The sequence below is a fragment of the Hydrogenophaga sp. L99 genome, assembly GCF_058731905.1.
Window position 1 is genome coordinate 389,263 of sequence record NZ_CM178972.1, and the last position, 222,744, is coordinate 612,006.

At 63.5% G+C, this 222,744-nt stretch carries 210 protein-coding genes, 5 tRNA genes, 6 pseudogenes and 1 riboswitch (2 of these 222 cut by a window edge); of the genes and pseudogenes, 102 read left to right on the forward strand and 119 right to left on the reverse strand.

Features of this window, described 5'->3' with window-relative positions; translation table 11 throughout:
- From AC4QBL_RS01805 to AC4QBL_RS01820, 4 genes are all read right to left on the reverse strand, one after another.
- Positions 1-544, reverse strand: partial view of an aminotransferase class V-fold PLP-dependent enzyme gene (locus AC4QBL_RS01805; protein ID WP_472906703.1) — the 5' portion only. The gene continues 602 nt to the left of window position 1, outside the view; 544 of the gene's 1,146 nt are visible here — the first part of the coding sequence; it begins with the start codon at positions 542-544; its stop codon lies beyond the left edge, outside the window.
- 81 nt (positions 545-625) lie between these two features.
- Complete coding sequence (gene lspA / locus AC4QBL_RS01810; protein WP_472899905.1) at positions 626-1,132, reverse strand: signal peptidase II; 507 nt, start codon at positions 1,130-1,132, stop codon at positions 626-628.
- On the reverse strand, positions 1,132-4,056 hold the full coding sequence (gene ileS / locus AC4QBL_RS01815) for an isoleucine--tRNA ligase (RefSeq protein ID WP_472906702.1): 2,925 nt from the start codon (positions 4,054-4,056) through the stop codon (positions 1,132-1,134). Before ileS ends, lspA (AC4QBL_RS01810) begins: the two co-directional genes overlap by 1 nt.
- Positions 4,057-4,174: 118 nt before the next feature.
- Positions 4,175-5,260 (reverse strand): bifunctional riboflavin kinase/FAD synthetase, encoded by a 1,086-nt coding sequence (locus AC4QBL_RS01820; protein WP_472906701.1) that lies wholly within the window; start codon positions 5,258-5,260, stop codon positions 4,175-4,177.
- 154 nt (positions 5,261-5,414) lie between these two features.
- On the opposite strand from AC4QBL_RS01820, the gene AC4QBL_RS01825 reads away from it, so the two are divergent.
- Positions 5,415-5,972 (forward strand): HNH endonuclease, encoded by a 558-nt coding sequence (locus tag AC4QBL_RS01825; RefSeq protein WP_472899908.1) that lies wholly within the window; start codon positions 5,415-5,417, stop codon positions 5,970-5,972.
- Positions 5,973-6,052: 80 nt separating this feature from the next.
- Here AC4QBL_RS01825 and AC4QBL_RS01830 read toward each other — a convergent pair whose 3' ends face one another.
- From AC4QBL_RS01830 to AC4QBL_RS01855, 6 genes are all read right to left on the reverse strand, one after another.
- Complete coding sequence (locus AC4QBL_RS01830; protein ID WP_472906700.1) at positions 6,053-6,637, reverse strand: COG1361 family protein; 585 nt, start codon at positions 6,635-6,637, stop codon at positions 6,053-6,055.
- Between the two features lie 130 nt (positions 6,638-6,767).
- Positions 6,768-7,805, reverse strand: a complete 1,038-nt coding sequence (locus tag AC4QBL_RS01835) for an IS630 family transposase (RefSeq protein ID WP_472906699.1) — start codon at positions 7,803-7,805, stop codon at positions 6,768-6,770.
- Between the two features lie 37 nt (positions 7,806-7,842).
- Positions 7,843-9,618: a hypothetical protein gene (locus AC4QBL_RS01840; protein WP_472908202.1), complete on the reverse strand. Its 1,776-nt coding sequence runs from the start codon at positions 9,616-9,618 to the stop codon at positions 7,843-7,845.
- Positions 9,619-9,771: 153 nt separating this feature from the next.
- Positions 9,772-10,887, reverse strand: coding sequence for an acyl-CoA dehydrogenase family protein (locus tag AC4QBL_RS01845; RefSeq protein WP_472908201.1), 1,116 nt, complete (start codon positions 10,885-10,887; stop codon positions 9,772-9,774).
- 13 nt (positions 10,888-10,900) lie between these two features.
- Positions 10,901-12,082, reverse strand: a complete 1,182-nt coding sequence (locus tag AC4QBL_RS01850; protein WP_472899911.1) for an acyl-CoA dehydrogenase family protein — start codon at positions 12,080-12,082, stop codon at positions 10,901-10,903.
- A 76-nt stretch (positions 12,083-12,158) separates the two neighbouring features.
- Positions 12,159-12,878, reverse strand: coding sequence for a YceH family protein (locus AC4QBL_RS01855; RefSeq protein WP_472899912.1), 720 nt, complete (start codon positions 12,876-12,878; stop codon positions 12,159-12,161).
- A gap of 14 nt (positions 12,879-12,892) precedes the next feature.
- On the opposite strand from AC4QBL_RS01855, the gene purN reads away from it, so the two are divergent.
- Positions 12,893-13,489 (forward strand): phosphoribosylglycinamide formyltransferase, encoded by a 597-nt coding sequence (gene purN / locus AC4QBL_RS01860; RefSeq protein WP_472908200.1) that lies wholly within the window; start codon positions 12,893-12,895, stop codon positions 13,487-13,489.
- A 135-nt stretch (positions 13,490-13,624) separates the two neighbouring features.
- On the opposite strand, the gene AC4QBL_RS01865 is transcribed toward purN, so the two are convergent.
- Positions 13,625-15,244: a peptide chain release factor 3 gene (locus AC4QBL_RS01865; RefSeq protein WP_472899914.1), complete on the reverse strand. Its 1,620-nt coding sequence runs from the start codon at positions 15,242-15,244 to the stop codon at positions 13,625-13,627.
- A gap of 68 nt (positions 15,245-15,312) precedes the next feature.
- Between AC4QBL_RS01865 and AC4QBL_RS01870 the strand changes: the two genes are divergently transcribed.
- Both AC4QBL_RS01870 and AC4QBL_RS01875 read left to right on the forward strand, forming a co-directional pair.
- Positions 15,313-16,581 carry an RsmB/NOP family class I SAM-dependent RNA methyltransferase gene (locus AC4QBL_RS01870; RefSeq protein ID WP_472908199.1) on the forward strand — a complete coding sequence of 423 codons (1,269 nt, stop codon included), beginning with the start codon at positions 15,313-15,315 and terminating at the stop codon, positions 16,579-16,581.
- 168 nt (positions 16,582-16,749) lie between these two features.
- Positions 16,750-17,967: a DesA family fatty acid desaturase gene (locus tag AC4QBL_RS01875; protein ID WP_472899916.1), complete on the forward strand. Its 1,218-nt coding sequence runs from the start codon at positions 16,750-16,752 to the stop codon at positions 17,965-17,967.
- Positions 17,968-18,152: 185 nt separating this feature from the next.
- On the opposite strand, the gene rpmG is transcribed toward AC4QBL_RS01875, so the two are convergent.
- From rpmG to trxB, 3 genes are all read right to left on the reverse strand, one after another.
- On the reverse strand, positions 18,153-18,323 hold the full coding sequence (gene rpmG / locus AC4QBL_RS01880) for a 50S ribosomal protein L33 (protein ID WP_056269543.1): 171 nt from the start codon (positions 18,321-18,323) through the stop codon (positions 18,153-18,155).
- A 12-nt stretch (positions 18,324-18,335) separates the two neighbouring features.
- Positions 18,336-18,569, reverse strand: a complete 234-nt coding sequence (gene rpmB / locus AC4QBL_RS01885; RefSeq protein WP_056269541.1) for a 50S ribosomal protein L28 — start codon at positions 18,567-18,569, stop codon at positions 18,336-18,338.
- A gap of 243 nt (positions 18,570-18,812) precedes the next feature.
- Positions 18,813-19,760, reverse strand: a complete 948-nt coding sequence (trxB, locus tag AC4QBL_RS01890) for a thioredoxin-disulfide reductase (RefSeq protein ID WP_472908198.1) — start codon at positions 19,758-19,760, stop codon at positions 18,813-18,815.
- A gap of 163 nt (positions 19,761-19,923) precedes the next feature.
- Between trxB and AC4QBL_RS01895 the strand changes: the two genes are divergently transcribed.
- The 8 genes from AC4QBL_RS01895 (at position 19,924) to AC4QBL_RS01930 (ending at position 29,124) form a co-directional block, all read left to right on the forward strand.
- On the forward strand, positions 19,924-20,598 hold the full coding sequence (locus AC4QBL_RS01895) for a Crp/Fnr family transcriptional regulator (RefSeq protein ID WP_472899918.1): 675 nt from the start codon (positions 19,924-19,926) through the stop codon (positions 20,596-20,598).
- A 269-nt stretch (positions 20,599-20,867) separates the two neighbouring features.
- On the forward strand, positions 20,868-23,228 hold the full coding sequence (locus AC4QBL_RS01900) for a DNA translocase FtsK (RefSeq protein ID WP_472908197.1): 2,361 nt from the start codon (positions 20,868-20,870) through the stop codon (positions 23,226-23,228).
- Between the two features lie 46 nt (positions 23,229-23,274).
- A complete protein-coding gene (gene lolA / locus AC4QBL_RS01905) occupies positions 23,275-23,910 on the forward strand; it encodes an outer membrane lipoprotein periplasmic chaperone LolA (RefSeq protein WP_472900051.1) in 636 nt (211 codons plus the stop codon).
- A gap of 28 nt (positions 23,911-23,938) precedes the next feature.
- Positions 23,939-25,234, forward strand: a complete 1,296-nt coding sequence (locus tag AC4QBL_RS01910) for a replication-associated recombination protein A (RefSeq protein ID WP_472908196.1) — start codon at positions 23,939-23,941, stop codon at positions 25,232-25,234.
- A 229-nt stretch (positions 25,235-25,463) separates the two neighbouring features.
- A complete protein-coding gene (locus AC4QBL_RS01915) occupies positions 25,464-26,393 on the forward strand; it encodes a branched-chain amino acid ABC transporter permease (protein WP_472899921.1) in 930 nt (309 codons plus the stop codon).
- Positions 26,394-26,406: 13 nt separating this feature from the next.
- Positions 26,407-27,492 (forward strand): branched-chain amino acid ABC transporter permease, encoded by a 1,086-nt coding sequence (locus AC4QBL_RS01920; RefSeq protein ID WP_472899922.1) that lies wholly within the window; start codon positions 26,407-26,409, stop codon positions 27,490-27,492.
- 14 nt (positions 27,493-27,506) lie between these two features.
- Positions 27,507-28,277 carry an ABC transporter ATP-binding protein gene (locus AC4QBL_RS01925; RefSeq protein ID WP_472899923.1) on the forward strand — a complete coding sequence of 257 codons (771 nt, stop codon included), beginning with the start codon at positions 27,507-27,509 and terminating at the stop codon, positions 28,275-28,277.
- A 130-nt stretch (positions 28,278-28,407) separates the two neighbouring features.
- Positions 28,408-29,124: an ABC transporter ATP-binding protein gene (locus tag AC4QBL_RS01930; protein ID WP_472899924.1), complete on the forward strand. Its 717-nt coding sequence runs from the start codon at positions 28,408-28,410 to the stop codon at positions 29,122-29,124.
- 51 nt (positions 29,125-29,175) lie between these two features.
- Here AC4QBL_RS01930 and AC4QBL_RS01935 read toward each other — a convergent pair whose 3' ends face one another.
- The 8 genes from AC4QBL_RS01935 to AC4QBL_RS01970 form a co-directional block, all read right to left on the reverse strand.
- Complete coding sequence (locus tag AC4QBL_RS01935) at positions 29,176-30,702, reverse strand: oligosaccharide flippase family protein (protein ID WP_472908195.1); 1,527 nt, start codon at positions 30,700-30,702, stop codon at positions 29,176-29,178.
- Positions 30,703-30,730: 28 nt separating this feature from the next.
- Positions 30,731-31,480 carry a glycosyltransferase family 2 protein gene (locus tag AC4QBL_RS01940; protein ID WP_472908194.1) on the reverse strand — a complete coding sequence of 250 codons (750 nt, stop codon included), beginning with the start codon at positions 31,478-31,480 and terminating at the stop codon, positions 30,731-30,733.
- Positions 31,477-32,280 carry a methyltransferase domain-containing protein gene (locus tag AC4QBL_RS01945; RefSeq protein WP_472908193.1) on the reverse strand — a complete coding sequence of 268 codons (804 nt, stop codon included), beginning with the start codon at positions 32,278-32,280 and terminating at the stop codon, positions 31,477-31,479. The genes AC4QBL_RS01940 and AC4QBL_RS01945 overlap by 4 nt, the downstream gene beginning before the upstream one ends.
- 30 nt (positions 32,281-32,310) lie before the next feature.
- Positions 32,311-32,967: a class I SAM-dependent methyltransferase gene (locus tag AC4QBL_RS01950; RefSeq protein ID WP_472908192.1), complete on the reverse strand. Its 657-nt coding sequence runs from the start codon at positions 32,965-32,967 to the stop codon at positions 32,311-32,313.
- On the reverse strand, positions 32,960-33,919 hold the full coding sequence (locus AC4QBL_RS01955) for a glycosyltransferase family 2 protein (RefSeq protein ID WP_472908191.1): 960 nt from the start codon (positions 33,917-33,919) through the stop codon (positions 32,960-32,962). The genes AC4QBL_RS01950 and AC4QBL_RS01955 overlap by 8 nt, the downstream gene beginning before the upstream one ends.
- Positions 33,916-35,871 carry a polysaccharide biosynthesis protein gene (locus AC4QBL_RS01960; RefSeq protein WP_472908190.1) on the reverse strand — a complete coding sequence of 652 codons (1,956 nt, stop codon included), beginning with the start codon at positions 35,869-35,871 and terminating at the stop codon, positions 33,916-33,918. Before AC4QBL_RS01960 ends, AC4QBL_RS01955 begins: the two co-directional genes overlap by 4 nt.
- A gap of 102 nt (positions 35,872-35,973) precedes the next feature.
- Complete coding sequence (locus tag AC4QBL_RS01965; protein WP_472899931.1) at positions 35,974-36,534, reverse strand: sugar transferase; 561 nt, start codon at positions 36,532-36,534, stop codon at positions 35,974-35,976.
- Entirely contained in the window at positions 36,531-37,529 is a 999-nt protein-coding gene (locus AC4QBL_RS01970) for a UDP-glucose 4-epimerase family protein (protein WP_472908189.1), read from the reverse strand. Before AC4QBL_RS01970 ends, AC4QBL_RS01965 begins: the two co-directional genes overlap by 4 nt.
- 375 nt (positions 37,530-37,904) lie before the next feature.
- On the opposite strand from AC4QBL_RS01970, the gene lysS reads away from it, so the two are divergent.
- Complete coding sequence (lysS, locus tag AC4QBL_RS01975) at positions 37,905-39,482, forward strand: lysine--tRNA ligase (protein ID WP_472908188.1); 1,578 nt, start codon at positions 37,905-37,907, stop codon at positions 39,480-39,482.
- Here the strand turns inward: lysS and AC4QBL_RS01980 are convergent, their stop codons facing one another.
- Together AC4QBL_RS01980 and rpoH are read right to left on the reverse strand one after the other, a co-directional pair.
- Positions 39,483-41,096 (reverse strand): sensor domain-containing diguanylate cyclase, encoded by a 1,614-nt coding sequence (locus AC4QBL_RS01980; protein WP_472908187.1) that lies wholly within the window; start codon positions 41,094-41,096, stop codon positions 39,483-39,485.
- Between the two features lie 324 nt (positions 41,097-41,420).
- Positions 41,421-42,377: an RNA polymerase sigma factor RpoH gene (gene rpoH / locus AC4QBL_RS01985; RefSeq protein WP_472899935.1), complete on the reverse strand. Its 957-nt coding sequence runs from the start codon at positions 42,375-42,377 to the stop codon at positions 41,421-41,423.
- A gap of 193 nt (positions 42,378-42,570) precedes the next feature.
- Here rpoH and imuA point away from each other — a divergent pair, with 193 nt between their 5' ends.
- From imuA to AC4QBL_RS02000, 3 genes are all read left to right on the forward strand, one after another.
- A complete protein-coding gene (gene imuA / locus AC4QBL_RS01990; RefSeq protein ID WP_472899936.1) occupies positions 42,571-43,422 on the forward strand; it encodes a translesion DNA synthesis-associated protein ImuA in 852 nt (283 codons plus the stop codon).
- Positions 43,367-44,671, forward strand: coding sequence for a Y-family DNA polymerase (locus tag AC4QBL_RS01995; protein ID WP_472899937.1), 1,305 nt, complete (start codon positions 43,367-43,369; stop codon positions 44,669-44,671). The genes imuA and AC4QBL_RS01995 overlap by 56 nt, the downstream gene beginning before the upstream one ends.
- A gap of 265 nt (positions 44,672-44,936) precedes the next feature.
- Positions 44,937-48,125, forward strand: coding sequence for an error-prone DNA polymerase (locus AC4QBL_RS02000; RefSeq protein ID WP_472908186.1), 3,189 nt, complete (start codon positions 44,937-44,939; stop codon positions 48,123-48,125).
- 601 nt (positions 48,126-48,726) lie between these two features.
- Here the strand turns inward: AC4QBL_RS02000 and AC4QBL_RS02005 are convergent.
- Both AC4QBL_RS02005 and AC4QBL_RS02010 read right to left on the reverse strand, forming a co-directional pair.
- Positions 48,727-50,052 (reverse strand): IS1182 family transposase, encoded by a 1,326-nt coding sequence (locus AC4QBL_RS02005; protein ID WP_472907800.1) that lies wholly within the window; start codon positions 50,050-50,052, stop codon positions 48,727-48,729.
- Positions 50,053-50,106: 54 nt separating this feature from the next.
- Positions 50,107-50,501: pseudogene (locus AC4QBL_RS02010) on the reverse strand (type II TA system antitoxin MqsA family protein).
- Positions 50,502-50,662: 161 nt separating this feature from the next.
- Here AC4QBL_RS02010 and AC4QBL_RS02015 point away from each other — a divergent pair.
- A complete protein-coding gene (locus AC4QBL_RS02015; RefSeq protein WP_472899940.1) occupies positions 50,663-51,091 on the forward strand; it encodes an ankyrin repeat domain-containing protein in 429 nt (142 codons plus the stop codon).
- Between the two features lie 28 nt (positions 51,092-51,119).
- On the opposite strand, the gene AC4QBL_RS02020 is transcribed toward AC4QBL_RS02015, so the two are convergent.
- Positions 51,120-51,587, reverse strand: coding sequence for an EVE domain-containing protein (locus AC4QBL_RS02020; protein WP_472899941.1), 468 nt, complete (start codon positions 51,585-51,587; stop codon positions 51,120-51,122).
- Between the two features lie 282 nt (positions 51,588-51,869).
- Between AC4QBL_RS02020 and AC4QBL_RS02025 the strand changes: the two genes are divergently transcribed.
- The 4 genes from AC4QBL_RS02025 (at position 51,870) to AC4QBL_RS02040 (ending at position 57,485) form a co-directional block, all read left to right on the forward strand.
- Complete coding sequence (locus AC4QBL_RS02025) at positions 51,870-54,950, forward strand: adenylate/guanylate cyclase domain-containing protein (protein ID WP_472907855.1); 3,081 nt, start codon at positions 51,870-51,872, stop codon at positions 54,948-54,950.
- Positions 54,947-55,648, forward strand: a complete 702-nt coding sequence (locus AC4QBL_RS02030; RefSeq protein WP_472907854.1) for a DUF6989 domain-containing protein — start codon at positions 54,947-54,949, stop codon at positions 55,646-55,648. The genes AC4QBL_RS02025 and AC4QBL_RS02030 overlap by 4 nt, the downstream gene beginning before the upstream one ends.
- Before the next feature lie 13 nt (positions 55,649-55,661).
- Positions 55,662-56,798, forward strand: coding sequence for an oxygenase MpaB family protein (locus AC4QBL_RS02035; protein ID WP_472907853.1), 1,137 nt, complete (start codon positions 55,662-55,664; stop codon positions 56,796-56,798).
- A gap of 144 nt (positions 56,799-56,942) precedes the next feature.
- A complete protein-coding gene (locus tag AC4QBL_RS02040) occupies positions 56,943-57,485 on the forward strand; it encodes a DUF2889 domain-containing protein (protein ID WP_472899945.1) in 543 nt (180 codons plus the stop codon).
- Here the strand turns inward: AC4QBL_RS02040 and AC4QBL_RS02045 are convergent.
- From AC4QBL_RS02045 to AC4QBL_RS02075, 7 genes and pseudogenes are all read right to left on the reverse strand, one after another.
- Complete coding sequence (locus tag AC4QBL_RS02045) at positions 57,464-58,648, reverse strand: serine hydrolase domain-containing protein (RefSeq protein WP_472907851.1); 1,185 nt, start codon at positions 58,646-58,648, stop codon at positions 57,464-57,466. The two genes, AC4QBL_RS02040 and AC4QBL_RS02045, sit on opposite strands and share 22 nt — an antisense overlap.
- A 3-nt stretch (positions 58,649-58,651) precedes the next feature.
- A complete protein-coding gene (locus AC4QBL_RS02050) occupies positions 58,652-59,674 on the reverse strand; it encodes a methionine synthase (protein WP_472907850.1) in 1,023 nt (340 codons plus the stop codon).
- A gap of 125 nt (positions 59,675-59,799) precedes the next feature.
- A complete protein-coding gene (locus tag AC4QBL_RS02055; RefSeq protein ID WP_472907849.1) occupies positions 59,800-60,561 on the reverse strand; it encodes a 3-oxoacyl-ACP reductase in 762 nt (253 codons plus the stop codon).
- Complete coding sequence (gene thiD, locus AC4QBL_RS02060; protein ID WP_472907857.1) at positions 60,551-61,381, reverse strand: bifunctional hydroxymethylpyrimidine kinase/phosphomethylpyrimidine kinase; 831 nt, start codon at positions 61,379-61,381, stop codon at positions 60,551-60,553. Before thiD ends, AC4QBL_RS02055 begins: the two co-directional genes overlap by 11 nt.
- A 153-nt stretch (positions 61,382-61,534) precedes the next feature.
- Positions 61,535-62,089 (reverse strand): annotated as a pseudogene (gene thiE / locus AC4QBL_RS02065) (thiamine phosphate synthase); the annotation flags it as partial.
- A complete protein-coding gene (thiM, locus tag AC4QBL_RS02070; RefSeq protein WP_472907848.1) occupies positions 62,086-62,958 on the reverse strand; it encodes a hydroxyethylthiazole kinase in 873 nt (290 codons plus the stop codon). The pseudogene thiE and the gene thiM, both read right to left, overlap by 4 nt.
- Before the next feature lie 56 nt (positions 62,959-63,014).
- Positions 63,015-63,112, reverse strand: a riboswitch (TPP riboswitch).
- A gap of 94 nt (positions 63,113-63,206) precedes the next feature.
- A complete protein-coding gene (locus tag AC4QBL_RS02075) occupies positions 63,207-63,443 on the reverse strand; it encodes a PA2433 domain-containing protein (RefSeq protein WP_472899950.1) in 237 nt (78 codons plus the stop codon).
- A gap of 163 nt (positions 63,444-63,606) precedes the next feature.
- Here AC4QBL_RS02075 and AC4QBL_RS02080 point away from each other — a divergent pair, with 163 nt between their 5' ends.
- Positions 63,607-64,488: an NUDIX hydrolase gene (locus AC4QBL_RS02080; protein ID WP_472907847.1), complete on the forward strand. Its 882-nt coding sequence runs from the start codon at positions 63,607-63,609 to the stop codon at positions 64,486-64,488.
- Between the two features lie 20 nt (positions 64,489-64,508).
- On the opposite strand, the gene AC4QBL_RS02085 is transcribed toward AC4QBL_RS02080, so the two are convergent.
- The gene (locus AC4QBL_RS02085) at positions 64,509-66,530 is read right to left on the reverse strand and encodes a hybrid sensor histidine kinase/response regulator (protein WP_472907846.1); all 2,022 of its coding nucleotides are present in this window, start codon (positions 66,528-66,530) and stop codon (positions 64,509-64,511) included.
- 319 nt (positions 66,531-66,849) lie between these two features.
- Here AC4QBL_RS02085 and AC4QBL_RS02090 point away from each other — a divergent pair, with 319 nt between their 5' ends.
- The 6 genes from AC4QBL_RS02090 to AC4QBL_RS02115 all read left to right on the forward strand — a co-directional run bounded on the left by AC4QBL_RS02090 (position 66,850) and on the right by AC4QBL_RS02115 (position 72,340).
- On the forward strand, positions 66,850-67,419 hold the full coding sequence (locus AC4QBL_RS02090; RefSeq protein ID WP_472907845.1) for a BON domain-containing protein: 570 nt from the start codon (positions 66,850-66,852) through the stop codon (positions 67,417-67,419).
- 53 nt (positions 67,420-67,472) lie between these two features.
- Positions 67,473-68,015 (forward strand): ferritin-like domain-containing protein, encoded by a 543-nt coding sequence (locus AC4QBL_RS02095; protein WP_472899954.1) that lies wholly within the window; start codon positions 67,473-67,475, stop codon positions 68,013-68,015.
- Positions 68,016-68,134: 119 nt separating this feature from the next.
- The gene (locus AC4QBL_RS02100) at positions 68,135-69,304 is read left to right on the forward strand and encodes a PQQ-dependent sugar dehydrogenase (protein WP_472907844.1); all 1,170 of its coding nucleotides are present in this window, start codon (positions 68,135-68,137) and stop codon (positions 69,302-69,304) included.
- 275 nt (positions 69,305-69,579) lie between these two features.
- The gene (locus AC4QBL_RS02105) at positions 69,580-70,818 is read left to right on the forward strand and encodes an ATP-grasp domain-containing protein (protein ID WP_472907843.1); all 1,239 of its coding nucleotides are present in this window, start codon (positions 69,580-69,582) and stop codon (positions 70,816-70,818) included.
- Entirely contained in the window at positions 70,815-71,432 is a 618-nt protein-coding gene (locus tag AC4QBL_RS02110) for a YHS domain-containing (seleno)protein (protein ID WP_472907842.1), read from the forward strand. Before AC4QBL_RS02105 ends, AC4QBL_RS02110 begins: the two co-directional genes overlap by 4 nt.
- Before the next feature lie 23 nt (positions 71,433-71,455).
- Positions 71,456-72,340 carry a patatin-like phospholipase family protein gene (locus tag AC4QBL_RS02115; protein WP_472907841.1) on the forward strand — a complete coding sequence of 295 codons (885 nt, stop codon included), beginning with the start codon at positions 71,456-71,458 and terminating at the stop codon, positions 72,338-72,340.
- 8 nt (positions 72,341-72,348) lie between these two features.
- On the opposite strand, the pseudogene egtB reads toward AC4QBL_RS02115, so the two are convergent.
- From egtB to AC4QBL_RS02145, 6 genes and pseudogenes are all read right to left on the reverse strand, one after another.
- A pseudogene (gene egtB, locus AC4QBL_RS02120) lies at positions 72,349-73,658 on the reverse strand (ergothioneine biosynthesis protein EgtB).
- A 10-nt stretch (positions 73,659-73,668) separates the two neighbouring features.
- Positions 73,669-74,025 (reverse strand): DMT family transporter, encoded by a 357-nt coding sequence (locus AC4QBL_RS02125; protein ID WP_472899960.1) that lies wholly within the window; start codon positions 74,023-74,025, stop codon positions 73,669-73,671.
- A gap of 18 nt (positions 74,026-74,043) precedes the next feature.
- Entirely contained in the window at positions 74,044-74,871 is an 828-nt protein-coding gene (gene phnE / locus AC4QBL_RS02130; protein ID WP_472899961.1) for a phosphonate ABC transporter, permease protein PhnE, read from the reverse strand.
- A complete protein-coding gene (locus AC4QBL_RS02135; RefSeq protein ID WP_472899962.1) occupies positions 74,868-75,704 on the reverse strand; it encodes a PhnE/PtxC family ABC transporter permease in 837 nt (278 codons plus the stop codon). Before AC4QBL_RS02135 ends, phnE (AC4QBL_RS02130) begins: the two co-directional genes overlap by 4 nt.
- Before the next feature lie 107 nt (positions 75,705-75,811).
- Positions 75,812-76,648: a phosphonate ABC transporter ATP-binding protein gene (locus tag AC4QBL_RS02140; protein WP_472899963.1), complete on the reverse strand. Its 837-nt coding sequence runs from the start codon at positions 76,646-76,648 to the stop codon at positions 75,812-75,814.
- Between the two features lie 20 nt (positions 76,649-76,668).
- The gene (locus AC4QBL_RS02145) at positions 76,669-77,544 is read right to left on the reverse strand and encodes a putative selenate ABC transporter substrate-binding protein (RefSeq protein ID WP_472899964.1); all 876 of its coding nucleotides are present in this window, start codon (positions 77,542-77,544) and stop codon (positions 76,669-76,671) included.
- Positions 77,545-77,726: 182 nt separating this feature from the next.
- Between AC4QBL_RS02145 and egtD the strand changes: the two genes are divergently transcribed.
- On the forward strand, positions 77,727-78,728 hold the full coding sequence (gene egtD, locus AC4QBL_RS02150; protein WP_472907840.1) for an L-histidine N(alpha)-methyltransferase: 1,002 nt from the start codon (positions 77,727-77,729) through the stop codon (positions 78,726-78,728).
- 157 nt (positions 78,729-78,885) lie between these two features.
- On the opposite strand, the gene senA is transcribed toward egtD, so the two are convergent.
- Positions 78,886-80,130, reverse strand: a complete 1,245-nt coding sequence (gene senA, locus AC4QBL_RS02155) for a selenoneine synthase SenA (protein WP_472907839.1) — start codon at positions 80,128-80,130, stop codon at positions 78,886-78,888.
- Positions 80,131-80,141: 11 nt separating this feature from the next.
- On the opposite strand from senA, the gene senB reads away from it, so the two are divergent.
- From senB to AC4QBL_RS02170, 3 genes are all read left to right on the forward strand, one after another.
- A complete protein-coding gene (senB, locus tag AC4QBL_RS02160; protein ID WP_472907838.1) occupies positions 80,142-81,119 on the forward strand; it encodes a selenoneine biosynthesis selenosugar synthase SenB in 978 nt (325 codons plus the stop codon).
- Between the two features lie 39 nt (positions 81,120-81,158).
- On the forward strand, positions 81,159-81,854 hold the full coding sequence (locus AC4QBL_RS02165) for a haloacid dehalogenase type II (protein WP_472907837.1): 696 nt from the start codon (positions 81,159-81,161) through the stop codon (positions 81,852-81,854).
- A 107-nt stretch (positions 81,855-81,961) separates the two neighbouring features.
- The gene (locus AC4QBL_RS02170) at positions 81,962-82,420 is read left to right on the forward strand and encodes a rhodanese-like domain-containing protein (RefSeq protein ID WP_472907836.1); all 459 of its coding nucleotides are present in this window, start codon (positions 81,962-81,964) and stop codon (positions 82,418-82,420) included.
- Positions 82,421-82,442: 22 nt separating this feature from the next.
- Here AC4QBL_RS02170 and AC4QBL_RS02175 read toward each other — a convergent pair whose 3' ends face one another.
- The 4 genes from AC4QBL_RS02175 to AC4QBL_RS02190 all read right to left on the reverse strand — a co-directional run bounded on the left by AC4QBL_RS02175 (position 82,443) and on the right by AC4QBL_RS02190 (position 87,151).
- Positions 82,443-83,255 (reverse strand): DUF4399 domain-containing protein, encoded by an 813-nt coding sequence (locus tag AC4QBL_RS02175; protein ID WP_472899970.1) that lies wholly within the window; start codon positions 83,253-83,255, stop codon positions 82,443-82,445.
- Between the two features lie 147 nt (positions 83,256-83,402).
- Positions 83,403-84,149: a DUF3047 domain-containing protein gene (locus tag AC4QBL_RS02180; RefSeq protein WP_472907835.1), complete on the reverse strand. Its 747-nt coding sequence runs from the start codon at positions 84,147-84,149 to the stop codon at positions 83,403-83,405.
- Entirely contained in the window at positions 84,146-84,958 is an 813-nt protein-coding gene (locus tag AC4QBL_RS02185) for a DUF547 domain-containing protein (protein WP_472907834.1), read from the reverse strand. The genes AC4QBL_RS02180 and AC4QBL_RS02185 overlap by 4 nt, the downstream gene beginning before the upstream one ends.
- Positions 84,959-84,988: 30 nt before the next feature.
- On the reverse strand, positions 84,989-87,151 hold the full coding sequence (locus AC4QBL_RS02190; RefSeq protein WP_472907833.1) for a dihydrolipoyl dehydrogenase family protein: 2,163 nt from the start codon (positions 87,149-87,151) through the stop codon (positions 84,989-84,991).
- Between the two features lie 89 nt (positions 87,152-87,240).
- Here AC4QBL_RS02190 and AC4QBL_RS02195 point away from each other — a divergent pair, with 89 nt between their 5' ends.
- The 4 genes from AC4QBL_RS02195 to AC4QBL_RS02210 all read left to right on the forward strand — a co-directional run bounded on the left by AC4QBL_RS02195 (position 87,241) and on the right by AC4QBL_RS02210 (position 93,963).
- Positions 87,241-88,344: an aminoglycoside phosphotransferase family protein gene (locus AC4QBL_RS02195; protein WP_472907832.1), complete on the forward strand. Its 1,104-nt coding sequence runs from the start codon at positions 87,241-87,243 to the stop codon at positions 88,342-88,344.
- Positions 88,341-89,648 carry a TIGR04283 family arsenosugar biosynthesis glycosyltransferase gene (locus tag AC4QBL_RS02200; RefSeq protein WP_472907831.1) on the forward strand — a complete coding sequence of 436 codons (1,308 nt, stop codon included), beginning with the start codon at positions 88,341-88,343 and terminating at the stop codon, positions 89,646-89,648. Before AC4QBL_RS02195 ends, AC4QBL_RS02200 begins: the two co-directional genes overlap by 4 nt.
- Positions 89,649-89,744: 96 nt before the next feature.
- On the forward strand, positions 89,745-92,498 hold the full coding sequence (locus tag AC4QBL_RS02205; RefSeq protein ID WP_472907830.1) for an HAD-IC family P-type ATPase: 2,754 nt from the start codon (positions 89,745-89,747) through the stop codon (positions 92,496-92,498).
- Between the two features lie 97 nt (positions 92,499-92,595).
- Positions 92,596-93,963: an MATE family efflux transporter gene (locus AC4QBL_RS02210; RefSeq protein ID WP_472907829.1), complete on the forward strand. Its 1,368-nt coding sequence runs from the start codon at positions 92,596-92,598 to the stop codon at positions 93,961-93,963.
- 47 nt (positions 93,964-94,010) lie between these two features.
- On the opposite strand, the gene AC4QBL_RS02215 is transcribed toward AC4QBL_RS02210, so the two are convergent.
- The 8 genes from AC4QBL_RS02215 to AC4QBL_RS02250 all read right to left on the reverse strand — a co-directional run bounded on the left by AC4QBL_RS02215 (position 94,011) and on the right by AC4QBL_RS02250 (position 100,849).
- Positions 94,011-94,616, reverse strand: a complete 606-nt coding sequence (locus AC4QBL_RS02215) for a CDP-alcohol phosphatidyltransferase family protein (RefSeq protein WP_472907828.1) — start codon at positions 94,614-94,616, stop codon at positions 94,011-94,013.
- On the reverse strand, positions 94,606-95,256 hold the full coding sequence (locus tag AC4QBL_RS02220) for an ATP-binding cassette domain-containing protein (RefSeq protein ID WP_472907827.1): 651 nt from the start codon (positions 95,254-95,256) through the stop codon (positions 94,606-94,608). Before AC4QBL_RS02220 ends, AC4QBL_RS02215 begins: the two co-directional genes overlap by 11 nt.
- On the reverse strand, positions 95,253-96,890 hold the full coding sequence (locus AC4QBL_RS02225; protein ID WP_472907826.1) for an ABC transporter permease: 1,638 nt from the start codon (positions 96,888-96,890) through the stop codon (positions 95,253-95,255). Before AC4QBL_RS02225 ends, AC4QBL_RS02220 begins: the two co-directional genes overlap by 4 nt.
- Before the next feature lie 11 nt (positions 96,891-96,901).
- A complete protein-coding gene (locus tag AC4QBL_RS02230) occupies positions 96,902-98,119 on the reverse strand; it encodes an ABC transporter substrate-binding protein (RefSeq protein WP_472907825.1) in 1,218 nt (405 codons plus the stop codon).
- A 31-nt stretch (positions 98,120-98,150) separates the two neighbouring features.
- Positions 98,151-99,032 (reverse strand): HvfC/BufC family peptide modification chaperone, encoded by an 882-nt coding sequence (locus tag AC4QBL_RS02235; RefSeq protein WP_472907824.1) that lies wholly within the window; start codon positions 99,030-99,032, stop codon positions 98,151-98,153.
- A complete protein-coding gene (bufB, locus tag AC4QBL_RS02240; RefSeq protein WP_472907823.1) occupies positions 99,029-99,925 on the reverse strand; it encodes an MNIO family bufferin maturase in 897 nt (298 codons plus the stop codon). The genes AC4QBL_RS02235 and bufB overlap by 4 nt, the downstream gene beginning before the upstream one ends.
- A gap of 38 nt (positions 99,926-99,963) precedes the next feature.
- Positions 99,964-100,242 carry a BufA1 family periplasmic bufferin-type metallophore gene (locus AC4QBL_RS02245; protein ID WP_472899984.1) on the reverse strand — a complete coding sequence of 93 codons (279 nt, stop codon included), beginning with the start codon at positions 100,240-100,242 and terminating at the stop codon, positions 99,964-99,966.
- A gap of 121 nt (positions 100,243-100,363) precedes the next feature.
- Entirely contained in the window at positions 100,364-100,849 is a 486-nt protein-coding gene (locus AC4QBL_RS02250) for a TlpA family protein disulfide reductase (RefSeq protein WP_472907822.1), read from the reverse strand.
- A gap of 131 nt (positions 100,850-100,980) precedes the next feature.
- Between AC4QBL_RS02250 and AC4QBL_RS02255 the strand changes: the two genes are divergently transcribed.
- Together AC4QBL_RS02255 and AC4QBL_RS02260 are read left to right on the forward strand one after the other, a co-directional pair.
- The gene (locus AC4QBL_RS02255) at positions 100,981-101,556 is read left to right on the forward strand and encodes a sigma-70 family RNA polymerase sigma factor (protein ID WP_472907821.1); all 576 of its coding nucleotides are present in this window, start codon (positions 100,981-100,983) and stop codon (positions 101,554-101,556) included.
- A 26-nt stretch (positions 101,557-101,582) separates the two neighbouring features.
- Complete coding sequence (locus AC4QBL_RS02260) at positions 101,583-101,771, forward strand: zf-HC2 domain-containing protein (protein WP_472907820.1); 189 nt, start codon at positions 101,583-101,585, stop codon at positions 101,769-101,771.
- A 20-nt stretch (positions 101,772-101,791) separates the two neighbouring features.
- Here the strand turns inward: AC4QBL_RS02260 and ftsY are convergent, their stop codons facing one another.
- Complete coding sequence (gene ftsY / locus AC4QBL_RS02265) at positions 101,792-102,901, reverse strand: signal recognition particle-docking protein FtsY (protein WP_472907819.1); 1,110 nt, start codon at positions 102,899-102,901, stop codon at positions 101,792-101,794.
- 41 nt (positions 102,902-102,942) lie between these two features.
- On the opposite strand from ftsY, the gene AC4QBL_RS02270 reads away from it, so the two are divergent.
- The 5 genes from AC4QBL_RS02270 to AC4QBL_RS02290 are packed head-to-tail and all read left to right on the forward strand — an operon-like array spanning position 102,943 to position 107,287.
- A complete protein-coding gene (locus tag AC4QBL_RS02270) occupies positions 102,943-104,409 on the forward strand; it encodes a M16 family metallopeptidase (RefSeq protein WP_472907818.1) in 1,467 nt (488 codons plus the stop codon).
- Positions 104,410-104,450: 41 nt separating this feature from the next.
- Positions 104,451-105,788 (forward strand): M16 family metallopeptidase, encoded by a 1,338-nt coding sequence (locus tag AC4QBL_RS02275; RefSeq protein WP_472907817.1) that lies wholly within the window; start codon positions 104,451-104,453, stop codon positions 105,786-105,788.
- A gap of 16 nt (positions 105,789-105,804) precedes the next feature.
- Positions 105,805-106,419, forward strand: a complete 615-nt coding sequence (gene rsmD, locus AC4QBL_RS02280) for a 16S rRNA (guanine(966)-N(2))-methyltransferase RsmD (protein WP_472907816.1) — start codon at positions 105,805-105,807, stop codon at positions 106,417-106,419.
- A gap of 36 nt (positions 106,420-106,455) precedes the next feature.
- Complete coding sequence (gene coaD / locus AC4QBL_RS02285; protein WP_472899992.1) at positions 106,456-106,974, forward strand: pantetheine-phosphate adenylyltransferase; 519 nt, start codon at positions 106,456-106,458, stop codon at positions 106,972-106,974.
- Position 106,975: 1 nt separating this feature from the next.
- A complete protein-coding gene (locus tag AC4QBL_RS02290) occupies positions 106,976-107,287 on the forward strand; it encodes a YfhL family 4Fe-4S dicluster ferredoxin (RefSeq protein ID WP_472907815.1) in 312 nt (103 codons plus the stop codon).
- Here the strand turns inward: AC4QBL_RS02290 and pth are convergent.
- The 7 genes from pth to AC4QBL_RS02325 all read right to left on the reverse strand — a co-directional run bounded on the left by pth (position 107,224) and on the right by AC4QBL_RS02325 (position 113,226).
- Positions 107,224-107,907, reverse strand: coding sequence for an aminoacyl-tRNA hydrolase (gene pth, locus AC4QBL_RS02295; protein WP_472907814.1), 684 nt, complete (start codon positions 107,905-107,907; stop codon positions 107,224-107,226). The genes AC4QBL_RS02290 and pth overlap by 64 nt on opposite strands.
- 82 nt (positions 107,908-107,989) lie before the next feature.
- On the reverse strand, positions 107,990-108,610 hold the full coding sequence (locus tag AC4QBL_RS02300) for a 50S ribosomal protein L25/general stress protein Ctc (protein WP_472907813.1): 621 nt from the start codon (positions 108,608-108,610) through the stop codon (positions 107,990-107,992).
- Between the two features lie 99 nt (positions 108,611-108,709).
- Entirely contained in the window at positions 108,710-109,684 is a 975-nt protein-coding gene (locus AC4QBL_RS02305) for a ribose-phosphate pyrophosphokinase (RefSeq protein WP_472907812.1), read from the reverse strand.
- 99 nt (positions 109,685-109,783) lie between these two features.
- Positions 109,784-109,860: transfer RNA gene (locus AC4QBL_RS02310), tRNA-Gln, on the reverse strand.
- Positions 109,861-109,955: 95 nt separating this feature from the next.
- A complete protein-coding gene (ispE, locus tag AC4QBL_RS02315) occupies positions 109,956-110,834 on the reverse strand; it encodes a 4-(cytidine 5'-diphospho)-2-C-methyl-D-erythritol kinase (RefSeq protein ID WP_472907856.1) in 879 nt (292 codons plus the stop codon).
- Between the two features lie 23 nt (positions 110,835-110,857).
- Positions 110,858-111,394: a lipoprotein insertase outer membrane protein LolB gene (locus AC4QBL_RS02320; RefSeq protein ID WP_472907811.1), complete on the reverse strand. Its 537-nt coding sequence runs from the start codon at positions 111,392-111,394 to the stop codon at positions 110,858-110,860.
- Positions 111,391-113,226: a tetratricopeptide repeat protein gene (locus AC4QBL_RS02325; RefSeq protein WP_472907810.1), complete on the reverse strand. Its 1,836-nt coding sequence runs from the start codon at positions 113,224-113,226 to the stop codon at positions 111,391-111,393. The genes AC4QBL_RS02320 and AC4QBL_RS02325 overlap by 4 nt, the downstream gene beginning before the upstream one ends.
- 92 nt (positions 113,227-113,318) lie before the next feature.
- Between AC4QBL_RS02325 and mutM the strand changes: the two genes are divergently transcribed.
- The 3 genes from mutM to mutY all read left to right on the forward strand — a co-directional run bounded on the left by mutM (position 113,319) and on the right by mutY (position 117,271).
- Positions 113,319-114,134, forward strand: coding sequence for a bifunctional DNA-formamidopyrimidine glycosylase/DNA-(apurinic or apyrimidinic site) lyase (gene mutM, locus AC4QBL_RS02330; protein WP_472907809.1), 816 nt, complete (start codon positions 113,319-113,321; stop codon positions 114,132-114,134).
- Between the two features lie 93 nt (positions 114,135-114,227).
- Positions 114,228-116,171 carry a dynamin family protein gene (locus AC4QBL_RS02335; RefSeq protein WP_472907808.1) on the forward strand — a complete coding sequence of 648 codons (1,944 nt, stop codon included), beginning with the start codon at positions 114,228-114,230 and terminating at the stop codon, positions 116,169-116,171.
- Positions 116,168-117,271, forward strand: a complete 1,104-nt coding sequence (gene mutY / locus AC4QBL_RS02340; protein ID WP_472907807.1) for an A/G-specific adenine glycosylase — start codon at positions 116,168-116,170, stop codon at positions 117,269-117,271. The genes AC4QBL_RS02335 and mutY overlap by 4 nt, the downstream gene beginning before the upstream one ends.
- 20 nt (positions 117,272-117,291) lie before the next feature.
- On the opposite strand, the gene rapZ is transcribed toward mutY, so the two are convergent.
- Genes rapZ through AC4QBL_RS02355 form a run of 3 tightly spaced genes read right to left on the reverse strand, consistent with a single transcriptional unit; the run spans position 117,292 to position 120,848 of the window.
- Complete coding sequence (gene rapZ / locus AC4QBL_RS02345) at positions 117,292-118,218, reverse strand: RNase adapter RapZ (protein WP_472907806.1); 927 nt, start codon at positions 118,216-118,218, stop codon at positions 117,292-117,294.
- Positions 118,219-118,230: 12 nt separating this feature from the next.
- Entirely contained in the window at positions 118,231-119,874 is a 1,644-nt protein-coding gene (gene recN / locus AC4QBL_RS02350; RefSeq protein WP_472907805.1) for a DNA repair protein RecN, read from the reverse strand.
- A gap of 56 nt (positions 119,875-119,930) precedes the next feature.
- Positions 119,931-120,848, reverse strand: a complete 918-nt coding sequence (locus AC4QBL_RS02355; RefSeq protein WP_472900003.1) for an NAD kinase — start codon at positions 120,846-120,848, stop codon at positions 119,931-119,933.
- Positions 120,849-120,942: 94 nt separating this feature from the next.
- Here AC4QBL_RS02355 and hrcA point away from each other — a divergent pair, with 94 nt between their 5' ends.
- Both hrcA and AC4QBL_RS02365 read left to right on the forward strand, forming a co-directional pair.
- Positions 120,943-121,962, forward strand: a complete 1,020-nt coding sequence (gene hrcA / locus AC4QBL_RS02360) for a heat-inducible transcriptional repressor HrcA (protein WP_472907804.1) — start codon at positions 120,943-120,945, stop codon at positions 121,960-121,962.
- Between the two features lie 35 nt (positions 121,963-121,997).
- A tRNA-Ile gene (locus AC4QBL_RS02365) sits at positions 121,998-122,074 on the forward strand.
- A 330-nt stretch (positions 122,075-122,404) separates the two neighbouring features.
- On the opposite strand, the gene AC4QBL_RS02370 is transcribed toward AC4QBL_RS02365, so the two are convergent.
- The gene (locus AC4QBL_RS02370) at positions 122,405-122,941 is read right to left on the reverse strand and encodes a MarR family winged helix-turn-helix transcriptional regulator (RefSeq protein WP_472907803.1); all 537 of its coding nucleotides are present in this window, start codon (positions 122,939-122,941) and stop codon (positions 122,405-122,407) included.
- 184 nt (positions 122,942-123,125) lie between these two features.
- On the opposite strand from AC4QBL_RS02370, the gene AC4QBL_RS02375 reads away from it, so the two are divergent.
- The 3 genes from AC4QBL_RS02375 (at position 123,126) to AC4QBL_RS02385 (ending at position 126,426) form a co-directional block, all read left to right on the forward strand.
- A complete protein-coding gene (locus AC4QBL_RS02375) occupies positions 123,126-124,013 on the forward strand; it encodes an alpha/beta fold hydrolase (protein WP_472907802.1) in 888 nt (295 codons plus the stop codon).
- A 25-nt stretch (positions 124,014-124,038) separates the two neighbouring features.
- Positions 124,039-125,028, forward strand: coding sequence for a Bug family tripartite tricarboxylate transporter substrate binding protein (locus AC4QBL_RS02380; protein WP_472907801.1), 990 nt, complete (start codon positions 124,039-124,041; stop codon positions 125,026-125,028).
- 72 nt (positions 125,029-125,100) lie between these two features.
- Positions 125,101-126,426, forward strand: a complete 1,326-nt coding sequence (locus tag AC4QBL_RS02385; protein ID WP_472907800.1) for an IS1182 family transposase — start codon at positions 125,101-125,103, stop codon at positions 126,424-126,426.
- 155 nt (positions 126,427-126,581) lie between these two features.
- Here AC4QBL_RS02385 and AC4QBL_RS02390 read toward each other — a convergent pair whose 3' ends face one another.
- Positions 126,582-128,354, reverse strand: coding sequence for an aminotransferase class I/II-fold pyridoxal phosphate-dependent enzyme (locus AC4QBL_RS02390; RefSeq protein ID WP_472908486.1), 1,773 nt, complete (start codon positions 128,352-128,354; stop codon positions 126,582-126,584).
- 45 nt (positions 128,355-128,399) lie between these two features.
- Here AC4QBL_RS02390 and AC4QBL_RS02395 point away from each other — a divergent pair, with 45 nt between their 5' ends.
- The 9 genes and pseudogenes from AC4QBL_RS02395 to AC4QBL_RS02435 all read left to right on the forward strand — a co-directional run bounded on the left by AC4QBL_RS02395 (position 128,400) and on the right by AC4QBL_RS02435 (position 137,317).
- Positions 128,400-129,605 carry a pyridoxal phosphate-dependent aminotransferase gene (locus AC4QBL_RS02395; RefSeq protein WP_472908485.1) on the forward strand — a complete coding sequence of 402 codons (1,206 nt, stop codon included), beginning with the start codon at positions 128,400-128,402 and terminating at the stop codon, positions 129,603-129,605.
- Positions 129,606-129,622: 17 nt separating this feature from the next.
- Positions 129,623-130,366 carry a transporter substrate-binding domain-containing protein gene (locus tag AC4QBL_RS02400; protein WP_472908484.1) on the forward strand — a complete coding sequence of 248 codons (744 nt, stop codon included), beginning with the start codon at positions 129,623-129,625 and terminating at the stop codon, positions 130,364-130,366.
- Positions 130,366-131,256 (forward strand): PhzF family phenazine biosynthesis protein, encoded by an 891-nt coding sequence (locus AC4QBL_RS02405; RefSeq protein WP_472908483.1) that lies wholly within the window; start codon positions 130,366-130,368, stop codon positions 131,254-131,256. Before AC4QBL_RS02400 ends, AC4QBL_RS02405 begins: the two co-directional genes overlap by 1 nt.
- A gap of 332 nt (positions 131,257-131,588) precedes the next feature.
- Positions 131,589-131,774: pseudogene (locus AC4QBL_RS02410) on the forward strand (MaoC/PaaZ C-terminal domain-containing protein); the annotation flags it as partial.
- 838 nt (positions 131,775-132,612) lie between these two features.
- Positions 132,613-134,124 carry an IS21 family transposase gene (istA, locus tag AC4QBL_RS02415; protein ID WP_472906279.1) on the forward strand — a complete coding sequence of 504 codons (1,512 nt, stop codon included), beginning with the start codon at positions 132,613-132,615 and terminating at the stop codon, positions 134,122-134,124.
- The gene (gene istB / locus AC4QBL_RS02420; protein ID WP_472906280.1) at positions 134,111-134,875 is read left to right on the forward strand and encodes an IS21-like element helper ATPase IstB; all 765 of its coding nucleotides are present in this window, start codon (positions 134,111-134,113) and stop codon (positions 134,873-134,875) included. Before istA (AC4QBL_RS02415) ends, istB (AC4QBL_RS02420) begins: the two co-directional genes overlap by 14 nt.
- Positions 134,872-135,090 carry a hypothetical protein gene (locus tag AC4QBL_RS02425; protein ID WP_472901141.1) on the forward strand — a complete coding sequence of 73 codons (219 nt, stop codon included), beginning with the start codon at positions 134,872-134,874 and terminating at the stop codon, positions 135,088-135,090. The genes istB (AC4QBL_RS02420) and AC4QBL_RS02425 overlap by 4 nt, the downstream gene beginning before the upstream one ends.
- An 886-nt stretch (positions 135,091-135,976) precedes the next feature.
- Positions 135,977-136,381, forward strand: coding sequence for a single-stranded DNA-binding protein (locus AC4QBL_RS02430; RefSeq protein WP_472908045.1), 405 nt, complete (start codon positions 135,977-135,979; stop codon positions 136,379-136,381).
- Between the two features lie 75 nt (positions 136,382-136,456).
- Positions 136,457-137,317, forward strand: a complete 861-nt coding sequence (locus AC4QBL_RS02435) for a DUF932 domain-containing protein (protein WP_492131623.1) — start codon at positions 136,457-136,459, stop codon at positions 137,315-137,317.
- A 103-nt stretch (positions 137,318-137,420) separates the two neighbouring features.
- On the opposite strand, the gene AC4QBL_RS02440 is transcribed toward AC4QBL_RS02435, so the two are convergent.
- Genes AC4QBL_RS02440 through AC4QBL_RS02450 form a run of 3 tightly spaced genes read right to left on the reverse strand, consistent with a single transcriptional unit; the run spans position 137,421 to position 139,047 of the window.
- Complete coding sequence (locus AC4QBL_RS02440) at positions 137,421-137,891, reverse strand: hypothetical protein (RefSeq protein ID WP_472908043.1); 471 nt, start codon at positions 137,889-137,891, stop codon at positions 137,421-137,423.
- Positions 137,888-138,631 carry a StbB family protein gene (gene stbB / locus AC4QBL_RS02445; RefSeq protein ID WP_472908042.1) on the reverse strand — a complete coding sequence of 248 codons (744 nt, stop codon included), beginning with the start codon at positions 138,629-138,631 and terminating at the stop codon, positions 137,888-137,890. Before stbB ends, AC4QBL_RS02440 begins: the two co-directional genes overlap by 4 nt.
- The gene (locus AC4QBL_RS02450) at positions 138,628-139,047 is read right to left on the reverse strand and encodes a hypothetical protein (protein WP_472908041.1); all 420 of its coding nucleotides are present in this window, start codon (positions 139,045-139,047) and stop codon (positions 138,628-138,630) included. Before AC4QBL_RS02450 ends, stbB begins: the two co-directional genes overlap by 4 nt.
- Positions 139,048-139,341: 294 nt before the next feature.
- On the opposite strand from AC4QBL_RS02450, the gene AC4QBL_RS02455 reads away from it, so the two are divergent.
- On the forward strand, positions 139,342-139,914 hold the full coding sequence (locus tag AC4QBL_RS02455; protein WP_472908040.1) for a hypothetical protein: 573 nt from the start codon (positions 139,342-139,344) through the stop codon (positions 139,912-139,914).
- 407 nt (positions 139,915-140,321) lie between these two features.
- Here the strand turns inward: AC4QBL_RS02455 and AC4QBL_RS02460 are convergent, their stop codons facing one another.
- The 7 genes from AC4QBL_RS02460 to merT form a co-directional block, all read right to left on the reverse strand.
- On the reverse strand, positions 140,322-143,459 hold the full coding sequence (locus AC4QBL_RS02460) for an efflux RND transporter permease subunit (RefSeq protein WP_472908039.1): 3,138 nt from the start codon (positions 143,457-143,459) through the stop codon (positions 140,322-140,324).
- The gene (locus tag AC4QBL_RS02465) at positions 143,456-145,117 is read right to left on the reverse strand and encodes an efflux RND transporter periplasmic adaptor subunit (protein WP_472908038.1); all 1,662 of its coding nucleotides are present in this window, start codon (positions 145,115-145,117) and stop codon (positions 143,456-143,458) included. The genes AC4QBL_RS02460 and AC4QBL_RS02465 overlap by 4 nt, the downstream gene beginning before the upstream one ends.
- A 4-nt stretch (positions 145,118-145,121) precedes the next feature.
- On the reverse strand, positions 145,122-146,519 hold the full coding sequence (locus AC4QBL_RS02470) for a TolC family protein (RefSeq protein WP_472900200.1): 1,398 nt from the start codon (positions 146,517-146,519) through the stop codon (positions 145,122-145,124).
- A 107-nt stretch (positions 146,520-146,626) separates the two neighbouring features.
- A complete protein-coding gene (locus tag AC4QBL_RS02475; protein ID WP_472900199.1) occupies positions 146,627-146,983 on the reverse strand; it encodes a hypothetical protein in 357 nt (118 codons plus the stop codon).
- 56 nt (positions 146,984-147,039) lie between these two features.
- On the reverse strand, positions 147,040-147,261 hold the full coding sequence (locus AC4QBL_RS02480; RefSeq protein WP_472900198.1) for a GDCCVxC domain-containing (seleno)protein: 222 nt from the start codon (positions 147,259-147,261) through the stop codon (positions 147,040-147,042).
- Complete coding sequence (gene merP / locus AC4QBL_RS02485) at positions 147,258-147,542, reverse strand: mercury resistance system periplasmic binding protein MerP (RefSeq protein ID WP_472900197.1); 285 nt, start codon at positions 147,540-147,542, stop codon at positions 147,258-147,260. Before merP ends, AC4QBL_RS02480 begins: the two co-directional genes overlap by 4 nt.
- A 10-nt stretch (positions 147,543-147,552) precedes the next feature.
- A complete protein-coding gene (gene merT, locus AC4QBL_RS02490; protein ID WP_472900196.1) occupies positions 147,553-147,924 on the reverse strand; it encodes a mercuric ion transporter MerT in 372 nt (123 codons plus the stop codon).
- Positions 147,925-147,966: 42 nt separating this feature from the next.
- Here merT and merR point away from each other — a divergent pair, with 42 nt between their 5' ends.
- Entirely contained in the window at positions 147,967-148,374 is a 408-nt protein-coding gene (gene merR, locus AC4QBL_RS02495) for a mercury resistance transcriptional regulator MerR (protein WP_472900195.1), read from the forward strand.
- 120 nt (positions 148,375-148,494) lie between these two features.
- Here the strand turns inward: merR and AC4QBL_RS02500 are convergent, their stop codons facing one another.
- The gene (locus tag AC4QBL_RS02500; RefSeq protein ID WP_472908037.1) at positions 148,495-149,898 is read right to left on the reverse strand and encodes a heavy metal sensor histidine kinase; all 1,404 of its coding nucleotides are present in this window, start codon (positions 149,896-149,898) and stop codon (positions 148,495-148,497) included.
- On the reverse strand, positions 149,898-150,584 hold the full coding sequence (locus tag AC4QBL_RS02505; protein ID WP_472900193.1) for a heavy metal response regulator transcription factor: 687 nt from the start codon (positions 150,582-150,584) through the stop codon (positions 149,898-149,900). The genes AC4QBL_RS02500 and AC4QBL_RS02505 overlap by 1 nt, the downstream gene beginning before the upstream one ends.
- Before the next feature lie 146 nt (positions 150,585-150,730).
- Here AC4QBL_RS02505 and AC4QBL_RS02510 point away from each other — a divergent pair, with 146 nt between their 5' ends.
- The 11 genes from AC4QBL_RS02510 (at position 150,731) to AC4QBL_RS02560 (ending at position 159,303) form a co-directional block, all read left to right on the forward strand.
- Entirely contained in the window at positions 150,731-151,840 is a 1,110-nt protein-coding gene (locus AC4QBL_RS02510; RefSeq protein ID WP_472908036.1) for a TolC family protein, read from the forward strand.
- Positions 151,841-151,853: 13 nt separating this feature from the next.
- A complete protein-coding gene (locus AC4QBL_RS02515; RefSeq protein ID WP_472908035.1) occupies positions 151,854-153,254 on the forward strand; it encodes a multicopper oxidase family protein in 1,401 nt (466 codons plus the stop codon).
- Between the two features lie 68 nt (positions 153,255-153,322).
- Positions 153,323-153,814, forward strand: a complete 492-nt coding sequence (locus AC4QBL_RS02520) for a cupredoxin domain-containing protein (protein WP_472908034.1) — start codon at positions 153,323-153,325, stop codon at positions 153,812-153,814.
- A 148-nt stretch (positions 153,815-153,962) separates the two neighbouring features.
- On the forward strand, positions 153,963-154,199 hold the full coding sequence (locus tag AC4QBL_RS02525; protein ID WP_472908033.1) for a copper-binding protein: 237 nt from the start codon (positions 153,963-153,965) through the stop codon (positions 154,197-154,199).
- Between the two features lie 137 nt (positions 154,200-154,336).
- Positions 154,337-154,699: a c-type cytochrome gene (locus AC4QBL_RS02530; protein WP_472900188.1), complete on the forward strand. Its 363-nt coding sequence runs from the start codon at positions 154,337-154,339 to the stop codon at positions 154,697-154,699.
- Positions 154,700-154,802: 103 nt separating this feature from the next.
- Positions 154,803-155,294 (forward strand): hypothetical protein, encoded by a 492-nt coding sequence (locus AC4QBL_RS02535; protein WP_472900187.1) that lies wholly within the window; start codon positions 154,803-154,805, stop codon positions 155,292-155,294.
- A gap of 11 nt (positions 155,295-155,305) precedes the next feature.
- Positions 155,306-155,761: a DUF302 domain-containing protein gene (locus AC4QBL_RS02540; protein WP_472900186.1), complete on the forward strand. Its 456-nt coding sequence runs from the start codon at positions 155,306-155,308 to the stop codon at positions 155,759-155,761.
- Between the two features lie 11 nt (positions 155,762-155,772).
- Entirely contained in the window at positions 155,773-156,012 is a 240-nt protein-coding gene (locus AC4QBL_RS02545) for an SHOCT domain-containing protein (protein WP_472900185.1), read from the forward strand.
- Between the two features lie 109 nt (positions 156,013-156,121).
- On the forward strand, positions 156,122-156,385 hold the full coding sequence (locus AC4QBL_RS02550; RefSeq protein ID WP_472900184.1) for a DUF2933 domain-containing protein: 264 nt from the start codon (positions 156,122-156,124) through the stop codon (positions 156,383-156,385).
- Positions 156,386-156,388: 3 nt separating this feature from the next.
- Complete coding sequence (locus AC4QBL_RS02555) at positions 156,389-158,776, forward strand: heavy metal translocating P-type ATPase (RefSeq protein WP_472908032.1); 2,388 nt, start codon at positions 156,389-156,391, stop codon at positions 158,774-158,776.
- A 2-nt stretch (positions 158,777-158,778) separates the two neighbouring features.
- Entirely contained in the window at positions 158,779-159,303 is a 525-nt protein-coding gene (locus tag AC4QBL_RS02560; protein WP_472900182.1) for a hypothetical protein, read from the forward strand.
- Between the two features lie 47 nt (positions 159,304-159,350).
- On the opposite strand, the gene AC4QBL_RS02565 is transcribed toward AC4QBL_RS02560, so the two are convergent.
- The 3 genes from AC4QBL_RS02565 to AC4QBL_RS02575 all read right to left on the reverse strand — a co-directional run bounded on the left by AC4QBL_RS02565 (position 159,351) and on the right by AC4QBL_RS02575 (position 160,651).
- Positions 159,351-159,635: a CopK family periplasmic copper-binding protein gene (locus AC4QBL_RS02565; RefSeq protein ID WP_472900181.1), complete on the reverse strand. Its 285-nt coding sequence runs from the start codon at positions 159,633-159,635 to the stop codon at positions 159,351-159,353.
- 168 nt (positions 159,636-159,803) lie between these two features.
- Entirely contained in the window at positions 159,804-160,121 is a 318-nt protein-coding gene (locus AC4QBL_RS02570) for a YnfA family protein (protein WP_472900180.1), read from the reverse strand.
- The gene (locus tag AC4QBL_RS02575; protein WP_492131624.1) at positions 160,118-160,651 is read right to left on the reverse strand and encodes a MerR family transcriptional regulator; all 534 of its coding nucleotides are present in this window, start codon (positions 160,649-160,651) and stop codon (positions 160,118-160,120) included. The genes AC4QBL_RS02570 and AC4QBL_RS02575 overlap by 4 nt, the downstream gene beginning before the upstream one ends.
- Here AC4QBL_RS02575 and AC4QBL_RS02580 point away from each other — a divergent pair.
- The 6 genes from AC4QBL_RS02580 to AC4QBL_RS02605 all read left to right on the forward strand — a co-directional run bounded on the left by AC4QBL_RS02580 (position 160,650) and on the right by AC4QBL_RS02605 (position 164,464).
- Positions 160,650-161,321: a cation efflux transmembrane domain-containing protein gene (locus AC4QBL_RS02580; RefSeq protein ID WP_472900178.1), complete on the forward strand. Its 672-nt coding sequence runs from the start codon at positions 160,650-160,652 to the stop codon at positions 161,319-161,321. The genes AC4QBL_RS02575 and AC4QBL_RS02580 overlap by 2 nt on opposite strands.
- Positions 161,311-161,718 (forward strand): DUF3703 domain-containing protein, encoded by a 408-nt coding sequence (locus AC4QBL_RS02585; protein WP_472908031.1) that lies wholly within the window; start codon positions 161,311-161,313, stop codon positions 161,716-161,718. The genes AC4QBL_RS02580 and AC4QBL_RS02585 overlap by 11 nt, the downstream gene beginning before the upstream one ends.
- 485 nt (positions 161,719-162,203) lie before the next feature.
- Positions 162,204-162,710: a signal peptidase II gene (lspA, locus tag AC4QBL_RS02590; protein WP_472900176.1), complete on the forward strand. Its 507-nt coding sequence runs from the start codon at positions 162,204-162,206 to the stop codon at positions 162,708-162,710.
- Positions 162,707-163,123, forward strand: a complete 417-nt coding sequence (locus tag AC4QBL_RS02595; RefSeq protein WP_472900175.1) for a disulfide bond formation protein B — start codon at positions 162,707-162,709, stop codon at positions 163,121-163,123. Before lspA (AC4QBL_RS02590) ends, AC4QBL_RS02595 begins: the two co-directional genes overlap by 4 nt.
- Complete coding sequence (locus tag AC4QBL_RS02600) at positions 163,120-163,824, forward strand: DsbA family protein (RefSeq protein WP_472900174.1); 705 nt, start codon at positions 163,120-163,122, stop codon at positions 163,822-163,824. The genes AC4QBL_RS02595 and AC4QBL_RS02600 overlap by 4 nt, the downstream gene beginning before the upstream one ends.
- A 1-nt stretch (position 163,825) precedes the next feature.
- Positions 163,826-164,464 carry an SCO family protein gene (locus AC4QBL_RS02605; protein WP_472900173.1) on the forward strand — a complete coding sequence of 213 codons (639 nt, stop codon included), beginning with the start codon at positions 163,826-163,828 and terminating at the stop codon, positions 164,462-164,464.
- Between the two features lie 416 nt (positions 164,465-164,880).
- Here AC4QBL_RS02605 and AC4QBL_RS02610 read toward each other — a convergent pair whose 3' ends face one another.
- Positions 164,881-165,828: an IS481 family transposase gene (locus AC4QBL_RS02610; protein WP_472900172.1), complete on the reverse strand. Its 948-nt coding sequence runs from the start codon at positions 165,826-165,828 to the stop codon at positions 164,881-164,883.
- Between the two features lie 128 nt (positions 165,829-165,956).
- Here AC4QBL_RS02610 and AC4QBL_RS02615 point away from each other — a divergent pair, with 128 nt between their 5' ends.
- From AC4QBL_RS02615 to AC4QBL_RS02630, 4 genes are all read left to right on the forward strand, one after another.
- Complete coding sequence (locus tag AC4QBL_RS02615; RefSeq protein WP_472900171.1) at positions 165,957-166,865, forward strand: peptidoglycan DD-metalloendopeptidase family protein; 909 nt, start codon at positions 165,957-165,959, stop codon at positions 166,863-166,865.
- A complete protein-coding gene (locus AC4QBL_RS02620) occupies positions 166,862-168,145 on the forward strand; it encodes a L,D-transpeptidase family protein (protein ID WP_472900170.1) in 1,284 nt (427 codons plus the stop codon). Before AC4QBL_RS02615 ends, AC4QBL_RS02620 begins: the two co-directional genes overlap by 4 nt.
- A gap of 376 nt (positions 168,146-168,521) precedes the next feature.
- On the forward strand, positions 168,522-169,157 hold the full coding sequence (locus AC4QBL_RS02625) for a methyltransferase family protein (RefSeq protein ID WP_472900169.1): 636 nt from the start codon (positions 168,522-168,524) through the stop codon (positions 169,155-169,157).
- A 191-nt stretch (positions 169,158-169,348) separates the two neighbouring features.
- Positions 169,349-169,972 carry a tyrosine-type recombinase/integrase gene (locus AC4QBL_RS02630; RefSeq protein WP_472900168.1) on the forward strand — a complete coding sequence of 208 codons (624 nt, stop codon included), beginning with the start codon at positions 169,349-169,351 and terminating at the stop codon, positions 169,970-169,972.
- 180 nt (positions 169,973-170,152) lie between these two features.
- Here the strand turns inward: AC4QBL_RS02630 and AC4QBL_RS02635 are convergent, their stop codons facing one another.
- The 3 genes from AC4QBL_RS02635 to AC4QBL_RS02645 form a co-directional block, all read right to left on the reverse strand.
- Positions 170,153-170,815, reverse strand: a complete 663-nt coding sequence (locus AC4QBL_RS02635) for a transmembrane anchor protein (protein ID WP_472900167.1) — start codon at positions 170,813-170,815, stop codon at positions 170,153-170,155.
- 20 nt (positions 170,816-170,835) lie between these two features.
- Positions 170,836-171,483, reverse strand: coding sequence for a HupE/UreJ family protein (locus AC4QBL_RS02640; RefSeq protein ID WP_472900166.1), 648 nt, complete (start codon positions 171,481-171,483; stop codon positions 170,836-170,838).
- 164 nt (positions 171,484-171,647) lie between these two features.
- Positions 171,648-172,052 (reverse strand): hypothetical protein, encoded by a 405-nt coding sequence (locus tag AC4QBL_RS02645; protein ID WP_472908030.1) that lies wholly within the window; start codon positions 172,050-172,052, stop codon positions 171,648-171,650.
- Between the two features lie 59 nt (positions 172,053-172,111).
- Between AC4QBL_RS02645 and AC4QBL_RS02650 the strand changes: the two genes are divergently transcribed.
- The 3 genes from AC4QBL_RS02650 to AC4QBL_RS02660 all read left to right on the forward strand — a co-directional run bounded on the left by AC4QBL_RS02650 (position 172,112) and on the right by AC4QBL_RS02660 (position 174,824).
- Positions 172,112-172,390, forward strand: a complete 279-nt coding sequence (locus tag AC4QBL_RS02650; RefSeq protein ID WP_472900164.1) for a metal-sensing transcriptional repressor — start codon at positions 172,112-172,114, stop codon at positions 172,388-172,390.
- 45 nt (positions 172,391-172,435) lie between these two features.
- The gene (locus AC4QBL_RS02655; RefSeq protein ID WP_472900163.1) at positions 172,436-173,755 is read left to right on the forward strand and encodes an MFS transporter; all 1,320 of its coding nucleotides are present in this window, start codon (positions 172,436-172,438) and stop codon (positions 173,753-173,755) included.
- A gap of 640 nt (positions 173,756-174,395) precedes the next feature.
- The gene (locus AC4QBL_RS02660) at positions 174,396-174,824 is read left to right on the forward strand and encodes a DsrE family protein (RefSeq protein WP_472900162.1); all 429 of its coding nucleotides are present in this window, start codon (positions 174,396-174,398) and stop codon (positions 174,822-174,824) included.
- A gap of 424 nt (positions 174,825-175,248) precedes the next feature.
- On the opposite strand, the gene AC4QBL_RS02665 is transcribed toward AC4QBL_RS02660, so the two are convergent.
- The 8 genes from AC4QBL_RS02665 to AC4QBL_RS02700 all read right to left on the reverse strand — a co-directional run bounded on the left by AC4QBL_RS02665 (position 175,249) and on the right by AC4QBL_RS02700 (position 182,898).
- Positions 175,249-175,713: a rhodanese-like domain-containing protein gene (locus tag AC4QBL_RS02665; protein WP_472900161.1), complete on the reverse strand. Its 465-nt coding sequence runs from the start codon at positions 175,711-175,713 to the stop codon at positions 175,249-175,251.
- A 98-nt stretch (positions 175,714-175,811) separates the two neighbouring features.
- Entirely contained in the window at positions 175,812-176,543 is a 732-nt protein-coding gene (locus AC4QBL_RS02670) for a DUF1499 domain-containing protein (protein ID WP_472908029.1), read from the reverse strand.
- 29 nt (positions 176,544-176,572) lie between these two features.
- On the reverse strand, positions 176,573-177,445 hold the full coding sequence (locus tag AC4QBL_RS02675; protein ID WP_472908028.1) for a sterol desaturase family protein: 873 nt from the start codon (positions 177,443-177,445) through the stop codon (positions 176,573-176,575).
- Positions 177,442-178,623 (reverse strand): MFS transporter, encoded by a 1,182-nt coding sequence (locus AC4QBL_RS02680; protein ID WP_472908027.1) that lies wholly within the window; start codon positions 178,621-178,623, stop codon positions 177,442-177,444. Before AC4QBL_RS02680 ends, AC4QBL_RS02675 begins: the two co-directional genes overlap by 4 nt.
- An 18-nt stretch (positions 178,624-178,641) precedes the next feature.
- Complete coding sequence (locus AC4QBL_RS02685) at positions 178,642-178,992, reverse strand: DsrE/DsrF/TusD sulfur relay family protein (RefSeq protein ID WP_472908026.1); 351 nt, start codon at positions 178,990-178,992, stop codon at positions 178,642-178,644.
- Positions 178,993-179,012: 20 nt separating this feature from the next.
- On the reverse strand, positions 179,013-179,681 hold the full coding sequence (locus AC4QBL_RS02690) for an ArsR/SmtB family transcription factor (RefSeq protein WP_472908025.1): 669 nt from the start codon (positions 179,679-179,681) through the stop codon (positions 179,013-179,015).
- Between the two features lie 526 nt (positions 179,682-180,207).
- On the reverse strand, positions 180,208-181,401 hold the full coding sequence (locus AC4QBL_RS02695; RefSeq protein ID WP_472908024.1) for an ATP-binding protein: 1,194 nt from the start codon (positions 181,399-181,401) through the stop codon (positions 180,208-180,210).
- Between the two features lie 132 nt (positions 181,402-181,533).
- Positions 181,534-182,898, reverse strand: coding sequence for a phage integrase central domain-containing protein (locus tag AC4QBL_RS02700; protein ID WP_472908023.1), 1,365 nt, complete (start codon positions 182,896-182,898; stop codon positions 181,534-181,536).
- A 104-nt stretch (positions 182,899-183,002) separates the two neighbouring features.
- On the opposite strand from AC4QBL_RS02700, the gene AC4QBL_RS02705 reads away from it, so the two are divergent.
- The 6 genes from AC4QBL_RS02705 to AC4QBL_RS02730 all read left to right on the forward strand — a co-directional run bounded on the left by AC4QBL_RS02705 (position 183,003) and on the right by AC4QBL_RS02730 (position 189,164).
- Positions 183,003-183,099 (forward strand) — tRNA-Met (locus AC4QBL_RS02705).
- 61 nt (positions 183,100-183,160) lie between these two features.
- Positions 183,161-183,237, forward strand: a tRNA-Arg gene (locus AC4QBL_RS02710).
- Positions 183,238-183,652: 415 nt separating this feature from the next.
- A complete protein-coding gene (locus tag AC4QBL_RS02715; RefSeq protein ID WP_472908022.1) occupies positions 183,653-184,789 on the forward strand; it encodes a site-specific integrase in 1,137 nt (378 codons plus the stop codon).
- A 140-nt stretch (positions 184,790-184,929) separates the two neighbouring features.
- Positions 184,930-185,430, forward strand: coding sequence for a MerR family transcriptional regulator (locus AC4QBL_RS02720; protein WP_472908021.1), 501 nt, complete (start codon positions 184,930-184,932; stop codon positions 185,428-185,430).
- A 40-nt stretch (positions 185,431-185,470) separates the two neighbouring features.
- Positions 185,471-188,500 carry an HsdM family class I SAM-dependent methyltransferase gene (locus AC4QBL_RS02725; RefSeq protein WP_472908020.1) on the forward strand — a complete coding sequence of 1,010 codons (3,030 nt, stop codon included), beginning with the start codon at positions 185,471-185,473 and terminating at the stop codon, positions 188,498-188,500.
- The gene (locus AC4QBL_RS02730) at positions 188,484-189,164 is read left to right on the forward strand and encodes a hypothetical protein (protein WP_472908019.1); all 681 of its coding nucleotides are present in this window, start codon (positions 188,484-188,486) and stop codon (positions 189,162-189,164) included. The genes AC4QBL_RS02725 and AC4QBL_RS02730 overlap by 17 nt, the downstream gene beginning before the upstream one ends.
- Before the next feature lie 11 nt (positions 189,165-189,175).
- On the opposite strand, the gene AC4QBL_RS02735 is transcribed toward AC4QBL_RS02730, so the two are convergent.
- The 7 genes from AC4QBL_RS02735 to AC4QBL_RS02765 form a co-directional block, all read right to left on the reverse strand.
- Entirely contained in the window at positions 189,176-189,388 is a 213-nt protein-coding gene (locus AC4QBL_RS02735) for a hypothetical protein (protein ID WP_472908018.1), read from the reverse strand.
- A gap of 130 nt (positions 189,389-189,518) precedes the next feature.
- Positions 189,519-189,755 (reverse strand): type I toxin-antitoxin system ptaRNA1 family toxin, encoded by a 237-nt coding sequence (locus AC4QBL_RS02740; protein ID WP_472908017.1) that lies wholly within the window; start codon positions 189,753-189,755, stop codon positions 189,519-189,521.
- Positions 189,756-189,823: 68 nt separating this feature from the next.
- Positions 189,824-191,449 (reverse strand): P-type conjugative transfer protein TrbL, encoded by a 1,626-nt coding sequence (gene trbL / locus AC4QBL_RS02745; RefSeq protein WP_472908016.1) that lies wholly within the window; start codon positions 191,447-191,449, stop codon positions 189,824-189,826.
- A complete protein-coding gene (trbK, locus tag AC4QBL_RS02750) occupies positions 191,446-191,715 on the reverse strand; it encodes an entry exclusion lipoprotein TrbK (protein ID WP_472908015.1) in 270 nt (89 codons plus the stop codon). The genes trbL and trbK overlap by 4 nt, the downstream gene beginning before the upstream one ends.
- A gap of 18 nt (positions 191,716-191,733) precedes the next feature.
- A complete protein-coding gene (gene trbJ, locus AC4QBL_RS02755) occupies positions 191,734-192,519 on the reverse strand; it encodes a P-type conjugative transfer protein TrbJ (protein WP_472908046.1) in 786 nt (261 codons plus the stop codon).
- Between the two features lie 449 nt (positions 192,520-192,968).
- Entirely contained in the window at positions 192,969-193,301 is a 333-nt protein-coding gene (locus tag AC4QBL_RS02760) for a TraK family protein (protein WP_472908014.1), read from the reverse strand.
- Positions 193,301-193,540: a hypothetical protein gene (locus AC4QBL_RS02765; RefSeq protein ID WP_472908013.1), complete on the reverse strand. Its 240-nt coding sequence runs from the start codon at positions 193,538-193,540 to the stop codon at positions 193,301-193,303. The genes AC4QBL_RS02760 and AC4QBL_RS02765 overlap by 1 nt, the downstream gene beginning before the upstream one ends.
- Positions 193,541-193,579: 39 nt before the next feature.
- Between AC4QBL_RS02765 and AC4QBL_RS02770 the strand changes: the two genes are divergently transcribed.
- Entirely contained in the window at positions 193,580-194,344 is a 765-nt protein-coding gene (locus AC4QBL_RS02770) for a hypothetical protein (RefSeq protein WP_472908012.1), read from the forward strand.
- A gap of 110 nt (positions 194,345-194,454) precedes the next feature.
- On the opposite strand, the gene AC4QBL_RS02775 is transcribed toward AC4QBL_RS02770, so the two are convergent.
- Complete coding sequence (locus tag AC4QBL_RS02775) at positions 194,455-194,682, reverse strand: antitoxin VbhA family protein (protein ID WP_472908011.1); 228 nt, start codon at positions 194,680-194,682, stop codon at positions 194,455-194,457.
- Positions 194,683-194,841: 159 nt separating this feature from the next.
- Here AC4QBL_RS02775 and AC4QBL_RS02780 point away from each other — a divergent pair, with 159 nt between their 5' ends.
- Positions 194,842-195,948, forward strand: coding sequence for an IS5 family transposase (locus AC4QBL_RS02780; RefSeq protein WP_472908010.1), 1,107 nt, complete (start codon positions 194,842-194,844; stop codon positions 195,946-195,948).
- A 243-nt stretch (positions 195,949-196,191) separates the two neighbouring features.
- Complete coding sequence (locus AC4QBL_RS02785; RefSeq protein WP_182121097.1) at positions 196,192-197,619, forward strand: DUF5666 domain-containing protein; 1,428 nt, start codon at positions 196,192-196,194, stop codon at positions 197,617-197,619.
- Positions 197,620-197,798: 179 nt separating this feature from the next.
- Here AC4QBL_RS02785 and AC4QBL_RS02790 read toward each other — a convergent pair.
- From AC4QBL_RS02790 to AC4QBL_RS02810, 5 genes and pseudogenes are all read right to left on the reverse strand, one after another.
- A pseudogene (locus AC4QBL_RS02790) lies at positions 197,799-197,921 on the reverse strand (NUMOD1 domain-containing DNA-binding protein); the annotation flags it as partial.
- Positions 197,922-198,258: 337 nt separating this feature from the next.
- The gene (locus AC4QBL_RS02795; RefSeq protein WP_472908494.1) at positions 198,259-198,774 is read right to left on the reverse strand and encodes a hypothetical protein; all 516 of its coding nucleotides are present in this window, start codon (positions 198,772-198,774) and stop codon (positions 198,259-198,261) included.
- The gene (gene tnpC, locus AC4QBL_RS02800) at positions 198,771-200,309 is read right to left on the reverse strand and encodes an IS66 family transposase (protein WP_472908493.1); all 1,539 of its coding nucleotides are present in this window, start codon (positions 200,307-200,309) and stop codon (positions 198,771-198,773) included. The genes AC4QBL_RS02795 and tnpC overlap by 4 nt, the downstream gene beginning before the upstream one ends.
- Before the next feature lie 100 nt (positions 200,310-200,409).
- Positions 200,410-200,757, reverse strand: a complete 348-nt coding sequence (gene tnpB / locus AC4QBL_RS02805; RefSeq protein WP_472908492.1) for an IS66 family insertion sequence element accessory protein TnpB — start codon at positions 200,755-200,757, stop codon at positions 200,410-200,412.
- The gene (locus tag AC4QBL_RS02810) at positions 200,754-201,158 is read right to left on the reverse strand and encodes a transposase (protein WP_472908495.1); all 405 of its coding nucleotides are present in this window, start codon (positions 201,156-201,158) and stop codon (positions 200,754-200,756) included. Before AC4QBL_RS02810 ends, tnpB begins: the two co-directional genes overlap by 4 nt.
- Positions 201,159-201,291: 133 nt before the next feature.
- Between AC4QBL_RS02810 and AC4QBL_RS02815 the strand changes: the two are divergent.
- Positions 201,292-201,546 (forward strand): annotated as a pseudogene (locus AC4QBL_RS02815) (ATP-binding cassette domain-containing protein); the annotation flags it as partial.
- Between the two features lie 265 nt (positions 201,547-201,811).
- On the opposite strand, the gene AC4QBL_RS02820 reads toward AC4QBL_RS02815, so the two are convergent.
- Genes AC4QBL_RS02820 through istA (AC4QBL_RS02835) form a run of 4 tightly spaced genes read right to left on the reverse strand, consistent with a single transcriptional unit; the run spans position 201,812 to position 205,682 of the window.
- Positions 201,812-203,134, reverse strand: coding sequence for an ISL3 family transposase (locus tag AC4QBL_RS02820; protein WP_472907315.1), 1,323 nt, complete (start codon positions 203,132-203,134; stop codon positions 201,812-201,814).
- A gap of 55 nt (positions 203,135-203,189) precedes the next feature.
- Positions 203,190-203,423, reverse strand: coding sequence for a hypothetical protein (locus AC4QBL_RS02825; protein WP_492131625.1), 234 nt, complete (start codon positions 203,421-203,423; stop codon positions 203,190-203,192).
- A complete protein-coding gene (gene istB / locus AC4QBL_RS02830) occupies positions 203,420-204,184 on the reverse strand; it encodes an IS21-like element helper ATPase IstB (RefSeq protein WP_472906280.1) in 765 nt (254 codons plus the stop codon). The genes AC4QBL_RS02825 and istB (AC4QBL_RS02830) overlap by 4 nt, the downstream gene beginning before the upstream one ends.
- A complete protein-coding gene (gene istA, locus AC4QBL_RS02835; RefSeq protein ID WP_472906279.1) occupies positions 204,171-205,682 on the reverse strand; it encodes an IS21 family transposase in 1,512 nt (503 codons plus the stop codon). Before istA (AC4QBL_RS02835) ends, istB (AC4QBL_RS02830) begins: the two co-directional genes overlap by 14 nt.
- Positions 205,683-206,551: 869 nt before the next feature.
- Between istA (AC4QBL_RS02835) and AC4QBL_RS02840 the strand changes: the two genes are divergently transcribed.
- Positions 206,552-206,884: an oligopeptide/dipeptide ABC transporter ATP-binding protein gene (locus AC4QBL_RS02840; protein ID WP_472908487.1), complete on the forward strand. Its 333-nt coding sequence runs from the start codon at positions 206,552-206,554 to the stop codon at positions 206,882-206,884.
- Positions 206,885-207,008: 124 nt separating this feature from the next.
- On the opposite strand, the gene AC4QBL_RS02845 is transcribed toward AC4QBL_RS02840, so the two are convergent.
- The 4 genes from AC4QBL_RS02845 to phnC are packed head-to-tail and all read right to left on the reverse strand — an operon-like array spanning position 207,009 to position 210,521.
- The gene (locus AC4QBL_RS02845) at positions 207,009-208,013 is read right to left on the reverse strand and encodes a phosphonate dehydrogenase (protein ID WP_472908488.1); all 1,005 of its coding nucleotides are present in this window, start codon (positions 208,011-208,013) and stop codon (positions 207,009-207,011) included.
- Positions 208,014-208,033: 20 nt separating this feature from the next.
- Entirely contained in the window at positions 208,034-208,819 is a 786-nt protein-coding gene (gene phnE, locus AC4QBL_RS02850) for a phosphonate ABC transporter, permease protein PhnE (protein WP_472908489.1), read from the reverse strand.
- A gap of 11 nt (positions 208,820-208,830) precedes the next feature.
- Entirely contained in the window at positions 208,831-209,706 is an 876-nt protein-coding gene (gene phnD / locus AC4QBL_RS02855) for a phosphate/phosphite/phosphonate ABC transporter substrate-binding protein (RefSeq protein ID WP_472908490.1), read from the reverse strand.
- Positions 209,700-210,521 (reverse strand): phosphonate ABC transporter ATP-binding protein, encoded by an 822-nt coding sequence (phnC, locus tag AC4QBL_RS02860; RefSeq protein ID WP_035242057.1) that lies wholly within the window; start codon positions 210,519-210,521, stop codon positions 209,700-209,702. The genes phnD and phnC overlap by 7 nt, the downstream gene beginning before the upstream one ends.
- 189 nt (positions 210,522-210,710) lie before the next feature.
- Here phnC and AC4QBL_RS02865 point away from each other — a divergent pair, with 189 nt between their 5' ends.
- Positions 210,711-211,619, forward strand: coding sequence for a LysR substrate-binding domain-containing protein (locus AC4QBL_RS02865; protein WP_472908491.1), 909 nt, complete (start codon positions 210,711-210,713; stop codon positions 211,617-211,619).
- Between the two features lie 130 nt (positions 211,620-211,749).
- The gene (locus tag AC4QBL_RS02870) at positions 211,750-212,856 is read left to right on the forward strand and encodes an IS5 family transposase (protein ID WP_472908010.1); all 1,107 of its coding nucleotides are present in this window, start codon (positions 211,750-211,752) and stop codon (positions 212,854-212,856) included.
- Positions 212,857-213,576: 720 nt separating this feature from the next.
- On the opposite strand, the gene AC4QBL_RS02875 is transcribed toward AC4QBL_RS02870, so the two are convergent.
- Positions 213,577-214,815 carry a replication protein RepA gene (locus AC4QBL_RS02875; RefSeq protein ID WP_304836742.1) on the reverse strand — a complete coding sequence of 413 codons (1,239 nt, stop codon included), beginning with the start codon at positions 214,813-214,815 and terminating at the stop codon, positions 213,577-213,579.
- Between the two features lie 1,094 nt (positions 214,816-215,909).
- On the opposite strand from AC4QBL_RS02875, the gene istA (AC4QBL_RS02880) reads away from it, so the two are divergent.
- The 3 genes from istA (AC4QBL_RS02880) to AC4QBL_RS02890 are packed head-to-tail and all read left to right on the forward strand — an operon-like array spanning position 215,910 to position 218,387.
- Positions 215,910-217,421 (forward strand): IS21 family transposase, encoded by a 1,512-nt coding sequence (istA, locus tag AC4QBL_RS02880; protein ID WP_472906279.1) that lies wholly within the window; start codon positions 215,910-215,912, stop codon positions 217,419-217,421.
- Positions 217,408-218,172, forward strand: a complete 765-nt coding sequence (gene istB / locus AC4QBL_RS02885; protein WP_472906280.1) for an IS21-like element helper ATPase IstB — start codon at positions 217,408-217,410, stop codon at positions 218,170-218,172. The genes istA (AC4QBL_RS02880) and istB (AC4QBL_RS02885) overlap by 14 nt, the downstream gene beginning before the upstream one ends.
- Complete coding sequence (locus tag AC4QBL_RS02890) at positions 218,169-218,387, forward strand: hypothetical protein (protein ID WP_472901141.1); 219 nt, start codon at positions 218,169-218,171, stop codon at positions 218,385-218,387. Before istB (AC4QBL_RS02885) ends, AC4QBL_RS02890 begins: the two co-directional genes overlap by 4 nt.
- Before the next feature lie 774 nt (positions 218,388-219,161).
- On the opposite strand, the gene AC4QBL_RS02895 is transcribed toward AC4QBL_RS02890, so the two are convergent.
- The 3 genes from AC4QBL_RS02895 to pepN form a co-directional block, all read right to left on the reverse strand.
- Positions 219,162-219,237: transfer RNA gene (locus AC4QBL_RS02895), tRNA-Thr, on the reverse strand.
- An 11-nt stretch (positions 219,238-219,248) separates the two neighbouring features.
- Positions 219,249-220,268, reverse strand: a complete 1,020-nt coding sequence (locus tag AC4QBL_RS02900) for a class 1 fructose-bisphosphatase (protein ID WP_472908172.1) — start codon at positions 220,266-220,268, stop codon at positions 219,249-219,251.
- Between the two features lie 56 nt (positions 220,269-220,324).
- Positions 220,325-222,744: the 3' portion of an aminopeptidase N gene (pepN, locus tag AC4QBL_RS02905; protein WP_472908171.1), read on the reverse strand. Its footprint extends 283 nt past the window's final position; only the last 2,420 of its 2,703 coding nucleotides appear in the window; the start codon falls outside the window, past its right edge — the gene reads right to left on this strand; the stop codon is at positions 220,325-220,327.

Consider the following 222,744-nt stretch of genomic DNA (forward strand, 5'->3'; position numbering starts at 1 on the left):
CGACCCACATGGCACCCGAGGCGATGCAGTCCAGCACAAACAGGCCGCCCACGGCGTGCACCGCGTCGGCCACAGCGCTCAGGTAGTCGTCGGGCAAGATCATGCCGGCCGAGGTTTCCACATGGGGTGCAAACACCAGCGCCGGTTTCTCGGCAGCGATGGCCGCCTTCACTTCTTCGATGGGCGCAGGCGCCCAGGCGGCTTGAGAGCCCTCGCCGGTGCGACGGGCTTTCAGCACCGTGTGGCTGGCGGGGATGGAGCCCATGTCAAAAATCTGTGTCCAACGGTAGCTGAACCAGCCATTGCGGATCACCATGACGTGTTTGCCGTGGGCAAACTGGCGCGCCACCGACTCCATGCCAAACGTGCCGCTGCCGGGCACCAGCACCGCCGAGTGGGCGCCGTACACGCGTTTGAGCATGGCCGATATGTCGGTCATCACGCCCTGAAAGCGCTTGGACATGTGGTTGAGTGCGCGGTCGGTGTAAACCACCGAAAACTCAAGCAGACCGTCGGGGTCGATGTGGGGCAGCAGTCCGGGCATGGGGGTCTCCTATGGGGCTTGTGGGTCCAGCCGGTCAGATTAGCACAGGGAGCACGACCCGCGCAGCGTGGGCGCGGTTGTTCACTTGCTTCGTCTGACCCGTAAAATTTCGTCCAGGATCAGGCTCACCGCGCCGATGGTGATGCCGGCGTCGGCCACGTTGAAGGCCGGGAAGTGCCCGCCGTGGAAGATGCCCGACAGGAACGACCAGTGAAAGTCCAGGAAGTCCACCACGTAGCCGTGCACCACGCGGTCGATCACGTTGCCGATGGCGCCGCCCAAAATGCAGGCCAGCGCAAAGGCAAACAGTTTTTGTCCGGGGTGCGAGCGCAGCATCCACACAATGAAGATGGCTGCAGCCACCCCGACGGCGGTGAAAAACCAGCGCTGCCAGCCCCCGGCCGAGGCCAGAAACGAGAAGGCTGCGCCGGTGTTGTGCACGCGAACCACGTTGAAAAAGCTGGTCACATACGTGCTGTCGCCCAACTGGTAGTAGCCCAGGATCAGTACCTTGGTGAACTGGTCCAGCAGCAAAATAGCGGCGGCCAGGCCCAGCCAGGGCCAGAACGTGCCTTTGGTGCGTGCCATCAGGCCACCTTGCGCGATTCACCCGCGCCCGTGCCTGCCGCCTCATTCAGGTTGCTCACGCAGCGCCCGCACACCGTCGGGTGCTCGGCGTGGTGGCCCACGTCGTCGCTGTAGTGCCAGCAGCGCTCGCATTTGGTGGCGGTGCTGGGGGTCACTGAGACCGCGAGTTCGGTGCCGTCCGCCACCGTGGCGGTGGATGTGATGGTGACGAACTTCAGGTCGTCGCCCAGCGAGCGCAGCAAAGCCGCGTCGTCGGCACCCGCGGTGATGGCCAGTGTGGCTTGCAGCGAAGCCCCCACCTGCCCGGCGGTGCGCACGGCCTCGATCTCTTTGTTCGCCACATCGCGGATGGCGCGGATGCGCGACCACTTGGCCAGCAGCGCCTCGTTGGGGGCGGGCAGCGGCAAAAAGGTCTCAAAGAAGATCGACCCTTTGTTGTCGGCTCCAGCCACCATGGGCCAGGCCTCTTCTGCGGTGAAGCTCAGGAACGGGGCCATCCAGCGCAGCATGGCCTGGGTGATCTGGTGCAGCGCGGTTTGGGCCGAGCGGCGCGCCAGGCTGTTGGGTGCGGTGGTGTACAGCCGGTCTTTCAGCACGTCGAGGTAGAAAGCGCCGAGGTCTTCCGAGCAATACACCTGCAGCTTGCTCACCACGGGGTGGAACTCGTACACATCGAAGTGCGCCAAGATTTCCGCCTGCAGCTCGCTGGCGCGGGCCAGCGCGTAGCGGTCAATCTCCAGCATCTCGTCCAGCGGCACAGCATCGGTGGCAGCGTCGAAGTCGGCCGTGTTGGCCATCAGGAAGCGCAGGGTGTTGCGGATGCGGCGGTAGGCGTCCACCACCCGGGCCAGGATCTTTTCGTCGATGTTGAGGTCGCCTGAGTAGTCGGTGCTGGCCACCCACAGGCGCACGATTTCAGCGCCAAGCTTGCTCGTCACGCTCTGCGGCTCCACCGTGTTGCCCAGGCTCTTGCTCATTTTGCGGCCTTGGCCGTCGGTGGCGAAGCCGTGGGTCAGCAGGCCTTTGTAGGGCGCGCGGTCAAACAGGGCGCAGCCCAGCAGCAGCGAGCTGTGGAACCAGCCGCGGTGCTGGTCGTGGCCTTCCAGGTACAGGTCAGCCTCGGGGCCTTCGGCATGGAACGCGCCGTTGGGGTAGGCCTTGGCGTGGCTGCCGCGCAGCACGTGCCAGAAGGTGGACCCGGAGTCGAACCAGACCTCCAGGATGTCGGTGCTCTTGGTGTAGCTCGGCGCGTCGTCGGCACCCAAAATGTCTTCGGCCGTGACGCGGCTCCAGGCTTCGATACCGCCTTGCTCCACGATGTCGGCCGCCTGGTCCAGGATGGCCATGGTGTTGGGGTGCAGCTCGCCAGAGTCTTTGTGCAAGAAGAAGGGCACCGGCACGCCCCAGCTGCGCTGGCGGCTGATGCACCAGTCGGGCCGGTTGGCGATCATGTCGCGCAAGCGGGTCTTGCCGTTTTCTGGGTAAAAGTGGGTGTGGTCGATAGCGCCCAGCGCCAGCTGACGCAGCGTCTTGGGCGCTTTGTCCTTCGTGAACACACCCTCGCCCTCGTCCATGCGCACGAACCACTGTGCGGCGGCGCGGTAGATCACCGGCGTCTTGTGGCGCCAGCAGTGCGGGTAGCTGTGGGTGATGCCCACCGTGGCCATCAGGCGGCCGTGCTCGCGCAGCGTGTCGATGATGACCGGGCAGGCCTTCCAGATGTGCTGGCCGCCAAACAGCGGCAGCTCGTCGGTGTAGACACCGTTGCCTTGCACCGGGTTGAGGATGTCGTCGTAGGCCAGGCCGTGGGCCACGCAGCTGTTGAAGTCGTCCACGCCGTAGGCGGGGGCCGAATGCACGATGCCCGTGCCGTCACCGTCGCTGACGTAGTCGGCCAGGTACAGCGGCGACAGGCGCTTGTAGCTGAATTGGCCATCGCCACTGTCCACGTCGTGCAGCGGATGGCGGAACACCTGGCCGCGCAGGGCTTCGCCTTTGGCGGTGGCCAGCACGCTGCCTTCCAGTCCAAAGCGCTCCAGGCACTTGTCCACCAGGCTGGCGCCCAGCAGCAGCACGCCTTTGGGCGTGTCCACCAGCGCGTATTCCAGCTCGGGGTGGGCGTTGAGCGCCTGGTTGGCCGGGATGGTCCAGGCGGTGGTGGTCCAGATGACGGCGAAGGCGCTTTTCCCCGCGGGCAGGGCTGCGAGGCCAAAGGCTTGGGCCAGGCCGGCCGCGTCGTTGGACTCAAAGGCCACGTCCAGCGTGTCGCTCTTCTTGTCGGCGTATTCGATCTCGAACTCGGCCAGCGAGCTGCCGCAGTCGAAACACCAGTACACCGGCTTGAGGCCACGGTACACAAAACCGCGCTCGATCACGCGCTTGAAGGCGCGGATCTGGCCGGCTTCGTTGGCCGGGTCCATGGTGCGGTAGGGGCGCTCCCAGTCGCCCAGCACGCCGAGGCGCTTGAAGTCCTCGCGCTGTTGGTTGATCTGCTCGGTGGCGAAAGCGCGGCTCTTGGCCTGCATGTCGTCGCGGCTCAGGTTGCGGCCATGCAGTTTTTCAATCGCGTTCTCGATCGGCAGGCCGTGGCAGTCCCAACCGGGGATGTACTGGGCGTCGAAACCAGCCAGCTGTTTCGACTTCACGATCATGTCTTTCAGCACCTTGTTTAGCGCGTGGCCGATGTGCAGCTTGCCGTTGGCGTAGGGCGGGCCGTCGTGCAGCACGAACAGCGGCGCGCCCTGGCGCGCATCGCGCAGGCGCTTGTACAGACCACCCTGGTTCCAGTCACCGACCCAGGCCGGTTCGCGCTTGGGCAGATCACCACGCATGGGGAACGGCGTGTCGGGCATGTTCAGCGTGGCGCGGTAGGCGCTGGCTTCCGGTTTGCTGGCAGCGGCTGCGTGGGGTGTGGTTTCAGACATGGGGGCGGCTCGGTGGGGACAACGACTGGCTCAGCCCGAACGGGGTGGGAAGGATGCTGGGAGGGAATTCCGTTCGCCCTGAGCCTGTCGAAGGGCAGCGACCGGGTACGCGCGGGCGCTAAATTCGGTCGCGCGTGGTCTGGCGGTGGGTTTGCCCATAGGCCTGCGCGGGCAGGGTGGCAAAAAACGCACGAGCGTCGTTGCAGTCCTTGGCGATGCCCTGGGTCAGGGCGTCCAGACTGTCGTACTTCAGTTCGTCATGCAGTTTGTGCAGCAGGTCCACGCGGATGATTTTACCGTAGGCCTCCCCGCCGGGCAGGCTGCGGGCCAGCGCCTCGGGCCAGTCGAAGCAGTGGGTTTCCAGCAGCACTCGCCCGCCGTTGACATCGGTCGGGTCAATGGAAGGGCGCACGCCCAGGTTGGCCACGCCAGTCAGCGGCGTGCCGTCGGGGTTCAGTCCGTGCACATGCACCGCAAAAATGCCGCTGGCGGCTGGCTTCCAGTGCGAAAAACGCAGGTTCAGGGTGCGAAAGCCGTCGCCTTTGCCTTCGGCGCTGGCGCCGAGTTCGCGGCCCAGCTTGCGCCCATGCACCACATGGCCGCTGATGGCATAGGGCCGCCCCAGCAAGGCCGCTACGCGTTCCATGTCGCCCGAGTCCAAGGCGTCGCGCACCGCTGAGCTGGACACGCGCAGGCCGTGCACTTCGTAGCTCTGCATGCGCGCCACGTCAAATCCGAGCCGTTCGCCGGCGGCGTCCAGCAGCGCGTAGTCGCCTGCGCGCTGGGCGCCAAAGCGAAAGTCGTCGCCCACCAGCACGTACTTCACGCCCAGGGCGCGCACCAGCGTGTCTTCAATAAAGGCTTGTGGCAGTTGCGATGCGAGGCGCGCGTTGAACGGGAGCACCACGCAGCGGTCCACGCCACAGCGGGCCAGCTCTTCGAGCTTGTCGCGCAGCGTGGCAATGCGGGCCGGGGCCAGCGCGGGCTTTTGGTGCAGGGCGGCAAAGTAGTCGCGCGGGTGCGGCTCGAAGGTCATGACGCAGCTGGGCACGCCGCGGTGGCGGGCCTCATTGATCAGGAGGGCCAGCATGGCCTGGTGGCCCCGGTGCACACCGTCAAAGTTGCCAATGGTGAGCGCGCAGCCCGTTGCGGGCTCGTGGCGCAGGGCGTGTTGAAGGTTCCACAGACCTCGGATGATTTTCATGGGAGATGTCTGTCCAAGCCGGGGTGTTGGACGCGGTTCAAGGTGTTTGTCACAGAAGCACGGTATATTGACACACAAGACGTGCCCTGCTCCCGGGTGGGGGCCTCGTCCTGAAGACAGATTGTCCGGTTGGTCGTCAACGTGGAGGTGGGTCTTGAAGGTCTTGAAGCTGTCTGCACAGGGGTTGCCACAGTCGTGGATCAGCCTCGAAGAGGCTGTGTTGCACTACGCGGCGGACGAGGTGCGCTGGGAAATGGGTGCCCAAGTGGCCGTGTTTCGCGGCGGGCACAACGCGCTCACGGGGCGCCAGTCCTGCATCACCATCAATTCCATCATCGGCACCCAGGGCGTGCCGCGCATCAACCCATTTGACCTGCGCCCCTCCATCACCAACAGCAAGCTGTTTGCGCGCGACCGCAACGTGTGCGCCTACTGCGGCAACCATTTTGTTGAAGACGATCTGACTCGAGAGCACGTGGTTCCGCTGGGGCAAAACGGGCGAGACCTGTGGATGAATGTGGTGACCGCCTGCCGCTCATGCAACCACCGCAAGGGCAACCGCACACCCGAGCAGGCACACATGCCGCTGCTGTACGCGCCCTACGTGCCCAGTCTGTGGGAAGACTTCATCTTGCGCAACCGCCGCATCCTGGCCGATCAAATGGAGTTTCTGATGGCGCATTTGCCCAAATCGTCTCGGTTGCACGCCTGAAACCTTTGCCTTGAGCCTATTAAAAAACCCGCCGAAGCGGGTTTTTTAATGGGTTGGTCGTTCGCTTGAACACCGATCTCTCAGGGCACGCCTGTGGCTGTCACGCTGCAGGTCACCAAAAAGTTCAGACTTGAATTGGCAGGAAAAGTCGCAATCGGTACGCCGGAGCCTTGTAGATTGGCGATGGTCAGTGCGGGCGGAACCGGGCACACGGCGGCCCCGCTGGCCACGCTACAGGTTACGTTGGTACAGCTGAGACCGGAGGTGGCGGGGTCGGTCACGATGGTGTCGTGCGCGTTACCCGGTCCTGCATTGCTCACTGTGACAACGTAACTTGTGGTGGAGCCTGCGACCAGCGTGCTCACACCGTTGTTCTTGGTGATGTTCAGGTCGGCGGTGGTTGTGATGATCACGTCTTCCTGCGTGCTTGAAGATGCCAAGTAGTTCGTGCCCCCCACCGAGCCACCCACCGCGTCAGTGCTCCCTGGCGAGATCGTGGCGCTCGCTAGTGATCGTGTCGGGTCGCTGTAGTTCGTGGCAGCAGGGTTCTGGTAGGTGCCCAAGGTTGCGCCATTCAGGTTGACGATGAATGTGACCGTTAAAGAGGCATTCGGAGGTATGAAAAAGCTGTTGGCTGTCGATCCACCTGGGGTGGCAATGGTCACGGTGGATGTACCCGTTGCCGGAGCAGGATTCGGGCCTGCTGCGCCACCGGAGAAAACAGCAGCGGCTGTAGTGCTCGCGAGCGTGAATGGGGTAGGCAGAGCATCCCTATTGATCCGGCCCTGTGAAGTCTTAAGCTGCATATCGAACGTGATGGTCCTGGAAGTAGCTCATGACGCGCTCGGGGTTTTGCTCCAGCATCGCCATGTGATCGTTGGCCGCATCGCGTAGCTTGGCCTTGGTTCGCACCGGCACGCGCTTGCCCATCTCCTGCTTCAAGTCCGCATTGAGCCGCTCCTCTGGGTTGAGCTGTGGGCTGTAGCTGGGCAGGTAGAACAACTCGATCTGGTCCTGCCGCTCAGCCACCCAAGCCTTCACCAGCTTGCTGTGGTGGACCCGCAGGTTGTCCAGAATCAGAAAGACTTTTTTACCCGCGTCCTTGATCAAAGCTTGTAGGAATTCGATGAGCTTCTCAGCATCGAAAGCCTCGTCAATGATCATCCACCGCGTCTTGCCCTGGTTGGTCACCGTGGCAATCATGGAGAGCTTTTGACGGGTGCCGCCCACGGCCATGGCCACCGGTGTTTTGCCCGCTGGCGCGAAGCTCCTGCCGCGCACATCGGTGTTGACCAAGGCCGTCTCGTCGCCCCAGTGAATCTCGGCCCCCTCGGCCCTGGCGCGCTGCTCAATGCCGGGGTACTCGCCCTCCAACCAAGCCTGCACGGCAGCAGGGCTTTGCTCGTAAGCGCGCTTGATGGGCTTTTGCGGTGTGAAGCCCCAGCGGGTGAGGTACTTGCCGATGCTGCGCACTTGCAGCTTGATGCCAAATTCCTGTTCGATGAGCTGACCCACTGCGGCCCGGCTCCACAAGCTGAAATCCATCTTGAGCTGCTCGGGGCGTTTGTCGATGATCAGGCGCTGGATGGTGTCTTCCTGCGCCTGACCGAGCACCCGGCCATCGCCTCTGGCTCGTCCACGAACAGCGGGACGTATCGCACCCCAGCCGCCAGCGTCAAACAGATCGATAGCCGTTCGCACTGTCGGGTAGCTCAGCCCCGTCATCGTGACGATCTGCATGATCTTGGTGCCTTGTCTGTACAGCCTCACGACCTGTTTGCGTCGTTCGTGAAGTTGCTCCAGTGTCTGACTTCTTGCGCTTTCTTTTTCCATGACACTCTGATCGCGAAAATCAGACAAAGTTCAGACTTTAACGGGCCTTATCTATAATCGCAACGCCTACTGCTGCGCCAACGTTCGAAGCATTTCGAACGTTGATGCTGTATTGCGCGGTGGTATCGGCAGGGATGGTCCTGGTTGGGGATGATGTGCTTTTGCTCACCGTCAATGCGGGGTAGCAGCTGGCGGGGTTTGGAAACTGCGTACCCGAAAAGTTGACGTTTGCTACGCCGCCTGCGCCTGCTGAGGCACCAAACGTATTGCTCACACCGGCCACGGGTGTGTTCACGCCCGCGGCACCGCCTGCGACGTTGATCGTTCCCACGGTGAGACCGGTTGAGCGGATAAAGGCACCGCCGCCGCCGCCGCCGCCGGTGCCTTGTGTTTCGGCGCCACGCAGCGGTAAACCTGTGTTGCCGCCGTCGCCACCACGCGTGCTCACAGTTAGACCTGCGATCGACGTCGATTCTGAAACCAAAACAACGGTTCCGCCTGCACCCCCGCCGCCGCCCGCGTCACGGCCACCGGGAAGTCCATCCTGGCCGTTGGCCCTGAGTGTGCCATTGCCCGTGATGAATCGAGCGCGCACGAATACCAAACCACCGCCTTGACCACCACCGGCCTGGGCGACCGTTGGGTTGTCATTCGCGTTGTTCGATTCACCGGCGCCACCGCCGCCGCCCAAATACAGGCGTGTCGCGATCGGTGCCAGTCCAGTACCTCCAAAACCACCCATAGGCCTGGACCCGTCACCCCCGCAGGAGAAAAAGCCAGCGGCAAACTGAACACAGGCCCCTTGGGTACTTGAACCATCGGCATCGAAGAAGCCGAAGGTGTTACCGCCTCTGCCGCCAGTGCCAGCGTTTCCGCCACCGCCACCGCCCGCGTTGTGTTGGGTGCCACCGCCGCCTGCATTGCCAGGTGCACCTCTGGAGAGATCAAGACCACTGAGATACCCAGAGCTGCCCAGACTTTCCCCAGCGTATCCGTTGGAAATCACGGCCGACCGGACGAACCGCGGCGTACCGGCAATGCCCTCACCTTTTGCCGCACCCAAGTTCGCCGGTGGTGTGCCAGCGGCTTGAGCACTGGCGTAGGTAATGATGTTTGATCCGGTTGTAGTCAATGCTTCCTGAGAACCACCGCCGCGGAAACCAGTAGCGTCCGCGTTGATCGTCGTACCGTTCATGTTCAACGTGCCGGACACGTCAAGAGCAAAAAGCCCCCCGGTGGTCCCATTCCAAGCTGTCACCCCAAGGGTTCCACCGGGCAGCGTTAGCGAAGCAAACTGGGGTACGCGCACGACTTGAAATCGTCGATGCCCTGTGCTCGCGTCAGCATTGGCTGTGGTGTAGGTGTTGGCTAGGGGGCTGTCCAGGGTGACAGAAGTTGCGGTGGCGGAAACGACTCGCTTGAACTCGTACACCCCAGCATTTCTCAAGTTCGTGGAGCCTGTCGCGGGATCGCCTGAGACGCCGTCGCCGTAGGCGCCCGTGTTGGTGTTGTTCACCAACGCGTCTTGCATCTGAATGACCAAGGCGAGGTCACCCGCAGAGAAGCCCGCGATAGCGGCGTTCGTGTCTGCCCTGGCAGAACCGTGATTCACGACCGAACTACCCGAGCTCGCCGTGCCCACGCCCGGAAAATAGGTATTTCGGCTGAACGTTACGCCGTCTTTTCCGGGGGCACCGCACACCTGTGCCATAGCCGGCAAGAAAGTGATGGCACCCAAGAAAAGCACCAAAGAACGTAGAAATGCGCGTTTCAGGTGGCCGAAATCGCGGGTGGGTTGGGTGTTGCTTCTCATCGCTGGGTAGCCCGTGATCGTTTGGAAAAGGATAGCCTGTTCCAAAAAACATAAAGATAAAGTGTTAGTTTACCTTTGATCAAGATGCCTGAACCCACCTCCGCAGGCGCACCTGTCAACTTTCAGGGCGTATCCGTGTAATCCGCACGGGCTTCAAGCAAACACACCCGCCGTGTCCTGCATCCGCTGAGACACTTCGCCCAGGTGGTGCAGCGTGTCGCCAAAGGTCATTTCCAGTTGGGTCAGCTTTTTGAAGTAATGGCTCACGATGTACTCGTCGGTCACGCCGATGCCGCCGTGTAGTTGGACCGCCTGCTGGCCCACAAAGCGCATGGAATTGCCCAGCTGCACCTTGGCCCTGGCCATGGCAGCCCGACGCTCGTCGGTGGGGGCGTTGAGCTTGAGGCTGGCGTAGAAGCTCATGGAGCGGGCCAGCTCCAGCTGCATTTTCATGTCGGCCACGCGGTGGCGCAGCGCCTGAAAGCTGGCAATGGCCACGCCGAACTGCTTGCGGGTGTTCATGTACTCGGTGGTGATGGCGAGCGTCTTGTCCATCACGCCCACCGCCTCGGCGCAGGCGCACGCAATGCCGATGTCCACTGCGTGCTCCAGCGCCAGCAGGCCGTCGGCCGTGATCAGCTGACCTGGTGCGTTTTGCAGCACCAGGTCGGCGGCTCGGCCGCCGTCCTGGGTGCGGTAGCCCTGTGCGTCCAAGCCCGTGGCGCTGCGCGCCACGAGGAACAGTGCCATGCGGCCGTTGACCGTGGCCGACACAATGAAACCGTCGGCCTGATCGCCCACCGGCACCAGGTTTTTGGTGCCACTGAGCGCCCAGCCACTGCCAGTTTGCGTCGCCGTGGTCTTGCAGATGTCGAGGCGGTAGCGCGCACCGCGTTCCTGGTGTGCCAGCACCACCAGCGCTTCACCCGAGGCAATGCGCGGTAGCCAGGCTGCTTTCAGGTCGGCCGGTGCGTAGGCGCCCAGCACGCCGCCCGCGATCAGGGTTTGCTGCAGCGGCTCCAGCACGATGCCGCGGCCCAGCTCTTCCATCACCACCATGCCTTCGGTGGGCCCCATGCCCAGGCCGCCGTCTTCTTCGCTGATGTAGAGGCCTGCCAGGCCGAGTTCGGCCAGTTCGTTGTAAGCGGCTCGGTCAAACCCGCCTGCGCTCACGATGCTGCGACGGCGCTCGAAGTCGTAGCCCTTGTCGACCCATTTGCGCACTGCGTCGCGCAGTTGTTCCTGGTCTTCTGAGAAGTCGAAATCCATGTTGTTGTCTCCTTTAGCCGAGGACCGTCTGGGCCACGATGTTGCGCTGCACTTCGTTGCTGCCGCCATAGATGGTGGTCTTGCGCATGTTGAAGTAGGTGGACGCCAGCGGCGCGTTGGCCACTTCGCCGCCAGGGAAGTTGCCTTGCCAGCCGGCTTCCATGGCCTCTTCCATGAAGGGAATGGCGAACGGCCCAGCCGCCAACATCATGAGTTCGGCGTAGCGCTGCTGAATTTCGCTGCCTTTGATCTTGAGCAGGCCGGCGATGTCCAGCGAGTTCTTGCCCGATTTTTCAGCGCTGAGCACCCGCAGCACCAGCATTTCCAGCGCTACCACGTCCACTTCCAGCAGGGCAATCTGGTCGCGAAAGCGCAGGTCATCCCACACGCCTTCTGCCTTGGCGATGCGCTTGAGGCGCTCAAGCTCGCGCTTGGCGCGGTTCACGTCGGCAATGTTGGTGCGCTCGTGGCTGAGCAGGTGCTTGGCGTAAGTCCAACCCTTGTTTTCTTCACCGATCAGGTTCTCGGCGGGCACTTCCACGTTGTCAAACCAGACTTCGTTGACCTCGCATTCGCCGTCCAGCAGCTTGATCGGGCGCACGCTCACGCCGGGCGACTTCATGTCGATCAGCAGGAAGCTGATGCCGGTTTGCGGCTTGCCCTCGTTGCTGGTGCGCACCAGGCAAAAGATCCATTCGCCGTACTGGCCCAGGGTGGTCCAGGTTTTTTGTCCGTTGACGATGTATTTGTCGCCCTGGCGCTCTGCACGGCACTTCACCGAAGCCAGGTCGGAACCCGATCCAGGTTCGCTGTAGCCCTGGCTCCACCACACGTCGCCGCTGGCAATGCCGGGCAGAAAGCGCTCTTGCTGGGCTTTGTTGCCAAAGGCCATGATGACGGGTGCCACCATGACTGGGCCAAAGGGCACCACGCGTGGTGCACCCGCCAAGGCGCATTCTTCTTCAAACAGGTGTTTTTGCACCGCGTTCCAGCCGGGACCGCCAAATTCTTTGGGCCAGCCGTGGCCGAGCCAGCCTTTCTTGCCCAGTATCTTGGCCCAGCGCTGCATATCGTCGCGCGAGAGGCGCAGCGCGTTGTGCACTTTGTGGGCAATGTCTGCGGGCAGGTTGTCCTTGACCCAGGCGCGAATGTCTTCGCGAAACGCCTGCTCTTCGGGCGTGAATGCCAAATCCATGGGGGTGTCTCCTTGTGGGGCGCGGGTGAACGGGGCGTCCGCGCAAACAAGCCTCAGTTTGGCACGACCGTTCGTTTTAGTCCTGTCCGGGCTGCGACAAGCCGAGTTCTTTGTGCAGGTTTTGCAACTGGTCTTGCAGCAAGGCCACGGTGTCTTCCAGCGTTGCGACGCGGCGGGTGAGTGCGATCACGTCGTCCTCTGTGGCGCCGGTTGCGCCGGGGGCGGCAGCGTTTTGCAGCGCCGACAGATCGACCGGGCCACAGAGCAGGTGCGCCCAGCGCTGCTCGCGTGCCCCGGGTGCGCGCGGCAGTTTTACCACCAGGGCACCGCCTTTTTCAGGGGACCGGTCCTGTAACTCTTCCAGAAAGGCATCGACCGACGCAATGTCCAGAAACTTGTACCAGCGTTCGGTGTTCAGCCGCAGTTCACCGGCGGTTTGCGGGCCGCGCAGCATCAGCATGCCCAGCAGCACGGCAGATTGTTCGGGCACACCCACGGCCCGCATGAAGTTGTGTTCGTAGCGGGTTGCCCGTCCGCCGCTGGTCTCGAACACCAGATTCAGATGGCGCAAGCCTTCCAGTGCTTCCACCACCAGCGCGTCGGGCAGTTGCAGCACCGGGTCGCGGCTGGACTTCTGGTTGCAGCCGGTGATCAGCGTGTTGAGCGTGAGCGGGTAGCTGTCGGGCACCGTGCGGGCCTTCTCCATCAGGGTGCCCAGCACGCGGGCTTCGGCAACGGACAGCGGACGCTGTTGAAAATCGTGTGAACGCGGGGCGGTCGTGGTTTCTGGAGTCATTACACTTCTTGGCCATGGCAGGCGTGAACAAAAACATCGTTATTCTGATCTCCGGCAGCGGCTCCAACATGGCCGCCATCGTCAAGACCGCTCAAAAACACCACTGGGGAGAACAATTCGGCGCCCGTGTGGCGGCCGTCATCAGCAACAAGGCCGAGGCCAAGGGCCTGGAGTTTGCCCGTGAACAGGGCATCGCCACCGCCGTGGTGGACCACAAGGCGTTCGCCCACCGCGAAGCATTTGACGCCGAGCTGATGGCCACGATCGACCGCCATGGCCCCGCGCTGGTGGTGCTGGCCGGATTTATGCGCATCCTCACACCCGGTTTTGTGCAGCATTACGCCGGTCGGCTGATCAACATCCATCCCAGTCTGCTGCCCGCTTTCACCGGGTTGAACACGCACCAGCGCGCCATCGACATGGGCTGCAAGTTTGCCGGCGCCACGGTGCACCGCGTGACGCCCGAGCTGGACCATGGCGACGTTCTGGACCAGGCCGTGGTACCGGTGTTGCCCGGTGACACCGCGCAGACATTGGCCGCGCGCGTGCTGACGCAGGAACACATCATTTACCCGCGTGCGGTAGAGCGCCTGCTCACACGGGTGGTCTGAGACAGCCAGTCCCGCCGTTCCACGAAGGGCTGTCCACCCAGAACGCGGTGGAACCGGCTTGCCGGGCCAGGAGCAAAGCCCCCTGGGGGGTGACGCCGTAGCCGGCGCGGGGGGTGCTTTGCCTTGCGCGGGGGGTTACATGGACTTATGAAACACCAGGCCCGCGTGTTCCCGCATGGCGTGAAACTTGATCTTCGGCCAATTCGCCTCCACCGCCCGCAGCGTGGCCTGGTGGTCGACCAGCAACGTCGGCGCGTCCACGGCGTCCAGCGCCACGCGGTGGCTGTTGGCATCAATGAACTTTTTCAGCTCTACCTCGCCACCGTCTTCGGGCGCACATGTGACCCAGCGCGCCACCTGGTAAGGGCTGTTCATGATGCGGGCTTTCACGCCGTATTCGTGCTCCAGCCGATGCGCCACCACCTCAAACTGCAACTGCCCCACCGCGCCGAGCAACAGCACGCTGCCCGCCACCGGGCGAAACACCTGGATGGCACCTTCTTCGCCCAACTGGGTCAGGCCGGCGCGCAGCTGCTTGCTGCGCAGCGGGTCGGCCACTTCCACGCTGCGAATAATTTCTGGCGCAAAAAACGGCAGGCCGGTGAATTGCAGCGTCTCGCCCTCGGTCAGCGTGTCGCCCAGTTGCAGCACGCCGTGGTTCGGGATACCAATGATGTCGCCGGCAAAGGCCTCATCCAGCAACTCGCGCCGCTGGCTCAAAAAGCTCACCACCGTGTTGGGGCGCAGGTCTTTGCCGCTGCGCACCACTTTCAGTTTCATGCCGCGCTCGAAGTGGCCGCTGGCCACGCGCACGAACGCAATGCGGTCGCGGTGCGCAGGGTCCATGTTGGCCTGAATCTTGAACACCACGCCGGTGAATTTGGGCTCGTCCGGGTGCACAACGCGCTGAATAGCCGGGCGGTCGCCGGGCGGGGGCGCCAGGTCCACCAGCGCGTCCAGCACCTCGCGCACGCCGAAGTTGTTCACCGCCGAGCCAAACAGCATCGGCGTCTGGCGCCCGGCCAAAAATTCGGCCTCGTCAAACGCGGGTGAGGCGCCTTCCACCAGTTCCAGTTCTTCTTTGGCTTGTTCAAATTCGGCGCCAAAGCGCTTCACGCTCTCGGGGTTGTCCAGGCCGCTCAGCACGTCTTCGTCGCCACCGCGGCGGTCTTCGCCGGCGGCAAACACGCGCATCTGGTCGGTGCGGCGGTCAAACACGCCCCGAAACGTTTTGCCCATGCCCACAGGCCAGGTGAATGGCACCACTGTCATGCCCAGTTCGCGCTCAATCTCGTCCATCAGGTCCAGCGGGGCCTGCACCTCACGGTCCATTTTGTTCACAAACGTGAGGATGGGCGTGTTGCGTGCCCGGCACACCTGCAGCAGGCGCCGCGTCTGCGGTTCTACGCCGTTGCCAGCGTCGATCACCATCAGCGCGGCGTCCACGGCGGTCAGCACGCGGTAGGTGTCTTCGCTGAAGTCCTGGTGGCCCGGGGTGTCGAGCAGGTTGATCACGCAGTCGCGGTATTCCATCTGCATCACCGACGAAGCCACGGAGATGCCGCGCTGCTTTTCAATCTCCATCCAGTCGGACGTGGCGTGGCGCGCCGCCTTGCGCGCCTTCACCGAACCGGCGATGTTGATCGCGCCCGAAAACAGCAGCAGTTTTTCGGTCAGCGTGGTTTTGCCCGCGTCGGGGTGGGAAATGATGGCGAATGTGCGCCGGCGGCGCACTTGATTGGAGAGTTCTGACATGGACACGGATTATCCCCTCCTGCGCAGCAGGCGCAGGGGGAGGCAAGCCCAGGGGGGATAATTCCAAGATGCACCCAAAAGCCCTTCTGGACGAATGCGCCAACCTGATTGAACTCGTTTATAAATTTGAGCACCCCGCCGATGCGGTGGTGTCGCGCTATTTCCGTGAGCACCGCTCGCTCGGTCCGCGTGAGCGGGCCACCCTGTCTGACACCGTCTACGCCACCCTGCGCGAGCGCCTGAAGTTTGAATGGCTCGCGCGCTCCGGCAGCGGCTCCAAGTGGCGCCGTTTGGCCGTGTTGGGTTTCCCCGGCGACCGCGACTTTCTTAAAAGCGCGCTGACCGATGTGGAAAAAAACTGGCTCGACCACTGCGATGCCGTGAAAGACGCCGACCTGATGGCGCCCCACCGCCACAACCTGCCCGAATGGCTGGCTACCGCGCTGCGTGAGCAGGTGGGCACCGAATTTGATGCGCTCGTGGCCAGTCTGAACCAGCCCGCCCCGCTCGACTTGCGCGTGAACGTGCTCAAAAAGAAGCGCGAAGTGGTGCTGGCCGAATTGCGCCAGGCTGGCCTTGCCTGTGAGCCCACCCCTTATTCATCCATGGGCATCCGGCTGCAGGGCAAGCCCTCGCTGGCCAAATTGCCCGCGTTTGTGCAGGGCGACGTGGAGGTGCAAGACGAAGGCTCGCAACTGTTGGCTTTGCTGCTGGACGCCAAGCGCGGCGAAATGGTGGTGGACTTTTGCGCTGGCGCAGGCGGCAAGACGCTGGCCATTGGCGCGGCCATGCGCAACAGCGGACGCCTGTACGCGTTTGACACGTCCGGGCATCGGCTGGACGCGCTGAAGCCCCGGCTGGCTCGCAGCGGCCTGTCCAACGTCCACCCCGTAGCCATTGCGCACGAGCGCGACGACCGCATCAAGCGCTTGGCGGGCAAGATCGACCGCGTGCTGGTGGACGCGCCTTGCTCAGGCCTGGGAACGCTGCGCCGCAGCCCCGACCTGAAGTGGCGCCAAAACCCCCAGACGGTGGCCGCCCAAGCCGAATTGCAGCAGGCTATCTTGCACAGCGCGGCGCGCCTGTTGAAGCCCGGCGGGCGTTTGGTGTACGCCACCTGCAGTCTGTTGCCTGCCGAAAACGAGGCCGTCGTGGCCGCCTTTGGCGAAGCCCACCCAGACTTCGAGCCGGTGCCGGTGGTGGATTTGCTGGAGACTGCCCAAGTGCCGCACGCTGCGTCCTTGTGCACGGGTGATGAGGGCCAAATGCTGCGTTTGTGGCCACATCGGCATGCAACGGACGGCTTTTTCGCTGCCGTTTGGCGGAAGAAGGCTTGAAAAATCAGGCAAAAGCCTGATCTTGATCAGATTCGGGTCTTCCAGACGCGTAGGCATTTGGTGTTTTGCACCCCCCCGCCTTAAAATCCGACGTGTTTTGGTTGCTCTTTCATCAGAGCGTTTATCCCTCGTGTTCCCGCCGCTGTTGGGCGGTCATTTAGGACATCAATGTTTTCTACCGATTCCGGATTCTTTTCCACTTTGTGGGATGGTCTGATTCAGCAGTTGGCCCACGGACTGACCGAAGCCAGCTGGTGGCAGATTGTGCTGGTGACCCTGGTGTTCACCCACATCACCATTGCCAGCGTCACCATCTTTTTGCACCGCCATCAAGCGCACCGTTCGCTCGACCTGCACCCCATCGCGTCGCACTTCTTCCGTTTCTGGCTCTGGCTGACGACGGGCCAGGTGACCAAAGAATGGGCGGCGATCCACCGCAAACACCACGCCAAATGCGAGCAAGCGGAAGACCCGCACAGCCCGCATGTCTATGGCATCAAAAAGGTGCTGTTTGAAGGCGCTGAGCTGTACCGCGCCGAGTCCAAAAACAAGGAAACCATGGCCCGTTACGGCCACGGTACGCCGGACGATTGGATCGAGCGCAACCTCTACACCAAGTACTCCTGGCAAGGCGTGGCGCTGATGATGATCATCAACATCGCCCTGTTTGGCGCAGCGGGCCTGGCGGTCTGGGCGGTTCAAATGGCCTGGATTCCCATCACGGCAGCCGGCATCATCAACGGCGCGGCCCATTACTGGGGTTACCGCAACTTTGAGGCAACCGACGCCAGCACCAACATCTCGCCATGGGGCATCCTCATTGGCGGTGAAGAGTTGCACAACAACCACCATACCTACCCCACCTCGGCCAAGCTCTCGGTCAAACCCTACGAGTTTGATATTGGCTGGATGTACATCAGCATCATGCAGATGGTGGGTCTGGCGACCGTCAAAAAGACCCCGCCCAAAATGGCTTACGGCGACGTCAAACCCGTGGCCGACGAAAAAACGCTGGAGGCGATCATCGCCAACCGCTACGAAGTCATGGCGGGTTACGCCCGCAAGATGCGCGACGTGTTCCAGCACGAGGCTGCCACGCCCAAGGTGGACGCCAGCGTGCTCAAAACGGCCAGCCGCTGGCTGCACCGCGACGCCGACAAGGTGCCCGCTGCCGCCGTACCCCAGCTGAGCCAGGCCCGCGCGGCCTATCCGGTGCTGGACAAAATGGTGGTGATGCGCGAAGAGTTGCGCCAGATCTGGCTGAACACCTCGCATTCTCGCGAGCAACTGGCTGCTGATTTGCAAGCTTGGTGCCGCCGTGCAGAAGAGAGCGGGATCGCTGCACTGCGCGAATTCTCGATCCAGCTGCGCTCAGCCCGAGCCTGATTTGCCTGTCCAACGCGCCGCTTGTGCGGCGCGGTAGTCCTAGATGTCTTTGACTTGTAAGACCCTGCCCAAAAGCGACGCATCAAGCAGGGTGTAAATGGGAAAGCCTTGGAGTTCTGGGTCTGCAGAAGCATAAAAAAAAGCCGCTGTGAAAACAGCGGCTTTTTTGTTCGTACCCAGCTGAATTACTTCAGCTTGATTTCTTTGTAGTCCACGTGCTTGCGAGCTTTTGGATCAAACTTTTTGATCAGCATCTTCTCGGGCGTGGTCTTCTTGTTTTTCGTGGTGGTGTAGAAATGGCCGGTTCCAGCAGTGGATTCCAGCTTGATTTTCTCGCGTGCGCCTTTGGTTGCCATGTTCGGTTCTCCTTAAGCCTGGCCGCGTGCGCGCAGGTCTGCGAGCACGGCATCAATGCCGTTTTTGTCGATCAGGCGCAGGGCTGCACCGGAGACGCGAAGACGCACCCAACGGTTTTCGCTCTCGACCCAGAAACGGCGGTATTGCAGGTTCGGCAGGAACCGGCGCTTGGTTTTGTTGTTGGCGTGGGAAACGTTGTTCCCGACCATGGGCTTCTTGCCCGTTACGTCGCAGACGCGTGCCATGAGGACACTCCGATCATTTTCTAACAGCTGTTTGCCAAGGACCTGACGCGGTATCGCGGCAGGCCGTATCTGGCATTTCAGCCTCACCTCGCCAGGATAGGGTGGCGGTAACCCGAATCTTGCTGCGCGGACCAAAGCCAAAGCCCAGTATCCGGGAAATTGCAGCAAAGCCTTGAATTATAGCCTTGGGCGGGAATCGCGTCCATTCAGAGGCGGGTTCCTGCGCAGTCCGTACCCTTCGGCTTACAGATCGTTTTGCTCAAGGAAGCGCTGGGCGTCCAGCGCTGCCATGCAGCCGGTGCCCGCGCTGGTGATGGCCTGGCGGTAAATGTGGTCCTGCACGTCGCCGGCCGCGAACACGCCGGGCACGCTGGTCATGGTGGCCATACCCTTCAGGCCGGACTGCGTGACGATGTAGCCGTCCTTCATTTCCAGCTGGCCTTTGAAGATGTCGGTGTTGGGGCTGTGGCCAATGGCGATGAAGCAACCTTTGACCGTCACGTCTTCGGTTGTGCCGGTTTGCACGTTCTTCAAGCGAACGCCCGTCACGCCGGTCTGGTCGCCCAGCACTTCGTCAAGTGTGCTGTGCAACTTGAGTTCGATCTTGCCAGCGGCCACTTTCTCCATCAGCTTGTCGATCATGATCGCCTCGGCTTTGAACGTGTCGCGGCGGTGAATCAGGTAGACCTTGCTGGCGATGTTTGACAGGTACAGCGCTTCTTCCACAGCGGTGTTGCCACCACCGACCACACTGCAGATTTCGTTGCGGTAGAAAAACCCATCGCACGTGGCGCAGCCCGAAACACCCTTGCCCATGAAGGCCTCTTCTGACGGCAGACCCAGGTATTTGGCTGAGGCGCCGGTGGCAATGATGAGCGCGTCGCAGCTGTATTCTCCACTGTCGCCCTTGAGGACGAAGGGCCGCTGTGAAAAGTCGACGGTGTGGATGTGGTCGAACACGATTTCGGTCTTGAAGCGCTCGGCATGCGCCAGAAAGCGCTGCATGAGATCGGGGCCTTGCACACCATCCACGTCGGCGGGCCAGTTGTCGACTTCGGTGGTCGTCATGAGCTGACCACCCTGGGCAATACCGGTGATGAGCACGGGGTTCAGGTTGGCGCGTGCGGCATACACAGCGGCGGTGTAACCGGCGGGGCCTGAGCCGAGAATAAGAACTTTAGTATGCTTCATGGTGCAAGCCCCGATGGTGACAGGGGGTGATTGGTTTAGAGTGTTGAGATAAATGGTTGCTGCCAACGCCATTCAAACCATCCTGGTGAGGGATGGGGGTCGGTGTCTGTGAGGCATTGTATGAAACAGAGCTGCTTATGCCGCCTGATCTGAGGAATAACGTATGTCCATACTGTCCAATCTGGATTTGATCCGCCGGGTTCCCCTGTTTTCAACCTTGACGCAAGCGCAGGCTGAGTCGGTGGCTGATGCTGTGATCAAGCGCCGCTTCAAGCGCGGCGAGTGCATTGTTGAGCAAGGTAAAAAGTCCAATTTCTTGGCGATTGTGTTGACGGGGCGGGCCCGTGTGGTGACCACGGATGCGCGTGGTCGCGAGGTGATTTTGGCCACCATGAACCCGGGTGACTACGTGGGCGAAATGAGTTTGATCGACAACCAGCCGCACTCGGCCACGGTGCGTGCCGAGGTGCAAACCGACGTGCTGATTCTGGGGCGCCCCGAATTTGCCCGCTGCCTGCCTGAAAACACCTCAATGGCCTACGCGGTGATGAAGGGCCTGGTGCAGCGTCTGCGCCACGCCGACCGCAAGATCGAGTCGTTGGCGCTGATGGATGTGTATGGCCGGGTGGCGAGGGCGCTGCTGGAATTTGCGCAGCCGGGCAAAGACGGGCAGTTGACGATCCGTGACCGGGTGTCGCGCCAGGACGTGGCCAAGATGATTGGCGCCTCGCGGGAGATGGTCAGCCGCGTGATGAAGGATTTGGAAGACCGCGGCTTCATTGAGCTGGCTGAGGACGGCAGCACGATCATCAAGGACCGCCTCAACACGCTGGGCTGAGCGTCTTTTGCTCATGCCCGCTCACCACCCCATAACACACCCGCTCGGCGTTGCAAAGGCGCGCCATAGTCCGAGCTGTGGCTGTGCTTTGCGCCTTGATCGGGCGCGTTTTGGGGCGTTGCTCGGACACATCCAAAAAACGCCCAACCTCTGAGCGCTGGCGCGCGCGGGGGTTGGCGTCATCCAGCCAGACGAACGTCATCCGGCGCGGGCGGTCCGGAGGGCCCAAATCCTTGGGTTAAGCTTGCTTCAGGACGACTCCGAAGCTTATGACCTATTCATTGAACACACTCAACGCCGACCGTGCCAGCGCTGCACCGGCGGGGGTGGCCCGTTTTGCCCAGGAAATTGGGCTGGTGCTGGGCGCGGCAGCGCTGGCTTTTTGGTTGCTGGCCTTGCTCAGCCATTCGCTGGCGGACCCGGCCTGGAGCACCACAGGCACCCTGGCCGAGGCCGGCAACTGGGGTGGGCGGCTGGGGGCGCTGTTGGCCGACGGCAGCTATTACCTGCTCGGTTTTTCGGTGTGGTGGTGCTTTTTCGCAGGTTTGCGTGCGTGGTTGTCGGCCCTGGCCGACTGGATACGGGGTCAGCAAGGCGGCCAGGTGGCTGATGACGGCGCGGCTCCAGGCGTGGACACGCGGTGGGGCCGTTTCTGGAGTCGCCGCAGCGCTTTCTGGGTGGGTTTGGTGTTGTTGCTGGCGGCCAGCACGGTGCTGGAATGGACGCGCATGTACCGGCTGGAAAGCATGCTGCCTGGCCATGCTGGTGGTGTGCTGGGGCATACGCTGGGGATGCTGGCCATGCGCTGGCTGGGTTTCACCGGCTCGGCGCTGGCCATGTTGGCGTTGCTGGTGCTCTGCCTGCCCCGTGTTTTCCGTTTTTCCTGGGGCCACTGGGCCGAGGGTGTGGGTTTCGTGCTCGACGGCTGGTTTGAAGCCCGGCGCGAGAAGCGTGAGGCGGTGGAAGACCAGCGCATTGGGGAGCAGGCCGCGCGCGAGCGCGAAGAGGTGGTGAAGGTGGAGCGGGTGGAGATTGAAGAGCACCACCCGATGCCGGTGGTGATCGAGCCGACGCTGGTGGACGTGCCCAAGAGCGAGCGCGTGGCCAAAGAGCGGCAGAAGCCCTTGTTCAGTGAAATGCCCGACAGCAAGCTGCCACAGGTGGATCTGCTGGACAGCGCGCCACTGAACCAGCCGGGCGTGGACAGCCAGACGCTGGAGATGACCAGCCGCCTGATTGAGAAAAAGCTCAAGGACTTTGGGGTGGAAGTGCGCGTGGTCGCGGCCGCGCCCGGTCCGGTGATCACGCGGTACGAAATTGAGCCCGCCACAGGCGTGAAAGGCTCGCAGATCGTTAACCTGGGTCGCGACCTGGCGCGTTCGTTGTCCCTGGTGTCGATCCGCGTGATTGAGACCATTCCTGGCAAGAACCTGATGGCGCTGGAGCTGCCCAACGCCAAGCGCCAGACCATCAAGCTGAGCGAAATTTTGGGCTCGGCTGTCTACAACGACGCCAAGTCCATGCTGACCATGGGCCTGGGCAAGGACATTGGGGGGCAGCCGATCGTGGCCGACCTGGCCAAAATGCCGCATTGCCTGGTGGCGGGCACCACGGGCTCGGGCAAGTCGGTGGGTATCAACGCCATGATTTTGTCGTTGTTGTACAAGGCCGACGCCAAAGACGTGCGTTTGTTGTTGATCGACCCGAAGATGCTGGAAATGAGCGTTTACGAGGGCATTCCGCACCTGCTGGCGCCGGTGGTGACCGACATGAAACACGCCGCCAACGGCCTGAACTGGTGCGTGGCCGAAATGGAAAAGCGCTACAAGCTCATGAGCAAGATGGGCGTGCGCAATCTGGCCGGTTACAACGTCAAGATCGACGAAGCCAAGGCGCGTGGCGAGATCATTGGCAATCCGTTCAGCCTCACGCCCGAGCAGCCTGAGCCGCTGGAGCGTCTGCCCTACATCGTGGTGGTGATCGATGAACTGGCCGACCTGATGATGGTGGTGGGCAAGAAGATTGAAGAGCTGATTGCGCGCCTGGCGCAGAAGGCCCGGGCGGCTGGCATTCACCTGATATTGGCCACGCAGCGGCCCAGCGTGGACGTGATCACGGGTCTGATCAAGGCCAATATTCCCACCCGCTTGTCTTTCCAGGTCAGCAGCAAGATCGACAGCCGCACCATCCTGGACCAAATGGGCGCCGAGAGTTTGCTGGGTATGGGCGACATGCTTTATATGCCTTCGGGCACGGGCTTTCCGATTCGTGTGCACGGCGCTTTTGTGAGCGACGACGAGGTGCACCGTGTGGTGGCTTACCTGAAGCAGCAGGGTGGCGAGCCCAACTACATCGACGGCGTGCTGGAAGCCGCTGCAGGCGAAGGCGACGGCAGCGATGTGTTTGGCGAGGGCGGTAGCGGTGGTGGCGAGAAAGATGCGCTGTACGACCAGGCCGTGGAAATCGTCTTGAAGGACCGCAAGGCCAGTATTTCTTATGTGCAGCGCAAGCTGAAAATTGGTTACAACCGGGCCGCGCGTTTGCTGGAAGACATGGAAAACGCGGGCTTGGTGAGCGCGTTGACGTCGAGCGGGCAGCGCGACATTTTGGTGCCCGGGCGCAATGAATGAGGGCGCTATGCAACCTTGTGTGCGCAAACGGCTCTGACAAGTCATGATCAAAACACTGATAACCACCGCCGCGCTCGCCTTGACGGCATTCACAGCGCAGGCCGACGGGCTGAAAGACCTCGAAAAATTCCTGCGCGAAGTCAACAGCGCGCAGGCCAGCTTTACCCAGGTGGTCACCTCGCCCAAGCGCACCGGCGAGACGGTGGCGCGCAGCAAGACGTCCAGCGGGCGTTTTGAGTTTTTGCGGCCCAACCGGTTCCGGTTTGAATACACCAAGCCGTTTGAGCAAACCATCGTGGCCGACGGCCAGACGCTCTGGCTTTACGACGTGGACTTGAACCAGGTAACGGCCCGCAAGCAGCAAGAGGTGTTGGGCAGCACGCCCGCCGCCCTGATTGCCGCGGGTACCGACTTGCGGGCTTTGTCCGAGGTTTTTGATTTGAAAGCCGCGCCTGCACAAGATGGCATGGAGTGGCTGGAAGCGCGCCCGCGCAGCAAGGACGGGCAGTTGCAAAGCGTGCGTGTGGGTTTTCGGCAAGGCCAGCTGACGGCGCTGGAGATTGCGGACAGCCTTGGCCAACGCTCGGTTTTGACGTTCAGCCAGTGGCAGGGCAACGCCCCGTTGACAGCTGAGCGGTTTCGGTTCCAGGCGCCTGCGGGTGCCGACGTGATCCGGCCTTGATCGCAACCGCCCAGCATCTCCGGTTGCCGTGAGCTCAGCCGCACCCCAGCACACGCCCCTGGCCGAGCGCTTGCGCCCGCGCACGCTGGCCACGGTCATCGGTCAGCAGCACCTGCTGGGCCAGGGCATGGCGCTGCGGCTGGCGTTTGAGTCGGGTCAGCCCCACAGCTGCATTCTCTGGGGCCCGCCGGGGGTGGGCAAGACCACCATCGCCCGGCTCATGGCCGATGCGTTTGACGCGCAGTTCATCACCATCAGCGCGGTGCTGGGTGGTGTGAAAGACATCCGCGAAGCGGTGGACAAAGCCGAGGCTGCGCGCGATGGCTTGCACCAGCAGCGCACCATTGTGTTTGTGGACGAGGTGCACCGCTTCAACAAAAGCCAGCAGGACGCGTTTTTGCCCCATGTGGAGAGCGGCTTGTTCACCTTCATTGGTGCCACCACTGAAAACCCCTCGTTTGAAGTCAATTCCGCCTTGCTCTCGCGGGCGGCGGTGTACGTGCTGCAGCCCATGGGCGAAGAAGACTTGCGCCAGATCATCGGGCGGGCGCAGGCCATCAACGCGGTGCCCCCGCTGCAGGCGGCAGCGGCCGATCGCCTGATCGCCTACGCCGACGGCGATGCCCGCCGCCTGCTCAACACACTGGAAACCCTGGCCGTGGCCGCCGGGCGCGAAAAACTGGCCGAGGTCACCGATGACTGGCTGCTGCGCGTGTTGGGCGAACGCATGCGCCGCTATGACAAGGGCGGCGAGCAGTTCTACGACACCATCAGCGCGCTGCACAAAAGCGTGCGCGGCTCCGACCCGGACGCAGCACTCTACTGGTTTGTGCGCATGCTCGACGGCGGGGCCGATCCCCGCTATCTGGCGCGCCGCTTTATCCGTATGGCGAGCGAAGACATTGGCCTGGCCGATCCCCGAGCGTTGCGTCTGGCGCTGGACGCTGCCGAGGTGTACGAGCGCCTGGGCACGCCCGAGGGTGAGTTGGCCCTGGCCGAGTGCGTGGTGTATCTGGCGGTGGCACCCAAGTCCAACGCGGTCTACAAAGCCTTTAACGAGGCCAAGGCGTTTGTGAAAAAAGACGGCACCCGTCCGGTGCCGATGCACCTTCGCAATGCGCCCACCCGGCTCATGAAGCAGCTCGACTATGGAAAAGGCTACCGCTACGCCCACGACGAGGCCGATGGCTTCGCGGCTGGCGAAAATTACCTGCCCGAAGGCATGGCCGAGCCGGGGTTTTACCGTCCGGTGGAGCGCGGGCTGGAGATTCGTATTGCCGATAAGCTGCGTGAGTTCAAAAAACTGAACGATCACAAAAACTAATGAAAGACCAATCGCGCTGATGCAGGGCGGTTTGAAATCTGGAAATCAGGGTAAACCCGCGTGTGATAAGGGGTTACACGCATGGGGCCTCTCAAATCGCCTCGCTACAATCCGGCACCAACCCGCAGTCTGTCCTGTCCCAAGGTCGAGCCTGGCGGGTTTTTTGCTAAGTTGAAACAGGCCAGTCCGGGCAGTCCGCCCGCGCCTGTCAAAAACACGGAGAAACTTCATGGAAACCTTGCTACAGCAGATCATCAACGGTCTGGTGCTGGGCAGCATGTACGCGCTGGTGGCCCTCGGGTACACCATGGTCTACGGCATCATCGGACTCATCAACTTCGCGCACGGCGATGTGTTGATGATCGGCGCGCTCACGAGCTGGACCATCATTGCCGGTATGCGCGAGTCCATGGTGGGCGTGCCCGGCTGGTTGATGCTGCTGATGGCCACCATCATTGCCATGGTGGTGTGTGCGGCGCTGAACTTCACCATCGAGAAGCTGGCCTACCGGCCGTTGCGCAACTCATCACGCCTGGCCCCGCTGATCACAGCCATTGGTATGTCGCTGCTGTTGCAGACGCTGGCCATGATCATCTGGAAACCCAACCCTAAGTCGTACCCGTCCATGCTCTCAAGCGAGCCGTTTCACCTGGGTGGTGCGGTGATTTCGGTGACGCAGGTGACCATCCTGGCCGTGACGGCGATCACCCTGGCTTTCCTGATGTGGCTGGTCAACCGCACCAACCTGGGCCGGGCCATGCGTGCCACGGCTGAAAACCCCCGCGTGGCAGCCCTCATGGGCATCAAGCCCGACGTGGTGATTTCCGCCACCTTCATCATCGGCGCCATGCTGGCGGCCATTGCGGGCGTGATGTGGGCGTCCAACTACGGCACGGTGCAACACGCCATGGGCTTCATGCCCGGCCTGAAGGCGTTTGTGGCCGCGGTGATGGGCGGCATTGGCAACCTGGCGGGCGCCGTGGTCGGCGGCATTGCGCTGGGTCTGATCGAGTCGCTGGGCGCCGGCTACCTGGGCAAGCTCACGGGCGGTGTGCTGGGCAGCCAATACACCGACATCTTTGCCTTCATCGTGCTGGCGATCGTGCTGACCCTGCGTCCTTCGGGTCTGCTGGGCGAGCGTGTGGCAGACCGAGCCTGAGCAGGAGCGCACCATGATGAATTCCAAAATTGGAAAACTGATCGTCTTTTTGCTGGCCGCCGCAGCGCTGCTGCTGTTGCCCATTCTGTTGCAATCCACGGGCAGCAACTCGTGGGTTCGCATTCTGGACATCGCGCTGCTGTACGTGCTGCTGGCGCTGGGCCTGAACATTGTGGTCGGCTACGCCGGTCTGCTCGATCTGGGTTACATCGCGTTCTTCGCGGTGGGGGCCTACATCTTTGCCCTGCTGGGATCGCCCCATCTGGCTGACACCTTCCCGGCCATCAAGGCCATGTTCCCCAACGGCCTGCACTACAGCATCTGGTGGGTGATGATTTTGGCGGCGGTGGTGGCGGGTATCGTGGGCATGATCCTGGGTGCGCCCACGCTCAAGCTGCGCGGCGATTACCTGGCCATCATCACACTGGGTTTCGGCGAAATCATCCGCATCTTCCTGCTCAACATGGACCGTCCGGTGAACATCACCAACGGGCCCAAGGGCATCAGCCAGATCGACACCATTTCGGTGTTCGGTCTCGACTTGGGCAAGCGCCTGACCATTGGTGACTACACCTTCCAGCCCGTCACGCTGTACTACTACCTGTTCCTGTTCTTCGTGGTGCTGGCGGTGATCATTTCTTACCGCCTGCAAGACTCGCGCATTGGCCGTGCCTGGATGGCGATTCGGGAAGACGAAATTGCCGCCAAGGCCATGGGCCTGAACACCCGCAACCTCAAGTTGCTGGCGTTCGGCATGGGGGCCTCGTTTGGCGGCGTATCGGGCGTGCTGTTTGCGTCGTTCCAGCGTTTCGTGTCGCCCGAATCGTTCTCGCTGATGGAGTCGGTGATGGTGGTGGCCATGGTCGTGCTGGGTGGCATTGGGCACATTCCGGGCGTGATTTTGGGCGCCTTGCTGCTGGCTGGCCTGCCCGAGCTGCTGCGCCATGTGGCCCACCCCCTGACGGAGTTGACCGATGGCCGCCTGGCCCCTGAAATCTTGCGCCAGTTGCTGATTGCGCTGGCCATGGTGGTGGTGATGCTGATCCGGCCCAAGGGCCTGTGGCCAGCGCCCGAACACGGCAAGTCCTTGACCAAATGAGCGGAGTTGCTGATATGTCTGAAACCATTCTCAAGGTGGCCAACGTTTCCAAGCGTTTTGGCGGCCTACAAGCCCTCAGCGATGTGGGCATGGAAATCAAGCGCGGTCAGGTGTATGGCCTGATCGGTCCCAACGGCGCCGGCAAAACCACCTTTTTCAACGTGCTCACCGGTCTGTACACGCCCGACAGCGGCACCTTTGAGCTGGCGGGCAAGCCCTACACGCCCTCGGCCGTGCACGAAGTCGCCAAAGCGGGTATCGCCCGCACCTTTCAGAATATCCGGCTGTTTGCGGAAATGACAGCGCTGGAAAACGTGATGGTGGGGCGGCACGTGCGCACCCATTCCGGGCTGATTGGTGCGGTGCTGCGCACACCGGGTTTCAAGCGCGAAGAGGCCGAGATAACCGCTCGCGCCCGCGAGTTGCTGGAATACGTGGGCATCAGCAAGTTTGCGGACTACAAGTCCCGCACACTGAGCTACGGCGACCAGCGCCGCCTGGAAATTGCGCGTGCGCTCGCCACCGACCCCCAGCTGATTGCGCTGGACGAACCGGCTGCCGGCATGAACGCAACAGAAAAAGTGATGTTGCGTGAACTGATCGACCGCATCCGCAACGACAACCGCACCATCTTGTTGATTGAGCACGATGTGAAGTTGGTCATGGGCCTGTGCGACCGCGTGACGGTACTGGACTACGGCAAACAGCTCTCGTCGGGCACGCCCGCTGAAGTGCAGAGCGATCCGAAAGTGATTGAAGCCTATCTGGGCACCGGTGGCGGGTGATCGCTCCCCCCGCGCCGCCTGCGGCGTCACCCCCCAGTGGGCAACATCTGCGGCCCGGCAAAGCCGGTTCCGCGATGTTCTGGGTTGAAGCATTTCGCGCCCGCTAAAGGAACACAAAAGGAATTACGACATGGCGAACACACTTCTCAAAGTCAGTGGCCTGAAGGTCGCTTACGGTGGCATCAAGGCGGTCAAGGGCATCGACCTGGAGGTGCGCGAGGGCGAACTGATTTCGCTCATCGGCTCCAACGGTGCCGGCAAAACCACCACCATGAAGGCGGTCACCGGTTCGCTGGCGTTTGAAGCCGGCGACATTGAGTACCTGGGCAAAAGTATCAAAGGCAAAGGCGCCTGGGACTTGGTGAAACAGGGCCTGGCCATGGTGCCGGAGGGCCGTGGCGTGTTCACCCGCATGACCATCACCGAAAACCTGCAAATGGGCGCCTACATCCGCACCGACAAGGCGGGTATTGCCAACGATATTGAGCGCATGTTTGGCATTTTTCCGCGTCTGCGTGAACGCAAAGACCAGCTCGCCGGCACCATGAGCGGTGGCGAACAGCAAATGCTGGCCATGGCGCGTGCGCTGATGAGTCAGCCCAAGGTGTTGTTGCTGGACGAGCCTTCCATGGGCCTGTCACCCATCATGGTGGACAAGATCTTTGAAGTGGTGCGCGACGTGTCAGCCCAGGGCGTGACGGTGCTGCTGGTGGAACAAAACGCCCAGCGCGCCTTGCAGATTGCCGACCGCGGCTACGTGATGGATTCGGGTGAGATCACCATGACAGGAGCGGGCAAAGATTTGCTGACCGACCCGAAGGTGAAAGAAGCTTATCTGGGGCATTGAACCCCGATCAGAGACAGAGAAAAGGCCCGCATCGCGGGCCTTTTTCTTGATTCAATGCGCCCTTCGACGCTGTAGCAGCGCCAGTAACCACCTGCGCAGCACCGGGCTGGCGAGTGTGGCGGTGAGCACAAGCAGCGAGCCCAGCGTCCCGATCTGGAGCGCGGCAGACACGCGGTCTGGCGGCGGCGCCACCAGCAGCGGCCACAGGGCGCTGATGGCCACCACCGGCAGTGCAATGGGGGCGATGTCACGGGTGAGCCATTGCCGGTGCATGCCCGGCCAGTGGCGCTGGTGCATCACCGGCACCCACAACAGCAGGTACAAGGCATTGCAGGTCATCCACACGGGCCCGGTGTGGTCGATACCACCCTGGCGCGCCGCCCAGAACATGGCAGGGGCCAGGGCAGCCAGCAGCAACAATTGGCCCGCGACATGCAGGCCCATTTGTCCCCGGGCATAGAGCAGCAAATAGGGGCACATGGCGAACAGCAGGCAGGCGTTCCCGATGGCATAAAACGCCAGCACGGACTCGGCTGCCAGCGCCAGTTCGCGGTTGCCCGTGAGCAGCCACAGTGTGGGACCCGCCAGCACCCACAGCATCCCGGCCACCGGCAGGCACACGACCGCCATGAGCTGCGTGCCCATGCGGTAGAGGCGGTGCACCTCGGTGACATTGCGGGCCGCCTGCAGCACGGACAGACGCGAGAGCAGCACGGTGTTGATGGGCGTGCTGGCCACGAACAACGAACTGGCCACCAGCACCGCGAGGCTGAAGTACCCGAACTGAGCCAGTGGCAGCAGCAGCGAGAGGATCAGGCGGTCGACTTGAGTGACGGCGATCCAGAGCGCCGCCGTGGCGCCGGCCGCTGCAGCGAAACGCCAGAGTTCGCGTGTGATGAATGGGGCCGGCGCGGTGCGCTTGTGTGAGGGTTTCTGAACTGCGGGCAGCACCGCAGCGAGCGACTGGCCGGCATGGCGACGCATCACCAGCACTTCCAGCACGGCAACGCCCAGCTGGTAGGCAAAGAAGTGCAACGCATCGGTGCCCACGTACATGAACAACGGAATGACCACCAGGAAACGCAAGCTGGCAAAAACGATGTTGAGAACGCCGAGACGGACGAAGTCTTCGGTGCCGGTGAGCACGCTGCGGTAGGCCACGGAGACAAAACGCAGCATCAGCGAGCCCGCCATGAGCTGCAGCGCCCAGCGGGTGGAAGCCAGGTCCAGCGATTCGATCTTCAGCCATTGGTGCGTGATGAAGCCTGAGGCCAACACCACGGCCAGCAGGCCCGCAGCGCCCACGGCCACCAGCACCTGTTGCACCCGGCGCACGAGCCGCGCGAGCGCAGCCGGATCAAGGCCGCCCGCCCGGTGCCGGGCTGTTTCGCGGGCCAGCGTGGCACCGAGGCCAAGGTCGAGCAACATGAACCAGGTCTGCAGCACCCCGTAGAACGCGATCAGTCCATAGGTTTCGGCGTCGACAAAGCGCACGTAGGCCACCAGCCCGAGCAGCCCTGCCAGGGCCACGTAGGCATGGCTGACGTAATTCACCAGGGTGTGCCGAGCCAGGGTCATGTTGGCATGTGCCCGATGGAATCGGAGGTCATCGCGGGCGGCTGCCGCTCAGAAAACGCAGGGCGCTGCTGAGGTGCCAGTACAGGTGCCGCAGGTTGCGTCGGCTGGCGTACTGGCCGTCGTGCACGATGCGACAGGCCGGCTGAACCCGGCACGACAGGCCGGCCTGCCCCAGACGGCGGCACAGGTCGGCGTCCTCGTAATACATGAAGTAGCGTTCATCAAAACCGCCCACCGCCTCAAATGCTGCGCGGGGAAACACCATGAACATGCCCGACACCCAGTCGACCACCGCAGGCGCCGTGAACACGGGGTAGTCGGCCTGGTGGTCACGGCGCAGCAGCTTGCGTACCAGATACGCGGCGGTGGGGAAGCGCCGCGCTATGGGCGCTGGCGCGCCGCTGGAGAAAGAGGCGCAGGGCGCGCACACGCCGGTAGCAGGCTGTTGCGCCAGGCTCAGCAATGCTTGCAGGTGACCATCGACCAGACGCACATCCGGGTTGACCACCGCAAAGCAATCACCCCGGGCGTGTAGAAAGGCTGCGTTATGGTTTGCGCCAAAGCCCTTGGGCGTCAGGTTGCGGATCACCCGCACGCTTCGGCCGCTGCGCAACAGGGGCGCCAGAAAGCCTTCGTCTTCCGGAATGTTGAGGGTGATCAGCAACTCGAAGTCGACGTCCATCGGTTGCTGGAGATCTTGCAGCAGGTCGGCCACCAGCGCACCCTGGCCGTGGCTCACGATGGAGATGCTCAGCGGACAATTGGGTGTCACGCTCACGGCTGCGGTCCTGTTGACACCGGCTTGCGGGCCAGTATGAAATGGTCGCTGGCCGAGCTGTCGCTTCGGACCAGTTCCAGTTGCAGGTGCCGGCACAAGGTGACCATGAGTTCGGGGTCGAATACATGGTGGTGCAGGCAGCGGTTTTCGTGGTTTTTGAGGCTGCGCTCTCGGAAGGCTTCGGGCGAGGGCGAACCAGCGTCCCGCGAGCCGTCGTGCAGAGCCAGGATTTCGGGCAGGTGCGTAAGGTCGTCTTCGCCGACGCCTTGGCGGTGGTCTTCCAGCAGGTGCTCAAAGCGCGTCACCGGCCGGCGGTGGTCAAAATTCGACGCCTGGTTGGGCAGCACCAGCAACAGGTGGCCACCGGGGCGCACGATCCTCAGCCATTCTTCCAGCGCCTTGATCGGATTGGCCACGTGTTCCAGGCAGTTGGACGAGATCACGAAGTCGTAGCGTTCGTTGCCAAGCGCCGGCAGGCTCGACGCTTCGGCGATCCACTGTTTTCCCACCCGGTCCTTGCCATAACGGAAGGGCCGCGCTTCGGTGATGTGCCCTTCCCAGGTCGTCTGTTCTGAAAAGTTGACGCCGTCGAGACCTGCAAGCTCGGGGTAGAGCGGAATGAAAACCTGGAAGGCCAGGCTGGGCCCGCCAATTTCAATTCCGCACTGACCCTTGAGCGCCTGCACATAGTCGGCCGCGCGGGGCAGTTGGCGGCCCCGGTACTTCAGCCGCAGCAGAGGTTGCAGCCAGCTTCTTGGCAACAACTGCCGCACGGCGTATTTGATCCGGGTCTTCATCATGGCGGGTGCTTGGCGTGGTGTGGCTGGTGGTCACGCAGCTTTGCGCGAACGCATCAGGTACTGGCCGATCAGCAGGTTCTTGAAGAGGCCCAGCGACGCGGTGTTCAGCCCCTTGGACAGAGGCCCGAGCAGGCCGCTGCTCTGCTCGATGGCAAGGCTTTGGGTCTGCATGAGCGCCAGGGCCGATTCGCGCGTGAAGAAGCGCAGGTGTGTGCGGTCCAGAATACCGCTGTCGGTGTAGCGGAACCGCCCCCGCACCAGCAGGTTGAACAGCACCTGCACATGGCGCACGTTGGGCACGCTGGTGATGAAGGCGCCACCCGGCTTGAGCTTGGTGCTCAGGCGCTCCACGGTCGCCCAGGGGTCGACCAGGTGTTCCAGCACATCCAGGCACAGGATGCAGTCCACGGACAGGTCGGGTATGTCGTTGAGCGCAGCCTCCACGGGTTTTTCGATCACATGATCGAGCTTGTGGCGGGCCAGGGTGGCGGTGGCGGCAAACGGCTCGATACCGGTGACGCGTTCGCAAAGCCCGCGCGCTTTCAGCAGGGCGCCGGTATTGCCGGCTGAGCAGCCCACGTCGAGAACATGGGGGTAGCGCCGGTCCACCAGCGGCAGGATGTCGGCCCGTGTGGATGTGGCGTAAGTGTCATGGCCGGCGCCGAGGGGCGCGGTGTGGTCAGGCATGAAATGGTCCGGTTCGTCGCAACAGACCGTCGAGCAGGCCACGGTGAATCATGCGCCAGGAGGGCAGGCGTGGCTTGTCAAACAGCAGGTAAAAGCCGTACTTCAGCAACAGGCGCCAGCCATCGGCCAGCTTCCAGTTCAGGGGCAGGCCCGGCTGGCGGTACATCCAGATGGCGTTGCGGAACATGTAGTAATGCCGCAGCGCCTGGCGGGTCGGGTAGTGGCGGCCGCGAAAGGCAATCGGCTGGTCGCCCAGGCTGTGGTGCATGTGGGCCGCACACACCCCGTAGCTGGCCAGGCCCATCGCCCCGGCGCGCAAGCCCCATTCGATGTCCACGTAGTCAATGAACAGCTCTTCGCGCATGCCGCCCACGGCATCAAGCACGGCCAGGGGCATGAGGCAGCCCGAGGCCACGAGGTAGTCCACAGCCACCACCGCGTCCGCTGAGGAGCAGGCCTGGCGTTGGTAGCGCAGACCGTTGATACGGATGAACGGGGGCGGATTGTCGAGCCGGTCGTCGACGAAGCGGGGACCGACCGATGCCACCTGTTCACCCCGCTGTGTGCGTTCGATCACCACCTGCAACAGGCGGGCCACCATGTCGGGCGCGGGGCAGCTGTCCTGGTCAAACAGGATTGCGTGGCCGCAGCGTGCCCGGTCTGCCAGCGCAATGCCCACGTTCTGTGCGGCCGCAATGCCCAGGTTCTGCCCCAGCCGCCGCAGGCTGAGCCGGAGGCTGGACGCCAGGGGCGCGGCCCAGGCTTCCAGGTCGGCACGGGAACCGTTGTCCACCACCACGATCTGCTCGACTTGCGGCGCCAGCGCGTCGACCAGGCGTGTGAGCACGGTCAGATCGGGCTGGTAGGTCACGACGATGGCGCACACCCCGGCGGGGGTGGTGCCCATGAGGGATGGCGGACCATCCGGTGGCAGGCTGCTGGTGGCGCTCATGCGGGAAAGGCCGTGGGCGTGGGGGGCTGGTAGTCGGGCACATGGCGCCTCAGCACCCGCCGAACCTCGGCGCCCGGGGTGGTGTCGGACAGTTGGCGCAATTCGTTGAGCACCGGCTCCAGGTCGTTCCAGTTCAGCCAGGCTTCGTGCGCACGGCAGACCTTGGGATGCCGGGTGGGCTGGGCGTCGCTGCTGATGAGCAGTTCTTCAAACAGTTTCTCGCCAGGCCGCAGGCCGGTGAATGCCAGCTCGATGTCGCCTTCGGGATTGTCTGCATCCCGCACCGTGAAGCCCGAGAGATGGACCATGAGGCGTGCCAGGTCCTGAATGCGCACCGGGTCGCCCATGTCGAGCAGGTAGACAGGGCCCGGCTCGGCCGAATCGGCCGACATGGCGGCGGCCTGAATCACCAGCTGGGCTGCTTCGGGAATGGTCATGAAATAGCGCGTGATGTCGGGATGGGTCACCGTGACCGGCCCGCCACCCTGGATCTGTTGCCGGAACTTGGGGATCACGCTGCCCGAAGAGCCGAGCACGTTGCCAAAGCGAACCATGGAAAAGCGCGTGGGGGCGCCTGTGGACAGCCCTTCGCGAGCCAGTGCCTGCACCACCATTTCAGCCAGTCGTTTGGTGGCCCCCATCACGTTGGTGGGGCGCACGGCTTTGTCGGTGCTGATGAGCACCACGTCCTGAACCCCGGCGCGCAAGGCGGCCCGGGCCACATTCAGCGTGCCCAGCACATTGTTGCGAATGGCGGCCACCGGGTTGTCTTCCACCAGGGGCACATGCTTGTACGCTGCCGCGTGGTACACGGTGTCGGGCCGGTGCGTCTGCATCAGCTCGGTCATGCGGTTTTCATCGCGCACATCGGCGAGCAAGGGAGTCAGCTGCAGCGTGGTGGTTTTGTCGTCGGCGGCCTGCCGCAGGCCTTCCAGGTCTTCCACAACCGCGTACAGCGCATATTCGTTGAGTTCGACGAGCACCAGCTGCGCTGGGTGCTGCGCCACGATCTGGCGGCACAGTTCGCTGCCAATGGAGCCGCCCGCGCCGGTGACCATGACGGTCTTGCCGGTGATGTTGCGGGCCATCAGTTGGGCGTCTGGTGGCACCGGGTCGCGCCCCAGCAGGTCTTCCAGCGACACCTCGCGCAGCTGGTCGGCGTCTACCCGGCGGTGGGCCAGATCGGCCAGCCGGGGCAGGGTGCGCACCCCGACGCGGGCGCGGTTGAGCAGTTTCACGATCTCGGTACGGCGTGCCCGCGATACCGAGGGCAGCGCCAGCAGCACGTCGCGCACGCCGTGGATCTGCACCTGGGCTTCGATCGCCGCCGGGTTGTAGACCAGCTGGCCCATGATGCGCCCGCCCTGCAGGCTTGGGTTGTCGTCTAGAAAGCCCACCACGCGCATGCTGGTCCGGGCGAGCGATTCGGCGAGCTGGCGCCCGGTATCGCCCGCGCCGTAGATGAATACCGGCACGCGGGCGGCTGGCGAGCGCGCTGGTGCAGGCGTCTCGCTGAGCAGTTCACCCGCGAGGAAACGCGTGGCCCCCACGCACAGCAGCAGCAGCGCCGGCTGCAGCAGGCCGATGGTGCGCGGCACCAGCGGGAAACCGATCACCGTGAACAGCGTGGCGTAGAGCGCGGCGTAGATCGCGATGGCGCCCACCAGGGCACGCAGTGATTCGCGCCCGGCGAAGCGGAACACCGAGCTGTACAGGCCGAACGCCGCCAGCAGGGGCACCGCCAGCACAGGCGAGGCGCCCACCGCCAGCCACTGGTAGTCGTCCAGCGACACCCAGGCCTCGAACCGCAGGCAGATCGACAGCCATGCGGTGATCATGCACAGGCACACATCCAGCGCCACCACCAGCAGGCGTTTGGCGGTGCGCGGCAAGGTCACCAGGCTTTGCGTCGCAGCCTGGCGGGTGGGGGACGGCAGGGCGTCTTCTTTCATGGGTTGGAGTGTACGTTTGGTGTACAGCCTGGGGCGCCGGGGCTCACCGCAAGGGGGCTCAAGACTCGATCGGTGGTGCGAAGTTGCCGCCAGAGCGACGCTTCAATGCGACACGCCCGAGCCTCGCCACACCTGTGCTGCGGTGAGCCAGAGAATCCGCAGGTCGAACCAGAGCGACTGGCGCTGTCGGTATTCGGCATCCAGTTTCACTTTGTCGGGAATGGGCAGTTCGTCGCGCCCGTTCACCTGCGCCCAGCCCGTCAGGCCCGGGCGCAGCGTGTGCACCTGGGCCTCGGTGCGCAGTGCGATCAGGTCGTGCTGGTTGAACAGGGCGGGCCTGGGGCCTACAAAGCTCATGTCACCCTTGAAGATGTTCCACAGCTGAGGCAGTTCGTCCAGGCTGCTTCTGCGCAAAAAATGTCCGATGGGTGTGAGGTATTGGCGGGGGTTTTCAAGCAGGTGGGTGGCGACCGCGGGTGTGTCGGTCCGCATGCTGCGGAACTTGGGCATTCGAAAAATCCGGTTGTCTCGTCCCACCCGGTCAGACCAATAGAGGGCGGGTCCGGGTGCGGTCAACTTGACCAGCAGCGCGACCAGGGCCATGGGAATGGCCAGCAGGAACAAGGCTGCGCAGGCCAGCAACAGATCCATCGCTCTTTTCATGTTCGTTCCGTCGATGCCAGCGCTGCATGGTGTGCTGCTCGGTGTGACTTGTACGCCTGAGCGGTGCGTTGAAGTTCTTCCTCCAGGCTCATCAGTGGTGTCCAGTGCAGCCACTGGCGATTTTTTTCGATATCCACAGCCAGGTCGGCACAGAGTCGTTGCGCCAGAGCACCTTGCCCTATCCAGCGCAAACTGTTTTCAAGCCATGGTTGCGGGATGGGCACCAGCCGGGCTGGGCGCCCAAGGGCGTGGCCAATGGCGCGCAGCAAATGGGTTGTAGAAACGTCTGCGCCGTCGCTGACCAGAAACGTCTGGTTGCCTGCGGCGGGGTGTCTTGCACACAGCTCCAGAAAGTGGGTCAGGTTGCTCAGCCCCACCAGGCTGCGGCGGTTGTTGATGGCACCCAGGGGCAGTGGAATGCCGCGGTCAACCCAGGCCATCATGCGCAAAAAATTGGCCTTCACACCAGGCCCGTACACCAGGGGTGGCCGCACGATCACGACCTCCAGGCCCGTCTGCCTGGCGACCTGTCGCAGACCGTCCTCGGCTTCCTGTTTGCTGATGGCGTAAGCGTCTGTGGCGCAGGCGGGGTCATCGGCCTGAAAGGCGTGCCCTGGCGCAGTCCACTCGCCATGGACCTTGATGGAGCTGAGGAAAACAAACCGCTTCACGCCACATTGCGCCGCCATGGTGGCCAACTGCACGGTCAGGTCGGTGTTGGTGCGGCGGTAGGCGGCCAGGGGCGATGGGTCTTGGTCGTCGAGCCTGTGCACGCGTGCAGCGGTATGCACGATCGCATCACACCCGCGCATGGCCGCCCTGAGAGCGCTGCTGTCGCTCAGGTCGGACTGCAGCTGTTGAAGCCACGGCTGCTCAGTGGACGAGGGCGCCACCGCCGTGCGCTGTTGCGCGACCACTTCGTGCCCGGCTGCCAAAAAAGAGGCGCTTGCGCTGCGGCCAACGAATCCGTTGGCGCCTGTGATCAAGATGCGCATGGCAGAGTGGATCGGTTCGGCTGTTCCAGTGCAACCCCTTGTGGGCTGATGGCCTGGCGTGTGAAGGGTGTGAAAGATCCGGCAGGCACTCGCCGGGTGGGTGGCCGCGGCACTTTGCTTGCGACTTTTGCTTGCTAGGGCTGGCCGGCGCTCACTATAAGTGAGTCTGTGCGCCCGTTTCGTGAAACATGCCCCGGTGGTTCAAACCCTGGGTGTTGGGTGTGACGTATGTCGTGTGGCTCCCTCCTTTCAAAAAGAGGGCATTGCCAAGCCAGAGAACTAAAATGTGAAGTTTTGCGTGAAGCCTGCCCGGGTGCCCCTGGGTACCGCAGGCGCGCCCCGATCTGCCCGCTGGGCTACCCACCTGCTCTTTTTATGTCCCAAGCCACACCCAACAGCCCTGCCGCCGACACCCCTGTGACCGGTGCCCACCCCGCGTTTGATGACAACCAGTTGATCGTCGAGCGCCGCGAAAAGCTCAAGGCCATGCGCGAGGCGCAGCAGCAAGGCAAGGGCGTGGCATTTCCGAACGACTTCAAGCCGTCGGACAAAGCCGCCGAGCTGTTTGCCCTGCACAGCGAAGCCACCAAGGAAGGCCTGGAGGCCAACCCCTCGCGCGCCAGTGTGGCCGGTCGCATGATGCTCAAGCGGGTGATGGGCAAGGCCAGTTTTGCCACACTGCAAGATGCGTCGTTTGGCCCGTCGGGTGGTCGCATCCAGATCTACCTGAACAACGACAGCGTGGGCGAAGAGCTGCACAACGCGTTCAAGCACTGGGACCTGGGCGACATCGTGGCGGCCGAGGGCCTGCTGTTCAAAACCCGCACCGGCGAGCTGACCATCCACGCCGACAAGATCCGCCTGATCACCAAGAGCCTGCGTCCGTTGCCCGACAAGTTTCACGGCATTCACGACCAGGAAATCAAGTACCGCCAGCGCTATGTGGACCTGATGACCGACGAGAGCGCCCGCAAGCGTTTCATCACGCGCAGCCAGGCCCTGTCCAGCATCCGCGAATACATGGTCAGCCACGGCTTTCTGGAAGTGGAAACGCCGATGCTGCACCCCATTCCCGGCGGTGCCAACGCCAAGCCGTTCAAGACGCACCACAACGCGCTCGACCAGGAAATGTTTTTGCGCATCGCGCCCGAGCTGTACCTGAAGCGCCTGCTGGTGGGCGGTTTTGACCGCGTGTTCGAGATCAACCGCAACTTCCGCAACGAAGGTATCTCGGTGCGCCACAACCCCGAGTTCACCATGATGGAGTTCTACGCGGCGTATTGGAACTACCACGACCTGATGGACTTCAACGAGCAGCTGATCCGCCACGTGGTGCAGCAGGTGCACGGCGACACGCCGCTGACCTACAACGGCAAGCCGGTGGACGTGTACTCGCCGTTTGAGCGCCTTACGATCCGCGAAGCGATCTTGAAATACACCGAGGCGGGCGAGGGTGTGGATAGCGCCGAGTGGCTGATACCGGCGCTGCGCAAGCTGGGCATGACCGAAGCCAAGCACCAGCTCAGCACGCGCAGCCTGGCCAGTTTGCAGGTGCTGTACTTTGAAGAGACGGTGGAAGAGAAGCTCTGGAACCCGACCTTCATCATGGAGCACCCCACCGAAATCTCGCCGCTGGCGCGCGCCAACGACGACCGTCCCGAAGTGACTGAGCGCTTTGAGCTTTACATCACCGGGCGCGAGTTTGGCAACGCGTTTTCTGAGCTGAACGACGCCGAAGACCAGGCCGCGCGCTTTCACGCCCAGGTGTCGGCCAAGGACGGCGGCGACGAAGAGGCCATGTATTACGACGCCGATTTCATCCGCGCGCTCGAATACGGCATGCCCCCGGCCGGCGGCTGCGGCATTGGCATTGACCGTTTGATGATGCTGCTGACCGACAGCCCCAGCATCCGCGACGTGATTTTGTTTCCGGCGCTCAGAAGAGAGTCGTGATCAAAAATTCAGCGTCTGGATGCTCTTGCGCTTGTCGTTGCGCAGTTCGTCCAGGCTGTTGCGCAGCCAGTCCAGGTGGGCTTGTGCGTCTTGTTGCAGGTCTTGGCCCTCTGCCGGCAGCAGGGCCAGCACCACTTTAAAACGCAGGGTGGCGCCCACGGGCAACTGCGACGACGGGCGCAGACCCCCCGCCACGATGCTGGTGGCGGCTGCCACCGCTTGCGCGGCCCGCACAGGGCCTTCCATCAACAGCATGAAGCTGCGGTTGTCCACCCGGGCAGCGGTGTCCACGTCGCGCGCCACCGAGCGCAGCAGCGAGCCGGTGAGCACCAGGGCGCGGTCGGCCACTTCCCGGCCGTGTTCTTGTTCAAAACCGGTGTGGTTGTCCAGGTCGATCAGCAGCAGCGCCGTTTGGTGCTTGTAGCGCTGGGCCCGCACCAGGCTGTCGTGCAGGCGCAGCATGCCGTTGTGGCGGTTGGTCAGGCCGGTGAGCGGCTCGGTCAGCGCAAGGGCCTTGGCGCGGGTCTGTGCCTCGTGCTGCATGGACGACCGTTGCAGCAAGCCATAGATCAGCAGCGGCGCTTCAATGGCGGCGGCGATCACCATGCCGTATTGCGACAGGAAGCCCGACGACATCAGGCCGAAATTGCGCAAAATCGGCACTGTGCCGGCCACCAGCACCGGCAAAATGCCCAGTGCAATCCACCGCACCCAGCGGTCGCCCGTGCGCCAGGCGGTCCAGAGCATGGCGTACACCAACACCATGGTCAGCGCGCCGGTGGCGGTAATGGCTTGCAGCGTCCAGGCGGAGGGCCTGACTACATCCCAAGCCGTCAGCAACACCAGCAGGCCCGCCAGGGTAAGGGAAAGCCGGTCAAGGCCTTGCCCGATGCGCCGGGGCTGCACCACATGGCGCACAAACAGCAAGCCCACCACCGCCACCAGGGGCAGCAGCACAAATTCGGCCATGCCGTTCCAGTGGGCGGAATGGGGCCACAGAAACTGTCCGCCCACCCCCAGCGAAGCAGCCAGCGCCAGGCCCAGCACCGAGATGTAGACCGCGTAGCTGCCAAAACTCAGGTCGCGAAACACCAGGGCATTGGCCACCGCCACCACCGTCAGCAAAAAAGCCATGCCGAAATAGGCACCCAGCATGAACTGCTGTTGAATGCGCATTTCGCGCAGCGCGCTGTGGCGGTGCACAAACAGCTCGCCCGAGAACGGCACCCGGGCATGTTGAATGCGCACCCAGTAGGTTACGGGGGCATCGGCCCGCGTATCGAGTGCAAACACCGGGTAGCGGTCGGGCGAAGCCCAGTCGCGCACGGCCAAGCTGTCGCCCGCGTGCTGCGCGTGCCAGCTGCCGTCGGGGTGCTGGTAATACAAGCTGATGCGGTCTGTGCCCGAATGCGTCAGCTCCAGTTCCCAGTGCGAGCCGGTGTCTTGCACCCAGGCGTCAAACCGCACCCAGAGCGCCGCTTGTGGGCCGATGAGCAAGCGGTGCTTGGGGCTGCGCACCGCAAACGGCAGGCTCGCCTGGCTTTGGGCCACCTCGGGTGCGGTCAGCTGGCCGCTGGGGTCCACCCAGAAAAGGCTACGCTGGGCCAGGGGCACACTTTTTGCGCGCTGTCCAGCACCACCGTGGGCAGCGTCAGGCTGCTGGGCGCGCTGGTGGCCTGCGCATGGGGCGTGCCCAAAGCCATCAGCCCAACCCACACCAACAAGCTGAGAAGCTGGCACCAGTGCCGCCGCATGGCCCTGAAGCTGATGGGTGGGGAGCTGAAAAAGATAGGCATCAGCCATTTTGGCTTGCACCGGCCTCCGTTCCTCGGACAAAACCGACGGTTCAGCGCCTGAGTGGCTGAGTCTGGCCAATACAGCAAAAAGCCCCAGCGAATCCATCCGCCGGGGCTTTTGAATTTGAGCGCCTCAGAGGCGTCAGGCGAACTCGGCCAGTGCCTTGCGCATTTTTTTCATGGCCGCCACCTCAATCTGGCGCACCCGCTCGGCGCTCACGCCGTATTCGGCCGCCAGCTCGTGCAGCGTCATGCCGCCTGAGCCGTCGTCGTTCACCTTGAGCCAGCGCTCGGTCACGATGCGGCGTGAGCGTTCGTCCAGCTCGCTCATGGCGTGCGCCACGCCTTCGGTGGCCAGGGCGTCGCGCTCGGCCGACTCCAGCACCGCCGTGGGCTCGTGGGTGGCATCAGCCAGGTAGGCAATGGGGCCGAAGCTGTCTTCGCCGTCGTCGCTCGGGCCGGGGTCCAGCACCACGTCGCCACCCGACAGGCGGGTTTCCATCTCGCGCACTTCTTCCGGCTTCACCTTCAGTTCACGCGCCATCACGCCCACCTCGGTGTCCGACAGCACATCGCGGTGCGTGTCACCGTCCAGCGCATCGGCACGAAAGCCCTGCTTGCGCGAGCGCAGGTTAAAAAACAGCTTGCGCTGCGCCTTGGTGGTAGCCAGCTTCACCATGCGCCAGTTTTTCAGGATGTATTCGTGGATCTCGGCCTTGATCCAGTGCATGGCGTAGCTCACCAGGCGCACGCCCTGGTCGGGGTCGAAGCGTTTCACGGCCTTCATCAGACCCACGTTGCCTTCCTGGATCAGGTCGCCGTGCGGCAGGCCATAGCCCAGGTACTGGCGGGCAATCGACACCACCAGCCGCAGGTGCGACATCACCAGCTGGCCCGCAGCGTCCAGGTCGTTGTGGTCGCGCAGGCGCCGGGCGGCGCCCTGTTCCTCTTCCAGCGTCAGCAGCGGCATGCGGTTGACCGCAGAAATATAGGCATCCAAGTTGCCCAGCGGCGGCATCGTGAGCGAGCGGCTGGCCCAAGGGCTGGCCACGGCCAGGGTGGCGGTGGGCAAGGCGGCGGGAGCAAGTGATACGGACATGTGAAGAACCCTCCTCAGGTTGGCTTTCATAAATATTAGCACTCTCTATGAGTGAGTGCTAATTGAATAGTTCCATGGGCTTGATATGGCTGGGCTTTGCGCGGGTGTCGATGCGGCGTGCACGGCGCCGGGCTTTACTGGACAGCTTCAATGCTTTCATATACTGTACGCATAAACAGTATTTAACGTCAACATGCAACCCGCCACCGTCCCTTTGGCCTCGCCGGTCCACAACGCGCCCCACCCGGTGCCAGCCCCGGGTGCGCTCGCCAGCGGCCTGCCTGCTGCTGTGGCCGCAGCGCTGTGGCGCGGTGACCAGTTGGGCGCGCCTGTGGCCGCCACCCTGTCCAGCGGCTTTGCTGCGCTGGACGCGGTGTTGCCCGGCGGTGGCTGGCCCTGCCATACCGTCACCGAAATTCTGGCGCCGCAAAGCGGCATGCTGGAATGGCGGCTGCTGGGGCCGCTGCTGCGTCAGGTGTGCGCCGCTGGGCGCAGTGTGGTGCTGGTGGGCCCGCCGCGTCCGCCGCACCCGCCCGGTTTGCGCTGGGAAGGCATCAGCGAGCGCCAGCTGGTCTGGGTGCAAACCGAGACGCCGGCCGAGCGCCTGTGGGCCACCGAGCAGCTGGTCAGGGCCAACGCCTTCGGTGCCGTCATTGCTTGGCTGCCGCAGGTGCGGGCCGAGCAGGTGCGCCGCTTGCAGGTGCTGGCGGCGGGCTGTGCCGGCCCAGTGTTTCTGTGCCGGTCTGCCTCGGCGGCACAAGAGTCGTCGGCCGCGCCGCTGCGCCTGCTGGCCCGCGTGGGGCCTGACTGGGCCTTGCGGGTCGAGGTGTTCAAGCGCAAAGGCCCGCCACTGGGCAGCACGCTGCATTTGCCGTCTGTGCCCGGTGGCCTGCAGACCATTTTGACGCCGCGCCTGAAACAGCCCAGCGCGTTGCTGCCCAGCGACCAGCCCCGGGACGCTGCGCCTACCCCCACCCCAAAGGTCGACCATGTTGTGGTCAGCGCTCCGGCTCCCAGCGCCCGACGACACCGCCTTGCCCACTGACGCGGCGCTGCAGACGCTGGCACTCTGGGCGCTTCAATTCACGCCCCGCGTTGCTGTCGCTGACGAAGCCGTGGTCATGGAGCTGGCGGCGAGCGTGCGCCTGTTTGGGGGCCAGCGCGCGCTGCGCGAGCGCGTGCAAGCCGAAGGCGCCGAACTGGGTGTGGGCCAGCTGGCCTGGGCGCCCAACAGCCTGGCCGCGCTGGCGCTGGCACGCGCCGGGGTTGAAAACGGCCTGCAACAGCCGCTGGACGCCCTGCTGGACGCCCTGCCCATGGACACGCTCAGTGCCGTGCGCCCGCACCGCCTCACGCTGTCGCACATCGGCTGCAGCACCCTGGGCGACGTGCGGCGGCTGCCGCGCGGCGGTGTGGCCCGCCGGTTTGACAAACAGTTGCTCGCCGCGCTCGACCGGGCTTACGGCAGAGCGCCTGAAGTGCATGCCTGGATCGAGCTGCCCGAGCACTTTGCGCAGCGCCTGGAGCTGATGTTTCGGGTGGACGACGCGCCGGCCCTGCTGTTTGGCGCGCGCCGCCTGCTGCTTTCGCTGTGCGGCTGGCTGGCCGCGCGCCACAGCGGCACCACCGCCTTCACCCTCCGCTGGGCGCACGACGCCATGCGCGCCAAGTCCGCAGGCGAGGGCGGCAGCATCACCATACGCACCGCCGAGCCCACACGCCAGCTTGATCACCTCTGCCGCCTGCTCGCCGAACACCTGGCCCGGGTGGAGCTGCTGGCCCCGGTGGGCGACTTGGAACTGGTGGCCGACGCCGTGGTGCCGCTGGAAGAAAAAAGCGCTTCGTGGCTGCCCGACGAAGCCGAAGGCCGCGAGCCGCTGCACCTGGTGCTGGAACGCCTGGCCGCTCGCCTGGGGCCGCAGCGCGTGCTGCGCCCGGTGCTGTGTGAAGACCATCGCCCCGAATGGATGTGCCGCTGGCAAACGGCACCCGAACCCTTGCCCCGCAAGCCCGTGGCGGGCAACGGGCTGCCGCAGCCCGGCTTCATCTTGGCGGCGCCGATCAAGCTGCTGGTGCGCGCCCACCGGCCTTATTACCAGGGTGAACTTCAATTGCTCGCCGGCCCGCAGCGGGTCGAGGGCGGCTGGTGGGACCGCGACGAGTCCGTGGGGCAGATACGCAACGTGGTGCGCGACTACTGGGTGGCGCAGTCGGCACACGCGGGGGTGTTGTGGGTGTTTCAGACGCGGTTGGACGAGGCGCCAGCGTGGTTTCTCCATGGAGTATTCGCTTGATTGACTCCCCCCCGCCGCGCTGCGCGCGACCCCCTCAAGGGGGCGGCACTGGCCGTCCGGCAAAGCCGGCCCGACGGCGCCCTGGGGGGCTTCCCCTCTGCTCGGTACGCATCCCTCCCCGTGGTGCGCTTGCCCCCATCCCAACCTTCCCCCAGAGGGGGAAGGAGCAAGGCATTGAAGCCCATCCTCGCCCGGAGCACATGACTGACCCCTTCCCCCTCTGGGGGAAGGCAGGGATGGGGGCCCGCCTGCGAGGGTGCCCACCATGACGCCACAACCCGCTGGCATTCCCGCCTACGCCGAGCTGCTGTGCCTGTCCAACTTCAGTTTCCTGCGCGGTGCCAGCCGGCCCGAAGAGCTGGTGGAGCGTGCCCAGGCGCTGGGATACACCGCGCTGGCGCTCACCGACGAGTGCTCGCTCGCTGGCATCGTGCGCGCCCACGTGGCGGCCAAAGCGCATGGCCTGAAGCTGCTGGTGGGCAGCCAGTTTCAGGTGGTGTGTGACGCGCCGTTCACCCTCGTCGTGCTCGCCACCAACCTCAACGGCTACGGCAACTTGTGCGAATTCATCACCCGCCTGCGCCGCACGGCGCCCAAGGGCACCTACCGCCTCACGCTGAACGCCATCAGCGCCGACGCACTGACCGACTGCCTGGTGATTGCCGTACCACAGCGCGGCAGCACGCAGGATCAGATGGACACGGTGGCGCGCTGGCTGTTGCAGCATTTCGTGGGCCGCTGCTGGCTCGGCGTGGAGCAGCTGCGCCTGATAGACGACGAAATGCGCCTGCACCGGCTGCGCCAGAGCAGCGAGCTCACCGCCGTGCCGCTGGTGGCCGTGGGCGACGTGCACATGCACCTGCGCTCGCGCAAGGCGCTGCAAGACGTGCTGACCGCCACCCGCCTCGGCCAGCCGCTCACCGCCTGCGGCCAAGCGCTCGCGCCCAATGCCGAGCAACGCCTGCGCTCGCGCCTGGCGCTGGCGCTGGCGCAGTGTTACCCCGAGCCCTTGCTGGCCGAGACACTGAAGGTCGCCGAGCGCTGCCACTTTTCGCTCGACGAACTGGCCTACCAATACCCCAGCGAAGTGGTGCCGCCGGGCGAAACGCCGGCCAGCTACCTGCGCCGCCTGGCCTACGAGGGCATGGGCCGGCGCTGGCCCGCGGGTGCGTCAGACCAGGTGCAGCAGCAGGTCGAGCACGAGCTGACGCTCATTGGTGAGCTGGGTTACGAGCACTACTTTCTCACCGTCTACGACATCGTGGCCTTTGCCCGCTCGCAACACATCTTGTGCCAGGGCCGTGGCTCGGCGGCCAACAGCGCCGTGTGCTACTGCCTGGGCATCACCGAAGTGGACCCGGCGCGCACCGCAGTGCTGTTTGAGCGCTTCATTTCCAAAGAGCGCAACGAGCCGCCTGACATCGATGTGGACTTTGAACACGAGCGGCGCGAAGAAGTGATCCAGTACCTTTACGCCAAATACGGCCGCGAACGCGCCGCGCTCACCGCCACCGTCATCAGCTACCGCCCGCGCAGCGCCCTGCGCGACGTGGGCAAAGCGCTGGGCTTTGCCGAAGCCACCCTGGACAAGCTCGCGCGCGAGCTCTACTGGCGCGACGGGCGCCAGGCCATCGAGCCCGAGCGCCTGCGCGAAGTGGGCCTTGACCCCGACAGCCTGGCCGTGCGCCAGCTGCTCGTGCTCACCGGTCAGATCATGGGTTTTCCGCGCCATCTGTCGCAGCACACCGGCGGCTTTGTACTCACACAGATGCCGCTCTCGCGCATGGTGCCGATTGAAAACGCCAGCATGGTTGACCGTACCGTCATCGAGTGGGACAAGGACGACCTCGACGCCATGGGCCTCTTGAAAGTGGACGTGCTCGCGCTCGGCATGCTCACCGCCATCCGCAAGTCGCTCGACTTCATCGGCCAGCGCAAGGGCCATGTGTTTCAGATGCAGGACATCCCCGCCGAAGACCCAGGCACCTACGACATGATCTGCGCCGCCGACACCGTGGGCGTGTTCCAGATCGAGAGCCGCGCGCAAATGAGCATGCTGCCGCGCTTGCGCCCGCGCTGCTTTTACGACCTGGTGATTGAAGTGGCGCTGGTGCGGCCAGGCCCCATTCAGGGCGGCGCGGTGCACCCCTACCTGAACCGCCGCCAGGGCAAAGAACCCATTGACTACCCCAAAGGGCTGGACGCCGCCCTCCAGCGCACGCTGGGCATCCCTGTGTTTCAAGAGCAGTGCATGCAGATCGCCATCATTGCCGCCGGCTTCACGCCCGGCGAAGCCGACGGCCTGCGCCGCGCCATGGCCGCCTGGAAGCGCAAGGGCGGCCTGGGCCAATATGAGGACCGCCTGCTCAGCGGCATGGCCGAGCGCGGCTACGAGCCCGACTTTGCGCAGCGCGTGGTCGAGCAAATCAAAGGCTTCTCCAGCTACGGCTTTCCCGAAAGCCACGCCGCCAGTTTTGCGCTGCTGGTGTACGCCAGCTGCTGGATCAAGCACCACCACCCGGCCGAATTTCTGGCCGCTATGCTCAACAGCCAGCCGCTGGGTTTCTACACCCCCAGCCAGCTCGTGCAAGACGCGGTGCGCCACGGTGTCGAGGTGCGCGCGGTGGACGTGATGGAAAGCGGGTGGGACTGCACGTTGGAAGCATCACCCGTTCGCACTGAGCCTGTCGAAGGGCTCGCCCAGCCATTGCCTGGGCTTCGACAAGCTCAGCCCGAACGGCCCACCATGCCCGCCGTGCGCCTGGGCCTGTGTAGGGTCAGCGGCCTCTCGCGCAGCGAAGCGCAACGCATCGTCGCCGCGCGCGAAGCCACAGCGTTCACCGACACCGAAGACCTTGCCCGCCGCGCCAGCCTCGACCGCCAGACCCTCCAGCAACTCGCCGCCGCCGACGCCTTGATGAGCCTCAGCGGCCACCGCCGCCAGCAAGTCTGGGACGCCGCCGCCCTCAAAGCCCCGCCCGCGCTTTTGAAAGAAGCACCGGTGGATGAAGATGCGCTGGACCTGCCCGAGGCGCCCGAAGGTGAAGCCATTGTGTGGGACTACGCCAGCCTGGGCCTCACCTTGCGCAGCCACCCCCTGGCCCTGCTGCGCGATCGCCTGCAAGCGCGCCGCTTCATGACCGCAGCCGCCTTGAAAGACGCCCCCGACGGCCGCCTCGTGCGCGCCTGCGGCATCGTCACCGGTCGCCAGCAACCCGGCACCGCCAACGGCGTGGTCTTCGTGTCGCTGGAAGATGAAACCGGTGTGGTGCAAGTCATCGTCTGGAAAGCCCTGCGCGAACGCCAGCGCAATGCCCTCACACGTTCAAGGCTCATGGCCGTGCACGGTGTGTGGCAGCGCGAGGGCGAGGTCTGCAACCTCATCGCCGGCCACCTGGAAGACCTCACGCCGATGCTGGGCCGGCTGGCCACGGAGAGCCGGGATTTTCACTGAACTGGTTTGCTGGCTCCCAAGCTTTCAGATGTGAAAGCCTTTGTGTCCGATGAGTTGTCACTAAACCGCTGGGAAATGCTCAGAGTCTTCCCTTTGACTAGAAACGAAACGACTTCATCTGAACCGCTGTTTCGCCACCGCCCGTTTCCACTGGCCCAGACGATCCGATCACCTTCAAGCATGCATCGATAGTCCCAATGGCTGCCGTCTGCAGGTCGGACATACGACAGAGATGTCACCTTCTCGGAGAATTTTTCCGCTCGAATGATTGACGGTGATTGGCTCATGATCGTGGCAATTGCCGCAGTGCAAATTGCCTCTTGATTGAAGTCACCATGATTCGTCTTTCTGGTACAGCCGGCAATGACCAAAACAGAAAAAGCAAGTAGTGCAAATCGCTGTAAATGCATCCCCTGATCCTCCTTGAAATTTGTATTCGAATCTAGGAGCCTGCGCGGCAGAACGTTTCGCGGGCTGATTTGAGGATAACTGCGCGGTGCCTCGGGTGATTTGATCGTTCCCGTTGTTTGGCGTGGTCTGTGCGGCGGCCTTGTGCGGGTCTGAAGGCTCCGTTTCGAGGCCCTCGATGCCCCGTTTTCCCTCAAGTTGCTCGCAAACTGCACATCCTCCTCAGGTTGAGCGCCAGACACACGAGCTTGAACTCGGCCTTGACCTTCTCCAATCCCCGCAGGCTGAACTGCCTGAACCCCAGCACGCTCTTGATCCAACCGTTGGGCGCCTCCACGATCCACTTCCTCTTGCGGTAGGCAGCCTTGCCTTCGGGTGTCTTCAACTTGGCATCCATCGCTGCGCTGTGCGGGTACTTCTGGGCGTCGATCTCAAGGTCCTGCTTGCCCTCGCGGCCCAGCGCCACGATCAACTCGCTCGGACTGTCCTTGAGTCGCTCGAACACCGACTCCGATCGGAACCCCGCATCGGCCAGAACCTGCTTGGCGTCATCGCCCAGGGTGGCCTTCACTGCCGCCAGCAATACGGGCAGGCGATCGTTGTCGGCGGCGTTGTTGGTGAGCTCGGCCGCCACCACGATCTGCGCGGTCTCGTCCACCGCCGTGTGCGCGTTGTAGCTGTAGTCGTAGCCCCCACCGGCGCGTTTCATGATCCGGCTGTCTGTGTCGGTGAAGCTCTCCTGGGCGCTGTCCTTGGGAACGCCGAAGTCGCGCTTGTAGCGCCCGCCCTTGGGTTTGCCGTCCTTGTCCCGGGGTTTGCGCTGGTCGTTCTCGCTGCGTCCGCGCGCGGCATCGGCTTCTTGCTGGCGCTGCTCCAGCCGCAGCTTGGCCGCCGTGATGGCGCTCAACCGATCGGCCCGGCGCTTGATCTCGCCGGGGATGTCGATGTCGGGCTCGTTCTTCTCCAGATCGTCGGCCGCCTTCGCTCGGTTGAGCAGGCCGTCGATCTGGGCTTTGAGTTCGGCCTCGGCCTTGAGCATGCGCTCGTAGCTCATGGCCTTGTGGCGACTGGCGTTGGCCTTGAGCTTGGTGCCGTCCACTGCCACCGTGCCCAGCTTGACCAAGCCACACTCGCGCGCCAGGTGAACCACCTGCACGAACAGGGCTGCCAACTCCTGCAGGTGCAGCGCACGGAAGTCCGACAGCGTGCGGTGCGCCGGATAGTTCTCCGCAGCCAGCACCCGCAGCGCCACGTCTTCGTGCAGTTTGGCCGCCAGCTTGCGTGAGCTGAAGGTGCCCGTGGCGTAGCCGTAGATGAGGACCTTGACCATCATGGCCGGGTGAAACGGCTGGTTGCGCGGTCCGCCCTTGGCGTACCGGGCGTGGAAGGCGCTCAGATCCAGACTGTCGACGCTGTCACTGATGAAGTACGCCAGGTGCCCTTCGGGCAGCCAGTCTTGCAGTGCGTCGGGCAGCAGTCGCTGCTGTTGGGGTTCGTAGGGGAGGTAACTTGCGGCCATGCCCACAATTTACCAAGCCTTCGCGACCTCAGTGCGCTTCTGCCGCGCAGACTCCTAGCGTAAATCCGTAAGCAACTCCGGGTGCCGGTCCAGCACCCACTGCAACTTCACCAGCGGCAGCGGCGGCTTGGTCTTGCCGTTTTCGTAGCGGGAAAATGCGTTCACCCCACCACCGAATATCTCGGCCGCTTCGCGCTGGTCCAGCGCCAGCTTCTTGCGCACGTTGACGATGAAGGCCGGGTCCACGATGGTGGCGTTCACTTATTTGTTGAAGTCCAGCATGGCCGCGCTCACGAGGCAGCGACCCCGGCGCCCAGCACCGCTTCGCTGCAAGCGGAGCAGCAGTCGCCAGGCACGGCCGGTATGGCGGTGGTCTCGCCTTTGTAGGTGCAGGGCATGTCGCGGGTGTCGTGCACCAGCTTGGCCGCGCCGCAGGATGGGCATTTCATGACGAGAGATCCTTTCGTTCAGCCTAAGCTTCCTGGTTGAATTCAGCAAATCGGTTACTGAAGGGGGCCAAGCTGAGGTGGGCGATGCTTCGCTGCCTCAAGGCTTCCGACCATGTGAGAGACTGCAAAGCCCCCAGAACACACAAGGCCCTGCACATCCCATGTCCGATTGGAAACACCAGCAAATGATCAAAGCATCGGGTTGGCCGCTGGCCCCCGAATGCCTTGCGCCCGACGCCAACTTCACCGCCCGGCTTGAAGGCGGGCTGGTGCCTTTGCATTGGGCCTGCCTGGGGGGCAAGGCCGGTGTGCTCAAGTACATGATCGAACACGGCGCCAACGTCCACGACCTGACCGACAGCGGGCAGGGCATGCTGGAGCTGGCGGTGCAGTCCCGGAGCTTTCAAACCGTGATGCTGGTGATCGACCAGCTCAAGACCACCGCCGCTGCGCCGCCCAGTGAGGCGCTGAAAAAGCGGCTGGTCGCGGCGTTCAGCGACGGTCACCCCAATTCCCGGAACCGGCTGCAGCAAGCGCTGCGGGACTGGGAGCGCATCGCGAAAACGGTGCCTGCTCCGCGCCCGGCTTGACAAGACGAAAAAGCGTTGGGGCGTGGGGTCAGTCGCCCAGCAGCCGCTGGGTGATGAAGCGCCAGTGTTCGGCGCTCACCGGCGTGATGGACAAGCGGCTGCCGCGCTGCAGCACCACCATGTCGGTCAGCTCGGGCGTGGCGCGCAGTTCGGGCAAGCCGATCAGCCGGGTTTTCTTCAGGGCTTGCACGTCCAGCAACAGCCAGCGCGGCTTGTCGGCGGGTGACTTGGCGTCAAAGTAGGGCGAAGCGGGGTCGAACTGTGTCGGGTCAGGCCGGGTGCCTGAGGCCACCCGCGCCAGCCCCACGATGCCCGGCTCGGCGCAGCTGGAGTGGTAGAACAGCACGCCGTCACCGACCTGCATGGCATCGCGCATGAAGTTGCGGGCCTGGTAGTTGCGCACGCCGGTCCAGGGCACGGTGGCGTTGGGGGCAGCCAGGGCGTCGTCGATCGAGCATTCGTCGGGCTCTGATTTCATCAACCAATAGGGGGACATGGCTTCAGGCATTTTGTGTGGGTTGCATGGCAAGCTTGGGCCAGCGATCGGCTGGGCTGCTGGCCGAAAAATGGATCGTGTGCGCATCTTTTCCCATGCGGTACGGGGATTCTCCGTATTTCAGAAGGCGGGCGGGGCACGATACTTGCTATGCCCGCCGACGGGGCAGGTAAGGCACCCCACGCTGCCCGAGATGTTTCCCGGTTTCATCACAACACATGCGAAAGGTTGGCTGTTGGCATCCTGCCTGCATCCGCAGGTCCGATTTGACGCAAGCAAACCATGACCAGCGATACCCCCGACCTGTCCCGGCCCTGTGCCGAATGCCAGCATGCCAACGCCAGCAACGCCCGGTTTTGCAACCAGTGTGGCAGCCGCCTGATCGAATCGTTGAGCCCCATCGCACCCGACTTCAAACGCCTGACCGTGCTGTTTGGCGACCTGGTGGGTTCCGTCGAGCTGTCTTCACAGCTGGACCCGGAAGACTGGCACACCCTGCTCGGTGCTTACCAGCAGGCTGCGGGAGACGCCATTCGCCGCCACCGAGGCCATGTGGCGCAGCTGCTGGGTGACGGCATCGTGGCTTACTTTGGCTATCCGCTCGCAGGCGAAGACGATGCCGCCCGCGCCGCACAGGCGGCGCTGGACATGGTGGCCGCCGTGGGTGCCTTGACAGTGCGTCCCGGCGGTGTGGCGCTGCGGGTGCGGGTGGGTTTGCACACCGGTGCGGTGGTCATGGGCGAGGTGGGCAGCGGTGGCCAGCGTCAGTACCTCGCGATGGGCGACACCCCCAACATTGCCGCGCGCTTGCAGGCACTGGCACCACCCAACGCGGTGCTGATCAGCGCGGCCACGCACAGCGTGTTGCAGACGCAGTTTGTGTGTGTCGACCTTGGCGAGCGGGCCCTGAAAGGGCTTGCGGCGCCCCTGCGGCTGTACCAGGTGACGGGCCCACGCCAAGGCAGCACCGACGACGACCTGGCCGTTGGCCGTCAAGCCCCGCTGCAGGGGCGCACCGCCGAACTCGACTTGCTGCGCGCGCGCTGGCAGGCGGGGCGGTGTGCGGCGGGCAAAAGTTTGCTGCTCAGCGGTGAGCCCGGCATTGGCAAGACGCGCCTGGCGCGAGAGCTGCGCCTGCAGGCCACCCGCGACGGTGCCAACGTGTGGCTGGTGCGCTGTGTGGCCCACCAGATTCATTCGCCCTTTGCGCCGCTGGCCCAGTTGCTGGCGGGTGCCCTTGGCGTGGCGCCCAACGCGCCCCCCGCTGAACGCCTGGCCGGGCTGACGCAACTGCTGGCTGGTGTTGGCATGACCGACGCCGCCGCGCTAGCGCCGCTGGCTGCGTTGCTGGGCCTCCAGCTGCCCGCAGCACACGCGGCATTGCCCCTGAGCGCCCAGGCGCAGCGCGAGCGCACCTTTGCCGCCGGCACGGCGGTGGTGCGCGCTGGGGCGGCCCTGCGCCCCACCTTGCTGATTGTGGAAGACCTGCACTGGGCCGACCCGACCACGCTGGAATGGCTGAGCCGCCTGACCAGCCAGCCGCTGGACCCCGGCTTCATGCTGCTGCTGACCGCGCGCAGCGAGTTTGCCCCGCACTGGGCGGGCGATGGCCGTCTGGAGCGGCTGGCGCTGGAGCCTTGCGCGCCCACCCAGGCCCGCGCCCTGGTGCATGCGCTGGACCGCGGGCGTGCGCTGGACGAGCACGCGGTGGCCCGCATTGTGGCGCGTGCCGAAGGCAATCCACTGTTTCTGGAAGAGCTCACCCGCTGCGCCCTGGAAACCGGCGGTGAAGAAATACCCGCCACGCTGCAAGCGCAAACCCTGGCCCGCCTCGACCGCTTGGGGCCGGCCAAACAGGTGCTGCAGCAGGCGGCCGTGATCGGCCGCAAGTTCGGGCTTGGCCGCCTGCGCGCGGTGAGTGGGCTCGATGACGGTTCCCTGACCGCAGCGCTGCAGCGCGGGGTCGACGCGCACATGCTCACGCCGCTGTCTGAAGGCGGCGGTGAGTCGTTCGCCTTTCGCCACGCCTTGCTGCAAGACGCGGCTTACGACTCGATGCTGCGCAGCGCCCGCCAGGCTTGCCACCTGCGCGCTGCCGAAGCGCTGCTGGCCCAAGACCCCGACGCCGCAGGCCGCCAGCCCGAGGTCCTGGCCCACCATTACACCGAAGCCGGCCAGGCGCAAACCGCGCTGGGTCACTGGCTGAGGGCGGGTCAGCGGGCGCTGTCGCGTTCGGCCTGCCTGGAGGCCGCGGCCCACGCCCGGCGAGCGCTGCAGCTGCTAGGCGACGCCAGTACCGATCCCGCCGCGCTGGCGTGTGAACTGGAGCTTCAACTGGTGCTGGCGCCCGCCTTGATGACCGTGCACGGCGTGCTCGATGCACAAGTCGAACAGGCCTACTCGCGGGCACGCCTGCTGTGCGAGCGCATGGGCAGCACGCCCAAGCTGCTGGTGCCGTTGTGGGGGCTGTGGGCCTACGAGCTCATGCGTGGTCATGTGGACGACGCCCGCACCATCAGCGGCCAGCTGGGCGCGCTGGCCCGCGACGCCACGCAGCCCATGCCGCATCTGGTGGCCGCCGCCACCACCGGCATGACCCTGTTTTACCAGGGCGAACTGGTGGCCGCTCGCGCCCAGTTTGCCCAGGGCAAGGCGCTGTTCAGCCTGCCCCAGCACGCCGCCCGCAGCGTGCGCGGTGTGCACGACCCGGGTGTGATGTGCCACGCATTTGACATGCTCGCCTGCTGGCTCATGGGCGAGCGCGAAGCCGCTGAGGCTGGCGCCGCCCGCCTGCGCGGCATGGCTCCCGCCCTGGCGCCCTACGACGCGGCGTTTTTGTGGTGCGCCGACGCGCTGCTGGCGGTGTTGAATGGCGACGCTGCCACCGCCTGCGAATCGGCCCGCCGCGGCCTGGCCATCGCTGAAGAACAAGCCTTCAACGCCTGGGAAATGATGGGCGCGGTGTTGCACGGTTGGGGCCTTGCCATGCAAGGGCCACCACAGCCCGGCATCGACCAGATGCAGCGCGGCCTGGAGGCCTGGTGTGCCACCGGCGCGCACAACCTGCGCCCGCTGTTTCAAGCCCTCCAGGCCGATGCCTGGCTGGCCGCTGGCCAACCGCAACGCGCGCTGCAAGCCGCCGAAGCCGGGCTGCTGGGCGCCAGCACCGGCGAACGCTGCTGGGCGCCCGAGCTGCACCGCCTGCGCGCCCTGGCGCTGGCTGCGCTGGGTGAGAGGGCCCCAGCGCTGAGCGCCCTGCACACGGCGGTAGCCACCGCCGAAACCATGGGCGCGCTCGGCTGGCGTGACCGCGCGCTGGCCAGCCTGGCCGGCCTGAAGCACAACGAAAGCAACCCGGCATGACCACCGAAGACCCCCTGCGCATGCGGTTCGTGGTGGCCACCATGCTGCTGGTGGCGGGTTGCAACACCTACGGCGCGCTGACCCAGGCCGGGCCGCGCTTTGCGCTGCTCAGCACCGCCTTTACCCTGGCCTTGCTGGTGGCCTGGACGGCCTACCGCCGAGACCCGGTGCTGACCCGCTGGCTGATCATTGGCTTTGTGGCGGGCTGGCTTGAAACGGCCACCGACGCCTGGCTGGTGGCCCAGACCGGCACCTTGCTCTACCCGCCGGGCGAGCCCATGGTGTGGGAGTCGCCGCTGTACATGCCGCTGGCCTGGACGATTGTGCTCACACAGATCGGGGTGGTGGGTGGCTGGCTGCTGCAACGCATGTCACTGGTGCGCGCCACCGTGCTGTGTGCCTTGCTGGGCGGCAGCAGCATTCCGCTGTACGAGCACCTCGCCCACGACGCGGGGTACTGGACCTACGTCAACACCCCCATGCTCTGGAACGCGCCGCTCTATGTGATCGTGGCCGAATTTTTGCTCGCTTTGCCGCTGGTGTGGATGCACCGCCAGGCGGTGGCGCGACCCTGGCCCTTCAGCCTGTGGCTGGGCGTGCTGGCAGGCGTGTGGATGCTGCCTTCGGTGCTGCTGGCCTGGTGGCTGGTCGGGCCGTGCCAGGGCGCCCTGGTGCAGTTTGCTTGCTGGGCCACCTGAGGTGCACCCCACCATGACCCCCTGGACACCCGAACGCCTGAACACCATGAGCCGCTGCGGCGACGAGCTGGCCGATGCCACCGTGGCCGAAGCGGCTTCGGTGCACGGCATGCTCTCGCGCATCAGCGCGGCGTTTCGCTCGTTTGCCGCCGACGACGCAGAAATGCCGCCCGACGCCCCGCGCCCGCTGCTGGATTTTGCACACGCCACACGCGAGCTGCCGCCCGGGGTGGACCCGCAGCGCATCCAGCGTGGTGCGCAGGTGATGCTGGACAACGCCACGCTGTGCGCCGTGGTGCTGCTCAAAAGCCTGCCGTCGGGCTACGCGGCCCCCCGGCTGGCCAACATTTTGCACATGACGCACAACCTTGAAGAGCGGCCCTACCGGCGCGCGTTGGGCGTGCTGCAGATGCTGGTCAACATTTCGGCGCCGGGGGCGTTTGTGCCGGGTGGGCGGGCCGTGGTCACTGCCCAGAAACTGCGGCTGCTGCATGCGGGTGTGCGCCGCATCGTGCGCGAGAAAAACCCCGGCTTCGAGGCGAACTTCGGCACCCCCGTGAGCCAGCTCGACATGGTGTTCACGACCATGACGTTTTCGGTGCACGTCATCGACGGTCTGGCCGCGCTGGGCGTGGCGCTGTCGCCAGACGAGGCCGACGACTACTTTCACCTGTGGCGCATGTACGGTCTGTTGCAGGGCATTCGCCCCGAATGGATGCCGGCTTCACCCCAGGACGGGCGCGCGTTTTGCGAAGCCTATGCCGCACAAGCCTTCAGCCCGGCACAAGACAACCCCCACGGCGTGACGCTGACCCAAGCCGACCTGCGCATGATGCGGCGCTTGCTGCCGTGGCCGCTGCGCTGGCTGGGGCTGGGCCAGGCGCCGCGCGTGTACCTGGTGCGCCTGTTGGGCGAGGCGGGCGCGGCCCGCGTGGGCGTGACGCCGCTGCCCGGCCACGCCGCGCTGGCCTGGTTGGTGCTGAGGCTGCCCGTGATCTGGCACTGCTTCTGGAACGCCGCCACACCCGACCGCAAAGCCCACGCCCGCGTGTCGCGCCTGTTTTTCCGCGTGCTCATTGACGACGCCTGGGGCGACGAGGTGCGTTTCAGCGTGCCCGAGCACCTGAGCGACCTGCGCAAGCTGGCTTGAGCCGCGGGGCTTTGCTCTGAGCGCTCCCAACCCCAGGTGACACCCCGGGCCTGCGCCCAGGGGCTGAATCACGGAAAATCAATCCCTACGTTGTTTCACCGAGGTTCCGTTTTGCCATTGCCCACCCCCCAGCCCCGCAAGCCCATGCACACCCGCCGCGTCGAATACCGGGGGTTTCAGCGCGAAGACGGTTTGTGGGACATTGAAGGCGAAATGCACGACAGCAAGCCCCATGCGTTCGAGATTGAAGGCGAGGGCGAATGGGCGCCGCACGAAGCCATCCACCACATGCACATCCGCGTGACGCTGGACGACGACATGGTGATCCGCGACATCGCGGTGGCCATGGACGCCCACCCGCACGACCCCTGCCCGCAGGCCGTGCCGCCCATGCAAGGCTTGGTGGGCGAAACGCTGGGCCGCGGCTGGCGCAAAACCATTGAGCGCCACCTGGGCGGCGTGCAGGGCTGCACCCACCTGCGCGAACTGCTGTTCAACCTGGCCACCGCAGCGTTTCAAACCCGCTCGGCCTCGTTTGCCCCACCGGCTGACGGCCGCCCGCCCATGCACCTGGGCCAGTGCCTGGCTTGGGACTTCAACGGTCCGGTGGTGGAAAAGGTGTACCCCGTGTTTTTTCGCTGGCAGCCGCCAGCGAAGCCCGCGCCTCAGTCCACCAGCGCCGCGTAAGCCAGCGTACGAAACAGCAGGCGGTAGTGGTCGCGCTGGTTAGGCGCTTGCGTCATGAGAATGCCGAAGAAGTCTTCGGCCGGGTCCACAAAGAAGGTGGTGCCCGCAATGCCACCCCAGTGGTAGGTGCCCACCGAGCCAGGCATGGTGGCCAGACCGGTGGCGGTGCGCACCGCAAAACCCAGGCCAAAGCCGTGGCCGGGCGGCAGCAGCGGGTCATGGCTGGGGATGCTGCCCAGGTGGTCGGCGGTCATGAATTCCACCGTGCGTGGCCCCAGCAGGCGCACACCGTCCAGTTCTCCGCCGCTCAGCAGGCACTGCAAAAAACGCGCGTAGTCGGCGGTGGTGGACATCAGTCCGCCGCCCCCGCTTTCCAGGGCGGGCGCTTGGCGCGGGTCGAGCACGCGCAGCGGCACGCCGCCGTCGGGGTCGTGGGCAAAGGGCTCGGCCAGTCGGCCGTGGTCGGCCTCGGGCACCACAAACGCGGTGTCCACCATGCCCAGCGGCTCAAAAATGCATTCGCGCAGGTGCTGGCCCAGCGTCTGCCCGGTGACCACTTCCACCAGCCGCCCCAGCACGTCGGTGGCGCGGCTGTAGGCCCATTCGGTGCCCGGTTGCCGAAACAAGGGCAGGGCCGCCAGGGTGCGGCTGAACTCGTCGTTGCTGCGCTCGCGTGAACCCATCTCGGCCTGCGCGTAAAGCCGCTGCACGGGGGCCTCGCCCAGAAATTCGTAGGTGAGCCCTGCGGTGTGGCGCAGCAGGTCTTGCACAGTGGCGGGTTGGGCCACCGGTTGCAGTTGCAGTCCGGCTGCGGTTTCCACCGCCACCTGCTGGCCGCTGAACTCGGGCAGGTGCTTGGCCACCGGGTCGCTCAGCAGCAGGCGGCCTTGTTCCACCAGCATCATCACCGCCACCGACACCACGGGCTTGGTCATGGAATAAATGCGGAACACCGCGTCGCGGGCCATGGCCGCACCGGTGGCCGGGTCGCGCTGGCCCAGGCTCTCAAACAGGGCCACGCGGCCGTGGCGCGCCAGCAGCACCACCGCGCCGGGCAGCCGGCCACGGTCCACCTCGGCTTGCAGCGCCTGCACCAGGCGCTGGGTGCGTTCGGGGCACAGGCCCAGGTCGGACGGTTCGGCCCTTGGCAGCGGGGTGGGCATGGGTCAGTCTCCGTAGCGCTGGCGGGCCAGGGCAGCGCCTTTGGCCAGGGCGTCCAGCTTGGCCAGGGCCACTTCGCGGCTCATGGGGGCCAGGCCGCAGTTGGTGCAGGCGATCAGGTGTTTTTTGGGCACGTATTGCAGCGCCAGGCCAATCGTGTCGGCCACCTGTTCGGGTGTTTCAATCACGTCGCTGGCCACGTCGATCACGCCCACCATCACGTCTTTGCCTTCCAGCAGCTTCATCAGGTCGGGCGGCACGTGCGAGTGAAAACACTCCAGGCTCACCTGCTGGATGCTGCTTTTGGCCAGTGCCGGAAACACCTGTTCGTACTGGCGCCATTCTTCGCCCAGGGTCTGTTTCCAGTCCACGTTGGCCTGGATGCCGTAGCCATAACAAATGTGCACGGCGGTGGTGCAGGTGAGGCCCTGCGCGGCGCGCTCCAGCGCCTTCACGCCCCAGTCGGCCGCCTCGGCCATGTAGACGTTGAAGGCCGGTTCGTCGAACTGGATGATGTCCACGCCGTCGGCCTGCAGCGCCAGCGCTTCCTGGTTCAGCAGCTCGGCAAAGGCCATAGCCATCTTCACTTTGTCGCCATAAAAGCGGTCGGCCACGGTGTCCACAATGGTCATGGGGCCGGGCAGGGTGAACTTGAGTTTTTTCTTGGTGTGGGCGCGGGCCAGCTGGGCTTCAAACGCGTGCACCCGGCCCTTCAGGCGCAGCGGCGCCACCACCTGCGGCACCATGGCGTCGTAGCGGTTGTTGCGGATGCCCATCTTGACCTTGTTCTCAAAGTCGATGCCCTCCACCTGCTCCAGAAAGCCGTGCACAAAATGCTGGCGCGCCTGCTCGCCGTCGCCCACCACGTCCAGCCCGGCGTCCTCTTGGGCCTTGATCCACAAGAGCGTGGCGTCGGCCTTGGCTTGCTGCAGTTCGGCGCCTTGCGCCTTCCACTGCGGCCAGAGCTTTTCGGTCTCGGCCAGCCAGGCGGGTTTGGGCAAGCTGCCAGCAATCGCGGTGTCAAACATGGGGTTGTCTCCAGTTGGGGTGGGGCGGTTCGCCCGCATCTTAATCAGCAGGGCGCGGTTGTGCTTGACGCCTGCGCGTCGGGCTTGTGGCCCGGCTGGCATTCCCCGCCTGAGGCTGAGCAGGCTCAGTTCATCACCAGCCCGCCATCAACCACCAGGTTTTGCCCGGTCACGGCGCGGCTCAGGCCGCTCATGAAAAACACCACGGCGTCCGCAAAGTCTTCCGGGGTGGTGACCTGGCGCAGCGGCGTCTGGCCTGCGATCAGGTCGAACACAAAGTCGGGGGTGGCGCGACTGGCGTCGGTGGTGCGCAGCAGCCCGCCCGACACCATGTTGACCCGAATGCCGTGCGGGCCCCACTCGTGGGCGGCGGTGCGGGTGAGGGCGAGCAGCGCGGACTTGGACGCGGTGTAGTCGTGGTAGGGCACCACCGGGTTTTGAAACAGGTTGGTGCCCACGTTGACCACGCTGCCGCCGCCGCGTGCCTGCCAGCCCGGCAGGCAGGCTTGCAGCGTGTTCAATGTGCCTTGCAGCGCGCTCCGGAGCTGGGCGTCAAATGCTTCCCAGCGGATGGTGTCGAGCTTGTCGCGGGCGTCGCCGTTGAAAGAAAAATCCACCAGGGCGTTGTTGACCACGCCCGCCAGCGGTTGGCCCGCCAGGCGCTGGGCCTGCGCCACCAGAGCCTGCACCTGGGCGGCGTCGCGCACATCCGCTTGCAGCGCCCAGGCGCGTTCACCCAGCTCGGCCACCAGGGCGTGGGCGGCCTGCTCGCTCTGGTGGTAGTTGATGATCACCGACGCGCCGTGGCGGTGCAGGCTGCGGACAATGGCAGCGCCCAGGCCGCGCGCGCCGCCGGTGACGAGGATGGGGGAAGAATCAAGCAGCATGGTGGGGTTCCGGTTGGGTAATGAGCGCCACGGGGGCGTGGGTGTGGTTGAGCGGGCCGTGGCCTTGGCCCCAGTGAATCTGGCGCGAGGCGTGCAGGGCTGCGCGCACATAGGCGTGTGCGCGGGTCACGGCCTCGTCCAGCGAGCAGCCGCGCGCCAGAAATGACGCGATGGCCGACGACAGCGTGCAGCCCGTTCCGTGCAGGTTGGTGGTGGCGATGCGTGGGGCGGCCAGCCGCAGGCGCACGCCCTGGGCGTCCACCAGCGTGTCCACCACGGTGTCACCTGGCAGGTGCCCGCCTTTCACCAGCACGGCCCGCGCACCCCGGTGCAGCAGCTGCTCTGCGCAGTCCAGCGCTTGTGCTTCGGTGGTGATGGTTTGCCCGCACAGCAGGCCGAGTTCGTCCAGGTTTGGGGTGACCAGGCTCACCCTGGGCAGCAGCGTTTCCACCAGCACGCCCATGGTGTCGGGTGCCATCAGCACGTCGCCGCTGGTGGCCACCATCACCGGGTCCAGCACCACATGGCGCACCGCATGGCGGCCCAGCGCCTGCGCCACCACCAACACCACGGCCGCGTCGTGCAGCATGCCGATCTTGATGGCGTCCGCGCCAATGTCGCCCAGCACGGCGTCGATCTGGCGCGCCAGAAACTCGGCGGGCAGCGCGTGGATGCCGCTCACGCCCAGGGTGTTTTGCGCGGTCACAGCGGTGATGGCGGTGGTGCCAAAGCAGCCCAGCGCGGCAATGGTTTTCAGGTCGGCCTGAATGCCTGCGCCACCACCCGAGTCGGAGCCCGCGATGGACAGCACGCGGGGCACGGTGAGGCGGGGTGTTGGTTCGTTTGCCGATTCGGTGCGCGCTTGCGTTTGGGCCGCACGGGCCGCCAGCGCGCCGTCCACCAGGCTGCGCAGCACCTGCGCTGCGTGCTCGGGGTCGGGCGCGTCGCTGATGGCGCGCACCACGGCCACGCTGTCGGCGCCGGCGGCCACCACCTCGGCCAGGCTGCCGGCGTGCATGCCGCCAATGGCCACCAGTGGCAAAGCGGTGTGCTGGCGCGCCCAGCGCAAGCCCGCCAGCCCCAGCGGCTCGGCGGCGTCGCCCTTGGTGGGGGTGGCAAACACCGGGCTGATGGCCAGGTAGTCCACCGGTTGTACCCGCGCCAATTGCAGCTGGTCCAGCTGCTCAATCGACCAGCCCAGCCACATGTGGGCGGGCATCAGCCGCCGCGCATCGGCGGGCAGCAGGTCGCTCTGGCCCAGGTGCAGGCCCTCGGCGTTCACCGCCAGGGCCACGTCCAGCCGGTCGTTGATGACCAGCGGCACGCCGTGCGGGGCCAGCAGTGTTTTGAGCGCATGGCCCCAGCGCACCAGGTCACGGGTGCTGGCGGTTTTGCTGCGCAGCTGCACGCAGCTCACGCCACCGCGCACGGCGGCTTGCACCTGTTGCAGCCAGGTGGCTTCAAACATACCCGCGGGGTCGGTCACCCAATACAGCGCCAGTTGGGCGCGCAGATGGTGTGGCCTCATGCCTGGCCTTCCTGCAGGCTCAGGGTGGCCAGAAAATCGGCTTCGCTGAGCTGGTCCACCGCGTCCAGCAAGGCCACGGCGTAGCTGCCCACGCCGCCACCTTGCTCAGCCACCCGGCGCGCAGCCAGCTGGCCCGCCACACCCAGAAAGCCCATGGCCGATGTGCAGGCCCGCCAGGCGTTGGGCTGCACCGCCGCAAAAGCCGCTACCAACGCGGTGGCCGAGCAGCCCACGCCGGTCACGCGGGTCATCCAGGGGTGGCCGTTGGCCAGCACGGCGCAGGCGCCCGCTGGCCCCAGCACATAGTCTTTTTCACCCGACACGCACACCACGGAGTTGAACTGCTCGCTCAAGGCGCGTGCGCTGTGCAGCGCGTCGCTGGAAGCCGCCGCGCTGTCTACGCCGCGCGACGCACCCGCCACGCCGGCCAGGCTCAAAATTTCCGAGGCGTTGCCCCGGATGATGCCGGGCCGGCCTTGCGCGAGCAGGTACGCCAGGGTGCGGTTGCGGTAGGCCGATGCCCCGGCGCCCACTGGGTCCAGCACGGCCGGTTTGCCCAGGGCCCGCGCCGTTTGCAGCGCCAGCGCCATGGCCGGCACCCACTGCGCGTCCAGCGTGCCGATGTTGACCGCCACGGCCTGGGCGATGGCCACCATGTCGGGCACTTCTTCGACCGCGTGGGCCATGATGGGCGAGGCGCCCGCGGCCAACAGCATGTTGGCGTTGAAATTCATCACCACGAAGTTGGTCACGCTGTGCACCAGCGGCGCTTGCTGGCGCACGGCTTGCACGTCAGCCCACAGGTCGGCGGACGAAAGGCGGGCGGGGTGGGTTGGCGCGGGCGGGGCGCAATCAGCGGGCAGTGACATACAGCGGCCTTGTAAAAAAAGCGGGCATGTCAGGTGCGGTGATGCGGGCACGCGCGGTGAGGCGGTGTTTGCTTCCCTACGCTGGCATGACCCAGATCAGGTTTAAAGGGTATTTCTCAGCCCCGAAACAACCGGGGCACCCCTAGCAATGGCGTGGGTCTTTCAATCCACTGAACGCATATTTTTCAGGTCTTCAGCAAAGACCCCCCGGCGCGGTGCGCGTCATGCACCGGCCAGGCGAGCGGAGTTTACAGGCCCAGGATCTTCTTGGCGTCGCCCAGCGCTTTCATGGACCCGGCGTGGTCACCGGCTTTGTGCAATCGCTCGCCGTCGCTGCGCAGCGCGGTCACTTTTTCCTGGTCGGCTGCAGCCAGTGCGGGCTTGGTCAGCAGCTTGGCATCAATCGCTTTCATTTCGCCGGGGCAACCGTGTGCCATGGCCGCGCCCGAGAACACCAGCGCGCAAGACAACAACAACTTTTTCATGACAAAACTCCAACACGGCCAGAACATACTGGCCTGTGCATTGTTTCCAGTTGCCAGAGTGGGCGCCACGGCCAGGCGATTGCCCCTGTGTGGCCGGGGTGAATGCCGCCCACCTGTCTTGCGCGTGCCAAGGCCGCGGGCCCTGCCGCACGACAATGCGCGCATGGCCATACCGATCAATTCCGACACCGTGCTCACGCCGCCCGTGCCGTCTGCCACCGTGATGGTGGTGCGCGATGGCCCCAGCGGGCTGGATGTGCTGCTGGTGCGCCGGCACGGCAATTCGGGCGTGCTGGGTGGGGTGCATGTGTTCCCCGGTGGCAAGCTCGATGCGGCCGACCAGCAGGTGGACCCCGCGGCGCTCGACCTGCCCGCGCAGGCCTTGCTGCACGGCCTGGGCGAGCCCGGGTTGGACCTGCCCACCGCCCTGGGCCTGCATGTGGCTGCGCTGCGCGAAACCTTTGAAGAGTGCGGCCTGTTGTTGGGTCAGGTGGCGGCTGCACCCGGCCTGGTGCAGCAGGTGCGGGCGCACACGCTGGCAGGCCTGGGTTTTGCTGGCGCGCTGCAGCAGCTGGGCCTGCCGCTGGCCGCTTCCAGCCTGGTGCCCTGGTCGCGGTGGATCACGCCGCGCGTGCCCTCGGTCACCAACAAGCGCTTTGACACCCGGTTTTTTGTGGCCGCCGCGCCGCACGGCCAGGCCACTGAGCACTGCACCTTTGAAACCACCGAGGCCGTGTGGCTGGCGCCGCGCACCGGGCTGGAACGCTACTGGGCGGGCGAGATCGACCTGGCGCCACCGCAGATCATGACGCTGAGCCAGTTCAGCCGCCTGGGCAGTGTGGCCCAGGTGCTGGCCGCTGCGCGCAGCCGCCTGCCCGCATTGATTGCGCCCGAACCGTTTGACGAAGCCGGTTGCCGCGTGATTTGCTACCCCGGCGACCCGCGCCACAGCGTGCCCGAACGGGTGTGGCCAGGCCCCACGCGGCTGATCTACCGCAACCAGCGGTTTGAGGCCGACGGCGGGTTGGCCGCGCTGCTGGGTTGAGCGACCGCTGGGCTGAGCGCTCAGGCCGGTGTGGCGCCCGGCACGATATGCCGCACCAATCGGTCCACCGCCGCAAACAGCTCTTCCACGGTGTTGGGTTTGTAGATCAGCTCGCTCACGCCAAGGGCGCGGGCTTGCTGTTGCAGATCTTCCGTGATGTGGCCCGACGTGATGGCCACGGGCAACGCCGGCCGCAGTTGCCGCACCACGCGGGTCAAATTCAGGCCCGACATGCCGGGCATGTTGTAGTCGGTGATCACCAGGTCAAACGTGGCACCGGGCGCACGGATCGCGCTCAGTGCTTGCTCCGCATCGGTGAACACCGAGGCGCGGTAGCCCTCCCGTTCCATCAGACGCTGCATCAGGAAGACGATCATGTCGTCGTCGTCCACATACAAGATATGGGGCCGCTTCGCGGGGGCGGTTGAGCCGTGTGGCGGCCTGGCGCGCGGACTTTCGGCCATCGGTTCGGGCAGCCCCAGGCTCTCGCTGGCCGGTGCGGCGGGCAGGTAGATCGTGAAGGTGGAGCCTTGGCCCGGCGCACTGCGCACATCCAACACGGCCTGGTGGTCGCGCAAAATGCCGTGCACCACCGCCAGCCCCAAACCCGTGCCTTTGCCGGGCGGCTTGGTGGTGAAAAAGGGTTCAAACATGCGCGCGCGGGTTGCCTCGTCCATGCCCATGCCGTTGTCGCTCACGCGCAGGCAGGTCCAGGCTTCGGGGTCTGGCCCCGGTGGGGTCAGGCCGGCTTCAGGCGGCAGGCTGGCGTGGCGGGACAGGGTCACGTCCACCGCGCCGGCCGGGGTGTCTTGCACCGCCTGCCAGGCGTTGGTGCACAGGTTGAGCAACACCTGCTCGATCTGTGTGGCGTCGGCCAGCACCGCCGGCGTGTCGGGCGCGCAGTGCACCCGCAGCACAACGCCCGCCGGCAGCGTGGCACGCAGCAGGCGCACCGACTCGTCCACCACGGGCAGCAGGCTGATCACCTGCCGCGCCATCACCTGGCGCCGGCTGAAGGCCAGAATCTGCTGCACCAGGGTGCGCGCGCGGTGGCTGGCCTTGCGTATTTCGAGCAGGCTCACGTGGGCCGGATGCTGCTCGGGTATGTCGTCCAGCGCCAGCGCCGTGTTGCCCATGATGGCGGCCACGATGTTGTTGAAGTCGTGCGCCACGCCGCCCGCGAGCGTGCCCAGGGCCTCCATCTTCTGGCTCTCGCGCAGTTGCAGTTCCAGCTGCGCGCGCAAGGCCTCGGCGTTGCGCCGTTCGGTCAGGTCAAAGTCGATGCAATAGAACTCGGGTTCGCGCCCGGGGATGTCCAGGTAGACGTGGCTGGAATACACGTCCACCGGTGAGCCATCCTTGCGCACCAGGGTCAGGTCACCGGAGGGAATGGAACGGCCGGAATGGGTCATTTTTGCGACCGCGCCCGCGACCGCTTCGCGCATGTGGGGCGGAATGATGAGATCGGTCAGCGGGGTACCGATGGCCTCTTGTGCGGTGTAACCATACAAATGCTCAGAGCCCCGGTTCCAGTAGCGGGTGGTCATGTCCAGCCCGTAGCCTTGTACCGACACATTGGGAATGTCTTCGAGCAGCTGGCGAAACCGCGTCTCACTCTCCAGCATGGCCTGCTGCCCGCGCTTGCTGTCGGTCAGGTCGCTCACAAAGGCGTTCAGCACCACGGCACCGTCGGCTTCCAGCCGGCACTGCCCCACGCCGCGAAGCCATTTGCGCTGGCCTGATGGGGTGGTGATGCGCCATTCAAACGACCAGTCCTGCCCCGAAGAAGCAGCGGACGCGATGGACGCCTGCAAGCGCGGCACATCGTGCGGTTCGGTCATGCTGCGCAGCAAGCCCACGCTGTTCATCAAGGCTGCGCTGTCCAGTTCCCAGAGCGCGGCACAGCCGTAACTGATGTGGGCGATGCGGTCCTGCCCCGCTGGGTCCATGCGGGTTTGCACGAAGGCGCCGGGAATGCACGCCGCAATCTGTTGCAGCGGGGTGTCGCTGGCCGGTTCAGAGTTTTCTGGTTCGAATGCCAAAAGCTATCTCCGTGGTGGATGCAAGACCGGTGTGCGGGTGCTTGGCCTGGGAACCTGAGCACCTCGACAAATAGCGTAACACCCGCTCGGCGCCCACGGGTTGACGGTTGAGGTTCCCGCGTGGCTTTGTTGGCGGCGCCTCCTGTTGTCTGGGGCATGTGTCTTGGGTCTGCTGGCGCACAGACGTGAAAGGCATGCCGAGCTAACGTGCCCACAGCGACAACCCCAGAGCACGGCGCATCGCAGGTGCTCTGACCCGCTTGCGTTGCCGGGCGTCTCGAACCGTTGTCTTTCTGTTTTTTTGCACACCAGGAGCCCCATGAAAATACGCGCCCCCTTACTTCTGATCACCCTCGGTCTGGCCACCGCATTGGCCGTGGGCTGCAGCAAGGCGGTTGAAACACCGCCCGCCGTGGTGCCCGACATCACCATCGGCACCCAGGTGGACGACACCGTCATCACCTCCGGCGTCCGTTCGGCGCTGGTGTCTGATGACCTGGTGAAAAGCTTTGACTTGCAGGTTGAAACCCGCAAGGGCGTGGTGAAGCTCAGTGGCTTTGTCGACAGCCAGAACCAGATTGACCAAGCGCTGGCCGTGGCGCGCAGTGTGTCGGGGGTGACCGAGGTGGAGAATGGTTTGAGCCTCAAGGGCGCGCCGACCACGGTGGGTGAAAAAATCGACGACACCGTGGTCACCACCCGTGTGAAAACGGCGCTGCTGGCCGACGCCGACATCAAGAGCTTTGACATCAGCGTGCTCACCTTCAACGGCGAAGTGCAGTTGAGCGGGTTCGTGAACAACCAGGGCCAGATCGATCAGGCCGTGCGCATCGCCAGGGCGGCCGAGGGCGCTGCGTCGGTCAAAAACGAGCTGACGATCAAGCAATGAGGCCGGTTGCCTGAGCCGCACCACCCGCACAACCCACGCAAGGAAACCCACCCATGACCACCCAGCACACCCTCACCGACGTAACCACCCTGCGGGAGCAAGCCCGCCAGCACATGGGCCGCGGTGCCGTCACCGCAGGCTACAGCGCCGACCGCAGCCGTGTGCTGAAGATGCTGAACGAAGCGCTCGCGACCGAAATCGTCTGTGTGCTGCGCTACCGGCGCCACCATTTCATGGCGCGCGGCATCCATGGCCAAAGCGTGGGCGCCGAGTTTCTGACCCATTCAATTGAAGAGCAAGGCCATGCGGACAAGCTGGCCGCACGCATCGTGCAACTGGGCGGCGAGCCCGACTTTTCTCCTGACACCCTGAGTGCCCGCAGCCACGCCGAATACGTGGCCGGCGAGACGCTGTCCGAGATGATCCAGGAAGACCTGGTGGCCGAGCGCATTGCGATCGACAGCTACCGCGACATGATCAAGTACCTGGGCACCGATGACCCCACCACCAGCGTGCTGCTCAAGCAGATCCTGGCGGTGGAAGAAGAGCACGCCGACGAACTGGCCGATCTGCTGGAAGGCCTGCCCAGCGTCTGACACCGCCTGCGGCACGATCCGCCGTTCAGCGTTTGTTTTTCCTGGGGGCTTGCGGGAACCCCGCGCCAGCGTGCGCCTCCATGGGTAAGCTGTGTACTCGCACCCCAAGGAGATCCCTCATGCTGAAACGCCTCATCCGCTCTGAATCCTCGGCCCGGCCCGCTGCCTGCAAAGGCCAGCTCTTTGCGGCTGTGGCCGTGTGCGCGGGCTTGCTCAGCGCGGGCGCTGTGCAGGCCCAGCCCACGCGCGTCACCACCGAGGTGGTGGCCAGTGGCCTGCAAAACCCCTGGGCGGTGGCCTTTGTGGGCGACGGCCGCATGCTGGTGACCGAGCGGCCGGGGCGCCTGCGCGTGGTGGCGCCCAACGGCACGCTGAGCGAGCCCGTGGCCGGTGTGCCCACCGTGGACGCAGTGGGGCAGGGCGGCCTGCTGGACCTCATCACCGATCGCGACTTTGCCCGCAACCGTGTGCTGTACTTTTGCTACAGCGAACCGGCGGCACAGGGCAGCGGCAATTCCACCGCACTGGCCTCGGCCCGCCTGTCTGCCGACGCCACCCGGCTGGAAAACGTCAAGGTCATCTTCAGCCAGCAACCCAAATTCAGCAGCCGGTTGCACTTTGGCTGCCGCATTGTGCAAGCGGGCGACGGTAGCCTGTTTCTCACCCTGGGCGACCGCTACCAGCGCATGAACGACGCCCAGACGCTGGACAACCACCATGGCAAGGTGGTGCGACTGCGGCCCGATGGCAGCGCCCACCCCGACAACCCGTTTCGCAACCGCCCCGGCGCCCTGCCCGAGATCTGGAGCCTGGGCCACCGCAACCCGCAAGGCGCCACGCTCGGGCCGGACGGCCGTTTGTGGGTCAGTGAGCACGGCCCGCAAGGCGGCGACGAAATCAACCGCCCCGAGGCTGGCAAAAACTACGGCTGGCCCGTCATCACCTACGGTGAAAACTACGGCGGCGGCACCATTGGTCAGGGCTTGACCGAAAAAGCTGGCATGGAACAACCCCTGCACCAGTGGACGCCGTCCATTGCGCCCTCGGGCATGGCGTTTGTGACCAGCGAGCGCTACGGCAAAGCCTGGCAGGGCAGCCTGATGGTGGGTTCGCTCAAGTTTCGCTACCTGGCTCGCCTGGAGCTGGACGTCGCCCGCGTGGTGAAGGAAGACAAGCTGCTGCCCGACCTGGGCCAGCGCGTGCGTGATGTGCGCGAAGGCCCCGACGGCTTCGTCTATTTGGTGACCGACGACCGCAACGGCCAACTGCTGCGCCTGGTGCCCCGGTAAGACCAGCAGGACTGCCCTGTAAGAAAAAGGACGGTGGTGCGACATACTGTGGCGTGCCAGTGGAGCGGGGAGGTCAGCCGTCTGACTAAACTACTCCCTGGTGTATCCATACCCTCCCGCTGACCGCATGTCCTCAAGCCCACGCACCCTGCTGCTTTTCAATTACGACTGGGACGCTGTGGGCCACCAACGCGCTGGCGCTGCGCGGGGCATGGTGTTTGACGAGGCGGGGTTTGACCTGTTTTCTTTTCCCAGCAACGCGCGCCTGGCCTGGTTTGACATGGCCCGCTCTCGTGGAGCGCCTGGCCCGTCAAGCCCAGGCCAAGGGCTGGACGGCGGTCACCTCCAACCACGAGCAGTTTGGTGCACTGGCTGCCGCCTTGCTGGCCGAGCGCATGGGCTGGCCCGGCACGCCGGTGGCCGCCATCCTGGCTTGCCAGCACAAGCTGCACGCGCGCCAGGTGCTGCAGCGCGTGGCGCCCGAGGCCAACCTCGAATTCGACTTGTTGCACGCCGAATACGGCGCGCCCATTCCACCGGGCATTGCGTACCCGCGGTTCGTCAAGCCGGTGAAGGCCGCTTTTTCCGTGCTGGCGCGCGAGGTGCGCAACCACGCCGAACTGCACGGCCACACCCGCTTTGGCGCCTGGGAGCTGTGGGTGATCCGCCGCCTGGTGGAGCCGTTTGAACGCATGGCGCAGCAGCGCCTGGGGCCCGGGTTGCCCAGCGCCCACCGCATGCTGCTGGAAGCGCCGGTGCAGGCCGATCAGTTCAATCTGGACGGTTACGTTTTCAACGGCGACGTGCACGCCATTGGCGTGGTGGACGCGGTGATGTACCCGAACACCCAGGCCTTCATGCGCTTTGAACTGCCCAGCAAGCTGCCAGCCAGCGTGCAGGCCCGGGCGCTGGACGTGGCGCGCCGCTTTTTGCAGTCCGTGGGCTTCACCCACGGCTTGTTCAACATGGAGTTTTTTTACGACGCGCCCACCGACCGGCTCACGGTGATCGAGTTCAACCCGCGCATGGCCGCGCAGTTTTCCGACCTCTACCTGCGCACACAAGGCCTCGATCTGCACGCCGTTTCGCTGGCGCTGGCCCACGGACAAGTCCCGGCCAGCGTGCCGCGCACAGCGCCCACGGCCGGTGCGGCCGCCAGCTTTGTCTACCGTGTGTTCGATGCCCAGCAGCCCGTGGCCATGCCCGACGCCCACCGCCGGCAAGCCTTGGCTCAAGCGTTTCCCGACGCGCTGCTGTTTGCCTACCCCAAGCCGCGCGGCTCCATGGAACGCGACTTCAAGTGGCTGGGCAGTTACCGGTACGGCATCTTGCACCTGGGCGGGCGCGACCAGGCCGATCTGTACCAGCGCTGCACCGCTGCGAGCGCGCTGCTGGGCTGGCCCGCACCCTGCCAGGAACCCGCGCCACCCCTTCCGGCTCTCACCAACGCCGCGGCACTGGCGCCTTCGCACCCGCCGCTTTCCCCCCTTTGCAACCACGAGATCCCCGCATGAAAACCTCTGCTCTTCACCACCTGCAACGCCCGCTTGTGGCCGCTGCGCTGTCACTGGGCCTGTTCGCGCTGGCTGGTTGTGGTGCCATGTCGGCCCAAAACCCATCGTCCACGCTCAAGCCCGTCAACGCGGTCGAGATACCGCCCGATGCGCGCGTCATGCTCAAGGGCGCCGACGTGGTGGCCTATTTCACCCAAAACGCCTATGTGCAGGGCAATCCGTCCTTCAAGAGCACCTACGAGGGCGTGAGCTTTTATTTCGCCAGTGCCGAGCACAAGGCCGCGTTTGACCAAGCCCCTGCGCGCTACCTGCCGCAGTACGGCGGCTATTGCGCCAACGGCGTGGTGTATGGCATCCCCTGGGGCGGCGACGCCGACACCTGGAAGCTGATCGACGGCAAGCTCTACATCTTTGGCGGCCAGGGCAGCAAAGACGGCTTCGAACTCGATGAAAAAGCCAACCTGGCGCTGGCTGAAAAATACTGGAACGAAGAAGTCAAAGGCAGCAACAGCTTTGTGCAACGCGCCAAGCGCATGGTGGTGCGCGTGCCGCACTACCAAAGCGGCGAAGCGCTGGCCAAGGCGGTGGCCGAAGCCAAAGCGCGCCAGCCCTGACGGCCCGGCCCCAAGAGCCCGCCATGCCGATGCTGCGACGCCACGTTGTGCTGGCCGCTGCAGCCGGCATGGCCGGTCTGGCGGGCTGCAGTTTCAGACTCGACCAAGACCACAACGGCCCCGACGCACCGCGCGCCGAGCCCCTGCGCCAGTCGGTGCGCACGGCCTGGGTGTTCAGCTCCGGTGGGCCGCGAGGCTTTGTGCATGTGGGCGTGCTCAAGGCGCTGGAAGAACTGGGCCTGGCGCCCGACCTCATCGTGGGCGCCTCAGCCGGTGCGCTCTTGGGCAGCCTGTGTGCAGCCGGTCTGCGTGCCAACGAGATTGAAACCCTTGCGCTGGAACTGCAGCCCTGGCGCTTGCTGCGGCTGGCGCTGGGGGGCGACGGCTACCTCAGCGGCAGCGCCATTGCCGGGCTGGTGCGCGAGCGCTGCCCGGTGCAGCGGCTCGAAGCCATGCCCGTGCCCATGGCCTGCGTTGCGGCGCGGCGCGCCGGCCGTGTGGCGGTCGCGTTTACCGCCGGCGACGTCGGCCTGGCGGTGCAGGCTTCAGCCGCTATTGAAGGCCAGTTTGCGCCCGTGCGCATCCTGGGGCAGCAATACGTGGACGCCGACTGGATCAACCCGCTGCCGGTGCGGGTGGCGCGCGCGTTGGGCGCCCAGCGCGTGCTGGCGGTGGACGCCTCGGCCCACATCACCCAAACCCCGCAGGGCGCCGAGCGCTACCACGCCGACGACCTGCGCAAGCAGGCGCTGGTGAACGCCGACGGCGCGTTGGCCGACCTCGTGCTCAAGCCCGACTTTGGTTACTGGGCCGGTATGTCGCTCGAATTTCGTGAGCGCACCATCGAAGCGGGCTACCAGCACACCCTGTCTCAGGCCACGGCGCTGCGTGCGTTGCACGCAGCCTGAAGCCTCGCTCAAAGGTCTTTTGCCAGGCGCAGGCCGCTGAACTGCCAGCGCGCTTCGGTGGGGAAAAAGTTGCGGTAGCTGGTGCGGATGTGCGAGCGCGGTGTGGCGCAGGAGCCGCCGCGCAGCACCATCTGGTTCACCATGAACTTGCCGTTGTATTCGCCCACGGTACCGGTCCAGGCGCGGAAGCCGGGGTAAGGCAGGTAGCTGCTGCCGGTCCATTCCCACACATCACCGCCCATCTGCTGCAGCCCGGCATCGGTGCGCGTCTGCGGCAAGGGGTGTAGGGCGCCGCTTTCCAGAAAGTTGCCCCGTGTCTGCAGCGCTTCGCCCAGCGACTGCGCGGCGTGTTCCCATTCGGCTTCGGTGGGCAAGCGGATCGGTTCGCCGTCTTGTGCTGCGCGCCAGCGCGCATTCGCGTCGGCCTCAAACCAGCTGACATGGACCACCGGGCTGTGCGGGTCGATGGGCAGCCGTCCGTGCAGGGTGAATTGGGTCCAGCCGCTGAGCAGCGCCGGGTTGCCGTCCTGCTGCCAATACAGCGGTGCGCGGCCACACCGTGGGTGCGCACCCAGTCCCAGCCGGCGGCCATCCACCAGAGTGGGTGGGCGTAGCCGCCATCGGCCATGAACGCCAGCCACTCGGCGTGCGTCACCAGCCGGTTGCCCAGGGCATAGGTTGGCAACAACACAGCATGTTGCGGGCCTTCGTTGTCAAAAGAAAAGCCGTCGCCACCATGGCCCACGGTGGCGGTACCGCCTGCAAAGCCCACCCAGGCATGCGGCGCTGGCGCTGCGCTCACCTGTGCACAGGGGGCGCGGTACACGGGCGCCAGCGGGTTGCATGAAAGCAGGTGCTTGATATCGGTCAGCAGCAGCTCCTGGTGCTGCTGTTCGTGTTGCAGGCCCAGGGCCACCCGCTCGCGCAGTTCAGCGCTTTCGGCGTCGCTGGTGAGCAGCGCGGTGACGCGTGCGTCCACGTTGTCCCGGTAGGCGAGCACCTCGGCCAGGCTGGGCCGCGTGATCAGGCCGCGCTGGAGCCTTGGGTGCTGATCGCCCACGCCCTGGTAATAGCTGTTGAACAGCACGCGAAAAGCCGGGTGAAAGGGCTGAAAGTCCGGCTCAAATGGTTCCAGTACAAATGTCTCAAAGAACCAGGTCACGTGGGCCAGGTGCCATTTGGTTGGGCTGGCATCGGGCATGGACTGCACCTGGCAGTCGGCCTCGCTCAAGGGCGCTGCCAGTGCCCGCGTCTGGGCGCGGATGGCCAAAAAGCGTTGCGCGGTTTCGTTGTGTTGGTTGTGTTGCAGGGTGGTCATGGCAGAAGCCTCATGCGGCAGGCAGCCGCGAGGCCGAATGCAGCCCCATCACCCCGATCACGATCAGCCCGATGCTCACCATCTTGATGGCTGTGGCCGGCTCTTTGAAGTAGTAAATGCCGATCAGCGCGGTGAGCACCGTGCCCACACCAGACCACACGCCGTACACCACGCTCAAGCCCAGCGTGCGGATGATCATGGTGTTGAGGCCAAAGGAAATGCCGTAGAAAACAAAAATCATCACCGAAGGGGTGAGCCGCGTGAAACCTTCGGCCAGGCGCATCGAGGTGGTGCCCGCCACCTCCATCAAAATGGCCAGCCCCAGCAGGGCCCAGGCTTGGCTATGGGTGAGCAGCGGCAGGGCCATGGGCGGTGTGGCGTGGGTTCAGCGCGTGAGCAGCCGGCGCGACGTGTGGCTGGCTGCGTCCACCACCGCCACCATGAGCAGCATGGCGCCCAGGATGGTGGCGGTCTTGTTCATCTGAAACAGGCCCATGTGAAACGCCAGCAACTGGCCCAGGCCGCCTGCGCCCACCACGCCCAGCACGGCCGCGGCGCGTATGTTGTTTTCCCAGCGGTACAGCGTGTAGCTCATCAGCTGGGGCAGCACCTGCGGCAAGGTGGCATAAACGAACACCCTGAAATTGCCCACACCTTGCACCCGCAGCGCCGCGCCGGGGCCAGGCGGTGTGTTTTCAATGGCCTCGGCAAACAGCCGGCCCAGCACGCCGGTGGTGTGAAAGGCGAGCGCCAGCGTGCCGGCAAATGGGCCCAGTCCGGCAGAAATGAGCAGCAGCGCGGCCCACACCAGCTCGGGGATGCTGCGCAGCGCGTTCAGCACCAGGCGGGTGGGCGCGCGGGCCCAGGCGGTGTCGTCCTGGTGCAGACGGCTGGCCGGCAGCGCCAGCGCCAGCCCGGCCCCAGCGGCCAGCACCGTGCCCAGGGCCGACATGGCCAGCGTTTCCCAGGCACCCAGTGCCACTTTGCTCAGAAACTCGGGCGAGGTGTCGGGCGGAAAAAACTCGGCCAGAAAGCGGCCCATGCTGCGTGCCGCGTCCATTGAAAAGAACTGGCCCCACTGCAGGTCGAGCGACCAGAAGCTGGCCACCACCAACACCAGCAGGGCAGCCGTGAACCAGCAGGCCTTGCACCGCGCGTCAAACAACGGTGGCGGCAGCTTGTGGGTGTCGTTGGCGGCGCGGGGTCGGGTCATCCGAGTGCTTTCCTGAGCCACGCGCTCACCCGGTCGGCCAGCGCCACCAGCGCGATGAACACCAGCAGCATGCTGGCCACTTCGCCGCCTTCAAACATTTTCATGGAGTTGTCCAACTGCTGCCCCAGGCCGCCCGCGCCCACAAAACCCAGCACCACCGAACTGCGGATGGCGCATTCCCAGCGGTACACGGTGTAGCTGGTGAGTTCGGCGGCGCTGGTGGGCAGCAAACCGTAAAAAAACGCTTGCAGGCGGCCGCTGCCGTTGCGCAGCAGCGTCTCAGTGGCGTGGGTTTCGCCGCTTTCCAGAATCTCGCCGTACACCTTGCCCAGCATGCCGCCGTAGGTGAGGGCAATGGCGAGCACGCCTGCTGTGGGCCCCAGACCCACCACGCGCACAAACACCAGCGCCCACACCAGCTCGGGAATGCTGCGCAACACAATCAACAACCAGCGCACGCTCTGGCGCAGCCAGTAAGGCCCGCGCGCCATGCGGCCCGAGAGCGCCGAAATGGACAGCACCCGCGTGTTGAGCAGCGTGAGCGGCACCGCCACCACCAGCGCCAGCGTGACGCCCGCGGTGGCCATGGCCACGGTGCGCCAGGTTTCGCGCGCGACCATGGCCAGAAATTCGGCATCAAAAACCAGCGGCCAGAAACTGCCGATGAACTGCGCACTGATCTTGACGTTCTCAGGCTCCAGCAGCACCCAGGGCTTGAACTCGGTGGCCACGCCCAGCGGCCACAGCAGCACCAGGCACAGGCTGGCCCAAAACACGCGGCCCAGCCAGGCCGGGTCGCGGGTGGGGGCAGGATGAAGAAGCAATTCAGCCATGGAGGGGCGCCTTTACCCAGCAGCAGCCGCAGAACCGGCTTGGCCGGGTTGCTGGCTGCGCCCCCCTGGCCGGGGGGTGACGCGAAGCGGCGCGGTGGGGCTCATGGTTACCTGCAGTGCATCACCACCGGCTGCGGGCCGGGGTCTGGTGCGTCCAGCGGGGCTGCGGGGGCATCGCCGCGCAGTTCGTGTTCAAACTGGTCGTACAGCCGGGCCAGGCGTGCGCGCGTGACCTCGGCGGCGGGCAGGTCAAAGGCCAGCGCGCCGTCGCGCAGGCCAATGATGCGCGGGAAGTGCGCCAGCGCCACGTCCACCTGGTGCAGCGTGGCCACCAGGGCGGTGCCGCGTTCGCGCGCGCCCGCCAGCAAGGTGCTGATGGCCTGGCGCGAGCGGGTGGGGTCGAGGGCGGACAACGGCTCATCAATCAGCCAGAGCCGGGCTGGCGCCAGCAGCGCGCGCGCCAGGCCCACGCGCTGGCGCTCGCCGCCCGAGAGGCGGTCGACCCGCTCAAACAACTTGTCGGCCAGGTCAAATTGGTCCAGCGCGTCAAACGCGGCGGGAATGTCAGCGGGATAAAACAGCGAACGCAGGCTGGCCAGCAAACCCATGGCCGGCAAACGCCCGGCCAGCACCGCCGTGACCACACGCTGGCGCGGCGGCAGCGGCGGCACCTGGGGTGCCAGAAACAAGCCGCCGCGCAGGCGCTGCAAAGCGCTGCGCCGCAGTTGCCAGGGGTTCACGCCGTCCAGCGCCAGCGTGCCCGCCGTGGGTGGCATGGCACAGGCCAGCACCTGCAGCAGCGTGGTTTTGCCGGCGCCTGACGGGCCGATCACTGCCACCTGTTCGCCAGCCGCGAGTTGCAGGTTCAAGCCTTTGAGCGCGGGCGCCGCCCCGGGGCGGGCGGCCGGGTGGCGCGCGCTGGCGCCCAGCAGTTCAATCTTCAAAACGAAGCTTCGGGTTCAGGTCAGAGCAGGCCGGCGCTGCGTGCAGCGGTTTCCAGACCCTTGTAGTTCTCGGGCGTGGTGGCGATGTAGCGCGTGGCGCGGTTGAGACGCAGGATTTCGGCGTGCTCGGGGTTGGCTGGGTCCAGCGCCAGCAGGGCGGCTTTCACCTTGGCCTGCATGGCGGCCGGCATGTCGGCGTGCACCGACCAGTTGTAGTTGAAGTAACCCGGCGTGGTGAAGAACACGTTCACCGCTTGTGTGTCCACCTTGTTTTCGTTCACAAACTTCTTCCACACGGTGATGTCCAGCGCGGCCGCGTCCACCTTGCCGCTCACCACCGAAGCGATGGTGGCGTCGTGTGCGCCGCTGTAAGCGATGCGGCGGAAATCTTTTTCCGGGTTGATGTTGGCTTGCAGCAAAAAGCTGCGGGGCATGAGGTGGCCCGAGGTGCTGCTTTGCGAGCCAAAGGAAATCTGCTTGCCCTTCATGTCGGCCAGGCTTTTGATGCCCGAGTCCGTCTTGGCAATGAAGACCGACTGGAATTTCGTGTCTTCTTCGCGTTGGGCCAGGGGCACCACTTTGCCGCCCGAGCGCAGGTTGGCTTGCACAAAGGTGAAGCCGCCAAACCACACCAGGTCCACTTTTTTGTTCACCAGCGTTTCCACGGCGGCGGGGTAGTCGCTCACCGGGGTGAACTCCACCTTCACGCCCAGGGCTTTTTCCAGGTAGTTGGCCAGCGGGGTGAACTTGCGCACCTGCTCGGTGGCGGCTTCTTCGGGGATGGTGGTGACGCGGAAGACGTTTTGCGCCTGGGCCAGGCCGGTGAAGGCGGTGCCTGCGGCGAGCACGGCGCAGGTCAAGAGTGCGCGCTTGGTGCGGGAGAAAGTGGCTTGCATGGGTATCCGATAAAAAGGGATGAGAGGCCTGTATTAAACCGCGCAACAGCGACGTTTTGGTTTTGAGGGGCCTGGGGATATGTCCCTGTAAGAAGCGTCCGGCCCGTTCGACCCAGTTCTGATGGCGCGCTGGTTTATAACGCCGATAACGCTTTGCGCCCCTGCAACCCTACCCAGCACCCATGCACCACCCATCCGTTGCTCCCTCTTTTGTGCAGTTGCACCAAACCAACCACGCCGCTGTGCGCGCCGAACTGGCTGCTGGCCTGCAGGCGCAGCCCGCGCATGTGGCGCCCAAGTTTTTCTACGACGCCTTGGGTTCGCGCCTGTTCGACGCCATCACCGAGCTGGTCGAGTACTACCCCACCCGCACCGAGGCCGCCATCTTCCGCGAGCACGGCGAGGCCCTGGCGCAGCAGGTGCCTTCGGGAGCGGTGCTGGTGGATCTGGGCGCTGGCAGCTGCGCCAAGGCGGCCAGCCTGTTCCAGGTGCTGCGCCCGGCCGCTTATGTGGCGGTGGACATTTCGGTGGACTACCTGCGCGACACCATGGGCCCGCTACAGCATCGCCACACCGGCCTGCCCATGCTGGGTCTGGGTATGGACTTTTCTGCCGAGCTGGCTTTGCCACCCGCAGCCACTGACTGGCTGGCCGCTCAGGGGGCGGCCAGCGCGGCGCGCTGCGTGTTCTACCCGGGCTCCAGCATCGGCAACTTCAACCCCACCGAAGCGCTGGCTCTGCTGCGCCAAGCGCATGCGGTGTGCGCCGCCGGCGGGCCTGGCGGCGGCATCCTGATCGGCGTGGACCGCGTGAAAGACAAGGCCGTCCTGGAGCCCGCCTACGACGACCCGCTGGGCGTGACCGCTGCCTTCAACCGCAACCTGCTGCTGCACACCAACACCCTGCTGGGCACCGACTTCGCCCCCGCGCGCTGGCGCCATGTGGCGTTTTTCAACGAAACCGATTCGCGCATTGAAATGCATTTGCAGTCGGCGGGCACGCAAACTGTGCGCTGGTCTGGCGGCGAGCGCACCTTTGCCGACGGCGAGCAGATGCACACCGAAAACTCCTACAAATGGCAGCCCGCAGACTTCGACGCGCTGCTGCGCGAGGCGGGTTTTGGCCCATCGACCCAATGGACCGACGAGAAGGACTGGTTCAGTGTGTTTTGGGCACCTGTGTAAACGCGTCAATTCGTTCCCCCTGATCCCGCTTGACGCCTTCCCCCTCTGGGGGAAGGTTGGGATGGGGGCGAACGTGAGAAACCGCAGCCGACAGCGAAAAGCCGGGTCAAGAGCCCACACCCCAGCCCTCCCCCAGAGGGGGAGGGAGCACTACCACTTAAACCACCACGCTCCTGAACCCCGCCACGGTATCGTTGCGCTCGGGCGTGAAGTAGTTGCGGTATTTCGGGTGGCGCATGCGAGCCACCGTCGCGGGGCTGGCGCCTTTGAGCACCGGGCGCCCGTCGAACCACGGTGCCGAATAGTCCAGGTAAGGGTGTGGCGTGAAGCCGGGGAAGGGTGCAAAGGCGCTGGCCGTCCATTCCCACACAGCGCCCCAGGCAAAGCCGGGCAGCGTGTGCGCGGCCACTTCCCATTCGGCTTCGGTGGGCAGGCGCCGCCCCGCCCATTGGCACCAGGCCTGGGCTTCAAAAGCACTGAGGTGGCAGGCGGTGGCGCTCAGGTCCAGCGGCTGCCACTGGCCGTGGTGCAGCTGTTCCCAGCCTTGGTCGGTGCGCCGCAGGTAGCGCGGCACGCCAGCGCCCGTGCGGCTGCGCCAGGCCCAGCCGGCTTCGCTCCAAAAAGTGCGTTGTGCCGCGCTGCCGCTTTCAACAAACGGCAGGTACTGCGCCCAGGTCACCGCACGCGCGTCGATCTCAAACGCGTCCACCGCCACCGGGTGGGCGCCCAGCTCGTTGTCAAACGCAAAGCCTGGGCCGCTGCGGCCCAGTTGCCAGGTGGTGGCGGGCACGGCCATGGTGTGCAGTGCTGGGGTGTTGGCTGTTCCGGCGCTGGCCACGCCTGCGCCAAGGCCCGGGTCAAAACCCAGGTTTTGCGCCATGTACACCGCCGCTTCGGCGTGCATGTCTTCATGAAACAGCGCCAGGCGAAAGAAATACAGGCCGGTGTCGGTTTCTTCCGCATCCTCCAGCAGCGCCAGCGTGTGTTGCAGGCTCTCGGTCAGGTCGGTGCGCAGGTCGTTGGCGCAGGGCAGGTTCAAGGCCCAGCGCAGGTCGTGGGCTACTGTGCTGGAATTGAACAGGCTGTCCACGTCAAGCCCGCGCAGCGCTTGCCGGGCCGGGTGGCGCGCTGCGTGGGGGTTGGCTTGCAGGCCAAGCTGGCGCTCGGGGTTGCGGGCCAACCACCAGTCGGCAAACCAGCCCACATGGCCCAGTTCCCACAACGGCAGGTTCAGCTCGGGGGTGCAGGGCACGCGCAAGCCGGCGCCCAGCGCAGCTTCGTAGGCGTCAAACAGCGCCAGCGTGCGCGCCCGGGCGTCGGTGAGCGCCAGGGCCAGCGCAGCCTTGCCCGCGCAGCGGGCTTGTTCGGCTTCCCCGGTGGGTTCGAACACAATGTCAGACACTCGCTGCTCCCATGAAAAAACCTTCACTCTGTATCGTCACGCCGGCTCTGGCCGACGCCAACAACGGCAACTGGCAAACCGCCCGCCGTTGGGCGCACATGCTGGCGGGCCATTATCGGGTTCGGTTGGTCAAACAGTGGCCCGACGCGGATGAACACGGCGACACCGATGTGCTGCTGGCCCTGCACGCGCGCCGCTCGGCCGCTTCGGTGGCCGCCTGGGCAAAGGCCTACCCGGCCAAACCGCTGGTGCTGGCGCTCACCGGCACCGACCTTTACCGCGACATTGCCACCGATGCCAGTGCCCAGCAGTCGTTGGCGCTGGCGCACCGCCTCGTTGTGCTGCAAGAGCAGGGCCCGCAAGAACTGCCCGAAGCGCTGCGCAGCAAGTGCCGCGTGGTGTTTCAGTCCAGCACCGCGCGCCAGACACTGCCCAAAACCCACGCCCACGTGCGCGCGGTGATGGTGGGCCACCTGCGGGAAGAAAAATCGCCGCAAACCCTGTTTGAAGCGGCGCGCCTGATTCAGCCCGACGAGGCGATTTACCTGGACCATGTGGGCCATGCACTGGACCCGGCCCTGGGCGATGCTGCACGTCAGACCCAGCGCGACTGCCCACACTACCGCTGGCTCGGCGGGCAGCCGCACGCCGCCACACGCGGGCGCATCCAGCGCGCGCACCTGCTGGTGCACCCCAGTCGCATGGAAGGCGGCGCCCACGTCATCATGGAAGCGGTGTTGTCTGGCACGCCGGTGCTGGCTTCGCGGGTGCCGGGCAATGTGGGCATGCTGGGCAGCGGCTACGCGGGCTACTTTGCGCCCGGCGACGCTGGCGCGCTGGTGGCCCTGTTGCGCCGCTGCCGCAGCGAGCTGGCTCAAGGCGGCGGCGCGCTGGCATCGCTGCAGGCCCAATGCGCCGCCCGGGCACCGCTGTTTTCACCCCAGGCCGAGCGGGCAGCGCTGCTGGCGGTGCTGGCCGAGCTTGTTTGATTGTTCAATCCACATTCGCTGTCCAGATCGGGTCTATCCATGCACACACCACACATCCTGGCCTTTGACATTTTTGGCACCGTGGTCGACTGGCACGGCAGCATCCAACGCGAGGTGCAGGCGCTGTACCCGGCGGTGGACGCTGACGCCTTCGCGCTCGCCTGGCGTGCGGGCTACCAGCCGGCCATGGCGCGGGTGCGCTCGGGTGAGCTGGGCTGGACGCGCATTGATGAGTTGCACCGGCTCATCCTGGACGGTCTGTTGCCTCGCTTTGGCCTGGACCACCTGGGCGAGGCCGAGCGCCAGCACCTCAACCGCGTTTGGCACCGCCTGGACCCCTGGCCCGACACGGTGCAAGGGCTGACGCGGCTCAAGACCCGCTTCACCCTCTGCACCCTGTCCAACGGCAACATTGGGTTGCTGACGAACATGGCCAAACGCGCCGGGCTGCCGTGGGACTGCATCTTGTCGGCCGAGGTGTTTCGCGCCTACAAGCCCGACCCGCGCACCTACCTGGGTGTGGCCCACACCTTTGACGTGGCGCCCGCCGACGTGATGCTGGTGGCTGCCCACCAGGATGACCTGGCTGCCGCTCGCGCCTGCGGCCTGGGCACGGCCTACATTGAGCGCCCGCTCGAATTCGGCGCTGCGCAGCCCAAAGACGTGTCGCCCGACCCGAGCAACACACTGCATGCCCGCAACTTGACCGACCTGGCCACTGTGCTCGGCTGCTGAGCCGGGCCGGGCGGCTGTGCGGGAAAGCGATCGGATCGATAAATCATTGTTCGCTTATATTTAGCGCTCCGTGGCGCTGTCCGTGCCACCTGCATGGAGCCCTGAACATGAACCGTTTTCTTCAAACCGCCCTGGCTGCCGCCGTGCTGGCCGCCGCACCGCTGGCACACGCCGACAACAAGGCCCTTGCCGTGGACGAGATGGAGGCCTACCTGGAGTTTGTGGATTACGGCGGCGGCGTGATTTTTGCCGAGCAAATTCCGGCCGACGAGTGGAAAAAAATGATCGTCATCGACGCCCGCGATGCCGGCCAGTTTGCCAAGGGCCACATTCCGGGCGCCATCAACATGGACTGGCGCCAGGTGCTGGCCAAGCGCAACACCATTCCCAAAGACAAGCCGGTGCTGATTTATTGCAACACCGGCTCGCTGTCGGCCCAGGCCGGTTTTGCCCTGCGCGTGGCGGGTTGGGACAACCTGCGTATCTTGCAAGGCGGCATGGAAGAGTGGAAGGCCAAGGGCGGGTTTGAGGCTGCGGCCAAGGCCACCGCACCCGCCAAACATTGAACCCAGCCAGCGCTCGCCGCCGTTACCGCACCGTGACGCTGGTGTTCACGGCCGCCGTGAGCGTTTGGCCGGGGTTCAGGTTGTCCAGCAGTTCCAGTTTCAGGTCGTAGTTGCCCACGGGCGGCGAGAGCCAGGTTTCGGTCTGCCCCTGGTTGAAATTCATCACCGCGGGGGTGCCGCCACTGCGGGGTATGACGGTCAGGCGAAAGTGGCCGGTGTCCTTTTCCTGTTGCGACTGGTGCGCCACGTTCAGCGCCGAAGCATGAAACTGCACACGGAAGGGCCGCCGAACCTCAGCGCCCCCATTGACCGCCACGCTGATGCCTTTGACCGCGAGAAGCTTCGGGTCGGTGGCGTTCTTTTTCGTGACGGTGATGCTGGCCGGTTTGCTGTAAACGAAGTGGGGCAGGTGGTTTTGATCGGCCAGCAGCATGCGCAGGGTGTAGGTGCCGGGGGCCAGGTTCAACACCGTTTCCATCTGGCCTTTGCCAAAGTGGATGTATTGCTCGTTGAAGGGCAGCGCTTGCTTGAAATTCAGGGGCAGGTCGCGGTTGATCAGCAGGTGGTGGTGACCGCTTTTGGTCCGTGCCGAGCTGCTGATGGGCGCCAGCCCCCAGCCACCCGAGAGTCCAAACTTCAGCAGATACGGTGTCTCGATCTTGTCGCCATCTTGCAGGTTGGTGAAATAGGCCTCGGCTTCCAGGCGGGGTGTCGGAACCTCCCACGGGTGCGGCTGTGGGGCGGGCGCGCCCGGTGTTTGCGTGTGGGCCGGTAGCGAAAAAACGGCAGCCAAAAGAAGCAAGGGAAGCTTGCGCGTGGACGGTGTGGTGGGCATGTCGGGGTGGTCGGTCGGTGGAATGTCGGTCCATACGAACCGCCTTGAGATGCGAGGGAATTTTATGGGCTGTCGCCCATGTGGGCCGCCGGGTGCCCCAGCCCGCCAGCGGCATGGGGCTGCTGACAACCAAACGGTTGCCTGGCGTCAGGGCGCCACAGCCAGCCAGCGCAGACCGGCCACCCAGCCGGTGCTGCGGCTGGCGGTGTTGTCGCTGTCCGCGCCGATCAGCACCGTGCGCACGCGGGGCGCGCTGGCGTTGGCGGGCAGTTCGTCGGCAAACAGCGTGGCGAAGTCTTGGGCCACGTCGCGGGTTTCGGTGACCCACTGGCCCAGGGCGGCGCCCTGGCCTTGCAGGCTGATGAAGCGCACGCGCCGCGTGTAGGGGTTGGCGCCCTGCAGGCCCGCCGGCGCAGCGCTGTCCCACACGTAGCACAGCGTGGCCGCTGGCAGGGCCTCGCCGCTCACGCTGCGGGCCAGGCGCAGCACGGTGCGCTCGACAAAGGGCACGCGCTCCAGCGGGTGGTCAAACATCACGCAGACCTTGAGCGCCGCGTCGTCGCCGGCCTTGGTCAGCAGGTCGGGTGGAGCTTTGCCGCCGCTGAGCGGCTGGTCCAGCCGCCAGCGCCACTGCAGTTGGGCTGGCAGCGCGTCTTTGGGGTCGTGCACCAGCGTGCCGTACGACGACGCGGTGCTCACCTTCAGGGCCGCCTGGCCGTCTACGGTGCCCGCTTCGAAGCGCGTGGCCGGCAGGTCGGCGTGTTTCTTGGGAAAGCCCACAAAACGCCAGGCCGGGTTGAGCGCACCGTCGGCTTTCAGCAGGGGCGGCAATGCCTGGGCGGCCGCAGCCAAGGGCCACAGCGCACACAACGCCAGCAGCGTGCGTGTGCTCATCGCCCAGCGTCGTTGAGCGACCAGTCGTAGTCGAGAAAGCCCACGCGCAGGGTCTTCGCTTTCAGCGCGGCCCGCTCGGCAGGTTGGTCGCTCAGCAGCTCGGCGTAGGCGGCAAACACATCTTCCACCTGCTTGAAGCCACCGTGGCCTTGTTCAAAATCTTCCTTGAACCACTTGAAGATCTGGCTCACCGCCACCTGGTTGCCCTGCACCCGGTTGCGCGTGCGGTCGGCCATGAAACGGCGCATGCCGTCTTCCAGTTGCGCGTCCAGCTTGTCGGCGGTGAAGGCTTCGTCTCGCAGCGCCGGGCAGCCGATGCTGGCGCAGTTGACCGCGGCGTGGATGCGCGGCTCGTTGTAGCGTGGGCGCAGCTGCTCGTGTTCGATCCAATCCAGGTGGCGTTCTTCACCCAGCAGGGTGAAAAATTTCTTTTTCCAGGCCGACTGCACAAACGAACCCAACTCCTTGATGGACTTGAGATCCGGGTATTTCGTCAGGATCAGCTCAACCGTGAAGGCGTTGTAGGCGTTGATCAAAAAAGCCATCTGCTGTGGCCGGCTCCAGCCTTCAAAGCGGGCTTTGGGCACGGCGCTCATGGCGTCCAGCACGGCTTTGAGTGCGGCGCGGTCGGCGGCAAAGCCTTTGTAGTGGGCGCGCGACTGTTTGCCGTCGGACAACCAGCGCACGTGTTTTTTCAGCAGGGCGTTCCAGGCGGCGTGGCTGTGGTCAAAACCGGCTTGGGCTTGCGCCGCGAGCGGCACGGTCAGTGCAGCAGCGAGCAGGGTGATGAAGTGGCGGCGTGGGTGCATGGGGTGTGGACTCCGTGGGTGCGGTCGGGTTCAACCGCGCTTCCAGTCGTGGAACTTCTTCACCCAGGCCAGCAGCTGGTGCGGCTGGTGGGCGCGCTTCCACTCACCGGCCGCGTACTTGTTGGCCTCGGCCAGCGTGGGGTAGGTGTGGATGGTGCCCAGGATCTTGTTCAGGCCCAGCCCGTGTTTCATGGCCAGCACGTACTCGGCCAGCAGGTCGCCCGCGTGGGTGCCTACGATGGTGACGCCCAAAATGGTGTCTTTGCCCGGCACGGTGAGCACCTTGACAAAGCCGTGGGCCTCGCTGTCGGCGATCGCGCGGTCCAGGTCGTCGATGCCGTACTTCGTGACCTCGTAGGGAATGTTCTTTTCTTTCGCTTCCTGCTCGTTCAGGCCCACGCGCGCCACCTCGGGGTCGATGAAGGTCGCCCAGGGAATGACCGAGTAGTCGGCCTTGAACTTCTTGAAGTCGCCGAACAGCGCGTTCACCGCTGCGTACCAGGCCTGGTGCGCGGCCACGTGGGTGAACTGATACGGCCCGGCCACGTCGCCCGCGGCGTAGATGTTGGGGTAAATCGTTTGCAGGTATTCGTTGGTCTCGACCGTGCGGTTGGTCGGGATGCCCAGGTCTTCCAGCCCGTAGCCTGTCAGTCGCGCGACGCGGCCCACCGCGCAGAGCAACTGGTCGAAGGCGATGCGCTTCTCGGCGCCGCCATGTTCCACCACCAGCGTCTTTTCGCCGTCGATGATTTCGCAGCGCAGCGCCTTGTGCCCGGTGAGCACCGCCACACCATCGGCTTCCAGCGAGGCCTTGGCCAGCGCAGAAACTTCTTCGTCTTCCCGCACCATGATGCGTGCGCCCATCTCCACCTGCGTGACCTGCGAGCCCAGGCGCGCAAAGCTCTGCGCCAGTTCCGAACCGATGGGCCCACCGCCGAGCACCACCAGGCGCTTGGGCACTTCATCCAGCTTGGCGAACTCGTCCCACAGGGTGTCGCTGGTCACGTAGCCGACGTCGTTGAGTCCCGGCAGTGGCGGCACGAAGGGGCGAGCACCGGCGGCGATGACGATGCTGCGCGCGGTCAGGCGCTGGGTTCCACCACCGTTCAGCGCGATCTCCACCGTCCACGGGTTCACCAGCTTGGCGTAGCCCTGCAGCACCTCGACGCCGAGGCCCGTGTAGCGCTCCACGCTGTCGTGCGGCTCGATGGCAGCGATCACGTCGTGGATGCGCTGCATCACCGCCTTGAAGCTGAAGGTGGGCGCGGTGTTGTTCAGGCCGTAGTTCGCGCCGTGGCGCATCTGGTGCGCGAGCTTGGCGCTTTTGATCAGCGCCTTGCTCGGCACGCAGCCGTAGTTCAGGCAGTCGCCGCCCATCTTGTGCGCTTCGATCAGCGTCACCTTGGCCTTGACGGCCGCCGCGATGTAGGCCGACACCAGACCACCCGCGCCCGCGCCGATCACGATCAGGTTGCGGTCGAAGGTCTTGGGTCGCACGCTCGCCCATTGGGCATAGACCTTGCGTTTCTGCACCGCCTCCACCACCTTGCGCGCGATCAGCGGGAACAGCCCCAGCAGCACAAAACTGCCCAGCAGCGTGGGGCTCAAAATACCTTGCAACGAGTCGAGCTTGCCCAGCTGCGTGCCCGCGTTCACATACACCGCCGTGCCGGCCAGCATGCCCAGCTGGCTCACCCAGTAGTACGTCCGGGTCTTCATGCTGGTCAGGCCCATCAGCAAATTGATGACGAAAAACGGCACCACCGGAATCAGCCGCAGCGTGAACAGGTAAAAAGCGCCGTCTTTCTGGATGCCCTTGTTCACATCGGCCAGGCGCTGGCCAAAGCGGCTTTGCACCGAGTCGCGCAGCAAAAATCGGGCGGTCAAAAAAGCCAGCGTGGCGCCGATACTGGACGCAAACGACACCAGCAGCAAACCCCAGCCCAGGCCAAAAATGGCACCGCCCGCCAGTGTGACGATGACCGCGCCGGGCAACGACAGCGCGGTGACCGCCACGTAGACCAGAAAGAAGCCCAGCGCCAGTTGCACCGGCTGCTGTTCGCGCAACGCAGCCAAGCTGGCCTGACTTTCTTTCAAAAACGCCAAGCTGAAATAGCGGTCCAGCCCCAAGGCAAAAAAGGCCACGATGCCCAGCAGCACCGCGATGAGGAGTAAGACTTTGCGGAGATTCAAGACTGTTCCTTGTAGGTTCTGTTGCGTGTGAGTCGCAGCAGGCCGACCATTCTTACACTCGGACCCTGCCGACACACCGCGCCCAGCCCATGAACCCCACGGATTCCAAACACAACGCGCTCGCCCCTTCGCCGCCCAACCGGACGCAACCTCTGTGCAGCGCCCTGCGCGCCGCCCTGGCCGACGCACACCACCTGGGCGCCCAGAAGCCACTGGAGCCCCTGCCCGACAAAGGCCTGGCGCACGACCATGTGCGCCTGGTGGGCACCGGGCTGCTGGCGCGCATCCCCAAACAAAGCCAGATGGGGCTGGATGCGGCCCACAACCTGACCTACCAGCGCGCCTGTTTCGAGCGCGCCGCCGCCGGCGGCCACACGCCCGCGCTGCACGGCTGGCTGGCGCCCAGCGCCCACCTGCCACGCGGTGCCTTGCTGGTGGAGGAAGTGGTGGGCCGGCCTGCGCGCCTGCCCCACGACCTGCCCGCCATCGCGCGCAGCCTGGCGGCGTTGCACAGGCTGGCACTGCCCAGCCCTGCCGCCGGGGCGCCGTTGCTGTGGCCGCACGACCCGCTGCAAGCGCTGTGCGACGAGATTGAAGCCCAGGCCAGCCACCTACCGGCCGCCCGTGTGGCGCCGGTTGTGGCGCAGGCGGTGGCGCATCAGCTGCAGCAGCTCAAGGCCTTGTGCACCGCAGCGCCCCGCCCACCGCGCAGCCTGATCGCGTTTGACGCGCACCCGGGCAACTTCATCGTGCGTGCCGACGGTCGCGCCATGCTGGTGGACCTGGAGAAATGCCGCTACAGCCACCCCGGGCTCGACCTGGCCCACGCCACGCTCTACACCTCGACCACCTGGGACGTGGACACCCACGCCGTGCTCAGCGTGGACGCCGTGGCCGGCTTCTACTGCGACTGGGCCGCTGCCGCCGGGCCGGCTGCCGAAGCAGCCGCCGCCTGGCATGTGCCCTTGCGCAGCGCCATGGCACTGTGGTCGCTCACCTGGTGCGCCAAGTGGCGCGTGCTGGAGGGGGCTGCCGCCCAGCCCGGTGGCGACGGCGAAGACTGGTCGGCCCAGCGCAGCCAGGCCGAGCTGGTGCGCCATGTGCGCGAGCGGGTGGACCACTACCTCAGCCCCGGCGTGGTGGAGCGCTTGCTGCACGAACTGCACGCCTTGAACGACGCCCTGCGCCCATGAAGCTGGCGGTGGTGGTACCTGTGTTGAACGAAGGCGCGGCCCTGCAACCGCGGCTGCAGGCGCTGGCACCGCTGCGCGCACGTGGGGCCTGGGTGGTGCTGGTGGACGGCGGCAGCACCGACGGCACCTGTGCCACCGCACAGCCGTGGTGCGATACCGTGCTGGTGGCGCCGCGTGGACGCGCTTCGCAAATGAACGCCGGGGCTTTGGCAGCGGCGAGGGCCGGGGCCGATGTGTTGCTGTTTCTGCACGCCGACACCCAGTTGCCGCCCGACGCCGACCGGCTGATTGAAACCGCGCTGAGCGGTGGCGCTGCGTGGGGGCGGTTTGACGTGCGCATCGACGGCGTGCACCCCTTGCTGCCCATGGTGGCCGCGTTCATGAACCTGCGCTCGCGCCTTAGTGGTATCGCCACCGGCGATCAGGCCGTGTTTGTGCGCCGCCGCGTGTTTGAAGCGCTCGGCAGCTTTGCGCCCCTGCCGCTCATGGAAGACATTGACCTCAGCGCCCGGCTCAAGCGCTGTTCACCGCCGGCCTGCGTGCCGCAGCGCGTCACCACCGCCGGGCGGCGCTGGGACCAGCACGGCCTGTGGCGCACCATGGTTTTGATGTGGCGCCTGCGCGCCGCTTATGCCGCCGGGGCCGATCCGCACGCCCTGGCCTTGCGCTACGGCTACACGCCGCGCGCCCCGGCTGGCGTGGCCGTGGTGGCCAAGGCACCGGTGCCCGGCCTGGCCAAAACGCGGCTGATGCCGGTGTTGGGTGCCGCCGGTGCCGCCCGCGCGCAGCGCGGTTTTGCCCTGCAAACCCTGGCCACCGTGCGCTCGGCCAGCACGGGGCCGCTCACGCTGTGGTGCGCGCCCGATACCCGGCACCGCTTCTTTCGCGCCCTGCGCCTGCGCCACGGCGTGGTGTGTCAACCGCAGCCCCCGGGCGACCTGGGCCAGCGCATGGCGGCGGCCATGGCCGCGCACTTTGCCGCCCAGCCCCACATGCCCTGGCTGGTGGTGGGCACCGACTGCCCGGCGCTCACCCCCGCCCACCTGCAGCAGGCCGCCGATGCCCTGCAAACACACGACGCCGTGCTGATACCGGCCGAAGACGGCGGTTACGTGCTGCTGGGCCTGCGGCGCCCGCTGGCCCGCGTGTTTGAACGCATCGACTGGAGCACCGAACGGGTGTTGGCGCAAACCCTGGAGCGTCTGCATGAAGCAGGTGCCAGCTGCATGGAGTTGCCCGCCCTGTGGGATGTGGACGAGCCTGCCGACTGGCAGCGCTGGGTCCGGGCGGTATCCAGACATTGACCGTGGTCAACGTCTGCGCCTGTTGGCTGAACCATGGGTTGCCGGCGCGTCTGACTGGGGTATGGTTTTCATATCCCATGAGAGGTTCACGCAACCATGTCCCTGCCACCACCACCGAGCCGCACCGAAACCCCATCAGCACCCGCCGTGCCCTGGCATGCCCGCGAAACCGAGCAGGCGCTGGCTGCGCTGCACGCCTCGCTTGCGGGCCTGAGCAGCCGAGAGGCCGCCGAGCGCCTGCAACAACACGGCCCCAACCGGCTGGAGATGGTGGAGGGCCCCGGCCTGTGGCGGCGGGTGCTGGCGCAGTTCAACAACCTGCTGATCATGGTGCTGCTGGCTGCGGTGGTTGTTACCGCGCTCATTGGCCACACGCTGGATGCTGGCGTGATCCTGGCGGTGGTGTTGTTCAACGTGCTCATTGGGGTGTTGCAAGAGGGCAAGGCTGAAAAAGCGCTGCAAGCCATACGCCACCTGCTGGCCCCGCATGCCATGGTGTTGCGCGACGGCCGCCTGCAGGACATCGACGCCGCCGACCTGGTGCCGGGCGATGTGGTGCAGGTCGCTTCGGGCGACAGCCTGCCAGCCGACCTGCGCTGGCTGCAGCTCAACAACCTGCGGGTCGATGAGTCGGCCCTGACCGGCGAATCGATGCCGGTGGAAAAGACGCTGGCCCCGGTGGAGCCAGACGCTGCGCTGGGCGACCGCCTGTGCATGGGCTACGCTGGCACCCTGGTGACGCAGGGCCAGGCGCGGGGTGTGGTGGTGGCCACCGCTGGTGCCACCGAAATGGGGCGCATTGGCCACCTGCTGGAGTCGGTGGAGCAGGTGACCACGCCGCTGGTGCGCAACATGGCCCAGCTGGCGCGCTGGATCACGCTCGCCGTGGTGGCCGCTGCTGCCGCGCTGTTTGCCTTTGGCACGCTGGTGCGTGGCATGCCGGCGGCCGAGATGTTCATGACCGCTGTGGGCCTGGCGGTGGCGGCCATCCCCGAAGGTTTGCCGGCCATCATGTCCATCACACTGGCCATTGGCGTGCAGCGCATGGCCGCCCGCCATGCGGTGATCCGCCGCCTGCCCGCGGTTGAAACCCTGGGGTCGGTCACGGTCATCTGTTCCGACAAAACCGGCACGCTGACCCGCAACGAGATGACGGTGCAGCAGGTGGTGCTGGCCGACCGCGTGGTCGACGTGGAGGGCGCCGGCTACGCGCCCGAGGGCAAGCTGTGTTGCCATGGCCATCAGCTGCAACCGGCCGAACTGTTTCGCGAAGCGCCGGCACTGCTGGCATTGGCCGAGGCCGCAGCGCTGTGCAACGACGCCAGCCTGCACCTGGAGGGCGGCCAGTGGCAGCTGGTGGGCGACCCGACCGAAGGCGCGCTGCTGACCTTGGCCATGAAGGCCGGCCTTGACCCGCAAGAATTGGCCCGCGAGCGCCCGCGCACTGGGGGCATTCCGTTTGAATCGGAGCACCGCTACATGGCCACGGCCCATGCCACCGAAACAGACCTGCCGGCGGGCCACGAGCTGCTGCTCAAGGGCGCGCCTGAGCGGGTGCTGGGCATGTGCAGCCACCAGCTGGCCGGCGATGGACGCGCCGCACCCATCGACGAAGTGCATTGGCAGCAGGCGATCGATCAGCAAGCCCGCGCTGGGCGCCGAGTGCTGGCGCTGGCGCGCGGGCATGTGAACACCGCCACGGCGCTGGACAGCCGCAGCGGCGTCGAGGGACTGACGCTGCTGGGTCTGGTGGCCATCATCGACCCGCCGCGCCAGGAGTCCATCGAGGCGGTGGCCCAGTGCCGGGCGGCCGGCATTCGCGTGAAGATGATCACCGGCGACCACGGCGTCACCGCCAGTGCCATTGCCACGCAGCTGGGCATGGGCGAGCACCTGCGCGCAGTGACCGGCCCCGACATCGAGGCTATGGACGACGCGGCCTTGCAGCAGGTGGTGCAGGACGCCGATGTGTTTGCCCGCGCCAGCCCCGAACACAAGCTGCGCCTGGTGCAGGCTTTGCAGGCGCGCGGCGAGGTGGTGGCCATGACGGGCGACGGCGTGAATGACGCACCGGCGCTCAAGCAGGCCGACGTGGGCGTGGCCATGGGCCGTAAAGGCACCGAAGCGGCCAAACAGGCCGGTGCCATCGTGCTGGCCGACGACAACTTTGCGTCCATTGCCCACGCGGTGGAAGAGGGCCGCACGGTCTACGACAACCTGCGCAAGACCATCACCTTTCTGCTGCCCATCAACGGTGGCGAGTCCATGTCGCTGCTGGCGGCTGTGCTGCTGGGCCTGGCCTTGCCCATCATGCCGGTGCAAATCTTGTGGGTGAACATGGTCAGCTCGGTGGCGCTGGGCATGGTGCTGGCGTTTGAGCCCACCGAGCCCGATGTGATGAAACGTGCCCCGCGCCCACCCGGCGAGGCCATGCTCAGTCCGTTCGTGATCTGGCGCATTGTGTTGGTGTCCACACTGTTCACGCTGGGTATTTTCGGCATGTTTCAGTGGTCTTTGTCCACGGGGGCGCCGCTGGAAGAAGCGCGCACCATGGCCGTCAACACCCTGGTGGCGATGGAGGTTTTTTACCTGTTCAGCGTGCGCTATCTCAAGGCGCCCTCGTTCACCGGGGCGGGGGTGCAGGGCACACCGCGGGTGCTGCTGGCGGTGGGTGTGGTGGTGCTGCTGCAGGCTTTGTTCACCTATGCGCCTTTCATGCAGAGCTGGTTCAATACCCGGGCGCTTCACCCCGCCGATGTGCTGCTGTGCGCGCTGGCGGGCCTGGCGGTGCTGGTGCTGCTGGAGCTGGAAAAGTGGGTGCTGCGGCGTAGCGCCCGGCGCATGGCTTGATCGGGCGCCAGGCGCCGGTATAGTCCAGCCCTTTCATCCTCGTATGTGTTCGGCGCCGTGGCCCTTTGGGGCGGCGCCTTTTTTCTTTTGTGTCTTCGTGATCTCCCCCAGCTTCCTGAAAGCGCGCACCGAGCTGCGCGCCATTGCCCTCATCGCCTTGCCTGTCATCACCGCGCAGCTGCTGCAGATGGGTATGGGCGTGGCCGACACGGTGATGGCTGGGCGCATCAGCCCGCTGGCCCTGGCGGCGGTGGCGATGGGCTCGGCCATGTGGTTTTTCACCTTCATCGCTGGCCTGGGCCTGATGCTGGCGCTCACGCCCATCATGGCCCACCACGTGGGGGCCAACCGCCACCACCTGATCGGTGACGAATGGCGACAAGGCCTCTGGCTGGCGCTGGGGCTGTCGCTGGTGCAAATCGCCACACTGTTCGCTCTGGCCCTGCTCATGCCGCACCTGGGCATATCGCCCGAGATCGTGAGCGAGACGCGCCGCTACCTGCTGTGGGTGGGCTGGAGCCTGCCGTTCACCTGCCTCTACCTGGTGCCGCGTTTTCTCAACGAGTCCATGGGCCACACCATGCCCATGCTGTGGACCCAGCTCCTGATGCTGCCGCTCAACGTGCTGGGCAACTACGTGTTCATGTACGGCCATTTCGGCTGGCCCGCCATGGGCGGTGCCGGCGCGGCGCTGTCCACCGGCATCGCCCAGACCCTCGGCTGCCTGGCACTGTTTACCTACACCCTGCGCGCACCGCGCTACGCCGCGCACCGGCTGCGCCAGACCTGGACCCGGCCCGACTGGGCACACATCGGCCGCATCGTGCGCCTGGGCCTGCCCATTTCCATTGGCATGGCCATGGAGTCCGGCATGTTCACCGCCACCGCGCTGCTCATGGGGCGCTTTGGCGTCGACGCGGTGGCGGGCCACCAGATCGCCATCAACATCGCTTCCATCGCTTTCATGGTTCCACTGGGTATATCCATTGCGCTCACGGTGCGGGTGGGCCAGGCGCTGGGCGCGGGCGACCCGCTGGCGGCGCGCTACCGGGGCCGCCTGGGCATTGCGCTGTGCACCGGCTTCATGGCTGTGTCTGCCGGGGTGCTCTGGAGCGCCAATGAATTCCTGGCCGGCCTCTACACGGCGAACGCGCAGGTGGTGGCGGTGGCAGCGCAGTTTCTGGTGTTCGCGGCCGTGTTCCAGCTGGTCGATGGCCTGCAGGTGGGTGCCATGGGCGTGCTGCGCGGCTACAAAGACACGAAAATGCCGATGCTCGTCACCGTGTTTTGTTACTGGGTGATTGGCATGGGCCTGAGCCTGGGCCTGGGCGTTTTCGGCCCCTTGGGCCCGGTCGGCCTGTGGGTGGGTTTGGTGGGCGGGCTGGCGGTGGCGGCCGTGGTGCTCACCGCGCGCTTCTGGCGGTTGACCCGGGATGTGTCGCACGGACAGTCATCGCTGTCCTGACCCCGCTTGCGCCCGCGCGCCGCGTGCTCAGTGTCACGCTCACACCGTCAACCAAACCGCTGCCATCCCCACACGATGCGCATGGCGATGGTGACGCCGCACAGCACCGCAAAGCCATAGGCGATGTAGGGGAACCACTGCGGCCACAGGCACATGGCGGTGAAGGCGAGGATGGTTTCGGTGGCTTCCGTGAGGCCGCCCAGAAAGTAGAAGCTTTTGTCGGGAAACGCCAGCGACTGCAGCTTGCGTTTTTCGGCCACGGCGGCAAACGCTAGAAAGCTGCTGCCGGTGCCGATGAAGGCCGCCAGCAGCACGGCCGCAGGCAGGGCATTCTGGGCCGGCTCGGCGATGGCGAAAGCGAGCGGAATGGATGCGTAAAACAAAAAGTCGAGCGTGATGTCCAGGAACCCGCCTCGGTCGGTGGGCTGGGTGGCGCGGGCCACGGCACCGTCCAGCCCGTCCATGAGGCGCGAAATCAGCAGCAACGCCAGGCCCACCCAGTCATGCTGCAAGGCAATGGCCGTGGCGGCGCCCATGCCCACAGCAAAGCCGGCGAGGCTGATCGCGTCGGCCCCCACGCCCAGGCGCACCAGCCCGCGCGCGGCGCGGGTCATGAGCGGCTTCAGCGCCCGTTGGATGGCTTTATCCAGCATGGGTTAGCGCGATCAGTTGATCGGGGGCGGCCACATCGGCAGCGTCGTGCGTGACCAGCACCGCCGGTATCTGCCGAGCGCGGATGTGCTCAAAAACAAAGGCGCGAAACTGGTCGCGCAGCGCGGCGTCGAGCTTGGAAAAAGGTTCGTCCAGCAGCAGGGCCCGCGGCTGGGCCAGCAAGGCGCGCATGAGCGCCACGCGGGCACGCTGCCCGCCCGACAAGGTGGCCGGGTCGCGTTCGCCATAGCCCTGTAGGCCTGCCTCAGCCAGCGCCTGCTGCACCTGGGCCAGGCGCTGCGCGCGCGGGCCGGGCGGCACGGCAAACAGCAGGTTTTCTGCCACCGTGAGGTGGGCAAACAGCAGCGGGTCCTGAAACAGCAGGCCCACGCCGCGTTGTGCGGTGGGGCGCTGGCTGATGTCTTCGCCGTTGAGCCGCACACTGGCTTGCGCGCGCAGCGCCTGCGTGCCTTCGGCCACGCTGCCCAGCGTGCCGGCAATGGCGGCCAGCACCGAGCTTTTGCCGCTGCCGCTGGGGCCCATGAGCGTGAGGACATGGCCGGGCTGCACGGTAAAGCGCAGGTCTTTCAACAGCACGCGCTGCGCGCTGCCCAGCTGGGTGATATGGACCTGTAGCGTCATGAACGGGTGACTTTAAAACGGCGGGGCGCGCCCAGCCAGGCGGCCAGGCCAAACGCCAGAACGGGCAATACAAATTGCAGCCCCGCGTAAGCGCTGGTGAGCGAGCGCTGCGCGCCGGCCGCCAGGGTGACAGCTTCGGTGGTGACGCTGCTGAAGCGCCCGGCCCCGATGTAGAGCGTGGGCAGGTACTGGGCCACGCTCACGGCAAAGCCCACGGCGGCGCTGGCCGCCAGTGCGCGGCGCAGCAGCGGCCACTTGATGCGCCACAAAAAATGCCAGGGGCCGTGGCCCAGGCTGGCGTTGAGCTGGGCGTAGCGCACATCAAAACCCAGGTAGGCCGGGCTGAGCGCCAGCAACACGTACGGCAGCACCATGGCGGTGTGCGCCAGCAACAGTCCGAGCCACTGGCCTTCCAGCCGCCACTGCAGTGCCAGGCTGTACAGGCCCACCACCCACAGCACGGCGGGCAGCACCAGCGGCAGGTAGAGCACAGGGCGCAGGGCGGTGTCCCAGCGGCGCGGGGCCAGTTCCAGCCAGGCCACGCTCCAGGCCAGCGCCAGCGCGGTAGACGCCAGCGCCAGCCCGAGCGTGGTGCTCACGGTGTCGCGGCTGTCCCACACGCGTGCCCAGGCCTGCCAGGTGACGGCTTCGGGCCACACCTGCGGGAACGGCCACACGCCTGCAACGCTGCCCACGGCCAGGGCCAGCAGCACGGCGCCGTAAAGCCCAGCCAGCAGCAGGTAGCTGGCGGGCAAACCGCCTGATGGGTCTTTGTGGGTGGCTTGTGAGCCAGTACCGCGCCGCCCGTTCAGCCGCTGGCCGCTGCGCAGGTGCAAGCTCTGCAGGCCCCGCCACACCAGCGCCGCCGCCAACAGGGCCAGCGCCAGGGCGCCGCCCGCGGCGGCACCTTGCGCGTTCACGGCCAGGTCGGCGTCTTGCAGCCACTGCCAGGCCAGCACGGCCAGAGTGGGCGGCGAGGCCGGGCCGATCACCAGCGCCATGTCCACCACCGTGAGGCCATAGGCCAGCACTGCCAGCAGTGGCCACCACAGGCGCGCGCTCAGCTGCGGCCACACCACGCGCCAAAACGCGCGCTGCGGGCTGTAGCCCAGCGTCTGGGCCAGCGCGTGTTCGTTGCGCCAGCGCTGGCGCACGTCGTCGCGCTGCAGCTGGGTGGCGGCGGTCCAGAGCAAAAACGGAACTTCTTTGGCGGTGAGCGCCGCGATCAGACCCAGCCCCCACGGGTCTTGCGTGGTCGGCCAGGGCGGGGGAAATTCAAAACCCGTGAGCCAGGGCGACAGCGCCCGCAGCACCCAGCCGCTGGGCGCCAGCAAAAACACCAGACCAATGGCCAACGCGGCGTGGGGCGTGGCCAGCATCACCGGCAAACCGCGCAGCAGCCGCCCCAGCGACTGGCGCACAAAGCCCTGCGCCAGCAACGCGGCCGCCAGCCACCATGCCAGCGCGGTGGAGGCCAGGCCGGTCCAGAGCGTCAGCGCCAGCGCGTGCAGCCAGTGGGGGTCTTGCCACAGCGCTTGCCAGGCAGCGGCGTCAAACAAACTGGCCAGCGCCAGCGCAGCCACGGCCAGCAACGGCCCGCCTGCGATCAGCAGCAGGGCGGTTGCCCAAAACAAGCGAGGTGGCGTCACAGGTACCTTTTGGCCCACTCCTTCTCCACCGGCTCCACCCAGGCCGCGTGCGGCTCGGGCAGCGTGGGGGCGGGCTTGGCCACCTGGCCCGGCAGCGGCTGGCTGGGGAACAAGGCCCGTTCGGCGGGGGGCAGTTTGGCCAGGTCAAGTACGGTGGGGTCGCCCCAGTGGCTGATGTCGGCCTTGCGCGCCTGAGCCTTGGCCGAAAGCAGGAAGTTGGCCACCACCTGGGCACCGGCGGCGGCTTTGGCGTTGTACGGAATGGCCACAAAGTGGGTGTTGCCAATGGTGCCTTTGGCGAACTGCCAGCTGACCACCGAGGCCGGCAGGCGCTTGGCCGCGATCTCGTTGGCCGGTTCGTTGGGGTTGAAGGTGAGCGCCAGCAGCAGTTCACCGTCGGCCATCATCTGGCGCACGGCAGCCGGGTTTTGCGGAAACTGCTTGCCGCCGCGCCACAGGTGCGGGTGCAGTGCGTCCAGAAACTGCCACAGCGGCGCGGTGACCTGGGCGAAGTCGGCCGCCAGAGGCGGTTTGGCCAACACGCGGACGTCGGCCACATGTTCCAGCAGCGCCTGCTTCACAAACGTGGTGCCGGTGAAGTCGGGCAGGCGCGGGTAGCTGATGCGCCCGGGCTGGCGCCGCGCCAGGGCCAGCAGCTCGGCCATGCTTTGCGGCGGCTGGGGCAGGCGCTTGCTGTCGGCAAACAGGGTGAACTGCGCCATGCCCCAGGGCGACTCTTGCCCGTCGGTGGGCACCGAAAAGTCGTTCAGGGTGGTGGGCTTGCCCACCGTGTCCACGTATTTGAAGTTGGGCAACGCTTCGGCCCAGGGGGCGAGCAGCAGGCTGTCGCGCTTCATGGCGGCAAAGTTCTCACCGTTGATCCACACCAGGTCCACGGTGCCGCCACCGGCCTGGCGGCCAGCGGCTTTTTCGGCCCGCACGCGCTTGACCACGTCGGCGGTGTCGGTGATCTTCACGTGCTCCAGCTGGATCCCGTAAGCGGCTTTCACCTCAGCCGCCACCCATTGCAGGTAGGCGTTGGTGGTTTCGCTGCCGGCCCAGGCATTGAAGTACACGGTTTGCCCCCGTGCGGCTTTTTCCAGGGTGGACCAGGCGGGGGTGGGGGATTGCGCCCAGGCGGGTGTCAAGGCCGCACCCGTGGCGCTGCCAGCGATCGTGAGCATTTCGCGGCGGGACAGGCTGAAGGTTGTCAAAGTGAGGTCTCCGAAAAAGGGTTGGCTGAGCTTAATTCATGGGCCGATGGGGCTCATGGGCTGGGTTTTTGGGCTGGACTGTGGGCGGTAGGCTGTGCACGCCTGTGACCAGCGCGTCCGCGACGGCGGCACTCAGCCAGGCAGAAAAGTCAAAGGCGGTGGTTGAATCGGCCACAGCGAAGGCGGCGTCCAGCGCCTGGGTCAGGTCGGCACCCGCCAGCAGCGTCTGCAACAGGGCCGATGCGCTGGGGTGAATGCCTTGCATGCGCGGACGGTGGCCCTGGCGCCACACGAGTGCGTGTTCGCCCTGGCCGTCGCGCAGGCGCTGGGCGGCCTCGTCCAGCCGGGGCGTTGCGTGCAGATGCGCCCCGATCAGGCTGGCCACCGGGAAGGCGCTGTACACCACAGCGGTGCCGGGCGCCAGGGTGAGCGCCAGGCCTTCGGGCGCTTCGTGTGCGAGGCGCGAGAAGCTGGCGGGGTCGGGTGCAATATCGGCGGCGCCAGCGGCTGCGTGCAGCGCCCATTCGGTGCGCGCCACATCGCTCAGGTACGGCACATCGGCCAGTTGCGCGTTGTGCTGCAAAAAGCCGGGCAGGGCGTCGCCCCACTGGGCCAGATCGCCCCGCTGCGGCGGATGCTGGTGCCACAGATCGCGCGCCAGCAGCGCGAAGTTGTCAGCGCCGATCAGTGCCGCCACCACGGGGTAGGCGCTGAGCAAAGCCCGCTCGGCCATGGCATGGCCATTGCCCCTGTAAGCGGCCAGACCGCGGGCAGCCTGGATGTGGCGCGTGTCCAGAAAGTCGGGTAGGTGCGCGGCCGCTTCGCGGGCCTGGGCACTGCCGGGCCTGGCCAGCAGCGCTTGCAGCAGCGCCTGCTGCTGAGCGCCCAATGCGTGCAGCGCCTGCGCGCTCATGCGGTGGCCGCCTGCAAAGCAGCAGCGTCCAGGCAGCGCTGGGCCGTGGAGCGGGCGCGCTCGGCTTCGTCCAGCAGCACCTGAAGCGCGGGCAGGTCGGTGTCCCACTCGATCAGCGTGGGCACGGCACCCAAGCGGCGAACGGCGTGCTGGTAGACCGACCACACGGCCTCATGGACGCGGCTGCCGTGGTCGTCAATGACAATATCGCCGCAGTGCACATGGCCCGCCAGGTGCATTTCGGCCACATGGCGCGGCTGCACCGCGTCGAGCCAGCGCCTGCAGTCGCCCAAGGGGTCTGTGGTCTCGCCGCGCAGTTGCGCGTTGAGCGCGTTCACATACACGTTGTTCACATCCACCAGCAGCTGGCAGCCCGTGCGCTGCGCGAGCGCATTCAGAAAGTCGGGTTCATCCATGTCGGCTTCTCGCCATCGCACATAGGCCGACAGGTTTTCCACCGCGATGGTGCGCCGCAAGCGGTCTTGCACCTGGTTCACGTTGGCACACAGGGCGTTGAGCGCCGCGTGGCTCATGGGCACGGGCAGCAGGTCGGCCGCGTGCTGGCCAGGGCCGCGCGCGAAGCTGGCGTGGTCGCTCACGCGCACCGGATCAATGGCTTTCGCCAGACGCGCCAGCTGGTCGAGGTGCCAGGGGTCGATGCCCGCAGCAGAGCCCAGCGACAGGCCCACGCCGTGCAGACTGACGGGGTAGTGCTCGCGGCCTTCGCGCAACACCGCGAGCGCAGCACCGCCGGGCGCGAAGAAGTTTTCGGAATGGACTTCAATGAAGTCCAGGGCGGGCTGCTGTTCCAGCAAGGCCGCGTAATGGGGGTGCCGCCAACCGATGCCCACCTGAGGCGCTGCGGCTGAAGTCCGATGAGCGGGTGCGGTCATGGTGGCGGGCTTTTTTTGATTCGAAGAGCGAAGGCGGTTCAGGACTTCATGGCCTTCTTGGCTTCGTCTGCCGACAGACCGCCCAGCGTCTTGCAGGTGCCAGCCGCCACGTACTTCCACTCGCCCTTGTCGTTGTCCACTTTGGACTGGCCGGCGCAGGAATGCGTGCCGGCGAGGTTGCCGCAGTCGTTTTGCCCGGCCTTGGCGACGCCGTAGCACTTCTCTTTGGCGGTTGTTTGTGCCAATGCTGGCGAAGACAGCAGGGCCAGCGACATCAGCGAAGCGGCGGCAGAGGTGATCAGGGTGCGTTGGTTCATTTCAGTGACTCCATGGAGGGGTTGAAACCACTGGCCTGCGGCGCAGCGCCTGGTGGTTGGGAGTGAGTCTGTCGGGGCGGGCGGTTCTTACAGAGCGGCATGCAAAAAAATGGTCGGTCTTTCAAAGAACGTCGGCAATGCGGTCCCAGGCCTCAACGGGTATGCGCCCTTGGTACGCCTCGACCAACTGGCCTCGTTTGTCGATCAGGCGGGCGCTGGGCAGCTGGAGTGGCCGACCCATGGTGTCACTGAAGTCGCTGCCGCCGGCCCACACAGAGGCAAACCGCTGAGGCGCCGGGGTGGTCTGGGCCACCAGGCGCTCGTAGTCCAGCCAGTCCTGTCGCTGGGCGTCCATGTTCACCCCCATCAAGGTGAACGGTTGGCTGCGCCAGCCCAACAGGTTCGCGCGCAGTTCTTTCATTTTGTCGCGGCACACCGGGCAACCCGTGGCCCAGTAAAACACCATCACCACGCGGCCTTGAAATGCCGCCAACTGCAGCGGTTGCCCCTCGGCCGTGGTGCCTTGCAGGGCTGGCAGGGCGGTGCCAGCCGGTGCCGTGAACTGTGCCGCCGAGGGCCCGGCAGCGCACAGCAAAGCGATAGACATGAACTGTCGGCGCTGGAGGCCTCCAAGAGCGGTATGCGGGTGCGTCATCGGGTATCTCCTTCAAGGACTAATACTTTTTGTCGCAGAGATCTTCGATTGCTTACACTCGCATCCGATTCCAAATCGTCCACATGCACAAAGATCAACCCGCCGAATTCGAGCATCAACTGGTCGCCCTGCGCAGCTACCTCATGCGCTTTGCGCGCCTGCAACTGCGCAACGAGGCCTGGGCGGAAGACGCCGTTTCCGAGACCTTGCTGGCTGCCCTGGCCAAGCCCTTGGCGTTCGAGGCGCGCTCGCAGCTCAAGACCTGGCTGGTGGGCATCCTCAAACACAAAATCATCGACTCCATGCGCCAGCGGCAGCGCGAGGTGGTGCTGGACAGTGGCTCAGACGATGACTGCACCGACCCGCTGGAGCACATGGCATTCAAGCGCGACGGCCACTTTGCCGAAAAACCCGCCGACTGGGGCAACCCGGAGCAAGACCTGAACAGCCGCCAGTTTTTTGTCATTCTGGAAGCGTGCACCGACAAGTTGCCGGCGGTGCAAGGCCGGCTGTTTCTCATGCGCGAGTGGCTGGAGCTGTCCAGCGAAGAAATCTGTAAGGAACTCGGTTTGACGCCGACCAACTTGTACGTTCAGTTGCACCGCGCCCGTCTGCGCTTGCGTGAATGTCTGGAACTCAACTGGTTTGCCGCACGATGAACGCCTGGCTCAGAAAACTCCCCCTGATGCGCTCCTGCAAGGAAGTGACGGCGCTGGTCATTGCCCGCGAAGACCGGGCGTTGCCTGTGGCCGAACAATTGGCTTTGCGTATGCACATGGCCATGTGCAAGGCCTGCCCCACCCTTGAGCGTCAGGTGCTCAGCATGCGCAACGCCATGAAAAACTGGCGCCACTACACAGACGACGAGCGCTGACGCCCGGTGCGTCTGTTCGCTCAGCTCAGCAGCGCCTGGGCAAATTCGCGGGCGTCAAAGGTCTCCAGGTCTTCCAACTTTTCACCCACGCCGATGAAGTAGACCGGCACCGGTTTTTCGCGCGCAATCGCACACAACACGCCGCCCTTGGCCGTGCCGTCGAGCTTGGTGATCACCAGGCCGGTGAGTTGCAGCGCATCGTCAAACGCCTTCACCTGCATCAGCGCGTTTTGCCCGGTGTTGCCGTCGATCACCAGCAACACCTCGTGGGGCGCAGTGGCGTCGGCCTTTTGCACCACCCGCTTGATCTTGCGCAGCTCTTCCATCAAGTGCAGCTGGGTGGGCAGGCGCCCGGCGGTGTCCACCAGCACCACGTCGCGTCCGCGGGCGCGGCCGGCGGTCACGGCGTCAAAGCTCACCGCTGCGGGGTCGCCGCCTTCCTGCGTGATGATGTCGACCGTGTTGCGGTCGGCCCACACGGCCAATTGCTCGCGGGCAGCGGCGCGAAAGGTGTCGGCCGCAGCCAGCAGCACGGTGGCGCCCTCGTTGGCCAGGTGGCGCGTGAGCTTGCCAATGGAAGTGGTTTTGCCCGCGCCATTCACGCCTGCCACCATGATCACCGTGGGCTTGAACTCGCCAATCACCAGCGGCTTTTGCAGTGGCTTGAGCAGGTCGGTGATCGCGTCGGCCAGCAGTCCTTTCACGGCCGCCGGGTCGGTCGTCTTTTGTTCTTTGACGCGTTTTTTCAGATCGGCCAGCAGGTGCTCAGTGGCTTTCACACCGGTGTCCGCCATCAGCAGTGCGGTTTCCAGGTCTTCGTACAGCGCGTCGTCAATCTGCGTGCCGGTGAACACCGTGGCAATGCTGGCGCCGGTCTTGCGCAAACCGGCCTTGAGCTTGTCGAGCCAGCCCTTGCGCGGTTCGGGTGCGGCGGCAGCCACCACGGGCGGCACAGCCGCCACAGGGGTTGGCGCGGCCATGGGCGCAGGCGGGGCCACAGGCAGGGCTGCAGCCACCGGCGCCACGGCCGGTGCCGCCGCAGGTGGGGCAGCGGGCTCAGCAACGGGTGGCTGTGCTGGGGCGGGCGCTGGAGGGGGGGTAGGGGTTTTTTTTCGGAAGAACGAGAACATTTTTCAATCTCTAGAATCCATTGCATTCTATGAAACGCACCATGCACCTGCTTGACACGCGCTTCAACGCGCTGTTTTTGACCCTGGCGCTCAGCGCATCCGGCGCTTGGGCGCAGGCGCCAGCGAACCTTCCAACCCCTGCGGCCACAGCGTCGCAACCCACAGCCGAGCCACTGGCCCACACCTTTATGCTGGCCAACGGCATGACGTTGATCGTGCGGCCCGACCGCCGCGCGCCCACCGTGGCCCACATGCTGTGGGTGCGCGTGGGTTCCATCGACGAGGTCGACGGCACGTCCGGCGTGGCCCATGCGCTGGAGCACATGCTGTTCAAAGGCACGCCCACGCTCAAGCCGGGTGAATTTTCCCGCCGCATGGCCGCACTCGGCGCGCGCGAAAACGCCTTCACCAGCCGCGACGCCACCGCCTACCACCAGCAGGTGCCGGCAGCCAAGCTGGAAGAGGTGATGCGGCTGGAAGCCGATCGTTTTGCCAACAACCAGTGGGCCGACGACGAGTTCAAACGCGAGCTCGAAGTCATCAAGGAAGAGCGCCGCCAGCGCACCGAAGACTCACCGCGTGCCCGCATGTTTGAAGCGCTCAACGCGGCGGTGTTCCAGGCCAGCCCTTACCGGCGGCCCATCATTGGCTGGATGAGCGACCTCGACGCGATGACGCCCGACGACGTGCGCGCTTTTTACCAGCGCTGGTACACCCCGGCCAACGCCGCCGTGGTGATCGCGGGCGATGTGGACGTGGCCCAGGTGCGCGCGCTGGCCGAAAAGCATTACGGTGCCTTGGCCGCCCGCGCGGTGCCCCCACGCAAACCGCGCGTCGAGCCCGACCAAACCGGCCCGCGCCGCCTGGAACACCGCGCGGCGGCCGAGCAGGCCATGGTGGCGCTGGCCTTCAAAGTGCCGCAGTGGACCGACGGCGAAGACCCCGCCAGCCAGGACGCGCTGGCGCTGACCGTGCTCTCGGCCGTGCTCGACGGTTACAGCGGCGCCCGGCTGGAGCGGGCGCTGGTGCAAGGCCAGGGCATGGGTGGCAAGCGCGTGGCCGACAGCGCCGGCGCCTCTTACGGCCTGTATGGCCGTGGCCCGCAGCTGTTTTTGCTCAGCGCTGTGCCGGCCCGCGGCGTGTCGGCCGACGCCGCTTCGGCTGCGCTCAAAACCGAAGTGGCGCGCATCGCCCGTGAAGGCGTTAGCGCGGCCGAGTTGCAGCGCGTCAAAACCCAATGGACCGCCGGTGAAATCTACAAACTGGACTCGGTTTTCAACCAGGCCCGTGAGCTGGGTAACTACTGGATCAACGGCATGGACGTGAACACCGGCGACCGCCTCATGGCGGCGTTGCGCCAGGTCACGGCGGCGCAGGTGCAGTCGGTGGCGCAACGCTATTTTTCCGACGAACAGCTCACCACCGCCGTGCTGGTGCCCGACCCCAGCCGGCGCACCGCCGCTGGCAGCACCCCGTCAGCGCCCCGGCCCGTGTTGGGCCGGCATTGAACGGCATGTTGCTGTTTGCGAAACCCACCATGTTCACATCCATGCTTCACTTCGTCCGCCCGGTTGCTGTCTTGACCGGCCTGCTGGCTCTGGGCGCCGTGCTGCCCGCACAGGCTGCCATTCCCATCGAACACTGGACCCATCCCACTGGCGCCCGTGTGTACCTCGTGGCCAGCCCGTCCATTCCCATGCTGGACGTGCAGCTCGACTTTGACGGCGGCAGTCGGCGCGATCCTGCCGCACAGGCCGGCCTGGCCAGCGCCACCGCCGGTTTGCTGTCTGCGGGTGTGGCGGCGCAGGGCGCGCAGCCCGCACTGGACGAAAACCAGCTCAGCGAAGCCTGGGTCGATCTGGGTGCCCAGTTTGGCGCCCAGGCTGGCAGCGACCGTTTCAGCCTGTCGCTGCGCACCCTCACCGAGCCCGATTTGCTGGAACGCGCTGTGGCCCTGGCCGCCCGCCAGCTCGCCGCCCCCGCCTGGCCCGAGCGGGTGTGGCAGCGCGACCGTGAGCGCACGCTGGCCGCGCTGAAAGAAGCCGACACCCGACCCGCCACCCAGGCCGGCCGGGCCTTTGCCCGCGCCGTGTTCGGCAACCATCCCTACGGGTTTGAGCCCGTGGCAGCCACACTCAACGCCATTTCCGTGGCCGACATGCGCGCCTTTTACCGCCGCCACGTGGCCGCCTGCCGCGCCCAGGTCACGCTGGTGGGCGCCATCGACCGCGCCCAGGCCGACCGCATCGTGGGCCAGTTGGTGGGCGCCGTGGTGCCCCACGGCTGTGAGGCCTTACCCGCCGTGCCCCAGGTGCAGCCGCTGGCGCAAGCGGTGAACGAGCAGCGGCCATTCGAAGCGGCCCAGGCACAGGTGCTGATGGGCCAACCCGGCGTGGCCCGCAACGACCCCGACTTTTTTTCCCTGTTTGTGGGCAATTACATTTTGGGCGGTGGCGGCTTTGTGTCGCGCCTCACCACCGAGGTGCGCGAAAAACGCGGCCTGAGCTACAGCGTTTACAGCTACTTCTCGCCTGGCCTGCACGCCGGTGCGTTTCAGGTGGGTCTGACCACCCGGCCCGACCAGGCCGCCCAGGCTGTGACCGTGGCGCGCGACGTGGTGCGCCAGTTCGTTGAACAAGGTCCGACCGACACCGAGCTGCAAGCCGCCAAAGACTTCCTCATCAACGGCTTTGCGCTGCGCATCGACAGCAACCGCAAACTGCTGGACAACGTGGCCAACATCGCCTGGAACGGCCTGCCGCTGGACTACCTCGACACCTGGACCGGGCAGGTTCAGCAGGTGAGCGTGGCCGACATTCGCCGTGCGTTCAGCCGCGTGCTACAGCCCGATCGCATGGTGACCGTGGTGGTGGGCGCAAAGCCTTGAGCGTTAAGCTACGGGCATGAAAAAACCAGCACCTGCAGCGCACAAGCGCCCAGCCAGCGCACCCAATGAGGTGCGAATCATCGGTGGCCAATGGAAGCGCTCCATTCTCCCGGTGCCCAACCATCCCGGTCTTCGGCCCACGCCTGCGCGCGTGCGCGAAACCTTGTTCAACTGGCTCGGGCAGGATCTGAAGGGCCTGCGCTGCCTTGACGCCTTTGCCGGCACGGGTGCCCTCGGCTTTGAAGCCGCCTCGCGTGGGGCCGCCGAAGTGGTGCTGGTCGAGCAGGATGGCGCCTTGTTGAGCGCCTTGAGCCGCACCAAGGCCAAGCTCAGCGCCGACACGGTGCGCGTGGAGCGTGGTGACGGCTTGGCGGCTCTGCGCCAGCGCGGCGGCCTGCGGCTGGACGTGGTGTTTCTGGACCCGCCGTTTGCCGATGGGCAAAACGACGCCCTGGTACTTTCGGCGCTGGCTGCTGCCCGTGCCGCTGTGGGCGAAACGGGTTTGATCTACCTGGAAGCGCCCCGCGTCTGGAGCGCTGATGAGCTGGCCCAGACCGGGCTGCAGGTCCATCGCCAGGGCAAAGCCGGCCAAGTCGCCTTTCACCTGCTGCGGCTATTGCCCGCCCAATAAGTCGGGCCACAGCACCCGTCCCGCATAATTCAGGGCATGAGTTTCGATCTGTCCCAGTCATCCGGTAGCCCCCGCATCGCCATCTACAGCGGTACTTTTGACCCGTTGACGCTCGGCCATGAAGACGTGGCCCGACGTGCTTCCCTGCTGTTTGACGAGGTGATCATTGCGGTGGCCATGGCGCACCACAAAAAAACGCGCTTCACCCTGGCCGAGCGGCTGGACATGACCGCCGAGGCCGCATCGCGGATGCCCGGGCGGGTGCGGGTGCTGCCGTTTGACGGTCTGATCATGGACTTTTGCCGGCAGCAAAACGCCACGGCGGTGGTGCGCGGCATACGCAACCTCACAGACTTTGACTACGAAGCCCAGATGGCGGCAATGAACCGCAAGCTCAACCCGACCGTAGAAACGGTGTTTTTGTTGCCGCAGGCCGAGCTGCAATGCATTTCCAGCACCCTGGTCCGCGAGATTTCCTACCTGAGCGGCGACGTGTCGCAGATGGTGAACGCTGCGGTGGCACAGCGGCTGTTGCCCAAAAAGCTGGAGGCTTGACATGGCGCTGATGATCACCGACGAATGCATCAACTGCGATGTGTGCGAGCCAGAATGCCCGAACGAGGCAATCTACATGGGCGAGGAAATTTACGAGATTGACCCGGCCAAATGCACCGAGTGTGTGGGCCACTTTGACGAGCCGCAGTGTGTTCAGGTGTGCCCGGTCGCCTGTATTCCCCTTCACCCGGACCACATCGAAACCCGGGAAACGCTGTGGCAAAAATACCAGCGGCTGCAAAAGGCCGGTCAGCCCTTGTCAGCCTCCACCGACGTGTCCACCAGCGGCACAGCACCGGCATCAGGCGTCTGAACCACGGGCGCGTCGGCCTTGGGTGGCCGGGGTGGCTTGGGGCGTGGTGGTTTGCTGGTGTGAATCAGCGCCGTCGCCTTGTCCATTTCGCCAGCTATCAGGTTGGGCAAGGCCTTGAGGCTGCGGTCCAGCGCTTGTGCAATGGTAATGCGGTCATCGGGGGAGGGTTTTTTCAGCACCCAGTTGGCCACCTCATTCTTGTTGCCCGGGTGACCAATGCCCACGCGCAGCCGCCAGTAGTCGGCGCTGCCGAGCTGGGCATGAATGTCGCGCAGTCCATTGTGTCCCGCGTGTCCGCCACCTTTTTTCAGCTTCACTTCGCCGGGCGGCAAATCCAGCTCGTCGTGCACCACCAGCACCTCCGCGGGTGCAATCTTGAAAAACCGCGCCACTGAAGCGACCGACTTGCCCGACAGGTTCATAAACGTCTGCGGCTCCACCAGCCACACGCTGTGGCCGCTCACATTGGCCCGTGCCACCAGCCCAAAGTGGCCACGCTCCATCTGCAGCGGTACCTTGAGCAGGCGTGCGGCTTCGTCCACCCACCAAAAGCCGGCGTTGTGGCGGGTGTGTTCGTATTCGGGACCGGGGTTTCCCAGTCCGGCAATCAGTCGGATCATGCGCAAATTATCGGTGACGCTACAAAGAGAAACGGCCCGCAGAGCGGGCCGTTTCGGGCAGAGAGAAAAGGTCCGGAAGGACTTATTTCTTCTTCTTGCCTTTCTTGTCGTCCACCACAACCACAGGGGCTGCGATCACTTCGGTCACAGGCTCAACCACGGTGGCCACGGTCAGGTTCTTGCGGCCGTGCATGACGAGCTTGACGTTCTTGTCCAGCTTGATGTCGCCGGTGTGCACGGTGGAGCCCTTGACGACAGCGCCCAGGTCAACCGTGATGTGCTCGGGCAGCTGGGTAGCCAGGCACTCGATTTCGATTTCGGTCATCACGTGGTTGATCACGCACTTGTCTTCTTTCACGGCAGGCGAGTTTTCGCCATTGATGAAATGCAACGGCACTTTCTTGTGCAGACGGGTCTTGTCGTCCACGCGCTGGAAGTCCACGTGCAGGACTTGTGGCTTGTAGGGGTGGTATTGCACGTCGCGCAACAGCACTTTTTGCACCGAACCCGCAATTTCCATGTCCAGGATGGAAGCGTGGAACGTTTCCTTCTTCAGGGCGTGCCAGAGGGCGTTGTGATCGAGTTCGATCAGCGACGTGGCGGCTTCGCCACCAAAAACGATACCGGGCGCACGGCCGGTGTTGCGGAGACGGCGGCTCGCACCCGTACCCTGCTTGGCGCGCTCAAAAGCGACAAATTGCATAACATTCTCCATTTGAGGGGTTCCGCGACCAGAACGCCTCTGTTTCAAAAGGGCGATCCCCACCATGGGAACTGCCCGCTTCTTGCTGCTGACAGGGTTTTAGAACAGGTTGTCCTGATCGGCAAACAAACTCATGACCGACTCGCCCGATGCAATGCGCGCAATGGTCTCAGCCATCAGCGGTGCCACGGAGAGTTGGCGGATCTTGGCGCAGGCCTGTGCAGCCTGCGACAAAGGTATGGTGTTGGTCACAACGACTTCGTCGAGTGCATTGCCTTTGGCAATGCGCTCAATGGCCGGACCCGAGAAAATAGGGTGTGTGCAGTAGGCGTAAACGCTCTTGGCGCCGCGCTCTTTCAACACTTCTGCGGCTTTCACCAGCGTGCCAGCGGTGTCGATCATGTCGTCCATGATCACGCAGTTGCGGCCATCAATGTCGCCAATGACGTGCATCACTTCCGACACGTTGGCCTTGGGGCGGCGCTTGTCGATGATCGCCATGTCGCAATTGAGCTGCTTGGCCAGCGCGCGTGCGCGCACCACACCGCCGACGTCGGGTGAGACCACCAGCAAGTCGGAATAGTTTTTGGCGCGCAAGTCACCCAGCAACACCGGCGAGGCGTAGATGTTGTCCACCGGGATATCAAAGAAACCCTGGATCTGGTCGGCGTGCAGGTCCATGGTCAGCACGCGGTCCACACCCACGGCTTGCAACATGTTGGCCACTACTTTGGCAGTGATCGGCACGCGGCTTGAACGCGGGCGGCGGTCTTGGCGGGCGTAGCCAAAGTAGGGAATCACAGCCGAAATGCGTGATGCGGAAGCGCGCTTGAGGGCATCGACCATGATGATGAGTTCCATCAGGTTCTCATTGGTCGGCGCGCAGGTGGACTGGATGACAAAGATGTCACGAGCCCGTACGTTTTGGGTGATTTCAACCGTGACTTCACCATCAGAGAAGCGGCCCACGTTGGCGGCTCCAAGCTGTGTGCCCAGGTGTTGGGCAATTTCAGCGGCCAATACCGGGTTGGCATTGCCGGTGAAGATCATGAAATCCGGGGGCTGAACTTGCATGGTGTTCCCAGCTGTTTCTACGACGGCCCCACAGGATCGCCGATAAAAAATGGCCACCGCAGGATGGCCGTTTTGTTACGTGGTGTGGATCAAATGAAATGGCAGGGGAGGAAGGACTCGAACCCTCGCATGCTGGAATCAAAATCCAGTGCCTTTACCAACTTGGCGACTCCCCTACGCTGGTTGTTTGCTTGGCACAAGTGCCACTCAAGCAACCCAAAACTGTCGCAGGTTACGCATCAACTGCCTGGGTTTTGCGTAAGCCAGGATTCTACCCGGAACACCACTCAAGCAATGGATGTGCATCCATATTTTTGCAATCTTTCACCAACCAGTTGCCAGGGGCATCTGACAGATCGAGAGACTGTCGTATTTGCGCAAACACTGCTGTACCCGACCCGCTCATACGTCCTTGCAACCCATGGCTCTGAAGCCAGTTGATGCAGCGCCCTACATCAGGACACAACGCTTGTGCGACGGGCTGTAGGTCGTTTTGCCCAATATCCAGAATGCTCTGGATGCTGTGCTTTATCGGCTCACTTGCATCGTTTGCAGCAAAGCCTTGAATTATAGCAGGCTTTGTGTCGCGCTTCAAAAGAGGGGAGCTGAAAATGGATTGTGTGGAAGCGCCTCCTGGTGGTTTGACCACCACGAACCGGGCATCTTCGAGCGACAGCGGTGTCAGTTGCTCGCCCACGCCTTCTACCCAGGCGTTGCGCCCACCAATGAAGAAGGGGACGTCGGCGCCCAGTTGCAGACCCACCGCCGCGAGCTGTGCACGGTTGAGGCCCAGTCCCCACAGCCGGTTGAGCGCCAACAGGCAAGTGGCGGCATCAGAGGACCCACCGCCCAGACCGGCTTCGGCGGGCAGGCGTTTTTCGAGCCCCACGTGAACGCCCAGCGTGCAGCCGGTGGCTTGTTGCAGCAAGCGTGCAGCGCGCACCACCAGGTCTTCGGCAGGCAGGTGTGCGGCGGTGAGGTCTTCTCGGCTGATCGCCCCGTCGTGGCGCAGCTCAAAGTGCAGCGTGTCGCACCAGTCGATCAGCATGAAGACCGATTGCAGCAGGTGGTACCCGTCTGCACGCCGACCGGTGATGTGCAAAAACAGGTTGAGTTTGGCGGGCGCGGGGACATCAAAAAGCCGCTTCAGCGGCGCGCGCGACGTGAAATGGGTCATGGCTGGAAAACGATGCGCAGTTCGGCCGCGGGCAGCGGAGTTGTGCGCCGCGCGGTGATGCGGCCTTCAGGCTGGCGGGCGAGGTCGGCCTGCCAGCCTTGGGCGTCTTCGCTGGGCTTGCCTTGCAGCCAGCCAAACAGAGCGGCCACCGGCAGGCTGGTGCCGCTCAGCTCCGTGGTCAACAGCTCAAGGCTGCTTCGGGTGGTGACTTGTTGCCCCTGCCGCAACTCGGCGCCCTGCGGGGACCACAAGACGGTGGCGAGGGTGTTGCCCAATGGCGATGTCAGTTGCAGCTCACCGGTGTGCGGCGAGCCGCGCAAGTCAAAGCCAGCGGAAAACGACTGCGGTGGATCGCTGTCGACCCGCACCGAAAGGCGGCCGTTCCAGGCGGTCTCGCCCGGCAGCGCTGCGCGTGGTGGTGTGGCACAGGCAGAGAGCAGCAGCACGCACATCAGCGCCAGCAGTTGACACCGGACGTGGGCCAGCCAGCGGCCAAGCTGACCCGAGTTTTTCGACTTTCCCGCAAGACTCATGGAGAAACCCGAAGCCGTTTCAGGGTGGCCTGCAGTGTTTCGTTGTCGCTGGAGAGCAGCAGGCCCTCGCGCCAGATCTTCAAGGCTTCTTCGCGTCGGCCCATGGTCCAGAGCACTTCACCCAGGTGGGCTGCAATTTCGGCATCGGGGCGCTTGCCGTAAGCGGCCTGCAAAATTGCCAGCGCACGCGGGAAGTTGCCCAAGCGGAATTCAACCCAGCCCAGGCTGTCTTGGATATAGGCATCGGTGGGTGCCAGTTCCACCGCTTTTTCAATCAGTTGCTTGGCTTCGGGCAGGCGCTCGTTGCGGTCGGCCAGCGAATAGCCCAGTGCGTTGTAGGCGTGCTGGTAATCGGGTTTCGCTGCGATGAGTTGGCGCAAAAGCCGCTCCATGGCCTCCGGCTGGCCCGCCTTTTCGGCCATCATGGCCTGGTCATACAGCAGTTCGGTGTCTTCGGGAAAGCGCCGGCTGGCCTCTGCATACACTTCATAGGCTTGCTGCCAGGCCTTGAGGTCTCGCAGCAGCTGGGCTTCTGCCACCAGCTTCAGGCGGGCGTCTTCCGGGCGGCGCTCTGGGTGGTTGCGCAGCAAGGCGCGGGCCTGTGCCAGCTGCCCTTGACGGGCCAGCAGCGAGGCGCGGCGCATTTGCGCCGCCATGATGTCGTCGGCGTTTTCAATCCGGTCTAGCCAGGCGTTGGCCGCTGCAAAGTCATTTTGCTTTTCAGCAATCTGCGCCATTTGCAGGTAAGCCTGTGTGAGGCCGCGGGCCGAGCGCTCGTCGCCTGCTTGGCGAGCCAGCGCCATGTAGTTTTGCAGCGACGCGGTGGCTGCGGGCAGTGCGTTGTCTTGCACCTGCAGCGTCGCCAGCAGCAACCATGGCTCGGCCAGGGTGGGCTGGCTGGCGGTGATGGCGTCGAGCTGGCTGCGCGCATCGGCGTAGCGCTGCAGGTCGAGCAAGATCCGCGCGTAGGTGAGCGCCACGGGTGGCGTACCCGACGGCGTTTGCGGGCTGACTTGCAGGTGCCTGCGCACCAGTGCCTCGGCATCGGGCTGGCCGCGCTCAAGCAGCTCCAGCGCCAGCAGAGCGGGGAAGGGCGATGCGGGGTCGGCCTGGTGGCCCTGGCGTGCCGAGACGAGGGACTGGGGCAACTGGCCTGCCGCCAATTCCATGCGGCCCAACGTGGTCCAGGCGGCAGCTGCATTGTCGGGTTGCTTGAGCGAGCCGCTCAGTGCTTCGCGCACCACCGCCAGGGCTTGGGCCTTGTCGGTCGCGCGGGCGAACGTTTGGGGAATGGCGTTCAGGGTGTCGTTGCGCTCGGCGGGTGTGCTGCGGTCCAAAATCGCGCGCAACACCGGACCGACTTCGCCCACGCGGTTGAGCGCCAGCAGGATTTGCAGCACAAACCGATGGGCCTCGGGGCTCTGCGGCAGGTCTTGCGACCAGGCGCGTGCTGCGGTCAGAGCAGCTTCGCCCGACCGTGCTTGCAGCGCCACATCCACGGCACGCCGGTAAAGCCGCTCGTCGCGCTGCTTGCGCGCAGCGTCCAGGATCAGCGAGTAGCCGGTACCCGGCTCGCCGGCCTGAACATTCAGCTCTCCCAGCAGCAGCTGGTAAAAAAGCGGGGCATTCAGCGCCGAGTTGATCACCGGGGTCGTGGTCGCCGCCGCCGTGGCTGGCGGGGCAGCTGGCGCCGTCTGGGCTGTCGCGCTCAGCGTGCCACCCAGCAGCACAGCAGCCAGCAACGCGAGCCGCTTGCCGGCTTGATTGGGGCGGCGCCGCGCCCCTTTTGCACGACTGAAAGCCGGATGGACGCTGCGGTGCAAGGTGTTCATTGACTCATGATAATAGAAGGCTTTCGGGGAGCTGCGGGTCTGATCCAAAGACCGTGCAGGCGTTCCTGATCACTTTCTGAAAAGCCTTTGTCATGCCCGAACTCCCGGAAGTAGAGGTGACGCGCCGCAGCTTTGCTGACCGCATTGCCGGTGCACACATTGTGAATGTGCAGATGGGCAAGCCCCTGCGGTGGGCGCTGGGTTGCGAAGCGGCAAGCTTGGTGGGGCGTAGCGTGTTGCGCGTGACGCGGCGTGGCAAATACCTGCTGGTGCAGTTGGACGCGGGTGTGTTGCTGCTGCATCTGGGCATGTCGGGCAGCCTGCAGTTTGCGCCCGTCCTGCCACCGCGCGGGGTGCATGACCATTTTGAGCTGGTTACCAGCCGAGGCTTTTTGCGCCTGCACGACCCGCGCCGGTTTGGTGCCGTGGTGTTCGCCGCTTCGCTGGACGATCCGCGCGCTGTGAAGCTGTTGGGGCGCTTGGGCGTGGAGCCGCTGGAGGCGGGATTTGATCCGCTGTCGTTTCACCGTGCGTTGCAACTGCGTCGTGCCAGCATCAAGCAAGTGCTGCTGGCGGGCGATATCGTGGTGGGGGTCGGCAATATTTATGCGTCGGAAGCGCTGTTCATGGCGGGCATACGCCCCACCGTGCGGGCCGACCGCCTGAGCAAGCCGAGGGCAGCGCGGCTGCACGCGGCCATTGTGGCGGTGTTGCAGCGCGCCGTGGCGCTGGGTGGCAGCACCCTGCGCGACTTTTCAAGCGCTGAAGGGCAGAGCGGCTACTTCCAGCTGGACGCCATGGTGTACGGGCGCGATGGTTTGCCTTGCCGGGTGTGCGACACGCCCATCAAAAGCATCCGCCAAGGGCAGCGGTCGACGTTTTTTTGCACCCACTGCCAGAAGCCGTAAGCCGCTCGTCCCGAGAGCTGGGGGTTCTGGCTGCCGGGCCCTATGCGCCGCGGGCCCGGTGCTATATTGAAGAATCACTACAGAACATGGCCCATGAGCTTCAATCAGGACTTTGATCAGCACGGCGCTTGGCGCAAGCAGTTTGCCTTGCGGCTTAGGCTGCTTTCGGAATGGCTGACCGACCACGATCTGATGGAAGCGGGTGTACGCGACCGGCTGGAGCAGCTGCACGCGCAGGTCAAGAACGACAAGATCACGGTGGCCTTTGTGGCCGAGTTTTCGCGCGGCAAGTCCGAGCTGATCAACGCGGTGTTTTTTGCTGGCTATGGGCGCCGCATCATGCCGGCCAGTGCCGGGCGCACCACCATGTGTCCCACCGAGCTGGGCTATGACGCTGAGGTGCCGCCTTGCCTGCGGCTGCTGCCCATTGAAACCCGGCTGCAGCCCCAGTCGCTGCTGGACTGGCGCAATGCGCCCGACAAGTGGGAACGCATTGATCTGGATGTCAATGACCCGAAACAACTGGCCAAGGCGATTCAAAAGGTGGCTGAGGTGCGCCGGGTGAGCAAGTCGGAAGCGGCCGCCCTGGGTTTCTGGGACGACGAGGTGCCCGACGACAACCCGCTGGTGGGGTCGGACGGATTGATCGAAGTACCGAAGTGGCGCCACGCCTTGATCAACATGGCGCACCCATTGCTCAAACAGGGCTTGGTGATTCTGGATACACCGGGACTCAATGCCATTGGCGCCGAGCCCGAGTTGACGGTCAGTCTGTTGCCGCAGGCGCATGCGGTGGTGTTCATTTTGGCGGCGGACACCGGCGTGACCAAGTCCGACCTCACCATCTGGCGCCAGCACCTGGCGGTGTTGGGAGAGCGCAAAGCATCGCGTCTGGTGGTGCTGAACAAGATTGACACCATGTGGGATGCGCTGAGCTCGCCAGAGCAGGTGCAGTTGCAAATTGCCTCGCAACGCACCGACTCTGCCGACATCCTGGGCCTTTCGCCCCGGCAGGTGCTGGCGGTTTCCGCGCAAAAAGGTTTGCTGGCCAAGGTCAATGGCGACGACAAGCTGTTGGAAGCCAGCAATTTGATGGAGCTGGAAACCGCATTGGGCGTGGGCTTGCTCGGCCAGCGCCGCAAAATATTGAGCTCGGTGGTGGATTCGGGCATTCAGCTGTTGCGCCAGGAAACCGGCCGCCTGGTGCACATCCGCGCCCGGGACTTGGTGGAGCAGGTGCAGGAGCTGGAGGGGCTTCGCGGCAAAAACGTGGGCGTGATCAAGCAAATGCGGCTGCGCATTGAGCAGGAGCAGGCCGATTTCGACGCCAGCGGGGCCAAGATCCAGGCGGTGCGTTCGGTGCATCTGCGTCTGCTGAAAGACCTTTTTGCCTTGCTCAGCGCCACACATCTCAAAACCGAGGTGGCCGAACTGGCCCGTGCACTCAAGCAGCCTGGCATCAAGCTGGGTGTCAAGCGGGCTTATGGGCACACCTTTGAGCGCTTGCGGGCCGATCTGGCCCGGGCGCACAAGCTGGCGGGTGATATCCAGTCCATGCTGGAGGGCAGTTTCAAGGGCCTCAATGCCGAGTACGGGTTTTCGCTGCAGGCACCCACGCCACCCCAGCTGGCGCACTACGCGCGTGAGCTCGACCTGATCGAAAAAAGCCATTTGCAGTACCTCAGCCTGGGCAATGCCTTGCGTCTGGCACAGCCGGAATTCGCCGAGCGTCTCGCCCGAGCGCTCATGAGCCGTCTGCGGGTGGTTTACGACACAGCCGTCAATGAGGTGGAGCTGTGGAACAAGTCTGCAGCGGCCCAGCTCGACGCCCAGCTGCGTGAGCGCCGCCGCAATTTTTCGCGCCGCATTGAGGCCGTTGCGCGAATCCAGCAGGCTGCGGGTGGCCTCGACGAGCGCATTCGCGAGCTGCAGTCGCAGCAGGCCGAGCTCAATTTGGTGGACGCCAAACTGTCTGAGCTGACCGACCACCTGCTGGCAGCACCCGAAGAAGAGCCCGAGAGCCTCCCTGCAGCATGAGCGCCGCGCAGGTGAACGCAGGCAGCGGCCTGCCGTTGGCATTTGCCCGGCTGCTGATCGACTGGCAGCGCTTGCACGGCCGCAGTGGCTTGCCATGGCAGCACACCCGCGATCCGTACCGGGTGTGGCTGTCTGAAGTCATGCTGCAGCAGACCCAGGTGAGCACGGTGCTGTCGTACTTTCCCCGCTTCCTGGACAAATTTCCGACTGTTCAAGCGCTGGCCGAAGCCAGTGCCGACGAGGTGATGGCCCTCTGGGCAGGGCTGGGGTATTACAGCCGTGCACGCAACCTGCACCGCTGTGCCCAGGCGGTGGTGGCTGAGCACGGTGGTGTGTTTCCCGGCAATGCTTCCGCGCTGCAGACGCTGCCAGGCATTGGCGCTTCCACCGCTGCGGCGATCGCGGCGTTTTGCCACGGCGAACGGGTGTCCATCGTGGACGGCAACGTGCGCCGGGTGCTGTCGCGCCTGCTGGCTTTTGACGGCGACCTGGCGCAGACCGCGCGCCAGCGCGAGCTGTGGGTTCTGGCCCAGGGCCTGCTGCCCCATGCCCCGTCGCCCGACGATATGACTGCTTACACCCAGGGTCTGATGGATCTGGGTGCCACGCTGTGCACGCGCAGCCGGCCCCAGTGCGAGCGCTGCCCGGTGCAAACCATCTGCCGTGCGCGCGAATCCAGCACGGTGTCGAATTACCCGGTCAAGACCCGCGCGGTGAAGCGCCGGCACGAAAGCTGGTGGCTGCTGTTGTTGCGCGAGTCGGGGGCGCCGGGCCGTGAGCGTATCTGGCTGGCGCGCCGACCAGCGCCGGGCATTTGGGCGGGCCTGTATTGCCCCCCTGTGTTTGACAGCGAGGCCGCCCTGTTGGACAGGCTGCCGCAGCCCTTGCGGTCAGCGGTGCGCGAGCTGGAGTCAGTGGCACACAGCCTGACACACCGCGAACTGCGTCTGCACCCGCGCTTGCTGGTTGTGGATGAGCCGCTGCCTGTGCCCAGCAACATGCCGGGCGCCTGGGTGGACGCTGCAGCCCTGGATGGGCATGGCCTGCCCGCTCCGGTGCGGTTGTTGCTGGCGCCTTGGCTGGACGGTACGCCAGCCTGAGCACCCGAGCCGTGATGCGCTCAGGCGCTGGTGTTGTCAGTCGAGGCAGGCGGTTGTGGCCAGCCATTGACTTCGCGGTGCCGCACGCGCGTGCTCCATTCGGTACCAAAGGCTTGCGCCAGTTGCTCCACCAGGTAGACCGAGCGGTGTTGCCCGCCTGTGCAGCCAATGGCCACGGTCACATAGCTGCGGTGGTCGCGCAGCATGTGGGGCAGCCAATGCTGCAGAAACGCCATGATTTGCTCACGCATTTGCGCCACTTCGGGCTGGTTGGCCAGGTAATCGGCCACTGGCGCGTCGCGTCCCGTGAGGGCCTTGAGCTCGGGTTCGTAATGCGGGTTAGGCAGCATGCGCACGTCAAACATGAAGTCTGCATCCATCGGCACACCGCGCTTAAAAGCAAAGGACTCAAACACCAGCGTCAGCGGCGACTGCGTGGCGCCCAGCATGTCCTTGATCTGGCTGCGCAACTGGGCCGGCCGAATCAGGCTGGTGTCCATCACCAAGGCCAGCTCGTGCAGCTCGGCTAGCAGTTCGCGCTCGTGCTCAATCGCGTCGGTCAGCGCGCGGCGCTGGTCGTGGCTGGTTTTGAGCGACAGCGGGTGCAGGCGCCGGGTTTCCGAGAATCGCCGCACCAGCGTGTCGGTGTTGGCATCCAGAAAAAGAATGGTCAGGTTCACCTGGCGGCCGGGGTGCTTTTGCAGCGCAGCCAGCCGCTGGGGCAGACCCGGCAGCGACGCTGCGCTGCGCACGTCCATGGCAATCGCCACCTTTTCGGCCCGGTGGCTCTGCTCCAGGGCAATGAACGGCTCCAGCAGCTCAGGCGGCAGGTTGTCCACGCAATAGAAGCCCACGTCTTCCAGTGCGGTCAGCGCGACGGACTTGCCGGAGCCGGACATGCCGGTGATCAGCACCAGTTCGATCGCGTGGGATGGGGGTGCGGGCATGTTGGCGGTCATTCAGTTGGCGAGCAGTTCGCGGGCATGGGCGAGCGACACTTCAGACGCTTCGCTGCCACCCAGCATGCGGGCCAGTTCGCTCACACGGCCCTGCGGTGTGATGGCCTTGACGGTGCTCACCGTCTGCGGGCCAGCCTGCTGTTTGCTCACCAGCAGGTGGTGGTCAGCGCAGGCGGCCACTTGGGGCAGGTGGGTCACGGCAAGCACCTGTCGGTCGGCACCCAGCTGGCGCAGCAACTGGCCCACGGTGTGGGCCACTGCGCCGCCAATGCCCGAGTCCACTTCGTCAAAAATCAAGGTGGGTGCCTGCCCCAAACGGCTGGTCACGACAGAAATGGCCAAGGCAATGCGCGAGAGTTCGCCGCCAGACGCCACTTTGCCCACCGGGCGAGGGGTCACGCCGCTGTGGCCCGCCACCAAAAATTCCACCTGTTCCCAGCCCTCGGCTTGCGGTTCTTCCAGCCGCTGCAGGCTCACTTCAAAGCGGCCACCCTGCATGCCCAGGGTCTGCATGGTGTCCGAAACCGCCTTGGACAGTTTGGGTGCGGCTTGCTGGCGTTTTTTCGTCAGCACTTGCAAGGCGGATGAGAAGGCTTGCCAGGCCTGGCGCTCGTCCCGCTGCAAGGCGGCCAGATCCAGCGCTTGGTCAACACGGGCCAGCTCCGTCTTCCACTGCGCGTGCAGGTCGGCCAATTCTTCGGGCGGACGGCGGTAGCGCCGCGCCAGAGACACCCATTGCGACAGCCGTTCGTCCAGCGCTTCCAGGCTGGCAGGGTCTTGTTCGGTGCGCCGGGCGTACTGGTGCAGGCTGTGCACGGTGTCTTGCACGCCCGCCAGCGCGGCTTCCAGCGCCTCAATGGCATCGGCAAACTGCGGTTCGATGTGCGCCTGTGCCTGCAGCGCGCTGAGCGCGCGGTGCAGCAGGCTGCCCGCGCTGGGTTCGTCGTCGTCCAGCGCCGACACCGCCACCTGCACCGCGTCCAGCAAGGCTTGAGCGTGGGCCAAGCGGCTGTGCTGGGCATTGAGTTCGGCCCATTCATCGGGCAGCGGGGTGAGCTTGTCGAGTTCGGCGATTTGCCAGGCCAAGCGCTCGCTCTCTTGTCGCAGCGTGTTCTGACGCTCGGTGGCGGTTTCCAGCGCCTTGCGTTTGCTGCGCCATTCGGTCCAGCCCTGCTGGGCTGCGGTTGTGTCCACGCCCGCGTAGGCATCCAGCAACCCGCGCACGGCTTCCGACCGGGTCAAACTTTGCCAGGCGTGCTGGCCATGAATGTCCACCAGGTCGTTGGCCAGCGCCTTCAGCTGGGTCATGGTGGCGGCGCTGCCGTTGATCCAGGCGCGGCTGCGGCCTTCGGTATCCACCGTGCGGCGAAGCAGCAGGGCGTCTTCCACCGGGAAGCCTTGCTCTTCAAGCCAGGGTGTGAGCGCGGGCGAAACGTCAAACTCGGCGGCAATTTCGCAGCGGGCGGCACCCTCGCGCACCACGCCGCTGTCGGCTCGGGCACCCAAGGCCAATTGCAGGGCGTCGATCAGGATGGACTTGCCGGCGCCGGTTTCTCCAGTCAATACCGAGAAGCCGCTGCCCAAGTCCAGGTCCAGGGACTGCACGATGACGAAGTCGCGCAAAACGATGCGTCTGAGGCTCATGAACGTCGGAATCCAGGGTCGGGTTTTGGGGTGTCGCCCGTATTGTGACCGGCCTTTCAGGCCCCTTCGTTCCAGTGCAGTTTTTTGCGCAGGGTGTCGAAATAGCTCCAGCCCACCGGGTGCAGCAAACGCAGGGCGTGTTCGGAGCGGCGCACCACAATGCGGTCGCCGTGCATCAGGCTGGTGAGCGACTGCATGTCAAAGTTCGCGCTCGCGTCTTTGCCGGACACGATTTCCACCGCAATCTCGCTGCTGGAGGGCAAGACGATCGGCCGGTTGGACAGGGTGTGCGGCGCGATCGGTACCATCACCCAGCCACCAATGGCCGGGTGCAGCAGCGGCCCTCCGGCCGACAGGGCATAGGCCGTGGAGCCCGTGGGTGTGGAGATGATCAGACCGTCGGCCCGCTGGTTGGCCACAAAATGGCCGTCCACCTCCACCCGCAGCTCAATCATGCTGGCCACACCACCCCGGTTCACCACCACGTCGTTCAGCGCGGTGGCTTCAAACACACAGCGGCCATCACGCCACACGCTGGCTGCCATCAGGGCGCGCGGGTCGTCCTCGTATTCACCGCGCAGCATGGGCCGCAGTTTTTCGCGGTAGCTTTCAAAGGGAATGTCGGTGATGAAGCCCAGCCGGCCCTGGTTGATGCCCACCAGCGGTACCCCGTAGCGCGCCAGCTGGCGACCAATGCCCAGCATGGTGCCGTCGCCGCCCACCACCAGCGCCAAGTCACAGGTGTTGCCCATGGCCGGCACATCCAGTGCCGGGTACTGCAGCAAGCCGGTGTTCAGCGCCGTTTCCTGCTCAAGCGACACGTCGCAACCCTCGGCATGCAAAAAGTGGGCAATTTCGTCCACCGCGTTGCGCGAGCCCGGCGCGTGGTATTTGCCGATGATGACCACATGCGCAAAGCGCAGCGGCCGGCGCTCTCGGGGTGGTGCAGACCTGGTGTCGGATGGCAGACTCATCGGCAAATTACAACATAGCTTCTTTGTAGTGGTTTGCCCGGAAACCCTTGCTATGCGGCCGCCACGCGGGAGCAGACCCTCCTAAAATGAAACCATGTTAGATGACCGCGCCAAGCTGCTGCTCAAAGCCCTCGTTGAGCGATACATCGCCGACGGACAGCCCGTGGGTTCTCGCACGCTCGCCAAAGCCGCGGGGTTGGAGCTTTCTCCCGCCACCATTCGCAACGTGATGAGCGACCTGGAAGAGTTGGGCCTGATCACCAGCCCCCACACCTCGGCCGGGCGCATTCCCACGGCCCGGGGCTACCGCCTGTTTGTCGACACCATGCTCACGGTCAGGCGCGATGGGTTCGCCCCCATGAGCGACATGACGGGCCAAGGTTTTGACACCGGGCAGCCGCAACGCGTCATCAGCCATGCGGCGCAAATGTTGTCCAGCTTGTCGCAATTTGTGGGCGTGGTCATGGCGCCGCGGCGCGCGTCCGTGTTTCGCCACATCGAATTTCTCAGCCTCTCCGAGCGCCGGGTGCTGGTCATCATCGTCTCGCCTGAAGGCGATGTGCAAAACCGCATCATCCACACCCAGGTCAACTTCACCCAGTCGCAATTGCTGGAGGCAGCCAACTTCCTCAACGCCCACTACTCGGGCCTTGCCATGGAAGCGGTGCGTGAACGGCTGAAGACCGAAGTGGACGCCCTGCGCGGTGAAATCGCCGACCTGATGAAAGCCGCCGTTGAAATCGGCGCAGAGGCCGATGCCGCACAAGAAGAAGTGGTGGTGTCTGGCGAGCGCAACCTGTTGTCTGTGAGCGAGTTTTCAAGCGACATGGGCAACCTGCGACGCATGTTCGATCTGTTCGAGCAAAAAACCCAACTCATCCGCCTGCTCGATGTGTCGGCCCAGGCAGACGGTGTTCGCATTTACATTGGCGGCGAAAGCCAGGTGGTACCGTTTGAAGACTTGTCGGTGGTCACGGCCCCCTACGAGGTCGACGGCCAGGTGGTCGGCACACTCGGCGTGATCGGACCACAACGCATGCCCTACGAGCGCATGATCCAGATTGTGGATGTCACATCCAAGCTGGTGAGCAACGCGCTCAGCCACAGCAAGTGACCGTGCTCGCAAGCCTCTACAATTGAGCGCTCTTGGGGCCGTTAGCTCAGTTGGTTAGAGCAGAGGACTCATAATCCTTTGGTCGTTGGTTCAAGTCCAACACGGCCTACCAAGAATCCCTTGTGATTGTTGAGAAGCCTGCTACTGATTAAGTAGCAGGCTTTTTTCATTTTGCTGTCGATACCAGTTCAGTACCAGTTTGGAAGAAGGTGCTTTGACAACGTTGGTTTTCTGCACAGAGCAGCGAAAGCGTATGCATTTTTTTGGGCCAGTTTATTTGTCGCCGGGCAAAGCCGTTCACAGAGCCTAAGCGGAGAGCCAATTCAAGAGGGCCACCTTCGCCACCGTTCGGGTGCTAAGAGGCGGCTGACTTCCATTCTTTTCGGAAAGTATGACGACACTTTCAAGTCTCTTCGCGGCTCTGAAGCCTTTCATGCGCGAGTCATGCTTTCTTCATTCGCAGAGGTTTTTGCTCGGACGCTGGCAAGTGCCTGGTCGTCGTGACACACCAGTGCTCCTTGCCATTCCAGTCTGGCCCATGGGCGCAGAGCTTGCGCAGCAAAACTTCGAACGTTCTCCGCTCGGTCTCTGACAGGCAGGCCATCATGTCCTGTTCGCGCTGCTGGAGCGCCGGCATGAACTTGTCGTGCAGGCGACGACCCGCCGCCGTGATGTAGAGGATGAGCCGGCGCTGGTCCTGCGGATCGGGCTCGCGCCGCACCAGCCCTTTGCCTTCCAGCGCCGTGACGGCCCGGCTGATGTTGTTCTTGAGGTGGCCGGAAAAATCGCAGATGTCTGCCGCAGAAATGCCGTCCCTGAAATACAGAAAGATGAGCGAAAGAATCTCGGGGCGCGTCAGTCCGTGCGTCGCCTCGATGGCGCGAAACGAAGGCTCCCGGTACGAGTTGATCATGTACCCCAGCTTGTAGGCGAAGGGGATGGAGACGCCGTCGAGGATGTCGTTGAGCGGACGTTTCATGGTGCGGTGGAGCTGGGCATGCGGCCAAGTATAGGAATGTCACTGGCCTTCCAGTCGTCGAGGGCGGCGTGCCTCTGTTCTCTCCAAGGGAAAACCCTCTGCGTTTAAATGGTTCCATATGGGACTATTTGGGCGTGCAGTGTTCTGACCTACTCAGACCTGTGAGCAAAGGACCCAGGAGACCATGAAGCAGCGATTTTTTTACTCCGGAACGGCAGAGCACCCCGTCTATGTGGACGTGCTGGCCGCTGAGGAGAAGACCGGGAAGCTGCCCATCGTCATGCTTCACGGCGGGTTCCACAACGGAACCGCTTACCTGGCCACACCCGATGGTCGTGAAGGCTGGGCTGCTTTCTTCTGCCGGCGGGGACACGACGTCCATGTGATGGACTGGCCCGGGCACGGCCGCTCGCCAACCTCCGCCCGTTTCCTGGAGCTGTCGATGGCCGATGTGGGTCGCTCGCTGGCCGCCTTGCTGCACGACATCGGCCCCTCCATCGTGTTCGCACACTCGGCGGGCGGACCCATCGTTTGGTGGGTCGCGGAAAACCACCGCTCGCATGTCAAAGCGATCGTCGGCATTGCGCCGGGAGCGCCCGCCAACCTGGTGCAGGAACTTCCGTCCGAGCCAGCGAGCGCGGGGAACAGCGATGTCGACAGCCACGCCATCTATGCGCCCACCGATCGCCCAGCCTTCGTGGACAGAGCGTTCATCCAGACCTACTGGGCCAACAGCCCGCGCTTTCCTCACGGCGCATTCGAAGCCTACGCCCGTTCCATCGGGCACGAGAGCCCACGGATACTGAACGAGCGCTTCAACATCGGTGGCGGCGGTCTGCGCCTGGAGCACCCGGAACAGCTGGGCACCCTGCCGATCCTGGTCATGACCGGTGACGCCGACCCCCGCCATCCGAAGGAAGTGGATGGCGCCCTGGCGAAGTTCCTGGGTGCCGATTTCACCTGGCTCCCCGACATCGGCATCACCGGCAACGGCCACATGCTGATGCTGGAAGACAACCACGAGCAACTGGCGGCCCACATCGGCCACTGGCTCGATCAGAAAAGCCTTTGACCCCCCATCCAACGAAGGAGATCTCATGAACCCCAACCTGAACCGGCGCAATGCGCTGCGCCTGCTTTCGCTGCCCGTCATCGGCGGCACGGCACTCACCGCCCTGGCGCAAGGCAACGCGTACCCGTCGCGCCCGATCAAAATCATCGTGCCCTGGGCCGCGGGCGGCGGTGGTGATGCCCTGGTGCGGGCGATGGCGCCGGTGCTTTCCCAGCGCCTGGGGCAACCCGTGGTCGTCGACAACCGTCCCGGGGCGATTGGCACGATCGGCAGCTTGCTGGGCGCCAGAAGCCCTGCCGACGGCTACACCTTGATCTATGGAGCGGCCGACTCGCATTCCATCGCGCCGCACATCATCAAGCCAACGCCCTACGATTCAAAGAAGGACTTCCTCGCGGTGGCTCCGATCGGCTTCACCCCGCTGACCGTGATGGTGCATGCTTCCCATCCAGCGAAGACGCTGGCCGAGTTTCTGCAGATGGCCCGGCAAGCGAAGGACGCACCGACCTACGGCTCCTGGGGCCAGGGCAGCTCGGGCCAGATCGTCATGGAAGTCCTGAAGAAGAGCACCGGTACCCCGCTGCTGCACGTGCCGTACAACAGCACCGCGCCATTGATGCAGGCCCAGCTCGCCAAGCAGATTGACTGCGCCATCATTCCCACCCTGGTGGCGGAACAGCATGTGGCGGCCGGTGCGATCCGGATGCTGGCGGTGACCGCCCCTGAGCGCCTGGCCGGACACCCCAGTGTGCCGACCCTCAAGGAATTCGGCGTCGACATCGACATCGGTCCCTGGCTCGGCTTCGTGGCACCCGCAAACACACCGGCCGAGATCGTCACGCGCCTGCACGACGCCATCGAAGGCGCTCTGGCCGATGCACAGGTGGCAGAAACCATGCGCAAGATGTCCATGGTGATGACGCCCATGAACACGTCGTCCTACCAGCAGTTCTACAACCGAGAGTTTGATCGCTGGGGCAGCTACATCCGGTCGGCCAACATCACCTTGAACTGAATCTATATTCGAATCTAGGAGTCTGCGCGGCAGAAGCGCACTGAGGTCGCGAAGGCTTGGTAAATTGTGGGCATGGCCGCAAGTTACCTCCCCTACGAACCCCAACAGCAGCGACTGCTGCCCGACGCACTGCAAGACTGGCTGCCCGAAGGGCACCTGGCGTACTTCATCAGTGACAGCGTCGACAGTCTGGATCTGAGCGCCTTCCACGCCCGGTACGCCAAGGGCGGACCGCGCAACCAGCCGTTTCACCCGGCCATGATGGTCAAGGTCCTCATCTACGGCTACGCCACGGGCACCTTCAGCTCACGCAAGCTGGCGGCCAAACTGCACGAAGACGTGGCGCTGCGGGTGCTGGCTGCGGAGAACTATCCGGCGCACCGCACGCTGTCGGACTTCCGTGCGCTGCACCTGCAGGAGTTGGCAGCCCTGTTCGTGCAGGTGGTTCACCTGGCGCGCGAGTGTGGCTTGGTCAAGCTGGGCACGGTGGCAGTGGACGGCACCAAGCTCAAGGCCAACGCCAGTCGCCACAAGGCCATGAGCTACGAGCGCATGCTCAAGGCCGAGGCCGAACTCAAAGCCCAGATCGACGGCCTGCTCAACCGAGCGAAGGCGGCCGACGATCTGGAGAAGAACGAGCCCGACATCGACATCCCCGGCGAGATCAAGCGCCGGGCCGATCGGTTGAGCGCCATCACGGCGGCCAAGCTGCGGCTGGAGCAGCGCCAGCAAGAAGCCGATGCCGCGCGCGGACGCAGCGAGAACGACCAGCGCAAACCCCGGGACAAGGACGGCAAACCCAAGGGCGGGCGCTACAAGCGCGACTTCGGCGTTCCCAAGGACAGCGCCCAGGAGAGCTTCACCGACACAGACAGCCGGATCATGAAACGCGCCGGTGGGGGCTACGACTACAGCTACAACGCGCACACGGCGGTGGACGAGACCGCGCAGATCGTGGTGGCGGCCGAGCTCACCAACAACGCCGCCGACAACGATCGCCTGCCCGTATTGCTGGCGGCAGTGAAGGCCACCCTGGGCGATGACGCCAAGCAGGTTCTGGCCGATGCGGGGTTCCGATCGGAGTCGGTGTTCGAGCGACTCAAGGACAGTCCGAGCGAGTTGATCGTGGCGCTGGGCCGCGAGGGCAAGCAGGACCTTGAGATCGACGCCCAGAAGTACCCGCACAGCGCAGCGATGGATGCCAAGTTGAAGACACCCGAAGGCAAGGCTGCCTACCGCAAGAGGAAGTGGATCGTGGAGGCGCCCAACGGTTGGATCAAGAGCGTGCTGGGGTTCAGGCAGTTCAGCCTGCGGGGATTGGAGAAGGTCAAGGCCGAGTTCAAGCTCGTGTGTCTGGCGCTCAACCTGAGGAGGATGTGCAGTTTGCGAGCAACTTGAGGGAAAACGGGGCATCGAGGGCCTCGAAACGGAGCCTTCAGACCCGCACAAGGCCGCCGCACAGACCACGCCAAACAACGGGAACGATCAAATCACCCGAGGCACCGCGCAGTTATCCTCAAATCAGCCCGCGAAACGTTCTGCCGCGCAGGCTCCTAGGTTGAGAGCTGCCTGCTGGCGAGTTCGCCGAGACGCCGAACCCCCTTCTCGATTCGCTCGCTCCAAATGCTCCCAGCGCTCAAACGCAGGCAGTTCCGGAATCGACGGCTTGCGGAGAAGACGTCACCTGGCGCGAAGCAGATGCCATGTTCAAGCGCTTCATCGAACAGAGCCCGGGAGTCGAACCCTCTGGGCAGCTCCACCCACAGCGCAAATCCCCCTGCGGGCCGGCTGACGCGTGTTTCGGCCGGGAAACTCGCCTCGACGGTGCGGGTCAGGCGCAGCAGGTTCTCTTCGAGCAGGCGCCGCAACCGGCGCATGTGCGCATCGTAGGCGCCGCTGGCCAGATAGTCTGCGAGCGCAACCTGGGGAAGAACGGGGCTGCAAAGGCTGAATGCAAGCTTGCGATCCATCACTTGCTGCGCAAAGGCGCCCGGCACGATCCAGCCAAGGCGGTATCCGGGTGCGAGGCTCTTCGAGAAGGAGCTGCAGTAGATCGTGTTGGCGCCGCCGTCGAGTGTGATGAACGGCCTGGGCCGTTCGCGAGTGAAGTGGATTTCGCCGTAGACGTCGTCCTCAATCAGCGGGATGGCATGCCGCGTGAGCAGCGCGAGAAGTTCGCGCTTTTGTGCTTCTGGCATCAACGAACCCAACGGGTTGCTGAAGCTTGACGACAGCATGCAGGCCGCCACGGGTTCCGCGTCGAGCAAGCGGGCGAGTGCATCGACATTGACGCCGCGGGTTGGATCGGTGGGAAGTTCCAGCGCCTTCAGGCCGAGCACCTCCAGCGTGTGCAGAAGCCCGAAGTAGGTGGGCGATTCAACTGCGACGGTGTCGCCAGGCTTGGCGACGGCGGTCAGTGCGAGGGTCAAGGCTTCGGTGCAGCCGTTCGTGATGACCACGTCGTCCGGCGACAGCGCATGCCCGAGGCGCATTGCCCGCCTGGAAATTTCTCGACGCAGCTGCAGGTCCCCGCGCGGCGTGCCGTAGACGTTGTGGCGTGCGCCGTGCTGACGTGCTGCTCGCGCCAGTGCCAGGTCGAGTCGATTGGACAGCAGCAACGCCGCGTCCGGCACGGCGCAGCCGAGCGGGACGAGCGCCGAGTTGGACGCGTGCTCCAGTAGAGTTGCGACGGCGCCGCTGATGGAGACGGTCGACGCCTTGGAGCGCAGGCGCGACGTGGACGGCAGCGCGAGCGTTCCACCCTGCGTGGCCGCGACGTAAAAGCCCGACTGCGGCCGCGCAACCAGCACGCCGCGGTCTTCCAGCCAGCGGTAAGCCTGCAGCACCGTGGAAATGCTGATGCCGTGCTCCTCGCTGATGGCACGCACGGAGGGCAGGCGCATACCGGATGCGAGCGTGCCGCTGTCGATCATGCCAACGATGAGGTCGGCAAGCTGCTCATAGCGATGGGGCGCGAGCGCCGGCGTTGCTCCGGGCGAGCGCGCATCCGGCGCGACGACGTAGAAGCCGGCCTGTCGCCGCGCGACGAGAAGGCCGCGATCCTGCAGCAGCCGGTAGGCCTGCAGCGCCGTTGACGCACTGGTGCCGTGCTGTTCACTGACGGTCCGCACGGACGGCATGCGCGCGCCCGGCGCGAGCACGCCTTTGTCGATTTTCCTGAAGAAGATATCTGCCAGCTGTTCGTACTGGTGGGTAGAGCCTGTTTCCATGAGCAGAATTGTCTGCGAATTGCCCACAGAATGGTTGCAAACTGTGCTGGTCAAATCACTCAGAAATTGTGGCTGTTGTGATTGTTTGTCGATCACTAGGATGCGTTCATTCCTGCAACCCAGATGCTCAAGGTGGAACGAATGAACTTGCTTGACGAGAAGGCCGTTACTGCAGTGGCGCAGCCCGGCCCCACTGGGTCGACGCCGTGGCGAGGCCGCTTCCCCTACAACGAGATCATTTCCCTGCTGGACGTGAATCGGCCCTTCAACCTGGCAGAGAGCACCTCGCAGGACCTGACGGTCGGGGACGTGCTTGACATGGCCGGGCTTGAGACCCTGCGCGGCCTGAAGCTGGGCTATGGCCGGTCGGCCGGGTCGGCTGAGCTGCGTGAGGAGATTGCCAAGGTCTGCATGGTGCCTGCCGAGCACATCGTCACCACGCAGGGGACGGCCCTCGGGCTCTTCCTGCTGGCCTTCGAAACCTGCCGGCCAGGCGACGAGGCGGTCCTCGTGACACCGTGCTTTCCACCGAGCCGCGACTGTCTTCTTGGCGCAGGTGTGGCCGTTCGCGACATCAGAGTGACGTTCGAGAACAACTACCAGCTGGATCTGGACGAACTTGCGACCCGCCTCTCGCCGAAGACCAAGCTGGTCAGCCTTGCGTCGCCGCAGAACCCCAGTGGGGTTCGCACGCCGCGCGCCACCATCGACAAGCTCCTCGCGTTGCTGGATGCCCGGGCGCCACAGGCCAGCCTCTTTTTTGACGAGACCTATCGCGAGGCCACCTACGGCAATGAAGCCGCACCCGACAGTTTTGCCGGGCTGCATCCGCGCATCGTCACGGGCGCCTCTGTCTCCAAGGCGCTGGGTGCGCCCGGCTTGCGCACGGGCTGGCTCACCGTTGCGGATGCGGACCTCCGGTCGCGTCTCGTCGTTGCCAAGATGAACACCGTGATCTCCGGCTCGGTGCTCGACGAGGCGCTGGCCACTGCATTGCTGCACAACCGCGAGACCGTGCTGGCGCCGCGCCGCCGGCTGCTCGCCGAAGGGCTTGCGGAACTGGCGTCCTGGTGCGAGGCCGAGCGACAGCGCGTCGAATGGATCCGCCCAGACGGTGGCGCCTTGTGCTGCCTCCGTCTTCGCGCCGACAGGTTCGACGCCGCCGCCGTCTCTCGGTTCTGGGAATTGCTGCCCGGGCACGAGCTGCAACTGGCTTCGGGCGCGTGGTTTGGCGAGAGCGAGCGCGTCTTCCGGCTGGGCTTCGGGTACCTCCCGCCTGGGCGGTTGGGGCCGGCACTGGCCGCGCTTTCCGCAGTGCTGGACGCCGCTGCTACGCCTTCACCTTGAATCCGCCGGATGCCACCATGAAACTGCGCCTTGCCTACGTCGAAGAGCCTCCGTTCTACTGGACCGCCGAGGACGGAGCCGTCACGGGCGCCGACATCGAACTGGCCGACACCGTGCTGCGCGCCATCGGCGTGGCTGCGATTGAACACGTGCCGGTGTCGTTCGACGAGTTTCTGCCCGGCGTGCAGCAGGGTCGCTGGGACATGATCGTCCCATTCTTCGTGACGCCGGAGCGCGCGCAACACGTCGCGTTCAGCACGCCGATCTGGGCGCTCGGTGATGGATTCCTTGTGCAGCCCGGCAATCCAAAGGCGCTCACCAGCTATCCGGCCCTGGCGGCGCGCAGCGATGCGCGGCTGGGGGTCATTGCCGGGCAGGTGCAGATCGTTTCCGCCGGGTCGGCAGGCGTGGCCGACGGCCAACTCGTCGTGTTAAAGAACCAGCCCGAGGCGATTGCCGCTCTGGTGGCTGGCGAGATCGACGCGTTCGCGGCCACCGCCATCGGCTGCCGCGCGGCGGCCGATGGCAACCCGGCGGTGGAGGCGCTCGCGCTTGAGGTGGGTCAGGCCGCCAAGGTGCCTGTCGGGGCCTTTTCGTTCGCCAAGGGCAATCACCGCCTGCTACAGGCCGTGAACGAGCAGTTGCGTCGCTACCTCGGTACTGCGCACCACAGAGCTCGTATGGCGAAGTTCGGCATCACCCGCACCGAAATCGACGCCGTGCTGCCCGCCACGGGCGCTCAAGATGCCTGGAGGCCGTGATGAAACACACCCATGTCTACAAGGTGGTGGACGTCTTCACCGCTCGGCCGCTGGCCGGCAACCCGGTGGCCGTCGTGTTCGATGCCGACGGGCTGGACACCGAAACCATGAAGGCCGTCGCGAACTGGACCAACCTCTCCGAAACGACCTTCGTGCTGGCTCCCACCACGCCGGCGGCGGACTACCGCCTGCGCATCTTCACGCCGCGCAGCGAGCTGCCTTTTGCCGGGCACCCGACGCTGGGCAGCGCGCATGCCATCCTGGAAGCGGGGCGTGTCCAGCCGCGCGAATGCGGCCGGCTGGTGCAGCAATGCCACATCGGTCTCGTCGATGTGGCGATCGAAGACGGGCCCGGGGGACGCCAGCTCGCCTTCGCGCTGCCGCACGCACACATTCAGCCGCTGCCGGCGGCCGATGTGGCCGAGCTGGCGCTCATCCTGGGCTGCAGCCTGGGCCACGAGGCTGGGCCGGCCATCGTGAACGTAGGGCCAATCTGGGTGATCCAACCGCTGCCCGACGCGACCGCCGTGCTTGATCTGCGGCCCGATTTCGCAAGGCTGGCAGCCTTCGAGCGCCGCCTGGGCATCACCGGCCTCACGGTGTTCGGCCGCTACCCGCAAGCAGGCGTGGACGAGGTCGCCATCGAGGTGCGCACCTTTGCGCCTTCCTGCGGCGTCGAGGAAGATCCCGTCTGCGGCAGCGGCAATGCCAGCGTGGCGGCCTACCAGTGGGCGCGCGGCCTGCTGCCGGCAGGTGGCACGGCCTACGTGGCCGCTCAGGGGCGCCGCGTCGGGCGGGAAGGGCGTGTGAAGGTGCAAGTCGGCGCGGACGGCGAGGTCCGCGTGGGCGGTTCGTGCATTACCTGTGTGAATGGCCTGCTTGCGCTGTAGGGCCGGGGTCATCTAGATCCGATACCGTACGTCGAGGTGTGGACACTGAACCCTTTTCGATTCATTTGGGTGTGGGGCCCTGACACGATCGTCCCGTCAAAGGTGGGGCGGCCAGCCCATTGGGGTCGTTGGAAATCGCATCTGTGATCGCTCCGGATGCATCCGCTCCCGATACTTGATCTCGTCACTAAGGTAGACAGGTCCACTGGCTTGACCAGCTGTTTAAGTCAGTTCACAAAAAACCCAACTAGAGACCATGTTCGTTAGCGAAAGCGTCTTTTCCAGAAGGTCCTTTCCGGCGGTTTCCATATCTGTCCATTCCGCACCAAGCCATGAAGACCTTTCAGACTCTGTCCGAACTTGCCACACTGGTGGGCTGTGAGGTCGCCGTCAGCGACTGGCTACTGATTTCCCAGGAGCAGGTCAACCTGTTTGCGCAGGCTACAGGAGATTTCCAGTGGATCCATGTCGATGTGGGGAGAGCCCAGGCGGGGCCTTTTGGTGCTCCGATTGCACACGTGTTAGCGGCGCTCTAAACCCGCGTAAATCTGGTGTCGGCAAGCAGTCGGTGGCGGTCATCCGCGGCAGTCAGCTGACTGCTTTGAATTTCCTTTGAATCGAAGGGTGCCCGTTGCACAGGGCACAGACGTGTCCTGAGCGTGCCTGCTTTGGCCATGGCGAGCGGGCTTGAGCCAGCGCAGGGGTATGGCGCAGCGCTGGTGTTTTGCGTTACATATCGCCTACCTGTGTAAGAAGCAGGCGCGACAGTGACAGTCACTTTCCGGTAAACCCACTGTCGCGCCCCGAGACCCACCGCTTTGGAGGGCGCCGTTGCCGCTGTCAGTATTCACGAAGCGGGCGTGGCTGTCCAGCAGCGTGGGCCCACGCATGGGAATGGACCGCCCATGCCCACTGCCCAACACGCACCACCACAGCCGCCGTCACCACCGCCCAGACGTTTTCTGTGCGCCCTGTGTCGCAGCCCTGTGCTCATCTGCAGCCACTGCGACCGCGGCCAGCGCTACTGCAGCGCAGTCTGCTCACTCCAGGCCAGAAGTTGCGCCCAGCGCGCCGCTGCCAAACGCTACCAGGACAGCCGCAAGGGCCGCCACGCTCACGCCACACGCCAGGGGCAATGGCGCGCGCGCCAACAAATAGTGACGCATCAGGGTGGCCCACCACCGCCCTGCGCTGATGTACTCCCATCCAGCGACGCAACCGCTCTGAATCCAGACGCAAGCCAGCGCTGCAAGTGCCAGTTTTGCGGCCGTTCGGTCTCGGCTTTTGTGCGTCAGGACTTTCTGCGATGCCGCTTTCGCCATCCATCCCAACCTTCCGTATGGAGTACCGACTCACATGGCCATTTCACCTGAACTCAAGGCGCAGATCCTGCGCTACCACCACGCCGAGCGCTGGCCGGTGGGAACCATCTCGTCCCAGCTGGGCGTGCACCGCGAGACCGTCATGCGCGTGCTCACCCAGGCCGGCGCGGCCCCAATCGTGCCCGCACAACGCACTTCGGGCGTGACCCCCTACCTGCCCTTTATCCAGGAGACCTTGAAGCAGTTCCCCAACCTCACGGCCAGCCGGCTGCACACCATGGCCGCCGAGCGCGGTTACGAGGGGCGCCCCGACCACTTTCGCCACATCGTCGCCCGCCACCGTCCGCGCCCCCCAGCACAGGCCTACTTGCGCCTGCGCACCTTGCCCGGTGAACAGGGGCAATGCGACTGGGGCCACTTCGGCCACATCCAGATCGGGCAAGCCCGCCGACCCTTGATGGCCTTCGTGATGGTCCTTTCCTGGTCCAGACGCATCTTCCTGCGCTTCTTCCTGGGCGCGCACATGGAGAGCTTCCTGCGCGGGCACGTCCAGGCCTTTGAATCCTGGCACAGCGTTCCCAGGGTCGTCTTGTACGACAACCTCAAGAGCGCGGTGCTCGAACGCAAGGGGCAGGCCATCCGCTTCAATCCCACGCTGCTGGCACTCTCGGCGCACTACCGTTTCGAGGCCAGGCCCGTGGCCCCGGCCCGGGGCAATGAGAAGGGGCGCGTGGAGCGGGCCATCCGCTATATCCGCACCGCCTTCTTTGAGGGACGCAGCTTCACCGATATCGACGATCTCAATGCCCAGGCCGATGCCTGGGTGGCTGGTCCTGCCAGCGCTCGGCGCTGCCCCGAGGACTCCCAGCTGTCGGTGCAGCAGGCCTTTGACCAAGAGCGCTCGCACCTGATGGACATCCCGGCCACACCGTTTTGTTGCGATGAGATCCGCGGCGTTACAGCGGCCAAGACACCCTACGTTCGGTTCGATCTGAACGACTATTCCATCCCCCACACCCACGTTCAGCGCAGCCTCACCGTGCACGCCAGCTTGCGTGAGGTGCGTATTCTGGACGGCCAGCAGGCGCTGGCCTCGCACCCGCGTTGCTGGGACAAGGCTCAGCAGATCGAGATCGAGGCCCATGTGCAGGACCTGGTGCAGCACAAGCGAGGCGCGCGAGCGCACCGCGACACGGACCGCCTGGTACACGCGCTTCCTCAGGTGCAGGATTTGCTGACAGAGGCGGCCAAGCGGGGTGAGCCGTTGGGGCGGATCGCCCGTGAGTTGCAGGAGCTCCTGGACGTGCATGGACGCACGCAGATGATGGCCGCCGTCACGGACGCCATGAGCCGCGGTGTGCCGCACCCCCATGCGGTTCGTCTGGCGCTTGAGCGCCAGCGTCAGAGCAAGAGCCAGCAGCAAACCCCGCCCCCGCTGGGCGTGGCCCTGTCTGCGCAGGTGCGCGCGCGCGACATCGCCGTGCGCCCCCACAGCCTGGACGGCTATGACCGCCTCACGCAGGAGGGTGACGATGCCAACAACTGATTCGGCCACACTCAAACTCCGAGCCCAGGCGCTGCAACTACACGGGGTGCTGTCCCACTGGGATACCTGCTGCACAGAGCCCTGGGTGGGCACGTTGCTGGAATGGGAGGAGCACGAGAGAAGTCGCCGCTCCATGGAGCGCCGGCTGCACAGTGCGCGCATCGGGCGCTTCAAACCCCTGGTGGATTACGACTGGAGCTGGCCCGAGCAGATTGACCAGGCCAGCGTGAGCGAGCTGATGACGCTGCAGTTTCTGCACAGTGCCAGCAATGCCATCCTGGTGGGCCCTTCTGGCGTGGGCAAGACAACCATTGCCCAGAACATTGCACATCAGGCGGTGCTGCAAGGGCACACCGTCATGTTCACCACCGCCGGCAAGCTGCTGGGCGAGTTGGCCAGCCTGGACAGCGATTCGGCACTGCGTACAAGACTGCGCCACTACGCCAGACCCGCGCTGCTGGTCATTGATGAGGTCGGGTATCTGTCGTATTCCAGCCGGTATGCCGATCTGCTGTTCGAGTTGATCAGCCGGCGCCACGAGCACAAGAGCACGCTGATCACCACGAACAAGTCCTTTGCCGAGTGGGGCGAAGTGTTCCCCAACGCGGCCTGCGTGGTCGCCCTCGTGGACCGCCTAGTTCACCACGCCGAAATTGTTGGCATCAAGGGCAACTCGTACCGGCACAAGGAGGCGCAAGAACATGCCCGGGCGCGCACGGTAAAGCGCAAGCCTTCAAAGGAGACCGTATGAAACCGTGGCATCCGCCTTCAGGACTGCGCCAAGGGCTGCCATTCGCGGTGGACGACACCTGGACACCGGAACAAGCCATGGCGGTGATGGAGTTGCTCGATGATCTGCGCGATCGCGTCTGGACCCATTACGGAGGGGTCATCCAGGATCTGCTGCGTGCGCAGCGCGTGACCACTGATTCACTGGAAGACTTTGACACGGACTTGCCGTTCTGAGCGCCAACGAGTCTCCCGCGCCAACAACAAGGGCCCCTGACGGGGCCCTTGTTGTTGGCACGCTCAGCACCGAAAACCGCACCCAGAATCGGCCACCAAAAATGAACGCCGGATTACGTCACCAAATTCCGCCACCACTTACCGCCGCCAAATTTACGCGGGTTTAGACCGCCGCTAACAGTAACCCCTGGGGCCTTCTGCCCCAATTTTTTTGTTCTTGATCAGCGCACTGTGCGCGTGCACAGGGGGAGGGCGAAGTATGGCCGGTGTTCACCGGCTACAAAAGGGACAGCGGCCCTTTCCCGTGCCCGGGGATCGCGGTCTGGTTTCCTTCCCGCTGCTCGGGAACGAGCCCGCTGGACGAACTGGCGTTCGGTCCACTCCCGCCGCTGCGCTGTGGTCCCGTCCCGCCCGCCAGATCGTCCCCCCGGTCACCCGCCATGCCCGAAGCCGGGCCGCTGGAAACCCCGGAGTCCTGAACCCCTGAAGTGATCGCAGCGGCTCGAACGCCGCGCCAGTCGCTGCGCTTGGTGTCACGCCGTCCGCAGAGACGCCGCTGCTCGGTTCACCCGGCCGCCTGCGCTTCGCTGGTCGCCCGAAGAGGCTCGGGCAGCGCGTGCGCCAATGGGCCCACCGTCATCCCCCCACGGCGCCCCCATCCACAGGTGAGGGGGACTTGTGGGGGGATCTTTCAGCGGTGGGCCAGGTGACTGGCTCACTGTTTCGTGCTGCAAGGTTTCCCCATCCCCCACCCCTTCCCGAGGGAAGGGGCCTTGCCCACCCCCCGCCCGCCCGTGGGCGGGAGCGAGGGAGTCCGAGCGAGAGGATCAGCTTTGAGGAGCCCGGATCGGGGTCCGGCTGATTCGCTCTTGCAAGGAGTTTCACCATGGCCAACGTTCAAGTCATCCAGCGCCACGCGCACCTGGCTGGTGCCGTCAAGCTCGAATTCGTCAACGGGCGCGAAGGCAAGCTCGCCAAGGCGACGCTGACCGCCATCAGCAACCAGCACCGCGGCAGTGGCGAGGACCGCGAGGAACGCGCGGTGTCGATCCGCTGGACCCTCTGGGGCAAGCAGGCCGAACACGCCGCCGAGTACCTGGGCAAAGGCTCCCACGTCAACCTGGTGGGCCGGCTGCACAACAACAACTACCAGGACGCCGAAGGCGGCGAGGTCTACGCTATCGAGTTCACCGTCGAAGACATCGACTACCTCGACAGCAAGGCCGAGAGCGAAGCCCGCCGCAGCCGCCACACCCATGACTCCCTGGCACGCCAGCCAGCCACCGCCTGAAGCACCACACCGGGCGGTCCGGCCGCCCGATCTCCTCATACCTTTTTCTTCATTCCCCGAACCAGGAGCATCACCATGATCTCTACCGCCCATTCCCCCCGTCTGGCCGCCCGCTTTGGTCAGAACACCTTCGTCATCCGCAGCGAGACCCCGCTGGCCGAAAACCAGATGCGCCGGGCCGCGCCGTCCATCTTTGCCGAAGGCAAACACGGCAGCCGTTCCGAGCGCTACACCTACATCCCCACCATCGACGTGCTGCGAGGTCTGCGGCGTGAAGGCTTCGAGCCTTTCATGGTGGCCCAGAGCAAGAGCCGCATCGAAGGCAAGACCGAGTTCACCAAGCACATGATCCGCATGCGCCATGCTGGGCAGGTGAACACCCGGCCCGAGGCCAACGAGATCATCCTGATCAACAGCCACGACGGCGCCAGCAGCTACCAGATGCTCGCGGGCGTTTTCAGGTTTGTATGCTGTAACGGTCTGGTGGTGGGCGACGTCACCAACGACTTCCGCATCCCGCACAAGGGCAACATCCAGGACGAGGTGATCGAAGGCGCGTTCCGGGTGCTGGAGGACTTCGAGTTGGTGGACGCGTCCACCAACAGCATGAAGGCCCTGCCGCTGCAGCGCGAGGAACAGCAGGCTTTTGCCACAGCTGCCCTGGCGCTGCGATACGGTGAACGAGGGGAGGGCGAACCACCGGCCCCGGTGACCGCAGAACAGTTGATCGAAGCCCGCCGCCCGGAAGACTTCGGCAACAGCCTGTGGACCACGTTTCAGCGGGTGCAAGAGAACGCCTTGCGTGGTGGCCAGCCCGGTCGCGGTGCAAAGGGGCGGCGCTTTCACACCCGCCCGGTGGCCAGCATTGACCGCAGCGTGAGCCTGAACCGGGCGCTCTGGGTGCTGGCCGAAGAGATGCGCAAGCTCAAGGCCTGATCAGGCCCGGCACCACACCACCCTCGCCGGGCGGTGTGGTCCATCTGAGTTTCCGAAACGCTCGCCGGCTGTCGCCGGCTCGCGCGATCCCGGCCGCGGCTTCTCACCGAAGCCACAGCCAGGCGGCCATCGCCCAGCTGATGGCCGAAGCAAGCACCGCTGTCGCGGCGTGCAGCAGCCACCCTTCCCAGGGCCGTGCATCCTTGCGGGCCAGTTCTGCCACGTCCTGCAGCGGCAACGTTACCCGCTGCAGGGTCGGGCCGACCTCATTGCGGAACACCACACGGGCCGCTTCCTCCATGGCCCGGGTCTGTGTGTCCACAGTCCTCTGGGCCATTTCGTCGGCGCGGCGGGCAATGTGCTTCACCGTCTGCACCTTCGCGTTCTCGGTGATTTCATCCATGCGTTTTGAATACGCTTCGACCTTCTCCGCCAGATCGGTGCTGGTACTCAGCAACTCCATGCGGCTTGCGTCCAGTTGGGGTGCCAATTTCTCGACCCGATCCAGCAAGGTCCCCAGATCGCCGATGGCCACCGCCATCAGCTCTTCCCGGGCCGTGACCAGGTCGCTCACTGTGCCTGCCGTGCCATCGGCATCACGTTGCTGGCGGCGCTCTCGGCCAGACCGAGCGCCGCAAAGCAGGCATCCAGCTGCGGCAACACACCAACCGCAAGCCGCCGTGTGGCCAGCTTCTGGGCCAGTACGAGCTTTTCTGCGGTGCTGCTGGCCTTGACGATCAAGGCCTTGTAGTCGGTGTCGTCACGGGCCAGGGTGGCAAGGTCGGCATTGCTGCCCCGGATGCGCCCGTACACCTCGTTGGGCCCCAGATGGCAGGCCACGTTCTCTGTGGCGATGGGCTGCGCTTTGAGGAAGGCCCGCAACAGGTCGAAGTGCGCCGGGACATCTGCGGCGCTGCTGACCATGTTGAACACCAGCCGCACCCTTGAAAGGGAGACGCCCAGCCGCGCCAGCTCGACCAGGGTGGCGATGGTGTCCTGCTGCTGCTTGAGGGCCGGCACCGTGGGAACCACGAACGCATCGAAGTCCTCATGACTGCCTTGGTACTTCTGCATCAGGTCGAGCAATTCCTCCACGTTGCTGGCCCCAATGTCCACCACCGCGTTGTCCATGGTCTGCAGGAGTTCCTGCAGCTCGCCAAACTGCCGACCACGCATCGCATGGCCTTCGCCATCGGCCGCGTTCAGGCTCTCCACAGAAAACAGCTCCGCGCCGTCTATGCGCGGCAGCAGCAGGTGCCTGGCGATGGTGGTTTTGCCCACGTTCCCCGAGAAGTTGATGACGGCGATTTTCATGACGGGTCCTTTGCGCTGAGCCTGGCGCGGGCCAGGGGGTTGGTGATTCGGCTGCTGGCGAACGCTTCGGCGATCTCTTTGCCGCTGCGCAAGTCCGTTTCCACGGAAACGACCTGAGGTGACTGGGGCTCGGTGGTTGATGTTGGAGATGCGGACACCTGCGACTGAGTGAGAACAAGTGGAAATTCATCTGGACGAACACCGGATCCCGCGCCCTGTGCGCTGGAAGCTGCTTTGGTGGCCTTGGCCACTTCGCGCTGCACGGTTGCATTGCTCACGTGCACGCCAACTGCAGCCAAGGCCGTGCGGATCGCTTCGAAGGTGTAGCCCTGGGCGCGCAGCTCCCGCATGTCCTGCGCAAAGCGCCTGGCCTTACGGGAGCTTCTGCCCGGCGGATCGGTTGGAACCAGTTTCATCGTTCGGTTTCAGGTCAGGTGTTGCTTGTCCGTTCGTCACTCGCTGATCAGTTTGTGCAGTGGCTGTTTGCCTGCTGTTCACTGCACATGCTGTCTGGTCACTTCCTGAGCGGTGCTGCTCGGTACGTGCTCATCTTCAACCCGCCTGGTGCCTGTTCGCCTGCTGGATTTGGGCCCAAATCCAGCAGCGTCAGAGCCTCGATTCAGGCCAATACTGGGTTCATGGGTGAGTGCAGAGATAGGCGGCCTGCCGCCACTTTCACAAGCGCTCCGCGCTCCTCCATTCGTCGGTCCATGAACACCTCCTCCCATGACTTCGTCACGGTTGAAATGCGCGGCTTGAAAGCCTCGCTGGTGGCCCGTGCGCAGGCGCAACGGGTCAGCGTGTCGGAGCTGGTGCGCAGCGCTGTGGCACGCGACCTGGGCCTTTCGGTGGAGGGTGAGCCCCGTGTCGGGGAGATGTCCCAGAGGACTGGGCGAACCACCAACGTCAAGCTGTCGATCCGCATGACGGCCCAGGAGGCTTCGCAACTGGCTGCCGGTGCCCGAGCCGCATGCCTGTCGCGCGGTGCGTACCTGGCCGGACTGGTGGCCAACGTGCCCGTGCTGTTAGCCGGTGGCGGCCGGACCAAACACATTGCCGCGCTCAGGGTTTCCAGCGACGAACTGGCGACCCTGAGCCGAAACATCCACTGCCTCAATGTGCTGTTGCGTCAGGCCAATGTGGAGCCCGCCTGGCCCTACCGCGACATGCTGGACACGCTGGCTGGCGACGTGCGCCGCCACCTGGAGCTGGCCGCTCGCGCCCTGGCTGACCTGCAACCGCGCAGCCGGAGCGCAGGGTCAACCACGTCCCCCACCAAGTAGCGAAAGGAGTTCGCCATGGCTATCCCGCCATCACTCCTATCCATCTCCCTTCTGTTCCAACTGATGGGGTCGGACTGTCCGACCCCTCTGGCCTGTCAAGCTGCTTGACAACTCAGACCGGTGGCAACGCGCATCGAGCACGAGCACGAGTCGCCCGTAGTCTGGGAATCCAAGGGCCGGTGTGCAGCGTTTGCAGACGATTGGAGCAGTCAGTCGAATTCACACTGATCGGCTCAAACCGGCCGTTGGCCTTGACGACAAACGCCGGTCCGAATGGCGGAAGTGCGCAGCACCGCAGTCATCGGGGATCCCCGGTCGGCTGGCGCTGTGCCGTCGACCGCATCATCCTGGCAAGGCCAAGAGCGGCGGTCGAGCATATTCACAACCGCCACCCTTGTTTTGCGGCATCAAGACCGGATAGGCTCAACGTTTGGCCGCCTCATCAACCGATAGATGACCGGCACCACCAGCATGGACAGCAGCGGGGCGCTGAGCATCCCGCCCACCATCGGCGCGGCGATGCGCTGCATCACTTCGCTGCCCGCGCCCGCGCCCCAGAACAGGGGCAACAAGCCGGCCACGATCACCGCGACAGTCATCGCCTTGGGGCGCACACGCAGGACGGCGCCTTCGCGGATCGCGTCGAGCAGGTCGACATCGGTGTTCAACCCGGTCTCCAGCCGCGCGGCCCAGGCTTGCTTCAGGTACAGCAGCATGATCACGCCGAACTCGGCCGCCACGCCAGCCAGCGCGATGAAGCCGACCACGCTGGCCACCGACAGGTTGTGCCCCAGCGCCCAGAGCAGCCAGATGCCGCCGATGAGCGCAAAGGGCAGCGTGGCCATGATCAGCAGGGCCTCGTCGAGGCGGCGGAAGGTCAGGTACAGCAAGAGAAAGATCACCAGCAGTGTGAACGGCACCACCAGTTTGAGCTGGGCGCTGGCGCGCTCCAGGAACTCGAACTGGCCCGACCACGACACCGAGTACCCCGCTGGCAGCTCCACCTGATCAGTCACGGCCTTTTGCATGTCCAGCACGGCGCCGCGCAGGTCGCGGTCGCGGATGTCCACATAGACGAATCCGGCCAGTCGCGCGTTTTCGCTGCGAAGCATGGGCGGGCCGTCGGTGATGCGCAGGCGCGCCACATCGCCAAGCACCAGGCGCTGGCCGCGTGGCGTCACGATGGGCAGATTGCGCAGGTCGGCGAGCGAGTCGCGGGCGTCGCGCGGGTAGCGCAGGTTGATCGGGTAGCGTTGTAGCCCTTCAACGCTCTCACCGATGTTCATGCCGCCCACCGCACCCGAGACGACGGCCTGCACGTCGGCGATGTTCAAGCCGTAGCGCGCCGCATCGTCGCGGCGGATGTCCACGTCAATGTAGCGGCCACCGCTCAGGCGCTCGGCCAGCGCGCTTGTGACGCCGGGCACGCCTTTGACCACCGCTTCGATCTGCTTCGTAAGGCGGTCGATGGTGGCCAGGTCGGCGCCTGCCACCTTCACGCCTACCGGGCTTTTAACACCCGTGGCGAGCATGTCGATGCGGTTGCGGATCGGAGGCACCCAGATGTTGGCGAGGCCGGGCACGCGAACCGTGCGGTCCAGTTCGTCCACCAGCTTGTCGGGCGTCATTCCCGCTCGCCATTGTTCGCGCGGCTTGAACTGGATGGTGGTCTCGAACATCTCCAGCGGCGCCGGGTCGGTGGCGCTGTCGGCCCGGCCAGCCTTGCCGTACACGCTGGCTACCTCGGGCACGGTCTTGATCAGTCGGTCGGTCTGCTGCAGCAATTCGGCGGCCTTGGCGGCCGAGAGGCCTGGCAAGGCGGTTGGCATGTACAGCAGATCGCCTTCGTCCATCGGTGGCATGAACTCGGCACCAATGTGCTTGAGTGGCCAGAGGCTCACACCCAGCAGCAAGGCCGCCACCAGCAGGGTCGACTTCGGCGCCTTGAGCACCGCATTGAGCACCGGCCGGTACAGCGCGATCAGGCCCCGGTTCAGTGGGTTGGCGGTCTCCTCAGGGATGCGCCCGCGCACCAGGTAGCCCATCAGCACCGGGATCAGGGTTACCGCCAGTCCGGCGGCCGCCGCCATGGCGTAGGTCTTGGTGTAGGCCAGCGGAGCGAACAGTCGCCCCTCCTGGGCCTGTAACGTGAACACCGGGATGAAGCTCAGGGTGATGATCAGCAGCGAGAAAAACAGGGCCGGGCCGACCTCTGCAGCAGCGTGACCGATCACCTGCCAGCGGGTCTCGCCTTCGAGCTCCTTGCCCGGGTGTTCGTGCGCCCAGCGTTCCAGATGCTTGTGGGCGTTTTCGATCATCACCACTGCCGCGTCCACCATGGCACCAATGGCGATGGCAATGCCGCCGAGCGACATGATGTTGGCGTTCACGCCTTGTTGATGCATCACGATAAAGGCCGCCAGAATGCCTAGCGGCAGCGAGACGATGGCCACCAGGGCGCTGCGCAGGTGGAAAAGGAACAGCGCGCACACCAGTGCCACCACGCCAAACTCCTCCAGCAGCTTGATGCCCAGGTTGCTGGCCGCGCGCTCAATCAAGCCCGAGCGGTCGTACACCGGCACGATTTCCACCCCTTCGGGCAATCCGCGTTGCAGCTGCGCCAACCGCGTCTTGACCGCCTCGATGGTCTGCAAGGCGTTCTTGCCTGAACGCATGACCACCACCCCGCCAACCGCCTCACCCTCACCGTTGAGCTCGCCGATGCCGCGCCGCATTTCCGGCCCAATTTGCACGCGCGCCACATCGCCCAGTCGCACCGAAACACCGGCGTCGGTGGTCTTCAGTGGCAGCGCCCGGAAGTCGTCCAGGGTCTTCAGGTAGCCGTTGGCGCGCACCGCGTATTCGGCTTCACCCAGTTCCAGCACCGAGCCACCGGACTCCTGGTTGCCGCGCGCCACAGACTCACTCACCATCTGCTGCGTGATGCCGTAGGCCGCCAGTTTGTCCGGGTCCAGCACGATCTGGTGCTGGCGCACCATGCCGCCGATGCTGGCGACCTCGGCCACGTCGGGCACGGTCTTGAGCTCGAAGCGCAAGAACCAGTCTTGCAGCGAACGCAGTTGAGCCAGGTCCTGCCGCCCGGTGCGGTCGATGAGCGCATACTGGTAGATCCAGCCCACGCCGGTGGCGTCGGGGCCCAGCGACGACTTCGCCGTGGCCGGCAGGCGGGACTGCACCTGGTTCAGGTATTCGAGCACCCGCGAGCGCGCCCAGTACAGGTCCACACCATCGTCGAACAGCACGTAAACGAAGCTGTCGCCAAACATGGAGAACCCGCGCACGGCCTTGGCGCCGGGCACCGAGAGCATGGTGGTGGTCAGGGGGTAGGTGACCTGGTTTTCCACCAGCTGCGGTGCCTGGCCGGGCCAGGTGGTGCGGATGATGACCTGCGTGTCCGACAGGTCGGGCAGCGCGTCCAGCGGCGTGCGCAGCATCGAGACCACACCCCAGGCGGTGATCATCACCGTGGCCATCAAGACCAGAAAGCGGTTGGCAATGCTCCAGTGGATCAGGCGCGCGATCATGGCTTCGCTCCCGAGGCGGCGGGCTGGATGCGCGTGATCTGGGGGATGTCGCCATCGCGCATTTCAAACTCGATAACCACCGATTGGCCTGCCGACAGATCCTTCGGTCTCTGGTCGACTGGTGGCAGCCCGAAGTCCATCGTCATGGCCGGCCATTTGAGCGCCGGTATGGCCGGGTGGTCGAGGGTGACCGTGTCGCCATCCACCTCTTTGACCTTGGCGGGCGTCTGATGCGTTGCCGCTGGCATGGTGTTGTTCGGCTCCGGCATCGCCATCGGCTTGTCCATTCCCGCTTCCGGCGCCGGGCTCAGCCGAGCCAGCAAACCGTTGAGACTGGCCTCGGAATCGACCAGGAACTGGCCCGAGCGCACCACTTTCTGGCCGGCTTGCAGACCTTGCAGAATCTCGGTCTGGTCACCCGCTTCGCGGCCGGTGCGCACCTCCACCGGCGAGAAGCGGCCATCGCCTTCGGCCAACATCACCACGCTGCGCTGGCCGGTGTGGATCACAGCATCACTCGGCAGCAACAGCACCTTCCCGGCATCGGGGTTGGCCAAGCGCATCTGCACAAACATGCCCGGCACCAGCCGGCCCTGCGGGTTGGCCAGTTCCAGCCGCGCCTTGATCGTGCGGGTGGCCGGGTCCACCGAGGGCAGCAGCGCCTGCAGCCGACCGGTGAAGGTCTGACCTGGGGCGGCCGGGCTGGTGGCGCTGACCTCGGCGCCGGGCTTGAGCTGGGCGACCTGGCTCTCGGGCACCTGGCCTTCGGCCCAGACGCTGCCCGTGCCTTGCAGCCGCATCAAGGTCATGCCCGGCATCACGGTCGCCCCTTCGCTCACCATCAACTCCGTCACCACACCGCCGAGCGGGGCGCTCAGCGTGAAGCGGGGTTGCAGATTGCCGCTGCGCACGACGTGATCGATCTGCGCCGGGCTCATGCCCGCTTGGCGCATGCGCTGCTGTGCCGCCTCGCGCAAGGGCACCAGCTGCGCGTCCTGCTCGGCCATGCGGGCCACAGCCAGGTATTCCTCCTGCGCTGCAACCCAGCTGGGCACATAGATGTCGGCCAGCGGCGCGCCCTTGGCGACGCGGTCCTGCGTTGCGCGCACGTGCAGACGCTCGACGAAACCCATCGACCGGGCGCTGACCAGCACCTGGTCCCGCTCGTTCCAGGCCACGTTGCCGACCACCGACACCGGGCTGTCCAGCCGGCCTTCGGTCACTTCCACCGTGCGCAACCCCAGGTTTTGCTGCACGCGCGAACTCACCGTCACACCGCCGGTGTCGGTCGCGCCGCCACTACCGGCGTAGCGCGGCACCAGCAGCATGTCCATGAAAGGCGACTTGCCGGGGGCATTGAAGTTCTTGCCTGGCACCATGGGGTCGTGGTAATTGAGGATTTTCGAGCCGGTCACCGGGTCCAAGTCGCCAGCCTTCAGGCCGTCACGCATGTGGCGCTCGGTGGCCTCGAATCCCTGGTTCATGCTCCAGGTGCTGGGGTCTTGTGTCGAGGTGCTGGCCTCGGTGGGCGCGCCCTGGAGAGTGGCCGTGCCCATGTTCATGCCGGCGTTCATGCCGGCGGTCCAGGCGCCATAACCCACGGCGCTCAGGATGGCCAGTGCTACGGCAGTCAGGCCAATGGATGTAGAGGTTTTCATGGTGTCAGTTCTTCTGCATTGGGGAAGCAGCCGCGTCAGTCGCAGTTGCAGCGGCGGTGGGACTCATGTCGGCGGAGTCGGGCAAGAGGTATTCGAGCCGGGCCCACAGGCGCGACGTCGAGAGCTGCACCTCGATGCGTTCCATCTCCAGCACCACGGCCATGCGCCGGGCGGCGAGCACATCACCCAGCCGGGCGTTGCCGCCGCTGTAGGCCGCCTGCGCCAGGTCGGTGCGCTGGCGTGCCAGGGGCAGGCGCTCCTTGTCGATCAGCGCCAGTTGTTCCAGACCGCCACGCCAGGCCGCCAGCCAGCGCTCGGCCTCGACGAGGGCCTCGCGCGAGCGCTCTTCGCGCTCGGCCTGCAGCTCGTCCACTCGGGCCAGCCGCACAGCCAGCAAGCGGTCCTGCCGCTGCGCACGGTTCCATTGCAGGGGCACCGACACCGCCAGCGAAACCATGTTGTCGTAGCGCGGGCGCCGATGGCTGAACATCAGCTCGCCGCTCCAGTCGGGCTGGCGATCCTGCCGCGCCAATTCGGCGTCGGCCTCGGCGGAGGCCAGGCGCGCGCTAGCCAACACCAGGTCCGGGTGCTGCTGCAACCGGGGCGCGAATCCCGTTGCCGAAAGCGCCAATGAAGCCAATGCTGGTGCATCGCCCAAGGGCTGATCAAGCGGCATGCCGGTCCAGCGGGCCAAGGTCTGGCGCGCATTGACCAGGGTGGCCTCGGCACCCAGCAGGGCTTGCTGCGTCTGGGCAACCGCGTCGCGCGCACTCAACCAGTCCAGCGAAGGGCTGCTGGCACCAGCGGGCAGCGCGCCACGCGTGGCCGCTTCGGCCGCCTGGAGCTGCAGGCGGTTCTCGCTCAGCTGCGATCGCAACAGTGAGACCCGCTTCTCTTGCGCGTGCCGCTCCCACCACGCGATGGCGGTATCCCGCCGCAAGTTGGCCGCGCGCTGTGCCCGCATGGCCAGGGCCACCTCGGCTTCGCGCTCGTAGCGTTGTGAGCGGGCCTGACGTTTTCCCTCAGCGGGGAACGCCTGCATCAAAGAGACGGCCTTGCTGGTCATGGGCTCGGCCGATGTGCTGAGGCGATTGTCGCCTTCAATAGGCAGGCTGTTGAGCGAGAACCGCAGCACCGGGTCGGGCCGTTGACCGGCGGCCACGGCGGCTTCCCGCGCCGAGCGGGCCGCGGCGTCCTGCGCACTCAATGCCTGAGAGCGTGCCAGCGCGGCTTGAACGGCGGTTGAAAGCTCCAGCGGCCCGTGGTCCGATGCGCGGGCGGGTGGTGCGATGCCCAGCCACAGGGCGATCAGCAGGGTGGCGGTGTTGACGATGTATTTGGGCGCGATCGCGCGAACCACCGGCCTTGCATGCCGGTTCATGCCTGTTGAATAGGCTTGCATTTCTCTGCTCCATGAAGATGAACCGGGCTGCGCGCGACAAAGGCATGCAGCCACGTCACGGACTGCGCACTTACCTCAGCGGCAGCGCACAGACCGAATCAACGGAGTCAGAGCGTGGGGGGACGCCAGACGCTGGCGGGAGCACCGCCAGGGGGCGCGAACGAGACGGTCACGAGCAGGACGCTCGACGACTGGGACTGAACTACGGGCTGCGAAAAGGGCAACACCCAGCCGGCGGGCGCCTGGCATTCCTGGCCGGTCTTGCAGAGTTTTCCGGTCGCCGCTGCTGTTGCTGCGTCGTTGCAGCAGTCACTGAGGTCAGCCATCACCTCACCAGCATCTGCGCCTTGCATCGCCATCGCCATCGCCTCACCTACGGGGCAAGGCGTTTGCACAACAGCACCTGCAGCCCAGCCCTGAAGCGGGATGGACAAGCACAGCAGGAGAGCGATGAAAAAACGCATCAGCGGATTCTAGGCGCACATGGCCGACTCAAGTCGGCGGTGCCGGTTGATCTTGATCAAAGGTCACCGCATTGGTTGCAGTTGCCGGCCTGGATGGGCGGGCACGGAACAGTGCCGTAGGAGCAAAACACACAACAGTCACCCGCCAGGGGCTTGAGCAACTCGTGACACCGCTCACATTTGTAGAACCACTGGCACGCGTCGGTGGGCATGGTTTCGGTTTTGCTGTGCCCACAATGGGGGCAGGTGAGCGTGGAGATCAGGTTCACCGCGCTCATGGCTTGCGCTCCGCCAGGGTGGATGGATAACCCGCTCCAGCAGTGGCGCGCGTCAAGGCATCGACCTGGGTCCGTTCGTTGTCAAACGTGACCAGGGCTTCTTTGCGCTCGAAGTTCACATGAGCCTGGCTGACCCCGTCCACCTGAAGCAGGGCCTTCTTGATGGTGATGGGACAAACAGGGCAGTCCATGGTTGGCACCGACAGCCTGACGGTTTGAGGGGCAGTCGATGCCGTACCTGCCAGCAGAAGGAGCGCCAGAGACAGCGAAACTTTTTTCATGGTGGGCCTTTCAGTAAAACCAGTGGGCGACGAATGGGAACACCAGCGCCACGGCGATCAGGGCCACTGCCAATCCAAACAACCACTGATAAGCGCGCTTGACCCGTGGCAGCGCACAGACCTGGCCCGGTTCGCAAACCTGGGTCGGCCGCCAGATGCGGCGCCAGGCCAGCACCAATGCAAGCACTGCCACCCCGAGGAACACGGGTTGCAAGGGACCCAATTCAGTCAAGTGGCCGATCCATGCGCCAGAAATGCCCACAGAGAGCAACAGCAAAGGACCGATGCAGCAGGCAGACGCAAGCAGGGCCGCCAATCCGCCTGCCAAGAGGGCCAACAAGCCAGTTTTCTGAGTGGAATCACGGGGTGTATGGGTATTCATGGCGTAAGCTTAGGGCCGTACCTGAGTACGGAGTCAAGCACCATGTCCAACATTTTCACCATCGGAGCCCTGGCACAAGCCGCCGGGGTGAATCTGGAAACGATCCGCTTCTACCAGCGGCGGGGACTGATGCCCGAGCCCGCCCGGCCACAGGGCAGCATCCGCCGCTATGGCGACGTCGATCTGGCGCGTGTGCATTTCATCAAGGCAGCGCAGCGCCTGGGTTTCAGCCTGGACGAGGTGGCCGAGCTGCTCAAACTGGAAGACGGATCACACTGCGATGAGGCCCGCGCGCAAGGAGAGAGGAAACTGACTGACGTACGCGCCCGACTTGCGGATTTACAGCGCATCGAAATTGCCTTGTCTGAACTGGTGGAACATTGCCACAGTGCTCGCGGACGGGTGTGTTGTCCATTGATCGCATCGCTACAAAGGTTGGGCGTGGATTAGCGAAGTGCGATCGAAAATCGAGCATGGTGTTGGCAGGCGCAAACCTCCAACCCAACTCGGCAGAGACAGCACCTTCGCAACGGGAGAGCACAACAGGTAAGACAGTAACGGGCGCATGGGTCAAGCCATGGACGTTAAAGCCCAAGTGGAAAAGCACAGGCAAAACGTGGTCATCTGATCATTGGATGCTACCGATGCCGTTCCGCCGTGGGCCTCCATGATGGCTCTGATGATGGACAGACCCAGACCCGTTCCTTCTGAGTCAGGGTTACTGCGCGACTTCTCTGCCCGGTAGAAACGGTCGAACAGCCGTGGGAGGTCGGCGGCAGGGATTGCGGGACCGGCGTTGTGCACGCAAAGCTGGATCTGACCGTCACCCTGGGTCACCGACACCCGCACAGGTCCGTTCGGCGGCGAGTACCGTATCGCGTTGGACAGCAGGTTACTGATCGCGCGGCGGATCATCAGCCGGTCGCAAACGATATGCGCATTTCCATCCGCTTCCATGACAATTTGCTTCTCCTCCGCCAGCGCTTCGTAGAATTCGAACAGGTCCCGTACCTCGTCGATGAGCGACACGGTCTCGCGGTTCGGCAACTCGATCCCATGTTCCGTTTTGGCCAGGAACAACATGTCAGAGACCATCCGGGCCAGTCGCTGCAGCTCTTCGGCATTGGACGCCAGGATGTCTTGGTACACGCTCACGTCCCGCTTCTGCGCCAGCGACACCTGGGTCTGGGTCAGCAGGTTGTTGATGGGGGTTCGCAATTCGTGCGCCAGGTCGCCAGAGAATTCCTGCAAGCGTGAAAAGTCCGCCTGAAGCCGGCCGAGCATGTCGTTCAACCCTTGCGCCAGATCGGAAAATTCCACCGGAACCGCTTCGACAGGCATGCGCTGATCAAGCTTTTGGGCGGTGACTGTCATCGTGCGCTCCCTTATGACTCGCAACGGCTCCAGGCCACGGCGGGCGGCCCACCACCCCAGTAGACCGCTGATCAAGATCGCGCCTATCAGGTAGAGCGCCAGAGTGCGTCTGAGCGACTGCATGAAATGGGTATGGTGCGCTGTGTCCAGTGCGATCAGCAGTTCTAGTGGTGCGCGGTCAGCGGCCTGGCCCGGCCAACTTGCAGGAGGTCGCAACGCTGCTCTCAGACCGCGCAGGGATTGGTCACCAACCCTCCAGTCGAATGTGCGCCCATCTGCACCGATGGATGACGGCAAAGTGGATAACACCGATCCTTTTTCGCCATACACTTTCTCCGCGTTATTGCGCAGCTCGACAAGCAATCCGCGGTGACTCGTCAACAACTCATCAAGGCGAGTCATCGCAATCGTCGGTGAGCGTGAGTCACCGACGATGGTTCGCACAAGGTCGATCTTGTCCTTGAGGTAATCCGTATCGAGTTCGACAAAGTGTCGAATCACCGCGTACGAGACCAAGAAGCCCAGCCCGACCAGAACGCAGGCCGATACCAAGGTATACAGCGCGGTCAGGCGCGCCGTCAGCGACAACTGGCCGAACATCAGTGTGTGTGCTCGGGTGCTTCGAGGACGTAGCCCATCCCGCGGACAGTCTGGATCAGGCGCGGTTCAAATGCATCGTCCACCTTGGCCCGCAAGCGCCGCATGGCCACTTCGATCACATTGGTATCGCTGTCAAAATTCACGTCCCACACCTGCGAGGCGATCAGGGAGCGCGGCAGCACCTCGCCATGGCGGCGCATCAGCAGCTCCAGCAGACCAAACTCCTTGGCCGTCAGGTCGATGCGCTTGCCAGACCGGGTCACCCGCCGGCGCAGCAGGTCGAGCTCCAGGTCGGCTACTTTCATCGAAGTGGGTTCGAGACCTGAACGGCCGCGTCGCAGGACCGTCCGGACCCTGGCCAGCAACTCGGCAAACGAAAACGGCTTGACCAGGTAGTCGTCAGCACCCAGTTCCAGGCCTTTGACGCGGTCTTCGACTTGATCGCGTGCCGTGAGGAAGAGCACGGGCATCTGTCGCCCCTGACTGCGCAGGCTCTTGAGCACCTGCCACCCGTCCAACCCAGGCAGCATGACATCCAGGATCACCAGATCGTGGTCCCCCTCCAGGCCATGGTGCAGACCGTCAATGCCATTGGTGACGAGGTCCACGGCAAAGCCGGCCTCGCGCAGGCCTTGGCTGAGGTAGTTACCCGCTTTGGGTTCGTCTTCAACGATCAGAATTTTCACGATCACATTCTCCTGACCGGAAGTTTGCTCGAAATGGTGCATGCGTGACGAAAACTGACATTTTTGTAATCCAGCCGACAGGGTTGTGACGGACTCGGGTCACCATACTTCGCCCCACTTGATTCATATCAAAAGGAGCGATAGCAGTGAAATCTTTGTTCAGTTACCGAGCCACAAGCCAGGTGCTGGTGGCGGGCCTGTTGGCCCTTCCATTTGCGCTGGCTGCGCAGACCGCCAGCTCGACACAGGAGGCCGACTGGCGTCGCGCCAACGACGCGGTGGGGGCGCTCAAGCGCGGCCATGTTGACGTGCTCAAATGGGAGCAGGCCAATGCCAGTACCGCCACCCCGACTCCAGAAAGCACCCCGGGTGTAGCCATCCCCACCGCGGACACAGCGGTCCGGATGGCCTGGATGGTGCACCGCGATCTGGCCCGTCCGTTGGCTCGGCTGGGTCCAAAAAACGAACAGCTGATCGCTGAAGGCCGCTGGACTGAACTCGACCCCAGCCTTCAACGTCGTGTCGAGGACGCCGGTGAGGTGCTGGAGGTGGCAGCGGTGGGGCGTAAAGCCTGGATCGAGGCAGTGGCAGCCCAACAGGTGTTGAAGCACCAGCGTGACATGCTCGAAGCCGCGCAGGCGGCCTTTGAGCTGGGACAGCGCATGGTGACGGTGGGCAACTGGAGCAAACTGCAACTGTCCCCCGTTCAACTGGCGGCATCCAACGCACGCATGAATTTGCGGCGAGCCCAGCAAGCCGCCGCTCAGGCGCAGGCCGCTTTGGTCAAGACGATGGGGCAAACAGGCCTGCAAGATGGCTTTGAGTTGCCGGACCAGCTGCCGGCCATCCCGGTGCAACCCACGACACTCGACGAACTGCAGAAGCGCGCCGAAGCGGTTCGCAACCACTTGCCAGGTGCCGAAGGCCTGCGCAATCGTGCTCTGTCGAAGTCGGCCATGAACGTCTATTGGGCTGCCCACGCCTTGGCACAAGACAGCCAGGGAGAGATTCTGAAAACCCGTGAGTTCATCACCGAAGAGACGGTGCTGCACTACAACGGCATGCTCAAGAGCGTATGGGACCTGCTGGACGAAGTACAGAACCAGTCCCAGGCCACGGTTGATGCCATCAGCGCACAACGCGACTTCTGGCTCGCCGAAGCCGATCTTCAGTGGGTCTTGCAAGGCGGAGAGCCCGACAGTTTTGTGAGCCTGGGGGGCGCCGGTGGCGATGCCCCGGCAGCAGCAGCGCATTGAAAGGACACAACACATGACCAAAACCAATTCCAATACCAACTCCAGGCGCCAGTTTTTTGCAGGTGCCGCAGCCTCCGTGGCCGGCCTGGCCGTGGCGCGATCCGCCTTGGCGGGTTTGCCAGAGCCGGTCATGCAGACGTCGGTGGAAACGGCGCCGCCTTTGATCCCGACAACCGGTCGCCCGTACAACCCCGTGGTGACCCTCAACAGCTGGACCTTGCCTTGGCGCATGAACAACAACGTCAAGGAATTCCATCTGGTGGCCGAACCCGTGGTTCGCGAAGTCTCGCCTGGCTTCAAGGTCAACATGTGGGGCTACAACGGGCAGAGTCCTGGGCCGACCATTGAAGTGGTTGAGGGTGACCGCGTGCGCATCTTTGTGACCAACAAGCTGCCTGAGCACACCACAATTCACTGGCATGGTCAGCGCCTGCCCAACGGAATGGACGGCGTCGGCGGTCTGAATCAGCGCGCCATCCCCGTAGGCAAGACCTATGTGTACGAGTTCGAGGCACGACGCCCCGGCACCTTCATGTACCACCCACATGCGGATGAAATGGTACAGATGGCCATGGGCATGATGGGCATGTGGGTGACCCACCCCAAGGCCAAGCACCCGCACATCAGTGAGGTGGATCGGGACTTCTGCTTCCTGCTCAACGCCTTTGACGTGGAGCCTGGTAGCAAGACGCCCAAGATCAACACCATGACGGACTTCAACATCTGGTGCATGAACAGTCGGGTGTTCCCGGCCATCGACACGCTCAATGTGCGCTTGAATGACCGGGTGCGCATCCGGGTTGGTAACCTCACCATGACCAACCACCCGATCCACCTGCACGGGCACGAGTTTCTGGTCACGGGCACCGACGGTGGCCCGACCCCGCCCAGCACGCGCTGGTACGAGGTCACCACCGATGTGGCCGTGGGTCAGATGCGCCAGATCGAGCTGATTGCAGACGAAGAAGGTGACTGGGCCATGCACTGCCACAAGAGCCACCACACCATGAACGCCATGGGGCACGATGTGCCCACCATGATTGGTGCGGACCACCGCGGTCTGGTCAAGAAGATTCAGAAGGTCGCGCCCGACTACATGTTGATGGGCGAACGCGGCATGGCCGACATGGGCGAGATGCAGATGCCCATTCCCGACAACACGGCGCCCATGATGACCGGCACCGGCCAGTTCGGACCGCTGGAAATGGGCGGCATGTTCACGGTTTTCAAGGTCCGCAAGGACCAGAAACCGGGCGACTACAAGAATCCGGGTCACTACAAGTTCCCCGAAGGCACCGTGGCGTACGAATGGAGCGGTGCGCTCCCGCCAGCACCACGCCCAGCGGCCAGCAGCGACACGACGCCGGCAACAGCCAAGGCCATTAAACCCATGGCCAAGGGCATGTCTCACTGACTGACTCACGCATCACCTAAAAACCGCTTTCCTCTACCGTTTCCCAACTCAACCCTGAAAGAAGTCCTATGAAACTCCACAAGTTCAACATCGTCTCGCGTGCTGGTTTTGCTTTCGCTGCTACAGCTTTGGCTGCATCTGCTGCCTTCGCTGGTGGCACCCACGGCGGTGGGCACGATGAATCGCCTATCGGTGAGGCAGGCGTCGCCGCAAACGTCACGCGCACGATCGAGGTGGACGCAGCAGACAGCATGCGCTTCACGCCGTCGAACGTGTCGGTGAAGAAGGGCGAAACCATCCGCTTTGTCATCAAGAACTCCGGCAAGGTGCCACATGAGTTCAGCCTCGGCACAGAAAAGGAGCTCAAAGAGCACTACGAAGTTATGAAGAAACATCCGGGCATGGAGCACGAAGAGGCCAACAAAATTTCCCTCAAACCAGGAAAACAGGGCGAGGTGATCTGGCGTTTCACCAAGCCCGGTGTGGTGGACTTTGCCTGCCTCCATGTGGGCCACTACGAAGCCGGCATGAAGGGTCAGGTCAAAGTGGCGGCCAAGTAAGCCGCCTCCAATTGGTGTCAAAACAATTCAACGACGAGGATTCAAAGTGAAACTGCGAATGATTTTGAGCGCAACCGCGCTAACTCTTACGGCCATTTCCATCAACCCCGTGTTTGCTCAAACGAACATGGATCAAGGAAAAACGGGTATGGCGGCAGCGCCTGGCATGACCGACGGCGAGGTGCGCAAGATTGACAAGGACGCCGGCAAAATCACCATCAAGCATGGTGACATCAAGCACATGGACATGCCCGGCATGACCATGGTCTTCACGGCCAAGGACAAGGCCTTGCTGGACAAAACCAGCGTTGGGGCCAAGATTCAGTTCATCGTCACGAATGAGAACGGTCAGATGACGGTGACGGACATCCAGCCGGCGAAGTGAACCTGAGTTTTCAGCGTCTCCGGTTGGCTGCGGCTCTCCTGGCATTGGCTGGGGTAGCCGCAGCCCTTTTTTGGTCGCGATCAGCTGGCCTCGACCAGTCAGCTCCTGCTGGGCTGCTTCGCCCGGATGACGTTGCGATGCTCAAGCAAGGCGCGCAGATCTATCAGGCCCGGTGCGCAATTTGCCATGGTGTGAAGCTGGAAGGGCAAACGAATTGGCGGGAGCGGGGTGCCGATGGCCGCTTGCCGGCGCCGCCTCACGACGGGAGCGGCCACACATGGCACCACCCGGATGATGTGTTGATCCGCATCACCAAACAAGGGGTAGCGAAGGCCGTTGGCATGCCCGACTATGCCACCAACATGCCCGCCTTTGGCGATTCGCTCAGCGATGCCGACATCGTGGCGGTTCTGTCCTGGATCAAGTCGCAGTGGTCACCTGAGACCCGACGCCACCACGACGACATCAATCGCCAGGCCCTGCAGCAGTCGCCACGCTGAGCCTGACGTTGTTGTCATCTTCGGGTCATCTTGGTGACCTGGGTCGAGCCCTACAGTGACCCCATGGCATCTCGCCATGCGTTCCCTCAAATAAGGAATCGATATGTCCACCTTGATCCGAACCCTTCTGGCCGTAGCTGTCGCCGGCACGGCATTTGCCGTCTCGGCACAACAAGCGGAAGAGCACACCCAGCACCACCCCTCCACTTCGGCAGCCAGCACCACGACCCAGCAAGTCACACCCCAGGCCGGTGTGCCCATGGGCATGTGGTCGATGCCGCAGATGCAACAGCACATGCAGCAGCACATGGCCACGATGCAAGCAATGCACACCAAGATGGCAGCCGCCAAGACACCGGCCGAACGCGAGGCGCTGATGGTCGAACACATGAAGGCCATGCAAGAAGGCATGGACATGATGAAAGGCATGAAGCCCATGGGTGGCATGGCGGGCATGCAGGGGATAGGCGCCCCGGGCGCGGCCACGCCGGACCTGACACAGCGCCATCAAATGATGGAAATGCGCATGGACATGATGCAGAGCATGATGGAGATGATGATGGACCGCATGCAGTCGGTCCCGGCGACAAAGTGAGGAGACCGACCATGGCCACCATACCCAGCACACAGGCGCCGCGGACGGCCACCGCCTATGGTTTTCACTGCGAGATCACCGATACCGACTTCGCCAAGGCCGTCGCGCGCGTCGTCGATGCGCTGAAGACCGAGGGCTTCGGCGTTCTCACCGAGATCGACGTGCAGGACACCATGAAAGCCAAGCTCGGGATCGATGGGCGACCGTACCGGATTCTCGGTGCCTGCAATCCGCCGCTCGCGCACCGCGCCCTGGAGGCGGAGCCCGACATCGGCCTTCTGCTGCCCTGCAACGTGGTCGTTCGTGAAAAGCCTGATGGCCAGATCGGCGTCGCGTTCATGGACCCAGTGGCCGTGCTGCAGATGACCAGCAACCCCGAAATCGCACGCGTCGCCCACGAGGTACGCGGACGTCTGGAGCGGGTGAGAGCGGCACTGGTCCAGGCAACCGGCAGTGCCCAGGAGTGAAGGAGATGCACATGTTCTACGACAACGGTTTCTTCATGGGCGGCATGCACGGGTTCTGGTGGATCTTCTGGATTACCTTGATCGGCGTGCTCGTCTTCTACGGTTGGGGTCGCCCGAGCGAGCAACGCCGACGGCCGCGCGAAACACCTCTTGAGGTTCTGCAACGGCGGCTGGCCAGCGGCGAGATCTCGCCCGAACAGTACGAAGAGCGCAAGGCCTTGCTCGACCGGGATGCGGTGGACAAGGGCTGAATCTGCGGCTGAGTGTCCAGCTGACGGGCCTTGACCTTTACATGATGTCAAGGTTTATCTTGGATCCATCGGTGTCTGCCACACCGATGGATTCGACAGGAGAACACAAATGACGACAACCCATCACGGACAACGGACCGTTGCACGGCGCGCGCCCGGCGTCGGCCGCCTGCTCAAGCTCGCGCTGCTGATGGTCGCTCTGATCGGCGGCTTCTACCTGCTGCGCCAGCACTGGAGCCATGTCGCCGGCAATTGGATCTACCTGCTGCTGCTGGCCTGCCCGCTGATGCATCTGTTCCACGGCCATGGTGGGCATGGTGGTCATAGCGATCACCGATCGGCACCCGGCCCGCGCGGCGACAAGGACGCGTGAGCCATGGACACGCGCACCTCGCACGATCACGCCGGCCACGGCCACCACCACTCGCCCGCCACGCACGATCAAGAGGGCTCCCGGGGTCCGAAGGACCCGGTGTGCGGCATGTCGGTTACGAAGGACTCCGAACACCACGTCGAGCACGACGGCCTACCGTACTACTTCTGCAGCGCCAGGTGCCGCGGCAAGTTCGTCGCCGACCCGGCCCGCTACACGTCGGCCAAGGCGAAGCCAATTGCCGCCGAGCCGCCGCCACCCGCCGGCACGATCTACACCTGCCCGATGCACCCGGAGATCCGCCAGGACCATCCCGGCGACTGCCCGAAGTGCGGCATGTCGCTCGAGCCCGAGATGCCCACGCTCGACGACGAGAAGAACCCGGAACTGGCCGACTTCTCGCGCCGCTTCTGGTGGACGCTGCCGTTCACCGTGGCGGTGACGGTCCTGGCCATGGGCGGCCACCGCTTCGGCTGGTTCGCGCCCGGCGTGCAGACCTGGATCGAGCTGGTATTGACGCTGCCGGTCGCGCTGTGGGCCGGCTGGCCCTTCTACGTGCGCGGCCTGAAGTCGGTGATCCACCGCAGCCCCAATATGTGGACGCTGATCGGCCTGGGCACCAGCGTGGCCTTCGTCTACAGCGTCGTGGCCACGGTGGCGCCGCAGATCTTCCCGGCCGCCTTCGTCAGCAACGGCGTCGTCGCGGTCTATTTCGAGGCGGCGGCGGTGATCATCTCGCTGACGCTGTTTGGCCAGATCCTGGAGCTGAAGGCGCGCTCGCAGACCTCGGCCGCGATCAAGTCGCTGCTCGGCCTGGCGCCGAAGACGGCGCGCCGGATCAAGGACGACGGCAGCGAGGAAGACGTGCCGCTGTCGCACATCCATGTCGGCGACCGGCTGCGCGTGCGTCCCGGCGAGAAGGTGCCGGTGGACGGGGTGGTCGAGGAAGGCAGCAGCGCGCTCGACGAGTCGATGCTGACCGGCGAGCCGCTGCCGGTGAGCAAGCGAGCCGGCGACAAGGTCATCGGCGCCACGATGAACACCAGCGGCGCGCTGGTCATGCGCGCGGACCATGTCGGCTCGGCCACGGTGCTGTCGCAGATCGTGCAGATGGTCGCCCAGGCCCAGCGCTCGCGCGCGCCGATGCAGCGCATGGCCGACCGGGTGGCCGGCGTCTTCGTCGTCGCGGTGGTCGCCATCGCCGTGCTGACCTTCTTCGCCTGGGGCCTGTTCGGCCCCGAACAGGGCTGGGTCTTCGGCCTGATCAATGCGGTGGCAGTGCTGATCATCGCCTGTCCCTGTGCGCTGGGCCTGGCCACGCCGATGTCGATCATGGTCGCCACCGGCAAGGGCGCGACCAGTGGCGTGCTGTTCCGCGACGCCGCGGCGATCGAGAACCTGCGCAAGATCGACACGCTGATCGTCGACAAGACCGGCACGCTGACCGAGGGCCGTCCGGCCTTCGAGAAAGCCATCGCGGCCGACGGGTTCGAGGACGCGGAAGTGCTGCGCCTGGCCGCCAGCCTCGACCAGGGCAGCGAACACCCGCTGGCCGCGGCCATCGTCGCGGCGGCGCGCAAGCAGGGGCTGGCGCTGGCCAAACCCAAGGACTTCGATTCCGAGTCCGGCATCGGCGTGCGCGGCCAGGTCGAGGGTCGGTCGCTGGCACTGGGCAACACCGCGCTGATGGACCAGCTTGGTGTCGAGGTCGAGCCACTGGCCGAGCAGGCCGAGGCGCTGCGCGCCGAAGGCGCCAGCGTCATGCACCTGGCGGTCGATGGCCGGCTCGCGGGCCTGCTGGCGGTGTCCGACCCGGTCAAGGACACGACGCCCGAAGCCTTGAAGTCGCTGCACGCGGCCGGCCTGCGCGTGGTCATGGCCACCGGCGACGGGCTGACCACGGCCCGCGCCGTCGGCCGGCGGCTGGGCATCGACGAAGTGCATGGCGAGGTCAAGCCGGCCGACAAGCTGGCGCTGGTCGAGAAGCTGCAGAGGGAAGGCCGGGTCGTCGCGATGGCCGGCGACGGCATCAACGATGCGCCCGCGCTGGCCAAGGCCGATGTCGGCATCGCGATGGGCACCGGCACCGACGTGGCGATGAACAGCGCCCAGCTCACCCTCGTCAAGGGCGACCTGCGCGGCATCGCGACGGCGCGCGCGCTGTCGGTGGCGACCGTGGCCAACATGAAGCAGAACCTCGGCTTCGCCTTCGTTTACAACGCGCTGGGGGTGCCGCTGGCGGCGGGCGTGCTGTTCCCGCTCACCGGCTGGCTGCTGTCGCCGATGATCGCGGCGCTGGCGATGAGCCTGAGTTCCGCGTCTGTGATCAGCAATGCGTTGCGCCTGCGAGCGAGCTCAACTCAGAGCGGCGCTCCACATCCGGGCCATTGATCATGGACATTGTTGCCCATGGGGTCTGGGTCGGTCTCGGAGCCGCGTGGGTACATCAGAACCGTCGCCTGGACTATCGGACTACCGCCCTGGCGGTCGGTATGGCGGTGGCGCCTGACCTGGTCCAGTTGCTGCCTCTGGGGTACCTGGCACTGGTCACGTCCGATGGCTGGTCCGTCTTGCAGGCTTATGCCAATGCTCTGCCGGGCTATGAGCCCTCGATGCCGCCTGCACTGACGCTACTGACCCACCATTTGCATTGTGTGATGCACAGCGCCTTGGTTGCCGGTGTGGTCACCACTGCCTGCTGGGTATGGTTGAGACGCCTCTGGATACCATTGCTGGGCTGGTGGTCCCACATCCTGATCGATGTGTTCACACACTCGGCTGATTTTTACCCGTCCCCTGTGCTCTACCCGGTGACCTATTGGGGGTTCGACGGCATTGCCTGGAACACGCCATGGTTCATGGTGGTCAACTATCTGGCCATGTTGGCTGTTGTCACAGTGATAATCCGTCGCAAATAAAGAAGCCACCCCTAGACAGAGTGGCTGTTTCTGCGGGGAAGTCGCGATCAGTTCTCGTGTCCCTTGCGTCCCAAGACGTCAAGGCGTGCCACTTCGTTACCTACAGTGCTGATTTTTTGCCCGCCGGCCGATTGGACAACCTCACCCTGTTTGAGGAATACAGTGCGTCCAAACCGATTGGCCTTTGCCATCTTTCCGTCCTTGAAGACGTACAGGGTTTCTCCATTCACCAGCGGGACTGTCTGCTTGGCCTCAGATTGAGCCGCATCCATGGCGAAAGCCGGTAGGGTTGCAGCGAAGGAAAGCACGAGGATGTTGAACTTGCGAATCATGGTTGCTCCTGAGAGTTTCACGTTGATCGGGTGATGCAACGTGGTACGGTGTACAGGGCCAATGTAGTGGTGAGAAGGTGACCGCAGGCTTGCCTTTCGATGACAGTTTTGACTGCAATTTGTCGGCGAATCTGCCGCCCCTGTCGATCGGATCGGATGCTGAACTGGTCAGCGCGGCTGGAACGCGATGATCCCCATGCCCAACAAGGCCACGGCCGCACCGGTCACATCCCAGGCTGAAGGTCGGACACCATCCACTATCCACAGCCACGCGATGGCTGCGCCGATGTACACGCCACCATAGGCCGCGTACACCCGCCCCGTGGCCGCACCATGCAAGGTGAGCAGCCAGGCGAACAGCGCCAGACTGACCACTGCCGGCAGCAGCAACCAAACTGAGCCTCCTTGGCGCAGCCACAACCAGGGCAGATAACAACCAACGATCTCGGCCAACGCGGAGGCGACGTAAAGCAAAAAAGTGGTCATGGTCGGTCAGCGCGCAAGATGGGGATGGCACGCGCAGGCCTCGCCATGGGCGGCCGCCACCAATTCTTTGAGGATTCCGCAGTCTGTTCCATCGTTGTCACAACGGCCACAACTGGCCTTGAGTAGCACCAGTTGTTTCTCCAGCGCTCGCATACTCTGGAGACGTGCCCTGCCTTTATCGATCTGTCCCTGGACCAGACCGTCCACATCCGGGTGCGGCTCGCCCGGCGCGTCCAGCGCGTCAACAGTCGACGAATGTCAGCAAGCGGCATCTCCAGCGCTCGACAATGGCGAATGAAAGCTAGGCGTTCCAGGTGAGTGCTCTCGTAGTCGCGGTAGCCGTTGTCATGGTGCGCCGGCTCGGGCAAGAGGCCTTGTTTCTCATCGTAGCGGATGGTGTCCGCTTCCACGCCAGTGGCCAGGGCGAGTTCTTTGATGCGCATGGTGCTTTTCTCCGTTCGAATGGGCCAAGGGCTTGACCCTGAAGTGGCTCCAGGGTTTCCAATGCAGCATTCTGAAGGAGTTTCCATGTCTTCCAACTGTTGTGAACACGAATGCCCCGCCCCCGGTCAAATCGTCAACCTGGCGCGCTACCGTCGCGTTCTGTGGGTGGCACTCATCGTCAATGCCGCCATGTTCCTGGTCGAACTGGGCGCAGGCTTCAGGTCAGGTTCCTTGTCCCTGCTCGCCGACGCCATTGATTTCGCCGGTGACGCGTTGAACTACGGCGTCTCGCTGGCTGTGCTGGCTTCGGCGCTGGCCTGGCGGGCTCGGGCGGCCGTGCTCAAAGCGCTCAGCATGATGGGCTTTGGTGTTTATGTTTTGGCCAGCGCGCTGTGGGCCGTTTGGAACGGCGGTGTGCCCGATGCGCCGACCATGGGTGTGGTGGCACTGCTGGCGCTGCTGGCCAACGTGTCGGTGGCCTGGCTGCTTTACGCTTTTCGCGAAGGCGACGCCAACATGCGCAGCGTCTGGTTGTGCTCGCGCAACGACGCCATTGGCAACGTGGCGGTATTTCTGGCGGCATTGGGTGTCTTTGGCACCGGCACCGCCTGGCCCGACCTGCTGGTGGCGGCGTTGATGGCGGGTCTGGCACTGCATGGGGGCTGGCAAGTGCTGAGGCAAGCGCGGGGTGAACTGGGGGAGCAAAAAATCAAGGCCCACGATCATGAATTGAGAAACCATGACCATGCACACTGAACCCACAACGTCGGTGGCTTTTGACGCACCCACCTTCGAACGTTTGCGCGGGGCGTATCTTCGGGTTGATCGCAGGGATCTAACGCAGGCTTGGCATTTGCTCGAAGCGCTGCACGTGCTCGGGCAGACGAGGTTGGTCCCCCATGCGCAAACGCATGGACTGATGCTCGCGCTGGCCTGGCGGACGCACAACCTGGCCGAAGTGAATGGTCAGCTAATGCGGCTGTTGCTGGTGCCTTTGGGACACTTGCTGGGCCGCCTGCCGCTGGGCAACACCGGCCGATCGAACGTCGGGGCGTTTCGGCCTATGCCGGTAGCGCCTGAGCTGCTGGCCACGATCAGGGCGTTCCAAGGGCTTGAGATGCCGCGAGGCGCGGGCGGCGGCTCCGGTCGATAGTGCCCTGGCAAGCGTACCTCTACAATCAACCCACCATGCGTGCCTGTCTGTTTGCCTTGTTGTTCCTGTTCTGCTTGCCCTTGCAGTGGGCCGGTGCGACTACGGACGCGCCCTGCCTCCAAGAGCCCTGTGCGGCGTTGCATGCTGGCGTGGCAGGCGCGTCGCTGCAGACCGACCCCACGGATCAGGCCGGTGATTCCCATGCGCAGCACCCGCACTGCGTGACCTGTCATGCGGGTGCCCTTGCCCTCCTGAGCGACCTGCCTTTTTCCTTGAGCGACACAGGTTCCCGAGCGCAAGCCCGGGCGCGCTCATGGTCCGACGGTCTTTTCGTTGAGCGGCCCGAACGGCCGCAGTGGCCCACCCTGGCCTGACCAGGGTTCGGCTTCTTTGGCGGCAGCGTTTTTTGCCGCACCTTTTCCCCGATCCCTGTGAAGCGTGCCAGCCCGTGCGGCTGGCGATGTCCGTTCTTTCAGGGTCTTTTCATGTCTGCAACTCCTTGGCGGGGCCGTCCCCGCCTGGCCTGGCTCACCGCCGTGGCCATTCTTCTGGCACTCGACCAGCTGAGCAAAGCCTGGTTTGCCAGCACCATTGCGTTGGGCACAGCGGTTGAAGTCACGTCTTGGTTCAACCTGGTCCACGTGCTCAACACTGGTGCGGCCTTCTCGTTGCTGGCCGATGCTGGCGGCTGGCAGCGGGTGTTCTTCATCGTCATCGGCTTCGTGGTGGTCGTTCCAATCACCTTCTTCTGCCTCGCGCGCCGGGTGGCGCCGATCGAGCGGGTGGCTGGCGCCCTGATAGTGGCTGGAGGCGGTGGCAACCTCATCGACCGCATCGCCAACGGGGCAGTGACGGACTTTCTCGACTTGCACTGGCGCAGTTTTCACTGGCCCGCCTTCAACCTGGCCGATGTGTTCATCGTGATAGCCGCAGCGGTCTGGATCTGGCTGTCCTTTCGCCCTGTTGCCTCCAGGACGGAGAGTCCAACATGACCCGGTCGTGGACGTTGCTGGTGCTGGCCTGGCTGGTCGCCACCGCCGCCACCCTGGGCGCGCTGTTTCTCGGTGAAGTCATGGGCATGACACCCTGCGTGCTGTGCTGGTACCAGCGCATCTTCATGTTTCCCATCTCCATCGTTCTGGCGATCGCCTGCTTCACCGATGACCGGCGGGGCGCCATCTACGCCCTCGCCCTGGCTCTGGGTGGGCTGGCGGTGGCCGCGTACCACACCTTGCTGGTCGCGGACCTGATCCCCAAGGCCTGGGTGCCTTGCAGCGCCGGGGTGTCCTGTGCGGACCAAAAGCTCGACATCCTCAACGGCGTGCAAATCCCCTGGCTGTCTCTGGCCGCGTTCATGGCGCTGGCAATCCTCCTCATCGTCTACCTCAGAAAGTCACCCCGATGAACTCCAAAAAAATCACTGTTGTCGCTCTGGTCGCCATTGTTCTGCTGTTCTTTGTTCTGGGCATGAATATCTACCAGAAGCGGGTCCAGAATTCGCAAGCGCAGAAAGTCAGCGAGGTCGTCAACGAGACCCGCAGCCAGTCAGGCGACCAGCCGGGCGCTCAGGCGAACAACCGGTTGGTGCGCTTCCATTCTCCGGTCTTTGGTCCGCGCAACGCACCGGTCACCATCGTCGAATTCTTCGACCCTGCATGCGAGACCTGCCGGGCGTTCTATCCGATCGTCAAGGACATCTTGAAACAGTACCCGAACGATGTGCGCCTGGTGATCCGGTACGCCCCTTTCCACGGGGGTTCTGATCAGGTGGTCAAGCTGCTGGAGGCGGCCAAGCTGCAGGACAAGTACCTGCCCGTGTTGGAAATGGTATTGGCCGCCCAGCCTCAATGGGCCGATCACGGTAAACCCAATCTCGATTTGGCGTACCGTGCAGCGCAAGAGGCCGGTCTGGACATTGCCAAGGCTCAGGCCGACGCGCAGACCCCCGCCATCGATGCGGTGCTGAAGCAAGACATCGAAGACCTGACGGCGTTGGAAGTGACCAAGACACCGACATTTTTCGTCAACGGTCGTGGACTGCCGTCGTTTGGCGATCAACAGCTACTGGCGCTCGTGGCCGAAGAAGTGGCCAAAGCGAGGAAGTGACATGGGCCTGCGGTTTTCAACCAACCCAAGTCAACTTCTGACTGATCGTCGGCGGTTTGTGCAAGCGGTGTTGGCCGGTGCGGTCGGTGTCCCTGTGCTGGTGGCTTGCTCCCCCGAGGTCCCGTCTTTCAAAAGCACCGACGTCACAGGTGCCGCCTTTGCAAGGGATTTCAGGCTCCAGGATCAATACGGAAACCTGCGGACCTTGGCGGACTTCAAAGGCAAAGTCGTGGTGGTCTTTTTCGGGTTCACCCAGTGCCCGGACGTCTGCCCCACCTCCATGACAACCCTGGCAGAGGTCAAACGCCTGTTGGGTGAGCAGGGTGACCGTTTGCAGGTGATCTTCATCACCGTGGACCCCGAGCGTGACACTCAACCGCTGCTCAAGGAATACCTGGCGAGCTTCGACCCGGCTTTCATCGCCTTGCGGCCCGAGCCCGCAGAACTCGAGCGCGTCGCTGCGGATTTCAAGATCTACTTTAAGAAGGTTCCCGGATCGGCGCCGTCCACCTACACCGTGGACCATTCGGCGGGTAAGTACATCTTCGACACCACCGGACGGGTCCGATTGTTCTCACCCTACGGAACCGATGCCGCCACGATCGCGTCGGACATCCAGATTCTTCTGTCCGCCGTCTGAGGCGATTCAAACCACGCTCCAGCCACCGGCCTTCCCCTACATGCATCCAGTTAAATTGCTCTCTCTGACAGCTCGTATCCACATCCCACGGCGGCCCGCACTGGCGGTTTTGGGTGCGCTGATGCTGGGCACCGGCGTCGTGGCCTTTGGTGTCTCACCGGCGTTGCCCGATGTGACCCAGGGGCCGATTCGGCAGGTGGTGGAACCCCTTGGTTCGTCACTTGCCCTCCCGGATCTGATGGAGGAGAACCCTGATTTCTCGATCCACCAATCTCAGCTCACTCGCCGCGATGAGACCCTCCAGACCTTGCTCAAGCGCCTGGGGGTCGAAGATCGCGATGCGCAATCCTTTCTTGCCCGCGACGCCACATCACGTTCATTGCTCACGGGCGCGTCCGGCAACCTGGTGTCTGTCACTAGATGTAGTTTCTCACGACGTTGTTCCCCGCGAAGCCAAGGCGAGAAGCGGGAGGGCGATGTTCAGTTGCCGCATGTGGGCGGCTGAAGTTGTAGTGGAGCATCCAGGGCGCGAGTTCGCTGGCGCGCACATCAGAGTCGGGATAGACATAGGCGTAGGCCCATTCACGCAGCAGCGTTTGAATGAACCGCTCGGCCTTGCCGTTGGTACGAGGGGTGTACGGCCGGGTGCGCTGGTGCTTGATCTTCAAACGACGCAGCAGCTTGGCAAATCGTTTGGATCGGTAGGCCGATCCGTTGTCCGTCATCACGGCTTCTATGCGAACGCCCAGCGCCCTGTAATAGCGCAGCGCTGCCAGCAAATGCGCGCATGCGCTGTGAGCCTTCTCATTGGGCAACATCTGGCACATGCCCACACGGGAGTGGTCATCAATGGCCACATGCAATACCTCGTAGCCTGCGTGCCGCGTCTTCTTCGTGCGGTCTGCTGTGACCCGGTGTCCGGGTTGTTGAAAGCGAGGGAGCTTCTTCATGTCCAGGTGCAGCAGTTGCCCAGGTCTGGCCTTCTCATAGCGCACCACGGGTGGCGTGCCTTCAACGGGAGGTAGCTTGCCCATGCCAGCGGCCTTGCAGGCGCGTGCCACAACGCTGCGTGAGAGGCCCAGGCGCTCGGCGATGCGATCAAAGGTCAAACGTTGGTTTTTTCGCAAACCCAGCGCGCGTTCAATCTTGTGCGCGCAGGCGCATTGGGGCGAAGAATGAGGGCGAGAGCTCCGATCGATCAAACCGGTAGCGCCTTGCTGGCCAAAGCGGCGAAGCCATTTGCGAGCTGTGCCAGCGCTCAAGCCAGCTGCCGCAGCGGCGCGCTTGAGACCCAGGCGCTGGATTTCTTTCATCAAATGGGCTCGACCTTTGGGCGTCAATGAGGCATTCTTGTGGGTGTTCATTCGAGGAATCCTGAAGAAAGTTGGGAGATGTCAGAACCTCCATCTTCCTTCACCTCGGGTGAACAACCTCTTGGGAAACTACAACTAGAACACCGCAAGGGCGCCTTAAATCTCTGTCGGTTCGTTCGGTGGATGCCAGCAGCCAGCGGGTCAACCGGCTGGTGGTGGAGGCAGGGGACGGCGTATACGCTTCCCGACTCGAACAGCCCACCCCCAGGCGACTGGTCAAGCTGGCATCGCTCTCCATCCGTTCCTCGTTCTACGCTGGCACCGACCAGGCTGGTGTGCCAGATGCTGTGGCCGCGCAAACGATCGAGGCCTTTTCTGGCGACCTCGACTTCCAGCGCAGTCTTCAGCGTGGTGCGCGTTTCAGCCTGATTTATGAAGCATTCGAGCTGGATGGTGAAATCCTGTTCACGGGACAACTGCTGGGCGCCGAAATCCAAAACGGGCAACAGACGCACCAAGCCATGTGGTTCCAGGCACCGGGAACGGCTGGCGAATTCGTCAGCCTCGATGGTTCGAGTCAGCAACGCACCTACCTGGCTTCGCCCTTGGCCTTCTCGAGGGTCACCAGTTCATACGGACCTCGCATCCACCCGGTCTATGGGGGGCAAAAAGCGCACAAGGGTACGGACTACGGCGCCCCGGCCGGAACCCCGATTCGCACGGTGGCCGAAGGCGTTGTGAGCTTTGCTGGCCGGCAAGAGGGCTATGGCAACTATGTGGTGGTTCGCCATCCCGACAAGAATTCCACCGCGTATGCCCACATGGAGCGCATTTCGGTCAAGGCAGGGCAGCGCGTGCAGCAGGGCCAGACCATCGGAGCGGTCGGCTCGACCGGAACAGCGACTGGTCCGAATCTGCACTTTGAATACCTCGTCAAGGGCGTTCGGACCAACCCGTCGCAGATCACCAGCAAGACTTCGAACTCGACCCCCGCAGCCTTCAGTCAGCCCGGCTTTCAACAAACGGCCAAATTCATGCGCGAACAGTTTGAACTGGCGACCTCGGTCGCTCTCGCCAGTGCGCAATGACTTGGGCCAACCCGTATTTCATGAATATGGCACCTGATACTTCCACCACCCGGCGGGCGCTACTCTCGCATGCAGCGTTGGCAGCCGGGACTTTTGTTTTACCGTTGGGACAGGCAAGCAGCCAATCAACCTCGAGAACAAGGGGCATCCCGGCCTTGGTGACCGGTTCGTTGCGCTCCTCGCCAGAAGGGCGTCTGATTGAAATTTACCGGACGATCGCAGCGGGCAACAAAAATGCGCTGCCATTGGCCGAAGCGCTGGTGCGGGATGTGCCGGACTTTCAGTTGGGGCAACTCGTCTACGGGGATCTGCTGATCGCACAAAGTGGCGCCTTGCCCGGCCTTGCTCCGGTGAAAGATGGACCTCCGGCGGTTCGAGAACAACTGCAGAATCTCCGAGCGGAGGCGAATCGCCGACTCGCCGCGCTCAAGGAGATGCCGCCACCCGGAACCGTACCGGAACAGGTGCTGGAGCTGGCCGGCAATGTGCGGCATGTGGTGGTGGTGGACGCCAGCCACTCAAGGGTTTTTGTGTTCGAGCAACAGGCTGGCGGACTGCAATTGATCCGCAGCAGCTATGCCTCCATAGGCCGTGCCGGGTTTGGCAAACAACTAGAAGGCGATTTGCGCACCCCTCTGGGCGTGTACCACATCACCAGCCGACTGGATGATCAGCAAGTTGATGAGCTTTACGGCGTCGGCGCACTGCCGCTGAACTACCCCAACGAGCACGACCGCCGCCTGGGGCGCACCGGGAGCGGCATCTGGCTGCATGGCGTACCGCGTGTCGCCTATAACCGCAGCCCCTATGCGACCGAAGGTTGTGTCGCGCTGGCCAATGACGACATGACCTACCTCATGGATGTGCTGCAAACCCGGCGCACTCCGGTCATCATTGCTGACGAAGTGAACTGGGTTCGACCCGCTGAACTGGCTGCTGAGCAGCGCAGCTTCCAGGCCTTGTGCACCCAATGGCAGACGGCCTACGCCCGCGGTGATAACCAGGTGTTGCAAGCGCTGCAAACGGCAGACTTCAATGGGCGCGAAAGCAGTTCGTTTCACAATGTGTCATCCAAAGTCGACGCTAGGCGCACCATCCCTGAGCCCGACCCACAAGCCCAATGGCGCAATGTTTCAGTTTTCCGCTGGTCACGTCAAGCTGAGGTGGCGATCGTCAACTACACAGCAACTTCACCAAGGCAATCCCGAAGTGTCGATCGTCGCCAATATTGGGTTCAAGAACAAAGACGCTGGCAACTGTTTTTCGACGGACCGGTCTGAGTACATTGGAGCCGCGAACGGTATTGCCCCTTTGCCATGTGAAGCTCTGAATGCAGCCACTCCCTACGTTTGTGCGGCTACTCTCCCTTCAGAGCCGAGTTGTCAACTTTGGCTTTGATTGGAAGTGGAAGGGTGCCGCAAGGTCAATTTGAATGGCTCATTGTGAGAGAGCACGCTTTGTTTCACATCGAGCGACCCGTTGCGGTCCATCGCATAACGGGAAGGCAGGCGTTCGCTTTTCAGTTCTGCCCGTACCGGATGGACGTACCAAGAGGTTTTTTGTGGGCGGGCCAGCGCATCGATATACGATTGGGACGGTAGAGAGGTGGTGCACATTGGGCTGCCAGCACATCCAAGGGTATTCGATGAACCATTGATGGAGCAGGTTCGTTTCGCCGTGCATTTACGGCTATTTTGGGCGTTGAGCCAGGCCTACCAAGTGACTACAGCAGTTTTCATCTTTTCATTCTTCTGTGGCGGCGGTCTTTTGGTGTTGTCAGCCTCTTCGCTGCGATGGACAAACCTCCGCATCTGGCCGCCAGATGAGCTGGGGACGTGGAAGTATCACGCTTTCTGGTGGCCCTTCCGGGCGCTTGTATTGGGTACCTGCATCTTGAGCGTCATCGACTATCGCAGCGCAGGAGCGTTGCCAACGCCCGTTTTCGCCATCGGATGGGTGCTTCTGGTTTCTGGATTCGGCCTTGCCTTTTACATCACCAGGAAACTGGGTTGGCGCGATGCTCATGGTGAAGCAGGCACACTTAAGACAACGGGTTGGTATGGCTGGAGCAGGAACCCCATTTACGTCGTCACCATCTGCGGCCTAGTTGGACTTGCACTGGTCACGCACTCGCTTTCCGTCTATCCATTGGTCACCATCTGGGCACTCCTTTACCTACTGGCACCATTTCTGGAGGAGCCATGGCTTGAACGCCATTTCGGACAGCAGTATGAAGATTACGCAAAGCAGGTGCCTCGCTTTATCGGGATTCCTCACAGAGAAGGTAAATGACCCATCACGATTGACCGCCATCGGGATGTTGACCCACCGACTGGGTTTGGCCGAGAGCGCGAATCGCCTGAGCCGCTCAAAAACGGTCCAACCGCCCAGCCACCTGCATCGTCCAGACATTTGATTTAAAGCAACGACCTTTCGCCCCGCCGGCGCATGCTGTGTGTCCCTCAACTCGATGGGAGACCATCATGGAAACCACCGGCAATACCGTCCATCACGAGCCTTGGAACAAGGGAAAGATCGTTGGACAAAAGGCACCCTTCAAACTGAAAGACATCTGGGCGTTGCGCGTGCGCCTGCAGATGGAAGGGCGGGTCCGCGAGCTCGCACTTTTCAACCTCGGTATCGACAGCAAACTGCGAGGGTGCGACCTCGTCGCGCTCAAAGTCCGCGACGTCTGTCATGGCGAGCAGCTGGCCACACGCGCCATCGTCATGCAGCACAAGACCAAGCGCCCAGTTCAGTTCGAGATCACGGCCGCTACCCGAGACGCTTTGCAGGCATGGATCAAGCAGGCTGCGCTGAAGTCGGATGACTTCATCTTCCCCAGCCGGCTCCACGATTCACCCCACCTGGGGACCCGGCAGTACGCCCGTATTCTTGGCCACTGGGTAGAGGATCTGGGACTGGACCCTGCCGAATATGGGACGCATTCCATGCGAAGGACCAAGGCGACACTGATCTATCGGCGCACCAAGAACCTGCGTGCTGTGCAGTTGCTGCTCGGTCACTCCAAGCTTGAGTCGACCGTGAAATACCTGGGCATCGAGGTTGATGACGCCCTCGAAATCTCCGAGCAAACGGAAATCTGAAGGGGACATCAGCGGTCGCCTCTGCTGCGATGCCGGGGCGACCGATTTCAATGGGAGCCGCGTGAAGTCGGTCAGTACCAGCGTTTTCGGCTACGAGGAGCCACTCATGATCTTTGGAAAAAACCGGTCTTTCGGACTATGGACAGCGAAGTGGCGCAGCGATCTGCGCCACTTTTTGCGTCATTTTTTGATTTCGCTGTAGTCGCCACGGGTGCGAAGAACCAGTTGCACATCCGACTGACCCCGGTTGCGCCAGAACCAGCCATGGTTGCCTGTGAATGCCGCCTCCAGAACGCCTTCATCAGAAGCTACGCCTCTGCCCTTTTCATAGCTGATGGACTTGCCTGGCGCATCGCCATGTGTGTCGAAGTTGACTTCGCCACCTTTGACTACCCAAGCGTATTGAGCTTTGGCGCCTGCAACCATCTTCATCTTGATTTCCGTTCCTTCACCAGGCGTCAAGGTAAAGGGGATTTCGTCCCGCCACACCTCCTTGGGTGCCGCTGGTTGGACAGGAGCACTCGCGGTGTTTGCTGGTGCAGGCTTCGTTGCTGGTTGCGCCGCATTGGCGTTGGCGATTACTGATGCCTCGGTTGCAGTTGAGTCTGCAGCTGGTGCGCCTGCTGCATCCGCTGCGGCTTCTGCCGCCAGTTGTTGCTTGACCTCGCCCATCTCTGTCATGCGCAGGACGCGGCCGATGCCGGTGGGATCGACGCCGTACTCGGCTGGCAGCACGACGGCGACCAGAAGAACCACGGCGGACACGGCAGCAAGGAGGGTGGATCGCAGAAGCTGTTTGGAAGATGGCAGCTCGGCTTGTGAAGGGGTATCGCTGTTGTACATGTTGAAAATTCCTTGGGTGTTCAAGACACAAAATAGCCGGTGAGCTGCATGCCCACCAAAATGAAACCCGCGCTCATCATGGCGACGTTGGCTGTGTAGGCGTGTTTGATGAAGCTGGGTGTGCGGCGCCAGTAGCTCATGCCGATCAAGATGACCGCCAATGCGAGCAGCTGCCCGATTTCCACGCCCACGTTGAACGCGAGCAGGTTGGGCACGAGGCCGTCGGCGGAGATCTCGTACTCCAGGATCTTGGTCGCCAATCCGAAGCCGTGAAACAGGCCAAAGACCAAGGTCGCCACTTTGGTGTTGGGTTGAAAACCCAGCCACCGTTGGAAAGCGCCAAGGTTGTCCAGCGCCTTGTAGACGACGGAAAGCCCGATGATCGCGTCGATCAGGTAGCTGTTGATCCCGACGTTGAAATACACGCCCAGGATCATGGTGGTGGAGTGACCGATCGCAAATAGGCTCACATAGATCGCAATGTGTTGCAGCCTGTACAGGAAAAAGATCACGCCAAACAGGAACAGGATGTGGTCGTAGCCCGTCATCATGTGTTTAGCCCCCAGGTACATAAAGGGCAGCAGGTTGACACCCGAGATTTCCTGGATATAGCCCTTGTCGCCCGCTGTCACGGCGTGGGCAAAGGCTTCTGCACTGCTAAGCAGCAAGCAGATGAAGAAAGCAAAAAGCAAAAAAAGACGGGGGTGCCCGATCGCCCATGGCGAATGGGGCAGCCTGTCGTGAACAAGGCTGTTCATAAAAAAGACTCCGATGGTCTGAAAGAAATGGTCGCGCTGCGAGGCGCAGCGCAAAGGCGGTGAGGAGAAGCGCCTTAGCCCATCGGTGGGCGATCCAGCCGGTAGGCTTGCCCCAGTTCAATCCAGGGCCGCACCATGATTTCCCAGCGGGGAAGTTGCGGCGATGCATTGCCCCAGGCAAGGGGCAGATGGTGGGCTATGTCGTGCGAATGATCCATCGCGTGGTGAGGGTGCTCTGCACTTGCACGCTCATCTGTCTCCGAAACCTCAACCCCTTGATCTGCATGTTCATGGCCGTGAGGATCTTCAGGAGCGGTCAGCGCAGATTGGTGCGATTCAACAATAGCGGCCAGACCGTGGGAGCTGGTGAGTCCAATCGATGAGACGACCGTCCCGAACATGATCACCATGAGCACCAGCCACCGCATACCCAATGCTGCCAAAGTAGGCCGTGTTGGGGGGTGGGAGCGAAGAGTCATGGGGTTTCTTGGGTGAGGCAGGCAATTATAGTATCCCCTTGGGGGGGATAATGATGTCCATGACACTTCCACACACTCACGCTTCACACCCCGCCGTCATCAAGCGCCTAAAGAGGGCGAATGGGCATCTGAACAGCACGATAGCGATGTTGGTAGAGGGCCGCCCCTGTCTGGATATCGCTCAGCAGTTGCAGGCGGTGGAGAAGGCTGTGCAGCAAGCCAAGAAGGCGCTGATCCAGGACCATCTGGACCACTGCCTTGAGCATCTCGTGGGACCACTTGCTGGAGTGCACCAGCACTCCATGGAAGAGTTCAAGGAAATCACTCGGTACCTCTGAGTTGTCGGCTCTTGCATACCGGCCGCCGATTCGCTGACAAAAAACATGCTGGCCATTCTTTCCAACCGCACCTACCGGCACTTGTTCGCCGCTCAGGTGATTGCGTTGATCGGGACCGGTCTGGCGACCGTGGCACTGGGGCTATTGGCCTTTGATTTGGCGGGCGAGAACGCAGGGATGGTCCTCGGAACGGCATTGGCCATCAAGATGATCGCCTACGTGGGCGTGGCACCGGTCGCTGCGGCCTTTGCCGAACACCTGCCCAGACGCACCATGCTGGTGACGCTGGACCTGGTCCGGGCGGCTGTTGCCCTGCTGCTGCCATTTGTTTCCCAGATCTGGGAAATCTACGTGTTGATTTTTGTGTTGCAAGCCGCGTCGGCCGCTTTCACACCCACCTTCCAGGCCACCATCCCCGATGTCCTTCCAGAAGAGGTTTATTACACAAAGGCCTTGTCGCTCTCACGCCTTGCGTACGACATGGAGAGCCTTGTCAGTCCGATGCTGGCTGCCGCATTGCTGACGGTGATCGGCTTTCACGACCTGTTTGCGGGCACGGTGGTGGGGTTCTTGGCTTCTGCCGCGTTGGTGGTGTCGGTGGTTTTGCCCGCGCATCCAACTCCAAAGCGCCGCAGCATTTACGACCGAACCACGCGAGGCCTGCGAATTTACCTGGCCACACCTCGGCTGCGCGGGCTGTTGGCGGTGAATGCGGCGGTTGCAGCAGCAGGCTCCATGGTTTTTGTCAACACGGTGGTCATCGTGCAAGGCAAATTCGGTTTGACCCAGAGCGCAGTGGCCCTGGCGTTGGCCGGCTTTGGAGCCGGGTCCATGGTGGCGGCGCTGGCCTTGCCCAGTCTTCTGGAGAAACTGTCCGATCGGCGCGTGATGCTGACAGGTATAGCGTTCATGGTCGTGGGCATGTTCGCGGGCACCTTGGTGGTCGGGCATGCCTCGCTCATGGCCTTGTGGTTTGCCCTTGGTTTGGGTTACTCGACCGCGCAGACGCCCTCCGGGCGCTTGTTGCGGCGGTCTTCAAATCCAGAAGATCGTCCTGCGCTGTTTGCCGCTCAGTTTGCGCTGTCGCATGCGTGCTGGTTGTTGCTCTATCCCTTGGCCGGATGGTTGGGTGCCCGTTTTGGCATGCCCGTGACCTTTGCTGTTTTGGGCAGTGCTGCGGCATTGGCCGTCTGGGTGGCCACACTGGTCTGGCCGCTTCAGGACCCTGATTCGATTGAGCACGAACATGCTGATCTGCCTGACGGACATGCCCATGTCGTGGGAGCCATTGGGCAAGGTACGCGCCATTCGCACCCCTTTGTGATCGACGACCACCACCCGCACTGGCCCAACTTGGGTCGTTGAAGCTGGCGCAGGGGAATTGACTTGTTCTGTGACTTCTCCAGTTCAACTCAGTGCAAGGGATCTCGGCACCTCGCCTTTGCTTGGGGTTCGGGTGCGGCGGCAAAGTTGCCTTGAAGTCCTCACTCAATGAAAAACCGCCTTTCGATTTGTTGGGCGACCGCAATAGGTCGCTATGGAAAGCTTTGCATAGCGACCCCTATGCATAGGACTCAACTATGCGTAGATCCCGAACCCGTCGACTCGATCCGCGAGCGAACGTCAACGCGACGACGCGATCACCGCTTTGCATAGTTCCTCTCGTCCTCGAAGTGCGCTCGCAGCCATGCTCGTGCGAATGAAGGGCCCATCGGCATGCACCTCACCTTCCGGAACTGCCTGCAGTAGGAGGGATGCAAACGCGCGGCGAGGGAGGGGGCCGAGACCAGCTTGTAGATGGGCGCTTGAACTGTCGCAGCAGATTGGTGGGCCGGTAATACAAACCTGTTGAGCCCTCTAGGCAGGCCATAGGGAATACCCTCTGCGTCACTCGCCATAGACATCGCAATATGCTGATGCGGCGATTCTCTATTCGGCGCGCGCTCGGCAAACCTTTTCAAATTGGTCTCGTGAGCAAATCCTAAAAACCCACCGGAGACACAACATGAAACGCAATACGTTTTTGCAGGCCGCGATCCTGGCCTTAGCCCTTCCCTTCAGCCTGGGAGCTTCCGCACAGTCAGCGGTCGCGACCACGAAGGTTGTCATCCAAGTCAGCGACAACGACCCAGGCAAATGGAATCTCGCGTTGAACAACGCCAGAAACGTCCGGCAGGAGCTCGGTGCTGACAAAGCGGAAGTAGAAATCGTCGCCTATGGTCCTGGCATCGGCATGTTGAAAGCCGACTCCACCACCGCAGACCGCGTGACCGAAGCCACCAAAGCGGGCGTGACAGTCGTGGCATGCGAAAACACAATGAAGGCCGTAAAACTAACCAAGGCCGACATGAACCCTTCTATCAACTATGCACCTTCTGGAGTCGTGCAAATGATGAAGCGCCAAGGCGAAGGCTGGTCTTACGTTCGCCCTTAACTGAGCGTCCTAATGAGTCGTCCCCGAGATCAGGTTCAAGGGCGCCTAACATCATTCCACTCGGACACCCAGCGGCATTGAGCTGCGAAGCGTGTTGGTGAAATTGCCCCTTGAGGCGCAATGCCGCCTCGTGTCGTTTATGACGTTGAGCGGCTGTTTTCTCCTTTGACCACCGAAGGCTCATGGCCGACATGCGTCCTCTGAACCCATGCTGAAAAGCCTGCCCCGGATGGTGAGCTCAACTGCGCGCTATGTTGCCGTCTATGGCTGATCTTCCAGTTTTCGATGCAGTTGTTTATCGCACCACGTATCCAAACTGATGGCGAGAGTCGTCTTTAGGGATTGAAGCTGACGCCTGATGACCTCCACTTCAGGACATCAATCCCTTTAATGTTCGACAGTCACGACATCCTCGGTGAACTGCTCAATGCTTGGCAGGTGCGGTGGCTTTCGCCGCCGCATCAAAACCGCCCTTGGCTTTCCACTCTTCCATGCCGCCTTGCAGGATGCGCAGGTTCTCCCAACCGGCCACACGCATCGCAAAACCGGCTTGGGCAGAGAGCGAACCGGTGTTGCAATAGATGAGCACAGGCTTGTCCTTCGGAATCTCATTGCGCTTGGACAGCACCTGACGCCAGTCCATGTTGATGGCGCCGGGGATGTGCCCCTTTGCGAACTGGCCAGCGTCGCGCGCGTCGATGACGATCATCTTTTTCCACTCGTCGGCAGGGATTTGCTCGGCAAAGATCACGCCGCCGCCATATTCGACAAACTCGAGGTAAGCCCCCATTTCGTCGACGGCGATGGCCTTGTTGTCTGCGTGGACTGATGGGGTGAGCAGCAAGGTGCTGGCGGTCAGGGCGGCCAAGGCCAGGGTGCGGATTTTCAAGGTGTTTCCTACGGTGTTAATTCGGATATCAGCAATAACGGATATTGTGGCCGGGGCAAGGCAACAATCGCTCAAGGGTTTCCACTGTGCTAGCCCGTTCAACGGGGTCCGAACGCGTTCGCCAGATCGGCCAGCCAGGCGCGAATGCGCCTCGCATTGGTGCCGCGATCGATCTTTCCCAGACGGGAGCGCGATCGCATGTCGACGCGCGAACCGCTGCGTTCCGGAACGATGCGGATACTCACCTCGTCGGCAAACCCGAACAGGCGGCTGGTGGCCACCGCTTCAATGCGCCCCTCCTCGGCGTCGCTGGCGACCACGCTCCAGCCACGTGCCTGCACCAGTTGCAAGGCCTTTTCAAAGACCTCAGCGGGCGCCTGTGGCAGGGTCAGTGGGGCCAGATCCGGGTATCCAACGCGCTGCTGCTGCGCCACCGCTTCGCCGGGGTAGGCCATGGGGTTGGGCATGTCCCAGAACTCGGGCGGGTCAACTGTGTCGGTGCTGATGTCGTTGATGGGCGGGTAGGCGCGCGTAGCGTACTCCCAATGCAGCGCCATGCCCAGCACCGGCAGCGCCAGCAGCACGCCAAGGAGACCGGTCACAACGGCCCGCCGCTGACGACGTAGGCGAGCCAACCCCACCAGCGATATCACCAGGCCCAGCGCAGCGGCGTAGACCGCCCATTCCGCGATCTGCAGACCTTTTTGAAAATGCCACCAGCCCTGGCGGTAGCCGATGCCTGCCACCAGCACGGCGCCGAGTGACACCAGCCCGAGCAACAGACCGGTCAACGGCAGGCGGATGGGCGGTGTTGTGCTGCCGAGGTTCATGTTGGGCGAGGACGTTGAGGTATTCACATTCACACCTGGGCGTCTGTGGAGGGTGCCGTCCAGTTGCGCCTGTTGATCGCGTAGTCGGTGATCTGGCCCTTGAATGGCAGAACCAACATGCCGGGCAGCCGCGCCACCTCGTGCGGGTCGGTGTGCCCGTGAATACCGATGGTCATGCCGAGCTGGCCAGCGCGCGGTTGCTCTCGGTATGTTCCGAACAGTCGGTCCCACCAGGTAAGGTTGAAGCCGAAGTTGGAATTGCTCTCGTCGTCTTCTACCGAGTGGTGCACGCGGTGCATGTCGGGCGTGACGAGGAACCACCGCAATACACGGTCAAGCGCGGCAGGCAGGCGGATGTTGCCGTGGTTGAACATGGCGCAGGCGCTGAGCAACACCTCAAAGATCACCACCGCCAGCACCGGCGCGCCCAATAGCGTGATGGTGGCGAACTTGATGCCCATGGACAGCACGATCTCAATGGGGTGGAAGCGTGCGCCGGTGGTCAGGTCGTAGTCGAGGTCGGCGTGGTGCACACGGTGCAACCGCCAGAGTGCGGGCACCGCGTGCACCATCACGTGCTGCAGCCAGATCACGAAATCCATCGCCACCACAGCCAGCGGCACTGCGAGCCAGAACGGAACAGCAAAGTTGTTCAGCAAGCCCCAGCCTTTTTCCACGCCCATTGCGGCCATGCCGACCGCCGCCATGGGAAAGAGTAGGCGCACAACCACCGTGTTGAGCAGCACGATGCCGAGGTTGGCGGTCCAGCGTTGCTTGCGGCTGAGTTTCAGCACGCGGCGCGGCGACGCCAACTCCCACAGGGCGACCAGGGCGAACACGCCGAAGAAAAAGCCCATGCGAATCAGGGGTTCGTGGGCAAGCACAAACTGCTCAAAAGTCATATGGCCCTCCGCAGACTGGCGGTCTTCAGTTCGGTGCCCACAGACGCCAGCAGGGCCAGCAGCAGAAACGGCACCACGGCCAGGTTCAGGGTGGCCCAGCCGTAGCGGTCGTACAACCAGCCTGCGGACAAAGTGGAAGCAGCCACCAGTCCGAACACCAGAAACTCGTTGATTGCCTGCACCTTCAGCTGTTCAGCCGGGCGGTAGGTCTGCGTCAGCAGAGCGGTGCCGCCCACGAAAGCGAAGTTCCAACCCACACCGAGCAGAACCAATGCAGAGGCAAAGTGCAGGAACTCAAGCCCCGAAAGCGCGACGGCCACATGCCCCAGCAGCAGCGCGAAACCCACCTGCATGATGCGCGGGGCGCCATGGCGCTTGACAAGGTGGCCTGTGAAAAATGATGGTGCGAACATGCCCACCACATGCCACTGAATCACCGGCGTGACACTCGCTCCAGGCAAACCACAGCCCAACATGGCCAACGGGGTGGCCGTCATCACCATGATCATCACGGAGTAGCCCACTGCCGCACCAAAGATGGATGTGAGCAGCAAGGGCTGCGACAGCAGTTCCCGAACGGAACGGGCAGCGCCTGCGGTCACTGCCGCCACTGGTTTGAGTCGAACCTGAGACAACAGCCCCAAGGCCATCACACTGAGCACAGCTTGGGCCAGGTATGAGCCCACGAAGGGCCCAGAAATGATCCAGTCTCGACCCCATTCACCCAGCTGCGGCCCAAGAAAGGCAGCCACAATCCCACCTGCGACTACCCAGGAAATGGCACGTGTCGTGTGTGCCGCGTCCACTGCTTCAGCGGCAGCAAAGCGGTAGTAGTTGGCAAAACCCTGGTAGCTGCCCAGCAGCAGGTGGCCCAGCACAAACAGTGCGAAAGAATCCTGCCATAGACCATACCCGGCCACGGCGCTCCCAACCACCCCCAGGCTGGCGCCCATCAAGAACCCGACCCGGCGACCCAGGCGCCGCATGAGCATGGCTGCCGGCAGTGAGGCCAAGGCTGTACCAATGACCATTGCCGCAACCGGCAGCGTGGCAAGGCTTCTGTCGGGTGCCAGCAAGCTGCCCAGAATGGCGGCCAGGGTCATCGACAGCACGATGGCCGAGAGCATCAGGGCCTGACTCCCTGCCAGCAGGAGGACGTTGCGGCGACCAGGAAACATGGTGGGCTTTCGAGGTGTTCAGAAAACCAGGACCTTGTCGGCCTCGGAAGTCCAGTCTGCCAACTGGGCCAGCGTGGAGCGCCGGGCGCCTTCAACCATGTCGGTCTCAATCAAGCCGCGCGCATCCATGCACGTGCCGCACAGCGCCACCTCGCCCTTGCGCAGCACCTTGCCCAGCATGAGCTGCACGTTGTAGTAGCCCTCGGGGACCTTCTGACCGGCTTTGGCACAGCCCACAGCGTCGGCCATCAGGAACACGCGCACCTGCACACCTGCCTTGGCGGTCATGGCGCCAGCGAGTCGCAGGCCGTTGTACGCCCGCTCGTTACCGTAGGGAGCGTTATTGAGGATGAATAACACCGAGCTCATGGGGACCTCCTGGTTAATGATCAATCAGCCACTCGCTCCAGCGGCAGGCCAGCGGCCTGCCACTCACTCACGCCGTCAGCCACCTTGCGTGCGCGAAACCCGCGCGCCTGCAGCAAGGCCACGGCTTCGTCGGACAGCAGGCAGAACGGACCGCGGCAATACGCCACGATCTCCTTGTCGCGCGGCAAAGTGGCCAGGCGTTGTTCCACTTCGGCCAGCGGCATGGACCGCGCGAACGGCAGGTGGGCCACGGCGTATTCGTCAGAAGGGCGCACATCGATCACCACAACTTCTCCGCGCCGGGCTTGTGCCATCAAGGCCTCGCGGTCCACTGGCGCGAGCTGGTTCGGATGCGCCGCCATCTGGTCCAGCGCCATGCGCAACTCCAGCAGGTGCTCTTCAGCCACCTCACGCAGCTTCACGCCCAGCCCGGCCACATCGGGGCCGGTGAGCCGGTAATGGACGACCTTGCCCTCACGACGGCTGGTCACCAGTCGGGCGTCGCGCAACGCCTTGAGGTGGGCGCTGGCAAGCTTGATGTCGATCGAGAGCTCTGCAGCGAGCACGTCCACCGATTTTTCGCCCTGCGCCAGCATTTCCAGCAACTCCAGGCGTTTGGGACTGGCCAGAGCTTTGCCAATGCGGGCGACCTGTTCGTACAGCAAGTCTTTGAGTTGACGGTTTTTCATGCCGTCATTCTAACGATATTTAGAGTGTTGGGGTAAATTTACTTGGCAATACCCGAATTCGCTGTCCAGCGGCGGTCGTCTCTAGGGCGCCAGATTGCAGCAACGGGCCAGGCGCAACTCCTCAATTGGGCGCGCCGAGTGATTGGCAGGCGACCGAGGGACACCGGTCTTGAAGTTCGCTTGAATGACCGGTTTATGAGAGTGCAGCGGCTGATCGGCTTTCGGAGCATTCGATGACTCCTTTCGCCGTGAGCTGCCGTTGAGTTGAATAAGCTGAGCGGCTGTTGCCAGCCTTCACCTGACCTTGGGCACGATCGAGTGAACTGCGACACTGAGTCAAATCTTGCTTGTCATCAATGGCAGCTTTGCCGCCGCTCGAACATCGCCTTCCAACTGCCGCAGCGCCCACCACGGGGTCTGTTCTTTGGCGGTTTTCGTGGCCCGATTGCACAGGAACTACACAAAGCACAACGGCTTGCAGTACGGGAACACATGCAAGCCGTTGAGCGTTATGGTGGCCTGGGCGCTACTCGCTATCGGGCAAGAGATTACCTTGCAGACTCAGCGGCGGCCAGGTTCCCGTCGCTGCCCGCGTTTCGTACCAGCGGTGCATGGCGGCGTCTTCCACCGCGTACTCCCCCCGGGCCGACTTCCACACCAGTGCCGGCGAGCGCTGGCGCAGCGACTCCAGTGCGTTCTGCGCCTGTTGCGGCGTCACCGCCTTGTCGCGTCCGGTCTTCTCGCGGTAGAAGCGCAGAGCTTCAGCGTCATAGGGCCGGAACCGCACACCTTGCTCCAGCAAGCGCCACAGCATGGCTTGCTCCAGCGGCTTCAGACCCAGGAAGTCCGATTCCATCTGGGTCTCGTCGTCCCGCTGGCGCTGCTCGGCGGCCTGCTGCATGGCAGGCTCGAATCGACCCGTCAGCCCCGACAGCGGGCTGAGCACCAGACCCAGCGCTTCCATGAAGAACTGCGGCCGGTTGCCAAAGCCCACGAACGCTTTTTGCAGCGTGGCCTGGTCCACCGGTGACAGGTCCGGGCGCTGCGCTTCGATCAGCTGCACGATGTGCGCCATGAAGTCGGCGCCCAGCGCGGGCATGGTCTTGATCTGCGAGCCGAAGAAAGGCGAGCCATTGGTGTTCACCAGGCGCAGCAGCTTGTCGCGGTCCGATCCCGACATCACCAGCATCAGGTTCACCACACCCGGGCGGTTCAGCTGGTCGCGTGCCGACTTCAGGGCTGTCATGGCGGCTTCGCCGGCTTCACTGGTCAAGGCGTGTTGAGCTTCGTCAATCACCAGCGCCACCGGCTGGCCAGCCGTTTCGTGCAGGGCGCGCAGCGCGTCCACCAGTGTCAGCCCGTCCAGCTTGCCGATGCGGCTGGTGTCCACGTTCAGCCATCCGGCCAGGCTCAGCTTGTCCACGCCGGCCTTTTTGGCCGTGCGGGCCACCAATCCCAGGTGCGGCTGTAGGGCGCGGCCAATCGCGTCGGCGATCAGCACGCCGGGGTCGCGCGCGGCGTCGGCCCAAAGGTCCACATACACCACCACCACGCCGGCACGCTCTAGCGCCGGGCACAGGTCGCCGCGAAGAAAGGTGGTTTTGCCGGTGCGCCGGGGCGCAGCCAGGAACAGGCCGTTTTGGGCATCGCCGAAAGCCGTTTTGCCTTGCAGCTGGTGCACCAGTTCGTCGGCCAAGGCCGTGCGGGGGTAGGCGATCATGATTATGAATCTTTAGCTCTGATTCAATAATTTATCAAAAACAAAATAAAAGTCAATAAAATTACAGCGTAGACGTAAAAAATCTCAGGTGAGCCAAGTCGGCAGTGCCTTGGTCACGGTTGTTTCGACCGCTTATTTGCGCCTGCTCAATGGCCTACCTGTGGCCCTCTTTTTCGTGAGCAAGGCGTACAAGATCTCCAGACTTTCGCGCTTCTCGTCCAGATAGTCGTATCCGTCGTAGTGGACTGCTTGCACGCCGCTGATGCCATGTGACTGGAGGCGACCCCGGTATTCCCTGGGGACTTTTGCAGAGGCCAGCGCGGTCTCGACGCCACTGCGGACGCGTTTCAGCTGAAAGCTGGGAATCTTGCTGCCAACAGCATCCACAGCCCACTTGCCGAGGTTGCCCACGCCGATGGGCGTGCGCCCTCCATTGGTGGACAGTCGATAGGGTCTGTTGTTGACGCAAGCATCCAGGTCTTTCCTCGCTGCCTTCACGACGGGAATGATGTGTGGGCGTGGTGGCTTCCCCGGGCGACCCTTGCCATCAAAGATGGTGACGAAATCTGGGTTCACCAGTTCGTCCAGTAACCGGGAAAGCTGCGCAATTCGCTGCCCTCCCAGCAGAAGGTGGAGGCGAAGGGCCACACCCTTGATCCCATCGATGTTCTGCAGAACCGACCAGTAGAGCTGAAGCTCCGTCAAAGACAGAGGGCGCTTGTCGGCACGATTGGCAGACTCATCGGGGCTAGTTTCTGCTGCAGGGTTCACCACAACGTTGAAAGCCTGGAATGCAGTCGGTATGCTGGGTTTAGAACGCGAAGCCTTCGCGACTTGATAGGCTGCCCTCACATAGCTCCGGAGCTTGTTCGCCGTTCGTCCTTTTCCTGCCTCGATGAGACGACGCATCATCTCGGCGATCTCCTCTGAGGTCACATCCGCAGCTGGCTTGGCCGCGATGTCTGGAAACGCCTCGATCACATGCTTGCTGAAAATGGACCGAGCATTCGAATGCGATGAACGCCCAAGCGCATGCAGGTGGCTTACGTAGGCGAGTAGCAGCGCCTTCAGATTGTGTTCAGCACGGTCTTGCTCAGCCTTGATCGCAGCTTGCTTCCCTTGTTCGATCACACGCGCTGCTTCGACCGCTGCCAGTTCGGCCTTGTCTTTCTCTTTTGCCTGCACGCTACGAAGTCCTGGCAGCCCACCGATGTCGATGTGCTTTTTGTGGAGCTCTGCCAGTTTGCCGGCTTCGATTGCGGCGGCTCTCTTTGAAAAGCCGAGTGATGTCGGCGCCAGTGCGAGTGGCGGGCACTTGGGATCGAATATGCCGATGGGCTCTCGGAAGTCCCGCTTGTTGATCGTGCAGCGCCAGAAAAAGGTTGTGACCCCGGTTGCGTATCTGCGTGCCTGCAGCGTTCCCGCTGGATGGACCTTCTCCAAGGTATAGAACCTTCCAGGGGTGTAGTTGCTGAACGGTGTATTCGGTGTTGCCATCTTCGTTCTCCGTACCAGTTTCGTACCAGTTCAGGAGGAAATGCTACGGGACGACGTGGAACGTTGGAAGACAAAAAACCAATAAAAACAAGGCGTTACAAGCGGGGTTGTGTCCCGGATCGTCCCAGGACGTCCCATTTAGACCCACAAAATGGACTCATAATCCTTTGGTCGACAGTTCAAGTCTGTCACGGCCTACCAAGATACTTTTTAGGCACGGTGAAAAAGACTGCTTTAAAACCCTGCTAGAATACGAGGCTTCGCGGCTGTAGCTCAGTTGGATAGAGTACTTGGCTACGAACCAAGGGGTCGTGGGTTCAATTCCTGCCAGCCGCACCAAATAGACACCCCGGAAATCGAAAGGTTTCCGGGGTTTTCTATTTTCCGGTTTGTTCTTGCTGTTTGCTTGGCCCAACGCCGCACTCCACACCTATTCGCGCGGTTGGCAAGGTCGATCTTGCTGACACTGCGCACCCCCATAGGTTGGCGGCACCTATTGCTGAGTGACAAGGCCGTCGCAGCGCAACGCGCTGTGTGAGCGCTCAAGGGCTGTGCTGTCAGAAACAGCCAAAGAAAAAGCCCGCTATGAATTTCACAGCGGGCTTTTTATATACGTTGGTGCCGGAGAGATGAATCGAACACCCGACCTTCTCATTACGAATGGAAAGGTGTAGCTTTATTTTACTGGTGATTTTTGGCTATGATGCCTTTATTGGCACATTTCTGGCACAGTCAGCAGCGAGTAGCGTTTTCAATGGCAGCAATCAACAAGCGTGGCCCGTACCAGTGGCGGGCGCAGATCCGTAGGCATGGCTTTCCCCCTCTGAGCAAGACCTTCACGACCAAGGCCGAAGCTGAGGCCTGGGCGAAGATGAACGAGTCGGAAATGTCGCGTGGCGTCTGGGTCAGCAGGGGGGAGGCGGAGGCCACGACCCTTCACGAAGCTCTGGAGCGCTACGAGGAAGAGGTGACGCCAGGAAAGAAGAGCGCAGCCGGCGAGAAGTCGTTCTTGCGCATCTGGCGGGCCACCACAATGGCCAAGCGGCCGCTGGCGTCGATCCGCAGTGCGGACGTGGCCAAGCTGCGCGATGTGTGGCTCAAAGAGTACCAGCCGGCCACGGTGCTCCGGCGCCTCGCTGTGTTGTCCCACGTCTTCACCATCGCGCGCAAGGAATGGGGCATGGAGAGCTTGTCCAATCCGGTCGAGCTGGTGCGAAAGCCGCAGCCGGACAATGCCCGGACTCGCCGCATCGCCGTGGAGGTGCCAAAGGCTGATCCTCTGCAACCGGCTGATGAGCCGGCTCCGCGCAACGCCAGCGAAGGGGAGCTGGAGCGCGTCGTTGCGGCAAGTGGCTCGGTGATGCTGCCTGCGATCATCAAGCTGGCCGTCGAAACGGCCATGCGACGCAGTGAAATCGTGGGGTTGCGATGGGAGCACATCGACCTAGATCGTCGGGTGGCGCATCTGCCCGCAACCAAAAACGGCAGCTCGCGCGATGTGCCGTTGTCTTCCCGTGCTATCCAAGTTCTCGCCGCTTTGAAAGACCATGGGATTGACGCCAAGGAGGACGGGGAAGAGCCGGGTGAGTCAGACGCCGATGACGGGGCAGTGTTCAGCATCCGCAGCGATGCCGTCACAAGGGCCTTTGAACGCGCTGTGACACGTGCCCGCAAGGGCTACCTGCATGAGTGCAAGGAAAAGCGCCACAAGCCCGATGCACGCTACCTCACTGATCTGCGCTTCCACGACCTACGACACGAGGCCACTTCGCGACTGGCTGAGATTTTTCCGCTGCATGAACTCACCAAGATCACAGGGCACAAGGACCCGCGAATGTTGATGAGGTACTACCACCCTCGGGCTGAAGACCTGGCGAAGCGGATGGCTTGATGCTGTCATCTTGACCTGGTGGTCAGCTCAGTTTGTTATCTCCTTTAATACACATTCCGTCTTCGGAACGGGTGCGCCGCCCGATCTTTATGGGAGAATCGGGCGCGATACCCGATCTTTCCGAGCTAGGACTTCCCAGGATGCAACTGATCACGACGCGTGATGCCACGCGGCTTACGGGCCTCTCGACGGAACAGCTCCGCGAGTGGACGAGCCGCCGCGCGCTGATCCTTCCCGATGTGAAGCCTAAGGGGCATGGATCGCCCGCGCGCTACTCCTGGCAGACGATATTGCTGTTGCGGATCGCCGTGGTGTTGAGGGACCGCTTCAAGCTCGAACTGCATGCCCATCGCGACCTGTTTTCAGATTTGGGAGCCGGCTTAGCTCGCACATCCTTCCTATCGCTTTGGGGCAAGTCCTTGGCTCTTTATGGGGGAGCCAAATGGGGCGTTATCGATCCCCGCGACGAGGATGCAAGTACCGACGACTGTATCGTGCTGCGGCTCGACTCTCATTTGCAACAGCTATCCGATTGTTTCGCACTTCCTAAGCCGGCGGCACTAGGGCAGTTTCAACTTTTTCCGGCCCTCGTCGTAGATACGGCGGCGAACAGTTCAAACGGACGCCGTAGACATGGATAGCGCGGCTTTCACGAGGGCACTAACGGCAACCGGGTATCTCTTGCCCGATGGCCGGCCGGCACCGGGATTGGCGCGATCTGGCGAAGATGCGGGTGCGCGCCTGCGCGCCGTTCTGTTGGACAGTCGCGTTGGATTGCAAGCCGAGGCGGTCTTTTCTGCGCAGAGTGTGCCGACGGCGATTTTCAAGGATGCTGGTGACGCGGCCCCTTCCGAACAACAGCTCGCTCAGTGGCATGAAGCTGCTTGGAATGTGGGCGTGGCACCGTTGCTGTGGATCATTACACCCACGGACGTGCGCCTGTACGACTGCTATGCATCGCCTGCAAAGGCAAGTCCGCAGCAGATTGCGACCGAGCCCCTGGAAGTTTTTTCCTTGCAAGCGGAAGACAGGCTGCGCTCCTTGGATGCCATGTGCGGACGCTACGCCACCGAAACCGGTGCCTTTTGGTCTAGCACCATCGGGAAGCGGATTGATCGCCGGCACCGGGTTGACCGTGAGTTGCTCGGTGAAATTAGTGCCCTCGAAGACAAGTTGACCCGTCTCCGGCCCGCCAATGATCGGCCACTGTCGGATGAGAAGGAAGAGGCACAGGCTTCGCGTGACTTTGCTCAGCGTCTGATCGGCCGTTGCATCTTCACGTCGTACCTCGTGGATCGCGGTATTGCACAGCCTTTTTTGCCGGATGATTTTTCAGCGGATGTGGCGGGCATGTTTGCTACCGTCGATTCAGCTTTCAAGTTGTTTCAGTGGCTGCGCGCCACGTTCAACGGCGACCTGTTTCCGATGGATGACCCGGGCGCTGAGCATCAGCGCTTGAGCGATGCGCATCTGGAACTGCTGTGCGACTTCGTTGAGGGGCGCAGTCTTCTCTCCGGCCAAGGTCGGTTGTTCCGTTTCCGCTTTGACGCGATTCCAGTTGACCTTGTCAGCTCGATCTACCAGCAATTCGCTCGATCAAGCGCGGCGGACGACGCGCACACGCAGGGGCTGCATTACACCCCTGTCGAGCTTGTCCATCTGACGCTCGATCCAGTGTTCGAGGCACTTCCTGCAAGCGCACGTGTGATCGATCCGACATGCGGGTCTGGCGCTTTCCTTGTTGAGGCTTTCAGGCGACTAGTCTGGAAGCGCACCCAGGGCAAGGCCGCGACGCGCTCTGTGGTGCGCGACGTGCTCTACAAGCAACTCTACGGGATCGACATCAACAGGTCCGCATTAGGGATTGCGGCTTTCAGTCTGTACCTTGCTGCGCTCGAACTCGACGAGGAACCGGTTCAGGACATTCAGGACCTGAAGTTTCACCGCTTGATCGGCGTCACGCTCTTCGAAGCCGACACGGTGAACGACGAACTACCGGATCTCATCGCACAGCGACCGTTCGATGCTGTTGTTGGCAATCCTCCGTGGACATTCGTGAAGAAGGTCGTGGCGTCACGGAAGCGCAAGGTCGGAGACATGCAGTCCAGTCGCCCGCGGCGCAGTCCTGATCAGGAGTTCCTGTGGGTGGCTTCGCGCTTGGCTGGTGAGGTAGGCCGAATCGGCATGATTATGAAAGCCTCACCGTTCTTTTCGAAGGACGCGCACGCGATTCAGTCGCGCGAGGCGCTTTTGAGCTCGCTCCACCCCGCCGCGCTCGTGAATTTGTCGGCGTTGCGCAAGGAAGGTCTCTTTCCAGATGCAACGGGGCCGGCGCTGCTGTTCTTTGGCCGCTGCGCGCTCGTAGATCGACAAGATCGATTGCTTGTGGGATCAATCCCATGGACCCCAGATTTTCGGCGCAATGGTGTGTTTCACGTCGGACCTGGTGAGTTGAAAAGTGTGCCGTTGTCTCGCGTGTTACGCACGCCGGCAATGCTCAAAGCAACCGCGTTTGGTACTGTGCGCGATGGATGGTTGATCGAGAAGCTGGAACGCACATTCCCAACACTCGATCAACTATTACGCGAAAGCGAATTGAGCGTTAGAGGCCAAGGAATACAGGTCAAGGGTGGTGATCTCAATCAACCACCAGATCACTACTATCGTCTTGGCTTGGTCACGCCAGAGACCTATGCGCCGCTACGCCTGAATGTCCGTGCGCTTGAAAGATTCACCCATGAATGGCTGCATCGGCCGCGCAACTCTGCGATCTTCGAGGGACCGCTCCTTCTGTGTCCCAAGGGAAACCAGGGGACTGCGCTCGAGTCCGGTCGGTACAGTGCCGTGGTTAGTGATACGAGCGTCCTCTTCAGTGAAAGCTTCTACGGAGTTTCTTTCGCCGGCAAGGAACTGGCTGCGGCGCGGGTGCTCTGCGCCATTCTGAATTCCAGTCTTACCTCTTTCCAGCTTGCTTTTGGCGGCGGCGCGTGGGGGCTAGAGCGCCCCACCGTCGAACCGAATGATTTGTTGTCGTTGCGTGTGCCGGATCTGGGCAAGGTCGATACGGTCTTGTTGGAGGCGGTGCTGTCCGCTGAGGCTGCCGTTGCGGAGTCGCCCGACGACACGGAGTTGATCGCCGCCCTCGATCGCGCCGTGTGCGACCTCTACGACTTGGAGCGCGACGAGGAAATTCTCGCGAGTGACGGCGTCCAGCGTGCTCGCGCGTTGCTGTTTGAAGGCAGGGCGCAGCGCATGACTCTGGTTAAGCGGCCTTCTTCTGATGACTTGATGGCCTATGCCAGCGAAGTGGTTCGAACGGTCAACGCCTATCTGCGTGCTCGCGGCAAGCGGCATCTGGAGGCCGTCATTTATCCACGGCACATCGCAGTTGGAAACGTTGTCGATGGCACACCGGGTGTAGATGCAGTCAGGTTCGCCATGGTGGCCGGCGCGCCCACGGACATGCCGTGTGTGCATCAAGGGGGCGAGGCGGAAATCGTGCGGCTCGCAGCACTCTTTCGCGGACAAGTCAGCTCGGACGTTCCGCCGTATCTCAATGAGCGGCGGCAGCTTAGGATTTACGACGAGAACGCGCTCTTCATTCTGAAGCCCTCGGAAGTGCGCTATTGGACGCGGACGGCGGGTCTCAACGATGGGGATGCGGTCCTTGCAGACCATTGGATCAAGGGGCTTCATGCATCTGTCGCCTGACTTGCCCGTTGGGCGTCCTTCTTTTGATTTGTCAGAGGATCAACTCGCCACGGTGGTAGATCTCCTGTGTCAAGGCGTTGCTACTGCTCGACCGTTGCTTGAGCCCGGGGTGCTCGAAGTTCCCATCACCATTCACGTGAAAAAGGCGATGCGGCGGCTTAAAAAGGAACTTGGCCTGTCCAATCTTGAGATTACAGGCGAATTCGAATTGCTGGACTTGAGCAATGACGATCCCGAGGTAAGTGGCAGGATCGATATAATTCTTCGCTTCTTGCATCAGTTCGGGGACGAGGACGCGTATCTAGGCGTCGAATGCAAGCGTGTGGGACATGGGGAATCTACGCTGAATCAGCGATATGTCACCAAAGGGGTTGATCGCTTCGTCACGGGGCAATACGCGACTGGCCATCAATGGGGAATGATGCTTGGCTACGTATTGAAACTGCCATCGGCTACGGTAGTGGAGAGTATCGACGCGCGTATTCGTGCGACCTATGGTGAGGTAGCAAAATTAGTCGAGTTGGATTCTCATGCTGATGCTTTGTCCATGCATGCCGGCGCTCTTGTACAAGGGCCTTCAGGCCATGTCATTCGATTAATGCACATTTTTGTGGATGCGACGCCTGTCACCGCCGCTTCAACGGTGCAGTCTGAGAGCCTTTAGCCGCTAAAAATTCAAGCTTGATTGCCTTTGCGTCGTGCTCGCTCTCGTTCCGCGATTTCACCCGGCCATACCGCCAGGTCGACGTCGGAGAGGCTGCCTAAGACGTTGCTCAGCCGAGTTGTTGATGTGTGCTTCGGCGGCTCGAAAACATACCCAGCAGCCCGCATGTCGGCTTCGACCTCCTCCGTGATGAAAAACGGCTCAGCGTTCGCATGCTTGTTCATGTCTTGGCCTTTTGGTGTTGATCGATTATCGGCGGCGAGGGTGTGGTCAGGTTATTTGCAATGACGCATGGCAACAGATGGCGTAAAAAATGCGGCCAACGGCCGCAGTTCGGTACTTGGTACTTGGGTCTTAGTGGACCTTCAACGATTGCCGTAGGCCAGCCCTGGCCTTAAGGAAATCGTGTTTTGTGGCATGCCCGGTTTCGGCCTGGTAGTAGACGATCATCAGCATGTTGACCACCGCCTCGATCAGCGGCGACACAAGCAGTGCCATTTCTTGGTTCAATAAATCGAAGTCGATTCCTGCGAGCTGCGTAGCGGCTTGCTGAACTGCCTTCGTTGCTTCTGTACTATTCCGAGTTGCCATGATTCACCTCTCCATCAGGTGTTAAGTGGAAGTGCCGGCCGGTTCCACCCGGCCGGTGCGATTTGCTACTACTGAGGGCGGCGGCCGACGAACGCCGCAACCTCGTCATCAGAGACGGAAGCCTTGCCAAGACTGTTGCTGTCGAACATGGGGGCATCGTGTGACGCACCTTCTTGATCTCGGCTTGCTCGGATCGCGTAAGCAATCTTTCCGCCCGTGGTTTCGCTGATGCGATCAAAGGCCGACTCACGCATGCTTGCGGCCTTTGTTTTCGCCCCGTCCCATGAGCCTTGCGCCAGGTTGCCCGCAGTGCCTGCAGCAATGGCCGCCGCACGGCCCAACATGCTGCCGGTGGAGCGTTGCTCGCCTGGTGCCAGGCCGGGGCCCGGCCCCCCTCCCTTGGCGTCAGAACCTGCGGCCTTGCCGCCTGCGTCGGCCTTCCCTTCGGCACCAAGTGCCGCGCCGCCGCCGGAGTCCTCGCCGGCCGGCTCGCTGCTCTTGCCGCCCGAGCTGCTGGCGCCACTGGAACCACCGCCCGAGCTGCTGCCGGTCTCCATGCCAGCGAAGACGCTGCCACCGCTAGAGCTGCCGCCGCCAGGGCCTGCGGCGGCCATGGCAACGCCGCCCATCGTGTCCCCCATGCCACCACCACCGCCGCCCTCGCCGGAGGCCGCAGAGGCTTTGCTGTAGGCGGCCTTGATCGCCGATGCACCGCCAGCGGCCGAGGCCGCACCACCCATCACAGCCGAACCAGCCACGCTTGCTGCGCCTGCGGCCATGGTCGCCGCGCCCATCACGGCACCCATGGCGGCACCGGCACCGAAGTTACCAATGCCGCCCGCACCGCCAACACTTGAACCTGTGATGACGCCGGCGACCAGTGGCGGCACGCGATTGACCAGCATCAGCAACGCCAGGCAGAAAACCAGCATCACACCCAGCTCTTCAAAATTCAGGGTGCCCGTGTTCATCCTGGCGTAGAAACTGGACAGCAGGTCGTTTCCGATGCCAACCAGCAGCACCATCGTCATGATCTGCACGGCCACGCCCAATACGGTCTTGTAGTAGTTGATCGCCATGTCCGAGGTCCACCGCGATCCACCGAACCCCAGGAAGAAGATCCCTGCGTACGACAGCAGCCAGCCCGATACGAGGAGCAGCAGCATGTTCACGGCGATCACGGCGAGCAGCAGCAGGATGCCTGCGCTCAGGACCGCGCCAATGAAGCTGTCGATGGGCGACCAGGCCGACAGGTTGCGAATCGCCTGCTTCCAGATCATGAAGCCGACATCGACGATGCTCGACGGCGTGATCGAAGAGAAGCCGGAAGCCTGCTCGCCGATCCTAGCCAGTGACTGGATGATCGAGTTTGCGAAGTTCGGACCATTACGCAGGAGCCAGAGGAAGAAGCCGAAGAACAGAATGAACTTGATGAACTCGGCGAAGAACTCGCCAATGTCGGCCTTCCGTAGCGCCATGAAGCCGAACGTGACGACCATCGAGATCGTGCCCAGAGTCCAGAACAGGAACATCGCGGCGTTCATCACCACGGTTTGCCAGGCCGTGGCGCGCGTGGCGAACTCCGTTACCACTTGGTCAAGCATCCCCTGGTTGGTGAGCTGGGCCGATGCGGCTGCGCAGTAGAGCGTGAGGAAAGCACCGATCAACAGCGCTGGCTTGTGGAGCGTTCTCATGGCTTCGCTCCCTTCTGGTTTTTCGGGTCGGCCAACTCAAGCCAATTCATGGGCTTGTCGGTCGGCGCAATGCCGCCGCCTGTTGGGGACCGGCGCGAGCACAACCCGGCGAAGGTTTCGCGTGTCGCCTTGTCCTCGATCTTCCTGATCGTCTCGATCTGACAAGTGGCGTCGCTAACCTCTGGCATGGGCATGGTGGCAGGTCTTTTTTCGCAGCCGGTCAGCAGCGCCGCCATGAGGCCGACATGCAGCATCATTTTTTTCATGGTGTTGGGCCTCCTTGGTCAGCGGGTCAGTTCGAGCCAGTTTTTTGGACTGGCCGTTTTTCCGATGCGGGACTCCGTCGAAGTGGCGTGCGTTGCCTGCTGTCTGGCTTCAAGATCGGCTTCGGCTTGCATCCTGGTCGTGACAGCGTTCTGCTGCGCGATCAACAGGCCGCGAATCTGCAGGAGCTGGTTGGCCTGATTGCTGGCGAGTTGGTTTGCAAACCCGACGGCCTGCATCTGGCCTGTCGCACCCTGCGCCGCCGACTGAAGCCGTTCCAGCATGCGCGAGTCCGAGGCGAGGTTTCTCTGTTGCTGTTCCAAGCCCTTGAACAGCGCGTCATTGGCCTTCTTTTGGCTCTCGCTCGCCAGACGCCGGTTCTGTTCCATCGCTGCGCGCTCAGCGTCGCTGCATCCGCTGGCAGAGAAGCACGGCGAGGATTTGTAGTAGCTCACGTCCTGGAACTTGCCGATGTAGCTGTCCAAGCTGCCGAGCTGGTTCTTGTAGTAGTCAAGCGTGTTGACGGCGTTCATCAACCCACTGATCGTTGACTGCGCTTGATCCCAGATATACGCGGCCGGTGCGACCGTGTTCTGGATCATGTTTTCGTACTGCTGGAGCTGAGTGCGGTACTGCTCGATCTGCTTGAGCGTCTGCGCCACGTTCTCCACCGCCGACATAACCGTTTGCGTCAGATTCGCGCCGTCGATAACCGGGATTCCAGCCCGTACCGGAGTGATAACAATGCTGCCAGCCAGCAAAACGGTGAGGGCAGTTTTAGCCGCAAAAAAGCGATGATTATTCATGTCGATATCCTTTTTGAAAGTGGCTTTCACGATCGTCGAATAGCTATGCCATATGTAGCTAATCGGTACTTGACCAGGGCGATACCAAAGCCCGGCCTTTTGTATTCATGTCACGGCGTCAGGAAATTTAGCGGCTAAAGTCGCTCACTACAGATGACGGTAGCCATCAGCTCTCGCAGAGCAGGATTCCCGTTGAGCACGAAGTGCGAATAAGGGGATAGTGAAGATAGATAACCGGCTTGCCGGTTAGCTAACTTCACCTATCCTGCCCGTACTTTCGCGCCACGAAGTTCGCTGTTGTCGCATCAACTTCATCGCCTCGATCACGCTGCTGATCGAATGCAGTGGACCTACAGCGCGAAAATAGCGCTGATTGATCGACAGCGTTATGCCAGTAGCATTCACGCAGCGCATTGAGAGCGCATTGACTGGGTGGAAACAGCGATTCATCACAGCAGTTCGTCCTTCTTTGGGTTAGGACTGAATGAGAACGAAGTGGATGCATTCGCTGTTTTTGCTTGGCTTTGGTTTTTTGCTTTTTTTGCGCTTGTGCTTTTCTTGATGTGGCGATGAACGTATTTGAGGAATGTTTCATAACGGAATGAAATTCTTTTTCTTTCTCGCAAATGTTCCCATATGGTTTTTAACTCGAAGCCGGCATCTATTGCTTCACGGACATTTTCAGAAACTGAAAGGAAAGATGCCAAGGTTGTAGCATGTGTTGATTTATTTCCTCTGCGCTCACTTAACCATTCGGCTAAATCGTTTGGATAATTTCCCATCACTCAGTTCCTTTTTTGATTAGATCGCCGGTGAGTAGTTCGGCAACCGCATCTGTTGGAAAGTGAACTCTTCGTCCAATGTGAATCTTTCGGCGATTCAAGCTGATAGCCCATTCTTCTGTTCGCATGGCTAGGACTACACGAACTCCTCCAGGCTTGCGTTTCAGAACCACTGCAAGTTCTTCTAGGGTCATTGTTGGTCCGTACTTCTGAAGAAGAAAATCAAGAGTGGTGCTCACCGAATGCTCGCCTATGAAAGTTAATCGAAGTTAATTTCCATGAAGTTTCTGCTGCTTGGCGTTATATTTACAGGTACTCGAAGGCTAAATTTCTTACCCGGACAAATTGCCCTAATGATCATGAAATCGAACGCAGAAAGACGTCGGCAGATTGCACGCAGCGTGGCGTTACTCCGCACGCTGAGCAAGCGTGAAGGCACCACTTCGGTTTACGGCTTTGCAGAGAAATACGATGCGTTGGCATCGCCCATGAATCCCACTCGGGATCAGGGAAAAAATGGATGGCAGGCGTTGTTTAACGGTACGCGGCCGGTGTCCGCATCCAGGCTGCGTACGCTCTCTTCCGTAGAGGCATGGTCAGATGCAATCGATCTTTTCGAGAATGGCCCCGCGAACCTCTGGAAAGCGATGTGGGGACCTTGCGAGCAGCTCCGTCTCGTCATTGCTGACGAGTTGGACGAATGGCGAAGTTTTGATCAAGCCGTCGCTGAGTTCGAGGGAGAATTACTCCTAGCCCACGAATATGGTGTACCCCTGACCCTTGTACATCTTGCGAAAGCAATCGCGCTTTACCGACTGCAGAGTGACATTCTCGGTTTAGGTGATTCCGTCGTAAGCGATGGTGTCGCGCAGTGCTTGCGCAATGAAGTCGTGCAAACGGAAATGGAACGCCTGGGGGTCAGACAAACTGTCAATAAAGAGTTGGCAAAATTCTTCAGAACTGAGGCTAGTTGCGAATTGACCTGTTCGTCGGTGGCCGCTCGGTGGAACGTCGTTGCAGCAAGGCTGGATTGGGTCGGTTGAACGCCAAGAAGGGGTGACGCGCGTGCCGACCTTCAAAAATTTTAGCGGCTAAAGTTTGACCGCCCCCCAAGTGTCAATGAAACAGTAGATCTGACTGTCCTGCGGCTTGGCTACCCATTGTGAGGATTGGGGCCGTCCGCGGCGAGCATAGTTCGAAGCCGGGACTTGTAGCTCTCCACGATCTCTTTAATCGTAGTTTCTCCGCGCACCCATTTTTCGCAGTCTTGTAAAGCCTGAGCGTCTGGCTCATGTCCTTCCATGCGTTGGCTCGCAAGATTGCTGCGGATCGTGGTGCGACGTTCCCATTGTTCGGCTGCAGATACGCGATGGTGAACCATGTCTGATTTTAGCGGCTAAAAAATATCTGTTTGGTTGACACATGAGGGGCGCCCACAGATTCCTAGCAGGCTGCTGAAATACTCCCCTGCGCCCGTCCAGATTCATAGGTCCTGCCGCGACAATCGAGGCACCCCACCAACCAGACAGACAAGCCAGACATGCGCGGAGCCGACACCTTCACCGAGAGCCTGTTCACGATGCGCCATCTCGATGACTTCGTGCCCGCCGACCATCCCCTGCGGGTGATCCACATCATGGTCAACAAGGCCCTGGCAAACATGGATGGGCTGTTTGCCCAGATGTATGCGGCCGACATCAAAGGCGGGCGCCCCAGCATTGCTCCCGAGAAGCTGCTGCGCGCCATGCTCATCCAGGTGCTCTACAGCGTGCGCTCGGAGCGCCAGCTGATGGAGCAGACCCAATACAACCTTCTGTTTCGCTGGTTCATCGGCCTGGCCATGGACGACGCAGTCTGGGTGCCCACTGTCTTCAGCAAGAACCGCGAACGCCTGATCGAGCACGATGCGGTCATCGAGTTCTTCAATCAGATCGTGCAACAAGCCCAGGAGCAGGAACTGCTCTCGGGCGAGCACTTCAGCGTAGATGGCACCCTGATCCAGGCCTGGGCGGGCCACAAGAGTTTTGTGCGCAAAGACCGCCCAGAGAGCGATGACCCGGATGCGGGTAACTTCAAAGACCAAAAGCGCAGCAACGACACCCACGAGTCCACCACGGACGCAGACGCAAGGCTGTACCGCAAGGGCAAGACGGCCAGCGAGTTGCGCTTCATGGGCCACACACTCACCGACAACCGCCATGGGCTGGTGGTCAGCGCCGTGGTCACCCAGGCAGACGGATATGCTGAACGTGAAGCGGCCAAGGCCATGATCAACGATGCGCGACAGGCACTGCCCGGTGATGACCCCATCACGATCACGCTGGGCGCAGACAAGGGTTACGACGCCAAGGAGTTCATCGACGCGCTGCAAGAGATGAACGTGATGCCCCATGTGGCGCAGAACAAGTCAGGGCGCCAGTCGGCAGTTCCTGACGCGATTGCAGACAGCGAAGGCTACGCCATCTCACAGCAAAAGAGAAAGCTGATCGAGCAGGGCTTTGGCTGGGCCAAGACGGTGGGGCACATGCGCCAGGTGCTGGTGCGCGGGATCAAGAAGGTGGACCAGATGTTTGTGCTGACGATGGCAGGCTACAACCTCACGCGGTTGCGCAGCCTGGGGCAAATCCGTCTGCTGGGGCAGATGTGAAGGCAAAAGGGGCAAAAAACCGTGCTGTACGGCTGAAAACACGCAGGTTTTCGGGCTGACTTCCAGCATACGGAAAGCTGCTGCGAAAAATGCGCTTGCCGCCGCTGAGCAGGTTCGGACGCACGGGAGTATTTCAGCAGCCTGTTAAGCCCAACTTAATATTCGACACATAGTCTAAAGCCTCTGTAAAGCACGTTGTGCTCCATAGATTCCAATTGATCGCCCGAAATAAGTAGCCCTCACATGACACGTCAAGCAGCCTTCACCCTCAACACCCTGATAGTCTTTGGTGCTACGCTGGCACTCGCCGCGTGCGGTGGTGGAGGCGGTGACCAGGTGAACACTCCTCCAGTGCAACCATCGCCAATGTCCACCGTTTACTCCGGTCCGATTAGCGGCTTTGGATCTGTGATCGTGAACGGCATGCGGTTTGAAACGGTGGGGGCCAGCCTGTCGGACGACGATGGCAGCCCGGTTCGGTTGCAAGACTTGGCGCTTGGCATGAGTGTGAACATCGATGGCATGGTCGATGACAACACCGGGCGTGGCAGGGCCAAATCACTTTCGCTGGTACATGGCAACACCGGCGCTATCACCTCAATCGACCGCTCCAGCCAAACCATCACGGTGATGGGGTTGACCGTCAAAACCAATACTGCCACCGCCTATAAAAACGTAGCGTCATTCAGTGCACTGGCGGTTGGAGATGCAGTTGAGGTCTACGGCACACTTCAATCAGACAACACCGTGCTGGCGACCCTGATCGAAAAGGAGACAGGCACCTACACCAACAGGGCGGTAGGCCGCGTGAGCAATCTGGACACTAACGCGAAGACGTTCAAGATAGGCTCCTTGGTTGTCAATTACGGCACAGCCACGGTGATTGGCGCGCTCGCTGAAGGCCGACAAATCAAGGTCACGGCAACGCAAGGTTCTGTCAACAACGTGTTGATTGCCAACTCGATCAAAGTCACCGATGGCGCTGCCTACGGCTCGAGCGTCGCATCGGGCACCTTCCTGAAGATCAAAGGTGTGGCTGAGGCTGTCCCCATCAACGGGCTATTGACTGTCTCAGGCACACGAGTGAACGTTGCCCAGGCAACCTATGAGGGTGGTACTACCATCGCGGCTGGTGCCTTACTGGAAATCAAGGGCACTTGGGATGGCACCGTGTTGCAGGCCAGCAAAGTTGAATTGGAACGCAACGACCGGGACAACGATGGCTATATTGATCGCAATGAGCTTTATGGATCGGTAAGCAGTATCACAACCAGCAACGGCAAAACACTGGTTGTGATCAACGGAGTGACGGTCGATGTGACCCAAGCGTATTTCAAGAACGGTAGCTTGGCGCAACTTGCCGTAGGGGTGCCAGTGGAAGTGAAGGGCTCTGTCCAGGGCAGTGTATTCATTGCATCCAAAGTCGAATTCAAGTCTGGCTCCAATTCATCCCCTGGCGATTTCGAATACGAGCAATTTGGCCAGGTGACGGACTTTGTGTCAGTGACCAACTTCAAAGTCAATGGCGTGCGGGTTGATGCATTGAATGCACGCTTTGAACACGGCACTGCCGCCAATTTGGCTAACGGCGTGTACGTTGAAATTAAAGGTGCGCAAAATGCCCAAGGGGTATTTATTGCTCGCGAGGTTGAATTCAAAACCGGGCGCTGATCCGGTGTAGCGCTGGCAGCCAACTCGCCCCTGCCAATGACCTGTCGATTCGGACGGCTCTCTCAGAGGGCCGGCTTCAAACTGTCTTATCAGAGTGAATAGGGCTGTACTTCCCCCGATCAGTTTGGTCGTTCAAACGATCACTGACGCGTCAGCCAAGGGTGCGCGCTTGGATCGACTTCGCACAGGTACTTGCGGATGGTGTTGCGCGAGAAGCCAGTGCTACGGGCGATCTCCCTGATGGACTGCTGCTCTCGCAGGGCCCAGCTCCTGATGACACTCAGTGTTGCCACGTCTATCACTCCTGGTCTCCTGCTGCTCAAAAAAGCAGCAGGTTAGGGTTGGTACGTGGGTCAGGTTTGGATGGAAATCAACAGAGTTTACCGGCTGCTCTTGGCCGGAAGTGTGAGGCCGAAATGAACCCCGATCGCGGCCGTTCGATTTGATCGGCAGTCGGCCAGAGATTGCTTTGAGCGACGCGCTGGAACAGGAGTTTTCGGCCACAACCCGTCATTCACTGTCGCTTCAGAAAAAGGGCATAACTCCCGACGTCGGTCAAGCTTGACGGATGAAGGAACACGGTCGCACGTAGACTCAAGAACGTAAGCGTCGCCTCAACACCCTCTTGACGAGGGCCGTTCAGATGTCCACCACGTGACGCAGCAAGCCGAATCCGACCCGCCAGCTTTGGCCGTCACCCGTGTCGATGGTGGCGGTGCGCTGGTTGATCCGGGTGATGATGCCCACTTGGGTGGTGAGGTAGCGGTCTTCAAACGCCACCTTCTCTCCACAGCGGAAGTCGCTGCGCTGCGGTAACGGCATTGCGGGCGGCGCGACTGGTTCGGCGGGCGCTGGCCCGGCCCCGGCCGCCGGCGGCTCGATCGCGGCATACGGCAACTTCCATTCACGCCTGGTCGCCGGCTCGTGCAGCACGACCTGCGTATCGCGCAGGTCCACGACCTTGCCGCTGCGCATCTGGCCGTCGCGCCAGTCCAGGAATCGCACCGTCTGGCCCAGGTGCATGTTCAGGCGCACGGCAATGATGCGCTTGGGATCGGCGAGCATGCGCTCGATGATGGTTTGCAGCTGGAACAGCTCCAGGCTGCTGGCCCGGCTCAGGGCGTCCAGCAGCTTCGGATCGGCTCCTTGGCTCATGCAGCCTTCTGCAGCTGCTGGCCGGCAATGTTCCAGGGCAGCAGTTCCTCGACTCGGTTGATCGGATGCTCGCCAATGCGACCGAGCACGTCGCGCAAGTAACCTTCCGGATCCAGCCCATTGAGCTTGGCCGTCTCCAGCAGGCTGTACAGCGATGCGGCGCGCTCGCCGCCATCGTCGGAGCCCATGAACAGGTAGTTGTTGCGACCAAGGGCCACCCCGCGCAGCGCCCGCTCGGCCGCGGAGTTGTCGATCTCGATACGCCCGTCGTCGATGTAGCGGGTCAGCGCTGACCAGCGTGCCAGGCTGTAGCGCGCAGCCTTGGCCAGTTCCGACTTGGTCGACACCTGCGCCAGCATGGCGTGCAACCACTCATTGAACTCCACGAGCAGCGGCCCGGCTCGCGCTTGGCGGTGTTGCCGCCGGACGTCCGGCGGCCGGCCGCGCACCTCTGACTCGATGGCGTACAGCGCCTGGATGCGCCGCAGCGCCTGCGCGGCGAGGCTGCTGTCGTCGCGGCCATGCTCGACGTACAGATCCCACCAGGGTCGGCGCGCATGCGCCCAGCACGCCGCTTCAGTGACTTGGCCGCTGTCGTAGAGGCCGCCCCAGCCGCCATAGGCGTCGGCCTGCAGGGTGCCGGTGAACCGTGCGAGATGGCTGCGGGGATGCTCGCCTTTGCGATCGGGCGAGTAGCGGTACCAGGCCGCCGCCGGCGCACTGCTGCCAGCGGGTCGGTCATCACGCACATACACCCACAGCCGCCCGGTGCGCGTCTTGCCCTGGCCGGGCGCCAGCACTTTCACCGGCGTATCGTCGGCGTGCACCTTCTGAGCGGCCAGCACGTAGCGCCCCAGTGCCGCCACCAACGGGTCGAGCAGATCGTGCACTTGCCCGACCCACCCGGCCATCGTGGAGCGGTCGATCTCCACGCCCGCGCGGCCGTAGATGCGGCTTTGCCGGTACAGCGGCAGATGGTCGCAGTACTTGCTGACCATCACGTGCGCGAGCAAGCCAGCGCCAGCAACGCCGCGGCTGACCGGCCGCGCCGGCGCCGCCGCCTGGAAGATCGTCTGGCACTTCACGCACGCCAGCTTGGGGCGCACGGTGCGAATGACCTTGAAGCGGGCCGGCACGTACTCCAGCTGTTCGGAGACGTCCACGCCGATGCGGCGCAGACGGCCGCCGCACGCGCTGCAGCCACACGGCTGGCCCGCAGCGTCGTGGTGCGCCTCGCTCGTTGCCGGCCGATGCTCTTGGGTTTCGCGCGGCAGGTGCGCCGGCAGGCTGCGGTCGATTTGCGCGTTGTTCGCCGCCGGCTTGCCGGCCGCTTTGCGACTGGCCAGTTCATCCAGTGGTGCTGCCTCGATCAGGCTGCCCTGGGCCGCATCGAAGCGTTCACTGGATGTGCCGTACAGGGTTCGGTTGCGTCGTGCCAGCTGCAGCTTCAGCTTGGCCACCATCAGCTCGAGCAAATCGCGTTGCGCCTCGCTGGCCTGCAGACGCCGCTTGAGAGCCTCGACGTCGTCGGGCATCTCGTTGGGAGTGTCGCTGCGGCCAGGCACATCGCTACTGTGCCAGCTCGGTCACGGCTTGCCTATCAGGGCTGCACCGGAGGCGACGTCATCCAGTACGTCACGCCGCCAGCCGCGGGGCATCCGTGCGCACAGGCATCCGCCAGTCGATGCCTTCGAGCAGCATCGACAGCTGCGCCGGCGACAGCGCCACGCTGCCGCTGTCGGCCTGTGGCCAGACGAAGCGGCCACGCTCCAGGCGCTTGGCCAGCAGCAGCAAGCCTTGCCCGTCGAACCAGAGCACTTTGAGGATGTCGCCTCGACGGCCGCGGAAGGCGAACACGTGGCCGCCGAACGGATTGGCGGCCAGCGTCGTTTGCACGATGGCGGCCAGTCCGTCAAAGCCTTTCCTCATGTCCGTGTGACCCGCCACCAGCCACACGCGGGTGTTCGCAGGCAAACCGATCATGTGCGCAGCGCTTGCAGCACCATCCGCAGGTGCGCCGGTTCGGCGCCGTGGTGCACACGAACGACGGCACCGGCGATTTCGATCTCGATCGGAGGACCGACCGATGCAGCTTGACGCGTTGCAGCGACGACGCCCAGCTCGCAGGACTGCGGCCCCAGGACCACCGGCAAGACCACAGGCGTCCGTGCAGGCTGCGCCAGGTGCTCAAGTCGCATCCAGCGTCGAAGTTGGTTCGCATTGATCTCATGGCGCATGGCCAGCGCCGCCGCGGAAACGCCGGGGCGGGCGGCCTGGGCGACCAGCCAGGCCTTGAAGGCGGTGGAGAAGACCCGCTTGCCGTTGGCCTTGACGCGCTCGACGCGCTCGCCATGCCAGTCTGAGGTGTGTCCGCTGTCTTGCATCGTGGACACATGCTGACCTGCTCTCGCGGTCAGCTCAATAGGGCCCTGAGGCCACGCTTACTCAAGAACGGACAGCTAGCCCCTTGCAGGTTTGCCAAGAACATCCTTGACACATCCATGGTGCTGGCCAAGCCTTAACTGGCTGATGAAGAAGGTGGGGCTGCGTCCTGAAATGGCTGACCGCCTTCCGCATGAGTTCTCCGGGGGGCAACGTCAGCGCATTGGGATTGCGCGGGCCATTGCATTGAATCCAGAATTCATCATCTGCGACGAACCGGTCTCTGCGCTTGATGTTTCTGTGCGAGCGCAAGTGATGAACCTGCTGGCGGATCTGCGCAAGGAGTTTTCGCTATCCTATTTGTTCATATCTCACGATCTTTCGATCATTTGTTAGCGGCGGTCTAAACCCGCGTAAATTTGGCGGCGGTAAGTGGTGGCGGAATTTGGTGACGTAATCCGGCGTTCATTTTTGGTGGCCGATTCTGGGTGCGGTTTTCGGTGCTGAGCGTGCCAACAACAAGGGCCCCGTCAGGGGCCCTTGTTGTTGGCGCGGGAGACTCGTTGGCGCTCAGAACGGCAAGTCCGTGTCAAAGTCTTCCAGTGAATCAGTGGTCACGCGCTGGCTCAATGCCGATCTGCATGGAACTTGACCTTCAACACCTATGCGTGCTGAGGCCTGCGAAGCGCGGCGCTGCGTACTCGAACGGGTTGGCTGGAAGGTGCTTGAGCTTGGACAGGCGCAGGTGCGCAATGGCGATGAAGTTCCTGCTCGTTCTGAATCCGCGTGCGGCCCGCTTGGCGTTTTGCATCAGCCCATTCATGGCCTCCACAAACGCGTTGCTGCGTCCTTGCTGCATGCCCGTGATGACACCTTCGAAGTGCGTCTTGAGCGTACGCGCCAGCCGCTTGAAGGGCTCCAGGCGCGAGCGCATGGCCCAACCGATCCACTTGGTCAGACCCGTGCGGGCGACCTCTTCACCGTGACCCTGCGCCGCTGCCTCATACACCTCGCGCAGCGCCCCCTTCATGCGCCAGGCCCGTGCGCTTTGCAAGTTCGTGCGCTGCAGGGTGTACATCGCCTGTATGTGCCGCTGATTCCAGCTCGCATGGTGCGTGCGCATCGCCCAGCTCAGGCTGCGCCTGCTGGCGCGGTCCAGCTCGCCCAGCGCTTGCGCCACGGCGGTGGGCCGGCTTTTGAATTCGGCCGCGCGCACCTCATCCATGGCCTTGCCCGCCAGGGCCGCCACATGAAAGCGGTCATAACAGATGGCCGCCTGCGGCAGTTGCTGCTGTGCCCCTTTCAGGTAGGCCGCACTCATGTCCATGCTCACATGGCTGATCGCCTGGGCGCTCCCGCCATGTTCGGACAGGTCTTGGGTGAAGGCATTGACCGTCTGGTGATCGCGTCCCTCGGTGACAAAGAGCAGGCGCTTTTGCTGCAGATCGTGCACGGCCGTGACGTATTCGTGGCCCTTGCGCAGACTGGTCTCGTCAATGCCGATGTGGCGCACGCCGCTCATGTCGTCCTTCTGACGCGCAAGCTTGACGTAGTGCTCAATGCGCCGCCACAAGGCTTTGGCGTCGGCACGCAGGTGACGGGCCGCGTGGGCCACGGGCAGTTCTTTGCACAGGCTCAGCGCCAGCGCTTCAAACAGCAGCGTGAAGCCGCTGCCCTCGCGCGCCCAGGGCACCGGCACCTGGCTGGTCTTGCCGCAGGCGGTACAAGCTACGCGGGGTATGGCCGCGTGCAGCCAGGCTTCGAACTGGAAAAAATCCAGATGGCGCCAAGATCGCTCAATGCTCTCGTGGATGCCTTGATCGGGTGCGCCGCAGTGCGGGCAGGTCAGACGCCGCTCGGTGCAGACCACTTCAAAGTCAATGCGTTTCTTGGCGGTGCTCAACTCGGCGCGCTCGACACGCCAGGGGGCTTGCAGCCCAAGGGCTGCGGTGAACAGGGCTTCGGTGCTCAGGCTCATGGTCGGTTACGAAGGTGTCAGGGTGGCGGCAATCAGGCCAGAGTATCCAGCAACCTCACGCACTCAGCACGCATAGGTGTTGAAGGTCAAGTTCCATGCAAATCGGCATTGAGCCCACGCGCTGCGCACGCAGCAGATCCTGGATGACCCCTCCGTAATGGGTCCAGACGCGATCGCGCAGATCATCGAGCAACTCCATCACCGCCATGGCTTGTTCCGGTGTCCAGGTGTCGTCCACCGCGAATGGCAGCCCTTGGCGCAGTCCTGAAGGCGGATGCCACGGTTTCATACGGTCTCCTTTGAAGGCTTGCGCTTTACCGTGCGCGCCCGGGCATGTTCTTGCGCCTCCTTGTGCCGGTACGAGTTGCCCTTGATGCCAACAATTTCGGCGTGGTGAACTAGGCGGTCCACGAGGGCGACCACGCAGGCCGCGTTGGGGAACACTTCGCCCCACTCGGCAAAGGACTTGTTCGTGGTGATCAGCGTGCTCTTGTGCTCGTGGCGCCGGCTGATCAACTCGAACAGCAGATCGGCATACCGGCTGGAATACGACAGATACCCGACCTCATCAATGACCAGCAGCGCGGGTCTGGCGTAGTGGCGCAGTCTTGTACGCAGTGCCGAATCGCTGTCCAGGCTGGCCAACTCGCCCAGCAGCTTGCCGGCGGTGGTGAACATGACGGTGTGCCCTTGCAGCACCGCCTGATGTGCAATGTTCTGGGCAATGGTTGTCTTGCCCACGCCAGAAGGGCCCACCAGGATGGCATTGCTGGCACTGTGCAGAAACTGCAGCGTCATCAGCTCGCTCACGCTGGCCTGGTCAATCTGCTCGGGCCAGCTCCAGTCGTAATCCACCAAGGGTTTGAAGCGCCCGATGCGCGCACTGTGCAGCCGGCGCTCCATGGAGCGGCGACTTCTCTCGTGCTCCTCCCATTCCAGCAACGTGCCCACCCAGGGCTCTGTGCAGCAGGTATCCCAGTGGGACAGCACCCCGTGTAGTTGCAGCGCCTGGGCTCGGAGTTTGAGTGTGGCCGAATCAGTTGTTGGCATCGTCACCCTCCTGCGTGAGGCGGTCATAGCCGTCCAGGCTGTGGGGGCGCACGGCGATGTCGCGCGCGCGCACCTGCGCAGACAGGGCCACGCCCAGCGGGGGCGGGGTTTGCTGCTGGCTCTTGCTCTGACGCTGGCGCTCAAGCGCCAGACGAACCGCATGGGGGTGCGGCACACCGCGGCTCATGGCGTCCGTGACGGCGGCCATCATCTGCGTGCGTCCATGCACGTCCAGGAGCTCCTGCAACTCACGGGCGATCCGCCCCAACGGCTCACCCCGCTTGGCCGCCTCTGTCAGCAAATCCTGCACCTGAGGAAGCGCGTGTACCAGGCGGTCCGTGTCGCGGTGCGCTCGCGCGCCTCGCTTGTGCTGCACCAGGTCCTGCACATGGGCCTCGATCTCGATCTGCTGAGCCTTGTCCCAGCAACGCGGGTGCGAGGCCAGCGCCTGCTGGCCGTCCAGAATACGCACCTCACGCAAGCTGGCGTGCACGGTGAGGCTGCGCTGAACGTGGGTGTGGGGGATGGAATAGTCGTTCAGATCGAACCGAACGTAGGGTGTCTTGGCCGCTGTAACGCCGCGGATCTCATCGCAACAAAACGGTGTGGCCGGGATGTCCATCAGGTGCGAGCGCTCTTGGTCAAAGGCCTGCTGCACCGACAGCTGGGAGTCCTCGGGGCAGCGCCGAGCGCTGGCAGGACCAGCCACCCAGGCATCGGCCTGGGCATTGAGATCGTCGATATCGGTGAAGCTGCGTCCCTCAAAGAAGGCGGTGCGGATATAGCGGATGGCCCGCTCCACGCGCCCCTTCTCATTGCCCCGGGCCGGGGCCACGGGCCTGGCCTCGAAACGGTAGTGCGCCGAGAGTGCCAGCAGCGTGGGATTGAAGCGGATGGCCTGCCCCTTGCGTTCGAGCACCGCGCTCTTGAGGTTGTCGTACAAGACGACCCTGGGAACGCTGTGCCAGGATTCAAAGGCCTGGACGTGCCCGCGCAGGAAGCTCTCCATGTGCGCGCCCAGGAAGAAGCGCAGGAAGATGCGTCTGGACCAGGAAAGGACCATCACGAAGGCCATCAAGGGTCGGCGGGCTTGCCCGATCTGGATGTGGCCGAAGTGGCCCCAGTCGCATTGCCCCTGTTCACCGGGCAAGGTGCGCAGGCGCAAGTAGGCCTGTGCTGGGGGGCGCGGACGGTGGCGGGCGACGATGTGGCGAAAGTGGTCGGGGCGCCCCTCGTAACCGCGCTCGGCGGCCATGGTGTGCAGCCGGCTGGCCGTGAGGTTGGGGAACTGCTTCAAGGTCTCCTGGATAAAGGGCAGGTAGGGGGTCACGCCCGAAGTGCGTTGTGCGGGCACGATTGGGGCCGCGCCGGCCTGGGTGAGCACGCGCATGACGGTCTCGCGGTGCACGCCCAGCTGGGACGAGATGGTTCCCACCGGCCAGCGCTCGGCGTGGTGGTAGCGCAGGATCTGCGCCTTGAGTTCAGGTGAAATGGCCATGTGAGTCGGTACTCCATACGGAAGGTTGGGATGGATGGCGAAAGCGGCATCGCAGAAAGTCCTGACGCACAAAAGCCGAGACCGAACGGCCGCAAAACTGGCACTTGCAGCGCTGGCTTGCGTCTGGATTCAGAGCGGTTGCGTCGCTGGATGGGAGTACATCAGCGCAGGGCGGTGGTGGGCCACCCTGATGCGTCACTATTTGTTGGCGCGCGCGCCATTGCCCCTGGCGTGTGGCGTGAGCGTGGCGGCCCTTGCGGCTGTCCTGGTAGCGTTTGGCAGCGGCGCGCTGGGCGCAACTTCTGGCCTGGAGTGAGCAGACTGCGCTGCAGTAGCGCTGGCCGCGGTCGCAGTGGCTGCAGATGAGCACAGGGCTGCGACACAGGGCGCACAGAAAACGTCTGGGCGGTGGTGACGGCGGCTGTGGTGGTGCGTGTTGGGCAGTGGGCATGGGCGGTCCATTCCCATGCGTGGGCCCACGCTGCTGGACAGCCACGCCCGCTTCGTGAATACTGACAGCGGCAACGGCGCCCTCCAAAGCGGTGGGTCTCGGGGCGCGACAGTGGGTTTACCGGAAAGTGACTGTCACTGTCGCGCCTGCTTCTTACACAGGTAGGCGATATGTAACGCAAAACACCAGCGCTGCGCCATACCCCTGCGCTGGCTCAAGCCCGCTCGCCATGGCCAAAGCAGGCACGCTCAGGACACGTCTGTGCCCTGTGCAACGGGCACCCTTCGATTCAAAGGAAATTCAAAGCAGTCAGCTGACTGCCGCGGATGACCGCCACCGACTGCTTGCCGACACCAGATTTACGCGGGTTTAGAGCGCCGCTAACATCATTCGCCACATCGCTGACCGAGTGGCTGTGATGTACCTTGGCCGCTTGGTTGAGGTTGGCTCACCAAGGAAGATATTTTCTGCTCCGTCACATCCCTACACTAGAGCATTGCTGGACTCGTTTCCCGCGCCGGACCCCTCCAAAGCTGCGACCAAAAACCGACAGATTCTGCGTGGCGAGGTTCCCAGTCCCATCAATCCTCCATCCGGGTGTAGATTTCATCCACGCTGCCCGATTGCAACTGAACTGTGCGCGAGGGAGCAGCCAGAGCTGCGACCGATGACACACGGTGACTTGGTCGCATGCCATTTCCCGTTGCACGGTGAGTACCTCGCTAGGAAACCAGATATTGCGATCGGTTGATCGCTTCAGCCAAGCGCGTCGTCGAATCTGGCACCCTTACTTCTCAGCAGGGGTTCTACGCGATCGGTCACGCTAACGAAAAACGTTGAGCTCCCCCACATCGGTGGCATGCACGTCCTGCAGGTCATCCAGAGCAGGGCAACGCCGGCATAGGATCCGCTCGATGGAATGCCTCACAGAGATCCAGCGGCTCGCTCCCACTCAGCGCGAGTAGCAAATTTTCAGCAGCGCGCAACTCGATAGCGAGACGGACCTTCTTCACAGCCGATCCGATGTGGGGAGTGAAGACGGTGGAGGGGTGTTGCAAGAGTTCCGGATGAATCTGGCGTGGACGGTCTGCCAGCAGCCAGTCTTCCATCTCGTACACATCGGCGGCGTAGGCACCCAGGCGCTCGTCCTTGAGCGCCCGTGCCACGGCAGCCTCGTCCACAACCGAGCCTCGCCCAATGTTGACCAGGATCTGCCCCCGCCGAACACCTTCAAGCATGGTGTCATTGACGAGGTGACGCGTTACGTCCAGCAGCGGAACGGCCAGAATGACATAGTCGGATTGCGACAGGGCCTCACCCAGGCTCACCATGGTCAGGCGTTCGTCATCACCATGCGGGTCCACGCCCAGCAGTTGAGCGCACCCAAATCCGCAGAGGCGGTCAACGATGGCCCGTCCCACGGCGCCCAGGCCAACGACCGACACGACCGAGCCGTGCAGACCTATTCCATACAGCTGAGGACGCCAGCCGGCGTAGCCCCTGCGAATACGGGTGTCACCAGCGAGCACGTGACGCGCAGCGGCAATGGCCAGACCGATGGCCAGCTCTGCCGTGGGCTCTGTCAGAAGGTCTGGCACAAAGCTCACGCTGACCCCCGCTTGTGCACAGGCCATCAGGTCAAAATTGTCATACCCTTTCAATGCGCAAGCGATGGTCTTGAGCCTGGGAGCGTGCAACAGGGTTCGCTGATCTACCCGGTCAGGCATGAACGCCATCATGGCGTCGGCGTCCTTCAGGTGGAGGTAAAGCTCTTCCTCGCTCCAGGGCTCAGGCCCTTGATTCATCACTACATCACCGGCGGATCGAAGACGCGCCAGAACTGCTTCATGGATGGGCTGCGTCACCACAATTTTCGGCATCATTACCTTCCTCTCTCTTTCTATTTCAGATGTTTGCGAAGCGCCGACCCAATGCCGTCGACCACGAGCACGCATATGAGGATGGACAGCAAAATGGCGGAGACCTCGTCGTACTTGATCAGGCGCAGAGCTGCCATGAGTTCGAAGCCAATGCCGCCCGCACCCACGATGCCCATCACTGCCGATGCGCGAAAGTGATATTCCCATCGGTAGATGGTGATGTCCGCCAACTGGGGCAAAACCTGCGGTAACACAGCATGGGTGATGACCTGAAACCGGCTTGCGCCCGCGGCCTTAGCGGCCTCCAGAGGTTTCGGGTCCACGTGCTCTATGGCTTCGGCGTAGAACTTGGCCACCATGCCCGTGGAATGCAGGGCCAACGCCAGCACACCAGGCAATGCCCCAAAGCCCACGGCCGCGACGAACAGAATGCCCAGGATGATTTCAGGCACAGACCGAAATGCAGCCAAGATGGTTCTGACGATTCGCCCAACCACCGCATTCGGCGCGGTGTTGGGCGCCGCAACCAAGGCGAGTGGCAAGGACGCCACAACGGTCAAGGCCGTTCCCGCGATCGACATGGCCAAGGTGTCGCGCAGTGGAATGACCCAATGCTCCCAGCGGGCGAAGTTGGGCGGCATCATTTCCGAAGCCAACTGCTGAATGGCGGGGCCCCCTTCGATGAAACGCTGCGCGTCAAAAAAACCGGTGACAAACAAAGCCAGCGCACAGACCAAGAGCACGACGCAGGCTGCGCCCAGCCGTTTGAGTCGCCGCTGTCCGTCGATGGCAATAATGGATTCCAAGGCAACCGATGTCATTTCATGCGCCCCAGATCAAGCTTGAGAATCTGTGCTGTGTCACGCAGAACGTCGTAGGCCTTGTCGTCGGTAGCGGCAAAGGCCTCGATACGGAATGACTTGAGAATCTCGGCGTCCTTCATCTGGAGAAAGGCGGCTCGGATGGCTTCCTTGAGCTCCGGGGTGAGATTGCCTTGCATCGCAATGGGATAGTTCGGAATGGGTGCTGACAGTTCAAGTTGCACTATCTTGTTGGCATCCACCATGCCCTTTGCGATGAGGTTGTTCAGAATGGTTTTTGACAGAGCGCCGGCGGGAACCTGCCCTGCCTGAACAGCTCGGGCCACGGCATCGTGCGTGCCCAGGTGAACGGGGCGGTAGTCAGTCTCGCCGTTCAGTTGGTGGTTTTTAAGCAAGTGCGCGCGCGGTACAAGGTGACCGGACGTCGAAGCCTGATCGCCAAAGCCAAAAGGCTTTCCACGAACGTCAGCCAGGGTCTTGACCGGGCCGCCTGCCGTGGCGATGAGAACCGACTGGTAGGTCGGCGAGCCGCGCTCCACGCCAACGGCAAAAGGCTCAATGTTGGGCGCCTTGGACTTGGCCAGCACGTAAGAGAACGGCCCAAAGTAGGCAACCTCGATGCGCCCGAAGCGCATGGCTTCAATCATCGATGAGTAGTCCGTGGTCACCGTGATCTCGATTTCCTTCTTCAGGGTCTGTTCCAGGTACCGCTTCAGAGGCTGTGCGTTCTGAATGATGGTGGCGGCGTTTTCGTCCGGCAACAGTGCAACGCGAAGCTTGGAAGGATTTTTGCCCTCGGCATGGGCGCCAAGTGGCAACAGGGCGGCCAAAGTGACGGCAGCGATAAATTGGAAACGGCGACGATTCAGCACGGTAAAAACTCCTTGGATTGAGAGGGGGAATCAAATTGACTGCCCATGTTGGCAGGTGACGACTTCGCGTACAGGGCAGACTGGGCTTCTTCCGTCAACTGCGCTGCTGTCCCGTCGAACACCACCTGGCCCTGGCGAAGGCCCACAATGCGGTCGGCGAACATGCGCGCGAGGTTGACTTGATGCAGACTCACGATGGCCGTGAGTCGGTCTTTCTTGCAGATGTCGTGAAGCAGGGTCAACACACTCTGCGCGGTCGCCGGGTCGAGGCTGGCCACCGGCTCATCGGCCAGCAGCAGGCGGGGCTTTTGCACCAAGGCACGCGCAATGCCAATGCGTTGTTGTTGCCCACCAGACAAGGTGTCTGCCCGTGCTAGGGCTTTCTCAAGCAGGCCTACGCGGTCAATGGCCGCCAGCGCCTCCAGCTTGTCAGCCTTGCTCCAAGGCCACAACGACGCCAGAGATCCGCGGGTGGCGAGCTTGCCCATCAACACATTGGCCAGCACGCTTTGCCGCCCGATCAGGTGGTGCTGCTGGAACACCATGCCGCAGTGGCGCCGATGCTCAAGAAGGTTGCGTTTTGAGACGGTGCCGCCCGGCAGATCGGCCACCGACACCTCTCCGTCTGTGGGGCTAACCAAGCCATTGATGCTGCGCAGCAGCGTTGACTTTCCCGCGCCCGACGCGCCCAGCAGCACAAGGAACCCGCCATGCTGTACCTCCAGCGAGGTGGGCGCAAGCGCCGTGTGACCATCGGCATAGGTCACCGTGATACCCCGCAAGCTCAGATGGCTCTCGCGAATTGCAGTTTTCATAGCTCGGTTTCATTTGTTGTGGTGCGCTAGACGCACACCAGGACTCAAGTGGTCAGAGGTATCTCTCGGGAAAGAGGAGGTTCTGGAAGAAACAGCTTCAGTGGAAGCACAGCTCAAGTCTGGGTGACCAAGGTGTCATGAATATGAAACTTTCATCCCTAAAAATGAGGGCACCCATAGATCACATCAATGTCTGGACTCAGCCTCCTCGCAGCCTTGAAGGCCTTTGACGCAACGGCCCGAGCCGGCAGCATGACCGCTGCCGCGAGAGTGCTCGCTATTCAACAACCGACTGTTTCTTCACACATACAGCGCCTGGAGGTCGACTTCGGCGTGGAGCTTTTTCATCGGCGCGGGCGGCGGCTTGAACTCACGTCCTTTGGACGCACTCTGTTGGACTACACCCGGCGTACCTTCAGTGGCGAGGAAGATGCGCACGCACTGCTCGCTGCTGCGAAAAATCAATACGTAGGGCGACTGGTCATCCATGCCATCGGGCCGCACAACGTGCTGCCCGTGTTGAAGCTGTTCATGAAACAGTTCCCCCAGGTCAACGTGGCTGTTGGCGTAGGCGACTCGCGAACCATCACCGAAAAGATTCTTGACTACCAGGGAGACGTGGGCATGGTGCTCAATCACGTCGCTCACCCAGATCTATTTGGCGCGGCTTACCGTACCCAGCGATTGGTGATATTCGGCAACACCCAACACTCACTCGCGCAACGGGCCACTCTCAAACTGCGTGATCTGCAGGGTCAGAGGTTCGTCATCCGAGAGGAAGGATCGACGACCAGACGCGTGTTTGAAAATGAACTCAAGGAACGAGGCATTGAGGTTCAGGTTGCGCTTGAGATGGGTAGCCGCGAGGCTGTTCGAGAGGCCGTGGCACAGGGACTTGGCTTAGGGGTTGTGGCTGAGACGGCCTACGTACCGGATCCCCGGTTGACCAGGTTGAATATCTCGGACACCAGCATGGCAACACGGGTGCACTTCATCTGTCGACAGGAGCGGCGCCATGCTCCATTGATATCAACTTTCCTGGGTATGGCGGACGCAGTAAGTCAGCGCTTGATTGACACAAGTGAGCAACCCGTATGAGGCGCATTTGGGCCCGTCTGTATGCCGAATTGCTCTAACAGGCTGCTGAAATACTCCCCGCCGTCACTTCCCAGTTGACGTCTTGCCAGGACAATCAAGGCACCCTACCGACCAGACAGACGAGCCATCCATGCGCGGAGCCGACACCTTCACCGAGAGCCTGTTCACGATGCGCCATCTCGATGACTTCGTGCCCGCCGACCATCCCCTGCGGGTGATCCACATCATGGTCAACAAGGCCCTGGCAAACATGGATGGGCTGTTTGCCCAGATGTATGCGGCCGACATCAAAGGCGGGCGCCCCAGCATTGCTCCCGAGAAGCTGCTGCGCGCCATGCTCATCCAGGTGCTCTACAGCGTGCGCTCGGAGCGCCAGCTGATGGAGCAGACCCAATACAACCTTCTGTTTCGCTGGTTCATCGGCCTGGCCATGGACGACGCAGTCTGGGTGCCCACTGTCTTCAGCAAGAACCGCGAACGCCTGATCGAGCACGATGCGGTCATCGAGTTCTTCAATCAGATCGTGCAACAAGCCCAGGAGCAGGAACTGCTCTCGGGCGAGCACTTCAGCGTAGATGGCACCCTGATCCAGGCCTGGGCGGGCCACAAGAGTTTTGTGCGCAAAGACCGCCCAGAGAGCGATGACCCGGATGCGGGTAACTTCAAAGACCAAAAGCGCAGCAACGACACCCACGAGTCCACCACGGACGCAGACGCAAGGCTGTACCGCAAGGGCAAGACGGCCAGCGAGTTGCGCTTCATGGGCCACACACTCACCGACAACCGCCATGGGCTGGTGGTCAGCGCCGTGGTCACCCAGGCAGACGGATATGCTGAACGTGAAGCGGCCAAGGCCATGATCAACGATGCGCGACAGGCACTGCCCGGTGATGACCCCATCACGATCACGCTGGGCGCAGACAAGGGTTACGACGCCAAGGAGTTCATCGACGCGCTGCAAGAGATGAACGTGATGCCCCATGTGGCGCAGAACAAGTCAGGGCGCCAGTCGGCAGTTCCTGACGCGATTGCAGACAGCGAAGGCTACGCCATCTCACAGCAAAAGAGAAAGCTGATCGAGCAGGGCTTTGGCTGGGCCAAGACGGTGGGGCACATGCGCCAGGTGCTGGTGCGCGGGATCAAGAAGGTGGACCAGATGTTTGTGCTGACGATGGCAGGCTACAACCTCACGCGGTTGCGCAGCCTGGGGCAAATCCGTCTGCTGGGGCAGATGTGAAGGCAAAAGGGGCAAAAAACCGTGCTGTACGGCTGAAAACACGCAGGTTTTCGGGCTGACTTCCAGCATACGGAAAGCTGCTGCGAAAAATGCGCTTGCCGCCGCTGAGCAGGTTCGGACGCACGGGAGTATTTCAGCAGCCTGCTAGGCGCTTGCTCATCGGCGTGAGGTTGTTGAATTCATGGCGGTAAGAATAATAATAGCAATAATATTATTATTCTTACCGTTATTGCGGCGAGGTGTGTTTGCGCGTCTTATGGATTGGGAAATTCAGGGGCATATCCCCTTGGAGTAAAGCCTGCAGGCTTCTGGCCGTGAAGCTGTTGCGCCGGGGTCGCCCGTAAAGATATCCACAGCACGAAGCCGTCTTATTACAAGCAATAGATATAGGGAAAGCTAAAGGCAAAAACCTTACAGGTTTAGGGGGGGTGCGATTCCGCGAGTTTTTGGGGTGCGATTCCGCGCGACATCAACGGCAAGTGGGGGTGTGATCCCGCGCACGAAGGGGGGGTAATTCCGCGTGGATAACCCTTCCGATCCACTGACTTGCCCACCGATGTTACGTTCGTTACATCGGTGGGCTATCCGCAGTGGATAACAGCGGGCTGAAACGCGTTGAGGGGGGGTGATTCCGCGTGCAGTCATTCGAGCGCATCAGGTCCCTTCTTGGCGCGGCAACAATCGCGATGATTGCCCGAAGTAGGCCAGCCTGAGTCCAGGTCAGATTGGCTTGTACGGAATAGGAGGGGGCGAGGGCATCAGCAAAAGGCCCCCAGCGACCTGTTTTACCCTAGCCTGCGGGTAGACGGCCAACGCGTCACGCAACGCCAGCAGAAACGTCTTCTTGAAGTCCTTGCCAGGATCTTTGCCCTGGTACTCCTGGCCAAACTGGTCGCGCAGATTGGTCCAGTAGAGCAGTACCGGACGCCCGGTGATGCGATGCAGTCGATCAGCGAGCATCGTGTAGGTATCCATTGCCAAAGCCGATCCCCGGAGTGCTGACAAGGCCCTCACGTCAAGCGGGACGGCATGGCTGATCAAGGTCCGAAAGTAGTCTTCCGAGAACGTCACGACGCCTGGCCACAAAGTGGTTTGGCTATCGTGAGTGTTCAGCCATGCCTCGAATTGCTTGATGGGCTTACCTTCATAGGTATATGCCTTGCCGCCGACATTGAAACCGAGCGTCATGCGGCAGGCGGAAAGCGCCTGCATCTGTGTGCGAAACACCGTATAGCCACCTTTTTTGCCGCCGCTCGTGTCCTTGCCCAAAATTCTCAAGAACTCAGCGGTGCTGTGTCCGACTGGAATTTCGGGCGTCTTGTGACGCACGGCGAACGTGTTCATCCAAGCGAGCATGAGGCGGGGTAAAGCCCCATAGGGGACGGGCTGCTGCACAAATTGCTTGCCGTCCCACAGCTTGCCAGCGGCGACGTTCAGTCCAGCACCGCCGCATTGACGCTCGAACTCAAGGGCATCGACCCACTTGCCATCTGCTGTCTTGTGACCGACTTTCGAGCGAGGCAATCCAACTTGGCACATGATGGCATGCATGAATGCCATGTCTTCGCCGCTTGGTCGTTCGTCGGCAATTTTCGCGGCGACGTCGATTACCTTGCCGTCGCGTTTCGGGCGTGCCGCCTTGCACGGTACCAGGTCGCGTACCGGCGAGTAGATCGGCGGCACGGTGCCGATCTTCTTGTCTGCGGCCTGTTGTGTCGGTGCTTCGACCTGTGCCGCCTGGTCGAATAGATTGCTGCCTTGCGCCCCTAACTTTACTGAACGCGTGACCGTGGTTGCGCGCGCTGCTGCGGTCTTTGCTGCCACCTGAGCCGCTGATATCGGGTCGATGCCGCCTGCGATCAGCTTGTCGCGGTATGCCGTCGCGTCGAAGTGATCAACAGTTGTTGGCGTACGTTCCCGCACCGACCGAACAGCGTCGGTACCAATAGGAAAACCCATCGCTCAGCTCCTCGCAGGAGCAGAGGCTTGCCCTGTTACAGAGGACTGGACGCGCCGCTGTTTCGCCACCTGCTCGGCCTTCGTCGGCCGCCCGCGTCGTTGCGGCGGGCAATCCAGGACTGCAGGCGTTGGGTTCCACGGCGAAAGCGTGACATGTTGAGCAAGCCACCGCTCAACGTCCTCCGTACGCCAGAGAAGGCGTTTTGTGCCAGGTAGCCGGCACATTGGAGGGAGAGATTTGGGGTTGCGTGTCGCATTGTTAGCGGCGCTCTAAACCCGCGTAAATCTGGTGTCGGCAAGCAGTCGGTGGCGGTCATCCGCGGCAGTCAGCTGACTGCTTTGAATTTCCTTTGAATCGAAGGGTGCCCGTTGCACAGGGCACAGACGTGTCCTGAGCGTGCCTGCTTTGGCCATGGCGAGCGGGCTTGAGCCAGCGCAGGGGTATGGCGCAGCGCTGGTGTTTTGCGTTACATATCGCCTACCTGTGTAAGAAGCAGGCGCGACAGTGACAGTCACTTTCCGGTAAACCCACTGTCGCGCCCCGAGACCCACCGCTTTGGAGGGCGCCGTTGCCGCTGTCAGTATTCACGAAGCGGGCGTGGCTGTCCAGCAGCGTGGGCCCACGCATGGGAATGGACCGCCCATGCCCACTGCCCAACACGCACCACCACAGCCGCCGTCACCACCGCCCAGACGTTTTCTGTGCGCCCTGTGTCGCAGCCCTGTGCTCATCTGCAGCCACTGCGACCGCGGCCAGCGCTACTGCAGCGCAGTCTGCTCACTCCAGGCCAGAAGTTGCGCCCAGCGCGCCGCTGCCAAACGCTACCAGGACAGCCGCAAGGGCCGCCACGCTCACGCCACACGCCAGGGGCAATGGCGCGCGCGCCAACAAATAGTGACGCATCAGGGTGGCCCACCACCGCCCTGCGCTGATGTACTCCCATCCAGCGACGCAACCGCTCTGAATCCAGACGCAAGCCAGCGCTGCAAGTGCCAGTTTTGCGGCCGTTCGGTCTCGGCTTTTGTGCGTCAGGACTTTCTGCGATGCCGCTTTCGCCATCCATCCCAACCTTCCGTATGGAGTACCGACTCACATGGCCATTTCACCTGAACTCAAGGCGCAGATCCTGCGCTACCACCACGCCGAGCGCTGGCCGGTGGGAACCATCTCGTCCCAGCTGGGCGTGCACCGCGAGACCGTCATGCGCGTGCTCACCCAGGCCGGCGCGGCCCCAATCGTGCCCGCACAACGCACTTCGGGCGTGACCCCCTACCTGCCCTTTATCCAGGAGACCTTGAAGCAGTTCCCCAACCTCACGGCCAGCCGGCTGCACACCATGGCCGCCGAGCGCGGTTACGAGGGGCGCCCCGACCACTTTCGCCACATCGTCGCCCGCCACCGTCCGCGCCCCCCAGCACAGGCCTACTTGCGCCTGCGCACCTTGCCCGGTGAACAGGGGCAATGCGACTGGGGCCACTTCGGCCACATCCAGATCGGGCAAGCCCGCCGACCCTTGATGGCCTTCGTGATGGTCCTTTCCTGGTCCAGACGCATCTTCCTGCGCTTCTTCCTGGGCGCGCACATGGAGAGCTTCCTGCGCGGGCACGTCCAGGCCTTTGAATCCTGGCACAGCGTTCCCAGGGTCGTCTTGTACGACAACCTCAAGAGCGCGGTGCTCGAACGCAAGGGGCAGGCCATCCGCTTCAATCCCACGCTGCTGGCACTCTCGGCGCACTACCGTTTCGAGGCCAGGCCCGTGGCCCCGGCCCGGGGCAATGAGAAGGGGCGCGTGGAGCGGGCCATCCGCTATATCCGCACCGCCTTCTTTGAGGGACGCAGCTTCACCGATATCGACGATCTCAATGCCCAGGCCGATGCCTGGGTGGCTGGTCCTGCCAGCGCTCGGCGCTGCCCCGAGGACTCCCAGCTGTCGGTGCAGCAGGCCTTTGACCAAGAGCGCTCGCACCTGATGGACATCCCGGCCACACCGTTTTGTTGCGATGAGATCCGCGGCGTTACAGCGGCCAAGACACCCTACGTTCGGTTCGATCTGAACGACTATTCCATCCCCCACACCCACGTTCAGCGCAGCCTCACCGTGCACGCCAGCTTGCGTGAGGTGCGTATTCTGGACGGCCAGCAGGCGCTGGCCTCGCACCCGCGTTGCTGGGACAAGGCTCAGCAGATCGAGATCGAGGCCCATGTGCAGGACCTGGTGCAGCACAAGCGAGGCGCGCGAGCGCACCGCGACACGGACCGCCTGGTACACGCGCTTCCTCAGGTGCAGGATTTGCTGACAGAGGCGGCCAAGCGGGGTGAGCCGTTGGGGCGGATCGCCCGTGAGTTGCAGGAGCTCCTGGACGTGCATGGACGCACGCAGATGATGGCCGCCGTCACGGACGCCATGAGCCGCGGTGTGCCGCACCCCCATGCGGTTCGTCTGGCGCTTGAGCGCCAGCGTCAGAGCAAGAGCCAGCAGCAAACCCCGCCCCCGCTGGGCGTGGCCCTGTCTGCGCAGGTGCGCGCGCGCGACATCGCCGTGCGCCCCCACAGCCTGGACGGCTATGACCGCCTCACGCAGGAGGGTGACGATGCCAACAACTGATTCGGCCACACTCAAACTCCGAGCCCAGGCGCTGCAACTACACGGGGTGCTGTCCCACTGGGATACCTGCTGCACAGAGCCCTGGGTGGGCACGTTGCTGGAATGGGAGGAGCACGAGAGAAGTCGCCGCTCCATGGAGCGCCGGCTGCACAGTGCGCGCATCGGGCGCTTCAAACCCCTGGTGGATTACGACTGGAGCTGGCCCGAGCAGATTGACCAGGCCAGCGTGAGCGAGCTGATGACGCTGCAGTTTCTGCACAGTGCCAGCAATGCCATCCTGGTGGGCCCTTCTGGCGTGGGCAAGACAACCATTGCCCAGAACATTGCACATCAGGCGGTGCTGCAAGGGCACACCGTCATGTTCACCACCGCCGGCAAGCTGCTGGGCGAGTTGGCCAGCCTGGACAGCGATTCGGCACTGCGTACAAGACTGCGCCACTACGCCAGACCCGCGCTGCTGGTCATTGATGAGGTCGGGTATCTGTCGTATTCCAGCCGGTATGCCGATCTGCTGTTCGAGTTGATCAGCCGGCGCCACGAGCACAAGAGCACGCTGATCACCACGAACAAGTCCTTTGCCGAGTGGGGCGAAGTGTTCCCCAACGCGGCCTGCGTGGTCGCCCTCGTGGACCGCCTAGTTCACCACGCCGAAATTGTTGGCATCAAGGGCAACTCGTACCGGCACAAGGAGGCGCAAGAACATGCCCGGGCGCGCACGGTAAAGCGCAAGCCTTCAAAGGAGACCGTATGAAACCGTGGCATCCGCCTTCAGGACTGCGCCAAGGGCTGCCATTCGCGGTGGACGACACCTGGACACCGGAACAAGCCATGGCGGTGATGGAGTTGCTCGATGATCTGCGCGATCGCGTCTGGACCCATTACGGAGGGGTCATCCAGGATCTGCTGCGTGCGCAGCGCGTGACCACTGATTCACTGGAAGACTTTGACACGGACTTGCCGTTCTGAGCGCCAACGAGTCTCCCGCGCCAACAACAAGGGCCCCTGACGGGGCCCTTGTTGTTGGCACGCTCAGCACCGAAAACCGCACCCAGAATCGGCCACCAAAAATGAACGCCGGATTACGTCACCAAATTCCGCCACCACTTACCGCCGCCAAATTTACGCGGGTTTAGACCGCCGCTAACACGCATCGCTGCGAATGCTGGCAACAGACTTGTGGAGGTAGGCAGAAAGCTGCTCAACGGTGAGAAGAATGCTCATGAGCGCACGCCTCCTTCTGGACGCGCGTCCCGGCTGCAAGCCCTGTTTGCTCTGCGTATGGTCGTAGCTACGGCTACTGGTCGGTGCTTCATGTCGATAACCCTGATGACGTGGCTAGGGTCATCGAGCAGCTTTGCCACGTGGCTACTCGGTCATTGACCAGGGCGATACCGAAGCCCGGCCTTGTTTTTTGGAAGTCACGATATCGGAGCACGCCGCAAGCCGGGATGGCTGCGGGAGAAGCATCGAAGTGGCTGGGTGCTAGTCAGCCAATCGGTAAGTGACCAGGGCGACGTCGAAGCCCGGCCTTTTGTGTTGCATTCACAACGTCAGGTGTCCGAGTTGCTCGAACGGTGACAGTTTAGCAGCAGAAGACTGCATTGTCGTGCGTTGGCGGCACTGCGGGGGCATGCTGGCTCTGGCACAAATCTGGCACACGCAGTGTGCAAAAACGTGCCGATAAAAGCAAAACAACGCACTAACCTGCAAGGGTTAGTGCGTTGTTTTTATTACCAAAAATGGTGCCGGAGAGATGAATCGAACACCCGACCTTCTCATTACGAATGAGCTGCTCTACCGACTGAGCTACACCGGCAACGCCTCGGATTATAGCGTGCTGTGGTAAGTGGTGATCCGGTCGACTTCGTTCTTTGATCCCAAAACCACACTGACGCGCTCGTGCAGTTTGGTTGGCTGAATGTCGAGAATGCGTTGGCGGCCGTTGGTGGCTGCGCCGCCGGCTTGTTCCACCAGCCAGCTCATGGGGTTGGCTTCGTACATCAGGCGCAGCTTGCCGGCTTTTTCGGGTTCGCGCTTGTCCCAGGGGTACATGAAGACGCCGCCGCGGGTGAGGATGCGGTGCACGTCGGCCACCATGCTGGCCACCCAGCGCATGTTGAAGTCTTTGCCGCGAGGGCCTTCTTTGCCGGCCAGGCATTCGTCCACATAGCGTTTCACGGGTTCGTCCCAGTGGCGCATGTTGCTCATGTTGATGGCGAATTCTTTGGTGTCAGGCGGGATCTGGATGTGTTCTTTGGTGAGCACGAACGAGCCTTGTTCGCGGTCGAGGGTGAACATGGCCACGCCGTCACCCACGGTGAGCACCAGGGTGGTTTGCGGGCCATAGACGCAGTAGCCGGCGGCTACTTGCTGGCTGCCGGGCTGCAAGAAGTCTTGCTCGTTGACGGGCTCGATGGTGGTGGGGTCTTCGTTGCCTTTTTTGAGCACCGAGAAGATGGTGCCAATGGACACGTTGACGTCGATGTTGGACGAGCCGTCGAGCGGGTCGAACATGAGCAGGTATTCGCCCTGCGGGAAGCGGTTGGGCACGACGTAAATGCCTTCCATTTCTTCGCTGGCCATGGCGGCGAGGTGGCCACCCCATTCGTTGGCTTCGATCAGCACTTCGTTGGCAATGATGTCGAGCTGCTTTTGCATCTCGCCTTGCACGTTTTCGGTGGTGGCCGCACCCAGGACGTCGCCCAGATCGCCTTTGTTGACGGCCTGGCTGATGTGTTTGCAGGCCCTTGCCACCACTTCAAGCAGCAGGCGCAGGTCGCCGGGGATGTGGCCGTCGACGCGTTGTTGTTCGACCAGGTAGCGGGTGAGTGAAATGCGTTTGGACATGGTTTTCAGGGGTCGTTGAAAGCGGTTTGCAGCGGTTGGCGATCTGTCAAAAAGGCTTAGTCGGCCAGCGAGCGCGTGACGACTTCGCGCACGTCGTTGCTCAGGTCGGGCTTGGCGGCAACGCGGGCAATGGCTTCGCGCGCGGCACTGCGGTAGGGCTCGGCGAGCTTTTTCCAGCGGTCGAGCGCACGCGCCAGGCGCGCGGCGACTTGCGGGTTGAAGCCGTCAAGCTCGATGACGCGCTCGCTCCAGAACACATAACCCGCCGCATCGGCACGGTGAAAGCCGCCCGGGTTGGCGCTGCAGTAGCTGAAGATGACGCTACGGGCGCGGTTGGGGTTGCGCAGGTTGAAGTCGGGGTGGGCGAGCAGTTGACGCACGGCGGGCAACACGTTGCCACCCCGGTCGGGCGCGCCGGCTTGCAGGGCAAACCACTTGTCGATCACCAGCGCTTCGCTGCGGAACATGCTGTGGAAGCGGCTCAGCGCGTCGGGGGCCAGCGGCTGGCCGCTGACGACCAGGGCCGACAGGGCGTTGAAGCGGTCGGTCATGTTGCCGGCGTCTTTGAAACGCTGGTAGGCCTTGCCCGGCCACACGGGGTTGCCGTTGCTGCGTGCAGCCAGGCAGAGCATGGTGAGCGCCAGGCCTGCCAGCGCGCGGCGGCCGGTGCCCAGCGGGTCGGGGCGGTAGGCTCCGTTGTCTTTGTGGGTTTCAAACGCCCAGACCCAGTCGTCGTGCAGGGCATGCGCCAGCTGTTCGCGCATGGCTTCGCGCACGGCGTGTATGCGTTGCGGGTCGACCACGTCCAGTTGTTCGGCGATGTAGGTTTCGCTGGGCAGTGTGAGCACGAGTTCTTTGAACGCGGCGTCCAGCGCCGGGTGGCGCAGCACGGCGCGCATGGCGGCTAAGTAGGCTGAGTCCAGGGGGTCGTGCGGTAACGGGCCTTGCGCGCGAATGGCGTGCAGGGCAAGGCGCAGAGCCAGGCGCTGGCCGGCTTCCCAGCGGTTGAACGCGTCCGTATCAGAGGCCAGCAGGCCGAGCAATTGCGCGTCGGTGTAATCCACGTCCAGCACCACCGGGGCCGAGAAGCCGCGCAGGATGGAGGGAACCGGCTCGTTGTCGACGTTCACAAAGGTGAAGCTCTCGCTGGCCTCGGTCAGCACAAAGGTGCGGGTACCGGCCTCGGGCTGGTTCCAGTGGGCCAGTTGCAGGGGCAGTTCGGTGCCGTTGGCGTCCAGCAGGCCCAAGGCCACGGGAATGACAAACGGCTGTTTGGCCGGCTGACCGGGCGAGGGGTCGCAGCGCTGCGTGAGCGTGAGCGTGTAACTGCGCGCAGCGGCGTCAAAAACACCTTCAGCGCGCAGATGCGGCGTACCGGCCTGGCTGTACCAGCGCTTGAACTGGGGCAGCAGCCGCGCCAGGTCCGACTGCGGGTTGGCATCGGCCATGGCCTGGGCGAAGTCATCGCAGGTCACGGCCTGGCCGTCGTGGCGGGCAAAGTAGAGCGTCATGCCGGCGGCGAAACCGGCGCGCCCCACCAGGGTCTGCATCATGCGCACAACCTCGGCACCTTTTTCGTAAATGGTGACGGTGTAGAAGTTGTTGATCTCGACGTAGCTGTCGGGCCGCACCGGGTGGGCCATGGGGCCTGCGTCTTCGGGGAACTGGGCGGTGCGCAGCACGCGCACGTCTTCAATGCGTTTGACCGCGCGCGCCGACGGTTCGGCGCACAGGTCCATGCTGAATTCCTGGTCGCGGAAGACCGTGAGGCCTTCCTTGAGCGAGAGCTGGAACCAGTCGCGGCAGGTGATGCGGTTACCGGTCCAGTTGTGGAAGTATTCGTGGCCCACCACCGACTCGATGTTGGCGAAGTCGGTGTCGGTCGCGGTGGCGCTGTTGGCCAGCACGTACTTGGTGTTGAAGATGTTCAGGCCCTTGTTTTCCATGGCGCCCATGTTGAAGTCGGCCGTGGCGACGATCATGAAGCGTTCCAGGTCGAGTGGCAGGCCAAAGCGCGCTTCGTCCCACACCACGCTGGCGATCAGCGAGTTCATGGCGTGCTCGGTCTTGTCCATGTCGCCCGGGCGCACGTACACCTGCAACAGGTGGTTGGTGCCGCTGCGCGAGGTGATGCGCTGCTCGCGCGCCACCAGCTGGCCGGCCACCAAGGCAAACAGGTAGCAGGGTTTTTTGTGCGGGTCGACCCATTTGGCAAAGTGGCGGCCATCGGGCAGCGTGCCTTCTTCCACCAGGTTGCCGTTGGACAGCAGCACCGGGTAGCGCTTTTTGTCGGCGCGCAATGTCACGGTGTAGCTGGCCATCACGTCCGGGCGGTCCAGGAAATACGTGATGCGGCGAAAGCCCTCGGCCTCGCACTGGGTGAAAAACGTGCCCTGGCTCACGTACAAGCCCATCAACTGCGTGTTCTTGTCGGGCGCGCAGGTGGTGAAAATTTCCAGGTCAAAGGGCGCATCGC

Excerpts from the sequence above, each read along its gene's own strand:
- lspA (WP_472899905.1), bottom strand. The coding sequence starts at position 1,132 with ATGGCACGCACCAAAGGCACGTTCTGGCCCTGGCTGGGCCTGGCCGCC.
- ileS (WP_472906702.1), bottom strand. The coding sequence starts at position 4,056 with ATGTCTGAAACCACACCCCACGCAGCCGCTGCCAGCAAACCGGAAGCC.
- AC4QBL_RS01820 (WP_472906701.1), bottom strand. The coding sequence starts at position 5,260 with ATGAAAATCATCCGAGGTCTGTGGAACCTTCAACACGCCCTGCGCCAC.
- AC4QBL_RS01835 (WP_472906699.1), bottom strand. The coding sequence starts at position 7,805 with ATGGAAAAAGAAAGCGCAAGAAGTCAGACACTGGAGCAACTTCACGAA.
- AC4QBL_RS01840 (WP_472908202.1), bottom strand. The coding sequence starts at position 9,618 with ATGAGAAGCAACACCCAACCCACCCGCGATTTCGGCCACCTGAAACGC.
- AC4QBL_RS01845 (WP_472908201.1), bottom strand. The coding sequence starts at position 10,887 with ATGGATTTCGACTTCTCAGAAGACCAGGAACAACTGCGCGACGCAGTG.
- AC4QBL_RS01850 (WP_472899911.1), bottom strand. The coding sequence starts at position 12,082 with ATGGATTTGGCATTCACGCCCGAAGAGCAGGCGTTTCGCGAAGACATT.
- AC4QBL_RS01855 (WP_472899912.1), bottom strand. The coding sequence starts at position 12,878 with ATGACTCCAGAAACCACGACCGCCCCGCGTTCACACGATTTTCAACAG.
- purN (WP_472908200.1), top strand. The coding sequence starts at position 12,893 with ATGGCAGGCGTGAACAAAAACATCGTTATTCTGATCTCCGGCAGCGGC.
- AC4QBL_RS01865 (WP_472899914.1), bottom strand. The coding sequence starts at position 15,244 with ATGTCAGAACTCTCCAATCAAGTGCGCCGCCGGCGCACATTCGCCATC.
- AC4QBL_RS01870 (WP_472908199.1), top strand. The coding sequence starts at position 15,313 with ATGCACCCAAAAGCCCTTCTGGACGAATGCGCCAACCTGATTGAACTC.
- AC4QBL_RS01875 (WP_472899916.1), top strand. The coding sequence starts at position 16,750 with ATGTTTTCTACCGATTCCGGATTCTTTTCCACTTTGTGGGATGGTCTG.
- rpmG (WP_056269543.1), bottom strand. The coding sequence starts at position 18,323 with ATGGCAACCAAAGGCGCACGCGAGAAAATCAAGCTGGAATCCACTGCT.
- rpmB (WP_056269541.1), bottom strand. The coding sequence starts at position 18,569 with ATGGCACGCGTCTGCGACGTAACGGGCAAGAAGCCCATGGTCGGGAAC.
- trxB (WP_472908198.1), bottom strand. The coding sequence starts at position 19,760 with ATGAAGCATACTAAAGTTCTTATTCTCGGCTCAGGCCCCGCCGGTTAC.
- AC4QBL_RS01895 (WP_472899918.1), top strand. The coding sequence starts at position 19,924 with ATGTCCATACTGTCCAATCTGGATTTGATCCGCCGGGTTCCCCTGTTT.
- AC4QBL_RS01900 (WP_472908197.1), top strand. The coding sequence starts at position 20,868 with ATGACCTATTCATTGAACACACTCAACGCCGACCGTGCCAGCGCTGCA.
- AC4QBL_RS01915 (WP_472899921.1), top strand. The coding sequence starts at position 25,464 with ATGGAAACCTTGCTACAGCAGATCATCAACGGTCTGGTGCTGGGCAGC.
- AC4QBL_RS01920 (WP_472899922.1), top strand. The coding sequence starts at position 26,407 with ATGATGAATTCCAAAATTGGAAAACTGATCGTCTTTTTGCTGGCCGCC.
- AC4QBL_RS01925 (WP_472899923.1), top strand. The coding sequence starts at position 27,507 with ATGTCTGAAACCATTCTCAAGGTGGCCAACGTTTCCAAGCGTTTTGGC.
- AC4QBL_RS01930 (WP_472899924.1), top strand. The coding sequence starts at position 28,408 with ATGGCGAACACACTTCTCAAAGTCAGTGGCCTGAAGGTCGCTTACGGT.
- AC4QBL_RS01935 (WP_472908195.1), bottom strand. The coding sequence starts at position 30,702 with ATGACCCTGGCTCGGCACACCCTGGTGAATTACGTCAGCCATGCCTAC.
- AC4QBL_RS01945 (WP_472908193.1), bottom strand. The coding sequence starts at position 32,280 with ATGATGAAGACCCGGATCAAATACGCCGTGCGGCAGTTGTTGCCAAGA.
- AC4QBL_RS01950 (WP_472908192.1), bottom strand. The coding sequence starts at position 32,967 with ATGCCTGACCACACCGCGCCCCTCGGCGCCGGCCATGACACTTACGCC.
- AC4QBL_RS01955 (WP_472908191.1), bottom strand. The coding sequence starts at position 33,919 with ATGAGCGCCACCAGCAGCCTGCCACCGGATGGTCCGCCATCCCTCATG.
- AC4QBL_RS01960 (WP_472908190.1), bottom strand. The coding sequence starts at position 35,871 with ATGAAAGAAGACGCCCTGCCGTCCCCCACCCGCCAGGCTGCGACGCAA.
- AC4QBL_RS01965 (WP_472899931.1), bottom strand. The coding sequence starts at position 36,534 with ATGAAAAGAGCGATGGATCTGTTGCTGGCCTGCGCAGCCTTGTTCCTG.
- AC4QBL_RS01970 (WP_472908189.1), bottom strand. The coding sequence starts at position 37,529 with ATGCGCATCTTGATCACAGGCGCCAACGGATTCGTTGGCCGCAGCGCA.
- lysS (WP_472908188.1), top strand. The coding sequence starts at position 37,905 with ATGTCCCAAGCCACACCCAACAGCCCTGCCGCCGACACCCCTGTGACC.
- rpoH (WP_472899935.1), bottom strand. The coding sequence starts at position 42,377 with ATGTCCGTATCACTTGCTCCCGCCGCCTTGCCCACCGCCACCCTGGCC.
- imuA (WP_472899936.1), top strand. The coding sequence starts at position 42,571 with ATGCAACCCGCCACCGTCCCTTTGGCCTCGCCGGTCCACAACGCGCCC.
- AC4QBL_RS01995 (WP_472899937.1), top strand. The coding sequence starts at position 43,367 with ATGTTGTGGTCAGCGCTCCGGCTCCCAGCGCCCGACGACACCGCCTTG.
- AC4QBL_RS02000 (WP_472908186.1), top strand. The coding sequence starts at position 44,937 with ATGACGCCACAACCCGCTGGCATTCCCGCCTACGCCGAGCTGCTGTGC.
- AC4QBL_RS02005 (WP_472907800.1), bottom strand. The coding sequence starts at position 50,052 with ATGGCCGCAAGTTACCTCCCCTACGAACCCCAACAGCAGCGACTGCTG.
- AC4QBL_RS02015 (WP_472899940.1), top strand. The coding sequence starts at position 50,663 with ATGTCCGATTGGAAACACCAGCAAATGATCAAAGCATCGGGTTGGCCG.
- AC4QBL_RS02020 (WP_472899941.1), bottom strand. The coding sequence starts at position 51,587 with ATGTCCCCCTATTGGTTGATGAAATCAGAGCCCGACGAATGCTCGATC.
- AC4QBL_RS02025 (WP_472907855.1), top strand. The coding sequence starts at position 51,870 with ATGACCAGCGATACCCCCGACCTGTCCCGGCCCTGTGCCGAATGCCAG.
- AC4QBL_RS02030 (WP_472907854.1), top strand. The coding sequence starts at position 54,947 with ATGACCACCGAAGACCCCCTGCGCATGCGGTTCGTGGTGGCCACCATG.
- AC4QBL_RS02035 (WP_472907853.1), top strand. The coding sequence starts at position 55,662 with ATGACCCCCTGGACACCCGAACGCCTGAACACCATGAGCCGCTGCGGC.
- AC4QBL_RS02040 (WP_472899945.1), top strand. The coding sequence starts at position 56,943 with ATGCACACCCGCCGCGTCGAATACCGGGGGTTTCAGCGCGAAGACGGT.
- AC4QBL_RS02045 (WP_472907851.1), bottom strand. The coding sequence starts at position 58,648 with ATGCCCACCCCGCTGCCAAGGGCCGAACCGTCCGACCTGGGCCTGTGC.
- AC4QBL_RS02050 (WP_472907850.1), bottom strand. The coding sequence starts at position 59,674 with ATGTTTGACACCGCGATTGCTGGCAGCTTGCCCAAACCCGCCTGGCTG.
- AC4QBL_RS02055 (WP_472907849.1), bottom strand. The coding sequence starts at position 60,561 with ATGCTGCTTGATTCTTCCCCCATCCTCGTCACCGGCGGCGCGCGCGGC.
- thiM (WP_472907848.1), bottom strand. The coding sequence starts at position 62,958 with ATGTCACTGCCCGCTGATTGCGCCCCGCCCGCGCCAACCCACCCCGCC.
- AC4QBL_RS02075 (WP_472899950.1), bottom strand. The coding sequence starts at position 63,443 with ATGAAAAAGTTGTTGTTGTCTTGCGCGCTGGTGTTCTCGGGCGCGGCC.
- AC4QBL_RS02080 (WP_472907847.1), top strand. The coding sequence starts at position 63,607 with ATGGCCATACCGATCAATTCCGACACCGTGCTCACGCCGCCCGTGCCG.
- AC4QBL_RS02090 (WP_472907845.1), top strand. The coding sequence starts at position 66,850 with ATGAAAATACGCGCCCCCTTACTTCTGATCACCCTCGGTCTGGCCACC.
- AC4QBL_RS02095 (WP_472899954.1), top strand. The coding sequence starts at position 67,473 with ATGACCACCCAGCACACCCTCACCGACGTAACCACCCTGCGGGAGCAA.
- AC4QBL_RS02100 (WP_472907844.1), top strand. The coding sequence starts at position 68,135 with ATGCTGAAACGCCTCATCCGCTCTGAATCCTCGGCCCGGCCCGCTGCC.
- AC4QBL_RS02110 (WP_472907842.1), top strand. The coding sequence starts at position 70,815 with ATGAAAACCTCTGCTCTTCACCACCTGCAACGCCCGCTTGTGGCCGCT.
- AC4QBL_RS02115 (WP_472907841.1), top strand. The coding sequence starts at position 71,456 with ATGCCGATGCTGCGACGCCACGTTGTGCTGGCCGCTGCAGCCGGCATG.
- AC4QBL_RS02125 (WP_472899960.1), bottom strand. The coding sequence starts at position 74,025 with ATGGCCCTGCCGCTGCTCACCCATAGCCAAGCCTGGGCCCTGCTGGGG.
- phnE (WP_472899961.1), bottom strand. The coding sequence starts at position 74,871 with ATGACCCGACCCCGCGCCGCCAACGACACCCACAAGCTGCCGCCACCG.
- AC4QBL_RS02135 (WP_472899962.1), bottom strand. The coding sequence starts at position 75,704 with ATGGCTGAATTGCTTCTTCATCCTGCCCCCACCCGCGACCCGGCCTGG.
- AC4QBL_RS02145 (WP_472899964.1), bottom strand. The coding sequence starts at position 77,544 with ATGCAAGCCACTTTCTCCCGCACCAAGCGCGCACTCTTGACCTGCGCC.
- egtD (WP_472907840.1), top strand. The coding sequence starts at position 77,727 with ATGCACCACCCATCCGTTGCTCCCTCTTTTGTGCAGTTGCACCAAACC.
- senB (WP_472907838.1), top strand. The coding sequence starts at position 80,142 with ATGAAAAAACCTTCACTCTGTATCGTCACGCCGGCTCTGGCCGACGCC.
- AC4QBL_RS02165 (WP_472907837.1), top strand. The coding sequence starts at position 81,159 with ATGCACACACCACACATCCTGGCCTTTGACATTTTTGGCACCGTGGTC.
- AC4QBL_RS02170 (WP_472907836.1), top strand. The coding sequence starts at position 81,962 with ATGAACCGTTTTCTTCAAACCGCCCTGGCTGCCGCCGTGCTGGCCGCC.
- AC4QBL_RS02175 (WP_472899970.1), bottom strand. The coding sequence starts at position 83,255 with ATGCCCACCACACCGTCCACGCGCAAGCTTCCCTTGCTTCTTTTGGCT.
- AC4QBL_RS02180 (WP_472907835.1), bottom strand. The coding sequence starts at position 84,149 with ATGAGCACACGCACGCTGCTGGCGTTGTGTGCGCTGTGGCCCTTGGCT.
- AC4QBL_RS02185 (WP_472907834.1), bottom strand. The coding sequence starts at position 84,958 with ATGCACCCACGCCGCCACTTCATCACCCTGCTCGCTGCTGCACTGACC.
- AC4QBL_RS02195 (WP_472907832.1), top strand. The coding sequence starts at position 87,241 with ATGAACCCCACGGATTCCAAACACAACGCGCTCGCCCCTTCGCCGCCC.
- AC4QBL_RS02200 (WP_472907831.1), top strand. The coding sequence starts at position 88,341 with ATGAAGCTGGCGGTGGTGGTACCTGTGTTGAACGAAGGCGCGGCCCTG.
- AC4QBL_RS02205 (WP_472907830.1), top strand. The coding sequence starts at position 89,745 with ATGTCCCTGCCACCACCACCGAGCCGCACCGAAACCCCATCAGCACCC.
- AC4QBL_RS02215 (WP_472907828.1), bottom strand. The coding sequence starts at position 94,616 with ATGCTGGATAAAGCCATCCAACGGGCGCTGAAGCCGCTCATGACCCGC.
- AC4QBL_RS02220 (WP_472907827.1), bottom strand. The coding sequence starts at position 95,256 with ATGACGCTACAGGTCCATATCACCCAGCTGGGCAGCGCGCAGCGCGTG.
- AC4QBL_RS02235 (WP_472907824.1), bottom strand. The coding sequence starts at position 99,032 with ATGAGCGCGCAGGCGCTGCACGCATTGGGCGCTCAGCAGCAGGCGCTG.
- bufB (WP_472907823.1), bottom strand. The coding sequence starts at position 99,925 with ATGACCGCACCCGCTCATCGGACTTCAGCCGCAGCGCCTCAGGTGGGC.
- AC4QBL_RS02245 (WP_472899984.1), bottom strand. The coding sequence starts at position 100,242 with ATGAACCAACGCACCCTGATCACCTCTGCCGCCGCTTCGCTGATGTCG.
- AC4QBL_RS02250 (WP_472907822.1), bottom strand. The coding sequence starts at position 100,849 with ATGTCTATCGCTTTGCTGTGCGCTGCCGGGCCCTCGGCGGCACAGTTC.
- AC4QBL_RS02255 (WP_472907821.1), top strand. The coding sequence starts at position 100,981 with ATGCACAAAGATCAACCCGCCGAATTCGAGCATCAACTGGTCGCCCTG.
- AC4QBL_RS02260 (WP_472907820.1), top strand. The coding sequence starts at position 101,583 with ATGCGCTCCTGCAAGGAAGTGACGGCGCTGGTCATTGCCCGCGAAGAC.
- ftsY (WP_472907819.1), bottom strand. The coding sequence starts at position 102,901 with ATGTTCTCGTTCTTCCGAAAAAAAACCCCTACCCCCCCTCCAGCGCCC.
- AC4QBL_RS02270 (WP_472907818.1), top strand. The coding sequence starts at position 102,943 with ATGCACCTGCTTGACACGCGCTTCAACGCGCTGTTTTTGACCCTGGCG.
- AC4QBL_RS02275 (WP_472907817.1), top strand. The coding sequence starts at position 104,451 with ATGCTTCACTTCGTCCGCCCGGTTGCTGTCTTGACCGGCCTGCTGGCT.
- rsmD (WP_472907816.1), top strand. The coding sequence starts at position 105,805 with ATGAAAAAACCAGCACCTGCAGCGCACAAGCGCCCAGCCAGCGCACCC.
- coaD (WP_472899992.1), top strand. The coding sequence starts at position 106,456 with ATGAGTTTCGATCTGTCCCAGTCATCCGGTAGCCCCCGCATCGCCATC.
- AC4QBL_RS02290 (WP_472907815.1), top strand. The coding sequence starts at position 106,976 with ATGGCGCTGATGATCACCGACGAATGCATCAACTGCGATGTGTGCGAG.
- pth (WP_472907814.1), bottom strand. The coding sequence starts at position 107,907 with ATGATCCGACTGATTGCCGGACTGGGAAACCCCGGTCCCGAATACGAA.
- AC4QBL_RS02300 (WP_472907813.1), bottom strand. The coding sequence starts at position 108,610 with ATGCAATTTGTCGCTTTTGAGCGCGCCAAGCAGGGTACGGGTGCGAGC.
- AC4QBL_RS02305 (WP_472907812.1), bottom strand. The coding sequence starts at position 109,684 with ATGCAAGTTCAGCCCCCGGATTTCATGATCTTCACCGGCAATGCCAAC.
- AC4QBL_RS02320 (WP_472907811.1), bottom strand. The coding sequence starts at position 111,394 with ATGAGTCTTGCGGGAAAGTCGAAAAACTCGGGTCAGCTTGGCCGCTGG.
- AC4QBL_RS02325 (WP_472907810.1), bottom strand. The coding sequence starts at position 113,226 with ATGAACACCTTGCACCGCAGCGTCCATCCGGCTTTCAGTCGTGCAAAA.
- mutM (WP_472907809.1), top strand. The coding sequence starts at position 113,319 with ATGCCCGAACTCCCGGAAGTAGAGGTGACGCGCCGCAGCTTTGCTGAC.
- AC4QBL_RS02335 (WP_472907808.1), top strand. The coding sequence starts at position 114,228 with ATGAGCTTCAATCAGGACTTTGATCAGCACGGCGCTTGGCGCAAGCAG.
- mutY (WP_472907807.1), top strand. The coding sequence starts at position 116,168 with ATGAGCGCCGCGCAGGTGAACGCAGGCAGCGGCCTGCCGTTGGCATTT.
- rapZ (WP_472907806.1), bottom strand. The coding sequence starts at position 118,218 with ATGCCCGCACCCCCATCCCACGCGATCGAACTGGTGCTGATCACCGGC.
- recN (WP_472907805.1), bottom strand. The coding sequence starts at position 119,874 with ATGAGCCTCAGACGCATCGTTTTGCGCGACTTCGTCATCGTGCAGTCC.
- AC4QBL_RS02355 (WP_472900003.1), bottom strand. The coding sequence starts at position 120,848 with ATGAGTCTGCCATCCGACACCAGGTCTGCACCACCCCGAGAGCGCCGG.
- hrcA (WP_472907804.1), top strand. The coding sequence starts at position 120,943 with ATGTTAGATGACCGCGCCAAGCTGCTGCTCAAAGCCCTCGTTGAGCGA.
- AC4QBL_RS02370 (WP_472907803.1), bottom strand. The coding sequence starts at position 122,941 with ATGAAACGTCCGCTCAACGACATCCTCGACGGCGTCTCCATCCCCTTC.
- AC4QBL_RS02375 (WP_472907802.1), top strand. The coding sequence starts at position 123,126 with ATGAAGCAGCGATTTTTTTACTCCGGAACGGCAGAGCACCCCGTCTAT.
- AC4QBL_RS02380 (WP_472907801.1), top strand. The coding sequence starts at position 124,039 with ATGAACCCCAACCTGAACCGGCGCAATGCGCTGCGCCTGCTTTCGCTG.
- AC4QBL_RS02385 (WP_472907800.1), top strand. The coding sequence starts at position 125,101 with ATGGCCGCAAGTTACCTCCCCTACGAACCCCAACAGCAGCGACTGCTG.
- AC4QBL_RS02395 (WP_472908485.1), top strand. The coding sequence starts at position 128,400 with ATGAACTTGCTTGACGAGAAGGCCGTTACTGCAGTGGCGCAGCCCGGC.
- AC4QBL_RS02400 (WP_472908484.1), top strand. The coding sequence starts at position 129,623 with ATGAAACTGCGCCTTGCCTACGTCGAAGAGCCTCCGTTCTACTGGACC.
- AC4QBL_RS02405 (WP_472908483.1), top strand. The coding sequence starts at position 130,366 with ATGAAACACACCCATGTCTACAAGGTGGTGGACGTCTTCACCGCTCGG.
- istA (WP_472906279.1), top strand. The coding sequence starts at position 132,613 with ATGGCCATTTCACCTGAACTCAAGGCGCAGATCCTGCGCTACCACCAC.
- istB (WP_472906280.1), top strand. The coding sequence starts at position 134,111 with ATGCCAACAACTGATTCGGCCACACTCAAACTCCGAGCCCAGGCGCTG.
- AC4QBL_RS02425 (WP_472901141.1), top strand. The coding sequence starts at position 134,872 with ATGAAACCGTGGCATCCGCCTTCAGGACTGCGCCAAGGGCTGCCATTC.
- AC4QBL_RS02430 (WP_472908045.1), top strand. The coding sequence starts at position 135,977 with ATGGCCAACGTTCAAGTCATCCAGCGCCACGCGCACCTGGCTGGTGCC.
- AC4QBL_RS02435 (WP_492131623.1), top strand. The coding sequence starts at position 136,457 with ATGATCTCTACCGCCCATTCCCCCCGTCTGGCCGCCCGCTTTGGTCAG.
- stbB (WP_472908042.1), bottom strand. The coding sequence starts at position 138,631 with ATGAAAATCGCCGTCATCAACTTCTCGGGGAACGTGGGCAAAACCACC.
- AC4QBL_RS02450 (WP_472908041.1), bottom strand. The coding sequence starts at position 139,047 with ATGAAACTGGTTCCAACCGATCCGCCGGGCAGAAGCTCCCGTAAGGCC.
- AC4QBL_RS02455 (WP_472908040.1), top strand. The coding sequence starts at position 139,342 with ATGAACACCTCCTCCCATGACTTCGTCACGGTTGAAATGCGCGGCTTG.
- AC4QBL_RS02460 (WP_472908039.1), bottom strand. The coding sequence starts at position 143,459 with ATGATCGCGCGCCTGATCCACTGGAGCATTGCCAACCGCTTTCTGGTC.
- AC4QBL_RS02465 (WP_472908038.1), bottom strand. The coding sequence starts at position 145,117 with ATGAAAACCTCTACATCCATTGGCCTGACTGCCGTAGCACTGGCCATC.
- AC4QBL_RS02470 (WP_472900200.1), bottom strand. The coding sequence starts at position 146,519 with ATGCAAGCCTATTCAACAGGCATGAACCGGCATGCAAGGCCGGTGGTT.
- AC4QBL_RS02475 (WP_472900199.1), bottom strand. The coding sequence starts at position 146,983 with ATGCGTTTTTTCATCGCTCTCCTGCTGTGCTTGTCCATCCCGCTTCAG.
- AC4QBL_RS02480 (WP_472900198.1), bottom strand. The coding sequence starts at position 147,261 with ATGAGCGCGGTGAACCTGATCTCCACGCTCACCTGCCCCCATTGTGGG.
- merP (WP_472900197.1), bottom strand. The coding sequence starts at position 147,542 with ATGAAAAAAGTTTCGCTGTCTCTGGCGCTCCTTCTGCTGGCAGGTACG.
- merT (WP_472900196.1), bottom strand. The coding sequence starts at position 147,924 with ATGAATACCCATACACCCCGTGATTCCACTCAGAAAACTGGCTTGTTG.
- merR (WP_472900195.1), top strand. The coding sequence starts at position 147,967 with ATGTCCAACATTTTCACCATCGGAGCCCTGGCACAAGCCGCCGGGGTG.
- AC4QBL_RS02500 (WP_472908037.1), bottom strand. The coding sequence starts at position 149,898 with ATGTTCGGCCAGTTGTCGCTGACGGCGCGCCTGACCGCGCTGTATACC.
- AC4QBL_RS02515 (WP_472908035.1), top strand. The coding sequence starts at position 151,854 with ATGACCAAAACCAATTCCAATACCAACTCCAGGCGCCAGTTTTTTGCA.
- AC4QBL_RS02520 (WP_472908034.1), top strand. The coding sequence starts at position 153,323 with ATGAAACTCCACAAGTTCAACATCGTCTCGCGTGCTGGTTTTGCTTTC.
- AC4QBL_RS02525 (WP_472908033.1), top strand. The coding sequence starts at position 153,963 with ATGGCGGCAGCGCCTGGCATGACCGACGGCGAGGTGCGCAAGATTGAC.
- AC4QBL_RS02530 (WP_472900188.1), top strand. The coding sequence starts at position 154,337 with ATGCTCAAGCAAGGCGCGCAGATCTATCAGGCCCGGTGCGCAATTTGC.
- AC4QBL_RS02535 (WP_472900187.1), top strand. The coding sequence starts at position 154,803 with ATGTCCACCTTGATCCGAACCCTTCTGGCCGTAGCTGTCGCCGGCACG.
- AC4QBL_RS02540 (WP_472900186.1), top strand. The coding sequence starts at position 155,306 with ATGGCCACCATACCCAGCACACAGGCGCCGCGGACGGCCACCGCCTAT.
- AC4QBL_RS02545 (WP_472900185.1), top strand. The coding sequence starts at position 155,773 with ATGTTCTACGACAACGGTTTCTTCATGGGCGGCATGCACGGGTTCTGG.
- AC4QBL_RS02550 (WP_472900184.1), top strand. The coding sequence starts at position 156,122 with ATGACGACAACCCATCACGGACAACGGACCGTTGCACGGCGCGCGCCC.
- AC4QBL_RS02555 (WP_472908032.1), top strand. The coding sequence starts at position 156,389 with ATGGACACGCGCACCTCGCACGATCACGCCGGCCACGGCCACCACCAC.
- AC4QBL_RS02560 (WP_472900182.1), top strand. The coding sequence starts at position 158,779 with ATGGACATTGTTGCCCATGGGGTCTGGGTCGGTCTCGGAGCCGCGTGG.
- AC4QBL_RS02565 (WP_472900181.1), bottom strand. The coding sequence starts at position 159,635 with ATGATTCGCAAGTTCAACATCCTCGTGCTTTCCTTCGCTGCAACCCTA.
- AC4QBL_RS02570 (WP_472900180.1), bottom strand. The coding sequence starts at position 160,121 with ATGACCACTTTTTTGCTTTACGTCGCCTCCGCGTTGGCCGAGATCGTT.
- AC4QBL_RS02580 (WP_472900178.1), top strand. The coding sequence starts at position 160,650 with ATGTCTTCCAACTGTTGTGAACACGAATGCCCCGCCCCCGGTCAAATC.
- AC4QBL_RS02575 (WP_492131624.1), bottom strand. The coding sequence starts at position 160,651 with ATGGAAACTCCTTCAGAATGCTGCATTGGAAACCCTGGAGCCACTTCA.
- AC4QBL_RS02585 (WP_472908031.1), top strand. The coding sequence starts at position 161,311 with ATGCACACTGAACCCACAACGTCGGTGGCTTTTGACGCACCCACCTTC.
- lspA (WP_472900176.1), top strand. The coding sequence starts at position 162,204 with ATGTCTGCAACTCCTTGGCGGGGCCGTCCCCGCCTGGCCTGGCTCACC.
- AC4QBL_RS02595 (WP_472900175.1), top strand. The coding sequence starts at position 162,707 with ATGACCCGGTCGTGGACGTTGCTGGTGCTGGCCTGGCTGGTCGCCACC.
- AC4QBL_RS02600 (WP_472900174.1), top strand. The coding sequence starts at position 163,120 with ATGAACTCCAAAAAAATCACTGTTGTCGCTCTGGTCGCCATTGTTCTG.
- AC4QBL_RS02605 (WP_472900173.1), top strand. The coding sequence starts at position 163,826 with ATGGGCCTGCGGTTTTCAACCAACCCAAGTCAACTTCTGACTGATCGT.
- AC4QBL_RS02610 (WP_472900172.1), bottom strand. The coding sequence starts at position 165,828 with ATGAACACCCACAAGAATGCCTCATTGACGCCCAAAGGTCGAGCCCAT.
- AC4QBL_RS02620 (WP_472900170.1), top strand. The coding sequence starts at position 166,862 with ATGACTTGGGCCAACCCGTATTTCATGAATATGGCACCTGATACTTCC.
- AC4QBL_RS02625 (WP_472900169.1), top strand. The coding sequence starts at position 168,522 with ATGGAGCAGGTTCGTTTCGCCGTGCATTTACGGCTATTTTGGGCGTTG.
- AC4QBL_RS02630 (WP_472900168.1), top strand. The coding sequence starts at position 169,349 with ATGGAAACCACCGGCAATACCGTCCATCACGAGCCTTGGAACAAGGGA.
- AC4QBL_RS02635 (WP_472900167.1), bottom strand. The coding sequence starts at position 170,815 with ATGTACAACAGCGATACCCCTTCACAAGCCGAGCTGCCATCTTCCAAA.
- AC4QBL_RS02645 (WP_472908030.1), bottom strand. The coding sequence starts at position 172,052 with ATGACTCTTCGCTCCCACCCCCCAACACGGCCTACTTTGGCAGCATTG.
- AC4QBL_RS02650 (WP_472900164.1), top strand. The coding sequence starts at position 172,112 with ATGACACTTCCACACACTCACGCTTCACACCCCGCCGTCATCAAGCGC.
- AC4QBL_RS02655 (WP_472900163.1), top strand. The coding sequence starts at position 172,436 with ATGCTGGCCATTCTTTCCAACCGCACCTACCGGCACTTGTTCGCCGCT.
- AC4QBL_RS02660 (WP_472900162.1), top strand. The coding sequence starts at position 174,396 with ATGAAACGCAATACGTTTTTGCAGGCCGCGATCCTGGCCTTAGCCCTT.
- AC4QBL_RS02670 (WP_472908029.1), bottom strand. The coding sequence starts at position 176,543 with ATGAACCTCGGCAGCACAACACCGCCCATCCGCCTGCCGTTGACCGGT.
- AC4QBL_RS02675 (WP_472908028.1), bottom strand. The coding sequence starts at position 177,445 with ATGACTTTTGAGCAGTTTGTGCTTGCCCACGAACCCCTGATTCGCATG.
- AC4QBL_RS02680 (WP_472908027.1), bottom strand. The coding sequence starts at position 178,623 with ATGTTTCCTGGTCGCCGCAACGTCCTCCTGCTGGCAGGGAGTCAGGCC.
- AC4QBL_RS02685 (WP_472908026.1), bottom strand. The coding sequence starts at position 178,992 with ATGAGCTCGGTGTTATTCATCCTCAATAACGCTCCCTACGGTAACGAG.
- AC4QBL_RS02690 (WP_472908025.1), bottom strand. The coding sequence starts at position 179,681 with ATGAAAAACCGTCAACTCAAAGACTTGCTGTACGAACAGGTCGCCCGC.
- AC4QBL_RS02695 (WP_472908024.1), bottom strand. The coding sequence starts at position 181,401 with ATGATCGCCTACCCCCGCACGGCCTTGGCCGACGAACTGGTGCACCAG.
- AC4QBL_RS02700 (WP_472908023.1), bottom strand. The coding sequence starts at position 182,898 with ATGGCAACACCGAATACACCGTTCAGCAACTACACCCCTGGAAGGTTC.
- AC4QBL_RS02715 (WP_472908022.1), top strand. The coding sequence starts at position 183,653 with ATGGCAGCAATCAACAAGCGTGGCCCGTACCAGTGGCGGGCGCAGATC.
- AC4QBL_RS02720 (WP_472908021.1), top strand. The coding sequence starts at position 184,930 with ATGCAACTGATCACGACGCGTGATGCCACGCGGCTTACGGGCCTCTCG.
- AC4QBL_RS02730 (WP_472908019.1), top strand. The coding sequence starts at position 188,484 with ATGCATCTGTCGCCTGACTTGCCCGTTGGGCGTCCTTCTTTTGATTTG.
- AC4QBL_RS02735 (WP_472908018.1), bottom strand. The coding sequence starts at position 189,388 with ATGAACAAGCATGCGAACGCTGAGCCGTTTTTCATCACGGAGGAGGTC.
- AC4QBL_RS02740 (WP_472908017.1), bottom strand. The coding sequence starts at position 189,755 with ATGGCAACTCGGAATAGTACAGAAGCAACGAAGGCAGTTCAGCAAGCC.
- trbL (WP_472908016.1), bottom strand. The coding sequence starts at position 191,449 with ATGAGAACGCTCCACAAGCCAGCGCTGTTGATCGGTGCTTTCCTCACG.
- trbK (WP_472908015.1), bottom strand. The coding sequence starts at position 191,715 with ATGAAAAAAATGATGCTGCATGTCGGCCTCATGGCGGCGCTGCTGACC.
- trbJ (WP_472908046.1), bottom strand. The coding sequence starts at position 192,519 with ATGAATAATCATCGCTTTTTTGCGGCTAAAACTGCCCTCACCGTTTTG.
- AC4QBL_RS02760 (WP_472908014.1), bottom strand. The coding sequence starts at position 193,301 with ATGGGAAATTATCCAAACGATTTAGCCGAATGGTTAAGTGAGCGCAGA.
- AC4QBL_RS02770 (WP_472908012.1), top strand. The coding sequence starts at position 193,580 with ATGAAGTTTCTGCTGCTTGGCGTTATATTTACAGGTACTCGAAGGCTA.
- AC4QBL_RS02775 (WP_472908011.1), bottom strand. The coding sequence starts at position 194,682 with ATGGTTCACCATCGCGTATCTGCAGCCGAACAATGGGAACGTCGCACC.
- AC4QBL_RS02780 (WP_472908010.1), top strand. The coding sequence starts at position 194,842 with ATGCGCGGAGCCGACACCTTCACCGAGAGCCTGTTCACGATGCGCCAT.
- AC4QBL_RS02785 (WP_182121097.1), top strand. The coding sequence starts at position 196,192 with ATGACACGTCAAGCAGCCTTCACCCTCAACACCCTGATAGTCTTTGGT.
- AC4QBL_RS02795 (WP_472908494.1), bottom strand. The coding sequence starts at position 198,774 with ATGAGCCAAGGAGCCGATCCGAAGCTGCTGGACGCCCTGAGCCGGGCC.
- tnpC (WP_472908493.1), bottom strand. The coding sequence starts at position 200,309 with ATGCCCGACGACGTCGAGGCTCTCAAGCGGCGTCTGCAGGCCAGCGAG.
- tnpB (WP_472908492.1), bottom strand. The coding sequence starts at position 200,757 with ATGATCGGTTTGCCTGCGAACACCCGCGTGTGGCTGGTGGCGGGTCAC.
- AC4QBL_RS02810 (WP_472908495.1), bottom strand. The coding sequence starts at position 201,158 with ATGCAAGACAGCGGACACACCTCAGACTGGCATGGCGAGCGCGTCGAG.
- AC4QBL_RS02820 (WP_472907315.1), bottom strand. The coding sequence starts at position 203,134 with ATGAGCCTGAGCACCGAAGCCCTGTTCACCGCAGCCCTTGGGCTGCAA.
- AC4QBL_RS02825 (WP_492131625.1), bottom strand. The coding sequence starts at position 203,423 with ATGAAACCGTGGCATCCGCCTTCAGGACTGCGCCAAGGGCTGCCATTC.
- istB (WP_472906280.1), bottom strand. The coding sequence starts at position 204,184 with ATGCCAACAACTGATTCGGCCACACTCAAACTCCGAGCCCAGGCGCTG.
- istA (WP_472906279.1), bottom strand. The coding sequence starts at position 205,682 with ATGGCCATTTCACCTGAACTCAAGGCGCAGATCCTGCGCTACCACCAC.
- AC4QBL_RS02840 (WP_472908487.1), top strand. The coding sequence starts at position 206,552 with ATGTACCTTGGCCGCTTGGTTGAGGTTGGCTCACCAAGGAAGATATTT.
- AC4QBL_RS02845 (WP_472908488.1), bottom strand. The coding sequence starts at position 208,013 with ATGCCGAAAATTGTGGTGACGCAGCCCATCCATGAAGCAGTTCTGGCG.
- phnC (WP_035242057.1), bottom strand. The coding sequence starts at position 210,521 with ATGAAAACTGCAATTCGCGAGAGCCATCTGAGCTTGCGGGGTATCACG.
- AC4QBL_RS02865 (WP_472908491.1), top strand. The coding sequence starts at position 210,711 with ATGTCTGGACTCAGCCTCCTCGCAGCCTTGAAGGCCTTTGACGCAACG.
- AC4QBL_RS02870 (WP_472908010.1), top strand. The coding sequence starts at position 211,750 with ATGCGCGGAGCCGACACCTTCACCGAGAGCCTGTTCACGATGCGCCAT.
- AC4QBL_RS02875 (WP_304836742.1), bottom strand. The coding sequence starts at position 214,815 with ATGGGTTTTCCTATTGGTACCGACGCTGTTCGGTCGGTGCGGGAACGT.
- istA (WP_472906279.1), top strand. The coding sequence starts at position 215,910 with ATGGCCATTTCACCTGAACTCAAGGCGCAGATCCTGCGCTACCACCAC.
- istB (WP_472906280.1), top strand. The coding sequence starts at position 217,408 with ATGCCAACAACTGATTCGGCCACACTCAAACTCCGAGCCCAGGCGCTG.
- AC4QBL_RS02890 (WP_472901141.1), top strand. The coding sequence starts at position 218,169 with ATGAAACCGTGGCATCCGCCTTCAGGACTGCGCCAAGGGCTGCCATTC.
- AC4QBL_RS02900 (WP_472908172.1), bottom strand. The coding sequence starts at position 220,268 with ATGTCCAAACGCATTTCACTCACCCGCTACCTGGTCGAACAACAACGC.